The 229,982-nt window shown below is 60.2% G+C and carries 206 protein-coding genes and 1 pseudogene (1 of these 207 running past the window's edge); 69 read left to right on the top strand and 138 right to left on the bottom strand.

Annotation, left to right across the window (positions count from 1 at the left end):
* The 18 genes from glgB to Q1A20_RS15890 form a co-directional block, all read right to left on the bottom strand.
* On the bottom strand, positions 1-1,494 hold the 5' portion of the coding sequence (glgB, locus tag Q1A20_RS15975; RefSeq protein WP_299917606.1) for a 1,4-alpha-glucan branching protein GlgB. Its footprint begins 705 nt before the window's first position; only the first 1,494 of its 2,199 coding nucleotides appear in the window; its start codon is at positions 1,492-1,494; the stop codon falls past the left edge of the window.
* Between the two features lie 18 nt (positions 1,495-1,512).
* On the bottom strand, positions 1,513-3,936 hold the full coding sequence (locus Q1A20_RS15970; RefSeq protein WP_299405402.1) for a glycogen/starch/alpha-glucan phosphorylase: 2,424 nt from the start codon (positions 3,934-3,936) through the stop codon (positions 1,513-1,515).
* Positions 3,937-4,027: 91 nt separating this feature from the next.
* Complete coding sequence (locus Q1A20_RS15965; RefSeq protein WP_299405405.1) at positions 4,028-4,957, bottom strand: carbohydrate kinase; 930 nt, start codon at positions 4,955-4,957, stop codon at positions 4,028-4,030.
* A gap of 106 nt (positions 4,958-5,063) precedes the next feature.
* Positions 5,064-6,584 (bottom strand): mannitol dehydrogenase family protein, encoded by a 1,521-nt coding sequence (locus Q1A20_RS15960; RefSeq protein WP_299405407.1) that lies wholly within the window; start codon positions 6,582-6,584, stop codon positions 5,064-5,066.
* Between the two features lies 1 nt (position 6,585).
* A complete protein-coding gene (locus tag Q1A20_RS15955) occupies positions 6,586-7,359 on the bottom strand; it encodes an L-iditol 2-dehydrogenase (RefSeq protein ID WP_299405410.1) in 774 nt (257 codons plus the stop codon).
* Complete coding sequence (locus tag Q1A20_RS15950) at positions 7,356-8,354, bottom strand: ABC transporter ATP-binding protein (protein ID WP_298970807.1); 999 nt, start codon at positions 8,352-8,354, stop codon at positions 7,356-7,358. The genes Q1A20_RS15955 and Q1A20_RS15950 overlap by 4 nt, the downstream gene beginning before the upstream one ends.
* 12 nt (positions 8,355-8,366) lie before the next feature.
* Complete coding sequence (locus tag Q1A20_RS15945; protein ID WP_298970805.1) at positions 8,367-9,197, bottom strand: carbohydrate ABC transporter permease; 831 nt, start codon at positions 9,195-9,197, stop codon at positions 8,367-8,369.
* A 10-nt stretch (positions 9,198-9,207) separates the two neighbouring features.
* The gene (locus Q1A20_RS15940) at positions 9,208-10,074 is read right to left on the bottom strand and encodes a carbohydrate ABC transporter permease (protein ID WP_298970804.1); all 867 of its coding nucleotides are present in this window, start codon (positions 10,072-10,074) and stop codon (positions 9,208-9,210) included.
* A 119-nt stretch (positions 10,075-10,193) separates the two neighbouring features.
* Positions 10,194-11,474: a sugar ABC transporter substrate-binding protein gene (locus Q1A20_RS15935; RefSeq protein WP_298971585.1), complete on the bottom strand. Its 1,281-nt coding sequence runs from the start codon at positions 11,472-11,474 to the stop codon at positions 10,194-10,196.
* Positions 11,475-11,610: 136 nt separating this feature from the next.
* Positions 11,611-12,561 (bottom strand): sugar-binding transcriptional regulator, encoded by a 951-nt coding sequence (locus Q1A20_RS15930; protein ID WP_299405414.1) that lies wholly within the window; start codon positions 12,559-12,561, stop codon positions 11,611-11,613.
* Complete coding sequence (locus Q1A20_RS15925) at positions 12,551-13,243, bottom strand: HAD family hydrolase (protein WP_299917601.1); 693 nt, start codon at positions 13,241-13,243, stop codon at positions 12,551-12,553. Before Q1A20_RS15925 ends, Q1A20_RS15930 begins: the two co-directional genes overlap by 11 nt.
* A 130-nt stretch (positions 13,244-13,373) precedes the next feature.
* Positions 13,374-14,015, bottom strand: a complete 642-nt coding sequence (gene eda, locus Q1A20_RS15920; protein ID WP_299917599.1) for a bifunctional 4-hydroxy-2-oxoglutarate aldolase/2-dehydro-3-deoxy-phosphogluconate aldolase — start codon at positions 14,013-14,015, stop codon at positions 13,374-13,376.
* Between the two features lie 15 nt (positions 14,016-14,030).
* Entirely contained in the window at positions 14,031-15,836 is a 1,806-nt protein-coding gene (edd, locus tag Q1A20_RS15915; protein WP_299917596.1) for a phosphogluconate dehydratase, read from the bottom strand.
* A gap of 52 nt (positions 15,837-15,888) precedes the next feature.
* Entirely contained in the window at positions 15,889-16,896 is a 1,008-nt protein-coding gene (gene gap, locus Q1A20_RS15910; protein ID WP_299405424.1) for a type I glyceraldehyde-3-phosphate dehydrogenase, read from the bottom strand.
* A gap of 225 nt (positions 16,897-17,121) precedes the next feature.
* Entirely contained in the window at positions 17,122-17,754 is a 633-nt protein-coding gene (locus tag Q1A20_RS15905; protein ID WP_299917593.1) for a nucleoside/nucleotide kinase family protein, read from the bottom strand.
* Positions 17,755-17,762: 8 nt separating this feature from the next.
* Complete coding sequence (locus Q1A20_RS15900; RefSeq protein ID WP_298971583.1) at positions 17,763-18,539, bottom strand: ATP-binding cassette domain-containing protein; 777 nt, start codon at positions 18,537-18,539, stop codon at positions 17,763-17,765.
* On the bottom strand, positions 18,539-19,612 hold the full coding sequence (locus tag Q1A20_RS15895; RefSeq protein WP_298970790.1) for an ABC transporter permease: 1,074 nt from the start codon (positions 19,610-19,612) through the stop codon (positions 18,539-18,541). The genes Q1A20_RS15900 and Q1A20_RS15895 overlap by 1 nt, the downstream gene beginning before the upstream one ends.
* Before the next feature lie 125 nt (positions 19,613-19,737).
* Positions 19,738-20,763 carry a sugar ABC transporter substrate-binding protein gene (locus tag Q1A20_RS15890; protein WP_299917590.1) on the bottom strand — a complete coding sequence of 342 codons (1,026 nt, stop codon included), beginning with the start codon at positions 20,761-20,763 and terminating at the stop codon, positions 19,738-19,740.
* Positions 20,764-20,954: 191 nt separating this feature from the next.
* Between Q1A20_RS15890 and Q1A20_RS15885 the strand changes: the two genes are divergently transcribed.
* On the top strand, positions 20,955-22,154 hold the full coding sequence (locus tag Q1A20_RS15885) for an ROK family transcriptional regulator (RefSeq protein ID WP_299406601.1): 1,200 nt from the start codon (positions 20,955-20,957) through the stop codon (positions 22,152-22,154).
* 4 nt (positions 22,155-22,158) lie between these two features.
* Here Q1A20_RS15885 and Q1A20_RS15880 read toward each other — a convergent pair whose 3' ends face one another.
* The 10 genes from Q1A20_RS15880 to glpD all read right to left on the bottom strand — a co-directional run bounded on the left by Q1A20_RS15880 (position 22,159) and on the right by glpD (position 32,745).
* Positions 22,159-23,343 (bottom strand): iron-containing alcohol dehydrogenase, encoded by a 1,185-nt coding sequence (locus Q1A20_RS15880; protein WP_299917588.1) that lies wholly within the window; start codon positions 23,341-23,343, stop codon positions 22,159-22,161.
* Entirely contained in the window at positions 23,307-24,794 is a 1,488-nt protein-coding gene (gene glpK / locus Q1A20_RS15875; RefSeq protein WP_299405433.1) for a glycerol kinase GlpK, read from the bottom strand. Before glpK ends, Q1A20_RS15880 begins: the two co-directional genes overlap by 37 nt.
* Before the next feature lie 92 nt (positions 24,795-24,886).
* Positions 24,887-26,608 carry an ABC transporter substrate-binding protein gene (locus Q1A20_RS15870; RefSeq protein ID WP_298970783.1) on the bottom strand — a complete coding sequence of 574 codons (1,722 nt, stop codon included), beginning with the start codon at positions 26,606-26,608 and terminating at the stop codon, positions 24,887-24,889.
* 76 nt (positions 26,609-26,684) lie between these two features.
* Positions 26,685-26,957 (bottom strand): DUF2160 domain-containing protein, encoded by a 273-nt coding sequence (locus Q1A20_RS15865; RefSeq protein ID WP_298970782.1) that lies wholly within the window; start codon positions 26,955-26,957, stop codon positions 26,685-26,687.
* A 4-nt stretch (positions 26,958-26,961) separates the two neighbouring features.
* On the bottom strand, positions 26,962-27,216 hold the full coding sequence (locus Q1A20_RS15860; protein ID WP_299405437.1) for a hypothetical protein: 255 nt from the start codon (positions 27,214-27,216) through the stop codon (positions 26,962-26,964).
* Positions 27,216-28,097 carry a carbohydrate ABC transporter permease gene (locus Q1A20_RS15855; protein ID WP_299917585.1) on the bottom strand — a complete coding sequence of 294 codons (882 nt, stop codon included), beginning with the start codon at positions 28,095-28,097 and terminating at the stop codon, positions 27,216-27,218. Before Q1A20_RS15855 ends, Q1A20_RS15860 begins: the two co-directional genes overlap by 1 nt.
* The gene (locus Q1A20_RS15850; protein ID WP_298970779.1) at positions 28,097-28,969 is read right to left on the bottom strand and encodes a carbohydrate ABC transporter permease; all 873 of its coding nucleotides are present in this window, start codon (positions 28,967-28,969) and stop codon (positions 28,097-28,099) included. The genes Q1A20_RS15855 and Q1A20_RS15850 overlap by 1 nt, the downstream gene beginning before the upstream one ends.
* A complete protein-coding gene (locus tag Q1A20_RS15845; RefSeq protein WP_299405443.1) occupies positions 28,969-30,054 on the bottom strand; it encodes an ABC transporter ATP-binding protein in 1,086 nt (361 codons plus the stop codon). Before Q1A20_RS15845 ends, Q1A20_RS15850 begins: the two co-directional genes overlap by 1 nt.
* Positions 30,054-31,142: an ABC transporter ATP-binding protein gene (locus Q1A20_RS15840; RefSeq protein WP_299405445.1), complete on the bottom strand. Its 1,089-nt coding sequence runs from the start codon at positions 31,140-31,142 to the stop codon at positions 30,054-30,056. The genes Q1A20_RS15845 and Q1A20_RS15840 overlap by 1 nt, the downstream gene beginning before the upstream one ends.
* Positions 31,143-31,155: 13 nt before the next feature.
* The gene (gene glpD, locus Q1A20_RS15835) at positions 31,156-32,745 is read right to left on the bottom strand and encodes a glycerol-3-phosphate dehydrogenase (protein WP_299406604.1); all 1,590 of its coding nucleotides are present in this window, start codon (positions 32,743-32,745) and stop codon (positions 31,156-31,158) included.
* Positions 32,746-33,058: 313 nt separating this feature from the next.
* Here glpD and Q1A20_RS15830 point away from each other — a divergent pair, with 313 nt between their 5' ends.
* Complete coding sequence (locus Q1A20_RS15830) at positions 33,059-33,823, top strand: DeoR/GlpR family DNA-binding transcription regulator (RefSeq protein ID WP_298970776.1); 765 nt, start codon at positions 33,059-33,061, stop codon at positions 33,821-33,823.
* On the opposite strand, the gene Q1A20_RS15825 is transcribed toward Q1A20_RS15830, so the two are convergent.
* From Q1A20_RS15825 to bhcA, 21 genes are all read right to left on the bottom strand, one after another.
* Entirely contained in the window at positions 33,820-34,608 is a 789-nt protein-coding gene (locus tag Q1A20_RS15825) for a creatininase family protein (protein WP_299917582.1), read from the bottom strand. The two genes, Q1A20_RS15830 and Q1A20_RS15825, sit on opposite strands and share 4 nt — an antisense overlap.
* The gene (locus tag Q1A20_RS15820; protein WP_299917578.1) at positions 34,605-35,525 is read right to left on the bottom strand and encodes a 2-oxoglutarate and iron-dependent oxygenase domain-containing protein; all 921 of its coding nucleotides are present in this window, start codon (positions 35,523-35,525) and stop codon (positions 34,605-34,607) included. The genes Q1A20_RS15825 and Q1A20_RS15820 overlap by 4 nt, the downstream gene beginning before the upstream one ends.
* Positions 35,522-36,151, bottom strand: coding sequence for an NAD(P)H-dependent oxidoreductase (locus tag Q1A20_RS15815; protein ID WP_299917575.1), 630 nt, complete (start codon positions 36,149-36,151; stop codon positions 35,522-35,524). Before Q1A20_RS15815 ends, Q1A20_RS15820 begins: the two co-directional genes overlap by 4 nt.
* Complete coding sequence (locus tag Q1A20_RS15810) at positions 36,152-36,733, bottom strand: NAD(P)H-dependent oxidoreductase (protein WP_299917572.1); 582 nt, start codon at positions 36,731-36,733, stop codon at positions 36,152-36,154. It abuts the gene before it with no gap.
* 3 nt (positions 36,734-36,736) lie between these two features.
* A complete protein-coding gene (locus Q1A20_RS15805; RefSeq protein WP_299917569.1) occupies positions 36,737-38,137 on the bottom strand; it encodes an FAD-binding oxidoreductase in 1,401 nt (466 codons plus the stop codon).
* On the bottom strand, positions 38,134-39,396 hold the full coding sequence (locus Q1A20_RS15800) for a cytosine deaminase (RefSeq protein ID WP_299405464.1): 1,263 nt from the start codon (positions 39,394-39,396) through the stop codon (positions 38,134-38,136). The genes Q1A20_RS15805 and Q1A20_RS15800 overlap by 4 nt, the downstream gene beginning before the upstream one ends.
* Complete coding sequence (locus tag Q1A20_RS15795; protein ID WP_299405466.1) at positions 39,396-40,253, bottom strand: ABC transporter permease; 858 nt, start codon at positions 40,251-40,253, stop codon at positions 39,396-39,398. Before Q1A20_RS15795 ends, Q1A20_RS15800 begins: the two co-directional genes overlap by 1 nt.
* Positions 40,250-41,035 (bottom strand): ABC transporter ATP-binding protein, encoded by a 786-nt coding sequence (locus Q1A20_RS15790; RefSeq protein ID WP_299405469.1) that lies wholly within the window; start codon positions 41,033-41,035, stop codon positions 40,250-40,252. Before Q1A20_RS15790 ends, Q1A20_RS15795 begins: the two co-directional genes overlap by 4 nt.
* A gap of 59 nt (positions 41,036-41,094) precedes the next feature.
* Positions 41,095-42,096 carry an ABC transporter substrate-binding protein gene (locus Q1A20_RS15785; RefSeq protein ID WP_299405471.1) on the bottom strand — a complete coding sequence of 334 codons (1,002 nt, stop codon included), beginning with the start codon at positions 42,094-42,096 and terminating at the stop codon, positions 41,095-41,097.
* A gap of 226 nt (positions 42,097-42,322) precedes the next feature.
* Positions 42,323-42,859 carry a hypothetical protein gene (locus Q1A20_RS15780; protein ID WP_299917566.1) on the bottom strand — a complete coding sequence of 179 codons (537 nt, stop codon included), beginning with the start codon at positions 42,857-42,859 and terminating at the stop codon, positions 42,323-42,325.
* 240 nt (positions 42,860-43,099) lie between these two features.
* A complete protein-coding gene (locus Q1A20_RS15775) occupies positions 43,100-43,483 on the bottom strand; it encodes a hypothetical protein (protein ID WP_299917563.1) in 384 nt (127 codons plus the stop codon).
* A gap of 91 nt (positions 43,484-43,574) precedes the next feature.
* On the bottom strand, positions 43,575-44,507 hold the full coding sequence (locus Q1A20_RS15770; RefSeq protein WP_299405479.1) for a dynamin family protein: 933 nt from the start codon (positions 44,505-44,507) through the stop codon (positions 43,575-43,577).
* Complete coding sequence (locus Q1A20_RS15765) at positions 44,504-46,582, bottom strand: dynamin family protein (RefSeq protein ID WP_299917561.1); 2,079 nt, start codon at positions 46,580-46,582, stop codon at positions 44,504-44,506. Before Q1A20_RS15765 ends, Q1A20_RS15770 begins: the two co-directional genes overlap by 4 nt.
* A gap of 176 nt (positions 46,583-46,758) precedes the next feature.
* On the bottom strand, positions 46,759-47,868 hold the full coding sequence (locus Q1A20_RS15760) for a GTPase domain-containing protein (RefSeq protein ID WP_299917559.1): 1,110 nt from the start codon (positions 47,866-47,868) through the stop codon (positions 46,759-46,761).
* Positions 47,858-48,700, bottom strand: a complete 843-nt coding sequence (locus tag Q1A20_RS15755; protein ID WP_299917558.1) for a protein phosphatase 2C domain-containing protein — start codon at positions 48,698-48,700, stop codon at positions 47,858-47,860. The genes Q1A20_RS15760 and Q1A20_RS15755 overlap by 11 nt, the downstream gene beginning before the upstream one ends.
* The gene (locus Q1A20_RS15750; RefSeq protein WP_299917556.1) at positions 48,684-49,844 is read right to left on the bottom strand and encodes an FHA domain-containing protein; all 1,161 of its coding nucleotides are present in this window, start codon (positions 49,842-49,844) and stop codon (positions 48,684-48,686) included. The genes Q1A20_RS15755 and Q1A20_RS15750 overlap by 17 nt, the downstream gene beginning before the upstream one ends.
* Positions 49,845-49,936: 92 nt before the next feature.
* Positions 49,937-51,610 carry a serine/threonine-protein kinase gene (locus Q1A20_RS15745; RefSeq protein WP_299405492.1) on the bottom strand — a complete coding sequence of 558 codons (1,674 nt, stop codon included), beginning with the start codon at positions 51,608-51,610 and terminating at the stop codon, positions 49,937-49,939.
* A 249-nt stretch (positions 51,611-51,859) separates the two neighbouring features.
* Positions 51,860-52,837 carry an iminosuccinate reductase BhcD gene (gene bhcD, locus Q1A20_RS15740; protein ID WP_299917553.1) on the bottom strand — a complete coding sequence of 326 codons (978 nt, stop codon included), beginning with the start codon at positions 52,835-52,837 and terminating at the stop codon, positions 51,860-51,862.
* An 83-nt stretch (positions 52,838-52,920) separates the two neighbouring features.
* Positions 52,921-54,084 (bottom strand): 3-hydroxy-D-aspartate aldolase BhcC, encoded by a 1,164-nt coding sequence (bhcC, locus tag Q1A20_RS15735; RefSeq protein WP_299405497.1) that lies wholly within the window; start codon positions 54,082-54,084, stop codon positions 52,921-52,923.
* A 12-nt stretch (positions 54,085-54,096) separates the two neighbouring features.
* Complete coding sequence (gene bhcB / locus Q1A20_RS15730) at positions 54,097-55,068, bottom strand: beta-hydroxyaspartate dehydratase BhcB (protein ID WP_299405500.1); 972 nt, start codon at positions 55,066-55,068, stop codon at positions 54,097-54,099.
* A gap of 9 nt (positions 55,069-55,077) precedes the next feature.
* Positions 55,078-56,268, bottom strand: a complete 1,191-nt coding sequence (gene bhcA / locus Q1A20_RS15725; RefSeq protein ID WP_299917550.1) for an L-aspartate--glyoxylate aminotransferase BhcA — start codon at positions 56,266-56,268, stop codon at positions 55,078-55,080.
* A 207-nt stretch (positions 56,269-56,475) separates the two neighbouring features.
* Between bhcA and Q1A20_RS15720 the strand changes: the two genes are divergently transcribed.
* From Q1A20_RS15720 to Q1A20_RS15690, 7 genes are all read left to right on the top strand, one after another.
* On the top strand, positions 56,476-57,354 hold the full coding sequence (locus Q1A20_RS15720) for an IclR family transcriptional regulator (protein WP_299405505.1): 879 nt from the start codon (positions 56,476-56,478) through the stop codon (positions 57,352-57,354).
* Positions 57,355-57,653: 299 nt separating this feature from the next.
* Entirely contained in the window at positions 57,654-58,748 is a 1,095-nt protein-coding gene (locus tag Q1A20_RS15715) for a TRAP transporter substrate-binding protein (RefSeq protein WP_299917546.1), read from the top strand.
* A gap of 114 nt (positions 58,749-58,862) precedes the next feature.
* Positions 58,863-59,453, top strand: coding sequence for a TRAP transporter small permease subunit (locus Q1A20_RS15710; RefSeq protein WP_299503081.1), 591 nt, complete (start codon positions 58,863-58,865; stop codon positions 59,451-59,453).
* A gap of 30 nt (positions 59,454-59,483) precedes the next feature.
* Positions 59,484-60,851, top strand: a complete 1,368-nt coding sequence (locus Q1A20_RS15705) for a TRAP transporter large permease subunit (protein ID WP_298970744.1) — start codon at positions 59,484-59,486, stop codon at positions 60,849-60,851.
* Positions 60,848-62,191, top strand: a complete 1,344-nt coding sequence (locus Q1A20_RS15700) for an amidase (protein WP_299917543.1) — start codon at positions 60,848-60,850, stop codon at positions 62,189-62,191. Before Q1A20_RS15705 ends, Q1A20_RS15700 begins: the two co-directional genes overlap by 4 nt.
* Before the next feature lie 16 nt (positions 62,192-62,207).
* Positions 62,208-62,405: a hypothetical protein gene (locus tag Q1A20_RS15695; RefSeq protein ID WP_299405515.1), complete on the top strand. Its 198-nt coding sequence runs from the start codon at positions 62,208-62,210 to the stop codon at positions 62,403-62,405.
* Between the two features lie 3 nt (positions 62,406-62,408).
* Positions 62,409-63,368 carry a D-glycerate dehydrogenase gene (locus Q1A20_RS15690; RefSeq protein WP_299917540.1) on the top strand — a complete coding sequence of 320 codons (960 nt, stop codon included), beginning with the start codon at positions 62,409-62,411 and terminating at the stop codon, positions 63,366-63,368.
* Between the two features lie 3 nt (positions 63,369-63,371).
* Here the strand turns inward: Q1A20_RS15690 and Q1A20_RS15685 are convergent, their stop codons facing one another.
* Genes Q1A20_RS15685 through dctP form a run of 5 tightly spaced genes read right to left on the bottom strand, consistent with a single transcriptional unit; the run spans position 63,372 to position 69,041 of the window.
* Positions 63,372-64,886: a malonyl-CoA synthase gene (locus Q1A20_RS15685; RefSeq protein WP_299917537.1), complete on the bottom strand. Its 1,515-nt coding sequence runs from the start codon at positions 64,884-64,886 to the stop codon at positions 63,372-63,374.
* Between the two features lie 9 nt (positions 64,887-64,895).
* Positions 64,896-66,140, bottom strand: coding sequence for a malonyl-CoA decarboxylase (locus Q1A20_RS15680; RefSeq protein WP_299917535.1), 1,245 nt, complete (start codon positions 66,138-66,140; stop codon positions 64,896-64,898).
* Positions 66,137-67,453, bottom strand: a complete 1,317-nt coding sequence (locus Q1A20_RS15675) for a TRAP transporter large permease (RefSeq protein WP_298970732.1) — start codon at positions 67,451-67,453, stop codon at positions 66,137-66,139. Before Q1A20_RS15675 ends, Q1A20_RS15680 begins: the two co-directional genes overlap by 4 nt.
* Positions 67,453-68,001, bottom strand: a complete 549-nt coding sequence (locus tag Q1A20_RS15670; RefSeq protein ID WP_299917532.1) for a TRAP transporter small permease — start codon at positions 67,999-68,001, stop codon at positions 67,453-67,455. Before Q1A20_RS15670 ends, Q1A20_RS15675 begins: the two co-directional genes overlap by 1 nt.
* 59 nt (positions 68,002-68,060) lie before the next feature.
* Positions 68,061-69,041, bottom strand: a complete 981-nt coding sequence (gene dctP, locus Q1A20_RS15665) for a TRAP transporter substrate-binding protein DctP (RefSeq protein ID WP_299405525.1) — start codon at positions 69,039-69,041, stop codon at positions 68,061-68,063.
* A 139-nt stretch (positions 69,042-69,180) separates the two neighbouring features.
* On the opposite strand from dctP, the gene Q1A20_RS15660 reads away from it, so the two are divergent.
* Positions 69,181-69,837, top strand: coding sequence for a GntR family transcriptional regulator (locus tag Q1A20_RS15660; protein WP_298970728.1), 657 nt, complete (start codon positions 69,181-69,183; stop codon positions 69,835-69,837).
* Between the two features lie 16 nt (positions 69,838-69,853).
* On the opposite strand, the gene Q1A20_RS15655 is transcribed toward Q1A20_RS15660, so the two are convergent.
* The 8 genes from Q1A20_RS15655 to Q1A20_RS15620 form a co-directional block, all read right to left on the bottom strand.
* Positions 69,854-69,982, bottom strand: coding sequence for a hypothetical protein (locus Q1A20_RS15655; RefSeq protein WP_299917529.1), 129 nt, complete (start codon positions 69,980-69,982; stop codon positions 69,854-69,856).
* The gene (locus tag Q1A20_RS15650; RefSeq protein WP_299917527.1) at positions 69,979-71,160 is read right to left on the bottom strand and encodes a formate dehydrogenase subunit gamma; all 1,182 of its coding nucleotides are present in this window, start codon (positions 71,158-71,160) and stop codon (positions 69,979-69,981) included. Before Q1A20_RS15650 ends, Q1A20_RS15655 begins: the two co-directional genes overlap by 4 nt.
* A 79-nt stretch (positions 71,161-71,239) precedes the next feature.
* Positions 71,240-71,836 carry a formate dehydrogenase FDH3 subunit beta gene (gene fdh3B / locus Q1A20_RS15645; protein ID WP_299917524.1) on the bottom strand — a complete coding sequence of 199 codons (597 nt, stop codon included), beginning with the start codon at positions 71,834-71,836 and terminating at the stop codon, positions 71,240-71,242.
* Between the two features lie 15 nt (positions 71,837-71,851).
* Positions 71,852-74,749, bottom strand: a complete 2,898-nt coding sequence (locus Q1A20_RS15640) for a formate dehydrogenase subunit alpha (RefSeq protein WP_299917521.1) — start codon at positions 74,747-74,749, stop codon at positions 71,852-71,854.
* A 78-nt stretch (positions 74,750-74,827) separates the two neighbouring features.
* Positions 74,828-75,019, bottom strand: coding sequence for a twin-arginine translocation pathway signal protein (locus Q1A20_RS15635; protein WP_299405533.1), 192 nt, complete (start codon positions 75,017-75,019; stop codon positions 74,828-74,830).
* A 53-nt stretch (positions 75,020-75,072) separates the two neighbouring features.
* On the bottom strand, positions 75,073-75,681 hold the full coding sequence (locus tag Q1A20_RS15630) for a molecular chaperone (RefSeq protein WP_298970721.1): 609 nt from the start codon (positions 75,679-75,681) through the stop codon (positions 75,073-75,075).
* Positions 75,678-76,280: a DUF3306 domain-containing protein gene (locus Q1A20_RS15625; protein ID WP_299405536.1), complete on the bottom strand. Its 603-nt coding sequence runs from the start codon at positions 76,278-76,280 to the stop codon at positions 75,678-75,680. The genes Q1A20_RS15630 and Q1A20_RS15625 overlap by 4 nt, the downstream gene beginning before the upstream one ends.
* Positions 76,277-76,846, bottom strand: coding sequence for a DUF3305 domain-containing protein (locus Q1A20_RS15620; RefSeq protein ID WP_299917516.1), 570 nt, complete (start codon positions 76,844-76,846; stop codon positions 76,277-76,279). The genes Q1A20_RS15625 and Q1A20_RS15620 overlap by 4 nt, the downstream gene beginning before the upstream one ends.
* A 325-nt stretch (positions 76,847-77,171) precedes the next feature.
* Here Q1A20_RS15620 and Q1A20_RS15615 point away from each other — a divergent pair, with 325 nt between their 5' ends.
* On the top strand, positions 77,172-79,127 hold the full coding sequence (locus Q1A20_RS15615) for a 4Fe-4S binding protein (RefSeq protein ID WP_299405539.1): 1,956 nt from the start codon (positions 77,172-77,174) through the stop codon (positions 79,125-79,127).
* Here the strand turns inward: Q1A20_RS15615 and Q1A20_RS15610 are convergent.
* Complete coding sequence (locus Q1A20_RS15610) at positions 79,121-79,852, bottom strand: cytochrome c (RefSeq protein ID WP_299405542.1); 732 nt, start codon at positions 79,850-79,852, stop codon at positions 79,121-79,123. The genes Q1A20_RS15615 and Q1A20_RS15610 overlap by 7 nt on opposite strands.
* A 107-nt stretch (positions 79,853-79,959) precedes the next feature.
* Here Q1A20_RS15610 and Q1A20_RS15605 point away from each other — a divergent pair, with 107 nt between their 5' ends.
* From Q1A20_RS15605 to Q1A20_RS15590, 4 genes are read left to right on the top strand one after another with little or no spacing between them, the layout of a single operon-like run.
* Positions 79,960-80,160, top strand: a complete 201-nt coding sequence (locus tag Q1A20_RS15605) for a DUF6494 family protein (protein ID WP_298970715.1) — start codon at positions 79,960-79,962, stop codon at positions 80,158-80,160.
* A 6-nt stretch (positions 80,161-80,166) separates the two neighbouring features.
* A complete protein-coding gene (locus Q1A20_RS15600; protein ID WP_299405546.1) occupies positions 80,167-81,234 on the top strand; it encodes an Mrp/NBP35 family ATP-binding protein in 1,068 nt (355 codons plus the stop codon).
* A complete protein-coding gene (locus Q1A20_RS15595) occupies positions 81,231-81,935 on the top strand; it encodes a biotin/lipoate--protein ligase family protein (protein WP_299405548.1) in 705 nt (234 codons plus the stop codon). The genes Q1A20_RS15600 and Q1A20_RS15595 overlap by 4 nt, the downstream gene beginning before the upstream one ends.
* Before the next feature lie 10 nt (positions 81,936-81,945).
* Complete coding sequence (locus Q1A20_RS15590; RefSeq protein WP_299405551.1) at positions 81,946-82,440, top strand: DUF6505 family protein; 495 nt, start codon at positions 81,946-81,948, stop codon at positions 82,438-82,440.
* Between the two features lie 110 nt (positions 82,441-82,550).
* On the opposite strand, the gene Q1A20_RS15585 is transcribed toward Q1A20_RS15590, so the two are convergent.
* From Q1A20_RS15585 to Q1A20_RS15525, 13 genes are all read right to left on the bottom strand, one after another.
* Positions 82,551-83,009 (bottom strand): hypothetical protein, encoded by a 459-nt coding sequence (locus Q1A20_RS15585; protein ID WP_299917511.1) that lies wholly within the window; start codon positions 83,007-83,009, stop codon positions 82,551-82,553.
* Positions 83,010-83,130: 121 nt separating this feature from the next.
* Positions 83,131-83,937, bottom strand: coding sequence for a substrate-binding domain-containing protein (locus tag Q1A20_RS15580; protein WP_299917508.1), 807 nt, complete (start codon positions 83,935-83,937; stop codon positions 83,131-83,133).
* Positions 83,934-84,650, bottom strand: coding sequence for an ATP-binding cassette domain-containing protein (locus Q1A20_RS15575; RefSeq protein ID WP_299406608.1), 717 nt, complete (start codon positions 84,648-84,650; stop codon positions 83,934-83,936). The genes Q1A20_RS15580 and Q1A20_RS15575 overlap by 4 nt, the downstream gene beginning before the upstream one ends.
* Positions 84,644-85,348 carry an ABC transporter permease gene (locus tag Q1A20_RS15570; RefSeq protein WP_299405556.1) on the bottom strand — a complete coding sequence of 235 codons (705 nt, stop codon included), beginning with the start codon at positions 85,346-85,348 and terminating at the stop codon, positions 84,644-84,646. Before Q1A20_RS15570 ends, Q1A20_RS15575 begins: the two co-directional genes overlap by 7 nt.
* 80 nt (positions 85,349-85,428) lie before the next feature.
* Positions 85,429-87,408, bottom strand: a complete 1,980-nt coding sequence (locus tag Q1A20_RS15565; RefSeq protein WP_299917505.1) for a thiamine pyrophosphate-binding protein — start codon at positions 87,406-87,408, stop codon at positions 85,429-85,431.
* Entirely contained in the window at positions 87,401-87,682 is a 282-nt protein-coding gene (locus tag Q1A20_RS15560; protein ID WP_299405563.1) for a hypothetical protein, read from the bottom strand. Before Q1A20_RS15560 ends, Q1A20_RS15565 begins: the two co-directional genes overlap by 8 nt.
* Positions 87,682-88,443, bottom strand: coding sequence for a hypothetical protein (locus Q1A20_RS15555; protein ID WP_299917502.1), 762 nt, complete (start codon positions 88,441-88,443; stop codon positions 87,682-87,684). Before Q1A20_RS15555 ends, Q1A20_RS15560 begins: the two co-directional genes overlap by 1 nt.
* Entirely contained in the window at positions 88,440-89,501 is a 1,062-nt protein-coding gene (locus Q1A20_RS15550) for a Rieske 2Fe-2S domain-containing protein (protein ID WP_299917498.1), read from the bottom strand. The genes Q1A20_RS15555 and Q1A20_RS15550 overlap by 4 nt, the downstream gene beginning before the upstream one ends.
* The gene (locus Q1A20_RS15545) at positions 89,498-89,875 is read right to left on the bottom strand and encodes a hypothetical protein (RefSeq protein ID WP_299405570.1); all 378 of its coding nucleotides are present in this window, start codon (positions 89,873-89,875) and stop codon (positions 89,498-89,500) included. The genes Q1A20_RS15550 and Q1A20_RS15545 overlap by 4 nt, the downstream gene beginning before the upstream one ends.
* Positions 89,872-91,482, bottom strand: coding sequence for a glutamate synthase-related protein (locus Q1A20_RS15540; RefSeq protein WP_299917495.1), 1,611 nt, complete (start codon positions 91,480-91,482; stop codon positions 89,872-89,874). The genes Q1A20_RS15545 and Q1A20_RS15540 overlap by 4 nt, the downstream gene beginning before the upstream one ends.
* A gap of 239 nt (positions 91,483-91,721) precedes the next feature.
* A complete protein-coding gene (locus Q1A20_RS15535; protein WP_299917492.1) occupies positions 91,722-93,236 on the bottom strand; it encodes a tripartite tricarboxylate transporter permease in 1,515 nt (504 codons plus the stop codon).
* A complete protein-coding gene (locus tag Q1A20_RS15530; protein ID WP_299405576.1) occupies positions 93,233-93,724 on the bottom strand; it encodes a tripartite tricarboxylate transporter TctB family protein in 492 nt (163 codons plus the stop codon). The genes Q1A20_RS15535 and Q1A20_RS15530 overlap by 4 nt, the downstream gene beginning before the upstream one ends.
* A 94-nt stretch (positions 93,725-93,818) precedes the next feature.
* A complete protein-coding gene (locus Q1A20_RS15525) occupies positions 93,819-94,793 on the bottom strand; it encodes a tripartite tricarboxylate transporter substrate binding protein (protein WP_299405578.1) in 975 nt (324 codons plus the stop codon).
* 149 nt (positions 94,794-94,942) lie between these two features.
* Between Q1A20_RS15525 and Q1A20_RS15520 the strand changes: the two genes are divergently transcribed.
* Both Q1A20_RS15520 and Q1A20_RS15515 read left to right on the top strand, forming a co-directional pair.
* The gene (locus Q1A20_RS15520) at positions 94,943-95,851 is read left to right on the top strand and encodes a LysR family transcriptional regulator (protein ID WP_299405581.1); all 909 of its coding nucleotides are present in this window, start codon (positions 94,943-94,945) and stop codon (positions 95,849-95,851) included.
* The gene (locus tag Q1A20_RS15515; protein WP_299405583.1) at positions 95,848-96,591 is read left to right on the top strand and encodes a sulfite exporter TauE/SafE family protein; all 744 of its coding nucleotides are present in this window, start codon (positions 95,848-95,850) and stop codon (positions 96,589-96,591) included. The genes Q1A20_RS15520 and Q1A20_RS15515 overlap by 4 nt, the downstream gene beginning before the upstream one ends.
* A 26-nt stretch (positions 96,592-96,617) precedes the next feature.
* Here Q1A20_RS15515 and Q1A20_RS15510 read toward each other — a convergent pair whose 3' ends face one another.
* Genes Q1A20_RS15510 through Q1A20_RS15485 form a run of 6 tightly spaced genes read right to left on the bottom strand, consistent with a single transcriptional unit; the run spans position 96,618 to position 101,404 of the window.
* Entirely contained in the window at positions 96,618-97,286 is a 669-nt protein-coding gene (locus Q1A20_RS15510; RefSeq protein WP_299405604.1) for a fumarate hydratase C-terminal domain-containing protein, read from the bottom strand.
* Entirely contained in the window at positions 97,283-98,239 is a 957-nt protein-coding gene (locus Q1A20_RS15505) for a fumarate hydratase (protein WP_299917487.1), read from the bottom strand. The genes Q1A20_RS15510 and Q1A20_RS15505 overlap by 4 nt, the downstream gene beginning before the upstream one ends.
* Entirely contained in the window at positions 98,236-99,993 is a 1,758-nt protein-coding gene (locus tag Q1A20_RS15500; RefSeq protein WP_299405609.1) for an FAD-binding protein, read from the bottom strand. The genes Q1A20_RS15505 and Q1A20_RS15500 overlap by 4 nt, the downstream gene beginning before the upstream one ends.
* 2 nt (positions 99,994-99,995) lie before the next feature.
* On the bottom strand, positions 99,996-100,334 hold the full coding sequence (sdhC, locus tag Q1A20_RS15495; protein WP_299917484.1) for a succinate dehydrogenase, cytochrome b556 subunit: 339 nt from the start codon (positions 100,332-100,334) through the stop codon (positions 99,996-99,998).
* Positions 100,331-100,672 carry a succinate dehydrogenase gene (locus tag Q1A20_RS15490; RefSeq protein ID WP_299405614.1) on the bottom strand — a complete coding sequence of 114 codons (342 nt, stop codon included), beginning with the start codon at positions 100,670-100,672 and terminating at the stop codon, positions 100,331-100,333. Before Q1A20_RS15490 ends, sdhC begins: the two co-directional genes overlap by 4 nt.
* A 3-nt stretch (positions 100,673-100,675) precedes the next feature.
* Positions 100,676-101,404 carry a 2Fe-2S iron-sulfur cluster-binding protein gene (locus Q1A20_RS15485; protein WP_299405617.1) on the bottom strand — a complete coding sequence of 243 codons (729 nt, stop codon included), beginning with the start codon at positions 101,402-101,404 and terminating at the stop codon, positions 100,676-100,678.
* Positions 101,405-101,528: 124 nt separating this feature from the next.
* Here Q1A20_RS15485 and Q1A20_RS15480 point away from each other — a divergent pair, with 124 nt between their 5' ends.
* Entirely contained in the window at positions 101,529-102,317 is a 789-nt protein-coding gene (locus Q1A20_RS15480) for a nitroreductase family protein (RefSeq protein ID WP_299405619.1), read from the top strand.
* Positions 102,318-102,322: 5 nt separating this feature from the next.
* Here the strand turns inward: Q1A20_RS15480 and Q1A20_RS15475 are convergent, their stop codons facing one another.
* On the bottom strand, positions 102,323-103,639 hold the full coding sequence (locus Q1A20_RS15475; protein WP_299405622.1) for an aspartate aminotransferase family protein: 1,317 nt from the start codon (positions 103,637-103,639) through the stop codon (positions 102,323-102,325).
* Positions 103,640-104,144: 505 nt separating this feature from the next.
* On the opposite strand from Q1A20_RS15475, the gene Q1A20_RS15470 reads away from it, so the two are divergent.
* The 6 genes from Q1A20_RS15470 (at position 104,145) to arsJ (ending at position 111,479) form a co-directional block, all read left to right on the top strand.
* Positions 104,145-105,113 (top strand): TAXI family TRAP transporter solute-binding subunit, encoded by a 969-nt coding sequence (locus Q1A20_RS15470; RefSeq protein ID WP_299405624.1) that lies wholly within the window; start codon positions 104,145-104,147, stop codon positions 105,111-105,113.
* 111 nt (positions 105,114-105,224) lie between these two features.
* Positions 105,225-107,837, top strand: coding sequence for a TRAP transporter permease (locus tag Q1A20_RS15465; RefSeq protein WP_299405627.1), 2,613 nt, complete (start codon positions 105,225-105,227; stop codon positions 107,835-107,837).
* Positions 107,834-108,265: a universal stress protein gene (locus Q1A20_RS15460; RefSeq protein ID WP_299405630.1), complete on the top strand. Its 432-nt coding sequence runs from the start codon at positions 107,834-107,836 to the stop codon at positions 108,263-108,265. The genes Q1A20_RS15465 and Q1A20_RS15460 overlap by 4 nt, the downstream gene beginning before the upstream one ends.
* Positions 108,266-108,364: 99 nt before the next feature.
* Positions 108,365-109,210: a helix-turn-helix domain-containing protein gene (locus Q1A20_RS15455; RefSeq protein WP_299405632.1), complete on the top strand. Its 846-nt coding sequence runs from the start codon at positions 108,365-108,367 to the stop codon at positions 109,208-109,210.
* Positions 109,210-110,208, top strand: a complete 999-nt coding sequence (locus Q1A20_RS15450) for an ArsJ-associated glyceraldehyde-3-phosphate dehydrogenase (RefSeq protein WP_299405635.1) — start codon at positions 109,210-109,212, stop codon at positions 110,206-110,208. The genes Q1A20_RS15455 and Q1A20_RS15450 overlap by 1 nt, the downstream gene beginning before the upstream one ends.
* 2 nt (positions 110,209-110,210) lie before the next feature.
* Positions 110,211-111,479: an organoarsenical effux MFS transporter ArsJ gene (gene arsJ, locus Q1A20_RS15445; protein ID WP_299406611.1), complete on the top strand. Its 1,269-nt coding sequence runs from the start codon at positions 110,211-110,213 to the stop codon at positions 111,477-111,479.
* Here the strand turns inward: arsJ and Q1A20_RS15440 are convergent.
* Positions 111,476-112,144, bottom strand: coding sequence for a DNA-3-methyladenine glycosylase I (locus tag Q1A20_RS15440; RefSeq protein WP_299405638.1), 669 nt, complete (start codon positions 112,142-112,144; stop codon positions 111,476-111,478). The two genes, arsJ and Q1A20_RS15440, sit on opposite strands and share 4 nt — an antisense overlap.
* 160 nt (positions 112,145-112,304) lie before the next feature.
* Here Q1A20_RS15440 and modA point away from each other — a divergent pair, with 160 nt between their 5' ends.
* From modA to modC, 3 genes are read left to right on the top strand one after another with little or no spacing between them, the layout of a single operon-like run.
* Positions 112,305-113,174 carry a molybdate ABC transporter substrate-binding protein gene (gene modA, locus Q1A20_RS15435; RefSeq protein ID WP_299405640.1) on the top strand — a complete coding sequence of 290 codons (870 nt, stop codon included), beginning with the start codon at positions 112,305-112,307 and terminating at the stop codon, positions 113,172-113,174.
* A complete protein-coding gene (modB, locus tag Q1A20_RS15430) occupies positions 113,171-113,866 on the top strand; it encodes a molybdate ABC transporter permease subunit (RefSeq protein ID WP_299405643.1) in 696 nt (231 codons plus the stop codon). The genes modA and modB overlap by 4 nt, the downstream gene beginning before the upstream one ends.
* A complete protein-coding gene (modC, locus tag Q1A20_RS15425; protein ID WP_299405645.1) occupies positions 113,863-114,963 on the top strand; it encodes a molybdenum ABC transporter ATP-binding protein in 1,101 nt (366 codons plus the stop codon). The genes modB and modC overlap by 4 nt, the downstream gene beginning before the upstream one ends.
* Before the next feature lie 59 nt (positions 114,964-115,022).
* On the opposite strand, the gene Q1A20_RS15420 is transcribed toward modC, so the two are convergent.
* From Q1A20_RS15420 to Q1A20_RS15410, 3 genes are all read right to left on the bottom strand, one after another.
* Positions 115,023-115,622 (bottom strand): GNAT family N-acetyltransferase, encoded by a 600-nt coding sequence (locus Q1A20_RS15420; RefSeq protein WP_299405648.1) that lies wholly within the window; start codon positions 115,620-115,622, stop codon positions 115,023-115,025.
* Positions 115,623-115,684: 62 nt separating this feature from the next.
* Positions 115,685-115,858, bottom strand: coding sequence for a hypothetical protein (locus Q1A20_RS15415; protein WP_299405651.1), 174 nt, complete (start codon positions 115,856-115,858; stop codon positions 115,685-115,687).
* Between the two features lie 34 nt (positions 115,859-115,892).
* Positions 115,893-116,837: a homocysteine S-methyltransferase family protein gene (locus Q1A20_RS15410; protein WP_299917475.1), complete on the bottom strand. Its 945-nt coding sequence runs from the start codon at positions 116,835-116,837 to the stop codon at positions 115,893-115,895.
* 186 nt (positions 116,838-117,023) lie between these two features.
* Here Q1A20_RS15410 and Q1A20_RS15405 point away from each other — a divergent pair, with 186 nt between their 5' ends.
* Entirely contained in the window at positions 117,024-117,632 is a 609-nt protein-coding gene (locus tag Q1A20_RS15405) for a TetR/AcrR family transcriptional regulator (protein ID WP_298970662.1), read from the top strand.
* Between the two features lie 11 nt (positions 117,633-117,643).
* Here the strand turns inward: Q1A20_RS15405 and rbsK are convergent, their stop codons facing one another.
* The 4 genes from rbsK to Q1A20_RS15385 are packed head-to-tail and all read right to left on the bottom strand — an operon-like array spanning position 117,644 to position 120,893.
* On the bottom strand, positions 117,644-118,552 hold the full coding sequence (gene rbsK / locus Q1A20_RS15400; protein ID WP_299917472.1) for a ribokinase: 909 nt from the start codon (positions 118,550-118,552) through the stop codon (positions 117,644-117,646).
* Between the two features lie 3 nt (positions 118,553-118,555).
* On the bottom strand, positions 118,556-119,005 hold the full coding sequence (locus Q1A20_RS15395) for an RbsD/FucU domain-containing protein (protein WP_299917469.1): 450 nt from the start codon (positions 119,003-119,005) through the stop codon (positions 118,556-118,558).
* Between the two features lie 16 nt (positions 119,006-119,021).
* Positions 119,022-119,843: a hypothetical protein gene (locus tag Q1A20_RS15390; protein ID WP_298970656.1), complete on the bottom strand. Its 822-nt coding sequence runs from the start codon at positions 119,841-119,843 to the stop codon at positions 119,022-119,024.
* Positions 119,844-119,846: 3 nt separating this feature from the next.
* Complete coding sequence (locus Q1A20_RS15385; protein WP_298970655.1) at positions 119,847-120,893, bottom strand: ABC transporter ATP-binding protein; 1,047 nt, start codon at positions 120,891-120,893, stop codon at positions 119,847-119,849.
* Positions 120,894-121,112: 219 nt separating this feature from the next.
* Between Q1A20_RS15385 and Q1A20_RS15380 the strand changes: the two genes are divergently transcribed.
* The 3 genes from Q1A20_RS15380 (at position 121,113) to Q1A20_RS15370 (ending at position 124,901) form a co-directional block, all read left to right on the top strand.
* The gene (locus tag Q1A20_RS15380) at positions 121,113-122,771 is read left to right on the top strand and encodes a substrate-binding domain-containing protein (protein ID WP_298970653.1); all 1,659 of its coding nucleotides are present in this window, start codon (positions 121,113-121,115) and stop codon (positions 122,769-122,771) included.
* A 115-nt stretch (positions 122,772-122,886) separates the two neighbouring features.
* On the top strand, positions 122,887-123,990 hold the full coding sequence (locus Q1A20_RS15375) for a carbohydrate ABC transporter permease (protein WP_299405664.1): 1,104 nt from the start codon (positions 122,887-122,889) through the stop codon (positions 123,988-123,990).
* Entirely contained in the window at positions 123,987-124,901 is a 915-nt protein-coding gene (locus Q1A20_RS15370) for a carbohydrate ABC transporter permease (RefSeq protein WP_299917464.1), read from the top strand. Before Q1A20_RS15375 ends, Q1A20_RS15370 begins: the two co-directional genes overlap by 4 nt.
* Here the strand turns inward: Q1A20_RS15370 and Q1A20_RS15365 are convergent.
* Genes Q1A20_RS15365 through Q1A20_RS15355 form a run of 3 tightly spaced genes read right to left on the bottom strand, consistent with a single transcriptional unit; the run spans position 124,894 to position 128,272 of the window.
* Complete coding sequence (locus Q1A20_RS15365) at positions 124,894-126,381, bottom strand: FGGY-family carbohydrate kinase (RefSeq protein ID WP_299917461.1); 1,488 nt, start codon at positions 126,379-126,381, stop codon at positions 124,894-124,896. The genes Q1A20_RS15370 and Q1A20_RS15365 overlap by 8 nt on opposite strands.
* The gene (locus tag Q1A20_RS15360) at positions 126,381-127,475 is read right to left on the bottom strand and encodes a M20/M25/M40 family metallo-hydrolase (protein ID WP_299917458.1); all 1,095 of its coding nucleotides are present in this window, start codon (positions 127,473-127,475) and stop codon (positions 126,381-126,383) included. Before Q1A20_RS15360 ends, Q1A20_RS15365 begins: the two co-directional genes overlap by 1 nt.
* Entirely contained in the window at positions 127,472-128,272 is an 801-nt protein-coding gene (locus Q1A20_RS15355) for a BtpA/SgcQ family protein (protein WP_299917456.1), read from the bottom strand. The genes Q1A20_RS15360 and Q1A20_RS15355 overlap by 4 nt, the downstream gene beginning before the upstream one ends.
* 96 nt (positions 128,273-128,368) lie before the next feature.
* On the opposite strand from Q1A20_RS15355, the gene Q1A20_RS15350 reads away from it, so the two are divergent.
* Complete coding sequence (locus Q1A20_RS15350; protein WP_299917453.1) at positions 128,369-129,397, top strand: aldo/keto reductase; 1,029 nt, start codon at positions 128,369-128,371, stop codon at positions 129,395-129,397.
* The gene (locus Q1A20_RS15345; protein ID WP_299917450.1) at positions 129,394-130,236 is read left to right on the top strand and encodes an amidohydrolase; all 843 of its coding nucleotides are present in this window, start codon (positions 129,394-129,396) and stop codon (positions 130,234-130,236) included. Before Q1A20_RS15350 ends, Q1A20_RS15345 begins: the two co-directional genes overlap by 4 nt.
* On the opposite strand, the gene Q1A20_RS15340 is transcribed toward Q1A20_RS15345, so the two are convergent.
* From Q1A20_RS15340 to Q1A20_RS15330, 3 genes are all read right to left on the bottom strand, one after another.
* On the bottom strand, positions 130,221-131,060 hold the full coding sequence (locus Q1A20_RS15340) for a PfkB family carbohydrate kinase (protein ID WP_299405682.1): 840 nt from the start codon (positions 131,058-131,060) through the stop codon (positions 130,221-130,223). The genes Q1A20_RS15345 and Q1A20_RS15340 overlap by 16 nt on opposite strands.
* A complete protein-coding gene (locus tag Q1A20_RS15335; RefSeq protein ID WP_299405685.1) occupies positions 131,057-132,043 on the bottom strand; it encodes a sugar phosphate isomerase/epimerase in 987 nt (328 codons plus the stop codon). Before Q1A20_RS15335 ends, Q1A20_RS15340 begins: the two co-directional genes overlap by 4 nt.
* Before the next feature lie 80 nt (positions 132,044-132,123).
* Positions 132,124-135,576, bottom strand: coding sequence for an indolepyruvate ferredoxin oxidoreductase family protein (locus tag Q1A20_RS15330; protein ID WP_299917446.1), 3,453 nt, complete (start codon positions 135,574-135,576; stop codon positions 132,124-132,126).
* Positions 135,577-135,716: 140 nt separating this feature from the next.
* Here Q1A20_RS15330 and Q1A20_RS15325 point away from each other — a divergent pair, with 140 nt between their 5' ends.
* Positions 135,717-136,178 (top strand): Lrp/AsnC family transcriptional regulator, encoded by a 462-nt coding sequence (locus Q1A20_RS15325; protein WP_299502981.1) that lies wholly within the window; start codon positions 135,717-135,719, stop codon positions 136,176-136,178.
* Between the two features lie 103 nt (positions 136,179-136,281).
* On the opposite strand, the gene Q1A20_RS15320 is transcribed toward Q1A20_RS15325, so the two are convergent.
* Together Q1A20_RS15320 and Q1A20_RS15315 are read right to left on the bottom strand one after the other, a co-directional pair.
* Positions 136,282-137,310, bottom strand: a complete 1,029-nt coding sequence (locus Q1A20_RS15320; RefSeq protein WP_298970632.1) for an extracellular solute-binding protein — start codon at positions 137,308-137,310, stop codon at positions 136,282-136,284.
* 282 nt (positions 137,311-137,592) lie between these two features.
* The gene (locus Q1A20_RS15315; RefSeq protein ID WP_299917443.1) at positions 137,593-138,372 is read right to left on the bottom strand and encodes a peptidoglycan-binding domain-containing protein; all 780 of its coding nucleotides are present in this window, start codon (positions 138,370-138,372) and stop codon (positions 137,593-137,595) included.
* A gap of 94 nt (positions 138,373-138,466) precedes the next feature.
* Between Q1A20_RS15315 and Q1A20_RS15310 the strand changes: the two genes are divergently transcribed.
* Entirely contained in the window at positions 138,467-138,871 is a 405-nt protein-coding gene (locus Q1A20_RS15310) for a hypothetical protein (RefSeq protein WP_298970628.1), read from the top strand.
* Between the two features lie 61 nt (positions 138,872-138,932).
* Here Q1A20_RS15310 and Q1A20_RS15305 read toward each other — a convergent pair whose 3' ends face one another.
* From Q1A20_RS15305 to Q1A20_RS15285, 5 genes are all read right to left on the bottom strand, one after another.
* Positions 138,933-139,274, bottom strand: coding sequence for a hypothetical protein (locus tag Q1A20_RS15305; RefSeq protein ID WP_298970626.1), 342 nt, complete (start codon positions 139,272-139,274; stop codon positions 138,933-138,935).
* 2 nt (positions 139,275-139,276) lie between these two features.
* Positions 139,277-139,591, bottom strand: a complete 315-nt coding sequence (locus Q1A20_RS15300) for a hypothetical protein (RefSeq protein ID WP_299917440.1) — start codon at positions 139,589-139,591, stop codon at positions 139,277-139,279.
* 492 nt (positions 139,592-140,083) lie between these two features.
* Complete coding sequence (locus Q1A20_RS15295; RefSeq protein ID WP_298970623.1) at positions 140,084-140,863, bottom strand: ATP-binding cassette domain-containing protein; 780 nt, start codon at positions 140,861-140,863, stop codon at positions 140,084-140,086.
* Entirely contained in the window at positions 140,863-141,975 is a 1,113-nt protein-coding gene (locus Q1A20_RS15290) for an ABC transporter permease (protein ID WP_299917437.1), read from the bottom strand. The genes Q1A20_RS15295 and Q1A20_RS15290 overlap by 1 nt, the downstream gene beginning before the upstream one ends.
* A 77-nt stretch (positions 141,976-142,052) precedes the next feature.
* The gene (locus Q1A20_RS15285) at positions 142,053-143,003 is read right to left on the bottom strand and encodes a sugar ABC transporter substrate-binding protein (protein WP_298970618.1); all 951 of its coding nucleotides are present in this window, start codon (positions 143,001-143,003) and stop codon (positions 142,053-142,055) included.
* A 185-nt stretch (positions 143,004-143,188) separates the two neighbouring features.
* On the opposite strand from Q1A20_RS15285, the gene Q1A20_RS15280 reads away from it, so the two are divergent.
* Positions 143,189-144,187 carry a LacI family DNA-binding transcriptional regulator gene (locus tag Q1A20_RS15280; RefSeq protein ID WP_298970616.1) on the top strand — a complete coding sequence of 333 codons (999 nt, stop codon included), beginning with the start codon at positions 143,189-143,191 and terminating at the stop codon, positions 144,185-144,187.
* A 6-nt stretch (positions 144,188-144,193) separates the two neighbouring features.
* On the opposite strand, the gene Q1A20_RS15275 is transcribed toward Q1A20_RS15280, so the two are convergent.
* The 3 genes from Q1A20_RS15275 to Q1A20_RS15265 are packed head-to-tail and all read right to left on the bottom strand — an operon-like array spanning position 144,194 to position 147,377.
* The gene (locus tag Q1A20_RS15275) at positions 144,194-145,348 is read right to left on the bottom strand and encodes a Gfo/Idh/MocA family oxidoreductase (protein ID WP_299917434.1); all 1,155 of its coding nucleotides are present in this window, start codon (positions 145,346-145,348) and stop codon (positions 144,194-144,196) included.
* A gap of 12 nt (positions 145,349-145,360) precedes the next feature.
* Positions 145,361-146,254: a TIM barrel protein gene (locus Q1A20_RS15270; RefSeq protein ID WP_299917431.1), complete on the bottom strand. Its 894-nt coding sequence runs from the start codon at positions 146,252-146,254 to the stop codon at positions 145,361-145,363.
* 28 nt (positions 146,255-146,282) lie between these two features.
* The gene (locus Q1A20_RS15265; RefSeq protein WP_299917428.1) at positions 146,283-147,377 is read right to left on the bottom strand and encodes a Gfo/Idh/MocA family oxidoreductase; all 1,095 of its coding nucleotides are present in this window, start codon (positions 147,375-147,377) and stop codon (positions 146,283-146,285) included.
* Between the two features lie 124 nt (positions 147,378-147,501).
* On the opposite strand from Q1A20_RS15265, the gene iolD reads away from it, so the two are divergent.
* Genes iolD through iolG form a run of 5 tightly spaced genes read left to right on the top strand, consistent with a single transcriptional unit; the run spans position 147,502 to position 153,019 of the window.
* Positions 147,502-149,370, top strand: a complete 1,869-nt coding sequence (gene iolD / locus Q1A20_RS15260) for a 3D-(3,5/4)-trihydroxycyclohexane-1,2-dione acylhydrolase (decyclizing) (RefSeq protein WP_299917426.1) — start codon at positions 147,502-147,504, stop codon at positions 149,368-149,370.
* Positions 149,370-150,347, top strand: a complete 978-nt coding sequence (iolC, locus tag Q1A20_RS15255; RefSeq protein WP_298970607.1) for a 5-dehydro-2-deoxygluconokinase — start codon at positions 149,370-149,372, stop codon at positions 150,345-150,347. The genes iolD and iolC overlap by 1 nt, the downstream gene beginning before the upstream one ends.
* Before the next feature lie 11 nt (positions 150,348-150,358).
* Positions 150,359-151,201 (top strand): 5-deoxy-glucuronate isomerase, encoded by an 843-nt coding sequence (locus Q1A20_RS15250; RefSeq protein ID WP_298970606.1) that lies wholly within the window; start codon positions 150,359-150,361, stop codon positions 151,199-151,201.
* Entirely contained in the window at positions 151,198-152,028 is an 831-nt protein-coding gene (locus tag Q1A20_RS15245; protein WP_299917423.1) for a class II fructose-bisphosphate aldolase, read from the top strand. The genes Q1A20_RS15250 and Q1A20_RS15245 overlap by 4 nt, the downstream gene beginning before the upstream one ends.
* A 1-nt stretch (position 152,029) precedes the next feature.
* Positions 152,030-153,019, top strand: coding sequence for an inositol 2-dehydrogenase (iolG, locus tag Q1A20_RS15240; protein ID WP_299917422.1), 990 nt, complete (start codon positions 152,030-152,032; stop codon positions 153,017-153,019).
* On the opposite strand, the gene Q1A20_RS15235 is transcribed toward iolG, so the two are convergent.
* Positions 153,020-153,892, bottom strand: a complete 873-nt coding sequence (locus Q1A20_RS15235; RefSeq protein WP_299917421.1) for a LysR substrate-binding domain-containing protein — start codon at positions 153,890-153,892, stop codon at positions 153,020-153,022.
* A gap of 105 nt (positions 153,893-153,997) precedes the next feature.
* Between Q1A20_RS15235 and Q1A20_RS15230 the strand changes: the two genes are divergently transcribed.
* The 5 genes from Q1A20_RS15230 to Q1A20_RS15210 are packed head-to-tail and all read left to right on the top strand — an operon-like array spanning position 153,998 to position 158,807.
* Entirely contained in the window at positions 153,998-154,597 is a 600-nt protein-coding gene (locus Q1A20_RS15230) for an amino acid synthesis family protein (RefSeq protein ID WP_299917420.1), read from the top strand.
* Positions 154,569-155,369 carry an alpha/beta hydrolase gene (locus tag Q1A20_RS15225; RefSeq protein ID WP_299917418.1) on the top strand — a complete coding sequence of 267 codons (801 nt, stop codon included), beginning with the start codon at positions 154,569-154,571 and terminating at the stop codon, positions 155,367-155,369. The genes Q1A20_RS15230 and Q1A20_RS15225 overlap by 29 nt, the downstream gene beginning before the upstream one ends.
* Positions 155,370-155,371: 2 nt before the next feature.
* On the top strand, positions 155,372-156,271 hold the full coding sequence (locus tag Q1A20_RS15220; RefSeq protein WP_299406614.1) for a flavin reductase family protein: 900 nt from the start codon (positions 155,372-155,374) through the stop codon (positions 156,269-156,271).
* Positions 156,272-156,275: 4 nt separating this feature from the next.
* Positions 156,276-157,310, top strand: coding sequence for an LLM class flavin-dependent oxidoreductase (locus Q1A20_RS15215; RefSeq protein WP_299405728.1), 1,035 nt, complete (start codon positions 156,276-156,278; stop codon positions 157,308-157,310).
* Positions 157,311-157,325: 15 nt separating this feature from the next.
* Positions 157,326-158,807, top strand: a complete 1,482-nt coding sequence (locus tag Q1A20_RS15210) for an aldehyde dehydrogenase (RefSeq protein ID WP_299405730.1) — start codon at positions 157,326-157,328, stop codon at positions 158,805-158,807.
* A gap of 67 nt (positions 158,808-158,874) precedes the next feature.
* On the opposite strand, the gene Q1A20_RS15205 is transcribed toward Q1A20_RS15210, so the two are convergent.
* Complete coding sequence (locus tag Q1A20_RS15205; RefSeq protein ID WP_299405733.1) at positions 158,875-160,413, bottom strand: ankyrin repeat domain-containing protein; 1,539 nt, start codon at positions 160,411-160,413, stop codon at positions 158,875-158,877.
* A 192-nt stretch (positions 160,414-160,605) separates the two neighbouring features.
* Entirely contained in the window at positions 160,606-162,030 is a 1,425-nt protein-coding gene (locus Q1A20_RS15200) for a DUF2235 domain-containing protein (RefSeq protein WP_299917417.1), read from the bottom strand.
* Between the two features lie 411 nt (positions 162,031-162,441).
* Here Q1A20_RS15200 and Q1A20_RS15195 point away from each other — a divergent pair, with 411 nt between their 5' ends.
* On the top strand, positions 162,442-165,003 hold the full coding sequence (locus Q1A20_RS15195; protein WP_299917416.1) for a methyl-accepting chemotaxis protein: 2,562 nt from the start codon (positions 162,442-162,444) through the stop codon (positions 165,001-165,003).
* A gap of 236 nt (positions 165,004-165,239) precedes the next feature.
* Here the strand turns inward: Q1A20_RS15195 and Q1A20_RS15190 are convergent, their stop codons facing one another.
* The 3 genes from Q1A20_RS15190 to Q1A20_RS15180 are packed head-to-tail and all read right to left on the bottom strand — an operon-like array spanning position 165,240 to position 168,854.
* On the bottom strand, positions 165,240-166,289 hold the full coding sequence (locus Q1A20_RS15190) for a substrate-binding domain-containing protein (protein WP_299405741.1): 1,050 nt from the start codon (positions 166,287-166,289) through the stop codon (positions 165,240-165,242).
* 26 nt (positions 166,290-166,315) lie between these two features.
* Positions 166,316-167,338, bottom strand: a complete 1,023-nt coding sequence (locus Q1A20_RS15185) for an ABC transporter permease (protein WP_298970583.1) — start codon at positions 167,336-167,338, stop codon at positions 166,316-166,318.
* On the bottom strand, positions 167,325-168,854 hold the full coding sequence (locus Q1A20_RS15180) for a sugar ABC transporter ATP-binding protein (RefSeq protein WP_299917415.1): 1,530 nt from the start codon (positions 168,852-168,854) through the stop codon (positions 167,325-167,327). Before Q1A20_RS15180 ends, Q1A20_RS15185 begins: the two co-directional genes overlap by 14 nt.
* Positions 168,855-168,996: 142 nt before the next feature.
* Between Q1A20_RS15180 and Q1A20_RS15175 the strand changes: the two genes are divergently transcribed.
* The 4 genes from Q1A20_RS15175 (at position 168,997) to Q1A20_RS15160 (ending at position 174,893) form a co-directional block, all read left to right on the top strand.
* Positions 168,997-170,031 carry a LacI family DNA-binding transcriptional regulator gene (locus tag Q1A20_RS15175; RefSeq protein ID WP_299917414.1) on the top strand — a complete coding sequence of 345 codons (1,035 nt, stop codon included), beginning with the start codon at positions 168,997-168,999 and terminating at the stop codon, positions 170,029-170,031.
* A 40-nt stretch (positions 170,032-170,071) separates the two neighbouring features.
* Positions 170,072-170,701, top strand: coding sequence for a LysE family translocator (locus tag Q1A20_RS15170; protein WP_299917413.1), 630 nt, complete (start codon positions 170,072-170,074; stop codon positions 170,699-170,701).
* Positions 170,702-171,075: 374 nt separating this feature from the next.
* Positions 171,076-173,115, top strand: coding sequence for a hypothetical protein (locus tag Q1A20_RS15165; RefSeq protein WP_299917412.1), 2,040 nt, complete (start codon positions 171,076-171,078; stop codon positions 173,113-173,115).
* A gap of 134 nt (positions 173,116-173,249) precedes the next feature.
* Entirely contained in the window at positions 173,250-174,893 is a 1,644-nt protein-coding gene (locus Q1A20_RS15160) for a sulfatase-like hydrolase/transferase (RefSeq protein WP_299406616.1), read from the top strand.
* Positions 174,894-174,962: 69 nt separating this feature from the next.
* Here Q1A20_RS15160 and Q1A20_RS15155 read toward each other — a convergent pair whose 3' ends face one another.
* From Q1A20_RS15155 to Q1A20_RS15130, 6 genes are all read right to left on the bottom strand, one after another.
* Positions 174,963-175,160 carry a DUF2783 domain-containing protein gene (locus Q1A20_RS15155; protein WP_299405754.1) on the bottom strand — a complete coding sequence of 66 codons (198 nt, stop codon included), beginning with the start codon at positions 175,158-175,160 and terminating at the stop codon, positions 174,963-174,965.
* Complete coding sequence (locus Q1A20_RS15150; protein WP_299917410.1) at positions 175,157-176,788, bottom strand: FAD-dependent oxidoreductase; 1,632 nt, start codon at positions 176,786-176,788, stop codon at positions 175,157-175,159. The genes Q1A20_RS15155 and Q1A20_RS15150 overlap by 4 nt, the downstream gene beginning before the upstream one ends.
* Positions 176,789-176,810: 22 nt before the next feature.
* Positions 176,811-177,761 (bottom strand): MBL fold metallo-hydrolase, encoded by a 951-nt coding sequence (locus Q1A20_RS15145; protein WP_299405759.1) that lies wholly within the window; start codon positions 177,759-177,761, stop codon positions 176,811-176,813.
* 172 nt (positions 177,762-177,933) lie between these two features.
* Positions 177,934-179,208 (bottom strand): aminotransferase class III-fold pyridoxal phosphate-dependent enzyme, encoded by a 1,275-nt coding sequence (locus Q1A20_RS15140; RefSeq protein WP_299405762.1) that lies wholly within the window; start codon positions 179,206-179,208, stop codon positions 177,934-177,936.
* A gap of 65 nt (positions 179,209-179,273) precedes the next feature.
* Positions 179,274-180,368 (bottom strand): alcohol dehydrogenase family protein, encoded by a 1,095-nt coding sequence (locus tag Q1A20_RS15135; protein WP_299405764.1) that lies wholly within the window; start codon positions 180,366-180,368, stop codon positions 179,274-179,276.
* On the bottom strand, positions 180,365-182,824 hold the full coding sequence (locus Q1A20_RS15130) for an FAD-dependent oxidoreductase (RefSeq protein ID WP_299405767.1): 2,460 nt from the start codon (positions 182,822-182,824) through the stop codon (positions 180,365-180,367). The genes Q1A20_RS15135 and Q1A20_RS15130 overlap by 4 nt, the downstream gene beginning before the upstream one ends.
* A gap of 73 nt (positions 182,825-182,897) precedes the next feature.
* On the opposite strand from Q1A20_RS15130, the gene Q1A20_RS15125 reads away from it, so the two are divergent.
* The 3 genes from Q1A20_RS15125 to Q1A20_RS15115 all read left to right on the top strand — a co-directional run bounded on the left by Q1A20_RS15125 (position 182,898) and on the right by Q1A20_RS15115 (position 185,406).
* The gene (locus Q1A20_RS15125) at positions 182,898-183,788 is read left to right on the top strand and encodes a MurR/RpiR family transcriptional regulator (RefSeq protein ID WP_299405769.1); all 891 of its coding nucleotides are present in this window, start codon (positions 182,898-182,900) and stop codon (positions 183,786-183,788) included.
* Positions 183,785-184,864, top strand: a complete 1,080-nt coding sequence (locus Q1A20_RS15120; RefSeq protein ID WP_299405772.1) for an aromatic ring-hydroxylating dioxygenase subunit alpha — start codon at positions 183,785-183,787, stop codon at positions 184,862-184,864. Before Q1A20_RS15125 ends, Q1A20_RS15120 begins: the two co-directional genes overlap by 4 nt.
* Before the next feature lie 161 nt (positions 184,865-185,025).
* A complete protein-coding gene (locus tag Q1A20_RS15115; RefSeq protein WP_298970562.1) occupies positions 185,026-185,406 on the top strand; it encodes a carboxymuconolactone decarboxylase family protein in 381 nt (126 codons plus the stop codon).
* Positions 185,407-185,479: 73 nt separating this feature from the next.
* Here Q1A20_RS15115 and Q1A20_RS15110 read toward each other — a convergent pair whose 3' ends face one another.
* The 4 genes from Q1A20_RS15110 to Q1A20_RS15095 form a co-directional block, all read right to left on the bottom strand.
* On the bottom strand, positions 185,480-186,103 hold the full coding sequence (locus Q1A20_RS15110; RefSeq protein ID WP_298970560.1) for a CoA transferase subunit B: 624 nt from the start codon (positions 186,101-186,103) through the stop codon (positions 185,480-185,482).
* Positions 186,103-186,807, bottom strand: coding sequence for a CoA transferase subunit A (locus Q1A20_RS15105; RefSeq protein WP_299406619.1), 705 nt, complete (start codon positions 186,805-186,807; stop codon positions 186,103-186,105). The genes Q1A20_RS15110 and Q1A20_RS15105 overlap by 1 nt, the downstream gene beginning before the upstream one ends.
* A 186-nt stretch (positions 186,808-186,993) precedes the next feature.
* Positions 186,994-187,614 (bottom strand): alpha/beta hydrolase, encoded by a 621-nt coding sequence (locus Q1A20_RS15100; RefSeq protein WP_299405776.1) that lies wholly within the window; start codon positions 187,612-187,614, stop codon positions 186,994-186,996.
* 9 nt (positions 187,615-187,623) lie between these two features.
* Positions 187,624-188,556, bottom strand: coding sequence for a VOC family protein (locus tag Q1A20_RS15095; protein ID WP_299917407.1), 933 nt, complete (start codon positions 188,554-188,556; stop codon positions 187,624-187,626).
* Between the two features lie 132 nt (positions 188,557-188,688).
* Here Q1A20_RS15095 and Q1A20_RS15090 point away from each other — a divergent pair, with 132 nt between their 5' ends.
* The 3 genes from Q1A20_RS15090 to Q1A20_RS15080 all read left to right on the top strand — a co-directional run bounded on the left by Q1A20_RS15090 (position 188,689) and on the right by Q1A20_RS15080 (position 193,191).
* On the top strand, positions 188,689-189,594 hold the full coding sequence (locus tag Q1A20_RS15090) for a LysR family transcriptional regulator (protein WP_299917405.1): 906 nt from the start codon (positions 188,689-188,691) through the stop codon (positions 189,592-189,594).
* A gap of 175 nt (positions 189,595-189,769) precedes the next feature.
* On the top strand, positions 189,770-190,933 hold the full coding sequence (locus tag Q1A20_RS15085) for a 2Fe-2S iron-sulfur cluster-binding protein (protein ID WP_299917404.1): 1,164 nt from the start codon (positions 189,770-189,772) through the stop codon (positions 190,931-190,933).
* Positions 190,933-193,191 (top strand): mechanosensitive ion channel domain-containing protein, encoded by a 2,259-nt coding sequence (locus Q1A20_RS15080; RefSeq protein ID WP_299917680.1) that lies wholly within the window; start codon positions 190,933-190,935, stop codon positions 193,189-193,191. Before Q1A20_RS15085 ends, Q1A20_RS15080 begins: the two co-directional genes overlap by 1 nt.
* Here the strand turns inward: Q1A20_RS15080 and Q1A20_RS15075 are convergent.
* From Q1A20_RS15075 to Q1A20_RS15030, 10 genes are all read right to left on the bottom strand, one after another.
* Complete coding sequence (locus Q1A20_RS15075) at positions 193,188-196,532, bottom strand: hypothetical protein (protein ID WP_299917402.1); 3,345 nt, start codon at positions 196,530-196,532, stop codon at positions 193,188-193,190. The genes Q1A20_RS15080 and Q1A20_RS15075 overlap by 4 nt on opposite strands.
* Positions 196,532-200,341 carry a hypothetical protein gene (locus tag Q1A20_RS15070; RefSeq protein ID WP_299917399.1) on the bottom strand — a complete coding sequence of 1,270 codons (3,810 nt, stop codon included), beginning with the start codon at positions 200,339-200,341 and terminating at the stop codon, positions 196,532-196,534. The genes Q1A20_RS15075 and Q1A20_RS15070 overlap by 1 nt, the downstream gene beginning before the upstream one ends.
* A 2-nt stretch (positions 200,342-200,343) precedes the next feature.
* Positions 200,344-201,360 (bottom strand): hypothetical protein, encoded by a 1,017-nt coding sequence (locus Q1A20_RS15065; RefSeq protein ID WP_299917396.1) that lies wholly within the window; start codon positions 201,358-201,360, stop codon positions 200,344-200,346.
* A gap of 2 nt (positions 201,361-201,362) precedes the next feature.
* Positions 201,363-203,480 carry a hypothetical protein gene (locus Q1A20_RS15060; protein WP_299917393.1) on the bottom strand — a complete coding sequence of 706 codons (2,118 nt, stop codon included), beginning with the start codon at positions 203,478-203,480 and terminating at the stop codon, positions 201,363-201,365.
* 9 nt (positions 203,481-203,489) lie between these two features.
* The gene (locus tag Q1A20_RS15055; RefSeq protein WP_299917391.1) at positions 203,490-213,404 is read right to left on the bottom strand and encodes a DUF6603 domain-containing protein; all 9,915 of its coding nucleotides are present in this window, start codon (positions 213,402-213,404) and stop codon (positions 203,490-203,492) included.
* A complete protein-coding gene (locus Q1A20_RS15050) occupies positions 213,401-214,279 on the bottom strand; it encodes a hypothetical protein (RefSeq protein ID WP_299405798.1) in 879 nt (292 codons plus the stop codon). Before Q1A20_RS15050 ends, Q1A20_RS15055 begins: the two co-directional genes overlap by 4 nt.
* Before the next feature lie 103 nt (positions 214,280-214,382).
* Positions 214,383-214,568 (bottom strand): hypothetical protein, encoded by a 186-nt coding sequence (locus Q1A20_RS15045; protein ID WP_298970540.1) that lies wholly within the window; start codon positions 214,566-214,568, stop codon positions 214,383-214,385.
* A gap of 520 nt (positions 214,569-215,088) precedes the next feature.
* Positions 215,089-215,856, bottom strand: coding sequence for a TIM barrel protein (locus tag Q1A20_RS15040; RefSeq protein WP_299405801.1), 768 nt, complete (start codon positions 215,854-215,856; stop codon positions 215,089-215,091).
* Complete coding sequence (locus Q1A20_RS15035) at positions 215,853-216,503, bottom strand: aldolase (protein ID WP_299405803.1); 651 nt, start codon at positions 216,501-216,503, stop codon at positions 215,853-215,855. Before Q1A20_RS15035 ends, Q1A20_RS15040 begins: the two co-directional genes overlap by 4 nt.
* Positions 216,500-216,745, bottom strand: coding sequence for a nucleotide-binding domain containing protein (locus Q1A20_RS15030; RefSeq protein WP_299405806.1), 246 nt, complete (start codon positions 216,743-216,745; stop codon positions 216,500-216,502). Before Q1A20_RS15030 ends, Q1A20_RS15035 begins: the two co-directional genes overlap by 4 nt.
* 198 nt (positions 216,746-216,943) lie before the next feature.
* Here Q1A20_RS15030 and Q1A20_RS15025 point away from each other — a divergent pair, with 198 nt between their 5' ends.
* A complete protein-coding gene (locus Q1A20_RS15025; RefSeq protein WP_299405808.1) occupies positions 216,944-217,753 on the top strand; it encodes an aspartate dehydrogenase in 810 nt (269 codons plus the stop codon).
* A 16-nt stretch (positions 217,754-217,769) separates the two neighbouring features.
* Here the strand turns inward: Q1A20_RS15025 and Q1A20_RS15020 are convergent, their stop codons facing one another.
* Together Q1A20_RS15020 and Q1A20_RS15015 are read right to left on the bottom strand one after the other, a co-directional pair.
* Positions 217,770-218,792, bottom strand: coding sequence for a Gfo/Idh/MocA family oxidoreductase (locus Q1A20_RS15020; RefSeq protein ID WP_299917386.1), 1,023 nt, complete (start codon positions 218,790-218,792; stop codon positions 217,770-217,772).
* On the bottom strand, positions 218,792-219,880 hold the full coding sequence (locus Q1A20_RS15015) for an isocitrate/isopropylmalate family dehydrogenase (protein WP_299405814.1): 1,089 nt from the start codon (positions 219,878-219,880) through the stop codon (positions 218,792-218,794). Before Q1A20_RS15015 ends, Q1A20_RS15020 begins: the two co-directional genes overlap by 1 nt.
* 134 nt (positions 219,881-220,014) lie before the next feature.
* Here Q1A20_RS15015 and Q1A20_RS15010 point away from each other — a divergent pair, with 134 nt between their 5' ends.
* From Q1A20_RS15010 to ureG, 11 genes are all read left to right on the top strand, one after another.
* Positions 220,015-220,305, top strand: coding sequence for a putative quinol monooxygenase (locus Q1A20_RS15010; protein WP_299405816.1), 291 nt, complete (start codon positions 220,015-220,017; stop codon positions 220,303-220,305).
* Positions 220,302-221,108, top strand: a complete 807-nt coding sequence (locus Q1A20_RS15005; RefSeq protein ID WP_299405819.1) for an N-acyl homoserine lactonase family protein — start codon at positions 220,302-220,304, stop codon at positions 221,106-221,108. Before Q1A20_RS15010 ends, Q1A20_RS15005 begins: the two co-directional genes overlap by 4 nt.
* 162 nt (positions 221,109-221,270) lie before the next feature.
* A complete protein-coding gene (locus Q1A20_RS15000) occupies positions 221,271-222,086 on the top strand; it encodes an urease accessory protein UreD (protein WP_299405821.1) in 816 nt (271 codons plus the stop codon).
* 3 nt (positions 222,087-222,089) lie between these two features.
* On the top strand, positions 222,090-222,392 hold the full coding sequence (locus tag Q1A20_RS14995) for an urease subunit gamma (protein WP_299405824.1): 303 nt from the start codon (positions 222,090-222,092) through the stop codon (positions 222,390-222,392).
* Between the two features lie 9 nt (positions 222,393-222,401).
* Positions 222,402-222,707 carry an urease subunit beta gene (locus Q1A20_RS14990; protein WP_299405826.1) on the top strand — a complete coding sequence of 102 codons (306 nt, stop codon included), beginning with the start codon at positions 222,402-222,404 and terminating at the stop codon, positions 222,705-222,707.
* 28 nt (positions 222,708-222,735) lie between these two features.
* Complete coding sequence (locus tag Q1A20_RS14985; protein ID WP_299405829.1) at positions 222,736-223,557, top strand: cyclase family protein; 822 nt, start codon at positions 222,736-222,738, stop codon at positions 223,555-223,557.
* A 53-nt stretch (positions 223,558-223,610) separates the two neighbouring features.
* A complete protein-coding gene (locus tag Q1A20_RS14980; protein WP_299405831.1) occupies positions 223,611-224,033 on the top strand; it encodes a lysozyme inhibitor LprI family protein in 423 nt (140 codons plus the stop codon).
* 14 nt (positions 224,034-224,047) lie between these two features.
* Complete coding sequence (ureC, locus tag Q1A20_RS14975; protein WP_299405834.1) at positions 224,048-225,757, top strand: urease subunit alpha; 1,710 nt, start codon at positions 224,048-224,050, stop codon at positions 225,755-225,757.
* A 9-nt stretch (positions 225,758-225,766) separates the two neighbouring features.
* Positions 225,767-226,252: an urease accessory protein UreE gene (gene ureE, locus Q1A20_RS14970; protein ID WP_299405836.1), complete on the top strand. Its 486-nt coding sequence runs from the start codon at positions 225,767-225,769 to the stop codon at positions 226,250-226,252.
* Entirely contained in the window at positions 226,242-226,883 is a 642-nt protein-coding gene (locus tag Q1A20_RS14965; RefSeq protein WP_299405838.1) for an urease accessory protein UreF, read from the top strand. The genes ureE and Q1A20_RS14965 overlap by 11 nt, the downstream gene beginning before the upstream one ends.
* A complete protein-coding gene (gene ureG / locus Q1A20_RS14960) occupies positions 226,880-227,512 on the top strand; it encodes an urease accessory protein UreG (protein WP_299405840.1) in 633 nt (210 codons plus the stop codon). The genes Q1A20_RS14965 and ureG overlap by 4 nt, the downstream gene beginning before the upstream one ends.
* A 34-nt stretch (positions 227,513-227,546) precedes the next feature.
* Here the strand turns inward: ureG and Q1A20_RS14955 are convergent, their stop codons facing one another.
* From Q1A20_RS14955 to Q1A20_RS14945, 3 genes and pseudogenes are all read right to left on the bottom strand, one after another.
* A complete protein-coding gene (locus tag Q1A20_RS14955; protein ID WP_299405842.1) occupies positions 227,547-228,005 on the bottom strand; it encodes a (2Fe-2S)-binding protein in 459 nt (152 codons plus the stop codon).
* 117 nt (positions 228,006-228,122) lie between these two features.
* Complete coding sequence (locus tag Q1A20_RS14950; protein WP_299405843.1) at positions 228,123-229,781, bottom strand: hypothetical protein; 1,659 nt, start codon at positions 229,779-229,781, stop codon at positions 228,123-228,125.
* 69 nt (positions 229,782-229,850) lie between these two features.
* Positions 229,851-229,982 (bottom strand): annotated as a pseudogene (locus Q1A20_RS14945) (S-(hydroxymethyl)glutathione dehydrogenase); the annotation flags it as partial.

The following is a 229,982-nucleotide window of genomic DNA, read 5'->3' as shown; positions in this document are numbered from 1 at the left end:
CATGTAGCTGAGCGTGTCGTTCATCCAGCCCATGTTCCACTTGAACCCAAACCCCAGACCGCCCGCATCCGTGGGCGCGCTCACGCCCGGAAAGGCAGTGGATTCCTCGGCCACGGTCATGATGCCATCAACCTCGCCGTAAGCGGTGGTGTTCATGGTCTGCAAAAACGCGATGGCCTCCAGGTTCTCCCGCCCGCCGTCCTTGTTGGGGATCCACTCGCCATCCTTGCGGCTGTAGTCGCGGTAGAGCATCGAGGCCACCGCATCGACGCGCAGCCCGTCCACGTGATGCTCCTGCAGCCAGTAAAGAGCGTTGGCGATCAGATAGTTGGAGACCTCCGCGCGCCCGTAGTTGAACACCATCGTGTTCCAGTCGGGATGAAAGCCCTCCTTGGGGTCCGCGTGCTCATAAAGGGCTGTGCCATCGAATTTCGCCAGCCCATGCGCGTCCTCAGGGAAATGCCCGGGCACCCAATCGAGGATCACGCCGATGTCGGCGGTATGTGCCGCCTCGATGAAGGCGCGGAACTCCTCGGGTGTGCCGTGCCGGATCGTGGGGGCAAAAAGACCAACCGGCTGGTAGCCCCAGGACCCATCGAAGGGGAATTCGGAAATGGGCATCAGCTCGATATGAGTGAAGCCCATCTCCTTCACGTAAGAGATCAACTGTTCGGCGTGTTCAAGGTAACTGAGTGGTCGGTTCCCCTCTTCCGGCACGCGCCGCCAGGAGCCCAGATGCACCTCGTAGATGGAAATCGGTTGATCAAAGCGCTGTGTGGCGGCGCGTTTGCTCATCCATCCCCTGTCGGCCCAACTATGGCCAGAGAGCTTGCGCACCACCGATCCGGTGCGCGGCGGATGCTCTGACCCGAACCCAACCGGATCCGCCTTTTGCGGCAAAAGATGCCGATTGCTGTCCAAAATCTCGAATTTATAAACGTCGCCTGCGCCGATGGCGGGCACGAAAATCTCCCAGACACCGGTCTGACCCCGCCGACGCAACAGATGGCGCCGCCCGTCCCAGGTGTTGAAATCGCCAACAATCGACACGCGCGACGCATTGGGCGCCCAGACCGCGAAATGCGTACCCTGGACACCTTCATGTTGCATCACATGCGCGCCCAGCACGTGCCAGAGTTGCCGGTGTGTGCCCTCCCCGATCAGATACTCATCCCATTCGCCCATGACTGGACCAAAGCGATACGGATCGTCTGCGGTCCAGTGATGCCCGTCCTGCGTGACGCTAAGGTGGTAGGCGAACCGCTTCTTACGCCGCGCCGCGATCCCTTCGAACAGGCCCTCCGCCCCGTCAACCGGGCTCAGCGCGGCAATCTTGCGGCCGGTTTTCGGATCTATCGCCTCAACGCTTTGCGCACCGGGCACAAAGGCGCGCACCACAAGCTTGCCCGCCACCTCGTGAAGCCCCAGCACCGCGAACGGATCCCCGTGACAGCCTGCAACGATATCCTGTGCGTCCTGCGGTGTAAGTGCCACGCGGGTCTCCCTTTTTTGCTACGCCACGTCTTGGCGCGACCGTCTTGACCCAATCATGCTGGGGGTTTTCCAGATGTCGCGGGCATAGCCGCTGATCGTCCGATCGGATGAGAACCATCCCACACGTGCGGTGTTGAGCGCGGCCATACGCGTCCACGCGGCCTGGTCCGCAAATGCGGTATCCACCATGCGCTGGGTGTCGAAGTAACTGTCGAAATCGCAGGTCACGAGGAAATAATCGTGGTTCATCAGCCCCTGCACCAACCCGCTGTAGCGCGCTGGATCGCTGCGGCAAAACGCGCCGCTCTCGATCTGTTTCAACACGCGCGCGAGGCGTGGGCTGGCCTCGACAGCGCGGCGCGCATATTCCGGTTCGGCACGGCGGGCGGTCACTTCTGCCGCTGTCAGCCCGAAGAGGAAGAAATTATCGGCGCCAACGCAGTCGCGAATTTCGACGTTCGCCCCATCCAGGGTGCCAATGGTTGGCGCTCCATTCAGCGCAAACTTCATGTTGCCGGTGCCGGAGGCTTCCTTGCCCGCCGTTGAGATTTGCTCGGACAGATCCGTGGCCGGGATCAGGATTTCGGCCATCGAGACATTGTAATTCTCCGGATAGACGATCTGGAGATAATCGCGGGTAACCGGATCGGCATTGATGGTTTTGGCAACGTCGTTGATCAGATGGATGATCTCCTTGGCCACCACATATCCAGGGGCCGCTTTGCCGCCAAAGATCTTGACCCGCGGCGTCCAATTGCCGTTCGGATTGTCGCGAATGTCATTCCAGAGCGCGACTGTCTCCAGCAGGTTCATCAACTGGCGCTTGTATTCGTGGATGCGCTTGATCTGCACGTCGAACATCGCAGAGGGGTCCAGATCGACACCATCGCGCGCCTTCAACCAATTGGACAGGCGGGCCTTATTGGCATCCTTGGCCGCTTGAAACTGCTCAAGAAACGCCGCATCGCTCGCATGGGCGCTCAGCGCATCGAGCTGCTGCAAATCATCCGGCCAGCTTGTGCCGATGGTTTCGTTGATCAGATTGCGAAGCGGCGGGTTGCAGGAATAAAGCCAGCGCCGCGGCGTGATGCCATTGGTCTGGTTGATGATCCGGCCCGGGTAGTCGCGGTGCAGATCGGCAAAGACGGTTTCCTTGACCAAGTCGGAATGCAGCGCCGAGACGCCGTTGACGTGATGCGCCATGACGAAAGCCAATTCCCCCATCTTGACCTCACTATGTTCCAGAATGCGCACGTCACTGCCCGTCGACGCCAGATGCGCCGCTTCGATCAGTTGGATGATCCGGTGATGGCGCGGCAGCACGCGGATGAACAGGTCCTCAGGCCAGCGCTCCAGCGCTTCGGGCAAAAGCGTGTGGTTGGTATAGGCAAGACACCCGCGCGCGGTCGAGATCGCCTGTGACACCTCAAACCCGTGTTCATCGATCAGCAGGCGCACCAGTTCCGGCCCGGCAATCGCCGGGTGCGTGTCGTTCAACTGAATGGCGACGTAGTCAGGCAGGTCCCGCAGATCGCCGTCTTCGCTCAGGAAGCGGCGCAGCAGGTCCTGAATGGAGGCGGAAGTGAAGAAATACTCCTGCTTGAGCCGCAGTTCCTTGCCGGTGTCGGTGGTATCATCGGGGTAGAGCACGCGGCTGATCGTACGCGCCAGCGCCTCTGGTGCGCTCGCGCCCATGTAGTCGCCGCGGTTGAAGCTCTCCAGATCAAAGGCGGTGGTGGGTTTTGCCGCCCAAAGACGCAGCGTGTTGGCCCATTGGGCCTGCCAACCGATCACCGGGGTATCGTAGGCGGAGGCCATGACCGTCTCCCCCGGATGCCAGACGGTCTTGCCGTCTTCCTCGGCGACATGACCGCCAAAATCGATGGGATAGCTGACTTCCGGGCGCTCGAATTCCCAGGCGTGACGCTGCGCGAGCCACGTCTCCGCCGTTTCCATCTGCGCGCCGTCTTCGAAATGCTGCTCAAAGAGGCCGTGCTCATACCGGATGCCATAGCCATAGGCGGGAATGCCCAGGGTCGAGAGCGAATCCATGAAGCAGGCCGCCAACCGGCCCAAACCACCATTGCCCAGGGCCGCATCCGGCTCATTGGCGACAACAGTGCCATAGTCCTGCCCCAGCGCGGCCAACGCCTCTTCGGCGATTGCATCCAGCCCCAGATTGATCGCAACATCTTCGATCAACCGCCCGATCAGGAATTCCATCGACAGGTAATACACCCGCTTGCCGCGCGCCTCATAGGTCTTGCGCGTGCTGTCGAACCACGGATCAACCACCCGGTCCCGCAGGGCCAGCGACAATGACATGCGCCAATCATAGAGCGAGGCGTGGCTGTCATCCTTGCCCAGCGAATGTTTGAGGTGGCGCAGGATGTCCGCGCTGAAATCTTGGGCGGAAACAGGGGGGATGCTCGGTGCGGGCATTGGATCTCTTTACTTTGATACGTCGGGTTACGGATGCCCAGGATTGGGTCTGGATCAGGCTATCAGGTTTTCAGGGCGGGCAAAAACCCGTTTATGGTATTTCATGCGCCCAGGGAGGATTGGCACCGGCCCGGGATACCGTGACAGCGGCGACTTTGACCCCATGGCGGAGCGCGTTGTGCAAGGTATCTGCGTCGATATCGGCCAGACGCGATTTTGTCAGCAAACCGTTTTCGGCGAGTTTTGCCAAAACGCCGGCGTTGAAGGTGTCTCCCGCACCGACGGTGTCGACGATGCTGACCCGCTCGGCGGGGACTTCGACGGCTGCGCCGTCTTTGAGGAAGGCCTGCGCACCATCAGCGCCGCGTGTCACGATCACCACTCGCGGACCCTGCGCGCACAGGTTACGGGCCTCGCTTTCAAGCCCACCTGTGCCAGGAACAATCCAATCGAGATCTTCATCCGACACTTTCACGATATCCGCGACCGCAATCATCCGATCCAGGCGATCACGATATCTGGTCTCATCTTTGATGAATGCGGCTCTGATGTTGGGGTCCATGACAATCAGGCGGGCGGCGGCCTCGCGCAGCGCCAGCGCCGCGTAGAAATCGGCACAGGGCTCACTGATTAGGCTGATCCCACCGAAATAAAGCGCTTGTGCCGCGTCCGGCAAATCGGGCATCAGCTCCGGCGTCAGGCTACGCCCCGCCGTGTTTTCATCATAGAACGTATAGCTGGCCTGCCCGTCCTTTAGCTGCACAAAGGCCAATGTCGTCGGCAGATCGGACTGGATCGCCAGGCTGCAATCCACATTGCTATCCTCAAGGGATTTCGCCAATTGAGCGCCAAAGAGATCTCGCGAGAGACCAGTGATGAACCCGGTCTTGCAACCGAGCCGTCCCAACGCAATCGCGGTATTGAAAACGGCACCGCCCGAATGCGGCACAAAGCTCGTCTCATTCTGATCGGAGACCTTTGGGATCATGTCGATCAATGCTTCTCCGCAACACAAAATCATCTTCAGCCTCCGGGGTAAGACGCTTGTTTTGGGCCGCGCCACCCTGTTGCGTTACCGCTACCATAGCCACAAAGTCAAATGCTATGCGCGCTGTTTGAGCCGAAAATCAGCCATTTTGGCCATGACGTACCGGCCCATCGTGCAAAAACGTGCCAACGTTAAGATAGCGGCGCAACGTATCCTCGGCCCCATTGTTCTGAAGCGACGTCAGACAGGCCGCAAACAGATCACGGAACCCGGCGTGGGTGCCCACGTCACCATAGATCGCTTCCTGTTCCAGCCATACATCCGGGTTGGTTTGCGCGGCCACCGCCACGGGGTGCAACACCTCCCAATTGGGATCATTCGCAGCAATTTCAGCGCCCTTATCGGTGCTCCCCGCGCAATATCTGCACCACAGCGCGGCACTCAACGCGAGGCCAACGGGCTGCCTGCCCTGCGCCAGATTATCGCGCACGGAAGGAATGGTGAATTTGGGTTGCCGGTTTGAGCCATCAAAGCACAGGCGCGCGATTTGATCGGCCACCCCGATGTTCTCGATCCGATGACAGATCAGATCAAGGTATTCCGCTGGTGTATAACCGGTGACATCGGGCACGAGATGCAGCACATCGTCGGTGAGCACCTTGCGCAGATACGCGCGGATGACCGGGGTTTTGATGGCCTCATGCGCGAATTCGACCCCCATCAGGGCGGCCGGATAGGCCAGTATCGCATGCCCGCCATTCAGAATGCGGATTTTCATCTTTTCAAAGTCGTGGATGTCCTTGGTGAAGGTGACCCCGACGGTTTCCAAGGCAGGTCGCCCATTCACGAAATTGTCCTCCAGCACCCATTGCCGGAAAGGTTCACAAAAGACCGGGAAATTATCGGATATCCCGAAGTTATCCGCCAGCAGGGCGCGCTCACGATCACCGGTGGCGGGGGTGATCCTGTCGACCATGGCATTGGGGAAGCTGACGTGATCGCTGATCCACGCCGCGAGATCCGCATCAATTGCCTGTGCGATCCCCAGCACGGCGGCCCGCGTCGCATCGCCATTGCCCGGCAGGTTGTCACAGGACATCACTGTGAACGGCGCGGTGCCCGCGGCCTTGCGGATCGCCAGGGCAGAGACAATGCCGCCGAAGACCGTATGGGCCGACCCCGGGGCGGCGATATCGGCGGCCACCAGCGGATGGGTCAGATCGAACTGGCCGCTTGCGCTGTCGACAAAATATCCGCCCTCGGTCACGGTCAGGGAGACGATCCGCGTCTCCGGGTCGGTCATTTGCGCCAGGACCGACGCATTTGCCGATGGCTCTACGTCCAGGAAATTGGTCATGCAGCCGACAACACTGGCCGTGAGCGCCTCACCATCCACCTCCACGACAGAATAAAGCCAATCCTGCTCCGACAACTCCGCCCGCATCCGCGCATCCGGAGCCCGCACCCCTGCTCCGCAAATCCCCCACGCGGGATCGCTTTGCTGATTGTGCAGATCTTCGAAGTAAATGGCCTGATGCGCGCGATGGAAATTGCCCACGCCCACATGCAGGATACCGGGCCGCAGTGCCGCGCGATCATATTGTGGCACGGATATGGTGCCGGCCAGGGAGGCGAGCGATTTTTCTGTCAGCTTGATCATGTCAACTCATCCAGTTCCCGCCGTCCACATTGTAGGTCTGCGCCACAACGTAATCTGCCTCTTCAGAGGCCAGAAAAACCGCCATGCCTGTGAGGTCCTCTGCCGTCCCCAACCGCCCGTAAGGCACTGCAGCAGCGACCTGACGCTTCTTCTCGCCTTTGGGGATCTTTTCGTATTTCGCGAAATGCGCATCGACCTCATCCCAATGGGCGCCGTCCACCACGCCCGGGGCGATGGCATTCACGTTGATCCCATGCTGGATCAGGCTCAGCCCCGCCGATTGCGTGAGGCTGATCACCGCCGCTTTGGTGGCACAATAGACCGTCACCACGGCCTCGCCGCGCCGACCGGCCTGGCTGGCCATGTTGATGATTTTACCGCCCTGGCCCTGCGCAATCATCTGATTTGCCACCGCCTGCATCATGAAGAGACAGCCCGAGACATTGATCGAAAAGAGCCGATCGTAACTCTCGCGCGTCACATCCGTGATCGGGGCCAGGTCAAAGACCGCTGCGTTGTTGATCAGAATATCGACCCGCCCCAGTTCCACGACAACCTGCGCCATGCAATCGTCGATGGAACTCTGCCGGGTGACGTCCAGCGCCACCGCTGTGGCGCCCTCACCCAGTTCTTCCGCAGCGCGCCGAACGGCTTCAAAGTCAATGTCCGCCAAAGCCACCTGCGCCCCTTCATGCAGATAGGCCTTGGCGAACGCCAGCCCGATCCCTCGGGCCGCACCCGTGATCAGCGCCGTTTTGCCGGACAGTCGATTCAAATCGTCAGTCCCTGGGCGTCAAAGCGGTGCACTTTATCCTCCTGCGGGCTGAGGAAGATTTTCTGGCCATAAGCCGCTTTCAACTCGCCGCTGGCCCGCACGTTGATCATGCTGCCATCGGATAGTTTGACGTGCAGGAAAGTGTCGGAGCCCAGATGCTCGGAGACGCCGACGATCCCTTCCCACTCACCCGCATCCGCCGAAACGGTGAGGTGTTCAGGACGGATGCCGATGCTGTCAGCGTCACGTTTCTTTGCCGATGCGCCGGATACGAAATTCATCTTGGGGCTGCCAATAAAGCCCGCCACGAATTTGTTGACCGGGCTTTCATAGAGCTCAAGCGGGCTGCCCACCTGTTCGATGTAACCGTCGTGCAGCACCACGATCTTATCGGCCATGGTCATCGCCTCGACCTGATCGTGGGTCACGTAGATCATGGTGGTGGCCAGCGTCTTGTGCAGATCGCAAATCTCCAGACGCATGTTCACCCGCAGCGCCGCATCGAGGTTTGAGAGCGGTTCGTCAAAGAGGAACGCCGATGGCTCCCGCACAATCGCGCGGCCAATCGCCACCCGCTGGCGCTGACCACCCGAGAGCTGACCCGGCCTGCGATCCAGATAATCCGTCAGGTTGAGCACCTTGGCGGCTGCATCGATGCGTTTGTTGGCCTCTGCCGGATCCATCCCCGCCATTTTCAGCGGGAAATTGATGTTCTTGCGGACCGACATATGCGGATAAAGCGCATAGGATTGGAAAACCATCGCCAGGCCGCGCTTGGCTGGCGTTGCATCGGTGGCGTCTGAGCCGTCGATCTCGATGGCGCCGGATGTCAGATCCTCCAGCCCGGCAATCAACCGCAGCAGCGTGGATTTACCGCACCCGGAAGGGCCGACAAAGACCACAAACTCACCGTCGTTGATTTCCAGATCCAGTGGCGGAATGACCTCCACATCACCGAAGCTTTTGGAGACTTTTTTGAGTGTAATGCTTCCCATGGTCTTATTCCTTTACTTCACCGCGCCGAACGTCAGGCCGCGCACGAGTTGTTTCTGGCTGAACCAGCCCATGATCAGGATTGGTGCAATGGCCATTGTCGAGGCCGCTGAGAGTTTCGCGTAAAAGAGCCCTTCAGGACTGGAGTAGCTGGCAATAAAGGCGGTCAGCGGTGCCGCCTTGGCAGCGGTCAGATTGAGCGTCCAGAAAGCCTCGTTCCAGGCGAGAATGAAATTCAACAGCAGTGTCGATGCGATGCCCGGAACCGCCATGGGCGTGAGAACATAGATGATCTCTTTAGGCAGCGACGCGCCATCCATCCGGGCCGCCTCAAGGATCTCGCCGGGAATTTCCTTGAAGTAGGTGTAGAGCATCCAGATGATGATCGGCAGGTTGATGAGCATCAAGACGATGGTCAGCCCAAGGCGTGTGTCCAGCAGGCCCATTTTGATGAAGAGCAGGTAGATCGGATAGAGAACACCCACCGCTGGCAGCATCTTGGTCGACAACATCCACAGCAAGATGTCCTTGGTCCGCCTGGAGGGCACAAAGGCCATCGACCAGGCGGCGGGCACCGCGATGATCAGACCCAGGATGGTCGACCCGCCCGCGATGAAGACCGAATTCCAAAGGAAACGCATGTAGTTGGAGCGTTCCTGCACAACGGCATAGTTCTCCAGCGTCCAGTCAAAGAACAGAAAGACGGGTGGGTTGCTGATGGCCTGGGCTTCGGTCTTGAAGCTGGTCAGGATCGTCCACAGGATCGGGAAGAAGATGACCAGACCGATGGACCAGGCGATTGCGGTGTTCAGAGCTTTGCGATTGTTTGTAACAGCACGTGCCATGATTTGCTCCTCACGCGTCCAGGTTTTTGCCGACGATGCGCATCAGGAAGATGGCAACGATATTGGCAAGAATGATGGCGTAGACACCGCCCGCGGACCCTAATCCGACGTTCTGACTTTCCAGCACTCGCTGGAAGATCAGATAGGAGAGTGTCTTGGTGCCGAACGCACCGCCGGTGGTGACGAAAATCTCCGCAAAGATCGACAGCAGGAAGATCGTCTGGATCAGCACGACAATCGTGATGGCGCGCGCCAGATGCGGCAGGATGAGGTACCAGAACCTGCTCATGAAGGACGCGCCGTCCATCTCAGCTGCCTCCAGTTGCTCGCTATCAAGCGACTGCACGGCGGTCAGCAGGATCAGGGTGGCAAAGGGCAGCCACTGCCAACTCACGATCATCACAATCGATTGCATCGAGGCCTGGCTGAGCCATTCGACCGGGGTGGCGCCGAAGAATTTCCAGACATAGGCAAAGAGCCCGTTGACCGGATCCATGAACATGTTCTTCCAGACCAGCGCTGACACGGTCGGCATGACAAAGAAGGGTGCGATCACGAGGATCCTGACGATGCCCTGCCCCCACATGGGCTGGTCCAGCAGCAGGGCCAGAATGATGCCGAGGACGATGGTGATGATGAGCACGCCGCCCACGATGACCAAGGTGGCCTGTACACTTGGCCAAAAGGCGCTCGAACCTATGAAACGTGTGTAGTTATCGAAGCCCGCCCAACCAAGGTCGCCGCCGCGCAGTGGCAGGTATTTGCGGAATGAAAACCAAAGGGTCATCGTCAATGGCACGAGCATCCAACCCAAAAGAAGGATCACGGCAGGTGCCATCATCAATCTGGCTGCGGATCGGGATTGTTGGGTCGCCATAACACATCTCCTCTGTTGACGGACAAATCTGCCGCCTGGAAACAATCAGTCGAATGGAACGAGTGGTAAATAAGTGTCCAGAGGGCGGCGGACCGCCCCCTGGTAAGTCGAAGGGGGCCTTACCTGTAGCCTGCCGCTTCCATTGCGTCGTTGGTCAAAGCCTGAGCTTTTGCCAACGCTTCTTCTACTGTTTGCTGACCTGCATAGACTGCCGAGAATTCCTGGCTGACCTCTGTTGCAATGCCAGCGAATTCAGGGATCGCTGCGAACTGAATGCCTACGTAGGGGCTTGGTTCCACGGTGGAGTCGTTCGGATCAGCTGACAGGATCGAGTCCAGCGTTTTCTGAGCGAAAGGAACCTCCTGATAGTTCGGGTTCTCATAAAGCGAGGCCCGTGCGCCCGGAGGCACGTTTGCCCAGCCTTCGTTCTCCGCGACCAGCTCGATGTACTCTTTGGACGTGGCCCATTCGATGAACTCTTTTGCTGCGTCTTCTTTCTGAGTACCGGCAGGAATTGCCAGAGCCCAGGCCCAGAGCCAGTTCGACCGCTTGCCAAGACCGGTATCGGGGGCCAATGCAAATCCAACCTTATCCGCGACGGTGGAGTCGTCGGGGTTGGTCACGAAGGACGCCGCAACTGTCGCGTCGATCCACATGCCGCATTTGCCCTGCTGGAACAGCGACAGGTTTTCGTTGAACCCGTTTGTGGCATATCCCGGAGGGCCCGCGTCGTTCATCAGGTTGACGTAGAAGTTCAGCGTGTCGGCCCAGGGCTGAGTGTCGAACTGGGCGTTCCAGTCCATGTCGAACCAACGGGCGCCAAAAGAGTTTGACATCGCTGTGATGAAAGCACCACCTTCACCCCAGCCGGCCTTGCCGCGCAGGCAAATGCCGTTGATCTCGTTGTCGCGGTCCGTCATCGCGCGGGCGGCTTCGCCGATGAAATCCCATGTCGGGGCATCGGGCATTTCCATGCCAGCCGCTTCCATCAGATCGGTGCGGTACATGATCATGGACGATTCGCCATAAAACGGCGCCGCATAGAGCGTGCCGTCGTGGGACAGACCACCAGACATGGCGGGCAAGATGTCACCCACGTCGTATTCCTCGGACAGACCGTCCAATGGAACCAGCCAGCCATTCGCACCCCAGATCGGCGTCTCATACATGCCGATTGTCATGATGTCGAAAGCACCGCCCTTGGTTGAGATGTCAGTCGTTACCCGCTGACGCAGCACGTTTTCTTCCAACGTCACCCACTCAACGGTGTGCCCCGTCTTCTCGGTGAAGTTGTCCGTGTAGCCTTGCATGCGGATCATGTCGCCGTTGTTGACAGTAGCGATTGTGAGCGTCTCTGCGGTGGCAGCAGTAGACAGCGCTGCAATAGCGCAAGCGCCCATAAGGCGGCTTACCGTGTAGATCATTAGTTCCTCCCAAAACGTCATATGAGCTTTTGCTCACCGTGATGACAATTATTCACAACTATGTGCGCGCGAGTCAACCAAATTCTTGGCGCCATATGTATTCTAGGTTGAATTATGCCAATAAATGGCGGGCGCAGGTCTCGTCGGTAATCAAACCCGAAATGAGCTGGCCTTTCAGGGCTGCCGCAAGCGCTTCGTATTTGCGGACGCCCGCGGCGATGCACACAATCGGTGATCCGGCCGTGTCGGCGCGCACGCCGTTGATCAAGGCATTTGAGCCGCCCTCCAGGTATTTGCCATCACTGTCGAAGGCCCAGCCAACAATCTCACCGACAGCCCCCCGTGCCAGCAGCTCATCGATTTCGGCCGTGTCGATGAACCCGTCAATGATCATCGGCGCCGTGTGGGACACATCGCCAATACCAACAAAGGCAATGTCACACTCGCGCGCCAGCTTCAGCGCGGTTTGCGCGTGGCGCAAGCCGAGATAAAAATCCCTGTCGGCCTCGCTTTCGGCATGCAGCGGCAATGCCAGTGGAAAATGGCGGGCCCCCACGCGGTCCGCAAGGCGCATGATCACCTGATACACCGTGGCCGAGCCGTCGCGCGCGGCGTTGCCAATCAGGGACACCAGCCTGTGATTTGGAAAATCAAGCACGGGCATTTCGTCGACAACCTGGCGCAGGGTCCGTCCGGTTCCGAGCGAAATCACCAAGTCTTCGCTGTTTTTCAAAACGCGCTCGATTTCCTTGGCAGCAACAGGTGCGATGGATTTCACGGGATCCATACCTTCGGGCAACGCGGGCGCGACCCGCGCAAGGGTCAGACCGAACCGTGCCTTCAAGGCGCGCTCAAGCTCCAGACAAGCCGCGATCGGGTGGTTCAGGCGCACAGCGATCAAACCATCCGCAACGGCCCTCGCGACCAGACGCTGCGCGCGTTGACGCGAAATGCCGAGCTCGCGCGCGATGTGATCCTGCGTCATACCCCCCAGATAGTACATCCAACCCGCACGGGCCGCGAGGTCGACCGCGGGCTCGTCTGTGCCTGATTTAGCTGCCATGTACCTCTCCGTCCGGTCTCCGCCCGATGCCCGGCGCATGGTCGAATAACTCATCAAATGCGCTGACCTTGAAATGCGGCCCCTTCGGAAACCCCGCGATCTCGATGTCAGTGTCGGCCATTTTGCGCATATGTGCCCCCCCTGTAAACCAGGCCGCATGCATGTCCGCGGAAAGGGCCGCCTGCAAGCCCACGCTGCTGTCTTCGACAACCAGGCATTTGTCGGGGGCGGCATTCATCTTTCGCGCGGCGTGCAGGAACAGATCGGGCGCGGGCTTGCCATGGGCTACTTCGGAGGCTGTAAAGACCCGGTCGCCAAATCGGGCGCGCACGCCTGTCAGCTCAAGCGAGCGCGCAACCCGAATGGGGCTGCTGGAGGTGGCGATGCAAAACGGCACGGTGAGATGATCGAGCAATGCCTCCACCCCCGCTACTAGCCGCAGATCGGTCTCGAATGTCTCAAACAGGCGCTGGCGGTAGTCGCTTTCGAACCGGGCGGGCAAGCGCACGCCGAAGAGATCGTAAACGCATCCGGCGACGGTGGGAAAACTGCGGCCCAGAAAATGCTCGCGCACAAATGCGACGTCAATCTGGATGTCCCACCCGCTGAGCAGTGCAATCAGGGTTTCTGCGCTGATGACCTCGCTGTCGATCACTACGCCGTCGCAATCCAGGATCAACAAGTCAGGCTCCAAAAGCCGGTTCCTTGCAGAATGATCCGTTTTGCGCTGCATCTATGATGACCCCGAGTGAAGCCCGGAACATCGCCAGAAGTGACGGGAATTTCAACAGCAAAGCCAGAATTGTCGGCAATCAGACCTTGAGCGTGCTGGCGTCCCGGGCCAAAGCTTCGATCCCGGTCCAGTCACCCGCCAACACCATATCCGCCGGTGCGACCCAGCTGCCGCCCGCACAAATCACATTGGGCAATGACAGATAGCTGTCGGCGTTTTTCGGGCTGACCCCCCCTGTCGGGCAAAAAGAGATTTGCGGCAATGGCCCCCCGATGGCTTTGAGCGCGGGCGCGCCTCCCGAGGCTTCGGCGGGGAAGAACTTGAGCACATCATAGCCTCGCTCAAAGAGCCGCATGGCCTCTGATGCGGTCGCCGCCCCGGCAAGCAAGGGCAGGTCTTCTGCCTCGCAAGCATCAAGCAAGGCGTCAGTTGCCCCCGGGGACACGCCGAACTTGGCCCCGGCGGCTTTGGCGTTCTTGACGTCCTGCGCTGTGACAAGCGTGCCCGCCCCAACCACACCGCCAGGAACTTTCGCCATTTCCGAAATCGCCTCGAGCGCGGCCGGGGTGCGCAGGGTGACCTCCAGCGCGGGCAATCCACCTGCCACCAGTGCTTTGGCCAGAGGCCGCGCGTGACCTGCGTCCTTTACAACCAGAACCGGAACGATGGGGGCCAAACCGCAAATCTCTCGGGCCTGCTTGCTGGCGTCCTGCGGCGTCATGGCAGGTTCCTTTCCTTAAAAGAGCACACTTGCGCCGGTGTCGGCAGTGCCAACAGACCGGCGGAATTGCGCAAAAAGCTCACGGCCAAGACCGAATTCATTGGCGCCCAGATTGACCCGCACCGCCGCACGATCAAGCACGCCCGGTGTCAGAATGTCCAGATCCCCCGCCACCGCATCCACACGCAGGATATCGCCGTCCTGCAATTTCGAAATTGCGCCACCATCCAAGGCTTCGGGGCTGACGTGAATGGCCGATGGTACAGACCCTGAGGCACCGGACATCCGCCCATCGGTGACCAGCGCCACGTTGATCCCCTTGGCTTGCAGGTTTTTCAGCACCGGGGTCAGGCTGTGCAGCTCGGGCATGCCGTTGGCTTTCGGCCCCTGAAAGCGCACCACGACCACGGTATCTTCGGTGATTTCACCGGCCTTGCAGGCGGCTTTCACGTCTTCCTGATCGTTGAACACACGCACCGGTGCCTCCACGATCTGATGTTCCGGTTTCACGGCGGAGACCTTCATCACCGCGTTCCCAAGCGACCCGTTCAGGCGCTTCAGCCCGCCCGTCGGCTGGAAAGGGTCGGAAGCCGGGCGCACGATCTTCTCGTTCAGGCTTTTTGCCGTGCCATCCTCCCAGACGACCACACCGTCGCGCAGCTTGGGTTCTTGCGTGTAGACCTCGAGGCCACCCCCACCGACGGTTTTGGTATCCGGATGCAGCAGACCTGCCCCCAGCAATTCGTGGATCAGATATCCCAGACCGCCTGCCGCGTGGAAATGGTTCACATCCGCCAGACCGTTCGGATAGACCCGCGCCAACAAAGGTGTGACCTCGGACAGATCGGAGAAATCCTGCCAGTCGAGGATGATACCCCCCGCGCGCGCCATGGCGATAAGGTGGATCAGCAGGTTGGTCGAGCCGCCTGTCGCGTTGAGCCCGATGATGCCGTTCACATAGGCCTTTTCATCCAGCACATCGCAGACCGGCAGATAGTTGTCCCCCAGATCGGAATGCGCAATTGCACGCTGTGCCCCCGCCTGGGTCAGCGCATCCCGCAGGCCGGTGTTGGGCGTCACGAAGCTTGACCCCGGCAGGTGCATGCCCATGAATTCCATCAGCATCTGGTTGGTATTCGCAGTGCCATAAAAGGTGCAGGTGCCGGGGCCGTGGTAGGCGCCCATTTCCGCCTTCATCAAGGCGTCACGACCCACTTCGCCGGCGGCAAACTTCTGGCGCACCTGGCTTTTTTCATCGTTGGACAGGCCCGAGGTCATCGGCCCGGCGGGCAGGAATACCGTCGGGATATGCCCGAAGGTTTGCGCGGCAATGATCAGCCCCGGCACGATCTTATCGCAAACACCCAGATAGACCGCAGCGTCAAAGGTGTTGTGGGTCATGGCGATGCCGGTCGCCATCGCGATCAGATCACGCGAAAACAGGCTCAGTTCCATGCCGGGCTCGCCCTGGGTGACACCATCGCACATCGCGGGCACGCCGCCAGCCACCTGCGCCGTGGCCCCCATGGCACGCGCGGCCTCACGGATCAACTCTGGGAACCGCTCGAATGGCTGATGCGCGGACAGCATGTCATTGTAGGTGGTGACAATGCCGAGGTTCGGCGCGGTTTCATGGGCCATGGCCGACTGGTCCGGGCCCGCTCCGGCATAGGCGTGCGCCTGGCCACTGCAGCTGAGGTGCCCGCGGGCGGGCCCCTTGACCCGCGCATCGGCCATGCGTCTCAGATACTCCCCGCGCGGTCCTTCGCTGCGCGCAATGATGCGGTCCGTGACGCGGGCAATCGTGTCATTCAAAGTCATCTCGGTTCCCTCCGAGCTTGGGCGCTCAGGTGCTGGTGCCAGATGTTTGGCTTCAGGTTTTGGACAGTTCCGCCAGCCTGCGCCCGGTGTCGATCATCCGGTTGGCAAAGCCCCATTCGTTGTCATACCAGCTGACAACCCGCACCAGCCCGTCCTGAGTGACGCTGGTTTGTGGGGCCGCAAAGCTGGAAGAATGCGGATCGTGATTGTAATCGATGGAGACGGTCGGGTCAGTTTCATAGGACAGGATGCCCTTCAACTCACCTTCGGCTGCGGCCTTCATCGCCGCGTTGATGGCGTCCTTGGTCGCTGGCTTTTCCGGCACAAAGGCCAGATCGACAAGCGAGACATTGGGCGTCGGCACCCGCACGGCGGACCCTTCAAGGCGTCCCTCCAGATGCGGCAGGACCAGCGAAATCGCTTTCGCGGCCCCAGTTGATGTCGGCACCATCGATAGCGCCGCGGCACGCCCCCGGTAGAGGTCTTTGTGCGGGGCGTCATGGGATGGCTGATCGCCGGTATAGGCGTGAATGGTGGTCATGTAGCCGGTCTTGATGCCGAATGCCTTGTCCAGCACATAGGCCACTGGGGCGAGGCAATTCGTGGTGCAGGACGCGTTGGAGATCACGATATCGTCCTTGCTCATGTCCTTATGGTTTACACCATAGACAACGGTACGATCCGCCCCTGCCCCGGGTGCGGAAATCAGCACGCGGCGCGATCCGTTCTCAAGGTGTTGTGCCGCTTTTTCCCGTGCGGTGAACAGTCCGGTGCACTCCATGGCGACATCAACGCCATCCCAGGGCAATTCCGCCGGGTTGCGGATCGCCGTCACCTTGATGGTGTGGCCGTTGACAACAAGCGCGTCGCCTTTGACCTCTACATCCGCTTTGAAGCGGCCATGCACACTGTCGTATTTCAGAAGATGCGCCAGCGTCTCAGGCGAGGACAGATCATTGATTGCGACGACTTCAACATCGCCGATGTCGTTTTCGACCAAAGCGCGCAACACGCCACGCCCGATGCGGCCAAACCCGTTAATTGCAACTGCGTGTGACATCATCTTCCTCCAGAATTCTTCCTGCTCAGCGCATCAGACGCGCGAAAGGGCCTTGTTAGCGCTAACGAACATATTCCAACCGAAACATCAATGGCTGATTTTGCCGCAGACTGGGCTGGCATGGTAATTCGGTGGCATGATGCTTGTTCAACGTCCCAGTGACCGCAGACACCGCCAGCCTAACACGAATTTGAGCCTAAGGCGCCACCTTATCGCGAATCAAGTTCAGGCGACCGGACTGTCGTTTTCAAAGACGACATCACAGGGCAGGCTTTCGGATAAAACGCGACGGGCATTTGGCAAATCATTCCCCTCCGCCCGGGCCGCGGCATCCTGGGGCGCAAGCCCCTGATCCAACCACCTCTCGGTCAGTCTTTGCCGCAGGACAGGTTCTGGAACGGATAGCGCGATCCGCACATCCCAAAGCGCCGAAAGATCGCGCCAGTGCGGCGCGTCCAGCAAGAGGTAGTTGCCCTCGACAATCACCGTATCGCAGGTTTCTGCCAGCACATCCGCGCCTGCAATCGCAATGTCACGAGATCGGTCAAAAAGGGGGTAATACACCGGGTTGCCCGCGCCGAGCGCAGGGACCAGACGGGCAAAGCCCGCCACATCAAATGTCTCCGGCGCGCCCTTGCGATGGCGCAATCCCATGCCGTCGAGCAGGGCGTTATCCAGGTGAAACCCGTCCATCGGCACCACCTGCGCCAGGCTGCCCTGCTGCGTCAGATGATGCGCCAACTGCGCAGCCACAGTCGATTTACCGCTGCCGGGCGCGCCCGCCATCGCAACCAATCGACGCTCGGTCCTGCGCGGCGCGGCCAGGACATACTCTGCCAAGGCCGAAAGACTATTCATTGAAACGCTCAAGCGGCAACGGTCTCAGTAGGCGGTTCCTTGGCCCCCGTCATGAAGGCCACGGCGTCAGACATCGTGTAGTCCTTAGGATCAATCACGCAGAGCCGTTTGCCCAGGCGGTGCACGTGAATGCGATCTGCAACCTCAAAGACATGCGGCATGTTGTGACTGATCAGGATGATCGGAATGCCGCGCGATTTCACATCCAGGATCAGCTCCAGCACCCGGCGGGATTCCTTTACCCCCAAAGCCGCCGTCGGCTCATCCAGAATGATCACTTTCGAGCCAAAAGCCGCCGCCCGGGCGACGGCAACCCCCTGCCGCTGACCGCCGGATAGTGTTTCCACCGCCTGGTTGATGTTCTGAATGGTCATCAGTCCAAGTTCCGTCAGCTTGTCCCGCGCCAGACGTTCCATCTCCGCGCGGTCCAGCTGGCGCAACCATTTGCCCCGAAACCCCGGCTTGCGGATTTCGCGCCCCATGAACATATTGTCCGCAATCGACAGGGCGGGCGACATCGCCAATGTCTGGTAAACCGTTTCGATCCCCTCATTGCGGGCATCAATGGGCGATGTGAAATTGACCCGCTTGCCCTCCAGCCAGACCTCGCCCTCGTCCGGGATCACGGCGCCGGAAACGGCCTTGATCAGCGAGGATTTACCCGCGCCATTGTCGCCAATCACGGCGAGTATTTCGCCCGGCATCAGATCGAAATCACAATGATCCAATGCGGTGACCTTGCCGTAGCGTTTGACGAGGTTGCGGCCTTTGAGAATGGGTTCCATCACACCGATACCTTTCTGATCCATTGATCCACGCCCACGGCGGCAATGATAAGCACGCCAATCAGCAGATAGGTCCACTGTGCATCCGCCCCCAGCAGGCGCAGGCCCAGCGTAAAGACCCCGACGATCAGCGCGCCAAAGAGCGTGCCCATGATGGAGCCGCGACCGCCGAAGAGTGAAATCCCGCCAATCACCACCGCGGTGATGCTTTCGATATTGGCCAACTGGCCGGACGTAGGCGACACCGATCCGATGCGCCCGACCAGCGCCCAGCCCGCGAAGGCGCAAATCAGCCCCGCAAGCATATAGACGGAGATCAGCGTTTTCTTGACGTCCACGCCCGAGAGCTCAGCTGCCTCCGGATCATCCCCGACCGCATAGACATGCCGCCCCCAGGCCGTGTGTTTGAGGGCATAGGCCAGAACAAAGACCAATAGCAGCATGAAGACGACGCCAAAGGTCAGCCGCGCCCCGCCCAGCTGGATGGTGTTGCCGAAGAATTGCAAAAGCGGCGCTTCCGCTTCGATCTCCTGCGAGCGGATCGTCTCATTGGCGGAATAGAGGAAATTGGTGGCCAGAACGATCTGCCACATGCCCAGCGTCACGATGAAGGGGGGCAGTTTGACGCGCGCCACCAGCCAGCCGTTGATAAAGCCGATCAGGGTGCCGCAGAGCAGACCGCAGGCGACGGAGATTTCGACCGGGATACCATAGCGGAAGGTGAATTGGCCCATCACCACCGAAGACATCACCATGATGGCGCCAACACTGAGATCAATCCCGGCGGTCAGGATCACGAGGCTTTGCGCCGCCGCGACGATGCCGACGATCTGCACCTGTTGCAGGATCAACGTGAGCGCAAAGGGCGAAAAGAACTTGGTGCCCAGCAGCAGACCAAAGATCACAATCGATGCAATCAGGACGATCAGTGGCACCAGCGAGGGGTTCACATGCAGCAGGTGTTGGATTGTCCCGACAAACCCGCGGTGCGTGTCTTCGAATGCCGCCACCGCTTCGGGGCTTTTCTTCAACTCGCTCTCGAATTCTTGCGTTTTTCCCGATGCCTCAGACACGAGATCCCCCTCCCATTCAACGGGTGCTGGCCCATCCATTTGTTGTGATAGTGTGACAGACCGGAACGAAATTGTCGCGGTCGGATGCGGCGCGCGCTGTCACGCACGCCACATTTTTTACGGGTTTAGCCCCAGCAAAGGTCTTTGCCTTCGGAGACAGAAATTGACTCCACGCCATCGGCGGGCGCATCCGTCACAAGGGCCACGCCTGTGTCAAAGAATGCCTTGCCCGGGGTCGGTTCCGGCTTCACGCCTTCGTCTGCCCATTTCTTGATGGCTTCAACACCCAGCGAGGCCATCAACAGCGGGTATTGCTGTGATGTTGCGCCGATCACGCCATCCGCCACGTTCTGCACGCCGGGGCAGCCGCCATCGACGGAAACAATCAGCACTTCCTTTTCGCGCCCGATGGCCTTCAGCGCTTCATAGGCGCCAGCAGCCGCGGGTTCGTTGATCGTGTGCACAACGTTAATCGAAGGGTCCCGCGCCAGCAGGTTTTCCATCGCGCGGCGGCCACCTTCTTCGTTGCCGTCGGTCACGTCACTGCCAACGATGCGCGCATCGCTTTCATCACCGATGACGTTCGGGTCTGCCAGATCAATGCCAAAACCATCGAGGAACCCCTGGTTGCGCAGCACGTCGACGGTGGGCTGGCTGACATTCAGATCCAAGGTCGCGATCTTCGCACTGTCCGCCGCATCGCCCAGTTGCGCACGCGCCCATTCACCGATCAGAACCCCGGCCTTGTAATTGTCTGTAGCAAAGGTTGCATCCGCCGCATCGATTGGCTCCAGCGGCGTGTCGAGCGCGATCACCAGAAGGCCTGCATCCCGCGCCTGGGTTACCGCCGACACGATGGAAGATGTGTCTGATGCCGTGATCAGGATGCCCTTGGCCCCGTCCAGAATGCAGGTCTCAATCGCCTGAACCTGAGTTTCATGATCGCCATCCACTTTACCGGCAAACGCCTTCAAGGTCATGCCAAGCTCCGCGGCCTTGGCCTCGGCACCTTCTTTCATTTTCACAAAAAACGGATTGGTGTCTGTCTTGGTGATCAGGCAGGCAGTCACGTCGTCGGCCGCAAATACAGCGCCGCTTGTTGCACCCAATGCGCTCAGACCAAGGATTGTGCTGGCGAGAAGTTTTTTCATGTTTTCCTCCCAAGGAAACTTAAAAATTATTTTGATTGAGACGCTGGCAGCGCGCCTCCCCTGCGGAATCCTCCCCAACAGGTCTCGGTTAAGACACATCATTTCAGAACGGCTGTCAATAAATAAATAAACTTGATTTATTAATTCGAAAAGTCGATATTGCCCAAGTAAATATGAGTATGGGCGACCTTATGGATGGCAACAAGGTCAAGGGATTAAGCAGCGGCGTGAACCAGCGCGGGGTGCGCAATTATAACGAGCGCCTGCTGCTTTCCATGTTCATGCGCCATGGCGCGATGCCCGGCAGCGACCTTGCACGCATGGCTGGCCTGTCCCCTCAGACCGTATCGGTAATCCTGCGCAAACTGGAAAAAGACGGCCTTTTGGCGCGGGGTGCGCCGCAGCGGGGGAAAGTAGGCAAACCCTCCATCCCGATGGATCTCTCGGCAGAGGGCGTCTTTTCCTTTGGGCTTAAAATCGGGCGGCGCAGTGCAGAGCTGTTGCTGCTCAATTTCAAGGGGGACGTGATCAGGCAATTGCATCTCTCCTACCCCTACCCTTTGCCCGAAACCGTGTTTGGATTTCTCGAAGATGGCATTGACCAGCTGATGGAGGAAATGAGTGCCGCTCAGCAAAACCGGATTTGCGGGATCGGCGTCGCCTCCCCGTTCGAGCTTTGGAAATGGCACGATCTCTCGGGTCCGCCGGTCGAGGATTTCAGCTCCTGGAAAGACATCCATTTTGCCGAAGAGGTGGCCAAGTTCAGCACCCTGCCAATTTTTGTATGCAACGACGCGACGGCGGCCTGTCGTGCGGAGCACCTCTACGGGCTGGGCAAAGAATATCGCGACTACGCCTATTTCTACATCGGTTCGTTCATCGGCGGCGGCGTGGTGCTGAACCACACGGTTTTTGAGGGCAATCAGGGCAATGCCGGGGCATTGGGGTCGCTGCGCACGACGGGTCCCTTGGGCGAAAGTCGCCAACTGATCGACGTGGCCTCACTGCATTTGCTGGAAGGTCGGCTGGTCGAAGTCGGGCTCGACCCCAAGCAGCTCTGGCAGATGCCGCAGAATTGGCAGGCCCTGTCGCGCTATGTGGATCCGTGGATCGGTGAAACCGCCCAGGAACTGGCCAAGGCGGCGCTTTCCATCTGCTCGGTCATTGATTTTGAGGCGATCCTCATCGATGGCGCCTTCCCGGACGCTGTGCGCACGGAACTGGTGGACCGCGTGCGGCGCTATCTGATCACTCAGGACACCCGCGGTCTGCTGGCCCCACGGATCGAAGAGGGCGACATCGGCTTTAACGCGCGCGCAATCGGGGCCGCGAGCGGACCGATTTTTTCGCAATTCTTCTTGAACACCAACGCCGGTCTGTCCTCGGTCTGACGGCTCAGATTGCCCGTTGCATGGCCTGAACAAGCGCTTCAGTGCTCAATACGCAGGGGTTCGCCTTCATGGAGGATGCTCCGGCGGCCTCTCGCGCAATGGCTTCCAGATCGGTCTCTGGCGTCAGCCATTGCGCCAGTCGCGGCACTTTCCAGCTGTCCAGGAGTGTGGGCAGATCCTCGAAAACAGTCGCTGCATCACGTTCGAAGGCAATTCCCAGCCACTGCGCCACCGCCTCGAAACGCGACAGATCAGCCCCGGCCTCGGCGATGGCCCGCGCGTTTGCGGCCAGCACGGGGCCCATCAAGCGCCCACAAATCAACCCATGCGGCGCACCCAGACGTCCGCCCAACACCCCCGCGAGCCCGTGCACGGCGCCCAGCCCGGCATTGGCCAGCGCCAACCCGCCCGAGAGGCTGACAAAGGCCATGTCATCGCGGGCCTGAGTGTCTTCCCCTTTTGAAAGCCTCGCCAGCGCCATGGCCCCCAGTGGTATCGCCGACCGGCACAAAGCATCGGTGAGCGGGTTCGCCCGGTGCGACAGAAAGGGTTCGATCACCTGCGTCAGCGCATCCAGACCCGAGGCCAGCGTTTGCGCGCGCGGTGCGCCGTCGGTCAGCGCGGCATCAACGATCGCAACATCCGGCACCATGCGGTCGTCGCGCAGGCTGACCTTGCGCCCGGCCTCCGGCACCGCAATCACCGCGTTTTTCGTCACCTCCGCCCCGGTTCCGGCGGTCGTCGACACTGCGATGAACGGCAAGGGATCGCCATGCAGCGGCTTGGCCGCGCCGACGCCTTCCAGATGATCCATGATGGCGCCGGGACCGGGTGCCAAAGCGGCCACGGCCTTACCCAGATCGAGCACCGCACCACCGCCCACGGCAACCACGACCTCGGCGCCCCTGGCCCGCGCTTTCTGCAACGCCTGTTCGACACCCGATACGGTTGGTTCGCCCGAATTGAAAACCGAAGTGACCTCGGCGCCCATGCTGTGCAGTTCTTCGGTCAAGGCGTCGACCCAAGGCACCGACCGACCGCGCACCAGCAAAATCCTTTTGCCATGCGCAACAGCACGCTGCGCAGTCTGTGCGCGCACCCCACGGCCGAACTCAATCCGCCCCGGCGACAGGAAGCTGAACGGCGGCAGGCTCAAAAGCTCATCGTCGCTGCCACCGCGCGTTTCCACGCGGCATATTTTTGATCGCGATCTGGGGCATCCATTTTCGGCGCAAATTGCTGCTCCAGCGCCCAGCTTTTGGAAAAGCCGTCCTGGTCCGGGTACAAACCCGCGCGCTGCCCGGCAAGCCAAGCCGCGCCAAGCGCCGTCGTTTCCAAAACCTGCGGACGGTCCACCGGCGCGCCGATGATATCGGACAGAAACTGCATCGCCCAGTCAGAGGCCGACATGCCCCCGTCGACGCGCAAGGTGGCCCCTGCCCCTTCGCCCTGCCAGTCGGCCTGCATCGCCTCCAGCAAGTCGCGGGTTTGATAGCCCACGCTTTCCAAGGCGGCTTTGGCATATTCCTGCGGGCCGGAATTCCGGGTCAGACCAAAGACCGCGCCGCGGCATTCCGCGTTCCAATAGGGCGCGCCCAACCCCACAAAGGCTGGCACCAACACGACGTTCTGATGGGGGTCCGCCTTTTCGGCCAAGGGCTGCGTTTCAGCCGCCTCCCGGATGATCTTGAGCCCGTCGCGCAGCCATTGCACCACCGCGCCCGCCACAAAAATGGACCCTTCAAGCGCATAGGTCGGCTTGCCGTCAAACTGATAGGCAATGGTGGTCAGCAAGCGGTTGTTGGAGGTCACGGCAGTCTCGCCCGTGTTCAAAAGCGCGAAACACCCTGTGCCATAGGTCGATTTCAACATGCCCGGCTCAAAGCACGCCTGGCCAATCGTGGCGGCCTGCTGGTCCCCCGCGACACCCAGAATGGGGACCTCGCGCCCAAAGAGATCGGCGCGCGTCATGCCGAAGTCCGCCGCACAATCCTTCACCTCCGGCAGCATTTCCTGCGGAATGTCGAAGAGGGCGCAGATCGACGTGCTCCAGCGCCCTTTGTGAATGTCGTAAAGCAGCGTACGGGCGGCGTTGGTGGCATCGGTCACATGGGCCGCACTGCCGGTCAGCTTCCAGATCAGGAAGCTGTCAACCGTGCCAAAGAGCAACTCCCCCGCCCGCGCGCGGTCGCGCGCGCCGTCCACATGGTCCAGAATCCATTTCAGCTTTGTACCCGAAAAATACGGGTCCGCCAGCAGGCCGGTCTTGGCGGTGATCATCTTGTCATGCCCGGCTTCACGCAGCGCACGGCAATACTCGGCGGTCCGCCTGTCCTGCCAGACGATGGCATTGTGGATCGGCTTGCCGGTGTCTTTCTCCCAAACCACCACGGTTTCGCGCTGATTGGTGATTCCAATGGCGGCGATGTCATCCGGGCCCAGACCCGCCTTTTCAATGGCCGCGCGACAGGTGCCTGCCGTGGTGGACCACAAGTCGCCCGGGTCATGTTCCACCCAACCGCTGTCGGGGAAATGCTGAGGGAATTCTTCCTGCGCACTGGCTTTGATCGCCATATCGGCGTCGAAAATGATTGCACGTGAGGAGGTCGTCCCCTGGTCGATCGCAAGAATATGGGTCATGGCCGCCCCCGGATGTTGTGATGTCTGTCAGGCAAATCTGCCCGAAAAAATGGCCGGGGCGCAAGACAGCGCCCCGGCCGAAGGTCAAAGACTTACTGCCAGGATTTGATCAGCTCGTCATAGCTGACGGTCTGTGGCTCTTCGTCTTCGTTTTCCAGTTTGGCGTAGGGCGCGCCTTCACGGTCGAACCACGCCTGAGGATCTTCTTCCTCATTCATGACCGGACCCAGGTCGCCCTGAACACCTGCACGCTCCAGACGTTCCAGCACGCGTTCCTGATCAGCACAAAGTGCATCAAGCGCTTCCTGAGGGGTCTTGGCACCGGACATCGCGTCGCCGATGTTCTGCCACCACAGTTGCGCCAGTTTCGGATAATCTGGAACATTGGTGCCAGTTGGGGACCATGCTACGCGCGCAGGCGACCGGTAGAATTCCACCAGACCGCCGAGCTTGTCCGCACGTTGCGTGAAGTGATCCGCATCGATGGTGCTCTCGCGGATGAAAGTCAGACCGACGTCAGATTTCTTCAGGTCGACTGTCTTCGACACCACGAATTGTGCATAAAGCCACGCGGCCTTGGCACGGTCCACCGGGGTGGATTCCATCAGCGTCCAGCTGCCTGCGTCCTGGTAGCCGATCTTCTGGCCTTCTTTCCAGTAGACACCGTGTGGCGAAGGGGCCATGCGCCACTTGGGCGTGCCATCTTCGTTCATCACCGGCAGATCCGGCAGAACCGTTGCCGCGGTGAAGGCGGTGTACCAGAACATCTGCTGTGCCACGTTGCCTTGCGCCGGGATCGGACCCGCTTCAGAGAAGGTCATACCGGCAGCGGCGGGTGGCGAGTACTTCTGCAGCCATTCGATGGCCTTGGTCACAGCATAGACAGCAGCAGGCGAATTCGTCGCACCACCACGGGCCACACAGGAACCGGTTGGCTGGGAATTCTCGTTCACACGAATGCCCCATTCATCGACCGGCAGACCGTTTGGCTCACCGACATCGCCCATGCCCGCCATGGACATCCACGCGTCCGTGTAGCGCCAGCCCAAAGACGGGTCTTTCTTGCCGTAGTCCATGTTGCCAAAGACGTCTCCCTCGACGCCCATATGGCTCAAGTCACGCCCCGTGAAGAACTCAGCGATGTCTTCATAAGCGGACCAGTTGACCGGCACACCAAGCTCATAGCCGTATTTCTCCTGGAAATCGGCCTTGTTCTTCTCGTCGTTGAACCAGTCGTAGCGGAACCAGTAGAGGTTCGCGAACTGCTGGGTCGGCAGCTGGTAAAGCTTGCCATCCGGACCGGTTGTGAAGCTGGTGCCGATGAAATCTTCCACATCCAGCGACGGAAGGGTCACATCCGCGCCCTCACCCGCCATCCAGTCGGTCAGGTTGCGCACCTGCTGGTAGCGCCAATGCGTGCCGATCAGGTCGCTGTCGTTGACATAGGCGTCATAGATGTTCTCACCTGACTGCATCTGTGTCTGCAGCTTTTCAACCACATCGCCTTCGCCGATCAGGTCATGGGTGACCTTGATGCCGGTGATGGCCGTAAATGCAGGCGCCAGCACCTGGGACTCGTATTCATGCGTTGTGATCGTCTCGGAAACCACCTTGATTTCCATGCCTGCGAACGGAGCCGCCGCATCGACGAAGAATTGCATCTCCGCTTCCTGTGCGGCGCGGTCGAGCACGGACAGCCCGGCGATTTCGTCGTCAAGAAACGCCTTCGCCGCCTCCATGTCGGCCCAGGCCGGCAGGGCCATGCACGCGACCATCGCGCCCACGGCTGTGGTTGATTTTAGTGAAAAGTTCATGTGAGTCCTCCCAAGACATTATTGAACTGTTTTAACTGGCCCCCCGGAAAATACCCGGATCGACCATTCTTCCCATCTACACCCAGCGGAAAACCGCAACGGCATAGACCAGACACGCCAACAGCGCATAGGGCTGTGGTGCGACCTCAAGACCCAGCCAGATCAAGTTGATGAAGGCTGAGCCCAGCAGGGTGATGAACAAACGATCCCCCCGCGTGGTTTCGATCCGAAGAATGCCCACGCGGGGCGTTTCCGGATATTTGATGGCGAGAATAGTGAAGGTGATCAGCAAGCAGGCGATCACACCAAAGAAAATTGCGGTGGGTATGGTCCATGCCATCCAGGCCATTGTCTTATGCCTCCCCTTCGTTGCTATTGAATTCGCTCACCGCCTGCACAAGCTTCAAAAAGACAGGGTAGTCCTGATACTGAAGCTCCCAGGTGGAACCGTTCGACATGCTCAAGGATATCAGATTCTGCGGCATGACAGTTCTCGCCCAACACACCTGTGCAAGGTTGATGTAGGTCGGCGGTTGGGCCTCCTGTCGCCCCCCGTGCGAGATGAACACAGCCGTGCATTGGCCGGAGAATATCTGGACGACGCTCATTATACTCTCCCCATGGCAAAGCCCTTGGCGATGTAGTTGCGCACGAAATAGATCACCAAAGCCCCCGGCACGATGGTCAGCACACCGGCAGCCGCCAGCACGCCCCAGTCGATGCCTGCCGCCCCTTGCGTCCGCGTCATGATGGCCGCGATGGGCTTGGCGTCCACGGTGGTCAGCGTGCGGCTCAACAGCAGTTCCACCCAAGAGAACATGAAGCAGAAGAAGGCCGCCACACCGATCCCGCTGGCGATCAGCGGTGTAAAGATACGGATGAAAAAGCGCGGGAAGGAATAGCCATCCAGATATGCGGTTTCGTCGATTTCCTTGGGCACACCGCGCATGAAGCCTTCGAGGATCCAGACCGCCAGCGGCACATTGAACAGGCAATGCGCCAGCGCCACGGCGATATGTGTATCGAAGAGGCCGACAGAGGAATAAAGCTGGAAGAACGGCAGCGCAAAAACCGCAGGCGGGGCCATCCGGTTGGTCAGCAGCCAGAAGAACAGATGCTTATCCCCCATGAAGCTGTAGCGCGAAAAGGCATAGGCCGCAGGCAGCGCCACGGTCAGGCTGATCACCGTGTTCATCACCACATAGATCAACGAATTGATATAGCCGATATACCAGCTCTCATCCGTGAGGATTTTTACGTAGTTCGCCAGCGTCAGATCGCGGGGAAACAGGGAAAACTGACCCAGAATTTCCGTATTGGTCTTCAGGCTCATGTTGATCAGCCAGTAGATCGGCAGGAGCAGGAACAAGAGGTAAAGCCCCATGACCACAGCAGACCCATTGATTTTGGGCGTCTTGCGCCGCGTCACCTGGGCGTCACTTGCCGACATTTGCCCGGGGGCGGTCGCCTGAATGCTGGTATCGGTCATTATACGCCATCCCGTTTATCAAGGTTGGTCATGACGGTGTAGAACACCCATGAAATCAGCAGGATCACGAGGAAATACATGATCGAGAAGGCCGCCGCCGGTCCGAGGTCAAACTGCCCCAGCGCCATCTTCACCAGGTCAATCGACAGGAAGGTGGTGGCATTGCCGGGTCCGCCGCCGGTAACCACGAAGGGTTCGGTATAGATCATGAAACTGTCCATGAAGCGCAACAGGATCGCGATCATCAGAACACCCGCCATCTTGGGCAATTCGATGTAGCGGAACACCTTCCAGCGGCTGGCCTGATCGATCTTGGCCGCCTGATAATAGGCGTCCGGGATGGATTGCAGACCGGCATAGGCGAGCAAGGCCACAAGCGAGGTCCAATGCCAGACATCCATCACGATCACCGTGATCCAGGCGGCAAAGATATCCTGCGTATAGTTATAGGAAATGCCCATCTTATCAAGCGTGTAGCCGAGCAAGCCAATGTCAACGCGGCCAAAGATCTGCCAGATGGTGCCGACCACATTCCAAGGGATCAGCAACGGCAGAGACATCATGACCAGACAAAAGGACGCCCAGAAGCCGCTCTTGGGCATGTTCAGCGCCACATAGATCCCAAGCGGGATTTCGATGGCCAGAATGATCCCGGAGAACATCATCTGCCGCCAGAGCGCATCCCACATGCGCTCCTCTTCCAGCATCTCCTTGAACCACTCAAGACCGGCCCAGAAGAACTGATTGTTCCCAAAGGTGTCCTGCACCGAATAGTTCACCACCGTCATCAGCGGGATGACCGCGGAAAAGGCGACCAGCACCAGCACCGGCAAGACCAGAAACCATGCTTTTTGATTAACCGTCTTGTTCATCAGGCGGCCTCCCCTTGCGGCGCAATCCGCCAATCATCGGCGTAAACATTTATGCCCTGTGGATCGAATGTGATTTTCTGGGAACCTTCTGAAATCGCGTCATCTTCGCCAGCAATCGCGCTGATCTCACGGCCTTCTACATCAAGGCGGATGATCTTGTGACGACCGACATCCTCAACACGTTTAATCCGTGCCGGCACCCCCGTTTCGCCATTGGTGAGTTTGATAAACTCAGGACGCACCCCAACCTGAAGTTTCCCCGCCGTGGGCGCGTACCCTGCCCCCAAGGGAACTTTGACACCGGCAATGCGTGCCACCGCGCCGTCAATTTCAGCGTCAAAGAGGTTCATGCCGGGTGAGCCGATGAAGTACCCTACAAAGGTATGCGCGGGCCGTTCGAAGAGTTCCTGCGGCGTGCCGATCTGCACCACGCGCCCGTCATACATCACCACTACCTTGTCGGCGAAGGTCAGCGCTTCCGTTTGGTCGTGGGTCACGTAGATCATGGTGTGACCAAACTCATGGTGCAGCGATTTCAGCTGCGTGCGCAGTTCCCACTTCATATGCGGGTCGATCACCGTCAGCGGCTCGTCAAAGAGCAACGCATTCACATCCTCGCGCACCATCCCGCGCCCCAGCGAGATCTTTTGCTTGGCATCCGCCGTCAGCCCGCGCGCCTTGCGGTTCAGCTCTTCCTCCATGCCGATCATCTTTGCGATCTGATCCACGCGCTGCGCGACATAGGCCGGGTCCGCGCCCCGGTTGCGCAGCGGGAATGCAAGATTATCGCGCACGGTCATCGTGTCGTAGACCACCGGAAACTGGAAAACCTGCGCGATGTTGCGCTCCGCGGTCGGTGCATGGGTCACATCCCGGTCGTTAAACAGAATGCGCCCCTGACTGGGATGCAAAAGCCCCGAAATGATGTTCAAAAGCGTGGATTTGCCACAGCCCGACGCCCCCAGCAGCGCGTAGGCTTCGCCGTCAACCCAATCGTGGTTCAATTCCTTCAGCGCAAAATCATCCTCGGATTTCGGAACCGGCAGATAGGAATGCGCGAGGTTATCAAGGGTAATCTTGGCCATTATGCCGCCTCCGCATAGGGTGCTGCGACGACAAGGTTGCCATCCTGCCCAAAGATATAGACATGTGCAGGATCGAGGAAGACTTCGAGATCCTGCCCGGGTTGCAGAATTTGCACGCCGTGCACCAGACCGACCCAACGCTCGCCGTGGTGATCCAGGTGCACGAAGGTCTCTGATCCGGTGATCTCGGTCACCGTCAGGCTGGTCTTGAAGGACATCGCGCCCGCGACATGGGGGGACAGTTCCAGATGATTGGGCCGGAAACCCGCCGTATAGACGCCATCGGGCAGTTGTGCTGCACTTTCGGCCACGGCAACGCTCTGCCCGTCCCCGAAGGACAGGGTGGCGCCCGACTTGGTGATCTTGAGAAAATTCATCGGCGGGTCAGAGAACACCCGCGCCGTCGTCGCATTCACCGGTCTGCGATAGACAGATGGCGTCGGGCCGAATTGCGTCACCTTGCCTTCCCACAAGGCCGCGGTATTGCCGCCGAGCAGCAGCGCCTCTTCAGGCTCCGTTGTCGCATAGACAAAAATAGACCCGGATTCCTCGAATATCCTGGGGATTTCGGCGCGCAATTCCTCACGCAGCTTGTAGTCCAAATTGGCCAGCGGCTCATCCAGCAGCACCAGGCCCGCATTCTTGACCAAAGCCCGCGCCAGCGCGCACCGCTGTTGTTGTCCGCCCGACAATTCCAGCGGCTTGCGGTCCAGCATCGGCGTCAGCTTCATCAGATCGGCGGTCTCGCGCACACGCGCGTCAACCTCCGCACGCGACTGGCCCAACAGACGCATCGGCGAGGCGATGTTGTCGTAAACCGTCATCGAGGGATAGTTGATGAATTGCTGGTAGACCATCGCCACCTTGCGGTCCTGCACCCGCATGCCGGTCACGTCTTCGCCCTTCCAGATCACCCGCCCTGTTGCCGGTGCATCCAGTCCCGCCATCAGCCGCATTAGGGATGTCTTACCCGATAGCGTCGGCCCCAGCAGCACGTTCATCGTGCCGGTCTGAAGCTCAATATCCGTTGGGTAAATATGGGTCGCCCCCCCAACAGTTTTAGACACCCCTTCCAAAATCAAGGTCATGTCCGTCCCCCGTTTACTCCGCCGCTTTGTCTCTACGTTCCTTCGGATCAGACCGAAGGTACAGCTCCAAAGCGGCAATTTCTTCTTTCGTCAGTCTCAGCCCCAGCTTGTTGCGCCGCCAGACGATATCCTCGGCGGTATGGGCATATTCATTGTCCTGCAACCAGCGCACTTCGCGTTCGGTCAGCGTGGCCCCAAAGCCCTGCCCCAGATCATCCGCGTTCTCCGCTCCCGCCAGCACGTCCCAGGCCTCTGTACCATAAGCACGGACCATGCGCTTGCTCCAGAAATCGGACAGAAAGGGAAAATCTGCGCGCAACCGGGCCACCAGCATGTCAAACCCGTCAACGGCGAAATCGCCACCGGGCAAAGCCACACCGGCCGTCCAATGCCCGGAAGTGCCGGGAAAGAACGGAACGATCTTGTCCATCGCATCCTCGGCAAGCTTGCGATAGGTGGTGATCTTGCCGCCAAAGACGTTGAGGATGGGTGCACCACCATTACTGTCGACCTTCAGCGTGTAATCCCGCGTCGCTGCCGTGGCACTGCTGGCGCCATCGTCATAGAGCGGGCGCACACCGGAATAGGTCCAGACGACATCCTCCGGTCCAATGTCCTGCTTGAGGTATTGGTTGATGAAATTGATCAGATAGCTCTGCTCTTCTGCCGTACACTCCGGCTTCACACCCGGATCCTCATGTTCCGCATCGGTTGTCCCGATCAGGGTGAAATCGGTTTCATAGGGGATGGCGAAGATGATCCGCCCGTCCGTACCCTGAAAAAAGTAGCATTTGTCATGATCGTAAAGCCGCTTGGTCACAATATGGCTGCCGCGCACCAGACGCACGCCTTCGGTGGAGTTGATCCGCACTTTCTGCTGGATGATGTCACCGACCCAAGGGCCGCCGGCATTCACCAGCATGCGCGCGCTCAGCGTGGTGGTTTCACCGCTATCGACGTCTTCAACCGTCACATCCCAGTGGTCGTCAACGCGGGCGGCGCTGACCACTTTGGTCCGCACCATGATCTTTGCGCCACGCGCTTCAGCGTCCCGCGCATTCAGGACCACGAGCCGGGAATCCTCGATCCAGCAATCAGAGTATTCAAAAGCCTTCTCAAACCGATCCTCAATCGGAGCCCCTTCGGCACTGCCCTTCAGGCTCAGCGTCTTGGTGGCGGGCAGGATTTTGCGCCCCCCGAGGTTATCATAAAGCAGCAAGCCGAAGCGGATCAGCCACGCCGGGCGGCGGCCCTTCATCCACGGCATGACAACGTTGAGAATGCGGGAGGTTGGCGTCGCCCCTTCAAACCGCATGTCTTTGTGATAGGGCAGCACAAAACGCATCGGCCAGCTGATATGCGGCATGGCCTTCAGCAGAACTTCGCGTTCCGCCAATGCGTGGCGCACCAGATTGATCTCGAAATATTCCAGATAGCGCAGACCGCCGTGAAACAGCTTGGTTGACGCAGATGATGTGGCCGATGCCAGATCATTCATCTCCGCCAGCGCAACACTCAGCCCACGGCCCGCCGCGTCGCGTGCAATACCGCAGCCATTGATGCCGCCACCAATGACGAAGAGGTCATATGTCTTGGAATGCATGTGCTGCTTGGACACCAGACCCTCCCAATCCCTGTGTACGTGCGACGCAGAAATGGGTAGCGCAGTGTGCATACCGGATCAAGCAGTTTTTTTCGTTTATGTTCGCTTTTGATCGAAAACGAACGCGATTTGGATCTTCCGCGACACCTGGTGCGTCGCGGAACATGTTGAACTGGTTTTGTTTTTCTCTGCATACGCGCACGCCGGAGATGCCCCGCCAAGACCGGTAAAAAAACAATGCAGGCTGAACACCCATAGAAATATGTTGGAAATTCAAACCGCTTTGGGGTATTCCAAGGACAGGAGGAGCTATATGTCTCAAACTTTTCGCCATCCGGACATTCTGAAAATTGCCCAACGCGAAGGCAAGGTAACAGTCGAAGGGTTGGCGGATCACTTTGGGGTCACGCTGCAAACCATTCGCCGCGATCTCACGGAACTGGCCGAAGCGAACAAACTCGAACGTGTGCACGGCGGCGCGATCCTGCCCTCGGGCACCACCAATATCCAATATGATGAGCGGCGCAATCTGAACCAGGCATCCAAACTGGCGATGGCGCGCGCCTGTGCCCGGCAGATCCCCGAGGGATCGTCAATCTTTATGAACATCGGCACCAGCACGGAAGCCGTGGCACGGGAATTGCTGCAGCACCGGGATCTGATGGTGGTAACCAACAACATGAACATTGCCAATATCCTCGTGGACAACCCCGAATGTCAGATCATCGTGACCGGTGGGGCTTTTCGCCGCTCCGACGGTGGTCTGGTCGGCAACATCACCATCGACACGATCAAGCAGTTCAAATTCGACATCGCTGTGATCGGCTGCTCCGCGCTGGATGAAGACGGCGATTTATTGGATTTCGACATTCAGGAGGTCGGCGTCAGCCAATCGATCATCGCGCAGTCGCGCAAATCTTTCCTGGTGGCCGACAATTCGAAATTCAGTCGAACGGCCCCTGCCCGGATCGCATCAATGCGTGCCCTGTCGACCGTTTTTACCGACAAACCCCTACCGCGCGCGCTGAAACAGAGTTGCCAGGACTGGGGCACTCAGGTCATCATCGCGCGGGCCTAGCCCTGACCTGTTGCCACCTTGGGCAGGGCCATGCCCTCCATCTTGTGCAGCAGATCGACAAACCCGGCCACTTGGTGCACGACAGTGGCTGCCCCCTTCTCCGCCGTCGCAAGATGGGCCTCGCCCACCGTACCGTCGGGGTTCAGATCACTGGCAATCCACCCGTAGGAAATTGGCCCGATGGGCGATATCGGGCTGGTTTCAGCGGTTGATCGAAAATCCTGTGCGGCGTCCATATTCACGGTTTCCGGTCTGAAATGCAGCATCAGCGAGGTTTCCACATCACCGCCATGGATGCCGAAATCGTTTTCCTGCGCGGAATACATCCCCTCTGGCGCGCCAAAGGATCCCCACTGGCACTTCACCGCCAGCATGCCCGCCTGCACCCGCAACTCGCGCGACAGAATGGACACCAGATCGAGATTGCCGCCATGAGAGTTCACAATCGCGATCTTGCGGACGCCTGCGCGCGCGACCGACAGGCCAATTTCCGTCCAGACGGCAAGCGCGGTCGCGGCGCTGAGCGTCAACGTCCCCGCCGCCCAGAGATGTTCGTTTGACTTGCCCACCGCCTGCAGCGGCAATATCCGCAGATCCATGGTGTCAGGTGCCTGCCGCCGCAACTCTTCCAGCATCCCCTGTCCGATCAGCGTATCGGTCCCCACGGGCAAATGCGGCCCATGCTGTTCAATAGCGGCCGTCGGCAGGATCGCGATGGTTTTCATCGGATCAACATCGCTGAAATCCGGCGCCCGGAAATCCGCCCAGTCACGCAAAACCGTCATAGCGCCGCCTTGGGGGCGTAGGTGGCATCGAGCCGCGATTGCAGATAATCGGCGGCGCGCACGGGCGGATATTTGGGCGTACCTGTCCCCGGCAGCGCGGCCACCACCGTGTCCGGATTGGCCTCGACAAAAAACGCAACCGAACGCCGTTGCCGTTTGGGAGGCAAGACGCGGTGCGGGGTGGAGGCATAGATGTCATTGGTCCAGCGCATCAGGCAATCGCCGATGTTGACCACATAGGCCCCCGCGACATGCGGCACATCCGTCCAGTCCCCTCCCCTTGGCTTGACCTGCAAACCGCCCTCGCCATCCGTCATCAGCAAGGTGATCGCGCCGTAGTCCGTATGCGCGCCTGCGCCGATTTCATCCGCAGCACCCGTTGCCGGGGGATAGTGCAGCAGCCGTAGTGCTGCGAGCGGGTCGTGAAAGGCTGGCGTGAAATGCTCCGGATCCAGCCCAAGATCGGCGGCAAATGCCCGGTGAATGTCGATGCCAAGGGCAAGGGCTGCCTCAAAATAGGCCAGCATCGTGTTGCGAAAACCCTCGATCTCCGGCCAGACATTGACGCCGCGAAAAGGCTCACCCTTCAGAACACGCGGATCCTCCGGGGCGAGATCGAAACCGATGTTGAAGCTTTCCTTGCGATCAATCTGGGCCGAGGTGTCGTTCAGCGACTCGTCACCCTCAGCGGCCCAACCACGGTAGTGCGGGGTGTGCAGGATCGACAGTTTGCGTTTCTCCGCCACGGGCAGATCAAAGAATGCACCGGCTTTGTCAAAAACCTGCGCGCGCAGGGTCTCCGGAACCGTGTGATTTTGCAGCAAGAAAAACCCGGGGCCGCGTACCGCAGCCCCCAGATCTGCCAGGAACGCGGATTTGTCCGTTTCAAACCGCTGCCAGTCCAGAACCGGGATCATGCACTCGCCTCCTTGCGATGAACTTGTGCCGCACCTACGAATTTTTCCATCTTCTGCGCCACCCGCGCAAGATGCGCGCGCCGCGACGCGTCGGTTGAGCTGTCCATCAGATAATGGGCGGCAAAAACGGTTCTGCACCGTTTGGCACAGATCGCGCGCACCCCGCGCAGGATGATGCGCTTGCCCGGAGAGCCGATCATTTGCGTCAGCCCCCAGCTGGCCCCGCAGGTCGTGAAAACGCCCAATCGGGTGATATGCGTCAGGCCTGGGCGGATGTTGTCATTCTCCCCATCCGGCATCAGAAACGCCACGTCGGGCAACAACACACGGTCCATCCAACCCTTGAGCATCGCGGGCATGCCGTACCACCACGTCGGGTAGACAAAGATCAGCGTGTCACACCACAACACATCCTCAACGGCCTGCGCGACAGGAGCACGGTTTTTCGCGGCATCCTCATAGCTGTCCAACTCCGCCCCACTCAAGACCGGCGCGAACCCCGACCGGTAAAGATCATGAACGCGGGTTTCGGCACCGGCCTGATCCAGCTTCTCCACCACCTGATCGCGCACCGCAGCGGTAAAGCTGGTCTCCTTGGGGTGGCAATAGACCACAAGTGCTCGCATTCAAAATGCCTCCATTTCTGTGCGCACCTGCGCGACAAATTGCGCCCGGCGCTGCTCGGTCACCCGGTTCATGTCATAGAGCGCGAGATAGCGCAGCTTCTCCGGGCGGCAGACGTGCCAGACCGCGCGCTTCACGGACCTGCGCGGCGGATCACCCGCCATGATGGCGCGCATCCGGGTGCCACCATAGGTCGTGACCGCCGCCAGTTTGCGGATATTGCGCAGGTTTGGCACAACTTTACCCTCTTTGAGTTTAAACGAGACGCCGGGCAAAAACACCCGGTCAAGAAAGCCCTTGAGAATGGCCGGGTACCCGAAATTCCAGACCGGAAAGACCATCACCAGCGCATCCGCTGCGCGCAGCCTTTCCACGTAGCTGGCAACCGGCTCCTTGTTTGAGGCCTCATCATGATAGCCGCGCCGCTCCGTCGCCGTGAGCACGGGCGAGAACCCTTCAGCGTTCAGATCGCAATCATCCACCTCCCAACCGCGCGCTGACAGGCTTTGGGTCACGCAAACATGCAGCGCAGCCGAAAAACTCTCTTCACAAGGATGGGCAAACAGAACAAGCGCACGTGCCACGGCCTATTCCGCCGCGCGCAGTTTCGGATAGCTGTACATCCGATCAAACGCCCAGTTCGGATCATCCCAGGCAATCATCTTGCCGGGATTGAGCAGCCCCTTGGGGTCGGCTTCGCGTTTGAACGCAAGCTGGCGATCATCAACCGTTTGCCGCCCCCCTTCTTCCAGCGTGTAGCGATGCGGGTTGAAAATCATCGCGCCCGCGTCTTCATGCATTTTCACGATTTCGTCCAGGCGGTCTTCGGTGGTGAACTTCACCAGGCTGAGCCCGGCAAAAATAACTTTGCCGTTTTCCTTGAGCACTTCGAGATGTTGCAAAACCTCGGGGCTCAAGGCATCGCGCATCTTTTCGATCAGTTCCAGATGCTGCGGGAAACCGTAGCGCACCTGCAGATAGGTGATCGACGGGTCAACCTTGAGCGCCCGCAGCGTCGTGTGGTTCCAGCCATATTCGAAAACCATGCCCGGCTGACGTTCCCAATCTGAGGCGTCGCTGCGGTAAATCAGGCGCGCCGAGGGCCTGCGGCCCAGAAAGGTCTCGAACCCATCCATGGAGTGCGGTGCGACCATCAATCCAATCAGGTTGGTATCCTTCTCCACATGGGGGGCGACGCGCTGGAAGTAATCCTTGGCAATGGGCGCCTCGAACACAGTGGCCAGTTTGATCAGAATGCCATCTTCATTCGCCAGTTCGTCGGCAAAACGCGCGGCTGCCATGAAATCATCTGTCGCCACGAACATCTCGACCCAATCATAGGCCGGGGCAAGCGGCATCTCGATCTCCGTGATGATCCCGTTGGTGCCGTAAGCGTGGCTGACGCGTACCAGTTCCTCGCCCCGAAATTCCAGCACGCGCGGCTCTTCTTCCATTGTGACGACACGCAGCCGGATGATATTGCCCAGATCGCGCAGCGACCCCCAGGTGCAGGAACCAACGCCACCCGAGCCACCGGCGATGAAGCCCCCGATCGTCGCCGTCGCCCAGGTGGATGAGAACATCCGGATTTCCTGACCTGAATGTTCTTTGCACGCAGCGTCGAGATCTTTCAGCAGGCACCCCGGCTCCACGATCACCCGTCCGGGGTGGACCTCCTTGACGGCCGCCATGTGCCGCAGATGCATGACACAGCCGCCCGCCAGCGGCATCGCCTGCCCATAGTTGCCGGTACCCGCCCCGCGGGTGGTGACCGGCACGTCATGGGCATAGCAGGTTTTCAGCACCTCGATGACCTCGGCCTCGTTTCGCGGGCTGACCACGAAGTCCGCAACCACATCATCGAGCCGCGCCTTCAGAACGGGGGAATACCAGAAGAAATCGCGGCTTTTGGATTTGATCGCGGCGTCATTCTGCTCAACGTCCAGATGGGCAAGGGCGGCTTTGGCGGCGGCAACGTTCGGGGTCATGGCGTCCTCATCAGATGGTCAAGTTCGGCATAGTCAGGCAATGTGCGGTCAATCTGCACACCGTCCCGCAGCACAATCCGGTCGGATTGCGGACGGGCGAAAAGCTCGGTCCAGCCGCGCGCGCGGCAGATCACCAGGTCGGCAGGTGCGCCCGGCGCGAGGCTGGGCGCGGCAAATCCGCAGGCCTTTGCGGGGTTTGTCGTGAAAGCATGGGTCCAATCGGTGTCGGAATGATCAAGATGCCCAATGCGGGTGGCCTCGCGCATGACCTCGATCATATCCAGATCACCATAGGCGTAGAAGGGATCGCGGGTGTTGTCGGAGGCAAAGGACAGATTGATGCCGCGTGCTTTCATCTCATGCACCTGGGTGATCCCGCGCCCGCGCGGCGTGCCCGGCTGGCGATCCTGAAGGTAGAGGTTGCACATGGGCAGGGACACCACATTGAGGCCCGCGCGCGCAACCAGATCCATGGTGTCCGCAGCGCGGCGCGGCTCCTGCGCGCTCAGCGAACACAGATGTCCAACCGTCACGGGGGCGTCAAAGCCGGTCTCCAGCACGGTTTGCGCAACCACACGCAATGTCTCGGATGATGGATCGAGTGTTTCGTCCACATGAAAATCAGCCGCCAGTCCCCGCGCCGCGGCCATGTCGAGAAACAGCCTGACCCGGTCTTCGATGTCCGGGACGGGATAGGCCACCATGCCCAAAACGCCACGCGCTTCGGCCACGAGGTCTGCGGTATGTGCAAAAGGGCCCTCTGCGGTAACGGCATCGCATCCCACAAGGCAGGCCGCCTGCAGATCGATCCGCCCCTGCCAGGCCGCACGCAATGCCTTGAAAACGGGCCATGAAATATCATCTTGCGGCGCGATGCTGTCGAGATGTGTGCGCACCGCGCGTGTTCCGTGGGCATAGGCGCAGCGCAACGCGAAATCCATCCGTGCGCTCACGTCCTCAGCGCTCCAATGGGCTTGTCGGTCGGCCCTCACGGTCGCCAACGCCCCCTCGAAACTGCCATCGGGATTTGCCGCACGGGGCCAGATATGCCCTTTATCCAGATGCACATGCATGTCGACAAAGGCTGGGAAAACCATCGCCCCCAGCATGTCGACCACCTGCCCCGGCTGATCGCTGATCTTGCCATCCCGGATGTTCAAGCTGATGGAGGAAAGATCTCCAGTGCCCCCAATCAGGCAATCCGGCACCGTCAGGTTTTGCAGGGTCAACGGCCCCGTCGGAAGTTGCATAAAATCCATCAGGGGTCTCGTTTCAATGCGCTTTCGTGCCACTTGCGCAGCAACATATGACTGAGAAAACTAAGACCTGCGAAAATGATCACACCGGTGACCGCAATGAGGATCAGCGCGGCGAACATGCGGGGGATGTTGAGCCTGTATCCCGCCTCCAATATGCGAAAGGCCAACCCGGATTTCAGACCGCCGGTGCCCGCCACATATTCCGCCACCACCGCGCCGATCAGGGACAATCCACCGGCAATGCGCAGCCCGCCCAGAAAATAGGGCAAGGCGGAGGGCAACTGCAAAAACCGCAGGGTTTGCCAGCGCGACGCGCCATAGATCCGGAAAAGATCACGCAGATTGTGATCGGCTGAGTTCAACCCAAGCGTCGTATTGCTGAGCACCGGAAAGAAGGCCACCAGCCAGGCGCAAAGCAGCAGTCCGGCAATGCGACTGTCCACATAGATGAAAATCAGCGGTGCGATGGCCACAATCGGTGTGACCTGCAGGATGACCGCATAGGGGTAGAAACTCATCTCCACCAGCCGCGATTGCGTAAACAGCACTGCCAGCCCGACCCCACCAATCACCGCCACGGCCAGCGCCATCAAAGTGATCTGCACTGTGACCAGTAATGCTTCAAACAACATCGCCCAATCTTTGATCAGCGTCTCAAACACCAACCCCGGACCGGGAAGGATGTAATGCGGAATTTCGTTCCACACCACGATGCGATCCCAAATGAGCAGCATCAGGACCAGCACCAGAAACGGCAAAATCCATTTGCCGAATTTTTCAAACCTTTTGCGTTTCAGGCGCGCGGCTTCATCCGCGTCAAGGGTCATCGGCTGATCGCTCTGATCGGCAAGGCTCATGCCGCTTCCCCCATCGCTTCATGCAGCGCATCCGTGGCCCGGCGGGTATAGGCGGCGTATTCAGAGGACGTGCGAAAATCCTCGTCGCGCGGATAGGGTGCATCAACTTCCAACTCGGAAATCACCCGCCCGGGCCGCGCCGCCATCACCACGATCCGATCAGACAGAAAAACGGATTCGAACACGGAATGGGTCACAAAAACGACGGTGCATCCGATGGCGGCCTTCAGTTTCAGAAGATCATTGTTCAACTTGAAGCGGGTGATTTCATCCAGCGCGGCAAAAGGTTCATCCATCAGGATCAGACGCGGCCGGGTAACCATGGCTCGCGCAATCGACACGCGCATTTTCATGCCGCCCGAAAGCTCCCGCGGATAGCTGTTCTGAAATTTCTCCAGCCCGACGAGTTTGAGCGCCTCAAGCACGTCGTCCTTGACCTCTGCATAGGTTTTGCCACGCAGTCGAAACGGCAGCCAGACGTTTTGGGCAACCGTGGCCCAGGGCATCAGTGTCGGTTCCTGAAACACAACGCCCAAATCCCCGGTGTCATGCCCGCCAGACCAGCTGATCCGCCCGGCCGTTGGATGGATCAGATCGGAAATCAGGCGCAGCGCCGTGGATTTGCCGCACCCGGACGGCCCCAGCAGCGAGATGAAATCCCCCTCGCCCACCTGCAACGACATCCCCTTCAACGCAACGATGTTGCCATTGAACGTCTTGTCCACCTGCTCCATCCGCAGCAATTCAGGCCGCGATCCCAGCGGCTTTTGCAGTTCGGTCATAGATCCCCCGCCTGTCCCCGTCCGAGGGCTATTGCGCCCCCGGTGGTCACCCTGCTCAACTAGGGCTTGATGTCCTTGCCAACAGATTTATTCGTGAATTCAAGGGTGTAGGCAGATTGCCAATCCAACCCGTCCTCCAGCACACCGGCAGAGACCATCTTGGCGTAGAAATCCCCGATCACCTCATCGGTCATCGATCCAATGCCTGTTTCCAGCGCCGAGCCGCTGTCAACGATACCTTCTTCGAGCATCATCTTTTTGGCAAAATCGATCTTGTCCTGCGACATGTCCGGGTTCGCGGCCAGGATCAATTCATCTGCTGCGGCGCTGTCCCCATAAAGGTAGTTGTACCACCCCGTCAGCGACCCATCGACGAAGCACTCAACCTTTTCCGGCGCGCTTTCGATTGTGTTCGCCATCGTCTCAATCGTCGTGGCGTAAGAGGAATAGCCGGCGTCCGCGATCAGGAAGACATTGGGTTGGAACCCCGCCTCCTTCAACACCGCGTATGGTTCGGAACTCAGATACCCCTGCATGCCCTTTTCTTTATCGGCGATGAAAGGGGCTGGATTGAACGTATAGGGTTGGCGTTGTTCGACCGTGAAGCCATGTTCCGCGATCATCCACTGGTAGTATGACGTAAAACCATTATCGCCGATCAGCAGGGTCAGATCCTTGAGGTCCTCCCAGCTTTCAGCTTCTCCGGGATGTGCCAGAATGACCTGCGGGTGCTTTTGAAAAATCGCCGCGACCGAAACGACGGGTATCCCCTCTTTGACAGCATTGAAGGCCTGCAACATGTCGCCGCCCATATGGAAATCAATCTTGCCTGCCAGCATCAACGCCCGGTTGTTAACCTGCGGCCCGCCGGAAATGATCTCGACATCCAGACCACAGGCCGCATAGGTCCCATCCGCAACCGATTGGTAGAAGCCACCGTGCTCCGCCTGAGCGAGCCAGTTGGTCCCGAAGACAACGGGCGTGAGATGACCATCGGCGAAACTGGCGGACGCGCAGAAACTCAACGCGCAGACGAGATGGGGAATTTTGGACTGAATCATGGCAACCTCCGGTTTGTGCTTTGGCGCAAAGCGTCCGGAGCAGGCTGCCGGAAGGGAAGCCTGAGGCGGGCGAATTGGCCGAAGACCCGTATGTTCGCCCAAAAAGAGTGCAAATTCCACGTGTTTGTTCAGAATTTAGTCAGGATATATGCCGTAGCCGCCAAAATGCTCAAACAAGTGGCAATTCGGATTATGGGCCTAGTGAAGAGGTCGGCACGGTTTCCGATCACGGCGCAGGTGCGAAGGCTTCTATCCAGCAAGCGAGACAGGCATCAAGGTTGTCGGCTTCAAAAGCCAGCCAGATGCGTCGCTGATTGCGAACAGCCAGCAAAATCGACGGGTCATCCGGCATTGCACCAGACCAGATTGATAGGCGATCCTTTCCTACACCGTCGCGCAGCAGTTCAGCATCGAGCAAGCGAAGCGAGGCACCAAGATCACGCTGGCCGATGATTTGGTCTGGTTCAGCAGCATTGCTGTCCAGAACCGCGAGGGCGAAATCCTTGCTGCCGGAAACGGCAGCATCAAGTGATATCGGTTCGACCGCCGCACCGTCAACGCCGCCCAAATGAGATTTCAGCGCGCTTAAAGATAAACCCACTGCGTCAACGGCCAGATGGTCAGAAATCAACTCGGCCCTTACCCATATCTCCGATGCATCTGCGCAAAACGCGACCAGACTTGCCGCTACCTGGGCGAGGTCGTCTGCGGATCCATCCTTGAGCAGGTTCTGGCTTAGGGCGCCCTCCTCAACCAGGCGCATTCGGGTGATCCGACGCTCCGCAACCGTCAACACAAGCTCCGATTGAGCCGCAGCGCAGAAGTGCAAATCTCGCGGCAAAACAGTCTCCTGAACCTCCTGCAAAATTCCCAACAGCGCGGACTCTTCGCCAGCGCTTGTGATGAGCCGACCGCCCGCCTTCTGAACTGACGGCGCCTCACTCAACTGTTGTAAGACCGCGGTCAGACGCAGGGCTTCTTCATGGTGGCTCTCGGGCATCCCTTATGCCTCCCGCCCGATATCGGCCAGCAACTCTGCGCCCTCCGAAATCACCGCGCTCAATGGCATCTGAGGATCGCACAAGATGCACAAAGCCTCGTTTTCAGCAGTCGGAGAGCGCAGGAAGCACGCCATCTCACCGCCACTCAGGGCCACCGCATGCTGAGGCATGGAATTTGTTGCCAGAACTGCGCCGGGAAGCTGCTGCGCGATGTTACCATTCAGGCTGTCCGTGGCCGAATGGCATAAAGCATCCAACCGTTCCTGCACGGTTTTCGCGCCGGAACTGTCGGCAAGCACCATGCCTGTGGAGAGATCAGCAAAGGCCACGACAAAACACCCCGGAAACCGGGCGCGAAAGCGGTCCAGCCGATCCCCTACCGTCATGTCATCCACCGTGATCCGATATGCACACGTGCTCTGCCTTTTCAGAATGCCTCATGCATAGCGGCAGTTGATGTGAATCCGGTTAACGATTTCAGGAGAATTTGGGACTTAAACTTAGCTCTTCCTCAACCTCTGGCGGGGGCACCGGGCGCGCCCGGACTGACTTTGCCACCGGCCTGCGCGGCACAACGCGATCCGTCGCGTTTTCCGCAGAGATGGGCTCCTCCGGCTTTGCATCCGGGAGTGTTTCCGGAGCGCATAGACCCGAGGTATCGAAAGGTTCAGTGCCCTCACCTTCCGCCAGTCGGTCGGCCAAGCCATTGACGATGCTCAAGAACTCAGCGACGAACAACTCCGCGCCGCTTTGATCCCACAGATCAGCATCATCTTCCGCATCACGCGCCTGCGTGAGCGACATGATCATGCTGCTGGCAAACAGTCCTTCGGTCTCCGCGCGCACACGTCTGAGCACCTTTTTACGGTCCCTTTCAGAGACCAGCATATCGCCCCGCGTCAGCAGCAGGATGGAGTGTTCCTGAATGTGCGGCGGCACATTTTCCCAGACAGAAGCCTCGCTTTGCCGCCAGGCCTGCGTTGCCGGGCTGCACCAGATGACCCCATCCGCCAAGGGCAGAATCCGCGCCCAGACATCAGATGGCATGTTCGGATCGGATATGCCCGGCATGTCGATCACATCACACATCTTCAGAATTTCCTCTTCACTCTGAATGCGGATGAAGGCCGTTTCCTGGGTCGAGATTTCCTGCAGCGTTTCAAGATCGCAGGGGGTCTCATTCCCCTGCAGATCGACAATCACCGCAGGCTCTGATCCGTAGCTGATCCAGACGGGTGGCAGCTGTGTCGCGATGACCTGAACCGGCAAGGGATCAGACCCGATCATGAGATTGGCAAGCGTGCTTTTGCCCGCGCTGAATTCGCCCATAAGCGCCATACGAGGGCGTCTGGTTTTGCTGACGCTGTCAAAGAATGCAGGTCTTTCTATCGGCGATGCTTCTGACGTCATGATGGGTACTCGTTTAGCGTTTTCAACGTTTTATCCAACAGCGCCTTGCGATCAGGCGGTGCATTCCTGGCGGCAATCGCTTTGAGTTCTTCAGGATCGGCCTGCGCCATTCGATCAAAAGTGGCAAAAACAGAATGCTGTTCTTCAATAAATACATCGAATGCTTCGAGGGCTGTATCCTTGACGGATTGCGCCAGATCATCGCGCAGCTCTTCGACAAAGGGATTGGTTTCAGCCTTGATCAACTCGTAAAAGCTCGACGCGTAGGCTTTGTACCCCCGCCTGTGCAACCACCACCTTTTCCACCAGCTACCATTGAGATCAAGCGCGATGGTCCGCCCCAAGGTCACCGGTGCCGGCACTTGCGGCGCGCGGGGCACAACCATGCCCACCTGCTCCGCCGATAGCCCGAAGGCAGCCGTATACAGGTCCCCCAGATCCTCTGAGGTTTGCTGCACGGCGGCCTCAAACGCCGCCTTGCTTTTGCGCGCCAGGACCTTATGCGAGGATCCCAGCAACATCCGCAGGCCTGCGGGATCATAGGTCCAGGGCGTGGCGTCGCCAAATTGCTCCAGATGCACGATCAGGGAGGCGGTCGCACGCTCAAGGAAACTGGCCTGCACCCGGTCCATACGTCCCGAAAACTCCTCCAGTATTGCTGTGAAGCTGGCATCCAAATCGGTTTTCCGAGTTGCAGAAATCTCGGATAACCGCGCCTGCGCGGCAGGTCCTTGCAGTTTCTCGCCAACCCCAACAGCCTTGTCCGCACCGCCCATCTGTTGGGTCGCGGCAATAGCGTTGATCAGGTTGAAGGCACTGCTGCCAACACGCTGCAACGTGGTCTCAGCGATCCCGTCGACAATCCGCTGTGACAGTGCCCGCTGCAGCGCTGGCACGCCGGACAAACCCCATGCCATTTTGATCGGATCGCGACGATCTTCCTCATTCAGGATGTCACCCAAATCGGCGGTTTCCGACCATTCCCGCAGGACATCGGCGCTTGCTGGAGGCAGATCCGCCAGGCGACCGTCAAGCGCATAGCCGGCCCAAAGCGCGCTGCCAAAAATCACCTGCGCATCCTCCGGCCCCTTATGCATCGCCAGCGTATCTGCAATGCTCTGCGCGATTTGCGGGATTTGCGTCTGCGGATCAGACAGCTCATCAATCCGGTTCACGAAAATCACGATATCACGCGATTTTACATGTGAAATCAGGCGAATGAGCGCGAGATCCGTGGACGACAGCGCCTGATGCGCGGACAGAACGACAACGCAAATCCGGCTCTCACGGATCGATCGGATGGTGATCTGCTCCCGCATCATGAAGGTGTCGTTCACGCCGGGGGTGTCACGCAAACACAGCCCGATGGGCAGTGCTGCACGTTCCATATTCAGGTCAGCGGATTTGGTGATATCGGCAAAACGGCCCTGCTCGTCCGAGATGTCGGGGTCATCTGCATCAGGCTCTTCGCCCAGACACACGTAGCGCTCAATCAGATCCTTGTCGAAATAGCCATAGTCACGCTGCTGTCCCAGCAACATTTCGAATTTCTGGCCCAGGCGCGCCTGTGACTTTTCGCGCATTTTCGCCACTTCCAGTTTGATCTTTTCCAGCTCCTCATCCGCCCCGGCGCGGCTGGCCAATTCGCCAATGCGCCCTCCACCGGAGACCAGACGATCCCATTCATCTTCGTCGAAAAACCGGAAAGAGGCGCTGTTTTTGAAGCCCGGTGTTTCCGGGTGCAAATGCAGCGACGTGACGACCGAGGTCCACGGGTTCACATCCGCCGGGAGCAGATCGGATTGGCCCACAATCGCGTTGACCAGAGAGGTCTTGCCGGATTTGATCTGCCCGACCATTGTCACACTGGGCTCAAATGCATCAAGTTGGCGGCGCAACCGTTCGACCCGTTTGGCCGTGTTCTCAGAGCCCAGAACTTCCAGCGCATCCAGTGCTGACCGCAGATCCGAAATGGACTGCGCAACATCGTGCAAGGGGGCCAGCCCCATGCTCAGCAGATCAGCCTGCGCGGCTTTCCTGAAGTCCTGCTCCGCCGAGGCGTTAAGAACGTTCATGACGCCTCCTCAATGCACAAATCCCCGCAGGCATGTACATTTTTCAGAATGCGGCAGGTTAGAACGACCATCATGTTTTCAGCCCCAAAAATACGTCTTCACCGTTCAGAAATGGCCGTCAATTGTGCGGTGATTGTGACCTTCGGCAGGCTCAAATGCTGAGAATTGCTAAGCTTTTAGTGAACCAGCCGGGCTTCGAGGTCGCGGGTCAGCTGCAGAATGATCGTTGCCGCATCCGCTGCCGATCGCAGGTCGTTTTCAAGGCTCATCAGCACGACTTTATCGCTCGCCTCATAAAGATCATTGCGCCAGGCATCAAAATCAGGCGCGCTGTGCGTTTCATCAGCAGCAATTTCGGCCAGGTCTTCGGCAAGGGTCCCGCAACAGCCCAAGATCGCTTCGGGACGAAGCTCGTCGGGATCCGCTGAGATCGCCGTCAATTCCGGCGTGCGTGCCCGCAACAAGGCCAGTGCTTTTTCGTAGGTGGCCATCTCCGCAGGCGCGCGGTCGCCTTGATCTGCGGCATTGTCGATCTGTGCGGCCTCAATTCCGTTGCGCTGCAAGAACAGCCACGCATTGTCGAGATCGGCGCGCTGACCGGAGGTTGCAAGGTTTGATAGGGTTCGCATCAACGCCTTCACGCCGCTCGCCGCAAAGAGCTGCTCCGGAATCTCACCGTTTTTGCAAAGCGCCTGATGCGCGTGGAAAGTCGAGGTCGGGAAAAAGCTATGAAACTCCTCGCCCGCAACCATTTGCAGCGCCGCGATCCGCTCCGGCAGCGTGCCACGCTCGGCAAACTGATCGGCCTTGGTCAGGACCAGGAAACTGTGGTCTTTCAGATGATCCGAGGCCTGCGCCCAGACTTCCGCCTCCGGCTTGGAAAACTCCTGCGTACACCAGAGCACCACATCGGCTTGCTTCATCGCGTCGAGCTGCGCTGCATCAATGGCCTCCGCCGCGGGGCCTGTGTCCGTCAGGGTAATGACCTGCAAGAGCGGATGATCCATTGATACGTTCTGCGCATCAGCGGCGGCATCGCGAAAGTCTCCGGATTTGTAGGTCACTGCCCCCGCTTGCACATTCGGCTGCAACACCTGATGCAGCAACACACTGCATAGCTGCGATTTGCCCACGCCCTTGGGTCCCAGAACCACGACCCTGACACCGGTGCGCAACCGCTCCAGCAACTGGGTCGCCTGCTCCGCCGGTGCGCCCGTCAACACGCGGTTGGCAAGGGCTTGCTCCAGCTCGGCAATTACGCGGTTTGGGGTGGTGTCATCCAACACAGCGGATCCCCGTCAGCTGGCTCTTTTCCGACTGTGCTTTGCAGTCATCAGCATCTTGCAGCTGCACCACCGAGAAGGACACGTTGTCGAGATCCGGATCGTTCTGCTCGCGCAGCCGGTCCAGCAAACGGTCGGCAATTTCAGCGCTTTGTGCCCCACGGGACGCACATAAAACCTGCGCAATCTCCTCATCGGTCAAAAACTGCAGACCATCGCTGGCCACGATCAGAATATCGCCCGCCTGCAAGGCTGCAGGGTCGGTGGGACAGTCGATTTTGGGAATGTCCTCGCCGAAGAGCACAGAGGTCAATGTGTTCCGATCAGGGTGGCACTGACCCTCTTCCTTGTCCAGTAGTCCCGATTTCACCATATAATCGATCTGTGGCGCCATGGAGTGATCTTCGTTGAGTTGCGACAATTCTCCATCCCGGAACAGGAACAGCGGCGAATCCCCAATGGAAATCCAGTAAAGATGCCGGTTGATGATCACCGTCGCCACCAGCGTCGCCCCCATGCCATGGGTCTCCGGGTAAGAGGCAACATGATCGCGCAGGCAGGCATTCGCCGCCATCGCCGCCTCGAACAAATGCGTCGTGACCTTGTTTTCAAACGCATCGACATCGCCGCGCTGGAACATCAACTCGCTGAACACCTCGGTCACAACGATCTTGCTCGCGACATCGCCCGCCGCATGTCCCCCCATCCCGTCCGCCAGCACGGCGACGCCAACCTCCGAGCCGCGGGAGAAATCGGCAATGACCGCATCCTCCTGATAGCTGCGGCGGCCTTTGCTCAACGCTGAGGCTGCATCGAAATCAAAGGGCGGGCGCATCGCCGCCCTCCGTGGTCTCCCATTTGAAGTCAGACCCGCAGAGCGCCACAAAGCGCAGCGTTGTCTCGCCAATGCGGATCAGGTCCGCATGTTGCAGCTCCTCGGTGCTCAGAACCGGGCGCGCATTGCGGCGGATGATGTTCGATTTGCCACCGTGACCGATGTAGAATTTGTTCTCTTCTTCATCGTAGGCGATGGCCGCGTGATTGTGACGCGAAATGCTGTTGTCCCCGAAATCGAGTTTGATCACCTGATCGTCACCGCGCCCGATCATCGACGCACCTGTAAAGATACTGAAGGAATGCCCGATGCCGGGGCCCTCCACGACGACCAGCCAGCCCACCGGGAATTTGTCATGCTGTGGTTTGGCGGTGGCGTTTTCTGCACTGCCAAAGGGGTCATTGGCATCCGGCTCCGCGCGATTGAACCCCAGGAGACGTGTTTTCACCCGACCGGCCCGACGCCCAGCCCGGCCTGGCACCGGCGCCGGTACAGCAGAGAGCGGCGTGGTGTTGGACAGATCAACAGGCGCGGGATCACCCGCTGGTTCGGCACTTTCAACGGCCTGCAATTGCTGCTGGGCGAAGGCCACAATGTCCGGGTTGTCTGCGACTGACGCATCTGTTTCGGTAGGCTCCTCCTCGAGAGCCACAGCCTCTTCGGGCATTTCCTCGTCTTCGGACCAGCTCTCGGCAGGCATTTCTTCCTGTTCCGCTTCAACCGTCGGTGCGGTTTCCATCATCCGGGTCTGGGCGAGAACGGCTGCGATCTCCGCGCCGCCATCATCCTCTTCCTCAGCGAGGTTGTCTTCCGCCGTGTCGGCCGCGCTGAACGCTTCCACAAAGTCTTCTTCGGCCTCGACGTCGTCCTCAACCACTTCCGGCGCGTCATCAATCTCAAATGAATCGTCCGCCAGAGGCGCTTCCTCCGCGCCAAGGCCCAATTGATCCATCACATCCGGCTCAAGCTCTTCTTCAAAGGCTTCAGGATCATCCTCTTCACCCGCCACGGCAAATGGATCGAGCGGCAGCACCCGCTTGTCCGACGTTTCCATGAAGGCTTCGCGCAACGCGTCTTCGTCGAGCGCCTCATCCTCGGTGGCGGGTCTTGACTGGTTCTGAAATACCTTGCGGAAGAGTGTCATATCGTGCCTTTCCAATGTCGCCTGTTGTCTCGCTGCCCGGACCACCCGGGGGTTATGGAGAGTGAGTGTGATCTACGCGGCCAATTCCCGGGTCAGCCCCCTGCCGTGTAGCGTTGGTTAATCGTCCAGTAGCCGTAGTCCTCACCCATGTTGAGCAGCTTCCCCACGGTAACAGCATGAAAATCGTCGAATTGCAGGGCGGCCTGCCCCAGCATGAAATAGGCCACCAGGATGACCGGCAAGGTCGCCCACCTGCGCCAGATCGAAGAGCGCGCCACGGACCGTTCCGCTGCCATCAGCGCATCGAAATCCTGCTGGGAAATGACATCCGGCAGGGTCTTGTATTTCTTTGGCCTTGCCTGTGACACTTCCTTTTTGGCCGCCGGTCGCGGCGTCGAAATCTCTTCCTTGAAGATCCGGCTTTTGGTGGTAACCACCGCCGCTGGCGTGACAGAAACCTTTGAACGTGTTTGTTTTTCCCCGCTCGGTGCCGAGACTGAGCTCACTGGATCGGCGGCTGCAGCTTTATCCGAAACGCGGTCGATCATCTTGCGGTCCGCAGAGGACATATCCTGAGCTGATGCTTCTGGAACAGCGGTGTCGCCCTGCTCTTCCGGCGTCTCGCTATCGTAGAGATCTCTGAAAAATGCCGCGTCGTATTTCGGATCGACCGGCTTTGTATCCCAGGGCTCCGGTATCTCGGCTTCGGGTTTAACCTCCGGCACAGGTGCGACCTCAACCGGCGCGGCATCTTCTTTGTCGTCTTGAACGGACTGGATCAGATTGCTGATGGTCAGGTTGATCGTCTGATCATCGCGCGCCCGCGCCCGCGCAATTTCCGCGCGCCTTGTCGGGTCGATCATCAACGCCCATTCTTGGGCGGATTGAATCCGATCCGCGGGCACGATGTTCATGGCTTTGTCGATCGCAGCCAGAAAATCATCGTCATAGGCCGGGAAGCGCCCGCGCAGCGGTTCGTAGAGATCCGGCTGGTGCGATGCCAGTGCAGCAAGCCGCGCCTGGCTGTTGGGCGGGGCTTTGCCAGAAATCAGATGGGTCAGGGTCGCCGCAAGCGCATAAAGATCGCTGCAGGGGTATTGCTGACTGCCGGCCACATAGAATTCCTGCGGGGAATAGCCGTCTTTCACCACCAGAACAGCAGAGAGAACGCGGCTCTTGCGGCTGGCCTCTTCCCGTGCCGCCCCGAAATCAATCAGCACCGGACGCCCCGATTTGTCGACCAGAATGTTGTCTGGCGAGATGTCGCGGTGCAGCAGGTCCTGACTGTGCACATGCGCGATGGCATCAAGCAGCGACAGGGTCAGCGACTGCACCTGCGCTGCGGACATCGCAGGCGCGCCACTTTCGATGATCTCCAACAGGTCTTTGCCGTCCACCAGGTCGAGCGCCATATAGGCGGTCTCATTATACTCAAACACCTGATGCACACCCACCACGCTGGAGTGATCCAGACGTGACAGCGCATGCGCCTCACGGATGAACAGCGCCACAATCGAGCGGAAATCATCGACGTAGTTTTTGGTTCTGGCGCGCACCGTTTTCTTCACCCGGCTGCAGAATGCCTCGGGAAAGCATTCCTTGATCACCACGGTGCGGTTGAGGCTGTCCTTGGCCAGATAGGTGATGCCAAAACCGCCGCTGCTGAGATAACGCACGATCTCATATTGCCCGCTCAGCAGTTTGCTGCCGGGGGCCAGCGCCTCGCTGTTGGCCTCGTCGTGTAGTGTTTCGTCCTGGGTGCTCATCTTGCTTTCAGTCTTTCGCCTCTCGCCACCAACCCATCGCTCCTCTGGTGAGGTGCAAAGGGATTAGGCGTCGCATCAAAAAGGCCGAAATGCTGTGTCCAAAACATGGCCGACAGGAGGAACAGGCGTGCCATGAAACGACAAGTTTATGCGAATTTATGAAGCCTTAACGGGCATTCAGACCAGAAAAACACCCAACCGCAATGGCTGCGACCGGGTGGTTTTTTCTTGCAAGGTCAATGATCTAGGTCAGAGCGCGACCCGCGTGGCCTTGCCCTGCTTTTCCGCCTGCTCAGCCGCGACCGACGCCACCGCCAGATCCTGCAGCCCGACGCCCGTCCCATCAAAGAGCGTGATTTCATCCGCAGAACTGCGCCCCGGATGATCACCATTGATCACGGCGCCAATCGGCGTGATTTCGGTTTTGCCGATGAGGCCCGAGGCAATGGCATGCTGCGCCTCGCCGATGGTCGTTGATTGGGCGATCTCATCCGCGAAGGCCGTCGCGGTGGTGAAGATCTCCGGATCGATTTCCTGTTTTCCCTTGGTGTCGGTGCCCATACAGGCGATATGCGTCCCCGGTTTGATCCAGCCCTTCATCAGCAGCGGTTCAAACGCCGAGGTGATGGTGATGATCACATCCGCCTGCGCACCAAGCTCTTCCTGGGTCACGGCCTCGAATTCCAGCCCAAGCTCCTCGGCCACCGCCCCGAGACGCGGCAGCATTTCGGGATGCGGGTTCCAGGCGACAACCTTCTCAAAATCGCGTTGCTGTGCTGCGGCGCGCAGTTGGAAGGTCGATTGATGCCCGGCGCCCACCATGCCCAGCACCTTCGCATCCTTGCGCGCCAGATGGGCGATGGAAACGGAGGAAGATGCCGCCGTACGCACCGCCGTCAGGTAGTTGCCGCCCACCAGCGCCTGCAGCATGCCCGTATCCGGGTCAAAGAGGAAAATGGTGGATTGGTGGTTGGTCAGCCCCTTGTCCATATTGCCGGGCCAGTAGCCGCCCGATTTGACCCCTAGCGTCTTGCCCGCCTTGTCGAACCCGGATTTGAACCCGTAAAGCGCGTCGGCATAGCCGATGGCCTCCCGGATCACCGGGAAATTGTAGGCATCCCCCTTGGCCATGGCACCAAAGACCGCTTCAACGGCGGTGAATGCATCGGCGCTGCTCACCACCTCCGCACAGACGTCTTCCCCTACAATCAGCAATCCTTCGGCCATGTCTTCACCCTTCAGTCTGTGTTCTACGTGAAAACGCGCCCGAAGCCGTCGGGCGCGCCCATCTTTTCCGGTGCCGTTTTGGCTCAGTAGGCCTTGCCGCGCGCGGACACCGGCCAGAGCGTCTCAACCTTGCCGTCGCGCACGCCCACGTACCAGTCATGCACGTTGCAGGTCGGGTCGCAGTGGCCCGGCACCAGTTTCAGCTTGTCGTTGACCTTGAGGACCCCATCCGGATCGGCCACCACGCCGTGCTCGTCGGAGCATTTGACGTATTCGACGTCCGTGCGGCCAAAGATCACCGGCAGACCGCTGTCCACCGATTGCGCCTTGAGGCCCGCGTCCACGATGGCCTTATCCGCCTTGGCGTGGCTCATCACCGAGGTCAGGATGAACAGTGCGTTTTCCCATTCGCCCTGATCGATCCGGTTGCCGTTTTCATCCAGGATGCGCCCATAATCTGCGTCCATGAAGGCGTAGGAACCGCATTGCAATTCGTTGAACACACCCGAATTGCCCTCGAAATAATAGGAGCCGGTACCGCCGCCACCGACGATGTCGCACGTCAGCCCTTCGCCTTTCAGCGCGTCGACCGCCTCCTTCACCATGGCCACCGCCACGTCGATCTTGGCTTTGCGGTCGGCGTAGCTGTCCATGTGCTGCATCGCGCCCTGATAGGCTTGGATGCCCGCAAATTTCAGACCATCGGCTGCATCGATGGCCTTGGCAATCTCCACCACCTCAGGCGTTGTGGTCACCCCGCAGCGACCCGCACCGCAGTCGATTTCGACAAGGCATTCGATTTCCGTCCCATGGCGCACCGCCGCCTCCGACAGGTCCCCCACGTTCTCAATGTCATCCACGCAGCAGATCGTGCGCGCGCCCAGCTTCGGCATCCGCGCCAGGCGATCTATCTTCTCGGGCTGGCGTACCTGATTGGAAACCAGCACGTCTTTGATACCGCCGCGCGCAAACACCTCTGCCTCTGACACCTTCTGGCAGCAGACCCCGCAAGAGCCGCCCAGCTTTTCCTGCAACAGCGCCACATCAACCGATTTGTGCATCTTGCCGTGCACCCGGTGGCGCATGCCGTGCGCCTTCGCCCAGTCGCCCATCTTCTTGATGTTGCGTTCCAGTGCGTCGAGATCGAGCACAAGACACGGCGTCTGGATCTGCGCCTCGTCCATGCCAATTGCGGCCGGAATGTCGTAGCCCACTTCAAAATCTTCGAATTTGACCTGCTTGTTCATATCGCGTCCTCCTTAGCCCTTCATCCAGGGCAGTTTGTTCAAATCCACATTGCCGCCCGTGATGATCACCCCCACGCGCTTGCCCCGGAACACTTCCGGATTGCGCAGGATCGTCGCCATCGGCACGGCGCAGCTTGGTTCCATGACGATCTTCATCCGCTCCCAGGTCAGTTTCATCGCATCGATGATCTCCTGTTCGCTGGCCGTCAGCACATCGGTCACGAAGCTGGAAACGAAGTGCCAGGTATTCTCCTTCAGCGGCACCTTGAGGCCGTCCGCGATGGTCACCGGCGCATCGTCGGCAATGATATGCCCCGCCCGGAAAGAGCGCGCGGCGTCATCCGCCTGATCGGGTTCCGCCGCGTAGATCTCCATCTTCGGTGCCAGGTTGGAGAGCGTCAGACAGGTGCCCGAGATCATGCCACCACCGCCGATGGGCGCGATCACCGCGTCCATGTTATCAACCTGCTCCAGCAATTCCAGCGAACAGGTCGCCTGCCCCGCAATCACGCGCGGGTCATTGTAGGGGTGCACAAATTCTGCCCCCGTCGCGTCCTGCACCTCGGCAAACACCGCCTCGCGGCTGGTGGTCGAAGGCTCACATTCGGTAATGATCCCGCCATAGCCGCGCACCGCAGCCTTCTTTGCTTCGGGTGCCGTGCGGGGCATCACCACATGGCACGGGATCCCGCGCCGACCTGCTGCATAACTGAGCGACAGCGCGTGGTTGCCGGAGGAATGCGTCGCCACGCCTTTCTCGGCCATCGCATCGCTGAGGCCAAAGACCGCATTGGACGCCCCACGAACCTTGAACGCACCAGCTTTTTGAAAGTTCTCGCATTTGAAGAACAGCTCCGCCCCGGTCAAGTCGTTGAAATAGCTCGAAGTCAGCACCGGCGTGCGGTGGATATAAGGCTTGATCCGTTCATGCGCGGCACGCACGTGATCGATGGTCAGATCCGGTCCGGTCAATGTATCTAGCATACCGCCCTCCTACGCTGCTGTCTTGATCAACGCCGCGCGGTGCGCACGGAAATAATCCTGGGCCGCTGCGACACCGCTGCCAAGCTCGATGGGATAGTCCAGATCGGCCATGGCCATTTCAATTGTCGCCAATCCCGACAACACCATCACATCCGTCAGGCTGCCCAGATGGCCGATGCGGAAGGCTTTGCCGTTCATCTCCCCCAGGCCGACGCCGAAGGATACACCATAGGCGTTGAACGCCTGATCCGTCAGCGCATTGCTGTCGAACCCTTTGGGTACATAAATTGCGCTGACCGTATCGGAGTATAGCGCGGGGCTTTCCGCGACCAGTTTCAGCCCCCAGGCATCAACCGCACGCCGCACCCCTTCGGCCAGTCTGAAATGGCGCGCATAGACGCTTTCCAGACCCTCCTCAAAGAGCATCTTCAGGCTTTCGCGCATGCCATAGATCAGCTGCAGGGGCGGTGTATAGGGAAAACCGCCTGACGCATTGGCGCCCATCATATCGCGGAAATCAAAGAAAGTGCGGGGCAGCTTGGCCTTCTCCATGGCGGCGAGCGCCTTGGGGCTGACACCAAGGATCGCCATGCCCGTCGCCAGCATGAAGCCTTTCTGGGAGCCGGAGACTGCGATATCGACACCCCAGTCGTCCATCCGAAATTCCATCGACGCCAGCGAGCTTACGCAATCCACAAACATCATGCCTGGATGGCCGGCCGCATCCATCGCCGCGCGGACCGCCGCGATGTCGGATTTCACCCCGGTCGCCGTTTCGTTGTGCGTGACCAAAACGGCCTTGATCTCATGACCCTTGTCCGCGCTCAGAACCGCCTCGAACCTGTCGGCAGGCGCCCCCGACCCCCATGCACATTCAATAATGTGAACATCCAGACCATGGCGTTGGCAAAGATCGATCCAGCGGTGGCTGAACATGCCGTAGCGCGCCACCAGAACCTTGTCGCCGGGGCTGAGCGTATTGCAAATGGCCGCTTCCCATCCGCCTGTGCCACTGGCCGGAAACGTGATGACAGAGCCCTTCGTCGTTCCAAATACTTTCTTGGTGTCTTCCAGGATTGGTGCGAAGGTTTCGACAAAATCAGGCGCACGGTGGTCACGGGTCTGCACTTGCATCGCAGCACGCAGCCGATCAGGAATATTCGTTGGCCCGGGAATGAACACTGGGTTTTGGTCTGACATGTCGGTCTCCTCATACGTCATGCAGCAACATACCAATTAGCGCGCGCATTTCAATTTTCTCGAAAATGTTTTCCATTAGTCAATTTAATTATACATCACTATGTTTTTAATCACTTTTACATTTTTCAAAAATCGATTAAATGAATTTATTGAAATTATTTTTCATTCATGCCATAAATATGGGAACAGATTCTCAAGGACGTGTCCGTGACAATTCAGAAACGCCAGCGTGGGAGACCAAAATCCCAATTTCGCGAAAGCTCCGCAGGGACGCTGCAGTCGCTTGATCGCGCGCTTGGCATTCTGACGGCAGTGTCTCGGGCAGAACGCGCGACGCTGACCGATTTATCCATGTCGCTTGGCGTCCCGACCGCCACAACCCATCGCATTCTGACAACGCTGCAAAAGCACGGCTTTGTCGCCTTTGACGAGGAACGTCAGGATTGGGTCATTGGGATCGAGGCTTATCGGACGGGCGTGTCTTTCATGAACCGCACTGGGCTGAGCACGGTCAGCCGACCGGTCATGCGTCATCTGATGGAAAAGACTGGCGAGACCGCAAACCTCGCAATTCCCGATGGGGCTGAGGTGGTGTTTGTCGGTCAGGTCGAGACCTTCAATCCGATCCGCGCCTTTTTCGCACGTGGCACGCGCACCTCCATGCACGCCTCCGGGATCGGCAAGGCTATTTTGGCTGCGATGCCGCCGGAGCGGGTGCGCAAACTGCTCATGACCTCCGGCCTCACGCCTTTCACCGACAACACGCTGGTGTCGCCGGAGGCGCTGTTTGCCGACCTCAATGAAACCCACGCACGCGGCTGGTCTTTTGATCGCGAAGAGCGTCACGCGGGCATGTCCTGCATCGGGTCGGTGATTTACGACGAACACGGTGACCCGGTTGCGGGTGTGTCCATTTCCGGGCCGAGCACGCGGTTTGACCCGCTGCGCGTGCCGGAGCTTGGTGCGACGGTTGCCGCGGCAGCCGTGGAGATTACCGACCTGATTGGCGGTCGGTTGCCCGCAACAAACACACGCTCAAATGGCGAAATCACAGCAACGAAAACAGGCACGGGCCCGCTGGCCTAAGATCGCAATTGGACGCGTGCAGAAGGAGAAACGGTTAAAACAAACGGAAATCGGATGAAATTCCCCCAAAGGTTGCACTAACGGGTTGTTTTTGAGGCAAGTTTTGCTTGCCAGCGCCTGCGAAACACCTAGCTTTACGAATGTAAATTCGGGGAATTGGTTTTGTTTGGCGCCCGAGGAGATTTGCGCCGAATGACACCACCAGACGCCCAACCGCGTTTCCAGAGTTTTCACAGAATGGCGCTCACCGCGCCTTACGACAGATTCGGGCGCTCATGCCCGTTCTTAAGGGAGGAAATATGACAGATAATCTTAACCGCAGAAAGTTCCTGCACGGCTCGGCCGTCGCAGGTGCGGCCGCTCTCGCCACGCCAGCCATTGCGGATGGCCACGGCACCACCTTGAAAATGCAAGCGGCCTGGGGCGGCGGTATTTTCCTGGAAAACGCGCAGTCCTTCGCGGCGCGCGTGAATGAAATGAGCGGCGGCTCACTGACCATCGAAGTCCTGTCGGTCGACGCCGTCGTGAAAACCAGCCAGATGCAGGACGCGGTGCACCGCGGCGTGCTGGATGCCGCGCATTACGTGCCCGCCTATTGGTACGGTAAATCCAAAGCGGCCTCGCTCTTTGGCACGGGCCCCTGCTTTGGCTGGTCGAGCCAGGAAGTGCTGGGCTGGGTCTATGCCGGTGGCGGTCAGGAGCTCTTTGACGAGCTGATGGCCGAGTTGCGCCTCAACGTTGTGTCGTTCTTCAACTCGCCGATGCCCGCGCAGCCGATGGGCTGGTTCAAGGAGCAGATCACCGACGCCTCGCAGATGGAAGGGTTGAAATACCGGACCGTTGGTCTGGCCGCGGACGTTCTACTGGAAATGGGCATGTCGGTGGTGCAGCTGCCCGGCGGTGAAATCCAGCCGGCGATGAAATCCGGCCTGATCGATGCGGCGGAGTTCAACAACCCAACATCTGACCGTGACTTCGGGATGCAGGACGTGTCCAAACATTATCACCTCGCCTCCTTCCACCAGAGCCAGGAGTTCTTTGAGGTTACGATCAACAAGGACAAGTTCAACGCGCTTTCCGATGATCACAAGGCGATCATCAAAAACGCGTCGATGGCGGAAAACTCCGGCTTCTACTGGGGCAACACAAAGCGCTATTCCGACGATCTGCTGAAACTGCAGGAAGCCGATGGCGTGAACGTATACCGCACACCGGATTCGGTGATGGCGGCCCAGCTGGCAGCCTGGGACAAGGTGACAGCACGTATCGCGGAGGACGATCCGTTCTTTGCCAAGGTGATGGAATCACAAAAGGCCTATGCCAAGGACGTGATGAACTACCTGAACCTGAACCAACCTGACTACAAGCTGGCCTACAACCACTACTTCGGTTGATCTAGTGTAAGTGCAGATCGAGATCGGGCGCCCAGGCGGGTGCCCGGCCTCTACAGCTGATGATCGGGCCCTGACCAGCAGGGCCTGCCCAGCCACGACAGGGAAATCAAAACCATGAAATTCGTTCACGCCATAGAAGGATTGAGCCTTTGGGTCGGTCGGGCCTTCGGCTGGTGCATCCTGATCCTGACGCTCTCGGTGTCGTATGAGGTCTTTGTACGCTACGTGCTCAATGCGCCCACGGTCTGGGCGTTCGACATGATGATCCAGATGTATGGCGCGCTGTTTCTGATGTGCGGCGCTTATGCCCTGGCGCAGGACACGCATGTGCGGGCGGATGTGGTCTACCGTCTCTTCCCTGTGAAGGTGCAGGCGAGCCTCGATTTCCTCCTCTACTTCCTGTTTTTCTTTCCGGGCGTTACCGCCCTTGTCTGGTTCGGCTATGAGATCGCCTCGGACAGCTGGCGCTATAAGGAAGTGAGCTTCAACAGCCCCGCCAGCATTCAGATCTACTTTTTCAAATCGCTGATCCCTGTCGCGGGTGCGCTTTTGATGATCCAGGGCGTCGCCGAACTGGTGCGCTGTGTCATCGCCATCCGAACTGGGGAATGGCCCGAGCGGCTGGCTGATGTGAAAGAGACCGAAGATCTGCTCTCGGACGCAGATATCGCTGAAATCCAAGCCATACATCCCGGCAAGCAATAACGACGCGCCAGCAGGAAGAAAGATACAAAAATGACAAATCCCGAAGTCGCCCTGTTGATGCTGGGCCTGTTTATTCTGCTGGTTTTGCTTGGGTTTCCGATTGCCTTCACGCTTTTGGCGATGGGCGTGGCCTTTGGCTACTACGCCTATCATCAGGGCGGACCCATCGAGAGCTTCAGCGATATCTTCAACAACAATATCTTCTATCTGCTGAACCAGAACACCTATTCGGTGATGGAAAACCCGACGCTTGTGGCGATCCCCTTGTTTTTGTTCATGGGGTATGTGGTTGAACGCGCCAACATCGTCGACAAGCTGTTCTTCTCGCTCTACCAGGCCGCGCGCAACCTGCCCGGCTCGCTGGCGATTGCGGCCTTGCTGACCTGCGCGGTGTTCTCCACCGCCTCCGGCATTGTGGGCGCCGTTGTGACCCTGATGGGCCTGCTGGCCTTCCCCGCCATGGCCAACGCCAACTACAACAAAAGTTTCGCCTCGGGTGTGATCTGCGCGGGCGGGACATTGGGCATCCTGATCCCGCCGTCGATCATGCTGATCGTCTATTCCGCCATCGCGGATCTGTCGCCTCTGCGGCTCTACGCGGCGGCGGTCTTCCCGGGGCTGCTGTTGGCCGGGCTCTACATCGTCTACGTGATCGTGCGCGTCTGGTTCAATCCTGCGCTGGCGCCAAAACCGCAAATGGATGATGTGCCGCCCCCGCGCGAGATCTACTGGAACCTGCTGGTCAGCTTCGTGCCGCTCACCGTGTTGATTGCGCTGGTGCTCGGCTCGATCCTCGGCGGCCTCGCAACACCGGCGGAAGCGGCGGCCATGGGTGCCCTCGGCGGCATGATCCTGGCGGTGCTCTACCGGTCGATGACCTGGACCAAGCTCAAGGAAAGCGTGTTCCTGACCGCCAAGGCCACGGCCATGGTCTGCTGGCTCTTCGTTGGCTCTTGGACCTTTGCGAGCGTCTTCTCCTACCTCGGCGGGCATGACATCATCGCCGATTGGGTCGGCGGGATGGACCTGGAGCCCTGGCAGTTCCTGGTGTTGGCGCAGATCATCATCTTCCTGCTGGGATGGCCGCTCGAATGGTCCGAGATCCTGATCATCTTCGTACCGATCTTCCTGCCGCTCTTGGAAGTCTTCGGCGTGAACCCCTATTTCTTCGCCATGCTGGTGGCGTTGAACCTGCAAACCTCCTTCCTGACCCCGCCCATGGCCATGTCGGCCTATTATCTAAAAGGGGTGCTCAAGAAACAGATCGAGTTGATGGAAATCTTCCGGGGCATCATGCCGTACCTTGGCATCGTGATCTTCACCATGGTGTTGATGTATCAATTCCCCGGCATCGCGCTGTGGTTCCCGGACTATCTCTTTGGTGAATACATTCCGTGAGCAAGATCAAACCTCATAGCCTGAGTGCGACGGAGGCGGCATCCCATATCGCCTCCGGCAGGCTAAAATCCGTGCAGTTGGTGCAATCCTGCCTCGACCGGATTGCGGAGACCGATGGCGCGATCCACGCCTGGGCCCATCTTGACCCTGAGGCAGCGCTGGCCCAGGCAGAGGCATGCGACCGTCAGCGCCAGCGCGGGTTGGCGACCGGCCCTCTGCACGGGCTGCCCATCGGGCTCAAAGACATCATCGACACCCGTGACATGCCCACCCAACGCGGCACGCCGATCTTTGCGGGGCGTCAGCCGGACCAGGATGCGCGGATCGTCGAGATGCTGCGCGAAGCCGGGGCGGTGATCATGGGCAAGACGGTCACAACGGAGCTGGCCTTCGTTCATGCGAATGAAACGCGCAACCCGCACAATCCAGACCATTCCCCTGGAGGATCTTCCAGCGGGTCGGCGGCGGCGGTGGCGGCAGGCCATGTGCCGCTGGCCATCGGCACTCAAACCAACGGCTCCGTCATCCGGCCAGCCTCTTTCTGCGGCACCTTCGGGTTCAAACCAACGCGGGGGACCATCCCGCGCAGCGGCGTGTTGCAAACCTCCGTGTCGCTGGACCAGATCGGCACCTTCGCGCGCACGCTGGAAGACGCCGCCCTACTGGCCGACGCCATCAGCAGCTACGACCAACGCGACCGCGAAAGCTTCGTGCATGCGCGGCCTGTCATGGCGGCGGGGGCGCGCCAGGACGCTGAGATGGAGCCGGATTTCGTCTGGTTCAAACTGCCCTTCAATGATCGCCTATCAGAAGCCACTCGCGACGGGCTGGATGGTGTGATGGAGATCCTCGGAAAGCGTGTCACCCGCATGGACCCCGCCAACCAACTTGGGGAACTTGTCGCAGTACAGGCCCGCATCCATGAATATGAAATCGCGCGGCATCAGACAGAGGTCTTTGAAAATCACTGGGATCAGGTGAGCGAGACGCTGAAACCCATCATCACCCGCGCGCGCCAGATCAGTACAGCAGAATACGAAGACGCCTTGGCGGTGAAAGCTTCCGCTGAGGCGTTTTTCGAGGATTTCTTTACCGAATACGATGCGATCATCGCCCCCGCCGCAGCGGGCGAGGCGCCGCTGTTTGGTGATGGGACAGGGGATCCGATTTTCTGTACACTCTGGACATTGGCGGGCCTGCCTTGCGTGACGCTGCCGCTGCTTGTCGGGGAGACCGGCCTGCCGGTCGGCGTGCAACTGATCGGCCCCGCGCATAAAGACGACCGGCTCTTGCGCACCGCGCGCTGGCTGCAAAACCATATCGCGGCGGCTGCCGCCTGACCGAAAGGACGCAAAGATGTCATATACCGTCAAACTGATCGTCGGGCTCATCGGCACCGCATTGCTGGTGATCTTTGTAGGCGAGCTCTCGCACAGCATCTCAACCGGTTTTGCCGGGTTCTGGGGTGGCTTTCCCTTCATGGTCATTGTGATCATCGTCTGCGCCATGGCGATCTATGACTATTGGGACGAGTGCATTCGAAAGAAGAAGTAACCCATGACCAAACCCCGCCTTTGGATCACGCGCCGCCTGTCCGACGCCACCATCGCCCGCGCCGAGCGGGACTATGATACCGTCGTCAATCATGCCGACACGCCCGGCAGTGCGCAGGACCTGATTGCGGCGAGCGCCGATTTTGATGCGATCATCCCCTGCCATTCCGAGCATTTCAGCGCCGAAGTCGCTGCCCAATTGGACCCGCGCCTGAAGATCATCGCCAATCATTCCGTGGGCGTCGATCATTGCAACCTGCCCAGCCTGAAAGCGCGGGGCATTGCTGTCACGAACACACCGGATGTGCTGTCGGACGCCACAGCCGAGCTGGCCATGCTGCTGATGCTGGGGGCCGCGCGCCATGCGGTGGCGGGCGACCGGATTGTGCGGACAGGGGCCTGGGATTTCTGGTCACCCTCCTTCATGGTCGGCAAGCAACTGACCGGCGCGCGTCTGGGGATCGTCGGCATGGGGCGTGTGGGCCGCGCGTTTGCCGCCAAGGCCCGCGGCTTTGATATGGACATCCACTACTACAACCGCAGTCCGCTGCCGGAAAAAGACGCGCAGGGTGCCACCTACCACGAGACTGTAGAAAGCCTTCTCGCCGTCGCCGATTTTCTGTCGCTGCACTGCCCGGCCACGCCGGAAACAATCGATTTGATGAACGCCGAAAGGTTTGCCCTGCTGCCGAAAGGCGCGGTTCTGGTGAACGCCGCACGCGGCGCGCTGGTCGATGAAGACGCGCTGCTGTACGCCCTGTCCAGCGGGCATCTGTCGGCGGCGGGCCTGGATTGTTTCAAGGTCGAACCCGGCGGCAACCCCGCCTTTGCGGCCCATGAAAACATCTTCATGCTGCCGCATATCGGCTCAGCCACAACAAAGACCCGTGACGCCATGGGGTTCCGGGCGCTCGACAATCTGGATGCGTTTTTTGCCGGGAAGACGCCACAAGACCTGCTGTGACGGTCAGGCGCTGAAAAGCTGCCCGTATTCTGCGCGCAGGACGTTCTTTTGCACCTTGCCCATCGTGTTGCGCGGCAGTTCGGGCAGGACAATCAATTTGCGCGGGTGCTTGAAGCGGGCCAGATCTGCGCGGGCGGCCCGGTCAATCCTTTCCAGATCCGGTTCCTGGCCTTTCTCTGGCACCAAGAACCCAACCACCGTCTCCCCGAAGTCCGGATGCGGCACACCGATGACGGCGCTTTCGAGCACGCCGGGCTGATCATCCAGCAGAACCTCGATCTCTTTGGGATAGATGTTGTAGCCACCTGAAATAATCAGATCCTTGTTGCGGCCCACGATCTGCACATAACCCTGATCGTCGATCAGCCCGAGATCGCCGGTGATAAAGAACCCATCTGCGCGCAGCTCTTCGCGGGTCTTTTCAGGCATCTGCCAATAGCCTTTGAAAACATTCGAGCCCCGCACCTCGATCTGACCAATCTCGCCTTGCGGCAGCGCGTCACCTGTCGCCGGATCGGTGATCTTGAGCTCAACCCCCGGCAGCGGAAACCCGACCGTTCCCGGCCGCCGCGCGCCGTCATAGGGGTTGGAGGTGTTCATATTGGTTTCGGTCATGCCGTAGCGTTCCAGAATGCGGTGGCCGGTACGGGCCTCGAACTGCACATGGGTTTCGGCGAGCAAAGGCGCGCTGCCGGAGATGAAGAGCCGCATATGCGCCACCAGATCCCGGTCAAATCGCGCATCGTCCAGAAGGCGCGTGTAGAACGTCGGCACGCCCATCATCGCGGTGGCCTGCGGTAGAAGGTCAATGACCGCCTCCACATCAAATTTAGGCAGAAAGATCATCGCGCCACCCGTCAGCAAGGACACATTGGTCGCAACGAAAAGCCCATGCGTGTGAAAGATCGGCAGCGCGTGCAGCAGCACGTCTTCTTTGGTGAACTGCCAGACATCAACCAGTGTTTGCGCATTCGACAGCAGGTTCGTCTGCGTGAGCATCGCCCCCTTTGAGCGTCCGGTGGTGCCGGATGTATAGAGGAAGGCGGCCAGATCATCCGCGCCGCGTGCCACCGTGTCGAACTGCGTCTGCATGCCCGCCGCACTTTGCTGCAGCGTACCCGCGCTCGCTGCATCCAGCGTCAGGATGGAAGCACCAGCGGACTGCGCAACCGGATTCAGATCAGCGGCCTTGGATGGGTCACAAATCAAAAGCCGCGCGCCGCTGTTCTCCATGAAATAGGACACTTCGGAAGCGGTGTAGCCGGTGTTCAGTGGCAAATAGACAATGCCCGCCTGGATGCAGGCGGCGTAGACGGCAAGGGATTGCGGTGATTTCTCTGCCTGCAGGGCCAGCCGGTCCCCCGGTTGCAGGCCAGCAGCGATAAAGGCATTGGCGTATTGGGCGGCACGCGCCAGAAACACCGCGTGGGTCACGATCGATCCGTCCTGAAGGTGCAGGAACACCGTGTCTTTCCCTGCATGGCAGCCAAAGAGCGTGTCGAAAAGCGGATTTGCCATCTCGTTGTCCTAGTGCTGTGTCTTTTCCATCGCCGCCGCCAGAGACTGCACCCGGGCCGAGGCCGCAACCCTATGCTCAGCGGCATAGCCTTCGTGGTTTTGTGCAATCAGGGACAGATCGTAAAGATAATTCACCATCACACCGAAAGATTGCGCCATCCCGTTGGGTGACAGATCTGCGCCCGCGTGTACGTCATGCACCAGCGCACCGTTGCCCAGATGAAAGCGCGCAACCGGGTCACGGGGGCTGCCATCGCGCCGTTTTTCTGCCAGTAGATAATGTGCGGCGATCTGGCATTGCATGTCGGCGTCATCCGTCGTTTCGATCCCAGCCTCGCGCGCCCATGTGGTCAGGCCCGGAATGGGCGAGAGCGTCACGAATGTCTCAAGCCCGGGCAATTCCCGCGACAGGTCGGCCACCACCTGCTTGATCAGTGAATTGCCAAAGGAGATCCCCGCCAACCCCGACTGGCAGTTCGAGATCGAATAGAACACCGCCGTGTCTGCATCGACCGCCGGCAGCGCTTCGCGTTTTTCGGAGAGCAATTCCTGGACGGATCCGGGAACACCACGCGTCAGCGCGATCTCGACAAATATCAGGGGCTCGTTGGGCATGGCAGGATGGAAAAACGCAAAGCAGCGGCGGTCGCCCGGTTGGACCCGGCGGCGCAAATCCTCCCAGCTGTCGATCGCATGCACGGCCTCATAGGCGATGATTTTCTCCAACACGTCCGCCGGGCTTTCCCAATCAATCGGGCGCAAAACCAGAAAGCCACGATTGAACCAAGACGACAGAAGGTGGCGCAAATCCTGATCAACGGGGCCAAATTCAGGGTGCTCGGCAGCAAAGCCCAAAAGATCATCCCGCATTTGGACAAGCTGCGCCGTGGCACCCGGCACCTGGTTGAGGCGGCGCGCCAACTCCTGACGTTTTGGCTCGGCGGCGATGGAGAACGCGCGATAGCTCTGTTTGGAGGGGGTTGCCTCAAAAGCGCTGAGGGTCGCGCGCACGGCTTCCGGATCAATGCCCATCTCATCGGCCAGAAACGCGAAAAACGCCTGCTTTTCCGCGCGGTCCATCCCTGCGTAGCGATCGAGAATGTGGCTCGCGGTCACCGCCCCCGATATTTCACCCGAACTGCCCAGCAGGTCGTTGCATAGCTCCTGGATGGAGCGCCCGGTGAGATCTGGCTCCAGAGCGCTACGGTATCGCCGCTCAAACACCGTGGAGAGGATATCCGCGAACCAGCTCAAAACGAGGGGCCCATCACCGCGTCGGGCAACCAGGTGGCGAGCCCTGGGAAGAGACACAGCAGGATGATCGCGATGACCATGCAGGCCACAAACGGCAGCGACCCCTTGAGAATGGTTTTCAGCGAGATATCCGGCGCAATTCCGTTGATCACATAGAGGTTGAGACCCACCGGCGGGCTGATCAGACCGATTTCCATGTTGATCGTGAGCACCACCGCAAACCAGATCGGATCAAACCCGGCGGTGGTGATGATCGGCAGCAGGATGGGCGCGGCCATCAGGATCACCGCCACGGGCGGCAGAAAGAAACCGGCGATCAGCAAAAAGACATTCACCGTACCCATCAGCACCCAGCGGTTGACCTCCAGCGTACCGATCCACTCCGCGATGGATTGGGTGATGAAAAGGCTCGACAGCATGTAGGAAAACACACCGGCGGCGGCGATGATGAAGAGGATCATCACGCTTTCCTTGGTGCTGTCGCGCAGCACATGCCAGAGCGCAGACGGGCTCCAGAGTTTGTAGATGACCATCGCGATGATCAGACACAAAAGCGCGCCGACGGCGGCAGTTTCCGAGGGCGTCGCGATGCCCCCGTACATGGCGTAGAGCACGCCGATGATGATGCCCAGAAACGGCAGAACGCGCGGGAGGATTTCCAGCTTTTCGCGCCAGGAATAGCTGCGGGCGGTCAGCAGGTTTGCATTGCCGGATTGCCATGTGGAATAGAGCGACCACGCCATGAAGAGCGCCACCAGCATCAGCCCCGGAATGACACCGGCGAGGAACAACCGGCCAATCGAAGTCTCGGTCGCGATACCGTAGACGATCATCGTGACCGAGGGCGGGATCAGGATACCAAGGGTGCCCCCTGCGGCGATGGAGCCCGCGGCGACACCGTCGGGGTAGCCGCGTTTGCGCATCTCGGGGATGCCCATCTTGCCGATGGCGGCACAGGTGGCCGGGCTGGAACCAGACATCGCGGCAAAAAGCGCGCAGGCCCCGAGGTTGGAGATCACCAGGCCACCGGGCACGCGCGTGAGCCAGCGTTCGAGTGCTTCGTAAAGATCGGCACCCGCCCGTGTCGAGGCGATGGAAGACCCCATGATGATGAACATGGGGATCGAGAGCAGCGCGAAGTTATCGAGCTTGCCAAACAGGATCTCGGGCATCAGCTCAAGACTGCGCATGCCGTCGAAGATCATCAGGAACCCGGCGGAGACAATCAGCAGCCCAATGGCAACTGAAACGCCGGAAAACAGCACGATGATGGTGGAGACAGCCACCAGCGCGCCGAGCACAAGCGGGTCCATCAGCCGTCCTCCAGACCGAAGGGTTTTTCGGTGCCGCTCAGGACACCAAAGAGATCAGCGATCAGCTGCAACAGCAGCAGACCGAAGCCCACGGGCAGCGCCAGATAGGGGATCCACAGCCGCACGCCCCAGACCGTGTCGGACTTCCACCCCCGGTCCCAGGCGAAATGCCAATAATCATACCCATACCACAGCATGACACCAATGATCGCGATGGAGAGCGACAGCGTCAGCACTGCCAACGCGCGGCGCGCCTGTCTCGGCAGCGCGAGCGGGATCAGATCCACGTTTACGTGACCCCGCAACCGCTGCACATAGGGCAGGCCCACCAGTGTCGCGCCAATCACCAGATAAATCACCATTTCCGTCTGCCAGACGGTCGATCCGTTGAGCACGAAGCGTACGAAGATCATCTGGCAGGTGATCGCAACGGCCGCGACAATCATGGCGGCAGAACACCAGCCAGCAAGGGTCGACAGAGCAGCGACGGCGCGCAGGAACGGGTGATCCCCGACGCGGGTCTCGGCAACGGAGTTTTGGCCAGCCATAAGGACTATCCTGAAGCAGAAAAGAAAATGGGCGGTGATTTCTCACCGCCCGGAGTAGATCATTCTACGGCCAAAGCCATATCGAGCAATGCCTGACCGTCCGGCACCTCATCGACGAAGGCCTTGAACGAGGTCTCCTTGGCGATCTCCTGCCACGCGGCGAAGTCCTCAGCCGTCATTTCAGCAATTTCTACACCGGCGTCCTGGAACACCTTGACCGAGGCCGCGTCCTGTTTCTTGGCTTCTTCCAGGTAGAAGGCTTCGGCCTTGGCGGAAGCCTCCAGAAGCGCTGCTTGCTGGCCTTCAGTCAGCCCCTCAAAGGTGGATTTGTTCATCAGAACCGGCTGGTACATGAACCACAGCGCCACATCTGAGGCGGGCGTATAGCAGGCGACCTGCTCGTAAATCCGGTAGGATACAAACGACGACGACGAGGTATTCGCGGCCGTCAGCACCCCGGTTTGCATCGCATTGTAGATCTCCGAGGACGCCATCGAGGCAATCGACGCCCCTGCCCCCGCAAGCATCTGCTCAAAGGCCTTGCCCGCCGCCCGCGTTTGCTGACCCACGACATCTTCGGGCTTGGTGATGCATTTATCCTTGCCGACAAAACCACCGGCGAGATAGCCGTGGACCAGCACCATCACATCGTCATCGGCCATCTTCGCTTCGAGTTCCGCCATGAAGGGGCTGTCGCTCAGCCGCGCTGCGTGATCGTGGTTTTTGACCAGACCCGGCATCAAAGTGAGGTTATAGGCCGGCTGTTGGCCGCCCGCATAGCTCAGCGGCAGCACGGTCATGTCCAGCTGGCCCCGGCTCAGGGGTTTATATTGCTCGCGCGGCTTGAAGAGCGACTTGGACCCGAAAATCTTGATCTCCAGATCGACATCGGCGGCGGCAACTTCATCCGCGATGATCTGTGCCACCTGATGGCGCACATCCTTATTGGACCATTGATGCGACAGGCGCAATTCTGTTGCCTGCGCCGAGGCGGCAACCGTTGCAAGAGCAGCTGCAAGAGCTGCGGAAAGCAGTTTCATTTTCATTGTCATCCTCCCAGAGTGCTGGCGTTCGATGCCCAGCTCATGGATCAGCATTCAGATTCTCGCATCCAGAGTCAATATTTTTGTATACAATAATGGGATTGTTGCGTGCGCAAATCTTTCTTATAGTTCGCGTATGGACATTAGACATGCAGACAGGATCGCCGACGCCTTGGAAGAACTGGTCTTTACCGGACAGTTCAATGACGGTGATCGTTTGGACGAGATTAGGCTCGCCAAGCAATTCGGCGTCTCCCGCACCCCGATCCGCGAGGCGCTACAGCGCCTGGTGGCCTCCGGCATTGCCGAGCAGCTGCCCCGGCGCGGCGTCTTTGTAAGGCAACCCGGTCCCGTCGAATTGATGGAAATGTTTGAAACCATGGCCGAGATCGAAGGGGTTTGCGGGCGTTTGGCAGCCCTGCGGATTTCGGACGCGGCGCTGGCCGAGCTGGAAGGCGCAAACGCCCGGTGTCGTGACGCCATCGCCTCACAGGATACCGATGGCTATTATCGTGAAAACGAGCATTTTCACCACACCATCTATGCCCAATCCGGTAACAGCTATCTCGCAGGACAGGCGTTGCGCCTGCACCGCCGGCTCAAGCCCTTTCGGCGCTTGCAACTGCGCTTGCGCGGGCGCATGGCGCAATCCATGGCCGAACACGAAGAGATTGTCGCATCACTCAAAGCCGGAGACGCACCGCGCGCGGCAAATGCGCTGCGGGATCATGTGGGCATTCAGGGTGAAAAATTCCGCCACCTCATGACGGAACTGCGCACCGCGGCGCAGTAGGGCCCGGGCAGTAGGCTTAATCGTCCAGCCGCACCGCCTGCCCGGTGGTCTGTTCCTCGGCGGAAAAGCCAGCTTCTTTCAGCACGAAATTTGCACCGATGGAAATCACGACCATGGCGAGCGCTGCGAGAACAATCTCTCTCATGTGGAACTTGCCTCTGACTTGGCCTTTTCGACCTCCGCCGTCCAGATGCTGTGGTGCTCACGCGCCCACTGCAATTCGACCTCGCCCTTGCCCATCGCGTCATAGGCGCCTTCCATACCGACAGAGCCGATGTAGATATGGGCAATGACAATCACCATCAGCACGAAGCTGACAATCGCGTGCCAAAGCTGCGCGTATTGCATTTCCTCATGCGGGGCGAGCGCGGTATTCAGCTCCCCCAACCCCACCAGCTGCGGCAATCCCAGCGCATTGAGCTTGTCAAAGGTGGCGGCGAACATCGGCAGCTCAAACGGGAAGAGCAGTGACAGGCCGGAGGCGGCAATAGACCCGCCCAGAATGATCACCGACCAGAAGATCAGTTTTTGACCGGCGTTGAATTTTTTCGCGGGTGGGTGACCGCCGCCCAGGATACCGCCGCCCTTGAGGATCCAGTTGATATCGGTGCGGTCCGGCAGGTTGTGCACAACCCAGAAGACAAAGACCAGCACCAGCGCCAGGATAAAGGCCCAGGCGACATTGTTGTGGATCCATTTGGAGGCCACAGCTACGGTGGCAAAGGCCTCATGTCCAAAGAGCGGGATGAAAAACTTGCGCCCGGCCAGCGTGATGATGCCCGTGATCCCCAAGAGGATGAAGGACCCCGCCAGCAGCCAATGCGCAAACCGTTCCGCCGATTTGAACCTCAGGATGGTCTGTCCGGTCTTTTCACCATCGATCCGGATTTTGCCCCGGATCAGATAGAAGAGCACCAGCAACACGACCATCACCCCCAGCGACCCCATGCCATAGGTCAGCAAAGGACCTTCGCGGAACAGCAGCCAGCGCATCCCGCCATCCTGGATCAGCACGTCAACCGCAGGCCCCCGCGCTTGCGTGGTGATGGCCGCGGAATTGTAGCGATAGGCGCGCCAGAGATCAGGGTCTGACGCCCCGCCCAACGTGCCAAGCTGGTCGGAAATCGGCGCTGCATTGTCAGGGCTGCCCGTCACACCACTGCGGAAACTGTCATCCAGTTTCAGCCCTTCCTGACGTTTCATGATGTCTTCGAGGGTTTGCGCCCCACCTGTCGCGCTACGATCAGTGGGCTCGGCCTCTTGTGCCTGCGCCGAAACCGTCAGCGTCATTGTGAACACCAGGAGGCAAAGAAGACGAAGCATTGGAAACTCCAGTTTGGCTAAGACATCCGGGGCGGCCCGATGAGCCGCCCCTGAGATCGTTCAAGCAGTCGGTCGGCCGTCAGCCGCCTTTCTGATCGTAGGCGGTGCCCCACCCCCAGGCGCCGGAGCCGAAGCCGCGGGCCACGACCCGCTCGCGGTAGATGTTGGCAACAATGTCACCGTCGCCCGCCAGCAGCGCCTTGGTGGCACACATCTCCGCACAGATCGGCAGCTTACCCTCTGCGATGCGATTACGACCGTATTTGGCAAACTCCGCTGTGGAGTTGTTTTCCTCTGGTCCCCCGGCACAGAAGGTACATTTGTCCATCTTGCCACGGGATCCGAAGTTGCCTGCCTGCGGAAACTGCGGCGCGCCGAAGGGGCACGCGTAGAAACAGTATCCGCAGCCGATGCAGAGGTCCTTGGAGTGCAGAACGACACCTTCTTCGTTCTGATAGAAGCAATCCACCGGGCAGACGGCCATACAGGGCGCGTCCGAACAATGCATGCAGGCCACGGAAATCGACCGTTCCCCGGGCGAGCCGTCATTGATTGTAACGACCTTCCGGCGGTTGATGCCCCATGGCACTTCATGTTCGTTTTTACAGGCGGTGACGCAAGCATTGCATTCGATGCAGCGTTCAGCGTCGACGAGAAATTTTGCTCTAGCGGCCATTTTTCATGTCCTCCCTTATGCTGCCCAGATTTTGCAGAGAGTCGCTTTGGTCTCCTGCATCTGGGTTACGCTGTCATAGCCGTAGGTCTGCGCGGTGTTGCTGCTTTCCCCCAAAACATAAGGGTCGGCGCCTTCGGGATATTTATCCCTCAGATCAACACCTTCCAGGTGCCCACCGAAGTGGAAGGGCATGAAGGCCACACCCGCCTCGACCCGCTCGGTGACCATGGCCATGACTTTGACCTTGCCACCTTCGGGCCCCTCGACCCAGACCTGCTCGCCGTCCCGGATACCAAGGTTGTTGGCATCGCGGGTGTTCACTTCGACAAACATGTCCTGCTGCAGTTCCGCAAGCCACGGGTTGGAGCGCGTCTCGTCCCCGCCGCCTTCATATTCGACCAGCCGCCCGGAGGTCAGCACAATCGGATAATCCGCAGAGAAATCCTTGTCCTGGATCGACTTGTACATCGTCGGCAGGCGCCAGAATTTCTTGTCCTCATAGGTCGGATAATCGGCCACCAGATCGCGGCGGTTGGTGTAAAGCGGCTCACGGTGCACCGGCACCGGATCGGGGAAGGTCCAGACAACCGCGCGGGCCTTGGCGTTCCCGAAGGGCGCGCAGCCATGCTTGATCGCAACCCGCTGGATGCCCCCCGAGAGGTCGGTTTTCCAGTTGGTCTTAGGTCCGGCCACGGCATCAATGGATGCCCGTTCCTCGGCGGTCAGATCACCGTCCCAGCCAAGGTCCATCAGCATCTGCATGGTGAATTCCGGATAGCCATCCTGAATTTCCGCGCCGGGGTTGGAGACCCCTTCCGCCAGCAGATTGTCACCATCGCGTTCCACGCCAAAGCGCGCCCGGAAGGCCAGGCCACCTTCGGCCACCGGGATCGACATATCATAGAGATTCGCCGTGCCTGGGTGGTTCATCTCGGCGGTCCCCCAGCTTGGCCATGGCAGACCGTAGAAGTCCCCATCTGCCGGGCCGCCGACCGCCCGCAGCGTTGTGCGGTCAAAGGTGTGCTGGTTCGCCATGTGCATTTTCAGACGCTCCGGCGATTGACCGGTATAACCAATGGTCCACATGCCGCGGTTGAATTCGCGGGTGATATCCTCGACCACCGGCTCGTCACCATCCATCGCGATGTTGCGGAAGATCTTGTCGTGGAAGCCGAATTTCTTGGCGAACATCGAAATGATCGTGTGATCGGGCAGCGATTCAAACAGTGGATCAACCACCTTGTCACGCCATTGCAGCGACCGGTTGGAGGCCGTGACGGACCCGCGTGTCTCGAACTGCGTGCAGGCCGGCAGCAGGTACACACCATCCTGACGGTCCTGAAGCACCGCCGTCACCGTTGGATAGGGGTCGACAACGACCAGCATGTCCAACTTCTCCATCGCCGTCTTCATCTCTTTCTGACGGGTCTGCGAGTTCGGGGCGTGCCCCCAGAGGACCATGGCGCGGGTGTTATCGGGCTGGTCGATGTTTTCCGCATCTTCCAGTACGCCGTCGATCCAGCGCGACACCGGGATGCCGGTCTCATTGATCATCATCCGGTCGCCGCCATCCTTGCCAGCGCCTTCCATGACGGCAAAACGGCCCTTCAGCCAATCCAGATCCTCTTCCCAGACACGGGCCCAATGCGCCCATGATCCGTCCGAGAGGCCATAGTAGCCTGGCAGCGTGTTGGCCAGAACGCCAAGGTCCGTGGCGCCTTGCACGTTGTCGTGGCCGCGGAAAATATTGGTGCCGCCACCCGCAGTGCCCATGTTGCCCAGGGCCAGCTGCAGCACGCAATAGGCACGGGTGTTGTTGTTGCCGTTGGTGTGCTGCGTGCCGCCCATGCACCAGATGACGGTGCCGGGGCGGTTGTTGGCCAGGGTGCGCGCGACGCGCTTGAGCTGGCTGCCCGGCGCACCGGTGACCCGCTCCACCTCTTCAGGTGTCCATTTGGCCACTTCGGTTTTGATTTGATCCATGCCCCAGACACGGGTGCGGATGAACTCCTTGTCTTCCCACTCGTTGTCGAAGATGTGCCAGAGGATCCCCCAGACAAGCGCCACGTCAGTGCCCGGACGGAAGCGCACATATTCATCTGCATGCGCTGCTGTCCGTGTAAACCGCGGATCGCAAACGATAAAGGGCGCGTTGTTCTGTTCCTTGGCCTTCAGCATGTGCAGCAGCGACACCGGATGCGCCTCTGCAGGGTTGCCGCCAATGAGGAACATCGCCTTGGAATTGTGGATGTCGTTGTAGCTGTTGGTCATGGCGCCGTAGCCCCATGTATTCGCCACACCGGCTACCGTGGTGGAGTGACAAATCCGCGCCTGATGGTCGACGTTGTTGGTGCCCCAATAGGCGGCGAATTTGCGGAACAGATAGGCCTGTTCATTGTTCGATTTCGCGGATCCCAGCCAATAAACCGAATCCGGTCCGCTTTCTTCGCGGATCTTCATCATGCCATCGCCGATCTCGTTGATGGCCTCTTCCCAGGAAATGCGTTTCCACTCCCCGCCTTCCTTCTTCATCGGATACTTCAGGCGACGCTCGCCATGAGCGTGCTCGCGTACAGCGGCCCCTTTGGCGCAATGGGCCCCAAGGTTGAAGGGGCTGTCCCAGCCGGGCTCCTGCCCGGTCCAGACGCCATTGGCCACCTCGGCAATGACCGTGCAGCCCACGGAACAGTGCGTGCAGACCGATTTGATGGTCTCAACCGCACCGCCCACAGCAGCGGCAGCCGACGCTTGGGTGACAGAGCCCCCCGTCGCGGAGATGGCGGCCAAGCCACCGATGGCGAGACCAGATCCGCGCAAAAATGCCCGGCGGTCCACTGATTTCGATCCGACCTCGGACAGGATGTTGGTGCGTCCTGCGCGATGTGAGACCCGATTGGTCTTTTTCCTTAGCATGTTGTCCTCCCTTGCTGCCCCGGTAAGGTGGCTGGGTTATCTATTATCGCTCAGCCCATAGCTGAGACGTGAAAGGCTTCAGAAGCGTGTGCTGTCGAAATACGCGCGCGTATGTGCCGTGTCCTGCATGGTGTCAGCAGAGGGATCCACCTCGGATGCCGCAGCAGCGCTGGAACCTGCGGCGACCGCCGCAACGGCGGCAGGGGCTGCCGTGCCCGCCAATTTCAGGAAATCCCGGCGGTTGGTATCGCCTTCAGATGTCTTTGCCATATCACTTCTCCCTTTCGTCTTGTCCTGGGCGGCGTCCCGCCCCTTGTGGCAGATCAATCTGCCGTCAGTCTGAATGCTTCTTTCTCGATGGCCATGAATTCGCGCCCGACCGCACCAACGGAGGCATAGAGAACCGACGCTTTGGCCGCCTCCAGATCCGTATAGAAATGCGTGGCCCATGGGGCGATGTGGTTGTTAAAGAATGTCCGCTGCTGATCGAGTGCCGCGGGTTGGCCAAACCGACCCACGATCATGCCGCCCATCATTTCCATCAGCGCGGCCATGCTGTCTTCGGGCTCAAAGACGTTATCCGCCCGGGCCATCTGATGCGCCACCATGTCCTGGCGCAGTTTGGCCAGAGGCTTTTCGTTCAGGAAACCGGTCAGATAGTAGCTGGCATAGGGCAGCAATTCACCGCGCCCCAGGCCGATAAACAATGCGTTGAACTCGCGTTCGGCTGACTTCGGTTTGGTGGCCTTGGCCACGCGCGCCAGCCCGTTGATCGCCTGACCAATCGGACTGTCGTCGCCCGCAAGCCCCGCCGTCTGGTCCAGCAGCATCTGATCCGCAGGGCGCGCCAGCAGCAGGCCGAGATAATTGTAGAGATCAGCCCGCAGGCGATCTTCGGGCGCGATATCCAATGTCTCGGCGGTTGCGGTCATGTGGTCGCCTCCTCGAAGCGGAAACGCATCCGGCGCGGCGCGGGTGCCTCATCCATCGCTTCGTCCATCGCGGGCGCCGGCGCCTCTGCAATCGGCTCTGCCGTTGCCACATTTTCTTCGACCAACGCTTGGGCGTCACTTTCCGGCGTTTCTTCTGCCAGATCGGGCGCTTCAGCCACCTGTTCCGCGGCTTCTTTCTGGCGCGCCATCTCTTCCAGATGCGCCATCATGCCCTTACCGACCTGATAGGCGGTTTTGATCGGTTCAGCCGCGAGCATGGCCGCGCGGTAATCATCATCATATTCGTTCAGACCATCGACACAGGCCAGAACCGGATTACTGCGCCACAGCTTGCGCAGGGCCTTGTTCTGCAAATGGCGAGGCACATCCCGCGCCATGAAGGCGGCAAAGTCATCACCCGCCTCCAGACCATCCGGGTCTGGCAGCCCCATTTCCTGAAGCAATGTCTCGTCGTCTTTTTCCGCGTGATCCGCAGCGCGCTCGGCTTCCGCCGCCAGTTCTTGCGCACGCAGTTCCGCCTGCGCCTCCGCCTGCACCGCCGCGCGGCGACGCGCCCAGAATGACGGTTGCGCGCTCATTCTGCAGCCTCCCGTGGCCCGCCGGTCGGCGCCCGGTAGACATCCGTGGCCTGTGCGATCCGGGCATCGCCGATGCCGTCATCCTTGCGGTCGACATGCAGCTTGTCGCGACGGCGCTTGATGAATTCTTCCTCGACATGGTGTTCGTTGACGAACGCCCCGACCCAGGCATGAACAGCAGCGGGCATCGCCACGCGCTCCACGGTCTCTTCACCGCTGTCGCAATAATCCTGCGCCTCATAGGGCGACACGGTCACGTGCAGAATGCTCAGGGGCATTTCGGCGTCGTCGACCGTCCGCATCACCACGTAAACCGATGGCTGGTCCGCCTGAAGCTCATGCGCATAGGCTTCGGTATCGGAAACATAGAGCGTCAGTTCATGGGTAGAGGCGTGATACTCGGTGGTCTCGCCCTCTTCGCGCAACAGTTTCCAGGAGGCCTGTGGCGCGCCCGGAATAACCGAAGTTGCGGTCCAAATCCACTTGGCCCAGGCGGTGACACCCGGCGACCGGCGCAACACAACACCAAGCTTCAAAGATTGTGAATTTGGATAGACGACTCCCAAAACTTCTCCCCAAGCGCGCTGTACTTGTCCTTACCTTACCAAATCATCCCCGTTATCCTAGAAAAATATGCATGCACCTGTACACATTCCGTTGTTGCCAAGTCGTTGGTGTCTCTTGCATTTTGCCAAAGGCATGAAATCTCTGCCCTTTGTCGATCCTGCATTTGCAACGCCCTGGAATTAAATGGATAATAGCAGGCAGATAATTCATGGCTTGAAACACCTGCGGGGTCGAATCCAGTTTACGAGACCCTAAATTCCTGAATAGCTATGCATCGGCGCAGCGCGGGACCCCGCAACAGCGCATCGCGTCATTGGGGGAGAGATGACCAAAACCATTATCCTGTGTGACTGCCTCGGCAGCCAGACCGTTGATGCGCAGAGCGTTGCGGAAGCAACCGGGCTGACCTGTTCCAAGATGTTCACCCATGCCTGCGGCGCGCAGATCGAAGAGACGGCAGCACTGATGGCCAAGGGCGAGACGATGGTTGCCTGTCAGCAAGAAGCACCGCTTTTCAGAGAGTTGGCCGAAGAGATTGAGGTCGCAGAGCCTGCATTTGTCGATCTGCGCGACCGCGCGGGCTGGAGCGATGAGGGATCGCAGGCCGCCCCGAAAATGGCCGCGCTCGCCGCAGAGGCGTTGTTGCCGACGCCGAATGAACGCACGGTGGATGTGGTTTCCAACGGTGCCTGCCTGATCATCGGGTCGGGTGACGTTGCACAGCAGGCCGCGCGGGATCTGTCCAAAATGCTGGCGGTAACTTTGCTGACCCCCACGCCGGTGGACACCAGCCCCGGCCTGCCCTTCGATAGTGTCAGCGGGACCCTCGCGCGCGCCACCGGCACGCTTGGGCGGTTCAGCCTGCGCATCGATCACTTCCAGCAGATCATCGCCGGAGGGCGCGGGGCAGCGGATTGGACACCCGCCAGTGACGGTGCGCTTTCGGAATGCGATGTCATTCTGGATCTGAGCGGCGAGGCGCCTCTGTTCCCGGCGCCCGAAAAACGTGACGGTTACCTGCGCGCAGATCCCGGCAGTCAGACCGCCGTGGCGCAGGCCGTGCTCAACGCCTCGACGATGATCGGCACCTTTGAAAAGCCGCTCTATATCCGGTTGGAGGAATCGCTATGCGCGCATTCGCGGGCGGAACAGGCGGCCTGTTCAAAGTGCCTCAACATTTGTCCCACGGGTGCAATCACCTCCGCCGGGGAGCATGTGGCCATCGATCCGATGATTTGTGCAGGCTGCGGCGCCTGTGCCGCCCTGTGCCCGTCAGAGGCCATCACCTATGACGCGCCGCCCGTCTCCAGTCTGTTTGCCCGTCTGAACACACTGGCCAGCACCTACCGCAAAGCGGGCGGAACGGACCCGCGCGTGCTGGTGCATGACGCGGAATTCGGATCGGAATTGATCTCTCTCGCGGCACGGTATGGCCGGGGTTTGCCAGCAGATGTCATTCCTCTGTCGGTATCGGCACTTTCCGGGTTTGGTCATGCCGAAATGCTGGCCGCCCTGGCCTGCGGTTTCAGCACTGTTTCGATTGTGCTCGGCCCCCGCAGCGAACGCCCCGTGCTTGAGGATGAAGCCAAGCTGGCCCGCGCCATCGCCGGGCGGGATGCCATTGCGCTGATTGATGTCAACGACCCTGATGCGCTCAGCGACGCCTTATATACCGCAGAACCCGGAGCCGCCGTTGAAACGCCGATCCTGCCGCTCGGATCACGGCGTCAAGTGACGCGCCTGGCCGCACAGGCGCTGCAACCGGAGGCGGAAACCATTCCCCTCCCAGCCGCAGCGCCCTATGGGGCCATTCTGGTGGATCAGGACGCCTGCACCCTGTGCCTGTCCTGCGTATCCCTCTGCCCCGCGGGCGCTTTGGGCGACAATCCCGACAAGCCGCAATTGCGCTTCCAGGAAAGCGCCTGCCTGCAATGCGGGTTGTGCAGCAACATCTGTCCCGAAGACGCCATCACCCTGACCCCACAGTTGAACCTGACGGACGCGGCCTTTACCCAAGCGGTGGTGAATGAGGAAGAACCTTTTCCCTGCGTCGAGTGCGGCGCGCTCTTCGGGTCAAAATCCACGGTCGAGCGGATCATGGAAAAGCTCGCCGGCAAGCATTCCATGTTTGCCAATCCGCAAACCGCGCGCATGATCCAGATGTGCGACAATTGCCGCATTCAGGCGCAATACCATTCGCAAAACAATCCCTTTGCCAGCAAAGAGCGCCCGCGTGTCCGCACCACGGATGACTACCTGAGCAAGCGCAAGGATCACTGAGTTTGCAAAGGCGCACCAAGATCCGCTGGGGTGATCCCGGAGACATAGGCAAGGATCGCCTCAAGATCCTTCTGCGTCATCTCCATTGGCACAATGGGGGGCGGCAGTGTGGGGTCAAAGGGGTCCGTAATGTCTTCGATCTGTGTGAAACTCGGGTGCGGATTGCGCAGATGAAACGTTGCAAACCGATCATCCCAATCACTCAGGCCCCGCAACACCGCAAAGGACGGGGTGGCGCCCATGCCGTTCATCCGGTTCTTTTCGTTGATCACATGGCACCGCCCACACATGCTGAGCGAAAGGGTCTCACCTGCGACCGGGTCGCCGTCGTAGCGCAAGACCGGCGTGACCGCCACCGCCTTCACCTGTACGGAAAAACGGCTGCCGTCAGGCGCGACAAAGCTCTCAATTGTGCGCTTGCCGATGTCGGATCGCAGCCAGGTCGCAAAGCGTTCAGCCCCCTCCCCGCCATCATGCTCAAAGCCCCAACGCGCGCCCAGCCCTTCAAAGAGCGCGCGCCCCTCGGTGGTAAACCGCATCCCCGCGGCCTCGCTCTCCCCCACGCGGGTGATGCGAACGCCGGTTTTCAACACAAACCGAGGGACCACAAATTGGGCGAAACCCGATTGTTCCAGCAGGGTCGGAACCGCGAGCCGCAACTCTTCTTGTGCAGCAACAGGCCGCATCGCACAGATCACCAGCAAAGCCGCCAAGATCCCCCGCACAAACCCTCCCAAATTCAGCTGGTAAGAGGTTCAACGTAGAACCAGCCTCGCCAAACCGTCAAGTTTTCCAAAGCATCCCCTCTCAAAGCAGCCAAAAGGAGCCCAGAATGAGCGATGATTTCAACATGTCCATGCGCAAATTCCTCAAGCAGGTCGGTGTGACCTCCCAGCAAGCCATCGAGGAGGCCATGCGCACCGCCGGTGACACCAGCGGCAAGACGTTCAGCGCCAAAGTGGTGCTGACGGTCGACGGTCTTGATCTCGAACACACAGTGACGGGCCAGATCACTGGCCGGGAAGACGGATAACCCCATATGAGCCTGACGCGCGACGACGTTTTGAACGTTCTGAAGACGGTAACCGATCCGGTGACCGAAACCGATGTCATGGCCGCAGGGCTGGTCAAGGCGCTGACCGTCAGCGACACCTCTGACGTGCGTTTCGTGCTAGAAGTGCCCCCCTCGCAGGCCACGCTTTACGCGGATGTTCAGACCGCCGCGGAAACCGCCGTGAAGGCGATGCGCGGCGTCGGTACCGTCTCTGTCGTCATGACGGCGCATAGCACGCCCGCCGCCCCACCGGATTTGAAACCGCAAAAATCCACACCCAGCGGCCCGCAGAAAATCCCCGGTATTGACCGGATCATCGCCATCGCCTCGGGCAAAGGGGGGGTTGGTAAATCCACCGTAGCATCGAACATTGCCTGCGCGCTGGCCGCCGAGGGGCGGCGCGTCGGCCTACTGGACGCGGATGTCTACGGACCCTCGCAACCGCGCATGTTGGGGGTCTCCGGGCGTCCCGCGTCCCCGGATGGCAAGACCATTCTGCCGATGCGCAACTTCGGCGTGACCATGATGTCCATCGGGCTGATGACAAACGATGATCAGGCGGTGGTCTGGCGCGGTCCGATGCTGATGGGCGCTTTGCAGCAGATGATGACCCAGGTGCAATGGGGCGCGCTGGATGTGCTGATCGTCGATCTGCCGCCCGGCACCGGTGACGTTCAGATGACCCTGACGCAGAAGTTCCAGGTTGACGGCGCTGTGGTCGTCTCAACACCGCAGGATGTGGCGCTGCTGGATGCGCGCAAGGGGATCGATATGTTCAACCAGTTGGGCACACCCCTCCTGGGCATGATCGAAAACATGTCGACGCATATCTGTTCCAACTGCGGACACGAAGAGCATGTCTTTGGCCATGGCGGCGTGGCCAGCGAGGCGGAAAAGCTCGGCGTGCCGCTGCTGGCGGAAATCCCGTTGCATCTTGATATCCGGATGGCCGCAGATGGCGGCGCCCCGATTGTGGTATCCAAGCCGGACAGCGCCCAGGCGGATGCGTTTCGCGCCGTCGCCCGCACTCTGATTGACAACGGGAAAGCATGAGCGGCCCACAGTTCCCACCGCTTTTCCAGGCGCTTGCAACTGCTGGTGCGGATCCGATGGCCGTGGCCTGCGCAGAGGCGCGCGCGGGCTGTGACGCAGGCCTCGTTGCCTATGACATCACGCTGGATGCCTTGCGCGCGGCCATCGTCTTTGCCCCCGAGGTTCCATTGCACAAGGCGATGATCATGCTGGCCATTTGCGGGATCGGCTTTCAGAATGCGCTAGGCGCATTGGCTCCGCCCGAGGTTTCCGTGCATCTGGAATGGGGCGGCGGCATCCGCGTGAACGGCGCCAGGTGCGGTGCCCTGCAGGTAATGGCCGCTCCGGAGAACCCAAACATTGAACCCGATTGGCTGGTCGTTGGCCTGATGCTTACCCTCTGGTCGGAGGGGTCGGAAAAGGGCACCACGCCCGATGAAACCACGCTCTTTGACGAAGGCTGCAGCGAGGTGGATGCCACTGGTTTACTGGAGGCCTGGGCGCGCCACACGCTGGTCTGGATCAACCGATGGAGCGACGAAGGCGTCAAACCGGTGCATGACGAATGGACCGGCCTGGCCCATGGCATCGGCGAGAGCGCGACGATTGGCGCGCAGTCGGGCAGGTTTCTGGGTGTCGATGAAAGCTTCGGAATGCTGTTGCAGGGCGCGGATGAGACAGCGATGATACCGATCACCCAAACTCTGACGCCCGCGACCTGATGGAGGTTTCATGAAACTGGCCCGTGCCATTCATTTCGACGACAGCGACACCCGCGTCTTTCACAGCCCCGCACGCACTGGCGAATGGTGCATTTCGGGCGGGTTTGAATTTTCCAACTGGTCGGACGGCGATCTGACCGGCAAGGCAAAACAGGCCTTCACCAATGGCTGGATGGGGGTGGAGACCTTTGGCCGCGCCAGCTTTGTCGCCGTCACCCAGATCGAGGAAAACGAGCGCGACGCGATTGCGGCCGTCCTCGCGCAGCATTTCGTCGACATCTACGGCGCCCCTTCTGTGGAGGCTGCAATGGGGGTGGCGATGGAAGAAATCAGCCAGATGGTCGCGCTCTGCGAAGATCAGGAGTTCAATACGCTGCTTACCGTCACGCGCGAGTTGACGGATGCCGGCGTGAAAGAGAGCTACCGCGTAATTGAGCCGCAAGATGCGGGTATCGAGCAGTTCGCCATCCACGGATCACTGGACGACGAACCGCATCAGCATTAGAGGCAGCTGAGCCAAAACCCGTTGATGCTGACAAACAACCGCACATCAACAAGCGTCGCGAAGTAGGGGACGGCAAGCGGGACAAAACCGCCGTTTAGCGGCTCATGGTGTTATGGTCTTGGGACTCCAATGCGGAAATACCTGCCTCGCCCGTCTGGCGACGCATCGGAGGTAACATCAATGTTCGGTGGTATGTCCACACCCCAATTCGCTGCATTCTTCGTAACACCTGTTGCGAGTTCGGAAACTGTTTCATCGATGCTTAATTCAGACTTAAAGACCAGAGAACATCCATAGTCGCTGACCTTTATTGATAGATCCGCGAATTTGTGGAAGTAGGTTCCGGTTTTTTGGTCTTGGACAAACGGCTCACCTGCAATTGCTTGCTGGACCTTCTCGAAGCTTGGTGCTGTGGTCAGACAAATCTCTGTGAAGAAGTTACCTGCAAAACTTGGTGGCAGGAGGTCTGAGCCTGGGCGGGCATTTGGGCTTTGTGGAGTCCATTGTCCCTCCGCACAGCCAGCTAATACGAGGGAAAATAAAATGACAGTGCATCTTGGGTTGAGCATTCCTTAAGTCCAATAGCTTGCAGGCACAGGCCTCCGGCTACCACGTTCCAACGGGCGCTGATAGATGTCACTTTGGGCTCAAAGCAGTCATTGCGTCCTAGCCGCCCTGACCGCTCTGGGATCACTCAGGCGCCGCGTTGAAGGTAAAGAGCGTCTCGCCGTTGATCGTGTAGCTATTGATCAGCTCTGCCGCGCGCGGGCTGACCAGCCAGTCTTCCAGTTGCACCGCCAGATCATTGCGCACATGTGCTTGCTTTTCGGGGTTCACAGCCAGAAAGGCGTATTGATTAAAAAGTGCTGCATCCCCCGCATAAAGCAGATCGAGGTTGGCCTTGTTGCCAAAGTTCAGCCAGCTCGCCCGATCGGCCAGAATATAAGCGTCCAGACCCGCAGCCGTGTTCAGGCTAGCGCCCATGCCAGCGCCCACCGCGCGATACCACGCGCCAAAGGTCTCAGGCGCAAGATCGGCAGCCCGCCACAACGCGATTTCCTTTTTGTGAGTGCCGCTGTCATCGCCGCGGCTGACAAAGGCGGGCTTGGTTACGCCGATGCGTTTCAGGACCTCGACTGCGGATGTCGCCTTGCCAACGCCCGCGGGATCATCCTTGGGGCCGATGAAAACAAAATCGTTGTACATAATCTCGCGGCGGTAGGTGCCATAGCCTTCGGCCACGAATTTTTCCTCCGCCGCACGGGAGTGCACAAGGATCGCATCGACATCCCCCGCCTGCCCTAAACGCAGCGCCTGCCCGGTGCCGACGACCAGCAATTGCACATCCAGATCAAGGTCTTCCTTGATGGCCGGCAACAAGATGTCGGCCAGACCTGAGTTCTCAAACGACGTTGTCACCGCCAGCTTGATGTCCTCTGCCAGAACGGTGGTGCTCAATGAAAGCGCGGTGAACAATGCAGCGATGCGCGTGATCATGCGATGATGTCTCCTCTGAAAAACGCCTGCAATTCGGCGGTCTGCGGCGCGCTGAAAAAACCCGTTGCGAGACCGGTTTCATGCACGACGCCATGCAACATGAAGATTGCATCACGCGCCAACCGTTTGGCTTGACCTAGATCATGTGTGGTCATGATAATGCGGGTTTTTTCGGAAAGGGCCGTTTGCAGGATGCTTTCGATGTCCCGCGTCGAGGCGCCGTCCAGATTGGCGCAGGGTTCATCCAGAAACAGCACATCCGGCTTGCGGATGAGCGCCCGCGCCAGCGCCAGTTTCTGCTTTTCTCCGCCGGAAAGCCGGGTGGCCTGCAGACCCATGCGCTCTTCCAACCCGATGCGCTTGGCCCAACGGGCGATGCGCGTCTCGATTTCCGCGCGTGGCGTAGCGATCAATTGCAGCGGATATCGCAGGTTATCAGCGACGGTCCGGCGCAGCATGATCGGCGTCTGAAAGACGTAGGACTGGCGGTGGCGCGCTTCCGCCTCGGCGACCGCCCATGTCGCCGAGCCGCTGCTAAGCCGTTCGACACCGTGCATCACCCGCAGCAGCGTGGTTTTGCCGCTGCCATTTGGGCCGACAATCATGGTCAGGCCCTCGGATTTCAGCGTCAGATCAACCGGCCCCAGCAGGCGTTTGCCGCGCCGCCGCACGGCCACATCCTTGAGGATCAGGGGAAGGATCGTGCTCACCAGCGCCCCTCCCGTTCCGTGCGGGACAGCCAGTGGATGCAGATATTGATGCCAATGGCCAAGGCAATCAGGACAAAGCCCAGGGCCAGCGCCAGAGCGAAGTCGCCCTTGCCCGTCTCCAGCGCGATGGCCGTGGTCAGCACGCGGGTGGCGTTATCGATGTTGCCACCGACGATCATGATCGCCCCCACCTCACCAATCGCCCGCCCGAAACCCGCCAGTGAGGCGGTCAGCAGGTTGCGCCGCCCGTCCCAGATCAGCGTCTTGATCCGCTGCCGGGGGCTGGTGTTGAGCGAGATCAGCAGGTCGTGGTATTCCGCCCAAAGCTCGCGCATCGCCTGATGGGTAATGGAGGCAATGAGCGGCGTGATGATGATCACCTGCGCGATGATCATCGCCGTGGGCGTGAAGAGTAGGCCCAGCACACCAAAAGGCCCGGAACGCGACAGCAGGATATAGACAATCAGCCCGACAACGACCGGCGGCAGCCCCATCAGGGCGTTCAGCAATGAGATGACCAACCGCCGGAACCGAAACCGCCGGATCGCCAGAAACGTGCCAAGCGGCAAGGCAATGGCCGATGCGATGAGCAGTGCCGAGAGGCTCACCTGCAGCGAACGCAGGCTGATTTGCATCAGGTCGGAATCGAGGGTCACAACCAGCCAGAACGCGGCGACCAGCCCTTCATAGATATCGTTCATGTCTCAGGCCGGGTCATCTGCAACGCGTTCAAAAATCAGTTGCACAGTCCTATGACATGCCCGCCTGCTGCGCAATCGGATCAGACCAAATCCGCATCTGTCATGATCTCCACCAACGCCGGGCCGACATGCTCCAGCGCTTCCTTGATCGCGCTTTCGATGTCCACCGCATCGGTGACTTTCACGCCGTAGCCGCCACAGAGGCGGGCGAAGGCGGCAAAGCCGGGGTTCTGCAGATCGGTTTCCCAGACCGGCCATTCGCCGGAGCGCTGTTCCTTGGAGATCTTGCCCAATTCGCCGTTGTGCAGCAGGATATGGGTGATATCCATGCCGTATTTGACGGCGGTGGTGAACTCCATCGGGTACTGGCCAAAGCCGCCATCACCCGAGATCGACACGACCTTGCACCCCTTCAGATCATCCTTATCCTGCGTTGCCGCCCAGGCCCCCATGGCGGCGGGCAGACCGAAGCCGATGGAGCCCAGATAGCCGGACATGAGCACTCTTTGTGTGCCCTTTGTCTCCAGATAGCGGCCAAAGGAATAGGTGTTGTTGCCCACATCCACCGCAAAGATCGTGTTATCGGGCACCAGCCGGCCCAGAACCTCGAAGATGGCGAAGGAATGGATGCCTTTGCCCAGATCTTCTGCCAACCGCTGCTGTTTCTCGCGCCGCCAGATGTCCCAACGGTCGGCCAGTTCGGCGATCTGGTCCGTCGCCCCCGGATTTTTGCAATCGGCGCGGGTGATCGCATCACAAAAGGCGCCGACATCGCCCCAGATGGGCAGGGCCACGGGGTGGAATTTACCCAGCTGCATGCGCTCATGGTCGACCTGAATGATCTCTTTGCTGCGCTCAATCCCGGTGTGATTGGAAAAGCTGGTGCCAAGCGCGATGATCAGATCGGCCTCGTTCATGAACCAGCTGGCAATCGGCGTGCCGGAGCGCCCCAAAACACCGCCCGCACAGGCGTGACTGTCAGGCAAGAGGCCCTTGGCCTTGAAAGTGGTCAGCACCGGCGCGCCCAGTGTTTCGGCCAGACCGGCGATGTCGTCGCGCACCGGATATGCGCCATGACCCACGATGATGATCGGCCGTTTGGCGGCTTTGATCATCGCCGCGGCCTTGTCGGTCTCGCTTTGCGCAGGCGTCACCGGGGCGGCGGTCACACGGCCCTGCGGCGCTCCGGCAGCTTGATCGGAGGGGTTGGTCTGCACATCATCGGGAAAGATCAGATGCGCGACATTCTGCTCCACGATCGCCGTCTTGCAGGCCAGTGATGCCAGCTCCGCATGATTTGAGCTGCCCAGCACCGGTTGCGAGAAACTCGTGACCGCCTGGAACGCCGACAAGAGATCGATGTCCTGAAACGCGCCCGGCCCCATCACCTGGGTCTGCACCTGCCCGGTCAGCGCCAGCACCGGCGCGCGGTCCACCTTGGCGTCCCAGAGGCCAGTCAACAGGTTCGTGGCCCCCGGACCCGCGATGGTCAGACAAGCCGCAGGCGTGCCCGTGAGCTTGCCATAGGCCGAGGCCGCAAAGGCTGCGGCACCCTCGTGACGAATGCCAAAGTAGCGCATTTTGCCGTCACCGACGGCCAGCCGGATCGCATCCGACAGCCCCAGATTGGAGTGGCCCACCATGCCAAAGACCGATTGCACACCCCAGTTGGTCAGCGTCTCGACCATGACATCGGTGACCGTGCGCTCATGGGGTGGTTCGGGTGCGATACCGACGAAAATCTCGCCGTTGCGGATATCGACGGGGTACATCTGCTGGCCGGTGTCCTCATGCCCACCGGGTGGTTTGCCGGTCAACGGGTCGAAATCCCAACCGTGCCAGGGGCAGCGGATCCAGCATTTGTCGTCGATGCCCTTCTCGATGGAGCCTTCGCCAAGTGGTCCGCGCTGGTGCGGGCAATGGTTGTTCATCGCCGCCCATTGCCCGTCGAAATGCACAAGGCAGATGGACGTGGTGCGCGCCGTGACGGTTTTCACCCGGCCCTCCGGCAGATCATCAATCTGGCCCACACTGATCCAGTCGAGGGTTTCATCACTCATGGGGCTCTCCTGCATCGGTTGGCGTGGTGAAAAGGTCATAGATTTTTTGGGCAATGCTCAGCACCGCAAAGCACCCCAGCGCCCAGATCAGCAGCTCAAAAGGGGCGGCGTCGGTGCCACGCACCCATTGCCCGACCAGACCGCCCTGTGGGCGCAGCTCTTCCAACCCGAAGAGGCCCGGACGGTCCCAAAGCGACAGATACCAGAATCGCGAGAGGTAGAAGAAAATCGCTGCCAGAACGGCGGCAATGAGCAGCATGATAACGCGGCGCATCAGTCCAGCACCTCCAGCGTATCGGGGTCCATCCGCAAGACAAGGAGGTCTCCGCGCCGCTCGACATCCCCCTCCAGAGAGATGAATTGCGCCACGTAATGGTATGCTCTTTCGGGTAAATGCTCTCCGTTCGGGCCCGTTACCAGCAGGAATTCGGAGCCGTCCACGGGTTGGGTCGAGACAAAGACGGGTGGCACCTTGCCCAGCAAACAAAGGTTCGCGCAGGCCTTATGCGCCAACCCGCGCCCCGGGCGCATGGCCCCGGCCAAACATTTGCCGTCACAAATCTCGCCCGCGAGCTTCCAGCGGCCCAACGGTACGGTCTCAATCTGCGGCACCTCACCCTCCGCCGCACTGATCCCATTGGCACCGCCGCGCAGTTGCAGCATATCGAGCGCACCCCGCTGCAGCATGGTGCCCGAAACCTGTGCGAGCTGCCCCTCCAGCGGGATCGCCCGAGTCTCTACGTTGGTCTTGCCACCGCCCGCGAGCATCAGCGTGTGGCCCGCCGGGATACGTTCATTGCCTTCGGTCACGCGCAGCAGCGGATAAGGCGTGAGCTCCACCACACCGGTCACCGTTTGACGGCCGTAATCGAACCGAAATGCGCCATCGCCGGGATCATCCTGCGCCACCCCGAGCGCCAGACCAAACCCGGCGAGCCCGCTGATAAAGAGCACACAGACCGCCAGCAAAAGACCGCGCAGGGCCTTGGGTGTCGGCAGGTATCCGACAAAGAACGGCTTGTTGTCATCGCTCATGATATCCCCTCCTGGCCCGGCGCGGGCACGGGTTCGACATAGGTGCCCGGCGGGTTTGCCTTGACGTCCACCAGGACAGCGGTGCCCTCGGTTTTCAGATTATAGGTCGGCACCTTTTCGGTGAAAGGTGCGGGCGACCGGCCAGAGGCCACATCGTATTGGAAGCCGTGCCAGGGACAGGTGACCAGGCAATCGATGATCTTCCCCTCACCCAAGGGTCCGTTCTGATGCGCGCAGGCGTTGGAGATGGCGCTGAGCTTGCCCGCGTTGAGATAGACGGCCGCGCGGTCGCCGCCCGTCAGCAGCTTGATCTTGGCAAACCCGTTTTTCATCTCGGAGACATCACAGACATGCACCCATTCGGTCGCTGGCGCCAAGAGCGCCTGATCCGCGCGCCGCTCCTGCAGCGCTGCCATCAGATGCAGCCCGCCAACCAAGACCGCACCACCAATGAAAATTCCTGTGAAAACATGGTTCTGCTGGTCTTGCAGGATGCCAAAAGACACATGCGCGACAACCGACAGATAGGCGGGGTAGATCAGGTAATGGATGCGTTTCCACAAGGGCGGGCTGAGGAATTTCATCCAGAAATCATGGCTCGTGGCCGCCAGCACGATCAGAATGAAGAGCGCAAAGATCCCGAAGGCCTCAAACGGAAACCCGGCCAACTGGCCGTAGCTGGTATTGGCAAAGAGCAGCGCCTCGTATTTGTTCGACGACGAAAAGGCAAAATACCAATCCACAATGTAGCCCGCGTGGGTGATCGCCACGAAGGTGGTCATCACACCGAAATGCCGCCGGTTGTAGAGCAGCGGCAGGAACCGCGGATCGAGCCGCGCCAGAGGTCCGATGCACAGGATCACCGTCAGCATGACAAAGGCACAGGCCCCGAAGGCGCGCGCGTTGTGCACCTGGCTGTTGATCGGGCGCTCATGGCTCAGAATGTCCGGCGCAGCGTAGAGGAAGACATAGAGGAACAGCGCGACACCCAGCAGCATCACCGCGTCATAGATATACTTGTTGGTGTTCCACTGAACGGGAATGTACTTGACGCTCATTGGCTGACCTCCGCTGGCGCGGACAGGCGCACCGGGGCAATCTCCACCGGCCAGGTCTGGCGCAGGGTGAGCCCGGTCACAATGATCACGCAGATGCCAATGGGCAGGATCCATCCAACGGCGAAGTGCGATTTGCGCGGCGGATCATAGCGGCGGGTCCAGATCTCCCGGCCCGTCTCGTAGAGGTACCACCGCCACAACACCAACGGCCAGATGACCAGAATGCCGGGAATGAGCAGCGGCCTGAAAATATAGGCCTCGCGCGCATCCTCATCGATCCGGTCCATGCCGATGGTCAGGAAAATCGCGGCCACCACCGCCCCGATGCTACCCCATATCCGCAGCCCCATCAGGATCGCCTCTGCCTGGTTCATGCAACGCCTCCGAAAGTCACGCCGGAGATCTCCGACATCTCCTTTTTCCATGTGGTCAGGTCATCATGATTGAACTGCGACAGATGACTGTGACCACAGGCGCGGGCCATCACCTGCATCAATTCGACCGATGCCTCAAAGAAGTTCGCCAGCTGGCGCGCGGATTTCTCGACAACGATACGGTCGACCAGATGCGGCTTTTGCGTGGCAATGCCCACGGGGCAATTGTTGGTATGACAGGCGCGCATCGCCAGACAGCCGATCGCCTGCATCGCCGAATTCGAAATGGCAATCGCATCCGCGCCAAGCGCCATGGCCTTGATGAAATCCGCGGGTTTGCGCAGGCCGCCGGTGATGACCAGCGTCACGTCGCCCCGCTCCAACCGGTCCAGATGCGCCCGCGCACGGGCCAGCGCGGGGATGGTCGGCACCGAAATATTGTCGCGGAAAATCACCGGGGCGGCCCCTGTGCCCCCGCCGCGCCCGTCCAGAATGATATAGTCCACCCCGACGGCGATGGCCCCGTCGATGTCTTTCTCGATATGCTGCGCGCTGAGCTTGTAGCCGACGGGAATGCCGCCCGTGCGGTCGCGCACCTCATCGGCGAAATCTTTGATCTGCGCAGGCTCTGTCCAATCGGGAAACCGCGGCGGCGAGATCGCGTCCTGCCCTTCATCCAGGCTGCGAACTTCGGCGATCTTGCCCTGGACCTTGGTCCCCGGCAAATGCCCGCCGGTGCCGGTCTTGGCGCCCTGCCCGCCCTTGAAGTGAAACGCCTGCACCTTATCGAGCTTGTCCCAGCTGAAACCAAAACGCGCGGACGCGAGTTCGTAGAAATACCGCGTATTGGCTTCCTGCTCTTCGGGCAGCATGCCGCCCTCCCCGGAACAGATGCCCGTGCCCGCGATCTCCGCACCGCGCGCCAGGGCAATCTTGGCAGGCTCAGAGAGCGCGCCAAAGGACATGTCAGACACGAACAGCGGAATATCCAGCCGCAGCGGTTTTTGCGCATTCGGACCAATCACCACCTCGGTGCCGACCGGCGCGTCCTCCAGCAGCGGCGGTTTCGCCAATTGCGCGGTCAGCAACTGGATGTCATCCCAATCCGGTAATTCCGCGCGCAACACTCCCATGGCATCGACAACGCCGTGATGACCGGTCTTGCTGAGCCCGTCGCGGGCATATTGCTGGATCAGCCCGGTGTAGGGCTCGCCTGTGTCGCCATGGCTCGGGTCCGCATAAAGGCCCAGATAAGCATCGCGGTTGTAGGGCTGCGGATTGTCAAAACCCCATTGGTTGATCTCATCGGCATCGACCATGATCCGGTCGTCTTCGATCCAGGATTTGAACTTCGGCAGCGCTTCGTCATTGGCATAGGACGACACACCACTGTCCAGCCGGTAATCCCAGTCATGCACCCCGCAAATCAGATCTTTGCCGCGCACATGGCCATCCGCCATCAGGGCACCCCGGTGCAGACAGCGCCCGTAGAACACCGAAACCTCATCGTCGAAACGCACCACAACCAAGTCAACCTCGCCCACCAACGCATATTGAGGATCACGGTCCGGCAAGGTGGAAAGGGTTGCAACGGGCGTCGGTATCATAGTCAAAATCCTTGTCATACCTGGGGTCTTGGCCGCACCGCTGCGGGCACATATGCCTGAGTTTTCCCAAGATGCTATGCAATCTGTCGCCATGCCAAATCACAATTTCTGCCTGCGGGGTATTTTTGGCGCTATTGCGCCTGTTGTTGTTTTTCCGCGTCAGTGCGGTGGTGCCGGTCGTCCCGGAGGGTATGGCGCTCCCGTGGCAACCCGACGTCGATCAACCACCCCCCCCCGCGTTACCGACCTGATCGGCCAGACAACAGCGGATTGTTTTTGACCGCCCGCACCCCTGCGCGGGCAATTGCGACAATCGTCAAAAGGGTCAGCGTCCAGAAAAACCAGGTGATCGGACCGCGCACCAGGATCGTCGGATCACTCCCCGACATCAGCATGGACTGGCGGAAGTTATCCTCCAGCAAAGGCCCCAGAATGAAAGCAATCAGAAAGGGCGCCGCCGGGATGTGATAGCGCACCATCAGATATCCGACCCAGCCCATCGCGAACATCACGCCCACGTCGAAGATATTGTTGTTCACCGCAAAGACGCCGTAGATGCACAGCACCAGCACCGCCGGGATCAGGATGCGTTTGGGAATGTCGGCCACATATTTGAACCCGCGAATGGCCACGGAGCCGATCATGAAGAGGAATACGGAACTGACGATCAACCCGATAAAGAGGCCATAGATGATGTCCACGTTCAGGATGAACATCATCGGGCCGGGCTGCAGACCGTGGATCATGAAGGCCCCGATGATGATTGCGGTGATGACGTCGCCCGGCACCCCAAGGGCCAGCAGCGGGATCAGGGTGGCGCCCGCGACACCGTTGTTGCCTGCCTCGGACGCCGCGACGCCCTCGATTTCGCCCTTGCCGAAGTTTTCCTTGTTTTTCGAGGTGCGGCGCGCCTCCGAATAGCTGAGGAATGCTGACGGGGCGGCACCGATGCCCGGGATGGACCCCAGAAAGACGCCAATGAAACTGCCGCGCACGATGGATTTGAAGCTGCGTCGGTAGTCGGCGAAAGAAACCCAGTTCTTGCCCAGCGAACGGGTCTTGCCGACATGCGCCGTGGGATGCCAGACCATCGCCAGAATTTCGGGGATCGCGAAAAGCCCGATCAGGACAGCGATGAAATTGAGACCGCCCATCATGTTCGGATCACCGAAGGTGAAGCGATTGGTGCCATAGACCAGATCAAGCCCGATGGTGGCCAGCAAGAGCCCCAGGAGCGCAGAGAGCGCCCCGCGCAACAAGCTTTCCCCCGACACGCCCGCGATGATGGTCAGGGAAAACAGGATCAGCGTGAAAAATTCCGGCGGCCCAAAGCTGAGCGCGAAAGACGCCAGCCAGCCTGCAAAGAGAATGAGCGCGAGGTTGGAGATCACATCCGCCGTGCAGGACGCCCAGAGCGCCATGCCCAGCGCCCGGCCCGCCTCACCCTTTTCCGCCATGGGATAGCCGTCAAGGATGGTGGCCGAAGAGGCCGGTGTGCCCGGTGTCTTGATCAGGATCGCCGGGATCGACCCGCCAAAAATGCCACCCTTGTAGACGCCAAGCAGCAGCAGAATGCCGGTGATCGGCTGCATCGCAAAGGTGAAGGGCAGCGTCAGCGCTACGGCCATGGTGGCAGACATGCCGGGAATTGCACCGCCGACCACACCGATGGCGACGCCGACAAAGAGCGCAAGGAACGCTTCGATGTTGCCGACAAGGCTCAGGCCCGCCGCGATGCTGTCGAGAAAACTCATGGCAGCCTCAGAAACTCACCCTGCGGGATGGCGACCCCCGCCACATGGGCAAAAAATGCATAAAGCACCAGCGGTACAATCACCGCACAGACAATGGCGGTGATCGGGTGGCGCGTGCGCACCAGAAACGCGGAGGCGACAAACACCAGCATTGAGGTGAGCACCATACCGAGCCTGGGCAGCAGGAACATCGTCAGCCCCATGAGCACGGCCATAGCCGCAAGTCTGAGCCAGGCCGCGCCGGTATCCTCGATCGGGTCATTGACCGGTTCGTCCGCACCTTGCATCCGCAGACCGGAAAAGATCAGGCCAAGCCCGGTCAGGCCGGTGAACCCCGCGAGCGCATAGGGCCAAAAGAGCGGCGACAGGACGATATTGCCCACATTGCTGGGCGAGGAAACCCATTGCGGTATGGCAAAAAGCGCAAGGAACGCAGCCACGATCACGGCACCGCCCCCCAGACGCAGCTGCACCTGTCGTTGTGTCATCTACACCCCTCCCATCCGGAGTCCGCACCATAAAAAACGCCGGACCATCGCGCGGTCCGGCGTTTCAGCGTCGTGGATCGGCAAGGCCGCCCGCCTAGCCTTCAATCCTCATACCCAAATCGTCAACAAGTTTCCGGAAGGTGTCGTATTGCGCCCGGATGAATTCATTGGCCTCCTCCGGCGACATCACCCGAATGATCGACCCGCGCGCCTCCATGGAGCTCACGAACTCCTCATTCGCAGCGGCGGCTGTCATCCACTCGCCCCATTTGTCAGCGACCTCATCCGGCAACCCTGCAGGCCCGGCAATGCCGGTCCAGCCGACCATCTGCTCCAGTTCAGGATGCCCCAGCGATGTCGCCGTTGGCGCATCAAAACCTTCGACAGGCTCGGCTGTGGTGACCATCAGCGCCCGCATCTGGCCATTGGCCACAAAGCTCGCCAGCGCCGAGCTGTTGGTGCAGAGGAAATCCGCCGTCCCGTTCAGAACAGCCGTGGCCGCAGCCCCGCCGCCCTGCTGTGGAATATGCGTCGCCGCATTGGCCGCATCCTCCAGCCCAAAGGCATTTAGGACCATCGCCGCCGCCAGATGCGGCCCCGAGCCGACACCGGAAGACGAAAAGCTCAGACCGTCGCCCTTGGCCGCCGCCAGCACGTCCTCCATCGACATCAGGTCGGAGGTCGCCGACACCACGCAGGCAAAAGGGTTGATCTCGTAAACGGTAACAAAGCGGAAATCATCCAGCGTGTAAGGCAGCGTCGCCTTCATCGCCGGGTTCACTGAATGCGACCCCACGCGCGCAAAGAGCATCGTGTAGCCATCTTCCTTGGCGTTTTGCACGGCAACCGATCCTGTCGCCCCGCCCGCGCCCGTCACATTTGCCATGACCAGAGGCTTGCCCACCGCCGCCCCCAGCGGCTCCGCAATTGTCCGTGCGGAAATATCGGTGGCACCGCCCGCACCGTAGGGAATAACCATATTAATGGGCCGTTCAGGATACTCCGCAAGCGCCGCGCCAGCGATCCCAAGGCTCAAAGCGCAGACCGCGCCGATTGTTCTAAAAGACATCGTATTCCTCCCAGTATGACCGGCCATTCGGACCCCCCGGGCGAAGCCGATGGCGCCCTTGACAATTGGTAACGTTAAGACATGCTTTATAGAAGTAATAATAAATTACAAAATCCGTTAGCCAAGCTAACACAAAAGGCACGTATCACATGTCCATTCGCACCTTGCGAACCCTCATCGCCGTGCATGATCACAAAACCTTCAGCGCGGCGGCGGATGCCGTCTACGTGACCCATGCTGCGGTCAGCCAGCAGATGCGCGGTCTGGAAGAAAGCTGGGGCGTGCAGCTTTTTGATCGATCGAAACGCACGCCGGAACTGACGCCGCTGGGCCGCGCATTGGTGGCCAAAGCGCGCGATGTGGTGCGGGCCTATGATCAGATGCTGCCATCCGTGCTGGGCGAAAGCAGCGTCAGCGGCGAGGTCAAACTGGGCGCGCTGCCGACCACGCTGACGACGCTGGTGCCCTCTGCCATCTCGATGCTGGTGAAAACCTACCCGCAGGTGCATGTCAGGCTCTTTCCCGGTCTGACGAACCAATTGATGTCGCAGCTGGAACGTGGTGCACTGGATGCCGCCCTTGTGACCCGTCCCCAATTGATGCCGCCGGGGTTTGAATTCCGCGAGATTGCCGAGGAGCCCCTGCAACTGCTGGCCTCTCTGGACACCGGCAGCGATGATCCACTTGAGCTGATCGCGAAACACCCCTTTATCCGCTTTAACCGCGAGGCCGTGGTGGGCCATATGATCGAAAGCTGGCTGCAACGAAAGAATATCCGCGTGAACGAGGCGATGGAACTGGACAGTCTGGAGGCAATCTCAAGCATGGTCTACGCTAATCTTGGCGTCGCAATCGCACCCAGACGCGCGGTGCAGCCAAACAACCCCCTGCCGCTCAGACGTTTACCCCTTGGCGAAGACGCGCCCATCCGGCGCCTGGGCCTCGCCTACCCGCAGGATACCGCGCGCGGTCGGGTTCTGAGCGAATTGCACAGCATCTGCCTGCGCTCGGTCACCATCGGTGCCTTCGGCCCCTCCCCTCCGGCCACCGCTGAATGACATCTCAGGAAATGACATTTCTGATCATTGGCGGTCTCGCGGGCGGCTTCATCAACGGGCTTGCCGGATTTGGCACGTCCCTCTTTGCGCTGGGGTTTTTCCTGACGGTGGTGCCCGCCGTCGAAGCGGTTGCGATCACGGTTGCCATCTCGGTCGTCAGCGGATTGCAGGGGTTGTGGATCGTGCGGCATTCGCTGACGCAGAACCCGCGCCGCCTTGCGCGTTTCCTGTTCCCGGCCATCCTTGGCATCCCGCTGGGCGTCGCCTCGCTGAAGCAGGTCGATGTCTCGGTGCTGAAATACCTCATCGCCTTCTTTCTTATTCTCTACGGCGGCTTTTTTACTTTCCGGCGCAACCTGCCCAAAATCGACCGGCCCACGCCGTTCATCGATTGCACGATTGGGTTCTGCGCCGGGATATTGGGCGGCGCGGCATCGCTGTCGGGCGCGTTGCCTACCATGTGGTGTTCCATGCGCGCCTGGCCCAAATATGAAACACGCGCTGTATTGCAGCCCTTTAACGTGACCGTCCTGGCACTGACGGCCCTCGTACTGGCCTGGGGCGGCGCCTATCATCAGCGCACGCTTTTGCAGCTCTGTATCGCCATGCCTTCTGCGATCCTCGCCGCACAGGTCGGGATCATCGTCTTTCGCAGGCTGACAGACGATATCTTTCGCAGATTGCTGATCGCCATTTGCCTGATCTCAGGCACCGTCTTGCTCTTGCGTGAAATACTCTGACGCCAAAGCCGCCGCATCGGGTGCCCTTAGCCGATAACCTCGTCGGATCGGTCGTCGGTCTCGCCATAACGCTTCAAGACGGCGGGTTTCGTGCCTTCATAAACCCGGTCGAGGTTTTGCACGATCTTGGCGTTTTCACGCTCAAACAAACACTCACCGGCCATGTTTGACGCCACGATGAACGGCCCCATGCGGCGCGCCCGGATCACCCACATCGCCTGCGCGATGCCCAGTTCCTCATGCCAATGCACGGCCTCCACCGTCTCCACCCCGCGCCCCAACAGCGCACCGGTGCCGTAGCCGACGGTGGACAGATAGACCGCGCCATTCGGCACAAAATACTCCTTGTAGTCTTTGGACGACATGCCGCCCTTGCCGATGATCAGCCGGGCGCCGGTCTTGGCCATCCATTCCGGCAACCACTTGGCAAAACGAAAGCTCGCCGTGGCCGTCACCGCCCCCAGATCGAAGGAGCCATCCGCGCGGATCACGGCCGCGGGGGAGCAATGGAAGTTGGCGGCGCTTTGCGAGGGCAGTTCCATCGGGATGTTGGCCTTTTTCTCCAGCGCGCGCATGTAAACGCCTTCGCGCGCGGTGTAGATCAACCCGTCAAGGTAGACGATATCGCCAAGGCGCAGATCGGCAATTGCTTCGGCGGTGGGCGTGGTTGACAGTGTCACTTCGCGAATTTTCATTCTGCCGCCTCCCGCGCCGGGTCCCATTCGATGGTTTCGCGGCGCTGATAATCGGTGAACCAATCCGGGTCCGTGCGATGTTCGACCCGGCCATCAGGAAAGACACGCGCCACCGCCCGGCGCGACGACAGACAAAACGCATGCACCGACATCTGCATACCGCCGGTGTGGCAATAGCCCACTTCAATATTGCAGTCTATAACCATGTTTTTACCAACAAATCCCATTGCCCCCATACCGATTGAATTGCCCAGTTCCTTGAATTCATCCTCCATCTCCGCAATCCTTGGGTCCGAATTCCGGCTGCCCACCGTGCGCAGGACAGAGGCCCGTTTGCCCAGCACCATGCAGGTGTCTTTCGATCCGCCCAGCCCGATGCCGATAATCGCGGGCTGACACGCAAGGCCGCGCTTGCCAAAAGCCACGAGGCTGTCGAGATAGAACCGTTTGATCCCCTGAATGCCGTCCGACGGGAAGAGCATGCGGTAATCGGTGCCAAAGAGCCCGCCCTTGTGCACAGTGATCAGGTCAATCCACTCCCCCTCCGGCTCAAAGCCATATTCAATCTCCGGCGCGCCAATGCCGACGTTGTTGTTGTGATCCGTGCGCCAGAGCGGATGTACCCGGTTGGGGCGCAGCGGCACGCCGGTGGTGGCATTGGCCGTCGCCCGCCGCAGGGCCGCTTCCAAGGCGATCGGGCCGCCTTCAATGCGGGCGTCATTGCCCATTTTCACGAACCAGCGCGGCACGCCGGTATCGCCACACATCGCGCGGCGGTCTTCCTTGGCGGCCTCGTAATTCTCCAGCATGGCCTGCAGCACAAATGACGACAGATCGCCATCTTCGGTTTTTGCTGCCGCGCGCAGCCCGTCCAGATAGTCTTGCGGGATTTCGACGGCGGCCTTGTCCATCAGGGTTTCCGCGGTCGATTGAATGAGGTCGATTGAAATCATTGTGCCGCCACCAGGGTTTCTGGCTCGCCTTCAGGCAGAATCGTTTCGCCTGGGCGAACAATTGAAAAATCAACGTCTTGCCGCGTGACATTCACCTTGTCACCGGCGCGTTTCGCAACCGTGAAATAGGAGGCCGCCATCTCTCCGGCTTCCGGAAAATCTTCGCGGTAGTGGGCACCGCGCGAGTTTTCCCGCGCCAGCCCCGCCAGAGCGATCACTTCGGAGACATCGCAGAGGCTCGCCATGTTCAACCAGTCATGCCACGTCAAATTGAACGCCAGCGTGTCCGATGCCACACCGACATCCATCAGGTCGCGGCGAATGGCCCGCACCCGGCGCAAACCGCGCGTCATCCCGGCTGCCTCCCGCATGACGCCGACATCTTCCCACATCGCTTCCTGCAGGCGGTTGCGCAGCGGCTGCACCAAATCAGGGGGCCGGGAAAGCGGATGGCGCGCGCGTTCATATTCTGCCATCAGCACGCTTTCATCAGGATCACGCAGTGTCGGCATTTTGCGGATGTCCGCGCCCATCGTATCGCCCGCAATCCCGCCATAAACGGTGGAATTGGCAACACCGTTGCCGCCCAGCCTATTGGAGCCATGCGCGCCACCCGCATCTTCACCCGCAACATAAAGGCCCTGAAGCCCCGTGCGCGTATCCGTGTCCACCACCACGCCGCCCATGAAGTAATGCGCGGTCGGCACCACTTCGACCAGACCACCCGCAAGGTCAAACCCGCTGTCCTCGCAGCGCTTCACCATACCCTTGAACTTGGCGCGCACGTTGTCGGGGCCGAGGTGGGACATGGAGATAAACATGCCCACCTGATCGGGATCATTGCTCTTGCGCATTTCCGCATAGATGCCGCGACTGACCACATCGCGCGTTGCGCGTTCGCCTTTGCCATCATAATCGAACATGAAGCGCTGCCCCGCGGCGTTCAGCAACTGCCCGCCGGCGCCGCGCAGCCCCTCCTCCAGCACCGTGCCGGTCATGCGACTGTGTGCGCCCGCCAGAAGCCCGGTGGGATGGAACTGCACCATCTCCATATCCCGCAATGGCAGCCCGACGCGCAGCGCCATAGCCAGCCCATCCATCGTCTTGTCGCCACTGGGGGTGTGGTATTTGTACATGGTCGGGCCGCCTCCCGTGGCCATCAACACGGTCTTGGCCCGCACAAAGCGGAATTTCCCGCTGCGCATGTCAATCATCAACACCCCTGCCAGCGCACTGCCATCTTTGGTCGGGATCAGACCAACCGCGCGATGCTCCTGCAGCTTTTCGACCGGGCGGCTCAGCACCTGCTCCATCAGCCGGTTGATGATCTCGATGCCCGTCAGATCACCCTTGTGCACTGTGCGGTCCGCCGTCTGCCCGGCAAAGGCTTTCTGATGCAGCGTGCCATCGGGATTGCGGTCAAAGAAGCAGCCGATCTCGTTTTCCAGCTCGCAGATGCGCACAACCGCCTGCTCGCACAGCCGCCAGGCCATGTCCTGATTGGGCAGCCATTTACCGCCCTCGATCGTGTCCATGAAATGCCGCTCGACCGTGTCGCCGCCGCCAAGAGCCACGTTATAACCGCCCTGCACCATCCGTGTGCAGCCGCATTTGCCAATCAGGCCCTTGACGGCAATGGTGATCTTGGTGCCTTCAGGGGCGGCTTGCTGCGCGTGCAGCGCTGCGAAAAGCCCCGCGCCGCCGGTGCCGAGGATCAGGATATCCGTGTCTTGGCGGTCGATGTCCCTGCTCATATTCACACCACCTGCAACAAGAAGGTGCCGGAGATCAGGACGGCGACCCCAACGGCGCCCGCTGCCAGTGTCTTTTGCGGCGCGGACCAGGGCAGCCATTCCATCGCCATGAGCCGCGACCCGCCAAATACATGCACGGCGAGCAGAAAGATCAACCCAAACTCTGCCAGTTTAACAATAGGTTGTTCAGCAAAGCTCAGAAACTGGTTCAGCTTTTGCGGCTGCGTCAGCGCCCAGGACAGCACCCAGAAATGCAGCGGCAAAAAGAGCGCAAGCGTGAGCCCGGACACCCGGTGCAGCACAAAGGCCAGCCATAGAGGATGCGCGCGCGCCAGTCTCATGTTGCACCCGGCCAGGTAACCGCGACCAGCGCCTGTGTGCCCAGGCCCAGCAACAGCAGACCAACGCTCCAGGTCAATCCAACCAACGCCGTGCCCCGCAGCCCGAAGGTTTCATGCACGATCACCCGCAGCCCGATGGCCGCATGCAGAGACACGGCAAGGACAAAAGAACCGTAGAACAGGAACCAAAAAAGGGACCCCTGCGTCCGACCCAAAATCTCCTCCGCGGTCAGCCCGCCCTGCACCGCGTAGATCATCACCGCGATATGGCCGAGCGTCAGCGGCACCATGATCAGCGCGGAGAGGCGTTGCAGCATATAAAGCCTCAGATCGAGCATCAGCTACTTACGCCTCCCGAAAAACGACCTGGTGGTTTCCCGTTTGAGACCAGCGATGGCGGACATGGGATCAAGGTCGTTGGGGCAAAATACCGTGCAGCTGCCCATGGAATGGCAATTGTGGCACCCGCCCGTTCCAGACACCGCATCTAGGATGGCGCTCCGGCCCTCGTGTTTAGCGTCCTTCAGCAAGGTCCAAGCCCGCTGCAACGCTGCGGGTCCGAGGTAATCGTGGTTGCCCGCCACCGTGTCGCAGGCCGCATAGCAAATGGAGCAATTGATGCATTCGATACCGGCGCTGGCCTCAACCCGCGCGCCGTCTGCGGGGTCAATGGGCGGGATCGGATCGTCACGACTGGCACTTGGCGTATGAGCACCGCCCGCAGCGATCCACTTGTCGAAAAACGGATCCATGTCCGCCGCCAAATCCTTGATTACAGGCAGGTTTCGCAGGGGCGCTATTTCGACCTTACGGTTTTTCAGCACTTTTTTGACATGGGTGCGACAGGTCCAGCGCGGTTGCCCGTTCACCATCATCGCGCAGGAGCCGCACATGCCGACACGGCAGGCAAACCGGTAGGTCAGGGTCGCATCTGCGTATTGCTGTATCCACGACACCACATCGAGAATGGTCTGATTTTCAAGCGCGGGCACCTCAAACTGCTGAAAACTGCCACCCTCTGCGTCGCCGCGCCAAACGGAGACTTCCAAAGGGGCTGTATCTGCATCCACCACGCGTTCCTGACTTGTGACTGTTCACATTGCGATTATGATATAACCGCCAGAAATGCTAACGAGAAGGAATATGTTCTTATGTTTTTTGTAAGAGATACTTACGATAAAGGAACAATTCCGCATGGCTGACGCTCCACTCAGAAACCTGTTCCAACAGCGTTTCGGAGACGCCCCGGACCTACCGGAATTTCTGGCAACAAACCCGGAGATCACTCGCCTGGCCGCGCGCGGGTCCTGCCGCGACTTCAGGCCCGATCAGATTGATCCGGCCATATTGGAAACACTTTGCGCCGCGGCACTCTGCGCCCCGTCCAAGAGCGATCTGCAACAGCGCGACATCCTGATCGTGACCGATCCTGGGCTATTGCGGGACCTCAAATCTCTGCTCGACGCGCAGGCATGGATTGCCGATGCGCCCGCGATGGTCGTCTTTCTGGCGAACAACCGGCGCCAGCGACAGCTGCAGGCCTGGCACGCACAGCCCTTTCCCAACGATCACCTGGACGCCTTCTTCAACGCCAGCCTGGACGCGGGCATCGCGCTTGCATTCTTAATGGTTGCGGCGGAGGCGGCAGGCCTGGGGTGCTGTCCGATCAGCACCATCCGCAATCACCTCAAAGAGGTAAGAGGCCTGCTCAATCTGCCGGATCATGTCTTCCCTGTTGCTGGGATGGCCGTGGGACACCCCCTTCGAGTGCCAGAGATCAGCGCGCGCCTGCCGTTGGCAAAAACGGTGCATCACAACCAGTTCGCCGATATCACCAAAGCGGACGTATCGGCCTACGACACGCGGCGGCTTGCAGGTGCCGATGGTCCGGGCTGGTCCGAAGCCAAGGCAAAAATGTATGCGTCCCCCCAGCGCACGGATTTCGCCGACGTCATGCGCGAGATCGGTTTTAATCTCGACTGAGCTCCTTACAGCACTGTATCAAAAGTCTTTTTCAGCTTCGACACGATTTCATCCACGTGGCAGTCTTCCATGATAAAGGGCGGTGCCAGCAGCACATGGTCGCCGTTCTGCCCGTCCACGGTGCCCCCCATCGGATAGCAGGCCAAGCCGTTTTCCATCGCGACCTGCTTGATCTTTTTGTTGATCCCTTTTTCCGGGGCAAAGGGGCGTTTGCTGGCCCGGTCCTCGACAATCTCCAGCCCCTGAAACAGGCCGCGCCCACGAATGTCACCGATATGTGGGTGCTGACCAAACGCGCCCTGCAATGCATTGTGCAATTTCGCCCCCATCTCCGCGGAACGGTCCACCAACCCGCCGGTCAGTTTTTTCAAAACCGCATTGCCCGCCGCACAGGCGGTCGGGTGGCCGATGTAGGTGTGACCATGTTGAAAGAACCCGGATCCATCCGCGATGGCCTGATGGATTTGCGCGGTACACATCATCGCGCCGATGGGCTGATATCCGGCCCCGAGGCCCTTGGCGATGGTCACGATATCGGCCGTTATCCCCTCCTGCTCATGGGCAAAGAGACTGCCAGTGCGCCCCATGCCGCACATGACTTCGTCGAGGATCAGCAAAATGCCGTATTGATCGCAAATCTCGCGCACGCGTTTGAAATAGCCCTCCACCGGCGGCACCGCCCCAAGCGTCGCCCCGACAACGGGTTCGGCGACAAAACCGATGACCGTCTCAGGCCCAAGGCGCTGCAGTTCTGCCTCCAGCTCATTGGCGACTCGCTGACCATAGTCGAAGGCGCTCTCACCCTCCGCCTGCCCTCGATAGGCATAGCACGGCGAGATCAGCGCAGTGTCCACCATGATCGGCGCAAAGGCCTGTTTGCGCCAGACGTTGCCACCGGTCGCCAGCGCGCCAAGCGTATTGCCGTGATAGCTCTGCCGCCGGGCGATGAAGTGACGCCGGGCGGGTTGCCCGATTTCCACAAAATACTGTCGCGCCAGTTTCAGCGCGGCTTCGACGGCTTCAGAACCACCGGAGACAAAGTAGACCTTATCCAGATCGCCGGGGGCTTCGGCGACCAGCCGGTCGGCAAGCTCTTCGGCGGGGTCGGAGGTAAAAAAGCTCGTATGCGCATAGGCCAGTTGTGCGACCTGTTCCTGAATGGCGGCAATGACATCCGCATCGCCGTGGCCCAGGCAAGACACCGCCGCCCCACCTGATCCATCAAAATATTCTTTGCCATCAGCATCATAGAGGTACGCGCCTTTACCTATAGACGCGCGTCGAAGATTGGCCTTAGAGTGACGGGCGAATACATGTGACATTCGAAACCTCCCTAGTTTAGCTGCCATTTGTGAAACATACGGGGCCTTCGTTGACAATGCACTGAAACAAATGAGTCCTCGCCATGGGACTCATTGTGGCTGGGGAGCGTGCATGGCGCAGCCGCTTGATATCAGGATACCTGAGAACGACGCCTTACTGGGTGCCCCGAGGTGTTCGTTGTGATATCGCAGACACCTTTTTCAGCCCTCCACGCACGCGACCCTGAACCGGCGCGCATAAGTCGCAGCTTTGGTGTGACAATCGCAGACGGCCCCGCGATCAACCGCGCCGCTGCAGGCTTGATCGCCCCCTCAAGAACGCCGCTTTTCTTTTCCTTTAACGCAGCCGCGCGTTTCTCTCTGGAAACGCTGAAGGGCATGCTTGCCCAAATCAAAGGCGAAGTCTTTTGCACAGGTCCTGCAGAGGCCGAACTGTGTAACCGCCGTTTACAAGAAGTTCTGGACGGCTAAGCTACAACCAATAATCCACATAAGGGAGACAACAATGTTCAATGGATTAAAAATGACGGTCGCAGGTGCGGCATTGGCGATGATGGCAGCGCCTGCCGCCATGGCCGAAGAGTTCATCACCATCGGTACGGGCGGTGTTACAGGGGTCTACTACCCCACGGGCGGCGCCATCTGCCGTCTGGTGAACAAGGGCCGCAAGGAGCATGGCATCCGCTGTTCCGTCGAATCAACCGGGGGTTCGGTCTACAACATCAACACCATCCGCGAAGGCGAGCTGGAATTTGGTGTGGCGCAGTCCGACTGGCAGTACCATGCGTATAACGGCACCTCGAAGTTCGAAGATCAGGGCGCGTTCGAAGATCTGCGCGCGGTGTTCTCGGTGCACCCTGAACCCTTCACCGTTGTGGCACGCGCGGATTCAGGCATCAAAACCTTCGCCGATCTGAAGGGCAAGCGCGTGAACATCGGCAACCCCGGCTCCGGCCAGCGCGGCACGATGGAAGTTGTGCTCGACAAAATGGGGTGGTCGACGGGCGATCTGGCTCTGGCCTCCGAGTTGAAGGCGGCGGAACAATCCGCAGCACTTTGCGACAACCAGATCGATGCGATGGTCTACACCGTGGGTCACCCCTCCGGCTCCATTCAGGAAGCGACAACGGCCTGCGATTCCGTGCTTGTGGAAGTTTCCGGCGCGGAAATTGAGGCGCTGATCGGTGAAAACTCCTACTACCGCTCCGCAACCATTCCGGGCGGCATGTATCGCGGGTCCGATGCAGACACCACCACCTTTGGTGTGGGCGCGACCTTCGTGACATCGGCAAGTGTTTCCGAAGATGCCGTTTATGCCGTTGTTGCTGCGGTCTTTGACAACTTCGAAGACTTCAAGAAACTGCATCCGGCTTTTGCAAACCTGCAAGCAGAGGAAATGGCGACAGCGGGTCTGTCGGCGCCGCTGCACCCAGGCGCAGCGAAATACTACAAAGAAAAAGGCTGGATTGAATAATCCACCGCAACGATCCCACAGAGGGCGGACAGCCGCCCTCTGACGCCCCGCCAAGAGGGCCCATTCTCAGAACAAAAGCCGTAAACAGCGGCATCCCAGGGAGACAGTCAAATGGCAGATAAGTCCAGCGGCGGCCGTGCGCTGACCGAAGAAGAACTTCAGGAGCTCGTATCCTCGTCGGATGCCGGTGCCCGTGACCCCGCCGGTGCGGTGGGGACTTTTCTGGCTGTCGTGGCCATTGTCTGGTCGCTGTTTCAGGTCATGCTGGCATCGCCCCTGTCCAATCAGCTGTTGCCCGGTTCGGTGATCAATAACTCGCGCCAGATCCACCTGGCGTTTTCGATATTTCTGGCCTTCATGGCCTACCCGATGCTTAAGTCGAGCCCCCGCCATTACATCCCCATCCACGATTGGGTGCTGGCCATCGGCGGCGCGTTCATCGCGATGTATGGCTATATCTTCTACGACAAGATCGTGAACTCCGGCGGCCTCGCCGATCATACGGATAAGTGGTTCGCGCTTGCCGGTCTGCTCATCCTGTTTGAGGGTGCGCGCCGCGCGTTGGGCCCGGCCATGGCGATCATCGCCACGATCTTCCTGCTCTATGTCTTCTTTGGCTCCTCCACGGCGGTGCCGGATGTGATCCGCTGGAAAGGCGCCTCGTTGCAAAAGGCGATGAGCCATATGTGGATCACCTCTGAAGGGGTCTTCGGGATCGCGCTTGGCGTGTCGACCAAATTCGTCTTCCTCTTCGTGCTTTTCGGCGCCCTGCTCGATAAAGCGGGTGCGGGGAATTACTTCATCAAAATGGCCTTTGGGGCATTGGGTCACCTCAAGGGGGGGCCCGCCAAAGCCGCTGTTGTGGGCTCTGCTGCGACCGGCCTGATTTCCGGTTCCTCCATCGCCAATGTGGTGACGACGGGGACCTTCACCATCCCGCTGATGAAGCGCGTAGGCTTTTCCGCCGAAAAAGGCGGCGCGGTCGAAGTGGCCTCTTCCGTGAACGGCCAGATCATGCCCCCCGTGATGGGCGCTGCGGCCTTCCTGATGGTGGAATATGTGGGCATCTCTTACGTCGAGGTGATCACCCATGCCTTCCTGCCCGCGACGATTTCCTACATCGCGCTGGTCTACATTGTGCATCTCGAAGCGGTGAAGAACAACATGCCCACGCTGGGCAATCGTGTGGTGTCGATGGGCAAAACCATCGGCGGCATGGCGGCCTTCTTCGTGGGCTTCGCAGCGCTTTGCTACGGCGTGCAGTATCCGGTGAAATGGATCACGTCGCTGCTGCCAAACTCTGGCTTGCTGCTGTCGGCGCTGGTCTTCCTGTCCTATGTGTTTTTGCTGTTCTTTGCAGCAAAGGTCCCGGACCTGCAGCCCGATGATCCCAACGCCGAAGAGATCGAATTGCCGGTTGTGGGCGAGATCTACAAGGCCGGTCTCTACTTCCTGCTGCCGATCATCGTGTTGGTCTACTTCCTGATGATCGAGCAGAAATCGCCGGGCCTCTCCGCCTTCTGGGCGACCTCGCTCTTGTTCGTGATCCTGCTCACGCAGAAGCCGCTCAAGGCGATGTTCCGGGGTGAAAGCGAGATGGCAAATGCCTTCAAGGACGGCGTCGCTGACCTGCTGCAAGGCCTCATCGACGGCGCGCGCAACATGATCGGCATCGGCCTGGCCACGGCCACTGCCGGTGTGATCGTGGGCACCGTGACGCTGACTGGTGTAGGTCAGGTCATGGCCGATCTGGTGGAGTTCCTCTCGGGCGGCAACCTAATCCTGATGCTGATCATGGTGGGGCTTTTAAGCCTCATCCTCGGCATGGGTCTGCCCACCACCGCGAACTATATCGTGGTTTCCTCGCTGATGGCGGGGGTTGTGGTCGAACTTGGCGCGCAATCCGGGCTGATCGTGCCGCTCATCGCCGTGCACCTTTTTGTCTTCTACTTCGGGATTATGGCGGATGTGACGCCACCCGTGGGGCTGGCAAGTTTCGCGGCGGCAGCGGTTTCCGGTGGGGATGCAATCCGCACCGGGTTTGTGGCCTTCTTCTATAGCTTACGGACTGTGGCTCTGCCCTTCGTCTTCATCTTCAACACCGATCTGTTGCTGATCGATGTCGGCTGGGCGCAGGGGATCTTGGTGTTCGTCACCGCCACCATTGCCATTCTGGTCTTTACCGCCGGCACCATGGGCTATTTCCTGACCAAGAACCGCATCTATGAAAGCGTCGCGCTCGTGTTCATCGCCTTCATGCTGTTCCGTCCGGATTTCTTCATGGACCGCATCTCGCCACCCTTCCAGGACGTGGCCCCTGCGGCCTTTGCCGAACGGGTCGAGGCGGCGCCGGTTGGTCGCGAATTCAGGGTCGTTGTCAGCGGTCCGGACTTCGACACGGGCGAGATCAAGGAAACCACATTGCTGGTGCCCATCGGTGACGAGCCCGAAGGCGCGCGGATGGAAGCCTACGGGCTGCTGACCCTCGAGGAAGGGGACCAGATCGCCCTGGAGGAGCCGCTCTTTGGCACGCCCTTCGCGGAGACCTTCCAGAGCTATGATTTCTACGGCGAGGAATTTGTCACCATCAAAGCGGTCAAAGCCCCGGCGGACCAGATGCCCAAGGAGCTGATGTTCCTGCCCGCATTGTTGCTGCTGGGTCTTATTGTCCTGCTGCAGCGCGGCCGGGCCGGGAAAGAAGAAACAGAAGGAGTGACCGCATGAGCCGTCCCGTTCTATGCGCCGTCGATGTCAGCCACAAAGGCAGGGATGCTGAGGTTCTCAAGATTGCGAAGCGCCTTGCCGATCTGGATGGCGCCTCTCTGGACGTTGTGACCGTTGTTCCGGATTTCGGGCAGAGCATTGTCAGCACCTACTTCGAAGCGGATCACCATGAAAAGGCCGTTGCCGAAGCGCGGCAGTTACTAAGTGATGAAATCACTGCAAGCCTTGGGGCGGATGCGGACGCGATGGTGCGCCATATCGTGGCCACCGGAAACGCCTATGAGGAAATTCTGCATGTTGCTGCAGAAACCGACTGCGGGCTGATTGTGATCGGGGCGCATAAGCCGGATTTCAAGGACTATCTGCTGGGGCCCAATGCGGCCCGAGTGGTGCGCCATTCCACCTGCAGCGTACACGTCGTCCGCTAAAAGCCCCTGCTTCTAAAGACAGTAACGCGCCCGATATCGGGCGCGTTTTTTTGCGTACGAATCTCTTGAATTTCTCTTTATTTCTAATATTCATGAAATATGGAAATAGAATCCCTTGACCGCCTTTCTGCCCTCAGCCATCCGCAACGGCTTGCGGTCTTTCGCCTGTTGATGCGCCGCTACCCCGATGAGGTCCCCGCCGGCGAAATCGCCGAAGCGCTTGCCCTGAAACCCTCGACAACATCTGTCTACCTGTCATCGCTGGGCGATGCGAAACTCATCACGCAACACCGGCTGGGCACCTCCCTGCGCTACCGCGCCCGGACCCAGGCTGCGGGCGAGTTGATCGATTTCCTCTTCAACGAATGCTGCCGCGGTCGCCCCGAGCTTTGTCCCCCTGTCCCCTCTTCCCCCCCAAAAGGAGCGCTGACGATGACTGACACCACCTACAACGTTCTCTTTATCTGCACTGGCAATTCCGCACGATCCATCTTTGCAGAAGCAATCCTGCATGACTTGGAAGGATCCCGGTTCAAGGCCTACTCCGCAGGCACGAACCCAGGGTCAGAGCTCAACCCCCTCGCTGTGGAGATGCTGGCGTCCAAAGGGCATGACACATCCCTGTTACGCGCCAAGCATATCTCCGAATTTCAGACACCGGAGGCGCCAAAGATGGATTTTGTATTTACCGTTTGCAATCGCGCCGCCAACGAAGACTGCCCTGCCTGGGAGGGTCAGCCGATCAGCGGGCATTGGGGTCTGCCCGATCCGGTAAAGGCCGAGGGCAGCCTCGCTGAACGCAGGCTCGCATTTCAGCAGACCTATGGCGCGTTGAACAACCGTATCAAGGCCTTCGCCTCCCTGCCGATCGAGACACATAATCGCATATCACTGCAAGCCGCCGTTGATGAGATCGGCGCGGTTGACCTGGAAGGAACTCATTAATGACCGTTTACGCCCTCAATGGACTGGGCCGCATTGGCAAGCTCGCGCTGCGGCCCCTGCTTGAACGCGGGGCGCAGATCGCCTGGATCAACGATGCGGTGGGCGATGCGGCCATGCATGCCCATCTGCTGGAGTTTGACACGGTCCACGGGCGCTGGCCCGCGGCCTTCAGCGCGGATGCAGACAGCATCACCGTCGATGGCACCCGGCTTGCCGTTCATAACGAGACTGAACTCGACAGGTTACCGCTTGAGGGTGTCGATATGGTGATCGACTGCACCGGCGTCTTCAAGACCGAGGCGACGCTCGCCCCCTACTTCGCCGCCGGTGTGAAGAAGGTCGTGGTCTCCGCGCCTGTGAAGGACGGACCCACCGCAAACATCGTCTACGGCGTGAACGACGACATCTATGACCCAAGCGTGCACGACATCGTCACCGCGGCCAGCTGCACCACCAATTGCATCGCGCCCGTGGTCAAGGTCGTGCACGAAAACCTTGGCATCAAGCACGGCTCGATCACTACGATCCACGACGTGACCAACACCCAAACCATCGTGGATCGCCCCGCCAAGGACCTGCGCCGGGCCCGCTCTGCCCTGAATTCGCTGATCCCGACCACCACGGGCAGCGCCACCGCAATCACCTTGATCTACCCGGAACTGACGGGGCGGTTGAACGGTCATGCGGTGCGCGTGCCGCTGCTTAATGCGTCGCTAACCGATTGCGTGTTTGAGCTCGAGCGCGCCACCACGGTGGAGGAGGTAAACGGCCTCTTTGAAGCCGCCGCCAATGGCCCGTTGAAAGGTATTCTGGGCTACGAAACCCGCCCATTGGTCAGCACGGATTACACCAACGACCCTCGTTCCGGCATCGTCGATGCCCCCTCGACCATGGTGGTGAATGGCACCCAGCTCAAGGTCTATGTCTGGTATGACAATGAATGGGGCTACGCCAACCGGCTCGTCGACGTGGCCTTCATGGTGGGCGGATCCTTGTGAGCATGGAACGCGCCGGGGCTGCTTACGTCGCCGTCACGGCGGCCTATTGGGCGTTCATGCTCACGGATGGGGCGCTGCGCATGCTGGTGCTGCTGCACTTTCACACGCTGGGCTTCTCGCCGGTGCAACTGGCCTATCTCTTTGTGCTTTATGAGGTCGCGGGCGTGGTTACCAACCTGAGCGCGGGATGGATTGCCGCGCGCTTCGGGCTGACCTCGACGCTTTATGCGGGGTTGGCCTTGCAGGTCGCGGCCTTGGTGGCGCTGGCGCAGTTGGACCCGTCGTGGACGGTCGCCGCCTCGGTGGTCTTCGTGATGGCCGTGCAGGGCGCATCGGGCGTGGCCAAGGACCTTGCGAAGATGAGCGCCAAATCCGCCGTGAAGCTGCTGGCCCCGGCTGAGCAAGGCGGTCTCTTTCGCTGGGTCGCGCTTCTGACCGGGTCGAAGAATGCGGTCAAGGGCTTCGGCTTTCTGATCGGTGCGGTGCTGCTGGGGCTGGTCGGGCTTAAAACTGCTGTGCTGGGCATGGCTGCCATCCTGGCGCTGATCCTTGTCGCCATCGTCGCAAAAATGCCCGGCGGCCTGCCCGTTGGGCGCAAAGACGCGAAGTTCCGCGAAGTCTTCTCCAAGAACGCCAACGTCAACTGGCTGAGCTTTGCCCGCGTTTTCCTCTTTGCCGCCCGGGACGTGTGGTTCGTGGTCGGCATTCCGATCTATTTCTACGCGGTTCTCTCCGATGGGTCAGAGGCCGGAAACCGGGCGGCGTTTTTCACCATTGGCAGTTTTATGGCGCTGTGGATCATCCTCTACGGCGCGGTGCAGGCCGCAGCCCCAAGGCTCCTCAAAGCGCGCGCCCGGGACGAGGCGGAGATCATCAAAAGCGCCCGACATTGGGGCGCGAGCCTGATTGCGATCCCCGCGCTGCTTGCTGCCCTGGTCTATGTCACGCCTGAACCTGCGGGGTGGCTGACCCTGACCATCATCGCCGGGTTGCTGGTGTTTGGCGGGCTCTTTGCCATCAACTCAGCCCTGCATTCCTATCTGATCCTGGCGTTCAGTTCGGGCGAGCGGGTCACGATGGATGTGGGGTTTTACTACATGGCGAACGCGGCAGGGCGCCTGTTGGGTACGGTGCTTTCAGGTCTGAGCTATCAGATCGGCGGGCTGCCCCTATGCCTTGGCACCGCCGCTCTGCTCTTGATCCTCAGCACGCTGGGCGCCGCGCGCCTGCAGCCCGTCGCTGCCGCGCCCCTCACACCAGAACGCGGCTAACCCGTGCTGGTGGCCAAAATCCGGCTGATCTCCTTCAAAGATCGACCCGAAGTTTGATGCCAGTCGGCAAACGCCGCCTGCACCGCTTTCATCGCGCCTTTTGAGGTGGGCGGTTTGTCGATCACGCCCTCGGCAATCAACCGGGCAACCACATCGCGGGACAAGATGTAGCCATCCACCCCCATGAACCGCAGAAAATACTGCCCCGTTGTGCCCCCGAGCCGCGTGCCATTTGTTTTCAGATGTGCGAGCAGACCGGCGAAATCCTCAACCGGCCAATTGCCGATAAAAGCACCAAAACTGCCGTGAGCCTCCGCCTCTGCTCGGACGAACACGGCATTTTCCTGCACTGCCCGGATTTTCGGCCCGTGGCGCACGATATCCGTGTTGGTGATCAAGGCGTCAAACCACACATCGTCCATCATCGAACAGGGGCCAGGCTCAAACCCCTTGAAGGCCGTCTCAAACCCCGGCCACATCGCGTCGACGACCTTCCAGTTGAAACCCGCGTTGAAGATCGCGCGCGTCATCGCCGCCAGCCAGCGATCATCTGGCGTGGCCTGCAGTTCAGCGCGCGATTTTGCGGGCGTAAACCCGTCAAATATGGCCTCGACGGACCCTTTGCGCCCGACACTGATTGCCAGAATATCGTCCAATGTCCGCATCCTCACCTCCTTTGGTTCAGGTCACGAGTTTACCCCGGCCCGCGCTTGCGAAACAGAATGATTGTGTCACAACCGGTTGTGCGAAAATCGCACCTCCTTTTCAACGGCTTGAGCGGGCAAAGCCTTGAAACATCGCGGCGCGTGCAAGAGGGTGTCAGGTATGAGTTTCGAATTCGGGTTCATAGCGGTGAGGGATCACCGCCTGTGGTTGCGCAAGCAGAAAACAGACGGCGCGCCTGTTGTGCCGGGCTGGGCAAGCGCGCTGCGTGGTATCAGTCTGGGGGTGATCGTCAGCTTTGGAGGGGTCGCTGCAACCACTGCATCAGCAGGGGATGTCACGGTTTTTGCCGCCGCCAGCCTGAAAACCGCGCTGGATGAAGTGGCGCAAGGGTTTGAACGTGAGACCGGGCATGAGGTTGCCATATCTTATGCGGGCACGCCGGTGCTGGCGCGGCAGATATCGCTGGGCGCACCGGCGGATGTCTTCATTTCTGCCAGTGCGGATTGGATGGACTGGCTGCAAGAGGCGCAAGCCATCGACAATGACAGCCGCTTTGACCTTCTGGGCAATCAGCTTGTCCTGATCGCCCATGGCAACACATCACCGCCGGTTGACCTGCAGGCGACCGCCCTGATGCCGCGGCTTCAGCAAGATCGCATTGCCATGGCGCTGGTCGAGGCCGTGCCCGCCGGGATCTACGGCAAGGCGGCCCTGGAACACCTCGGGGTTTGGGAGGTCCTCTCCGCACAGATTGCGCAGACGGATAATGCGCGCGCGGCGCTGGCGCTGGTGGCCACCGGCGAGGCGCCTTTTGGCATCGTCTACGCAACGGACGCAAAGGCCGAACCACGGGTCAGCGTGATTGCAAGCTTCCCCGCCGCGAGCCACCCCGATATCCGCTACCCGGTTGCCGCTGTGGCGGGCCACGGGTCTGCCCCGGTCGATCAGTTTATCGAGCATCTGCGCAGCGAAGCCGCCACGTCGGTTTTCGAAGCCCAGGGGTTCGTGGTTCTGGAGCCGCCCGCGTGACGGATTGGCTGGGTCCTGAGGAATGGCGCGCGGTTGCGCTCTCGCTCAAAGTGTCATTCTGGGCGACCTTGCTGAGCTTGCCGCTCGGGCTCTGGGTTGCCTACCTGCTTGCACGCCGCGAGTTTCCCGGCAAACAGATCGTCAACGGTCTGGTGCATCTGCCCCTGATCCTGCCGCCGGTGGTCACCGGCTATCTGCTGCTCACCACCTTCGGCACCCAAGGGCCCATCGGCGGTTTTCTGGAAAGCTTTGGCGTGGTCTTTGCCTTTCGCTGGACCGGCGCTGCGCTGGCGGCGGCTGTCATGGCCTTTCCATTGATGGTGCGCGCGATGCGCCTGTCCATCGAGGCAGTTGATCCGAAACTGGAACAGGCCGCAGGCACGCTAGGGGCATCACGCCCCTGGGTGTTTCTAACGATCACCCTGCCCCTGATCCTGCCCGGCATCATCGCCGGTGCGATCCTCGCCTTTGCCAAGGCCATGGGCGAGTTTGGCGCCACCATCACCTTTGTTTCCAACATTCCGGGGCAGACCCAGACCGTGCCTTCGGCGATCTATGCCTTCCTGCAGGTGCCGGGCGGCGAAGCCTCCGCCTGGCGGCTGGTCATTGTCTCTGTCGTTGTCGCGATGAGCGCACTGCTGTTGTCGGAATGGCTGGCCCGACGGGCTGCTGCCAAGGTGGGGGGTATATGACGCTTTCCGTCGCCTTCGCGCACGAATTCGACGGGTTTGATGTGGATGTGGCGTTTGAGGCCCCTGCCGGCATCACCGTGCTTTTCGGGCGATCCGGGGCGGGCAAATCAACCATTGTAGACGCGGTGGCGGGCCTCTTGAGACCGCGAGAGGGCCGGATTGCGTCCCAAGACTGGGTGCTTTTTGACAGCGCCGAGAGACAATGGACGCCCCCTCACAAACGCAGGCTGGGCTATATCTTTCAGGACGCGCGGCTGTTTCCACATCTCAGCGTGCGCCAGAACCTCGCCTATGGTCGGTGGTTCGCCCCCAAATCTGCGCCGCGAGAAGACATGGATCGGATTGTCGAGATGTTGGGGATCGAGCACCTGCTCAGCCGCAGGCCTGCCGCGCTCTCGGGCGGAGAGAAGCAGCGCGTTGCCATTGGTCGCGCCCTTCTGGCCAGCCCGAAACTGATCCTGGCAGACGAACCGCTGGCCGCGCTGGATGAGCAGCGCAAGGCAGAAATCCTGCCCTATTTCGAGCGGATGCGCGATGAGGTGTCGGTGCCGATCCTCTATGTCAGCCACGCCGCAGCCGAGGTCGCCCGGATCGCAACAACGATCGTGGCGCTTGACGGGGGGCGCGTGACGCGCCAAGGGCCCGCCGCCGATGTTCTGAGCGATCCCGCCGTCACCCCGCTTGGAGTGCGTTCCGCGGGCGCCATGGTGGAGGCGCGCGTCAAAGAGCATCACAACGATGGTCTGTCGACGTTGGAGGCAGAGGGCGCATCGCTCTTGTTGCCAAGGGTAAGCCAGGCCCCCGGCACGCCCCTGCGCGTCTGGATCGAAGCGCAGGACGTGATGCTAGCGACGGAGCGCCCGCAGGGGATTTCCGCGCTCAATATATTAGAGGTGACCGTGCGGGAGGTGCGTTTGGGCGCGGGTCCCGGCGCGATGGTTCAATTGTCCTTTGGCAATGCGCTTATTCTGGCGCGGGTCACGCGACGGTCCGCGCAGGCCTTGGGGCTGGCGCCGGGGCGACAGGTCTTTGCCGTGCTCAAAGCGGTATCGGTTGCACGCGATGCCATCGGAGAGCTGCCGCAAAAGCCAGTGTGATCCTGCACCGCCATGCCTTCAGGGCACCGCCACGGCGCCCTGAAAGCAAGGATGGCGCCTCAGACAGCCCCAAGGTCCTTGACATAGAGCAGCCAGTTTTCGCCTGCGTAGTCCCATCCCTCTTTGACGATGCTTTCCTGCGCCACCACCCGAAATCCGAAGCTTTCATAGAGCGACCGCGCGGGGTTAATATCCCCTGTGATCAGGCTCAGGTGCTGGTATCCACCCGCATGGGCCCTGGTCTCGGCAGCGCTCAAAAGCGCCGTGCCCGCCCCCCTGCGCCGCGCCGCCTTGACCGTCGCCAGAACATTCACATACCAGCTCGGTACCACAAGGTTTTCCATTTTCACCAAAGGCTTGAAGAGCTCAGGCACTGTTGCCAGATCCGACTGGGATGTCTTTTCGGTCAGAGGATAGGAGACAAGCGCCGAGATCACCTCGCCCTCATCGCGGATGACATCCGCATTGCGGAAGGAAAACCCACCTGTTTCCCGTGCCGCGCGCGCCGCGCCAATATCCATCAGGCTTTCATCCCCCTGACGCATGCCCTCCCACACCACGAGCGGCAGGCCATCGCCCGCGATGACGATCAATTCGGCCAGGCGCGCCGCGTCATCCTGGGTTGCGGGTTCCGGGTTTTGGGTCAGATTGTCCAACATGGTTTACTCCTTAAATGCCGCACGCGACCCGCCCAGGGCCGCGTGCCTAAAACGTGCCTTATTCAGTCTTCGAAATAATCAGCGCTGTCGCGTATCTTCGCGATGTCCGCATCATTGGCCTGCAGCGCATGACCGGCAGGCGCATGGCTGTCGACACAGGGTTTGTCACCCCCGGCCACGGTTGTGCTGGCGTAGGCGATGAATGCAATTGCGGTGAGAATGTTGATCTTTAACATGGTTTTTCCTCTTAAAAATAATCGTTGAACGCGTTCAGGCCGCGCTCATTTTCCGGCGTTGTGCGGCAATGCAGCCGACGTGTCTGTGATCTGTGCCACAGCACCCGCCGATAACCTTGAGGTTGGGCAGAATGCTGAGCAGCTCGCCATTCAGCGCGCCCAACTCTTCGGGATCGCCCGCATCCAGGGTCTCGCTGGCATCAAGCTCCGCGTGGCTCATCCGGGAGGCATTGGCGCGCAAGCCGCCAATCCGCGCCGCCCAATCCGCTGTGCCATCCATCGCATCGCGGAAATGATCCGGATGAGCGCAGTTGATCATATAATAAAGCGGCCCCGCATGTGTGATCGCGTCCACTTCGGCAATGGCTTCGGGCAAGGGCTGACCGGACGGCAGATGTCCGTCCGTTTCCAGGGTGAAGGAAATGACGACCGGCACGCTGTTGTCACGCGCTGCCAACGCAATGCCCGCAGCCTCGCCCGCATGGGTCAGGGTCATCGCACTGATCATATCCACGCCTGCATCTGACAGCGCAGTTATCTGGGTGCTGTGCAGCTCCCGCGCGTCTTCCGCCTGAAACTGGGTTTCGGTGGTATAGGCATCGCCCCCCGGCCCCACGACACCGTTCAGAAGGATCGGCAAGCGAGAGGTTTCATGCCGGTCCCGGATCACCCGCATGAAATCAACCGCGCGCGCGTTGAGAGTGATGATCTCTTCAAGGCTCATCCCCAGCGCATCGGCCCAGGCCGCACCCGCCCGCCATGTGGGCGTATCGAGCACAAAACCGCGCCCGGTTTCGCGCGCCAGATCGATGTACCGCTTGGCGTAGGCGGTCAGTTCCGCGCGTCCCCGCGCATCGTCGAGCAGACTTGCCGCAGAGAAGCACGGCAGGTCGAACCCTTTCTCAAAAATCATATACGTCTCCAACCCGCCGTCAGACAGATAGAACCGGGACGTGTTTGCAAATTTTTCCAATCGCATTTTCAAACTCCATTTTTTGCAATACGACTGATGTAGCCGAGCGGGTTGCATCATGGACAGTGAACGCGTGGTGCATCGCGGCAGAATTTTTTTATGAATAAAACACAATCGGTTAGCGTAACTGAATCATGGGTTTCACCGGATAAGCGATGTCAACTGGACTCGCGGTACACTTAGGAGGGTGACATGAGCGCAAAGCAGGAAACAAAATCCCTCATCCTCGATATCGCGGAAAGCGCTGTCCTGGCGAAAGGGTTCGAGGCCACGTCGATTGAGGAGATTGCAGCAGCGGCAGAGATTTCCCGAAGCGGATTTTTCTACCACTTCAAGGACAAGAACGAACTCGCCCGGGCGATGATCGAACGCTACATCGAAAACGAGGATAAGCTTTATAACGACCTCTTCGACCGGGCGCGCCAGCTGCATGATGATCCGCTGCACGCGATGCTGATCGGTCTCAAACTGCTGGCGGAGCTGCTGGATGATATGCCGAACGGGCACCCCGGCTGTGTGATCGCGTCGACCACCTATCAGGACCGTCTCTTTGATGCAGGCGTCCGGGAGTTGAACCGCCAGGCCATTCTGGGATGGCGCAAAAGATTTCGCGGCATGTTCGAAGAGATTGCCGAGGCTCACCCGCTCCGTGTTGAGGTGAACATGGATGCGCTTGGCGACATGGTATCGAGTGTCGTCGAAGGCGGGCTGGTGCTGGAACGCGCCCTGGGCGAGCCGCGCACGGTGTCGTCACAGATCATGCATCTGCGCACCTATATTCGCCTGTTGTTTCTGGGATAGCCGCGCCGCGATCAGGATTTGAGCAGCGCGTCGACCTCCGCCCGATCCGGCATCGAGGGTGCTGTGCCCGCGCGCGTCACCGAAATCCCGGCTGTGGCACATCCGATCCTGACCGCGTCGAGTGCGGATTGTCCTTCGGCCAGCGCCGCCGCAAAGCCGCCGTTGAAGGCGTCCCCGGCTCCGGTTGTCTCGATCACGGCACCGGCCTTGATGGCTGGCACCAACCCGTGCCCGTCCAGAAACACCCCCTTCTCACCCATCGTAATGATGGGTTTTGCGACGCCAAGGTCGCGCAAGGCTTTGGCGGCGCGGGTGGCATCCTCTTCGGTCTCCACCGTGATCCCGGTCAGGGCTTCGCATTCGGTCTCGTTTGGCGTGAAGTAGTCGCAGAGCGCCAGCATCCCATCGGGCAAGGGGGCCGCAGGGGCCGGGTTCAAAATGGTCGTGACACCCGCTGCCTTGGCAATCTCAAGGGCGCGTAGGGCGGCGGCCATCGGTTGCTCCAATTGGGTTACGAAAACATCCGCACCCCGGATCAGATCGGCCTGCGCATCGATATCCTCCGCGCTGATGAGCGCCGCAGCGCCTGGCGCGATGATGATCGCATTGTCCCCTGTGCTCTCTTCAATGAAGATATAGGCGGCACCCGTATAGCTGTCGCTGACCTGCTCCACATGCGGCACAACGCCGGCGCCCGCCCAGGTGTCGAGCGCCAGTTTGGCAAAATCATCCTGACCAAGTTTCGAGATCATATGCGTGTCCGCGCCGATCCGCGCACAGGCCACCGCCTGATTGGATCCCTTGCCCCCGGGCCCCAGCGCAAAGCTATTGCCCAGGATCGTTTCGCCCATGCGGGGCATGCGGTCCGCACGGTAGGCGGTATCTGCGACGAAGACGCCGAGAATGACAACCTTTCCCATCAATCAGCTCTCCGTATCCGGGGGCACGACGCCTTTGCGTAGGGCAAAACAGCCATAAAACCGCCGCTCGCCGGTCTGAATGACGGCATAGGCCTGTTTGGCGCGGTCATAAAAAGCAAACCGCTCGATGCCCAGCATCGTGGGACCCTCAACTGCGCTGACTTCGGCCTGCACTTCCTCCATCACCGGCAGGATGGTGTCCGGCTCGCCGACCACTTCCATCCGAGCCGCCGCGTCATCGACGAAGGTATCGACCGGATAGACAGACAGCACCGCCCGCACCACCTCTGCCGCCGGACGGTCAATGCGCAGCACCTCCCCCAGCACCGTCTCGCGTGCCACGCTGTCGGATGGGAAGTTGGTGTCTGCGATGATCAAATCGTCGCCATGCCCCATCGCCCGCAGCGCATAAAGCACATCCGCATTCAAGATCGGGTCTATTCCTTTGAGCATGTGGCGTCCTTTCAAATCATGTGACGGGTGCGTCGTCCGGTCGGATGATTTGCGCCGAGGACAGCCCGTTCAGATAGTCATTGAGCACAGGGCGCACATGGGTGTCAAACCAGCTCGCGGCAAAAAAGACCGCAACCCAGGCCACCACGAAAAGGGGGGCTTTGGTCAAGGGGGCGGCGGCCAGAACCATCAAGGTAAAGAGCGCGAAGAAGAAGGAGGCAAGCGTGCTCCAACTGTAGAGGTTGATCATGTTGGCAATGGGCCCCTTGATCCATCCGGGCAGTCCGCTGTTCAGCACCACATCGGCCAGGCTGGCATCCAGAAACCAGAAAACGATCAGGATCACGCCAAAGATGAAGGAGAGAAACTGGTTCACCACAAACATGCCCATGAGACCGAAGCACGCCAGCCAGATGAGGTTCACCGGCAGGTAGAGCACAAAGATTGTGAGCACGGTCAGAAGGATCAGCCCGAAGGCCTGATAGATCCCTGCAAAGAACCCCCAAGCCTCATATCCGGTGACCACCAGTGCGACGGCTGCAAGCCCCGCGAAGTAGTAGTACCAGTCCTTGGCCGCGTATTCATAAATCAGCTTGCCGCGACAAGCTTCAAAGATCACGGGCACGATCAGCAGCGTATAGGTCGACAGGATATTGGGGTCATAATCGATGCGAAACGGTACGACCCAAAAGACCAGCACCCAGAAATCCGCGCTGACTTTCTGAAATTGCAGCGCAAGCTGTTCGAAGACCTGCAGAACGCCGAAACGTTCCATCAGAAACCCGGTCAGCAGCATGGCCCCTGGCAGCGACGTCGCAAACTGGACGAAGCCGCGCATGGCTCAAATCCTTTGGCCGGTGGTCGCGTCAAAGCAATGCAGGTGATCGGGATCGGGCGCCAGATGAACAACCTGGCCCGGCGCAAAAGCATGACGTTCGCGGAAGACGGCGGTGATGTCCTGCCCCTCGAACCGCAGGAAAACCATGGTCTCCGATCCGGTGGGTTCCACCACCTTCACCTCCATCGGAATGCCCGCGCCCTCCTGCACCAGATTGAGGTGTTCGGGGCGCACGCCAAGGCGCACCGCACCCTTGTGAGAGATCCCCGCGAGCGGCACCTTGTGGCCGGACAAATCCACCGACGCGCCGTCAAACGTAGCGTTCAGCAGGTTCATCGAGGGCGCCCCGATGAAGGTGGCGACAAATTCATTGGCCGGGTTGTCATATAGCTCCAGCGGGGTGCCGATCTGCTCGATGACGCCCGCCTGCATGACCACGATGCGATCTGCCAGCGTCATGGCTTCGATCTGATCGTGGGTCACAAAAACCGTGGTGGTTTTCAGACGCTGGTGCAATTCCTTGATCTCGGTGCGCATCTGAATGCGCAGCTTGGCGTCAAGGTTCGAGAGCGGCTCGTCAAACAGAAACACCTGCGGGTCGCGCACGATGGCCCGCCCCATCGCAACGCGCTGACGCTGCCCGCCCGACAGATGCCGGGGTTTGCGGTCGAGATATTCCGTCAGGCTCAGGATCTCCGCCGCCTCCTGCACACGTCTTGCGATTTCGGCGCGATCCGCCTTTGCGACCTTCAGCGCAAACCCCATGTTTTCGGCCACGGATTTATGCGGGTAAAGCGCATAGGTCTGGAACACCATCGCGATGTCACGCTGGGCGGGCGGCAGGTTGTTCACCACCCGCTCGCCAATGGCGATGGTCCCGCCGTTGATCGGCTCCAGCCCGGCAATCATCCGCAGCAAGGTGGATTTCCCGCACCCCGATGGCCCCACCAGAGCAACGAATTCACCATCCGCAATATCGACGTTCACACCGTGAATGACTTCGGTCGCCCCATAGGATTTTCGGATATCCTGAATTTTGACGCCGGCCATTCGCAACACTCCCCCCGAGTTCGAATTTCGATGCTAGAGAAAGGAATTTGCCTTGTCCACGCCCGGCTTACAGCTTTGTTGACTTAACGTAATTCTCGACCATAGTGATGGCTCTAAGGGGGGGATCATGCGGCGCGACAATCAAAAACACACCGACATAATTGCGCCCGGCCATCACCCCAAGGACGAAATGTATCACCAAGTCCCGGGAGGATGGAAATGAAAGTAGACCTTTATAATTATATAAAAGCGGCGCAGAAAATAAACCGTCGCCAGATGTTGAAAGGCACCGCGGCGGTGGGGGCCGTTGCGATGATGCCCAAGGCTGCGGCTTATGCGGACGGGCACGGCAATGTGCGCGCCGAAATCCTGAAAATCCCCGGTGTTGGCGCCGGTTCGCCCACCGACAGCGATTGGCAAAAAGTGGGTGAGATGTGCCTCGGCGCGACCAAAGAGAACGTCGCGGAAGGTGAGTTTGCCGGGGTTGAGCTGACCTTCATGGGGCTCAACAACCAGAACCTGCACAACTTCCTATTTCGCGGATTCCTGAAGCCCTGGGAGGCCTACACGGGGGCCAAGATCAACTGGATCGATCTGGCACAGGCCGACTATAACGCGCGGCTGCAGCAATCGATTGCCACCGGCACCGTCGATTTTGACATCATCGAGATGGGCGCACCTTTTGAGGGTGACGTGCTGGGGCGCGGCATGGCTTCCGAAATGCCCGATTGGGTCAAAGATCAGATCGACATGGATGACTATGTTGATTACCTCAAGGCGCCGGTGGGCACTTGGGACGGCAAGACCTATCGCGTCTCCATCGACGGCGACACCCATACGTTTGCGTATCGTAAGGACTACTACGAAAACGAGGAATTCGCGCAGGCTTGGGCCGATGCGGGCAACACCACGCCCTGGGCACAGCCGACCACTTGGGAAGAGGTCAACGCGCAGTCCAAATTCCTCGTGGGCAAGACCGATCCGCTGACCGGACTGGATGCCCACGGTTATCTTGATCCGCTCAAAGGTTGGGGCGGCTTTGGCTTCTATTTCCTCGAAAACCGGGCAGCCCCCTATGCCAAGCACCCGGATGATCCGGCTTGGCTGTTCGATCCCGACACGATGAAGCCGCGTGTGAACAACCCAGCCTTTGTGCAGGCCATTCAGGATGTGATGGACCTGATCGCAGCCGATGCCTACCCCGCCGATCAGATCAACGCCGACCCCGGCACCACCGCCTTCCAGCAGTTCCTGGCGGGCACCGGCGGGATGCTGAACTGGTGGGGTGACGTGGGCTCCTCCGCGCGCACATCTGATACTTCGGTGGTCGGCGATGTGGTCGGGTTCGACATCAACCCCGGCTCGGCGAAGGTGTGGAATTCGCAAACCGGTGCCTGGGAAGAGACGCCCAACGTTTCGCCCAACAACGCCTACATCGGCTGGGGCATCTACGTCATGGCCACGGTGGACGGCGACGAGAAAAAGAAGAAGGCCGCATGGTCGGCGGCGGCCCATCTGGGTGGCAAGGACCTGTCGCTCTGGGCCTCCGCCTATCCCTCCGGGTTCCAACCCTATCGCAACTCTCACTTCCAATATGACGAGTGGGAAGAGGCGGGCTATGACCGTGCCTTCGTGGAGGATTACCTGTCGTCGAACGCCGACAGCTACAATCACCCGAATGCGGCGATTGAACCCCGTATTCCGGGCATCTTCCAATACTATTCCGTTGCCGAAGATGAGCTGGCCAAAGGGTACGCCGGTCAATACGGTTCGGCTCAAGAAACCGCGGATGCGATCGCGGCGGCCTGGGAGAAGATCACCGACCAGATCGGCCGGGACAGCCAGATTGCGCTCTATAAGGCGTCGCTCGGGCTGTAACATCCTCAATCTAAATCAGGGCGCGGCATGGAAGTGTCGCGTCCTTTGTATTTTCCGGTTTTCGCATCGAAATTTCAGGGTTAACAGCCTCCATCTGGCTCGCTACAGTCATGTGATGAGTACCGAAGGCGACCTCCTGCACACCGTCACAGCGGACACGATCACCGACACCCGCAGGCGCGTCGGCCGGGCGATGGTCTGGGGCGCAGGCATGCTCTTTTGCGTGATGGCCGCGATGCAGTTCATGTATGACACCGATCGCTCCATTGTTGGTTTCAATACGTGGCGACCGGTACTTTTCGCCTACCTGCTCTGGGCCACGGCGCTTTGTGCGGCCCAGGTGATCGTGAATGGCGAAAAGGGCAAGCGCACGCTTTTCGTACTGCCCGCTGCGCTCTTTGTCATAAGCCTGGTCGTCTTCCCTTTGCTCTTTGCGCTCTATGTGTCGTTCACCGACTGGAACCTCGCCTCCCTGAACGGGCCCCAGCCCAACGGCTGGGACAACATGCGCCAGATGTGGGGTGACGCCTTCTACTGGAACGCGCTGAAAAACATGGTCTATTACGTGCTCGCCGTCGGTGTGGAATATGTGATCGCCTTTGGCCTCGCCCTGCTGCTCAATGCGCAAATCCGGGCGCGCAAGTTCTTCCGCGTGGTGTTTCTGCTGCCGCTAATGCTCAGCCCAGTGGCCGTGAGCTGGATGGTCGGTAAGTCCATGTTGGAGGTGCGCTTTGGCCCAGTGTCGCGGCTGGTGCGCGAGTTGGGGTTCGAGCCAAGCTTCTTTGGCACGCCCGAAATGGCGCGTTTCATGATCATGGCCATGGATGCCTGGACGTTCATCCCCTTCATGATGATCATGCTGCTGGCCGGGCTACAGGCCCTGCCCCGTGAAGTGATCGAAGCCAGCAAGGTCGATGGCGCCACCGGCTGGCAGAGCTTCAAGGAAGTCATTTTCCCGCTGATGCTGCCGGTCTCCGTCACCGCCATCGTGATCCGGATCATCTTCAAACTGAAGCTGGCGGACATCATCATCAACGTGACCTCCGGCGGCCCGGGCGGGGCCACCGATAGTGTGACCAGCTTCATTTTCCGCGAATATCGCGACCGCTCCAACGTGGGCTACGGCACATTGCTGGCGATGGTCTATCTGGTGCTGATCGTCCTCTTCATCACCGCCCTGCTGAAGCTCGTCAGCCGCTGGATGGAGCGTCCGGCATGAGTGCCGTATTCAAAGACCACGAGGCCGACCGCAAGGTGCAGGTCAAATGGTGGACCAGCCGCATTGCCATCTATGCCGCCCTGATCACCTGGGCGGTCATTTGCCTCTTTCCGATCTTCTGGACGATCACCACCTCTTTCAAACTGGCCCCCGACGTGATGCGCGGTAATATGATCCCCTGGTGGGATTTCACGCCAAAATGGAAAGGCTGGGAAAGCCTCGGGCTTTCCCCGCGCCTCATTGGCGAGGTTTCCACCGTGCGCGAGGAATTCCTCAAACGTTTCTGGAATTCCGCCATTGTCGCGGTCTCCGCCTCGACGCTTGCAGTGATCCTTGGATCGCTTGCCGCTTATGGGCTGTCGCGGTTCAATTACCGTTTCGGCTTCATGCGCAATTCCGACATCTCATTCTTCTTTCTCAGCCAGATGATCCTGCCGCCTGTGGTCTTGGCTCTGCCGTTCCTCGTGCTCTACAAATCCCTCGCTCTGCTCGACAGCCGTGTAGGTCTGATCCTGCTCTACACGCTTATGGTCCTGCCCATCGTCATCTGGATCATGCGCGATCAGTTTCAGGGCATCCCCGTGGAGTTGGAAGAGGCGGCTTTGGTGGACGGCTTGGGCATATGGGGGGCCTTTATCCAGATCGTGCTGCCCATCGCCCTGCCCGGCATGGTCGCGGCCTTCATCCTGAGCCTCGTGCTCTGCTGGAACGAGTATTTCTTCGCCGCCCTGCTGACCTCCACGGACGCAAAAACCCTGCCCGTCATGGTGGCCTCTCAAACCGGCTCTCAAGGCATCAACTGGTGGTCCATGGCGGCGCTATCCTCTGCGGCCATCCTACCGCTGGTTGTGGTGGCCATCTTCCTCGAAAAATACATCATCAAAGGCATGGCCGCCGGCGCGGTCAAGTAAGCGCTGCCGCGATGTCCTTGGTCTGTTCATAGAGGCGTCGGAACAGCGCGAAGTTCTTTTCGTAGGCGGCGTCAGGTCGCGCCTCGATAACCTCCGACACCGGGTTCCAACCTGCGATATCTCCGCGCGTCACCGCGCCAATCGCCAGCGCCGCCATGAAAGCATCGCCATAGCTGGCCCCGATGGTTTTGTCGCAAACCACCTGATCGATCCCGGTGATATCAGAGGTGGCCTGCAGCCAGAGCCGGTTTTTCGTACCGCCCCCAACGGCCAACAAACGGGTCGGTTTTTGCCCCAGTTCCGCGAAGGTATCTGTCACATGGCGCGTCCCATAGGCGATCCCCTCGATCAGCGCCCGGTACATATCGCCGCGCGTATGCGTGAGGTTCAGGCCAAAGAGAGCCCCCTTTGCATCCATGTCGTGGATTGGCGTCCGCTCGCCCGAGAAATAGGGTAGCAAAAGCAGCCCATTTGCGCCCGGCGGGGACGATGACGCCTCCTCGGCCAAGGCCGGAAAAGCCTTAGCGGCATCGAGATCGCGCGCCATGTGATCGCGGAACCAATGGGTCAGCGTGCCCGAGGTCGCCAGCCCGGCCATGGACGCATGCTCGCCTGCAAAGAGCCAGGGCGCGTACCAGATGCGCGGATCGCTGACTGGCTTGGCCGCGCGCAGGATGATGAAGATGGTCGAGCCATACATCATCATCATATCGCCGGGCTGATCCACACCCACCGAAAGCGCCTCAGCCGCAGCGTCGATGGTGCCCGCGGTGACCGGGGTGCCGACAGCCAAGCCGGTCTGCTCCGCCGCGGTGGCGGTGATGTGGCCCGCGACTTCATCGGACCACAGCAGCCGGGGCAGTTTGTCCAGCGGGAGGATGTCATCCGCCAGATCATCCACCCAGGATTGCGTCGCCACATCATAGAGCGGCGAGAAATTGGCGGCCGTATAGTGATCAATCACCACTTCACCGGTCAGCCGCTGCACCAGAAAGCTGGTGGAGGTCAGGATATGCGCCGTTTTGGCATAGATCTCGGGCCGGTGCCGTTTGAGCCAGAGGATTTTCGGCCCCACCGATTGCGAGGTCAGCGCATTGCCGCAGCGCGCAATGATCGTCTCTGCGCCGATGCGGTCCGTCAACTCCCGCACCTCCGTTGCCGCCCGGCCATCCACGCCGTAGAGAACTCCGTTCATCAGCGGTCCGCCGCTGCTGTCCACCGGCAACATGCAGGGGCCGATGGCGCTGCAGGCGACGGCTTTGATCTCCGCTGCCGCCACGCCGCTTTCCTTTAAAATCGCTCGGCAGACAAAGACGAAATCGCCCCACCAGTCTTCTTCGGGTTGGTGCTCCGCCCAGCCTGCCTGCGGCACCAGCATCTTGTGACCCCGTGCGGCCTGTGCAACGACGCGCCCGTCGTGGCCGACCAGAATCCCCTTGGTTTCATAGGTGCCGATGTCGATGCCCAATGTGTAGCTCATCAAGTCACCTCATCCCGGTTCAATGAGAAATCCGGACCAATACGAGCAAGCGCCGTGGTCAGCAGGTGGGTCAACCCCACCAGATCATTGAGGTCACACAGCTCGCGGGCGGAATGCGAATAGCGCATGGGAAAACCCAGATCGATGGCGGCCACGCCCTTGCCCACCAATTGCACGTAGGACAGATCCGTCAGCACGCCCACCTGCGCGCTGTGTTGCAGGGTCAGATCGGCGGCCTCTGCCGCTTCCTCGATCAGTCGAACCATCGCCGGATGCGGGATCACGCCATTGAGCGTGCCGCGCCCGTGAAAGGAATAGAGGCTCATCCCCGGCCCGCCGCCCAGGACCATGTCACCCCGCGCCGCCATATCGGGGGTGTCGCTTGCCAGCATCAGGTCGATCTGGATGGCGATATCGGGCTGCAATTGCTGCGCCAGAGGTTGCGCACCGCGCAGGTTGAATTCCTCCTGCACGGTAAACGCCAGATGCACCGGCGGTCCATTTTTTCGGCGCTGCAGACTGCGCGCGACCTCCAGAAGCACAGCGCAGCCTGCGCGATCATCGACGCTTGTACCGCAGATCCTGTCTGGCCCCATGGCCAGCGCGCGCGGCGCATAGACAACGGGGGTGCCGATCCGAATACCCGCCGCCTCGACATCCGCCCGCGCGGTAAAACCGGCATCGACGAAGACTTCCGCATAGGGCAGAACCTTGTACTTTTCGTCGGGCGTCGTGGCGTGGTGGCTCTTGTTGGCAATGATGCCCGGCACATCGCGCCCCTCGCCCACGCAGATCAACACCTCTTGCGCTGCGAGGGCGCGCTCCGGCACCCCGCCGAGCCGTTCCAACCGGATCAAGCCATCGGCCTCGATCCGCCGCACGACGAACCCCAATTGGTCCATATGCGTAAAAAGCATGACCGACGGACCCGTCCCCTCGAATGTGGCGACCAGATTGCCCAGCACATCGGTTTCGCTGGCGATGCCGATGTCATCCAAGCTTGCGCGAATGGCCCGGCGCACGCGATCCTCGTACCCGGAAAGACCCGGCACCTGCATCAAGGTCAGAAGATCCTGTCTGATCCGTTCTTTCATCCGCGCGCCGCCCGGACCCGCGCCATGAAATCAGCCGCCCGGTCCGGATCGACCGCGTTCCAGGTATCTCCATCAACCTTGAGCGACGATCCCACGATACAGCCATCTGCGATGCGCAGAACATCCGCAACCGTATCGTGTTTGACACCGGTATTGGCCATCACCGGCGTGCCCGGCAGCGCCGCCTTGACGGCCTCCAGATCACCGAGCGTCGCGGCCTCGCCGGTGATCTGCCCCGACACTAGCACCGCGTCGGGGATGGATGAGAAAACCGCTGAGCGGGCACGATCCGGCAAAGGACGTGCATCGAGCGAATGCGCAAATTCGGCGGATACGTTGAAGAGCATCGCCATGTCGGACCGCCCCAACCGGGCGCGGTAGCGCAGGGCCTGCCCGGCATCCGGCGACCAGACCCCCATATCGGACGCATAGGTGCCGGTGAAGATTTCGCGCACGAATGCAGCACCGGTTGCCGCGCCCACCGCCACGCTGGCCATCGGATCCCAGAGCATGTTGACGCCGAAAGGTACCGTGATGTCGCCGCGCAGCTGACCGATGACATAGGCCATCATGGCCGTCGACGCGGCATCAACCTCGAATTCGTAAGGCCGATCGTTTTCATTGCCGAACATCACCGCGTCGAACCCTGCGGCCTGCAGGCTGCGCAGATCGGCCCGCGCGGCGGCCACCAGATCAACGGACGGGTCATAGAGCGGCGCCCCCGGCAAAGCCCCCAGATGCACCATCCCGATCACCGGTTTTTCCTGGGCAAATACCGCCCTGAACCGTGCTGTCATTCCCGCTCCCCTTTTCCTGTTTCAGCTTAGGTTTTGTGACCTGTTCACGCAAAGGGAAACTGGGTTAGGGTGGCGCTAACAGAACGGGAGGCCGGCATGGCATTGAAAACGCGACACTGGGACCGGATTGGCAATGGCGGTGTGACATTTACCGAACTGGGCTTTGGCACGGCCCCGCTTGGCAACCTCTACAAAGCCATTTCCGATGAGGATGCGCGGGCCACGCTGGATGCGGCCTGGGCGGGAGGTGTGCGCTATTTCGATACCGCGCCGCTCTACGGTCTGGGGCTGTCGGAGACACGTCTGAACCCGTTTCTGCGGGGCAAACCGCGCGATGAATATGTGTTGTCCACCAAGGTCGGTCGCCTGATCCAACATTGCGCGCCAGAGCATCGCTCAGGCGTGGGCAAATGGTTCGAGGTGCCGCAACGGCGCGAGCACTATGACTATACCTATGACGGCGTCATGCGCTCGGTGGAGCATTCATTTTCGCGGCTGGGGGTGGACAGGATCGACATTCTTTATGTGCATGATCTGTGCATCTTCAGCCACGGCTCGAAGGAAGTCTCCGACATGCGGATCGAGGAATTCTTTGGTGGCCGAGGCTATGACGCGATGATCAGCCTGCGCGATCAGGGGATGATTCAGGCCATTGGCGGCGGCATTAATGAATGGGAGGTCTGCCAGACCCTCGCTGAACGAGGTGATTTCGATCTCTTCCTGCTCGCCGGGCGCTATACTTTGCTGGAGCAGGAGGCCTTGAACAGCTTCCTGCCGCTTTGCAAAAAACGCGGCATCGGGATTGTCACCGGTGGGCCCTATAACTCCGGCATTCTGGCGACCGGCGCGAAACCGGGCGCCTATTACAATTATGATCCGGCGCCGCAGACAATCATCGACCGGGTGAATGCCATCGAAGCGATCTGCACAGATCACGGGGTGCGCATGGTGGATGCAGCCTTCCAGTTCCCGCTGCTGCACCCGGCCCATGTGGCGGTCATCCCCGGCGGTCAGGGGGTGTCGGAGATGCAGGGCAACCTCGCGGCGGCCCAGGCCGACATCCCATCGGCGCTTTGGGAGGATCTGAAAGCCAAAGGTCTGATGCGTGAGGATGCGCCGACGTGAAGATCGACGCGCACCAACACTACTGGCAACCCGCACGGGGTGATTATGATTGGATGTCGCAGGATAATGCCGTCCTGAACCGGCCCTATTGGCCCGCAGATCTTGCACCCTCACTCGCACGTCATGACATTGATGGCACGGTGCTGGTGCAGGCGGCAGCGACGGTGGAGGAGACCGAATACATGCTGGGCCTGGCCGATGCCACCCCGAGTGTCAAAGGCGTCGTTGGCTGGATCGACTTTGATGATACCTATCACCTTGCATCCCTGAAACGGTTGGCCAGACATCCAAAGTTTCTCGGCGTGCGCCCGATGATCCAGGATATCCCCGAAGTCGACTGGATGCTGCGTGATGAAATCCAATGGGCCTATCGGACGATCGTCGATCTGGACCTGACCTTCGACGCGTTGGGGTTCCCGCAGCATCTGGCAAATTTCCAGACGCTTCTGGCGCGCTATCCGTCGATGCGCGTGGTGATCGATCACGTGATGAAACCGCAGATCCACGAGGCAATGGCGGGCCGGGAGGCCTTCTCTGACTGGGCTGCGGGAATAACGCGGCTCGCCAAGGATACGAGTGCGTATTGCAAGCTCTCCGGCATGGTGACCGAAGCGGCAGATGGCTGGACCATCGAGGACCTGCGCCCCTTCGCAGAACATGTTATCGACGCGTTTGGACCGGCACGGGTGATGTGGGGGTCGGACTGGCCGGTCTGCAGGCTGCAGGCGGAATATGACGTCTGGCATGACACGGCGCAGGCGCTGACGGCGCATCTCAGCGCGACAGAGCGCGCCGACATATTTGGCGGCAGCGCTGTGCGGTTTTACCGGCTGCGCTGAGCCGCCAGAAAATCTTCGACCTTTCGGGCGGTGATGTCTGCGCGCGCGTGCAAGGGCGTGGCAATATGCAGCGCGGCCGCAGCCTGCGCAAAGGAAATCGCCTGGGCGACATCTGCGCCCGACACCACACAAGAGGCCAAGGCACCGACGAACATGTCCCCTGCCCCATGGGTCGATACCACATCAACCGAATGCCCCGGGTAGAATTGCCGATCATAGCGCACGCCGTCCGCGCCCAGGGTCTCCAGCAGGGGCACGCCCGGCGATGGATATGCCGCGGCCTCAACCCGGTTCACGATGATCAAATCGATCAGGCTGACAAAGGCATCTGGCAAGGCACGCACAGGCGCTGCGTTCAACCAGACCTGAACGCCGAGCGCCTTGGCTTTTTGCGCAACCGCCGTGTTGACCGCCTGCGGGATTTCATTCTGCAGCACCACAAGCTGCGTGCTTTCCGGCACGATAATGGCGTCCGCATCGATGTTCAGATTTGCCGCCGATACGATCACTGCGCCGTACTCGCCCTGATCGTCCACGATGGCCCCACTCATACCGCTTGGTCCTGCGTCGCTTTGCAACTGGCGGTGATCGAGGCCTGCGTTTTTCAGCTCCGCGCGGATCATATCGCCAAAACTGTCAGCCCCCGCCCGACCGGCGAAACTGACCTCTGCGCCCAATCGTGCGGCGGCAACCGCCTGATTGCCTCCCTTACCACCAAACACATAGTCAACCGACCTGCCGGTTACGGTTTCATCCAGCACCGGCAAATGCGGCGCACGCAGCACGACATCAAGGTGCAATGCCCCGACGACGAAGAGGCTCACGCCAGCATCGCGTTTTGCACAATCCGCATGGCCATCGGCGCATTCTGACGTGAAATCGCGTCCTGCAATTCTGCGTTTCCGACCAGACCCGCGGCAATGCCCCGCAGTTTCTGCACCACCTCGATATTGGTGCGCGCCTCTTCGACCGGATCAAGGCCGGAATGATCGGGGAAGGTGTCAAAATAGAGTGCGCCATCATAGCCGGACCGCGCAAGCTCCACCAAAAGCTCAATCGTTTGAATGGGATGCACGGCCCCTACCATCAGGCCATTGTCCCATTTGCCGTAACCATCATTGAGGTGCACCCCCAATATGCGCGCATGCCGTGCCACCAGCGCTGCGGCAAATGCTGGCATTTCATCCGCATAAAGCACATGGGCAAAATCAAGCGTCACACCGGTATTCGCACGCCCAATGTCCTTGAGCGCGAGCAAGGTTGTTGCGACATCCGGCATCAGGGCGAATGCGCGCGGCTCGTTGGGTTTGTATTCCAGCGCAATGTCTATGCTTGGATTGTGGTCGGCCACTTCGGCCATCGCGGCAAGCGTGTGGTCCCACGCCTGCGCGTAATGCATCTGGAACGAGTAATCGAAACCGTCCTGCCCCATCCAAAGGGTCATCAGACGCCCGCCCATCTCGGCCAGAACATCAAGGCCGCGTTTGGTCTCATCGATGGCGGCCCGGCGCACCGCGGCATCGGGATGGGTAAACGCCCCCAGCTTATACCCGGGATCGGTATAGTAGCGCATGGCCATCCCGTTCAGCACCATGCCGTTGTCCTCCAGGGCGGTTTTCAGGTCCGCCGGTCGGTCATTTACAAAGTGATCGGGATAGTTGAGATCGGCAGCGTTCAGGCCAGCCGTGGCCGCCCGCGCCAGCAAGTCCGCCGTTGTGACCGTGTTTTTGCCGGGCCAATAGGCATCTGCACCGATTTTGAAAGCATTCAGGCGGGCGGCGAAACGGGGCGTATCATGTGCAGTCATGCGCCGAGACTACGCACAACACGCAGCGGGTGGCAATTTGCATTTCACGCGCCGGTCCAGGGTCATAGGGATCAGGCAAATCAAGGCCCTGCGCTGGTCTTTCCATATCCCTGCAAGGCGGTGGACAGCGCCGCCCGCATCCTGTGCACGGCCTCTTCCTTGACGGGTCCAAAGCCACGCACATCCATGATCAGCCCGGCAATCCGCACCGCGTCTTCATGGTTTTCACGCGTCAGCCCAGATTTTAGTTGCTCCAGCAGGTCACGATATTCACCGATCAGCGCCCGCTCCATTTTGCGTTCACTTGTCTTGCCAAAGAGATCCCAGCGCGTGCCCCGCAAGCCTTTCATTTTCGCCAATACTCTAAAGCCTCCGCGCACCCAGGGGCCAAAGGACCGTTTGCGCGGACGCCCCCGTGCGTCTTTTCCGGCGGGGATAAGAGGGGGGGCCAGATGATGATAGACTTTGAAATCGCCCTCAAAACGTTGGTATAAACCTTCGATGAAGCCCGTTTCGCTGTGCAATCGGGCCACCTCATATTCATCCTTGTACGACATGGTTTTGAAAAGTCCCTTTGCCGCCGCTTGGGTCAACGCTCCCGGCGCGCCCAGCACCCGTGTTTCCGCCTGTTTTATGCTGTCAATCGCATCCAGATACTGCGCCGCCCAATTGTCGTTTTGATAGGCCGTCAAAAAGGCCGCGCGGAGCGCGATCAATTCCTCGATGGTTTCGGCGCTTTTCAAAGGCAGGTCGGCTGCTTTCTCCACTTCATCCGGGGCATGAACAGCGATCCGCCCCCAGGTGAAAGCTTGCTTGTTCTGCTCCGGCTTGACCCCGTTCAGATCGAGCGCACGCATCAAAGCCGCCTCGCTCAAGGGCACCAACCCCGCCTGCCAGGCGGCCCCCAGCATCATGACGTTGGCAAATACGCTGTCCCCCAACAACGCCTCGGACAACGCATTTGCATCCAGCGCGGCCAGATCCGCATCCAGAACCTGCGCAATCTGCTGCAACCGCGTGGCGGCGCTGAGGTCGGCATCGCGGTTCTGCACCAGATCGCCCGTCGGCATGAGCGCCGTGTTGACGACCCCGCGCGTTTTACCGGCGCGATAGGTCATCGACGCTTTTGGCGAGGAACTGACCACCAGATCACACCCGATCAATGCATCGGCGGAACCGGGCTCGATCTTTGCCTGATGCACCCCCTCCGGTGTGTTCGACATGCGGATATAGCTGAGAACCGGGCCAAATTTCTGGGCAAACCCCATGAAATCAAGAACGGTTGTGCCCTTCCCTTCCAGATTGGCCGCCATCGCAATCACCTGCCCGACGGTCACCACACCGGTGCCCCCCACACCGGTCACCAGAATGTCCCAGGGCGTTTGCAGCGTCGGCATCTCGGGTGGCGGAAGATCACGTTTTAGCTGATCAAATGCATCCCCAGCGGAGGCCCTGCCGCGTTTGCGGAGCGTGCCGCCTTCGACCGTCACGAAACTGGGGCAGAACCCGTTGAGACAGGTAAAATCCTTGTTGCAGGAGTTGAGATTGATCTGCCGCTTGCGGCCAAATTCGGTCTCCAATGGCTCAACGCTCAGGCAATTGCTTTCGACCGAACAATCACCGCAGCCTTCGCAGACCAGCGGATTGATGACGGCAAACCGTTTTGGGTCCACCAGTTTTCCACGTTTACGCAAGCGCCGTTTTTCGGTGGCACAGGTCTGCTGGTAAATCAGGACGGTCGTGCCCGATATCTCGCGCAGCTCGCGTTGTATCCGGTCCATCTCCCGGCGGTGTTCGATTCGCACACCCGCCGGGAAATCCGCGCGTCGGAAGTTTTCAGGGTGGTCGGAAACAACTACGACCTTTCGCGCGCCTTCTGCAATCAGACTGGCCGCGATGCCCTGCACCGAAATGGGCCCGTCGACGCCCTGCCCACCGGTCATCGCCACCGCATCGTTGAACAGGATTTTATAAGTAATATTGGTGCCCGCCGCGATGGCCTGGCGCACCGCCAGAGAGCCAGAATGGTAATAGGTTCCCTCGCCGAGGTTTTGGAAAATATGCTTGTTTCCGTTGAACCTGGACCGGGCGACCCAATTCACCCCCTCGCCCCCCATCTGGATCAGCGACGTGGTTTCGCGGTTCATCCAACTGGCCATGAAATGGCAGCCGATCCCCGCCAATGCCTCGCTGCCCTCTGGAACCTTGGTGGAGGTGTTATGCGGGCAGCCTGAGCAGAAATAGGGCGTGCGCGTCGCACCGGGGACATCGATCAGTTTTGGCGGCGGGACCGCTTTTGCCGCCAATTGCGACAATTTCAGACCGGGAGTGTTCTGATCAAGCCGCCTGGCGATGATCTCGGCCAGCATCACGGCGCCCAATTCATGCGTCCAGGGCACAAGCCGCTCGCCTTTCTCGTCCCGTTTGCCCACCATGCGTTGCGGTTTCTGGCCCGGAAAGTCGTAAAAGTGCTCCTTGAGCTGGCTTTCGATGATCCCGCGCTTTTCCTCGATCACCAGCAATTCCTGCTTGCCTTGTGCGAAGTCCAGCGCCCGTGTCGGCTCCAGCGGCCAGACCATGCCGACCTTGTAGATATCGAGACCCAGATCTGCCGCCATCTCCTTGTCGATCCCCAACAATCGCAGCGCTTCCAGCACGTCGAGGTGGGATTTTCCGGTGGTCACAATACCAAACCGGGCATGTGCGTGGCCCCATTCGACGCGGTCGATGGGATTAGCGCGGGCAAAGGCCAAGGTGGCCGCTTTCTTGGCCTCCATGCGCTCTTCGATCTGAGGGCCCGGCAAATCTGGCCAGCGGTAATGCAGCCCGGTGTCCGGTATCGCATGATCAGGTGTCAGGAAATCCCGATCCGCGGGCACTTCAAAGGACATGCCCGACTCGACGGTCTCGGAGATCGCCTTGAACCCGACCCACATGCCGGAATATCGCGACAGGGCATATCCCCATTCGGCGAAGGGCAGGAACTCAGCCACATTTGCCGGATTCATCGTCGGCATGAAAAAATTCATGAAGGCGACGTCCGACTGATGCGGCATGGACGAGGAAACACAGCCGTGATCATCGCCAGCCACCACCAGCACACCGCCATGTGGGGACGACCCATAAGCATTGCCATGTTTGAGCGCATCCGATGCCCGGTCCACCCCCGGCCCCTTGCCGTACCAGAGCCCGAAGACGCCCAAACAGTCCTTATCCGGATCGGTTTCCACCTGCTGCGTGCCGATCATCTGGGTCGCGCCAAACTCTTCGTTGATGGCAGGTAGAAAGGTGATCCCGGCGTCTGCAACGACATCCTTGTTGCGCGCAATCTCAAGATCAACACCGCCCACTGGCGACCCGCGGTAGCCCGATATATATCCGCGGGTGTCCAGACCGCGCGCCCGGTCGCGCCGGGCCTGATCCAGCGCAATCCGGATGATTGCCTGCGTGCCGGTCAGGAAAACCCGGCCGTTGGTACGTGTGTAGCGCTCCTCCAGCTCGTAGTGCTCAAGAATGGTGGTCTGATCGGTCATCCGCAATCCGCTTCCTGTTTCAGGTGGCATTTGTTGCGCGCAATTCTAACGCGGCATGGCAGGAGTAAACTCTCAAAATTTGTCAAGTTATGCGGAATAATGATAGCTATATTTCAGATACTAATCATCAAGTGAAATAAATGAAGCTACTGAACGCTCTTGAGACCCGCCTACTCACCCTGCTGCAACGCGACGCCTCCGGCAGCGTGGCAGAGCTTGCAAAAGCAACCAACAGCTCGCCCGCGACCTGCTGGCGACGGTTGCGCAATCTGGAAGATCGGGGGATTTTGGGGGCAACGGTTCGACTGGTCGATCCGGCGGCTGTGGGCCGCAGTATGGACGTGTTCTGCCAGGTGCGCATGACGTCCCAAAGCACCAAATCCCGCCAGGATTTTCAGCGCGCCATGGCGCTTGAGCCTACAATTGTCGAGGTTTATTCGATCTCGGGCGATTGGGATTATCTGCTGCATCTGCTGGTGCGGGACATGGCGGATTTCGAAACCATCCTGATGAGCCGCGTGCTAGAGCATAAATGCGTCGCCAGCACATCGACACTCTTCGCGCTGCGCCGGATCAAACACACCACGGAAGTGCCGGTTTAGGGATCGTCGTTTCCCTAGCCATGACCAGAACAGCGGGTTTCAGTTGACAAAAAAAGAGCGCACCAATGGCACGCTCCTTTTTATAGATTGTGAAATCGGTGGATTACTTCCAGCCCACTTCATTGAAAATCTTCTGCGCAGCAGGCACGTTTTTCGCGACCTTGGAGAGGTCAACCGCGTCAGGCTTGAACTCACCCAGTTTGGACACGCTTTCACTCAATGCCACGTCCGGCACAGCGGGGAATTCATCGTTGCCCGCAGAGAAATACTGCTGCGCCTGATCGGAGGCGAGATATTCCATGAACTTGATCGCGTTTTCCAAGTTCGGCGCATTCGCCGCTACGCCACCCCCCGACAGGTTCATATGCGCGCCTTCCGCATCCTGAGCCGGGAAAACCCACCCGATCTTGTCGACATCAGCGGTCACGCCGGAGACGTCTTTGCGCAGCGCCCGCGCGAAATAGTAGGTGTTGGAAATCGAGATATCACATTGACCGGAGACCAGACCGCGCAATTGATCGGTATCGCCGCCTTCGGGTTCGCGCGCAAAATTATCAACCACACCCTGTGCCCAGGCCTTCGCCGCCTCTTCCCCGTGGTTTTCAATCACGGCGGCCAGCAGGGTCTGGCTGTACACATTCGACGATGACCGGTGGCAGACCATGCCCTTGTACTTCGGATCCGCGAGCGAGACATAGTCAACCGGTGGTTCGGTCACATCCGCCTTGTCGTAAAAGACGATCCGGGCACGCTGCGAAAAGCCGAACCACTGATTGTCGCTGTCCTGCAGGTTGGCAGGGATGCGCTCTTCGAGCACGGCGCTCTCAATCGATTGCAAAACACCGGCATCCTTCGCCCGCTCCAGGCGGGAGGTGTCCACGGTCAGCAGCACATCGGCGGGTGAATTTGCGCCCTCAGCCTCCATGCGCGCAATCAGTTCGTCCGCCTTGCCTTCGATGCGGTTGATGGTGATGCCGGTCATTTCGGTGAAATCGGAATAAAGCCGTTCGTCGGTGTCATAGTGGCGCGACGAATAGAGGTTCACCTCACCTTCGGCATATGCAACGGAGGCGGCGCCTCCGAGTGCCATTGCAGTAAGCGCGGTGAGTGAAATTGTGGATCTTGCCGACATTGAGAACTCCCATGGGTTAAACCTTATTAATTTACTCAATTACTGATTCCCTGGGGGAAATCAATATTGTTGATAAAAATACTTGGATAAACGGGCGCTTTCTGATTATTTTAATCAGATATTGCGATATCGGCAAAAGCAGCGTCCATAAACGCCAACTTTTGTGATCCGGTCAGGTGGTCCCGATCTGGCGGTGAAAAAACACGCGCGCATGCTGCAGCGATGAAATGCTACATGATGCGCGCGATATGTCCGGTTCTGTCAGATCAGCCAATCGGTAGATCAGAAAACAACAAAGTCCTTCTTGCCATAGCCCCGGCGGCGGGCGCAGACCTCATAGCCCTCGCGGTCGCCGTCATCGTTGGTATTGCCCTCAAGGGTCTGAAACGAGGAGGCTTCCGCCTTGGTGACCAACCCGACGTGTGTCCAATCCGTTGAGGTGCGGCGCACCAGAAAGAGCGAACCCGCGGGCACAGTGCTGGCGGTCGCATCCCGTTCGCGCAAGAACAATCCGGCGCTCTTGGCCTGTGCTGCAAGCGAATCGCAGGAGAAGGAGCCCTTGATCGGCATGGGGAGATTGAGCATTTCACAGGCCTGTTGCATGCAGAATGTCGTGAACCCGGCGCACCACGCCCAGGGCTTGCCCTCGTTCCCTTTCATATACATGCGCACCCAGGGCCCGCGATTGGCCCCGCCAACTTCCAAAGGATGCTCTTTAAGATGCGCCTTGGCGTAGGCGATCACGGTGTCAGAATAACTCATGTTCTTCTTGATCTTGGGGCTGAGCGTGCGGAGCATCGGGGCGACAAATTTATTGTGGGTCGCTTCATCTACGACGCCTGTGACCGGCAGGCGGCTTGCAGACTGGAAATCCTGAACCGCGTCCTTGGTTACGCCGCCGAAATCGGCGTCAATCGATACCTGATGGTTGTGCAGGCAAAGCCATTCCTGAACGCGCCGCGCCGCGGTGCCACGCTTGCCGGATGCGATATTGCCGGGAAAGGCGACTTCTTTCTCGATCCAATTGGCCAGTTGAGAAATGTCGTTGTCAAAAGTATACATCGTTGGACCTCATATTTTTGAATTGAATTGGATTTGGTTCTTGAATAGAGGTCAAAAATTGCGACCTCCTCACTCAACCGAACGTTCTTATGCTATGGCGACATCTCGAAAATTCCTGATTTTGCTCATTGGCGTGGGCGTGCTGGGCGCTGCGGTCTGGTGGATGCGTCCGGACCCTGTCACGGTCGAAGCGCTGATTTCGGAGGCTGCGTCGCGCCAGATTGACCGCCCCGTGGCCGTCAAGATTGAGATGCAGAACCAGTCCGACGATTGGGCTTTTGTCTGCGGCACGGTGACCGAAGCGGATGGGACGGTTTTGGAAATCGGTACCGGCGCTTCAGAGGCAGCGTATGAAAGCGATGCGTTCTGCGCGCTGGCGAAAATCAGTGACATGACTGAACTCTCCGAGTTTGACTTTGGCTCGACGGACATGCCCGCTATGGACTGGCTGGAAAAATACAACCTAGACCCCGCGATCCTCTCTTCCGACACCCAATAATTGCGGTGTGATCGCCTTGCCGGTCGCGTCTGCTCGACCCGGGCACGGATGAGACGGCGCGCTAGAGCCCGACCGCGCCAACGGCTGCGTTGACCACAAGGCTGATCAGCCCGACACGAAATTGTTCAAGCTTCTGTTTCGCAAGGCCTTTTGCCTTCAACGCATTCAACTCAGCCAGGCCCTCGAGGCTGCGGATCAGCAGGTTGAATTCGCTTTTGGTCAGGTGACCCTGCGCCAGCGCCTTTGTCCATTTTGGCAGTTTTTCCCGCGTCATCTCGATAAACTCAGACGCGTCTTCCTTGGCCGGGTCTTTCCATTCCTGAAACAGGTTCTGCGCCAGTTCGCCAGCACCGTCCTTTACCGAATTCGAAAAGGTATCCCACACATCGTCTAGATTAGGCATTATCAGCCCTCCACATTACCCGCTGCCTTGCGTCCCGTTTCAAGTTCGATGATCCGATCGAACTGGAGCGCCAGTACGGATGAAAATTCTTCAACAAAAAACTTGCTCATCTTGCCACCCGGCGCCTTGCGCCACTGATTGACGAAATCCGCCAGCGACCCGCCATCAGGGTCCACAATGATGGCCCATTGCTTGGCCGCAGATTGCGCTGCCTCGTTGCCCCGACCCTTGGCGAATTCATGAGCAGACGCCGCATCAATTAAGAGTAGGTCAGCGGTCTGTTCGTGTTTTGAATAGCTTTCCGTGCCCTTGGCCACGAGCGCAAGGCTGCGCGCTTTCAGCGAAGTTGCCTGTTTGTAGGCTTCAGCGGAATAGGGATCTGCCAGTCGGTCGCACCCAATCAATAGTGCGAAAACCAGCCCAAACAGTGCAATCAAACGAATTGGGACTCGCCTCAAATTCATCGCGTAAACCCCCTAAAATGTGTTCCGCCGAAATAAAAAATGGGCGGATATGATAAAAAATACGGTCCCAGAAAAAAAGCTTGGGATGCTACCTAAAAGAGAACATGAAGCTGGACCTGTCAAGACTGGCGTTTTTTGTCGGTCGTATGGCGTGGCTTTCTTGGCAAAGTCAGAAGGGGCAGAAAATGACCTCAAACATCTGATAAAAAACAATTTTCACAAACACACTATCGTTCAGATCACACCCATGCAGCGGGATTGAAATCGCACAGCAAAGAGCATGGGAACCGCAAAACAAAACACCGCCACGAGGTGCGTGACTGTGTTTTTGTGCAGATCGAAAACTCAGACGGTACCGCCGAGGCTCCCTTCAAGCTCGACCATCTCCTGCCCCCCGGCCATCATATCCTGCAACTCCTCAGGCGTGATGTCTCCACGCTCTGCCGTGCCCAGCGTTTGCCCACGATTGAGGACGGTGAAACGGTCCCCCACCGCCATTGCGTGGCGGACGTTATGCGTGATGAAGACCACCGCGATGCCCTGTTTGCGCACCTTGTCGATGGTCGCCAACACGTTCGCGGTTTGCCGCACCCCCAGCGCGCTGGTTGGCTCATCCAGGATCAGAACCTTGGCACCGAAATGCACGGCGCGGGCAATGGCCACGGTCTGGCGTTCGCCGCCAGAGAGGGTGCCCACCGCCTGATCCGGCCCGCGCAGGTTGATCCCCATCTTGCGCATCTCTTCCATGGTAACGCGGTTGGCATAGTCGTGATCGAAAAAGTCGATGGGACCGATTTTCTTTACGGGTTCGTTGCCCATGAAGAAATTCCGGCTGACCGACATCAGCGGGATCATCGACAGATGCTGGTGTACCGTCGCGATACCCGCTGCCATCGCGTCACGCGGATCGGCAAAATCAAGCGGCTTGCCTTCGAAGATGATCTCGCCCGCGGTTGGTTTATGCACCCCGGACATGGTCTTAATGAAGGTCGATTTGCCCGCGCCATTGTCGCCCAGCAAGCAATGGCATTCACCGGCGAAGACATCGACCGACACGCCCGCCAAGGCAATCACGCTGCCAAAGTGCTTTTCGATGTCCTTCATCTGGATGATTGGATCGGCCATTAGCGTTCTCCCGTGATGATGCGGCGGATGTAGGTGTTCAGGATCACCGCAAAGAGCAAGATGACACCTAAGAACACTCTAAACAGGCTCGACTCAACGCCCGCAAAAAACAGCCCCTGCTGGACGACGCCGAAGATCAGCGCGCCCAGGGCCGCCCCGATCACCGAGCCATAGCCGCCCGTCAGCAGCGCGCCGCCGATGACCACGGCGATGATCGCCTCGAACTCCTTCAGCAGGCCGCGATCCGCCCCCGCCGAGCCAAATTCCATCACCTGGCATACCGCGAAAACGGTCGCACAGAAGGCGGTGAACATGAACATGAGGACTTTTACCTTGTTGACCGGCACACCGGAATTTCGGGCCGCTTCGGCGTCCCCCCCGGCAGCGAAAATCCAGTTGCCGAACCGTGTGCGCGTCAACAGAATGTGGCCAAAGACGATCAGGATGATCGCCCAGATAATCAGCATGGGGATGCCATCGACAACCGGCTGACCTGCCCGGCTGCCGCGTTCAAAAACGCCGATGATACCCATATCGCCGAGCCATTGGAAAACCGGTTGGCCGATTTTACCACCGAAGATCGGCGCCAGCCAATCGCCTTCGGCTGCGTCACGAATGCCGCCGATGATGGTTTTGCGCTCAATGGTTTGCGGGATGTAGATGGTGAAGCCCCGCAGGATAAACAGGAAGGCCAGCGTCACAATGAAGCTGGGCAGGCCCGTACGCACCACGATCCAGCCGTTGAGCGCCCCAAGCGTACAGCAGATCACGAAAGTGATGATGATCGCGATCCACATCGGCCAGGCCAGAACGACGCCGAACACGGCGATCATCATACCGGCGAAACCGATCATCGACCCGACGCTAAGATCGAACTCGCCGGAAATCATCAGCAGGCAGGCGCCGACGGCAATGATCATGAATTGCGCCGAAACAATCGACCAGTTCATCACGCCCTGGCTGTTAAACATCCCGCTGTCGAATGCAAAAAGTGCAAAGAGTGTGAAGACGGCAAAGGTTCCGACAATGCCACCCAGTTCCGGACGGATCAGGGCGCGGCGCAGCGGGGATATCTCCTTGATCCGCTCGTCTGTTTGCGTGGTCTCTGCCATAGCGTGTCCCTCAGCTTGCAGAATTGGAAAAAGGCGGCCCCCCGGACAGGAAGGCCGCCTGTGGTTTTGGGATCAGATCACCGGAATTCGCCGGCAAACTCTTCCACTTTGGCCAATGCGTCCTTGGTGACGAAACCCGGGCCGGAGTTGATGTTATTGCCGGGCAGCACGCCATAGCGATCCCAGTTGGCAAGGATGACAACAGGCATATAGGCCTGCAGGAAAGGCTGTTGGTCGATGCCCCAGTTGATGGTGCCGTCCTTGATGCCTTTGACGATTTCCTCGCCCAGATCGAAGGTGCCGAAATGGATGTCACCGGCCATGCCGTTTTCCTGCAGCGCGGCAATGGTCGGATCAGCAGAGACCGGACCCAGCGTCAGAATGCCGTCGACATCAGGATTTGCCGAGAGATAGGCCAGAACCTTGTTCTTGATCTCGGACGGGTCGGTGCCGCTGTCCATCATCGAACTGCCAAGATCAATGCCCAGGCCATCCGCATAGCCTCGGCAGCGTTCGCCCACCGTGGGCTGCTGGATGGCGTGGTTCACGCAGAGGAAATTGGTCACCCCCTCATCCTTGGCCCGCTGACCAGCGGCAAAGCCTGCGTCATATTCAGGCTGACCCACATACATCAGCGCCCCGATTTCCCGGGCCTGTTCCGGTGTGCCGGTGTTCATGATGATCACGTCGATCCCCTGATCGACGGCGGCCGTGATCGGCCCTTTCAGCACGTCGAAGTCCGCCAGCGTCGTGATGATCCCATCCGGGCCGGATGCGGTGGCCTGCTCGATGATGCGTGCCATATCGGCAATGTCACCTGTCGGCGGGTTACGGTACTCGACCTCGGCGCCCACTTGCTCACCGGCCAGTGCGATACCGTTCTTGATCGTGTTCCACCAGGTGTCGCTGTCCGGCGCGTGGCTGACCAGAATGTATTTCTCACCTTCTGCCGCGGCTGTCTGCGCGGTCATGAAGGGGGCCGCAACAATTGCTGTCGCCAACACCAGTTTCTTCATCAATGAAGTCATATTGTCCTCCCAAGGATCACCGTTCTCATGGCAAAAGAGCGACCTGCGCCGCCTCTCCGACTCAAGCTAAGCACACCCTCCGTTTTTTTGCAACCGGTTGCAAAAATACTCTTTGAATTTCATACTACCGCAAGCGTATGGCTGCGCGGCAGACGCAGAACGCCAAAGGGAACGGACGAGAGACGATGGCCATTACATTGAAAGAGGTTGCAGAACGCGCCGGGGTTTCCCGGTCTGCGGTGTCGCGCGCCTTCACCGATGGGGCGTCGGTCTCCGAGAAAATGCGCCGCAAGGTTGAGAAAGCCGCGCGTGAATTGGGGTACAGCCCAAATGCGCTCGCCTCCTCTTTGACCACCGGGCGCACCAAGCTGATCGGGCTTGTGTCGAACAACTTTCACAACCCGATTTTCCTGCAGGTTTTCGACCTCTTCACCCGCGGATTGCAGGATCGCGGATTGCGCCCCCTGCTGGTCAACCTGTCTGACGAGACCGATCCCGAAGCCTCCGTTCGGATGCTGCGGCAGTATTCCGTCGACGGTGCGGTTGTTGCCTCCTCCACCTTGCCACCCGGCTTTGCGCGCGCCTTTCGGGACGCGGGCGTGCCGGTTGTGCACAGCTTCGGGCGCTCTTCGAGCACGCCTCAGGTCCATGTTGTCGGCATCGACAACGTGGAATGCGGGCGCATGGCCGCGCGGACACTGATTGCGCGGGGGTATCGCAGGCTGGCCTTTCTGGGTGGTCCGCAAAGCGCCACCTCGACCCAGGATCGGTACACCGGGTTTTTCGATGTGCTGAACGCGCACCCCGAGGTCGAAACAAGCCATTCCTTTGCGGATGCCTATTCCTTTGACGCCGGACGCCGCGAAATGCTGCGCCTGCTGGAAACCACCCCGGCGGAAGCGTATTTTTGCGGGGATGATGTGCTGTCGATTGGCGTTCTATCCGCGATTACCGAAAGCGGGCTGAAGGTGCCCGATGATATCGGCATCATCGGGTTGAACGACATGGAAATGGCGCGCTGGCAAAACATCGACCTGACCACGATCCACCAGCCCATCCGGCAAATCGTGACCTCCTCCATCGAGCTGATGGTGGCGATGCTGGATGAGCCAGACCGCTACCCGGAGGCGCGCATCTTTCCCTGTTCCGTCATCGAACGAGGGACCCTGAGGCCCCTCCCCTGAACGACGTTACCTGAACATCGGCGGGCGGGCATCCAGCCAGGCCCCGTCCTGTTTACCCGATGCTGCCACCGCATAAACCGCCGCCATCGACCGCAGACCATCCTCCGCGCGCGGATAGAGATTTGCCGCCGGGTCCATCGGGCGACCTTCCTTCTGCGCCCGGATCGCTTCGGCCAGATCGCTGTAGATATTGGCAAAGGCGAGCGGCATGCCTTCGGTGTGCCCAACCGTCACGCGACTGGTGCGATCCGCTTCGGGGGAGAGGTTGCCCTCACCCCGCTCAATCACCTGCAATCGCCCGTTCAGCGGCATATGATAGAGCTGGTTCGGATGCTCCTGCGCCCACCGCAAGCCGCCGGTCTCGCCAAACACCTGCAGCGTCAAACCATGCTGACGTCCCAGCGCGATGGACGACGTCCAGAGCCGCCCCACGGCCCCGCCCTCCATGCGGAAATTGACCATTGCGTCATCTTCGAGCACGCGCACATCGATGCAGGACACCATATCGGCGCTCAGCCGCGTCACCTCCTGACCACAGACAAAGGATGCCATATGCATCGCGTGAATGCCACAATCGGCAAATTGCGCCGACACGCCCGCCTGCGCCGGATCATAGCGCCAGCGCACCCGCGGGTTGTCCGCATCTGCGGCATCCGCGTGATGGCCGTGGGCGAATTCAGCCTTGACCAGACGCACCTTGCCGATGTCGCCGCGCGCCACCATCGCCTTCATATGGCGCACCAGCGAATAGCCCGAATAGCCGTAGTTCACCGCGCAGATATTGCCGGTCGCGGCGGCAATCTTCACGATCTCTTCGCCTTCTTCGACGGTCATGGTCATGGGCTTTTCGCAGAGCACATGAAAGCCGCTTTCCAGAAAGGATTTGGTGATCTCGAAATGCGTGGCATTGGGCGTGGCGACCGTCACCAGATCGACCCGATCTTCACGCGCGCGTTCGCCTTCCAACATGTCCTGCCAGCTGCCATAGGCGCGATTCCCAAGCCCCATGCGACGGCCATAGTCGATGCCCGCCTCGGGCCGGTGATCCAATGCACCCGCAGCAAATTCAAAGGCTCCGTCCAGACCCGCGCCCAGACGATGCGCCGGCCCGATCTGGCTGCCTTCACCGCCGCCGATCATCCCCCATTTCAACTTTGCCATGGTTCGGTTTCCTTATTTAAAACCAATGGTTTCAAGATATTCACGATTTGCGCGGGCATCCCCGATGGGATCGGGATCCAATGTCGGATCGCAGTCCTGTTCTACCGTGCACCACCCTTTAAACCCGGCCTCCACCAGCACCTGCCGGACGGCGGGAAAATCAACATCACCCTGCCCCAGATTGCAGAAGATGCCCTGCCCGCAGGCGTCATAGAACCCGGTGCGTTTGCGGATCACATCGGCTTTGACCGCTGGATCGATGTCCTTGAAATGCATATAGGAAATACGGTCGATATGCCGCTTCATGAAAGCCACCGGATCGAAGCCAGCGTAGGAATGATGACCGGTGTCAAAGCAGATCTTGAGGATGGTCTCGTCCACTTCCTCCAGCAGCCGCTCCAGCTCCGGCTCGAAGTCCATAAAGCCCGCAGCATGGGCATGGATGCCCACCGTCAGCCCGTAGTCTTCGGCCCCCATGCGCGCAATGGTTGCGATGCGTTCGCGGTAGGCCGACCACTCGGTCGCGTCCATTTGCTCAGCCTCCGCCACACGCCCGGCCGTGGGCGCGCGCCGTGGTGAAATGGAATCGATCAGGACCAGATGTTTCGCGCCATGGGCGGTCAATGCCTTGCAGGTCCGCACCGCACCATCAAGCACATCATCCCAAGCAGCCGGATCGTGGAACGGGCGGAAAACAACGCCGCCGATCAGCTCAAGATCATGCTCGGACAGAGCATCCGCCAGGACCGCCGGGTCCTCGGGCATGAACCCGACAGGCCCCAATTCAATGCCTTTGTAGCCTGCTGCCGCGCAGTCCTTGAGCACTGATTGCCACGTCGGATTGCGCGCATCATCCGCAAACTCGACCCCCCAGGAACAGGGCGCATTGCCAATTCTGATGTTCATGTACAAGCTTCTCCCATGCTCAGGTTGTTCACACGTCTTGCCATTTTTCAGACCGCGCAGAGCGCAATGCCGCGTCGATCACGATGTTCACTTCATGACCATCCGCGAAACTCGGCCAGACTTTTTCGCCGGTCTCGATCGCGTGCAGAAAATCGCGCGCCTCGATGATGATCTGGTCCTGATACCCCGTGCCATGGCCCGGTCCCTGGCAAAACGGCAGGTAGTCCGGATGGGCGGGACCGGTCAGGATCTTGGTGAAACCGCGCTCCGCTTCCGGGCCCTCCATCCGGTAGAGCCAGATCGCGTTCTGGTCTTCCTGATCAAAGCGAATGGCACCCTTTGTACCTGATATTTCATAGGCATAGCCCATCTTGCGACCCGTCGCGATGCGGCTGAAATACATCTGCCCCATCGCGCCATTGGCAAAGCGGCACATCATTTGCGCATGATCATCGTTGGTGACCGTGCCGCCCGGGCGCGTGACATGCACGGTCTCGACCTCGGCCATCACCCGCGTGATCGGTCCCATCAGGGCCAGCGCCGCATTCACCATGTGCGGGGCCAGATCCCCCATCGTGCCGTTGGCTTGCCCGGTCGTGCGCCAGGTCGCGGGCGCGTGCGGATCCGCGTAAAAATCTTCTGTGTGCTCCCCCCGAAACCAGGTGATCTCGCCGATCTCACCCGCGGCAATCAACTGGCGGGCAAACTGGCTGGCGGGCGTGCGGATATAGTTGAACCCCACCATATTTGGCACACCCGCAGCCTGCGCCGCGGCGACCATCGCATGGCTATCTTCCAGCGATGCGCCAAGGGGTTTTTCACAGAACACCGGCTTGCCAAGCGCAAAAGCCGCCTCGGCAACCGCGCGGTGCGTTTCTTGGGGAGAGGCGATGACGATGGCCTCCACTTTCGGGTCATTGACCAGAATGCGCCACTCATCGGTTGCGCGTTCGAACCCGTAAGCGACCCGGTATTTCTCGGCGCTCTCACCGCTTGAGGCGCAGACCATTTCCAGCTTTGGCCGCAGGGTGGTGTTGAAAACCGCGCCAACCGCCGACATGGCGACCGCATGCGCCTTGCCCATGTAGCCACCGCCAAGGATACCAATTCCGATCTGTGGCATCGCAGGGTTCTCCCAATTTCGAAATTCAATTTGCAACCGGTTGCAAAATCAGTATCGTGGGAATCGACATCCCGCAAGTCGCATTCGGCAACGCACTGAATTTTCCTGAAGGGTTCATGGGACCATGACAGCCATATCCGACACCATCCGGCTCACCACGGCGCAGGCTATTATTCGCTGGCTTTCCAATCAGTTCATCGAGATTGACGGCACTGAAATGCGCGCCTGTGGCGGCGGTTTCGGCATTTTTGGCCATGGCAATGTCACCTGCCTTGGCGAAGCGCTGTACGGGGTGCAGGACGCCCTGCCGCTCTACCGGGGACAGAATGAACAGAGCATGGGATTTGCCGCTGCCGGCTATACCAAGCAATGGCTGCGTCAGCGTTTCATGTTCTGCACGGCGAGCGCCGGACCCGGGACATCAAACCTGCTGACAGCGGCGGCTCTGGCCCATGCCAACCGGCTGCCGATGCTGATGCTTTGCGGCGACACGTTTCTGACCCGCCTGCCCGATCCGGTGTTGCAGCAGATGGAAAACTTCGACGATCCGACGTTCGGTGTGAACGATGCGTTCAAGCCCGTGTCCCGCTATTGGGATCGGATCACCCATCCGGCGCAGGTGATCCAGTCGCTGCCCGCCGCACTGGCCACCCTGCTGGACCCTGGCGATTGCGGGCCCGCGTTTCTGGGTCTGCCGCAGGATGTACAAGGGTGGACCTATGACTATCCAACGGTGTTTTTCGAGAAGAAAATTCACCGCATTCGGCGCATTTCGCCGGATGCCGCTGAAGTTGCCGATGCGATTGCACTGCTAAGGGCTGCTGAGCGCCCAATGATCATCGCGGGCGGCGGTGTCCAATATGCCCGCGCAACCACGGAGCTCACCGGTTTTGCGGAGGCGCATCAGATCCCCGTTGTCGAAACCATTGCCGGACGGGCAAACCTGCTGAACGATCACCCCCTGAACATCGGCCCCATCGGTGTGACCGGCTCCGACAGCGCCAATGCCATTGCCGAGGCCGCAGATGTGATCCTGGCGGTGGGCACGCGGTTGCAGGATTTCACCACCGGCTCCTGGACCGCCTTTGCCAAGGACGCACGGATCATTTCCGTCAACGCCGCGCGCCACGACGCGGGCAAACACCGCTCCCTGCCGGTTGTGGGTGACGCCAAGATGGCGCTCACCGCGCTGGCGGGCGCGCTCGACTACCAAACCCCTGCGACATGGGTGGATTTCGCGCAGTCCGAGCGCCACAAGTGGAACGCCTATGTCGCGGAGAACGTGGCTTACGGAAACCGCCCCAATTCTTACGCGCAGGCGATTGGGGTGGTGAATGCGCTTTGTGATCCGCGCGACCGGGTGGTCGCCGCCGCCGGGGGCCTGCCTGCGGAAGTCACCGCCAATTGGCGCACACTGAGGCTGGGCACGGTCGACGTAGAATTCGGATTTTCCTGCATGGGGTACGAGATCTCAGGCGCCTGGGGCGCGCGGATCGCGCAGGTCGAGCGGGAAGCAGACAAGGACACCATCGTCTTTATCGGCGATGGCTCCTACATGATGTTGAATTCCGATATCTATTCCTCGGTGCTGAGCCAGAAAAAGCTGATCATCCTAGTACTCGACAATGGCGGCTTTGCGGTGATCAACAAGCTGCAAAACAACACCGGGAACGAAAGCTTCAACAACCTGATCGCCGATTGTCCGACCATCCCCGAACCCTTTGGCGTTGATTTCGAAGCCCATGCCGCAGCACAGGGCGCGATCTCGGAGACGGTTTCAAACCCTGCTGAACTGGGCGAGGCGTTCATGCGCGCCAAAGCCAGCGACCGCACCCATGTGATCGTGATGAAGGTGGATGCCTATGAGGGCTGGACGACGGAAGGTCACACCTGGTGGGAAGTCGGCACGCCACATGTGAGCGCCAGCGCCAAGGTCACGGCGGCGCATGAAGACTGGGAAGCCAGCCGAGCCAAGCAGCGGAAGGGCGTCTGATGGCGCTGGAAGGCATCGCAGAGCGCAATTTTCTGGTGGTCGGGCGGGTCGGTATGGATCTGTGTCCCGATCCACCCGGCACATCAACGCCGGATGCAACGACAATGGTCGTCGGCATGGGCGGCAGCAGCGCCAATATCGCCGCGGGGCTGGTGAAGCTGGGGTGCAAGGCGGCATTGGTGACCTCAGTCTCCGATGATGCGGTGGGGTGGTATTGCGAGGGTCAGTTGGACCGCTACGGCGTCGAACGCACCTATGTGTCACGTATTCGCGGCGAGGAACGCACCTCGCTCGCGGTCTATGAAACGCGTGTCGAAGACCATCAAAGCGTCATCTACCGCAACAACGCCGCCGACTTTCAGATGACCGTCGCGGATGTCGAAGCCGTCGACTACAGCCAGTTCGGCGCGCTGATTACCGCAGGCACCGTCTTTGCTGCCGAGCCCTCGCGCAGTGCGGCCTTTCGCGCTTTCGACCTGGCGCGTGCCGCCGGCTTGCCGATCATCTTTGACGTGGATTACCGCCCCTATAGCTGGCCCTCGCCGGAGGTTGCCGAAGACGTTTTGTCCCGCGCAGGCGCGCTCTCGGATGTGATTGTCGGCAATGACGAGGAGTTCGGTTTCATGGCGGGTGATATCGGCAAGGGTCTCGCCAAGGCACGTGATCTCGCTCAAGGCGCGGCCTCGATTGTCGTCTATAAGATGGGTCATGAGGGCGCGATCACCTTTGCCGACGGCGCGGAATTCCGAACCGGGATTTACCCGGTAGAGGCCGTCAAACCCACCGGGGCCGGAGACAGTTTCATGGCCGGGTTCCTGGCCGGTCTGTCTGAAGGCCGCCCGATGAAAGAGGCGGTCCTGCGCGGCTCTGCCTGCGCCTCCATCGTCGTTGCCCGACCGGGCTGCGCCCCCGCGATGCCCGACACAAACGGGCTCGAGGATTTTCTGGCCGCGCATCCCGGCCCCACAGAGTGCTGAAAGGAAACGCCATGCATATTGCGCCCTATGACAACCAGAACAAACCGATTGTGGACACGGATCACGATCTGGTGCCGCTGAACTACTTCAACATCGTCAAGCTGAAGCAGGGCGAGGTCTTTGAATATGCCGTACCGGGGTATGAGACCTGCATTGTCCCGGCCACCGGCACCGTGGATGTGGATGTCGAGGGGGCGGCGTTTGCAAAACTGGGCAACCGCACGGTGGATGTCTGGGACGGCGAACCTGAAGGGGTCTATGTGCCGGTGGGCGCCAAAGTGCGCATCACCTGCCTGACGGAGGCGACCGAAACATTCATTGCGGGTGCGAAATACGACAAGGTGCTGGAGCCGTTCGACGTGCGCGCAGACGGGCTGGACAAGGTGCAATACGGCTCCGATGACACCAAGACCCACCGCAAGATCAAACATATCCTCGGCGCCAGCCACCATGACAAGGTGGGTCGCCTGCTGGTCAGCGAGCTTTACACCGTGGGGCAAGGCGGCTGGTCGGGCTTCCCGTCGCACAAACATGATACCGACCGCCTGCCGGAAGAAACCCGCCACGACGAGACCTATAATTTCCGTTTCAAGCCCAATTACGGCTCCGGCGTGCAGATGCTGCAGCGTGAGGAGAACAAGGCGGGCGATGCCTATCACATTGTCGATGGTTCCACGATCATGATCGACAAGGGCTATCACCCCTGCGCGGTCCTGCCGGGGTATGAAATGTATTACTTCACCATTCTGGGTGGTCTCTCGCAGCGCAGTCTGAAGCAATATTTCCAACCCACGCACGCGGAACAGTTGCACACCATCCCCGGCATCATGGACATGGTGGCGAAGTTCAAATGACACTGGCGACCCTGTCAGAGGTGCTGCAACCGGCCTTGAAAGAAGGCCATGCCGTTGCCGGGCTGGTCACGCTCGGCTGGGAGGACATGCGCGCCTATGTGGCCGCAGCCGAGGCCGAAGATGTGCCCGTGATCCTGCAGGCGGGGCCGTCGTGTCGCGAACACACGCCGCTGCCGGTCCTGGGCAAGATGTTCCGGCATCTCGCGGAAGCAGCACATGTGCCGGTCGTAGCGCACCTCGATCACGGGTATACCGCTGAGGAGTGCAGGATCGCCATCGACAGCGGATTTACCTCTGTCATGTACGACGGCTCGCGCAGTCCTTTGGCGGAAAACATCGCCGACACGGCAGCCATTGCCGATATGGCGCATGCCGCGGGGGTGTCCTGCGAGGGAGAGATCGGGTTTGTCGGTTATGCGGGCGGCGAAAACTCCGCAGGCACCAATCCTGATGAAGCCGCGCAGTTTGCACGCGAAACAGGCGTCGATGCCATGGCCATTTCTGTGGGCAATGTGCATCTGCAGCAAGACAAGTCAGGCGGTCTCGATCTGGCACGCATTCGGGCAATTGAGGCGGTCACCAACATCCCGCTGGTCATCCATGGTGGCTCCGGTGTGCCGATGGATCAGCGGCGCACCCTCTCTCGTGGCTCGGCCGTCTGCAAATTCAACATCGGGACAGAGTTGCGCATGGCCTTTGGGGCGGCCCTGCGCGCAGCCGTGGACAGTGACCCGGACCGGTTTGATCGCGTGAGCATCCTCAGGGACACGCATGATCCCATCGTCGCCGCCACCCGCAGCGTGCTGAAGGGGTTCAAGGGGGCATGACATGCTGAAAATCGGACTGTTGGGCTGTGGTCGGATCGGACAGGTGCACGCACGATCAATCAGCCGGATTGATGGCGCCGTGGTGACGGCGGTAGCGGACGCCTTCGCCGAGCCTGCACAGGCGCTGGCCAGCCGCACCGGGGCGCAGGTGCTGGCGCCTGATGCGCTGATTGACAGCAAGGACGTCGACGCGGTTGTCATCGGCACGCCGACCGATACGCATTTCGATCTGATCCATGCCGCAGCCCGCGCGGGCAAAGCCATCTTCTGCGAAAAGCCCGTGGATATGTCCGCGGATCGCATCCGCACCTGCCAGTCGGCGGTGGAAAGCGCGGGCGTGCCATTCATGACCGCGTTCAACCGGCGGTTCGACCCGAGTTTTGCGAACCTTCAGGCGCGGATTGCCCAGGGCGAGATTGGCGCGGTCGAGATTGTTACGATCCTGTCCCGCGACCCCTCCCCGCCGCCGGTGAGCTACATCCAAAGCTCTGGCGGAATTTTTCGCGATATGATGATCCATGATCTGGACATGGCGCGCTTTCTTCTGGGCGAAGAACCGGTCACCGTCTACGCGGTGGGCGCGGCGCTGGTGGATCCGGAGATCGGGGCGGCGGGAGATGTGGATACGGCGGCGGTCACCCTGACCACCGCGTCGGGCAAAATCTGCCAGATCTCCAATTCCCGCCGCGCAGCCTATGGCTATGACCAACGGATCGAGGTGCATGGCGCAAAGGGGATGTTGCGCGCCGAAAACATGCTGGAAACCACGGTCGAAGTCGCCACCGAAACCGGATTTCGCAGAGCGCCCGCGCAGCATTTCTTTCTGGAGCGCTACGAGGCGGCCTATCACGCGGAGATGGCGCATTTCGTAGAGAACGCAGGCTCAGGTGATGCCATGACCCCTGGCATCTTGGATGGTTTGCGCGCTCAGATGCTCGCAGATGCCGCCGCCCGGTCCCATGCGGAGGAGACCCCTGTCACCCTCGCGTGATCACGCAGCTGCTTGCGCGAAAATCCAACTGGCGAGGCTGTCTTGCAGCTTCGGATGCTGGCTGGGGTTTCGGGCAAGGTAATACCCTTCCCGCGCGGGAATGTGGGGCAGTGGCACTTCGATCAACCGGCCGTCTGCGAGGGCCTCCCGGGTCACCAGCGCATGAGTCAGCGCGACCCCTGCCCCGCTCAGCGCCATGTCGACCGCCAGCCCATGCGTGTCGACGTAGAAATGCGCCTCTAGCGGGACCAGCGTGGCACTGATCGCTGACCAGGTCGCGGAAATCCCGACCGGCTGGATCAGCGGCAGATGGGCCAGATGCTCCCAGATTGTGGCCGTGGTCAGATCTCGTGCCAACTGCGGTGCCGCAACAGCATGCAGATAGGTCGGCCCCAACAGGTCAGCGTTTTGCCCAACAACCTCCTGCGCACCGAACCGTATTTCGATATCGGAGTTCACGGCTGTAAAATCATCGGGCCAGACCGTTGTGACAATCTGCAGCGCGATGTCCGGGTGCAGCTGGGCGAACGCCGACAGTTTCGGGGCCAACAAGTATTGCGCAATGCTGGCGCTGGTCGCAATTGTCAGTTTCGGTTTGGAGACGACGGGCAAAAACCGCTCCGTTGCCTGCCCCAGCCGCGCCATGGCGGCGGCCACATCCGGAACCAGCAACCGCCCGGCATCGGTAAGTTGCAGCGCCCGATGCCGACGGATGAACAAGGGGCTACCCAGGCGTTCCTCCAAAGCGCGCACATGTTGGCTGATGGCGGATTGGGTGAAGCCCAATTCATCAGCCGCGAGGGTAAAGCTCAGATGGCGCGCGGCGGCCTCAAAGGCCCGAAACCACGTCAATGGGGGAAGGGATTTGGCCATGAGCACTCCATCACATTAGTAAATCTAATGCATTCATATCATTTTCTATCGTTTGTCACAGCCCGCTCACGCCAATAAATTCAGGAGCAATGTGGAGTGGACGGAATGCGACCAGAAATTAGAAAAATCGTGACCTATCAGGAAGATGTGCTGATCGAAGGGTTCAAACCGGCAGCGCATCCTTGGTCCATGTGCGCGGCGGCAGCGGTGATCACCAATCCCTGGGCCGGGAAGTTCGTCGAAGATCTCAAACCCGAGGTACAGGCCTATGGGCCGGAACTGGGCGCCGTGCTGACCCAACGCATCACCGACATGGCGGGGGGCGGCGACCGCATCGAGGCTTTTGGCAAGGCGGCTGTTGTGGGCCTGGATGGCGAGATAGAACACGCCTCCGGCCTGATCCACACCCTGCGCTTCGGAAATCATTTCCGCGAGGCTGTCGGCGCAAAATCCTATCTGGCCTTCACGAACATCCGTGGCGGGGCCAATGCCTCGATCCAGATCCCGCTGATGGACAAGAACGACGCCGGGCGCCGGTCACATTACCTGACCATCCAGTTCGCGATTGCGGATGCCCCGCGTGCTGATGAGGTCGTGGTCGCCTTGGGCGCGGCCCTGAATGGTCGCCCGCATCACCGCATCGGCGACCGGTACCAAGACCTGAAGGATTTGGGACATGATCTGGACAACCCGGCCGCGGTCTGACGGCGCCGGCGGGCTGGCCTATTGGACGCAAGGCAGCGGACCGGCGCTTATCCTGATCCACGGGGTCGGCCTGCGCGCCGAAGCCTGGGCCGCCATGATGCCCGCGCTGGCGGGGCATTTCACGGTCTACGCGCTGGATATGCCGGGCCATGGGTTTTCGCCGCGCGCGGGCGAAACCGATCTGGGGGATTACACGGCGCGCGCAGGCGCATTTATTGACGCATTGCAGGAACCCGTCTGCCTTGCCGGGCATTCCATGGGGGCGATGATTGCGCTGGCACTGGGCGCGAAAAAACCTCGGCAAATCTCTGGTGTTGCAGCGATAAGTGCCATTTATCGACGATCACCGGATGCAGCCCAGGCCGTTCAGGCGCGCGCCAAGGCCTTGCAAAAGGCCGACGCCCCCGATCCAACCGCGACCCTGGAGCGATGGTTTGGAAACGCCCCACAGGGCGATGGGAAACAGGCCGCTGAGGCGTGCCGCGCCTGGCTGAGCGACGCAGACCCTGCAGGCTATGCGGCTGCATATTCTGTTTTCGCACATCACGATGGCCCCTCTGATGATGACCTGCGCAACTTGACCTGTCCGACGCTTTTCATGACGGGTGGGCAGGATCCAAATTCCACGGCTGAGATGTCGGAAGAGATGGCCGCACGCTGCCCGCGGGGACGCTGCGTGGTGCTTGAAGATGCCGCGCATATGCTGCCGATGACGCACCCTGACGCCGCCGTGGATGCGATCCTGTCAACCTTCAAAACAAGCGCGCCGTGAGCATGGTCACTGACGCCAAAGCCCTGCGGTCCGCGTTCAGCCGCTTTGTCACAGGTGTCACGGTTGTGACGACGCGGGGGGTTGATGGTGCGCCCGTTGGGTTCACCGCCAATTCTTTTACCTCCGTCTCGCTTGACCCGCCGCTGGTTCTGGTCTGCCCGGGCAACCATCTGTCCACGTTCGAGGTCTTTCGAAACGCCAACCGGTTCGGGGTCAGCATCCTCGCCGAAGGGCAGCAGCATGTCTCAAACCTCTTTGCATCCCGACAGGAGGACCGGTTCAGCACCTGTGATTGGCAGCCTCATGCAACGGGCATTCCCCTGATCTCAGGCCGGGCTGCCGGGTTTGTCTGTGACAGCTTTCACGTCCTTGATGCGGGTGATCATGTGGTGCTGATCGGGCAGGTGATTGATTTCGATGATGCCTGCCTGCCCGGACTTGGCTACGGGCCAAACGGCTATTTCGAACAGACCCGGGAACGCGAGGCCCAGGCCCCGCCGGTGCAATCCACCCGCGCCAGCGTGTTGCTGGACGACGGTCGGCACCTCTATTTGACGGCAGATCAGGATCTGCCCACCGCATCCGTGCCCGCGGGCACCAGCCCCCTGCGGGCGCTCACCGCCAGGCTGGAAGCCGCGAAGATTAGGTTCAATCTCAACGTTGTCTATGCCATCTACGACGAAGGCCCGCATGCCCGACGCATCGTTTTCCGCGGCCAGACCAAAGGCCCGCAACCCGGCCTGACCAAGATCCCGACCCAAAACCTGCCCGACCTCAACGTCCAGGACGAGGCCCTGAAAGCGTTGCTGACACGGTTTGCGCAGGAACACAGCACCCAGAATTTCGGGTTTTACATCGGCGACGCGCATGACGGCGACGTGTTGCCCACCAGCGAGAGGTAGCGGTATGGAATTTTCTCTCTTCGCACATATGGAACGGCTGACGGCGGATCAGTCCCATGAGGCGCTTTATTCCGATTTCATCGCGCTTTGCAAAATGGCGGATGACGGCGGGATGCGGGCGATTTGGACGGGCGAGCATCATGGGATGGAATTCACCATTGCCCCCAACCCCTTCACCACACTGGTCGATCTTGCGCATCACACCAAAAATGTCCGACTGGGCACGGGCACGGTGATTGTGCCGTTCTGGCATCCGATCCGGTTGGCCGGCGAGGCGGCGATGACCGATCTGATCACGGGGGGCCGGTTGGAGATCGGCGCGGCACGCGGGGCCTACTCCTATGAATACGAACGGGTGATGCCCGGGCTGGATGCCTGGGATGCCGGTCAACGCATGCGCGAGACGCTGCCGCTTGTGCGCCAGCTCTGGGCCGGGGATTGCACGCATGACGGCACATTTTACAGCTTTCCCAGCACCACCTCGGCCCCCAAACCCGTCCAGCAGGATGGGCCACCGATCTGGGTCGCCGCCCGAGACCCCAACAGCCATGAATTTGCCGTGCAAAACGGGTTCAACGTTCAGGTCACGCCGCTTTGGCAGGGTGAGGCCGAAATTGAAAACCTGATGAGCACTTTTGAGGCCGCTTGCGCGGCCTATGCCGGACCACGCCCCAAGATCATGCTGCTGCACCACACCTATGTCGCCTCGGATGCAGCGGACGCGGATCTGGCCGCACGAGAGCTCAGCCGGTTTTACAATTACTTCGGCGCATGGTTTCAGAACAAATGCCCGGTAGAGCAAGGTTTGATGGAAGAATTGAGCGCGGCGGATATGGCCGCAAACAAAATGATGGCCGCTGAGAACATGCGGCGCGATTTGACAATCGGCACCGCCGGGGATGTGATTGACCGCATCAAACGCTACGAGGATCTGGGCTATGATGAGTTTTCGTTCTGGATCGACAGCGGCATGAGTGCAGAGCGAAAACGCGCCTCTCTTGCCCGGTTCATCAACGACGTCATGCCAGCATTTACCTGAAGGACGGAAGCCACCATGAGCGATATGCCGCATTATCAGCTTTTCATCGCCGGGGACTGGCAAGCCGGATCGGGCGGACAGGTTTTGGAGACGATTAACCCGGCCACCGGCAAGGCCTGGGCCACCTTCGATTGCGCAGCACCGGCGGATGTGGATCAGGCCATCCATGCCGCAAAAGCCGTTCTGGACACGCCCGAATGGCGGGACATGACACAAACCGCGCGCGGTAAACTGCTCTATCGCCTTGCTGATCTGATCTCAGAAAACGCCGAACACCTGGGGCGGATCGAAACCACAGACAGCGGCAAGCTCGCGACCGAGACGATGGCGCAAACCGGCTATGTCGCTGACTATTATCGCTATTACGCCGGTCTTGCGGATAAGATCGAAGGGGCGGTGCTGCCCATCGACAAGCCGGATATGCATGCCTACACGCAAGTGCTGCCCATTGGCGTCGTGGCCGCGATCGTGCCCTGGAATGCACAGATGTTCCTGACTGCCACTAAACTTGCCCCGGCGCTGGCGGCGGGGTGTTCCGTGGTGATCAAAGCCTCGGAAGTGGCCCCTGCCCCGATGTTCGAATTTGCCCGGCTGATTGCTGAGGCCGGATTTCCGGCGGGCGTGGTGTCGGTGATCACGGGCGACGCAGAAAATTGCGCCGTTCCGCTGACGCGCCACAAGGATGTGGACCGGATTGCCTTTACCGGTGGGCCCGAGACCGCCCGTCATGTCGTGCGCAATTCGGCCGAGAACTTCGCCGTGACAACGCTGGAATTGGGCGGCAAATCTCCGATCATCGTATTTGACGATGCGGATATCGATTCAGCCGCCAATGGGTTGATCGCGGGGAATTTCGGCGCCTCCGGTCAATCCTGCGTTGCGGGGTCACGCGGGCTTGTGCACCGACCCGTTTATGGGGCCCTGACAGCGGCGATTGCAGAAAAGTGCAAAGATCTGGTGGTGGGCGATCCGCATGATCCGGCGACCCATCTGGGGCCCTTGTGCACGGTGTCACAGATCACCCGGATCGAGGAGACGCTTGCGAGAGCAAAACAGCAGGGTGCCCGGGTGGTCTTCGGCGGTGCCACCGCCGATGCCGGGAGCGATCATTATTTCCAGCCCACGCTTGTCTTGTGCAACACACCGGAGGTGGCGACGCTGAAAGTGGAGATGTTCGGGCCGGTGATGTCCCTGCTGGTCTTTGACACCGAAGAGGAAGCAATTGCTTTGGCCAACGACAGCGATTTTGGGCTGGGGTCGGGAGTTTTCACCCAAAACGTGGCGCGCGCGCATCGCGTGTCAAAACGCATCCGGTCCGGCATCACCTGGGTGAACACCTATCGTGCCATTTCGCCCATCGCGCCCTTTGGCGGCTTCAACCAGTCCGGATACGGCAGAGAGGCCGGTAAAGAAGCGATACTGGACTACACGCGGACCAAAACGACCTGGATCAACATTTCCGATGCGCCCATGGCGAACCCCTTTGTGATGCGCTGACCCTTTCCATTGCAAGGTATGGCGCGCGGGGTCGCTAAAGGTGCTGATCCGCGCGCCAAAGTGTGTGTTAAATCGCGCCGCCCTCAATGACCTGCTCTGGATGGGCCTCGCACCAATCGGCCAGGATGTCGGCGAGTTCCGGCACACCTGCCAGATCGGGCGCGCGTCTTGGCACCGGAACGCCCGCCTCCAGGGCCAGCAGTAGACATCCGGCATGATCGCGTGTCTCTGCACCTGGCGCATTTTCCGACCCGTGCAGGATGGTTGACAGCAGGCTGCCGCCATAGCCGTTCTGATGCATCAGATCAGGCCCCAGGCTCAGCAGATAGGCCATCACATCGGGCAGACCCTCCCAACCGGCCACTTGCACCGGTGTCAGCTCTTCGGTGTCCGGCACGTCGAATTCGACCCCCAATGCGACCAGCCGCCGGATGTGATCAAGCTTTCCCGGTAAATGCAGGATGGTGCGGATGATCGTGCGATAGGCTGTCGGCAGCGCCTCCGGATCGACCTGCGCAGCGCCGGTATCTTCGCCATCCGCAGCCCTCGCCAGAAGCCGCTCAGCGTCGGTCAGGTCAGGGGTATGGCCACGCGCCTCAATGGCCTCCGCCAGGGTCGTGTTGCCGAACACGCGCGCGTAGCTATAGGCCGTATTCCCTTCAAAAACGCGGGTCGGGTCGGCGCCTGCGTCCAGCAGAATGTTGATCATCCGCGCATCGGACATCCGCCGCGCCGCCTGATGCAGGGCAGGCACAACCCAGGGCGCTTCTCCTCCGACATGGGTCCCGTCAAAGTCATCCGCCCGCGCCCCGGCAGCCAGCAGCATTTCAACCGCTTTGTGATCGTTGAAATCCATCGCCCGCAACAGCGCATTGGTGCCTTTCGGATCAGCGCCGTGCTCCAGCAACATCTTCAGCGCTTCAGGGTGACCCAGTTCTGTTGCGTGATAGAGCGATTCACCGTCGTTGGGGTTCGCACCCTGCTCCAGCAACCACTTTGCCAACGGCATGTTGTTGGCGTGACCGATGGCACCGTAAAGCGCTGACAGCGGGTGGTCATTGTCCGGCGCCACGGGGATGGCGGCGTTGACATCCGCGCCCAAGGCCACAAGCCGGTCGGCGATGGCGAGCATATCGGCTTCTGAGCTGGCGGTCATATGGATGGCTTTGGAGAAGGCCAGATGACAGATCGGCGCGCGCCCGTTGAGGACACGTGTCGCGGCCTCCGGGTCAGCATCCAGCACGCGAAACACGGCGTCCTTTCGATAAAGCGCGATTTCCAGTGCAAGATCCCCCGCAGCCGGATCCGGGTCCTGCGCCAGTATCCGCGCCGCCACATGCGCCTGACCATTGAAAACTGCGATCCTGAGCCGCTGTCGCCGCGCGGCCAGATCCAGACCGTCCACTTCCACAGCGGCCTTGAGAACCGGCCAGCTGACAAAGGAATTTTCCCGCGCGATCACATGCAGGTAGTCTGCGTGCTTCAGAGTGGTATCGTCGGATCGGGGCGGATGGTTGGCGATGCGTTGCCGGGCGTGGATATCGCCCGCTTGATGCGCTTTGCGCAATGTCTTGGCGTCGCGGCGCAGTTGATCAAGAGACTTCATTTGGTTTCCTCCAATGCGTGCCCGCCGGTTCGCTGATCCGGGCAAGAGAAATACCAAAAGAGGTTTTCATCGACTGTGTGAGGGGCGCTGATGACTGCTTTCCGCGAACCTGGATGCCGCCCCTTGCGGCGGGGCCAGATTAGCGGTTTTCAGCTGGCTTGGCCATAGGGCGACGCCGGGGTACCGCGCCTGTCATTCATAATAGGCCTTGGCCTGAGGATGCTCTTTGAGTTGTTGCGGTCGGTAGGGCTTCATCTCCCCCGAATGCGACACCTGCTCTGCCTTCAAACGCTCTGCCACCGAGGGATGCAGCGGAAAGAAACCATCCACGACCCGGGGCTGTGCGACCCATTTCTTTTTGAAAGGTCCGATCTCGATCATATAGGTTTCATCATGCTGCATACCCAGCGGATCAGGCGTGACAAAAAGCTTATCTTCATTGATCTGCACATCCGGCACACAGTCTTTCAACTCCTCCAGCATCCAGTGCAGCGCGATGTCGCTCAGCCGCGATTCCGGCTCCGGATAGCTGCCGCCAACATCGCTGTGACACCCCGGGAACCAGACCTGCTTCAACCACGCGGGCGTGCGACCCGCAGTCTTTTGCGCCTCCGCCCGCATGGCCCATTTCACCCGCGGGAAATCCCGGCGATGCTCATCAATCGCCAAGGCATGGCGGGCATGCTGCACATCTGAATCAAGCCATTTATCGTAGTTTTTGCGGTTCCAGACCGCGTGGTGCCCGTATTTCCAGATCGAGGGCCAATCGCGAATGTTGGTCACTTTGAGCGGATTGTCCTCATCCGGCGAGAAATACTTGAACTGCGACCAGCGCAGTTTGGCATATTGAAACAGGATCACGCCCAAAACGATCGCCAGCAGGCTGCACCACGCCCAATGAACCGACGTCAATATCATCAAGACCAGCGACACCGCCAAAGCGGCAATAGCCGCCAGAGCCACAAATAACACCACGCCGTTCCCCAGGGCGGCCACGGTATCAAAAACCCCGATGAAATGAGGCTGCACATTGCCCTGGACGTCGTGCTCGGCATCCGGCACGAAACTGCTGTATTTGCGACGAAACCTGCGCCCCAGTTCCTCGCGACGGGTGTAGTAAGGCTCCTGCCCACGCGCATATCCGTTGCCGTGATTGTAGACATAGTTCACCGCATCGCTGGCGATCTTGCGCAACCTTGGCCCATGGCGCGGGACCGGCGATCCATCGGGCATTTGCGTCGGGATACCGCAGAGGTTCATCACATTGGCGACCGCCCGTACCGTATAGGCTCCCCGCGAAAAGCCAAAGAGCAGCACTTTATCGCCCGGTTCGTAATAGGAGATGATCTTCTCATAGCAATCGATCACGTTTTCATCGATACCCGTCCCGATGGCAGCGGATATGACATTACGCATCCGTTCGACAGTGAACCGCCCGACCTCGCCCGCACCAAGCCCGGGATCGTAGTAACAGACCTGTTCAAATGGGCTGATCGCGGAGGACGGCCCCGGGCGCATGGCGCGGTACATCTTGTAAATATTGGACAGGCGCTGATCCGGGCGAAGCCCCCCCACCTGCCCCGTACCATCTGAGAAAATAAGGATATTTTTTGGCATCATGGTCTCAAAGAGGACTAAATAAGGTGACTATTCACGCAGAGCGTGTCGGGGTCAAACGAACAATTTTTTACGAACGGCGCGCAGCCAGCACCATAGGTGCTTTTACGCACATCTACAGCTTCTCAGGGCATTCAGGGATTTGTCCTGCGGGCGCGAACTGAAGCCCTGTCTTTCATCACTTGAGGGCAGCAAGGATAACGGCGAGGCTTGCTAGGTTTGCATACAGTGCATGTCGCAATCACGAAGATTGTAGGAAGTTCCTGTTTCAGCGCAGATGGGCTTTCAGAGTTTGGTAACGCGTCGGTGATAGCCCGACGGAGATCAAATCCGCACCGAAGGGTCGCCAAGTCCGCAGAAAATACCCCGAACTTCGCCCGGTATTTCTGACCAGTTTTAAGGAATATCACCATGAAAAAGACGTTCGATGGCATGAAACTGGGGGTCAAGCTACCTGTCATAATGACCTTGCTGGTCGCCATTACGATCCTGGTGATGGCAATCGCAAACGCATCCGTGACCCGGAACATCCTGTCAAAAAATGCCGTTGAAACGCTCGAAAGCATCGCCCTGATCAAGGCCAGTCGTGTTAATACGCTGATGCAGAATATTGATCGCGACATCCGGCTGCGCGCGGGCATGCCGGCCACCAGCCAAGCGCTGATTGCCCTCGCGGACGGATACGATTCACTGGAGAACGCGCAAGAAACCCTCCAACGGGTTTACATCACGGAAAATGAACACGCGCCGGAGCAAAAGGATCAATTGGTCAAGGCGGACACGGGTTCCAGTTATGGTTTCATCCACGCAATCTACCATCCGACATTCGATCAGTTGCAAAATGAGATGGAGTACTACGACATCTTTCTCTTCGATACCGAAGGCAATCTTGTCTACAGCGTGTTCAAGGAGAGTGACTTCGCCACAAATATGCTGACGGGTGAGTGGCGCGATTCCGGGCTTGCGCAAGCCTATCGTGGGGCAATGGAGATCGGTCCCACAGATCCATCTGTATTCGTGGATTTCTCGCCATATGGTCCGAGCAATGACACGCCCGCCGCTTTCATTGCGCGGCCCGTCTTCAATGAGCAGGGTACTTTGCTGGGCGTTTTGGCGTATCAAATGCCGATCGGTCAACTCAACGCAACCGCCGGTGCGCTGGAGGGCCTGGGATCAACCGCGGACGGTTTCATCGTGGGCGACGATGGTCTCATGCGGACGGATTCCATACAATCCGAAGTGATCGATATCCTGGTCACATCTGTCGAGCACGAAGCGATCACCGATGGTCTGGAAGGCGGTTCCGGCCTGTTCCAATCCGTGGGGCACACGGGCGGTCAGGTGATGGGATACTATGCCCCGATTGAGTTCAACGGCACCCGTTGGGTTTCGGTCGTGCAGCAGGATACGGCTGAGCTTTTCTCGGACATGAATTGGTTCCTGAAGCTGGCAGCCCTTATGGCCGCGGTGATATTTTTGGTCGTTTTGGTCATCTCCATCTTCTTTTCCCGCAGCATCTCAAAGCCGGTTCAAAAGCTGACCGCCTGCGTGAACGAGGTCGCCAATGGCAATCTCTCGACGAAGGTGCCGGAAACGGATCGCGGCGATGAAGTTGGCGAATTGGCGCGCGCAACAGAAGTCTTCCGCCAGAACGCTCTTCAAATGGAAAAAATGAATGAGCAGCAGCAAGCCGCAAACGAAAAGATGGCTGAGTTGAGTGCTGAGCGCGAAAAAGCCGCGGAGCGCGAGATCGAGCTGGCCCGCGAAAAAGAAGAAGCGGATCGCGCTGCTGCTGCGGAGCGCGATGAGATGATGCGCAGTCTCGGCAGTTCCTTCGGCCAGGTGGTCGATGACGCGCTTGCGGGCAGATTTTCGAGCCGTGTCGCTTCCGATTTCAACGACGAAACCCTGATCGAATTGGCAAAAAACATCAATCTGCTCATGGAAACCGTTGATAATGGGCTTGCCCAAACCGGCGCGCTCCTGGGCCGGGTTGCGACGGGCAATCTGACCGAACGGATGGAAGGAGAATTCCATGGCGCCTTTGCTGAGCTGCAGCGCAATGTGAATGAAATGATCGACTCGCTGACCTCTCTTGTCGGCGAGATTTCCGAAAGCGGCGTGACACTGACAAGCTCATCCAACGAGCTGCAACAGACAGCAGACGCCTTGTCACATCAGGCCGAGCAAAATGCCGCTTCGATTGAAGAGACCTCCGCCGCACTGGAGCAGCTGTCTGCGAGCATCAAACAGGTCAACGGCAATATCGCAGACGTCAGCACCAATGCGAAGGAAGCGAGAAACACCGCTTCCTCAAGCGAGCGCATCGCGGCGGAGGCCGCCACATCCATGGACCGCATCGCAGAAGGTTCCAAAGAGATCGCACGCGTGATCAGCGTGATCAATGACATCGCATTTCAGATCAATTTGCTGGCGCTCAACGCCGGGGTCGAGGCTGCGCGCGCCGGCGAAGCAGGCCGTGGATTCTCGGTTGTGGCCTCTGAAGTGCGCCAACTCGCGCAAAGGTCCAGCGATGCCGCGAAGGAGATCGCGGATGTGATAACACAAAGTGATGCCGCCGTTGCCGAAGGCGTGGTCAATGTCGCCAGCGCAAAAGACTCGCTGGAGGATATCGCGAAAACAGTGATCAATATTTCCGAGAGCGTCGATGTTGTGAAGACGGCTATTTCGGAGCAAGCAGCTGGCATCAATGAGATAAATTCCGCAGTGACACAAATCGATGGCAATACGCAGAAACAGGCGGCTGCTTTTGAAGAGGTCACTGCGTCGAGCCATGTGCTTGCAAAAGAAGCGCAGGAGCTTCGCGCGGCGACAACACGGTTTCAGGTAGCGGGTGTTAAAAACATTGTCGCGATGCGGGAAGAGCCGAAAATGGCGGTTCCCGAGAAATCAAAGCCCCAGGTTCAAAAAGCGGTTGGCGCCGAAGATTTTGATGGTTGGGATGAATTCTGATCCGCCGCTTTTTCTAAAATAGGTATGGTTGTGACCTCAACCGCTTGTCGCCAAATATCAATGCACCGATTGCAAGAGATGCCTTCGCAGAAGTGTCTGGCTTGGTCTACAGATGCTCGACAGGCTCCGCTTCGTTGCCAAAACAGGCTAGGCCTCAGCGGTGGGATAAGTTGGCAAAGGCGAGGTAGGCCGCACCGAATTGACAGGCCGGTTTCCCGGCCTGTCGTTATAGGAAATTACTTTCCCCAGATTTTTGAATAAGCATCACGATATGGGCTGTCGGGATCAAATGAGTTGCTGTCGCCCAGTTTTGCCAACCCCTCTTCCGTTACCAAAGCCGGCGAAGTGACGTAGCCGGAACATGGCTCATTTTGAATGGCCCGGTTCAATTCATCTACCAGCTGCCACCCCTGCAAATTCAAAGGTTCGGCAACTGTGATGGTCTGATACTGGCCACCGCGAATACGTTGGAAGGCTGCCTCGGACCCATCGCCCGCGGACCCGGCTTTCGGCGATCCATCGCCCGGGATACCCGCGGCGGCAAGAGCCGGACCCATGAAGTCAAAATAGAGGTCATTGATGGCCAAAGCATGCGTCCAACTTGCACCATGTTTTTGCAAGAGGCTGGTTGTCAGGGGGCCCATGCGTGTCGACGTATCCGCAATCGGTGTGTCGACATATTCCAGTACCGTGCCCCCCATCGCCTCGATGGTCTCCTTGATACGATCCGCTTTATCGATGGCGATCTGATAGGTTGAATCGGTGAAAATCACCGCCCCGACGCCATCGCCGCCATCTTCCATCGCCCATTTCGCGGCCACTTCGGACACGGTCATCGCATCGGTGGATACATTTGCGAAAATCCCACCCGGCGCATCACAGCCAATTTTGGGTCCGGAATGCCAGGCCACCATTGGGATGCTCGCCGCGACAACGCCCTCAAGGGCCGCCTGTTGCTCAACCGCATCGAAGCCATTGATCACAATACCATCAGGCTGCAATGCAAGCGCCTGACCAATCGCGGCGGTGCGCCCCTGAACCGAGCCCGCGCCATCAAGCACGCGCACGTCCCATCCAATCTTTCCCGCCGCCTCTTCAACGCCATTTGTGACGCCAAGAATGCCGCCGTTTTTCAGATCGCCCGCAAGCACCACAATGGTCTTGCCCTCCGCCGCTTGCGGGCCAGTGGTTGGCCCGTCGAAGGCCGTTTCCGACAGCGCGGGGAATGACAGTGTTGCAAGCATGGTACTCGCAAGTAGTGTGTTCAGAAATGTTCTTTTTTGCATGGTTTCCTCCCAGTTTTAAAATCTTTTCAACGTTTTGCAGCACCCTTACGCCGCTGCGCGTATCCGGCAATGCCAATGGCAATGAGCAGGGTCACCCCGTTGAACAGCGGCTCGACCCAGAACGACCCGCCAAATTGTTGAATGCCGGAAATGCCGACCGCCAGAATGGCAACACCGACAATTGTGCCCCAGACGTTCACCCGTCCGGGTTTGATTGTGGTGGAGCCCAGAAAGGCGCCGACAAGTGCAGGCAACAGGAATTCCAATCCAACCGACGCCTGACCAATGCGCAGTTTTGCCGCCAAGAGCACACCCGCAAGCGCCGTCATTGTGCCTGATGCCACAAATGCCCCGATTACGTATTTACGCGTCGGGATGCCATTGAGCTGTGCCGCGCGCTGATTGGCGCCGATGGCGTAAAGATAGCGACCAACCGGCGTGTATTCCAAAACCACCCACATCACGAATGTGATCGCGATCAAATAATATCCGGTGATCGGCAGTCCAAAGACAAAAGTGGTGTTGAGCGCATAAAAACCGTCCGGCAAAACGCCGACCATCTGGCGGCCCCCGGTGTGCCAAAGTGCCAGTGCATAAAGGACTGTGCCCGTCCCGAGCGTCGCGATGAAGCTGTCGATCTTTGCGACTTCAACAAGCAATCCGTTCAAAAAGCCAGCCACTGCGCCAAGAACCAGCACGACCGCAACGGCAATCGGCCAGGGCAGGCCCAACATGGTCTGCAGGCTGATGGCCAGAATGTGCCACAACACGATGCCGTACCCGACCGTCAAGTCAATCCGCCCCGCAGCCATCGGGATCATCGCCCCAAGCGACAACAGCGCAATGATGGCTTTGTCCGAAATGATCGCCCGAAGGTTCAGCATTGTCGGGAAGGTGTTCGGCAGCAGGATGGAAAAGAGCACGATGAGAAGCACCGTCAGGATCACAAGACCATAGACCGGCAACAGGCGCAGCAGCCGCTTGGTCCGGCTGAGGTCCTTCATTTCGGCGCGGGTGGGCTCAAGCGCGCTGGATTCAAGCGATTGCATTCGGGTGCTCCTTTTCCGAAGCGATATTGCCGGCTGATGCCGATTGAATAAGGTTTTCCGTGGTCAGCCGAGTGCCGGTCAGTTCTTCGACCAGTTTACCCTGGCTGAAAACGATGGCGCGGTGGCAAATCGTTGCGATCTCTTCGAAATCGGTGGACACGATGAGAATGCCCACCCCCTTGGCCAGCGCCCGGTTGAGCAATGCGTAAATCTCTGATTTCGCGCCCACATCTACACCCGCGGTCGGATCCTCGCAGATTAACAGTTTCCGTTCCGTCGCAAGCCAGCGTCCGATAACCACTTTTTGTTGATTACCACCGGAAAGCGCTTCGATCGCCAGCGTCGGATCATTGGGGGAAAGGCCAAGGTCCGTGCCGATTTTTGCCGCATCATCTGCTTCTTTTCCCGCCGACAGCAGGTTCATCAATCCGCGCCCGATGGCCGCCGGGTTGAGGAAGGTATTCTCCCGAATTGTCAGGTTCATTGCCACGGATTCCTCGGTGCGGTCCCTGGCCACCAACCCAATCCCGGATTGCAACGCCGATTGCGGGGAGCTCAGATCGGGCACCTCTCCCAAGAGGCGTACCTGACCGCTATGCTCTGTCAGCCCAAAGAGCGCCCGCGAAATCACTTCGTGGCCTGCCCCGCGCAACCCGACCAGACCGATGATTTCATTGTGCTTCAGCGTGATTGTAAGCGGACCAACCGCCCCGACCGTCACGTCCTGAAGATGCAGAATTTCATCACCCGGCGCATCCTGTGCCTTCATTGTGGCGCGTGTCTTTCGGCCAACAATCTTCTGGACCAGCTCTTCCGGCGTTGTGTGCTCGATGCGCCGGACACCAACCATGATCCCATCGCGCAACACGGCGACGCGGTCCGCGATCCGAAAAATCTCATCCAGGCGGTGGCTGACATAGATCATGCCAACGCCCCGTTCGCGCAGGGGGCGCAGCGCTTTGAACAGTCTTTCGACCTCATCGGCGGGCAACGACGCTGTCGGTTCATCAAGCACCAGAAATTCGCTATCAACCGCCAGCGCACGGGCGATGGCCACCAGCGATTTTTCCGTGCGGGTCAGGTCTTCGACACGGGTGGTCGGATCAAATTCGCAATCGACCCTTTTCAACGCGTCGACGGCAAAGGCTTCGACATCGTGCCAGCGGATCAACCCGCTGCGGCGTGAATACCCCAGAGCCAAGGCAATGTTTTCCGCCACCGTCATCCACTCAATCAGCCCCAGATCCTGGTGGATGAAGGCAACTTTCTGACGTTCGCCAAACCCTGCGGGCCTGTGCTGATAGGCATCTCCGTCAATCAGGACACGGCCTGCATCCGGTTGATGAATGCCCCCCAGAACCTTGATCAAGGTGGACTTGCCCGCGCCGTTTTCCCCCAAAAGGGCGACGATCTCTCCGCGTCCGACAGACAGCGACACATCCTTCAGCGCATAGGTGCCGCCAAAGTGCTTGTCGATCCCATCAAAGAAGAGACCCTGGTGCAGGTTGTCTGTCATTCTTCCTCCCGAAACGCACATTGGCGCCGACGTCCGCGTAAATGCTCACATCCGTTGAGTTACCCGTAACGTTGTGCCATGGTCATCGCCAAAGGCCAAAACTGTCAAGCGAAAAGTTACCGGTAACGTAAAATCATCTGATATGGACGATAAACAGAATAAAAACAGTAAGATAAACCTCTCTGAGGTCGCCAAAGCGGCGGGTGTTTCAAAGATGACGGCCAGCCGTGTGTTGCGGGGTGAAGGCGGATATTCCAAGAAAACCGAAGCCAAGGTCATGGCGAAAGTGGACCAACTTGGCTATCTGCCCAATCGCCTGGCGAGTGTTTTCGCAGGAGATCAGAATTCGACATTCATCGGCGTGTCGATCCCCGATCTGGGCAATGAGGTCTTTGCCCAGGTGCTCGAAGGCATTGACCGAAAGCTGGGCGCATTTGGTCATCAGACCGTTTTGGGCCTCACGCAGCATGCCGCAGAAGAAGAGGAGAAATGGATCCGCACCGTGCTGTCCTGGCAACCCGCAGGGCTGATCCTGACCGGCAGATCTCATTCGCCACGGTCCTATGACATGCTGCGCAACGCGGGCATTCCCGTCGTGGAAATCTGGGATCTGAATTCCAGCCCGCTCGACATGAGCGTGGGCATCAACCACTTTGATTGCGGTTTTGATGTGGGCAGGTTCGTGATCAGTTGCGGTTACAAATCAGTTGGTTTTGTTGGGACCTCACACGACACTGCAAATGCGGCAACGGCCCGTCTTGAAGGGTTTACGAAATCGATTGAAGACGGGGGCGGCAAAGTCACAAAACAGTTGTGTCTGCATGATACTGCGAGCTTTTATCCCGGTTTCTACGGCACAGAACAGCTGCTGGCATCTGATCGCAACGTCGAGTGCATCTTTTACCAAAACGACTCGATGGCCTTTGGCGGTTTGCAATATTGCGAGCAAAACGGGCTGGATGTGCCCAGCGATATTGGCATCGTCGGTTGGGGCGATCTGGCCGTTGCGTCCGTGCTGAAACGTCGGCTGACCTCCGTGCATGTGTCCCACCTGAAACTCGGGCACGCGGCCGCTGAAATGATGATCGCGCGGCTCTCCGGGGAACCGGTACCTGCCTGCAAGGACATCGGCTTTCACTTGATCCCAGGTGCCACTGTGCGACAAAGCATCCTGTAGTGCAGCCCAGTCGGCGCGCGGACAAGGAGAGGCGGACATCATGCCAATGGAAACCTATCTGATCTATCTGGCGGCGGTGGCGGTGTTCTTTGCCACCCCACCCGACACCAGCCAACTGTTGATCGTTTCAAACAGCATTCAACACGGGCTACGAAAGAGCTTGTACACCATCGCCGGTGACCTGACCGCGAACTGCCTGCAGATGACCGGCGCCGCCTTTGGCCTGGCCGCGATCATCGCCACATCAGCAACCGCATTCATCTGGATCAAATGGCTCGGCGTGGCCTATCTGGTGTGGATCGGGGTGCAATTGATGCGATCAAAGGATCAGCCCTCCGATGTCCGCGCCAATGCGTCACCTGCGCGGTTGCGGCTTTACCGACAGGGGTTTGTGACCTCGATGGCCAATCCATTTGCCGTGGTTTTCTTTGGCGCATTGTTCCCCCAATTCATCGACCCAACGCTGGCGGTACTGCCACAACTCTTTATCCTCGGGCTCACCTATATCGTCATTGATGGCGCTATTTTAGTGCTTTGGGGATGGCTCGGCATCCGGTCGGCAACGGTGCTGAGACGCTTTGCTTCAGGATTGGTGAACAAGCTGTGTGGCGGCCTGATGATTGCCGCGGCGGCGTTACTGGCCTCCAAGGATTTCCAGCCGCAGCGGTGAAGCGGATGCTTGACCGCGACCAAAGTAAGGGGGCGACTCATAAGCGCGACCCGCCCACGAGCGTCCCTTCAAACCGCGAGTAAAACGCGGGTTTTCGATGTCAGCGCAGTGTTGCTTTGACCCTTCGTGGTGCGTGACAGCTTGCGCTTTGCCCACCGCTCCCACAAAATCCAAACGGACCAGTAAGGCATTGATTTCTAGACTTATCGGGCATTCTGCACAGCCTGGGCAGCACTGTCATCTCGCTGGCACTAGCCGGCACCCCGACCGCTGACTGCCCTAAGCAACCCCAACCCCAGATTGAAAAAACGGCCATTCTGTGCTATGCAATGATCACTTTTTAGCAAAGTTATTTTTTGTTCGGAGTTATAGTTATGCTTTTATTTTCAAGGCGTTTTGCGCCAACAACTTTGTTGTGCCTGTCGTTCTTCCTCAGCAATACCAGCCTGTCTTATGCCCAAGGCGCCGGGTGCGAAGGGTTGCTTTTGTCCACATCCGAAGACTTCACTATGCAGCAGTCGGAGGGACCGGACGGCAACCCGATTGTCTCCGATGGCGACCTGCTGGCCTTTAACGGTGGCACCACCACCATCTGCCGTCGCAACCGCGATCTGCTGCAACGGTTCGACATTCCGCGCGTCGATTTTGGGCTGGATGCCGTGGCAGCACTGGACCGCGAGCGCGAGATTTTGGCGTTCTCCACCGAACTTGACGATCCAAACGAGCAGTTTGGGGCGGGTGATCTGATTTTCACAACCGGTCTGGTGATCCCAAACTCCGCGCTCACGCAGCGATTTGATCTGCGACATGACATCGGGCTGGACGCGGTCAGCCTGCTGGGGCGTCCAGCCGGGTGGCGCGAATTCATCGAAAAAATGGGCAATGTGTCACGCCGCGAGTTGCAGGCGCAGCCGCAGATCGTGATCGAACTGCTGGAGGCTTTTGAGCTCGACATTCTGTTTTCCACAGAAGGCACAGCCCCAACGGTAACAGCGCCCGCCTTCATCGATGGCGATCTGTTGTCTGTTCGCTCGGGCACGATATTCCGGTCAAATCAAACACTGCTGCCGTCGCTTCCTGCGGGCATCCCTTCAAAGGGCGTGGATTTCGGGCTGGATGCCTACACCTTTGGCGTTGACCCGGAAACCGGCGGACCATCCGAGTTGATGTCGTCCGAGATCGATATGCGCGCCGAAGGTCTCTATACCGATGGTGACGCGTTGCAGCCTGGTCCGACCTTGCGGTTTCGCAATGAGGTCCTGTTGAAATCGCTGCTACCCGCGAGCTTTGATCTGGGGCTTGATGCCCTGCATCTGACGGCAGGGGAAATTGCCTGCGGTGCCCCCTCCATCACGCGGATCAGTGGCGTCGACATCACCGACATCATCGGCGGTGTCGCGCAGACACCCGGGTTGTCGGACCGGCCATTTGGCGGATCGCTGCGGATCCAGGGCGCGATGCCCACATGGCTGGAATGTCCGATCCTGCCGCAATACGAGTTCCGTATCGAATTGAACGATGGCTCCGGTTTTCCGGCCATCGGCGATCCCAATACGCTGGCCGTGCCCACAAACTGGCGTCGGCAACTGGATGGCAACCCGTCCCCGATCATTGATTGCGCACCCTCGGCAAGCAATCCGCGCCAGCTTTATCAACCGGATGGCAACGGGTGGTTCAACCTCGCCGACTATCGGCGCTTTGATGAATGCGGCGAGGACGCGAGCCTCGCTGTTTGGAACTCCAGCGCCTTTGCCGCAAGCGTCGAAGCGGGCGATCCACCGGTCACGGTGCAGTTTCGTCTGGTGATGCGCGAGGTTGGCAGCGCGGTGCCCTTCTCCGTCTCTGCGGTTGAAACGGTACGGTTGGACAACAACACCTATGCCCTGCCCGCCAGCAAGGATATGCCTCTGACGGGTGACGTCTCCATGACGCTGGGCGTTGCATCGGGATCGGACGCCCAGGTCAGCGATTGTGACGTCACCGCAGGATCAAGCGACGTCATCCTCGATCTGCTTGGACGCGCCCGGGATCAGCACTTCTGGCGCTACACCCTGCGCTGGACCGGTGGGAATGTGGTGGGCTGGCAATCCATTGCGCCCAATGACCGCGACGGCGGTGGCGTTGTGCAGCCTCTGGATGCCGTCTTTGACAACGACGGGTCGGACAGACCGCAAATCAGCCTGGGGGGCACCGTGCCCGGCAACGCCACAAACGTGCTGCTGTCCGAGTTCAACATCACGCAGGCCCATATCGCGGCAACCGGTGGTCAACCGCCCATCGAATGCGGCTACGCTGTGGAAGTCACGGCATGGGACCGCACGATTGTCGGCAGCTTCAACGCGCCCAACAACATTTTCGGCACAACCACGCGGCGCGTGTCCTATCCATTGGCATTCTGCTTTCAGCCCGGATAGCCCTTGATCCGAAACATAAGATCGCGCCCCGGCACCCGCCGGGGCGTTTTCGTTTTGAATTGAAGCTTGGCCGCGATCTTGGCACTGATGGTCCGGGGAGATGATTTATGCCCAAGAACCCGAAGGCGCCCGCGCTGAACATCCTGTTCGTCATGTATGACCAGCTGCGTTTTGACTATCTGTCCTGCGCCGGGCATCCACATCTGCATACCCCCAATTTCGACCGCGTTGCGAAGATGGGTGTCCGTTTCACCAATGCCTATGTGCAATCCCCGATCTGTGGCGCGTCACGGATGAGCTTTTATACCGGGCGCTATGTCTCTTCGCACGGCGCGCAGTTCAACGGCTTTCCCCTCCGTGTTGGCGAGCACACGATGGGCGATCACTTGCGGCGCGCTGGCATGTCCTGTGCCCTGATTGGCAAAACCCATATGAAAGCCGATGACGCAGGCATGGCCCGTCTGGGGATCGACAAGGACAGCATCATCGGTGTCCGTCAGTCGGAATGCGGGTTCGATCCCTGGGTCCGCGATGACGGGCTCTGGGGTGCGGGACCCGATGGGCTCTATGATGAGAAGAGATCGCCTTACAACGAATATCTCAAATCAAGGGGCTACCCGTCAGAGAACCCCTGGGCCGATTTTGCCAATGCGGGCATTGATGCTTCAGGTGACAAGGCGACAGGGTGGATGTTTGCCAATGCCGATCGACCCGCCAACATCCGTGAGGAAGACAGCGAAACCCCCTGGCTGACGCGCGAGGCCATTGAATTCATCAAACAGGCCGGGGACGGCTGGTGCGCCCATGTCAGCTACATCAAACCGCACTGGCCCTACATCGTGCCCGCGCCCTATCATGACATGTTTGGCCCGGACCATGTGCAAAAACCGGCGCGGCACGCCATGGAAAAGGACAGTGCACATCCGATCTATGGCGTCTACATGCGCAGTAAGGTCTCACAGGCGTTTCAGCGCGACGACGTGCGCGACAAGGTCATTCCGGCCTACATGGGCCTGATCAAACAATGCGATGACCAGCTTGGCGTCCTGCTTGATTTCCTCGATGACACCGGACGGATGGAAAACACGATGATCGTGCTGACCTCCGATCATGGCGATTATCTGGGAGATCACTGGCTGGGGGAAAAGGAACTGTTTCACGATCCCAGCGCCAAAATCCCGATGATCCTCTATGATCCACGGCCCGCGGCTGACACGACACGCGGCACCACCTGCGACGCACTGGTCGAGGCGATTGATCTGGCACCAACCTTCGTGGAAGCAGCAGGTGGTGCGGTCGCGGATCATATCCTGGAGGGCCGCTCACTGCTGCCGTGGCTGCGAGGCGAGACCCCGGAGTGGCGCGATTTCGTGATCAGCGAATTCGACTACTCCCCCACCGCGCAATGCGCGCAGCTGGGCCTCGCACCCCGGGATGCCAGGCTCTTCATGGTTTTTGACGGGCGCTACAAGCTGATGCATGCCGAAGGGGGGTTCCGCCCCATGCTCTTTGATCTGCAAAAAGACCCTCAGGAATTTGACGATCTCGGAAAATCCAACCGACATCAGGAGGAGGTTGATCGCCTTTATGGGTATTTGGCGCAATGGGGTCGGCGATTGTCACAACGCACCACCAGGTCTGACGCTGACATCGAAGCCTCTCGCGGGGCCTCCTTGCGCAAGGGGATCCTGCCATTTCTGGTGGATGGCACAGAAGTGCCCGAGGAACTGACCGCCCTCTATCGCGGCAAGGCGGGCAAGTCCTTTGTTGAAGACTGATCCGCTATTTCAGTGAATGCGGTTTGGGATGATGGGGCGCATGACACGCCCCCGAAGGACGACGCAAACTCAGGCGCGCGCACTTGCCCTGGCGGTTTGAAGCGCCTCGAAAAGCGTTTCCCGGTCGCCAATGTGGTTGGCGAGCACAAGGATCAGCCGCGCGTTGAGCGCATCGCTTTGCGCCTTATCCAATCCTTCATGTGCCGCCAGCAAGGCGTCGTAAAAGTCATCCGGATCGGCAATGTTTGGTGTCAGGTTCAGCGTCATCCCCCTGCTCCCCGTGTCAAGGCCAGGTCAACGGCGGATCGGAGCGCCTCGGCATCGCACTGCGCCCACCGGGCCGCCACATGTTGATCGGGGCGGATCAGATAGATCGCCGCGCCGCAAGCTCCAAGATACCGCTGCGCCAGCGCGCCGGTCGGGTCGTCCTGATCCGTCATCAAGGACACTGTGCCGATGCTAACCCCGCCGACATCAGATATCTCCGGGACCTCTGCGTTCAGCGCCAGGACCGTGAACTGACCGGGCAGACGGTCCAACAAATGCCCCTGTTGCAAAGGCGCATCGACACATGGTGCGCCCGGGCGGGTCATCTCGGGACCCGCCAGCCCATCCGGTCCGTTCAGCGGCATATCATCGTAAACGCAGGGCACTGATAAACGCCCGGAATTCACCAGCGGCCGTGCAAAAGCGTGATCGCGGGCAAGATCCAGCACCGCATTGCGGAAAATCGCGCTGATCTCCGTTTTGGGCGTCAGGAAATCCGTCGCGCGGGTGGAGTTGAGGATGTTCTCATCCGCGCCATGCACCCGTTCCGCCGAATAGCTGTCGAGCAACCCATCAGGCGCCAATCCTTTCACCACCAGATCGAGTTTCCATGCGAGATTGTCGATATCCTGGATGCCGGAATTCGCGCCCCGCGCCCCAAAGGGCGAGACCTGATGCGCGCTATCGCCTGCAAAGAGCACATTGCCATGGCGAAACTTCGTCATGCGGCGACATTGGAAGGTGTAGATGGACGTCCATTCCAACTCGTACTCAGCGCCTTCGCCGAGCATGGCATCGACCCGGGCGCGGATTTTCACCGGGTCCAGTTCGGCTTGCCTGTCAATGTCCCACCCCAGCTGGAAATCGATCCGCCAGATGTCATCCGGCTGTTTATGCAAAAGTGCGGATTGCCCGCTGTCCTTGAACGGCGGCTCGAACCAGAACCAGCGCTCGGTAGGAAACTCCGCGGTCATTTTGACGTCCGCGATCAGGAAGTTATCCTCAAACACCCGCCCGTCAAAGCTGAGGCCCATCATGTCCCGGACCGGGGACCGCGCACCGTCACAGGCCACCAGCCAATCGGCCTCGATCTGATAGCGCCCATCGGGCGTATCGACGTCCAGCACCACGTGATCCGCGTGCTGCGTCAGCCCGGTAACGGCATTGCGCCCGCGAATTTCAATCGGCGCGCCCTGTTCTTGGGCCGCGCGGATGGCATCGACCAGAAATTTTTCAAAATAGGGTTGTTGCAGGTTGATGAAGGCGGGCCGTTTGTGCCCGGGTTCCGGTTGCAGGTTGAACTCGAACACCTTGTCGTCACCGTGAAACACTTTGCCAACGTTCCAGACAACGCCCTTGTCCACCATGGGCTGGCCTGCCCCCAAACGATCCGCGATCTCCAAGGTGCGTTTTGCAAAACAGATGGCACGGCTGCCCTGCCCGACCCCTTCATGGTCGTCCAGCACCAGCACCGGCGTGCCCTTTTGACCAAGATCCAGCGCGAGCGCCATGCCGATCGGCCCGCCGCCGACAATCACAACCGGATGACGAACCGCCGCCGCGTCTTGCGCCGACACGCGGGCGTAGGGGTAGAGTTTGAAGGCAATATCATATCTGACATCCACCACGGCTGGCCTCCCTTGCCTGCGATCAGCCCTGCAGGGCGGCCCACATTTCCAGATCGCGTTCGGCGGTCCAGATGCGCGGGGTATCGATGCCGCGCGCCTCATCATAGGCGCGGGACACATTGAACGGCAGGCAGTGCTCGTAGATCGCATAGTCCTTGAACTTCGGATCGCAGGCTGCCCGCACGGCGTCCCACGCGTCTTTCAGCGCGCCACCGCCTGCGGCGACACGTGCTGCGGGCCGGTAGGTGCTGTCGACAAAGTCGCGGGTCGAGGCAATGGCCCGCGCCACCGCGTCACGCCCCACCAGCGCATCCCCGCGGCCTGGCGCAATCGCGTCCACATCATAGGCCTGGATCGCATCCAGTGTGGTGCCCCAATCGCTAAAATGTCCGTCTCCACAATAGCATGCGGAGTGATCTTCAACGATATCTCCGGTGAACATCACATTCTGATCCGGCACATGGATCACCGCATCGCCGGCTGTGTGCGCCCGGCCCAGATGCTTGATGTCCACCCGTCTGTTGCCAAGGTAGACCGTCATACTGTCACTGAAGGTCGTTGTCGGATAAGTCAGACCAGGGATGCTTTCGTGCCCTTCAAAGAGACGCGGGAAGCGCTGGAATTCGCTGTCCCAATCCTCTTGCCCGCGCTCGACCACCATCGACCGAGCCGCATCCGACATGATGATCTGATCGGCGCCATAGGCCGAGGCACCCAGCACGCGCACAGCATGATAATGGGTCAACACCACATGGCTGATCGGTTTATCGGTGATCCCGCGCAGCTTCTCGATGACCTTGCCAGCCAGGCGCGGGGTCGCCTGTGCTTCCACGATCATCACGGACGTGTCGCCGATGATCACGCCGGAATTGGGGTCTCCTTCGGCGGTGAACGCCCAAAGGCCCTCGCCGATTTCATCAAAGGTGATTTTCTTCTCTGACAGGTCCGCTTGGGACGCGAAGGCCTTGCTCATCTATGTCTCCCTGATCTGGTGCGTGGGCCAGATCTCATTGCAATTCCGGTTCAGGATCTGACAGATTTGATGTGCCGCCCGATCCAGAAGGTCTCAGATTGCTTTAATTGTCGCTTTTGTAACCAACAAGGCCTCGCGCACCCCGGGGCGTCAAATCCGCGAGAAAGCCTGCCTAGACCGATAGGGCGGCGACCGCTTTCTCCACAGCGCGCTGCGTCACGGCAAGATCGTCGTCCGTGACCGCGAGCGAAGGGTAGAGTTTTCCAGGAGACTTAAAGACGCCGTTGTCGCGCAGGACCTTGTTATAGATGGTGTTTATTTCAGCGTCGGAATGCTTTGCGCTGCGATAATCCAGACAATCACGCGCCGTGAAATAGATATCAAAGAGAGTAGGGTCGCCGCAGATCTGATGCGCGATCCCGGCCTTCTGCAGGGCCTCCGACTGCATGGTCTGCAGGCTTTCCCCGGTGTTGCGGAGGTGATCATACACGCCGTCACGGCGCAGCACCTCCATCGTTTTCAGCCCCGCAGCGGCGGCCACGGGATTGCCTGATAGGGTTCCAAGCTGCATCAACCACCCGTCGGCCCCCACTGCCGCCTTGTCGAAATGCCGCATGATTTCGGCGCCGGCCCCTATGGCTGCCAGCGGAAACCCGCCCCCGATCACCTTTCCCAAGGTACAGATGTCGGGCACAACGCCATAGCGCTCCTGCGCACCGCCATAGGCCAGACGAAACCCGGTCACGATTTCATCAAAGATCAGCAGTACATGATGCCGGTCACAAAGCGCCCGCAGGCCCTGCAAAAATCCGGGCAGTGGTGGGATGATACGCTGCAGCGGTTCCACGATGATGGCGGCAATGTCGGCGTGTTCGGCCAGCAGAGACGCCACCGCGTCTAGATCGTTGAAGGGCGCGATGACCATTTGATCGGCGACACCCTGCGGGATGCCGGCGCTATCGGGGACAGCTTGGGGGAAATTGACCTGCACATTGGGCGCGAGGCTCATCTGGGCCTCGGCGCTCATGCCATGATATCCGCCTTCAAACTTCAGGATCTTGTCGCGCCCGGTGACCGCACGCGCCAGACGGATTGCATACATGTCGGCCTCGCCGCCCGAGGTGACAAACCGCACCTGCTCACAACAGGGCACGGCCGCGCAAATCGCCTCGCCCAGTTCGATCCCTTTGGTATTATTGGCAAAAAACGTCATCCCCTTGGGCAATTGTTCCAGCACGGCTTCCATCACTTCCGGATGCCCATGGCCCAACAGCATGGGTCCCGATCCGATCAGATAATCGACATATTCCGTGCCATTTTCATCCCACACCCGACTGCCCTCACCGCGCGCGATGATGATGCCCGGATCAAAATTGCCAAAGCCACCTGCGGGAAAAACCTCTCTTGCCCGGGTGATCCATTCATCCTGTGTCTTGACCTTGAGCATTGCAAACTCCGTCCTTGGAACCGCACCCGGGGCGTTTCGTTATGCCTTACCACCCAGTCCGCACCTCAGGGGATCACCGCGATGTTGCCAGTGTGTTTCTTTTCAACAAATGCCGCCTGCGCCGCGTTGAGTTCCGCCAACGGGTAGGTTGCCGCCAGCATCGGTCGCACTTCGCCCCGCTCGATGTACCCGACCAGATCGGCAAAGACATGCGGCGGCAGGACGGTGGAACCGGTGAAGGTCAGATCCCGCAGGTAGAACGTCCGCAGATCCAGCGCGACGATCGGACCGGCAATCGCGCCCGAACAGGTGTAGCGCCCGCCCCGTTCTAAAACATCGATGACGGTGCCAAAGTAATCGCCGCCAACGATGTCTGCCACGACGCTGACAGTATCCTGACCAATGGCTCTACGCAGCGCGGCCCGCAGGTTCGAGGGCGTACGTGGCAACATCGCTGTCGGATGGAGCGCGGCGATATCGGTATGCTTTGCCTCGCTCGCCAAGCAGACCGTACGTGCCCCGCGCCGATGGGCCAACTGGATCAAAGCAGAGCCGACGCCGCCAGAGGCGCCTGTGATCAGCACCGTGTCGCCTCTGGTGACATTGGCCCGGGTCAACATGCCTTCGGCTGTCGAATAGGAGCATGAGAACGTGGCAAGTTCCGCATCACTCAGATCGCTTGTCACCGCGCGGACATTGCGATGATCGACCACAGTGTATTGGGCAAAGCCGCCATCGCATTCCGATCCGAAATACCCCGTTTTGTCCTTGTTCAACGGGTCATCCCAATCACGCAGCCAGCAATCGACCATGACGCGCCGCCCCATGAGAGAGGGGTCAGCCTGCGCCCCCACCGCCACAACCTCGCCGACCGCATCCGCCCCCTGGACCCGCGGAAAGGTGATCGGCGCCCCACCCCATGAGGGATCCTCCTCCGCAACCTCCTGATAGGCATCACCCGTTGTCGCCTCGGTCACGGTCTTGGAATACCATCCGGATCGCGTGTTCACATCGGTGTTGTTCATCCCGCAGGCGCCCACTTTGATCAGGACATCGAAAGGGCCCGGTTCAGGCGTGGGCCAGTCGGTGTGGTATTCCAAGGCCTCGGGCCCGCCGTGCTGTGTCAGCACATAGGCGTGCATGGTGGTCGGGATGGTCATTCAATAAGCTCCGCTAGGGTATCTTTTCGAGGGTTCAGGGTGTCGGGATCATACGCGGGCGCGCCAAGCACTTTGGCCGCACGCGGCTGTCCGGCGATGAGCACATCAAGATGCGTGCCGGACACCGCCGCTTCTGGTTTGAGGTAGGCGAAGGCAAGGATTTTGCGCGCGGTGTGCCCATAGACGATTGAGGTTATCGATCCGGCAAGCTCACCGTTCAACAGGACCGCCTCGCCGCCATGACCATCATTCACCCCGTCCGGTTCGATTTCCAGATAGCTGCACAGCCAACGCAACGCCGGGCTTTCCGCGAGTGATTGCGCCTTGCCAAGGAACGCCTTGTCCAGAGCCACGAACCGCATCACATCCGCCTCTGCCAGGGTGACTTCGTTGGTGAGTTCTGCCGCGCCTTTGAACCCTTTCTCCATCCGCATCACGTTCATCGCGAAGGAGCCGTAATCTGCCAGTCCAAACGCCTGTCCCGCCGACCAAAGGGCATTGTAGACCTCAAGGCAGGCCGCATTGGGCATGTGAAATTCCCACCCCAACTCTCCCGCATAAGACATGCGCAAGGCCCATACATCATGGCCCGCAATTGATATTTGCTGCGCCGACAACCAGCGGAACCGGTGATTGTCGAGCGGGGCATCGGTGCATCCGGCCAGCACGTCGCGGGCGCGGGGCCCGTTCAAAGACAGCGCCGACCACTCAGAGGACAGCGACGTTACGGTCACGTCTTCCTTCTCTCGGTGCTGCGCCAGATGATCTCGCAACCGTTGTTCGAAAAAAGCGGCGCAGACGAGGTAATATACCCCCTCGCCCATTTTCAGGATCGTCGTCTCCAGCTCGATACGGCCCCGGCGGTTGACCATATGGGTCAGCGTGATGGCACCTGCCTTTTGCGGCATGCGATTGGCCGTCAGGTGGTCGAGGAGCGCATGCGCCCCTACCCCTTCGACCCGCAGTTTGGTGAAGGCCGTGACATCCATAATGCCTGCCCGTTCCCGCACCGCCTTGACTTCCTCGCCGACAATCTCGTGCAGCTCATTGCGCCGGAAGGAGTAATGATCTTGCTGCGCAAGGCCACGTTTTGCGAACCATCGCGGACGCTCGAAACCATAGACCTCCTCATGCACCGCACCCTTGCCTTTCAGCACCTCATAAAGCGGCGATGACTTGATCGGGCGGCCCGCCAGCCGGTTGAAATGTGGAAAGGGTACTTCGTGGCGCAGGCAGTAGTCTTCTTTTGCCTTGATCACCTGCCACGGTTTCTGCGCGTAGCTGCCAAACCGCCGCGGGTCATAGTCTCGCATTGAAATATCCGCTGCACCATGCACCATCCACCGCGCCAGTTCGCGGGTGAGCCCCGGGCCCCAGCCGATCCCGATCTGCGTACCGCAACAGCACCAGTAATTGCGCACGCCCGGCGCGGGCCCGATCAACGGGTTACCATCAGGGGGATGCGAGATGGCCCCGTGGACTTCGCGGGCGATGCCCAGATCGGCAAAGATCGGCATCCGGTTCAGGCTTTCGGCGAGCCACGGCATGACCCGGTCGTAATCTGGGTCAAAGAGCTCATTTTCCGCCTCCCACGGACAGTGATCCTCCCACACCGTGTTCGGGTTCTCCTTTTCATAGATGCCGATCAGGCCGCGCTGCTGCTCCTTCCGGATGTAACCCGACACCTTCTTGTCGTCCCGAATGACCGGCAGTTCCCGGTCCAGGTTTTCAAACTCCGGGACCGGCTCTGTGACAAAATAGTGGTGCGTCATCGAGGTCATCGGCAGTTGCAGGCCGGACCATTCCCCCATCTGGCGCGCATAGGTCCCGCCGGCATTGACCACATGCTCACACCGAATGGTGCCCTGCTCGGTATCCACCCGCCATGCGCCACCCGGATCTTGCGTGATGTTTGTCGCGCGGCACCGGCGGATGATCCGCACCCCCAATTGCCGCGCGCCCGCCGCCAGCGCCATGGTCACATTGGTCGGGTCGACGTGGCCGTCATCCGGCGTGTGCAGCGCGCCCAGAACACCTTCGAGATTGTAGAAAGGATGCAGGGCAGCGACGCGGTCGCGCCCGACGAGCTTGATGTTGAAGCCCAGCGACCGCCCAACGGACAGCGTGTGGCGCAGCCAGTCCATTTCATCTTCGGTATAGGCCAGCCGAAAAGAGCCGCAGCCATGCCATGTGACCGCCTGCCCGGTCTCACGTTCCAACCCGCCCGAATACAACCCGATGTTATAGTCCACGCATTTGCCCAGCCCGAAGGAGCTGGTGGACTGGGTGATCTGCCCAGCTGCGTGCCATGTTGACCCCGAGGTCAGCTCCGCTTTTTCCAGCAGCACAACATCGCGCCAGCCTTCGTGTGCAAGATGATAGGCCAGCCCACAGCCCATTACCCCGCCGCCGACGATCACCACCCGGGCGTGGCTTGGAAAGGCATTTTCCGGCATCGCTGCGTCCTTTTCGAAGGCGGATCCTGAAACTACTCGACAGGCTAAGTATACATATGTACCATTGTCAATCATGAATGAAACAAATGTATCAAAACACGTTCTGCACCAGCTCAGCGCTGTCTGGGACGCGCTGACGCCGGAGGCGCGCAAAGCCGCACGCTATGTGCTGGAAAACCCGAACGATGTCGGCGTCTCGACCGTGCGTGAGATTGCGGAGGCAGCCAATGTCAAACCCAACACCTTTGTCCGGATGGCGCGACAGGTTGGTTTTGAAGGGTACGAGGATTTCCGCGCGCCCTTTCGCGCGGCCATTCGGGCGGGATCAGCGGATTTTCCGGAGCGTGCACGCTGGCTGCAGGACATCCGCAAATCCGGCGATCTGGGTGGTCTCTATGCGGATATGGTGCAGGACGCGCTGCGCAACATCGAGGACACCTTCGCGCAGATCACAGCCGAGCAGCTCAAGACCGCCGCTGAGGCGATCTGGAATTCGCGCAATGTCTATACCCTCGGGGTTGGCGTCAACAACGCCAATGCTCGGAATTTCACCTATCTGGCCTCCACCGGCATGACGCAGTTTCATGCTATTCCCCGACCCGGATCAACGGCGGTGGACGATCTTGCCTGGGCGGATGATCAGGATGTCTTGATCGCCATGACCTGCAAGCCCTACAGAACCGAGGTCATCGAGGCCATCGCAATTGCGCAGGAACAGGGCCTGACGGTGATCGGCCTGTCGGACAGCCCGGCCAGCCCGGTCATTCTGGCGGCGGATCACGGGTTTGTCGTCGCCGTCGACACACCGCAGTTCTTTCCCTCCTCCGTCAGCACCATCGCCCTGCTGGAAACGCTGCTCTCCTTTGTCATCGCCGTTGCAAGCGACGAAATCGTGGACCGCGTCACCGCCTTTCACAAGCGCCGCCATGAACTGCAGATCTACCATGAGGCTGCCGACCGATGACGGAAGCGCTGCGGACGCTTGAGGCGCGATATTATACGGACCCGCAGATTTTCGAGATCGAGCGCAGCGGCCTGCTTGCACGGACCTGGCAATTTGGCTGCCATACCAGCCTGCTGACCAAGCCCGGAGATTACACGACCTTCGAGATTGCGGGCGAAAGCCTCTTTGCCATCCGCGGGCGCGACGATCAGATCCGCGTTTTCTACAATGTATGCCAGCATCGGGCGCATCAACTGATCTCTGGCACCGGCAGCACCCGCGTGGTGGTCTGCCCCTACCATGCCTGGACGTATGAGCTGACCGGTCAGTTGCGCGCCGGGCCGAACATCGATGCTGTCGCCGGGCTGGATAAATCAGATATCTGCCTGACCGAGGTGCGCGCGGAAAACTTCCTGGGCTTTCTCTTTGTCAACCTGGATCCCGATGCCCGGCCGATGGAAGACTGGTTTCCCAACACCCGCGCCCAGCTGGAGGAATGGGTGCCGCATTGGACGCGGCTGCAACCATTGGCGTGGGTCGATATCCCCGAGAACTGCAACTGGAAAGTCTCCATCGAGAATTACTCCGAATGCTATCACTGCGCGCTGAACCATCCGACCTTTGCCACGGGCGTGGTGAAGCCTTCGACCTACGACATCCAGCCGCAGGGCAAGTGCCTGCGCCACACCACCGAGTGCCAGAACCTGGGGGCGATGCGCTACGACATCCATTCCGGCCACGCCCACTACGACGCCTATTCCAGCTGGTTTTTGTGGCCCATGTTCAGTTTTCAGGTCTACCCCGGCAACGTGTTGAACACCTACCACTGGCGTGAGATCGACGCCGATCATGTGGTGGTCTGGCGCGGCTGGTACGCCATCGACGGGCAGGAGGACGCCACCGTGCGGCAGCTGGCAGTACAGGACCGCGAAACCACCGTCGAGGAGGACATTCACCTGGTGGAATCGGTTCAGCGCGGGCTGAAGTCGCGCGGCTACAGACCCGGCCCGTTGGTGGTTGATCCAGCTTCCGGTGTGAATTCTGAACATTCCCTCATGCACCTGCAGCAATGGATGCGGGAAGCACTTGATGGGTGAGGTCGACCCTGGCACGGGCGAGAAACGGGCAGGTTTTGGTGAGTGAACGGTCCGTTGGCGGTGTTCAAACACCCGTTGGCGGTTAAAGCGGATCAGGATATGGCCGGTAAAGGAGACATGAGGCGCTGTGGACCTTCGCCATCAAATTGAAAGGATGAGACATGAGCAGTTTTGACGAGGATCTTTTTCTAAAAGGGCTGGAACAGCGCAAGGCAACCCTTGGTGCGGAATATGTTGAGGCAAACCTTGCCGCAGCGGATGATTTCACCCGCCCCTTTCAGGAGGCGATGACGGCCTGGTGCTGGGGCTTTGGCTGGGGCGATGATGTGATCGACGCCAAGACCCGTTCGATGATGAACCTCGCGATGATCGGCGCGTTGGGAAAAATGTCGGAATGGGAAATCCATTGCCGGGGCGCGCTCACCAACGGGGTGAGCAAGGAAGAAATCCGCGCCATCATTCATGTCGTGGCGATCTATTGTGGCGTGCCGCAGGCGCTGGAGTGTTTTCGGGTGGCGCGCCGGGTGCTGGAAGAGACCTGACCGCATTCATCCGGGAAAATCACGCGCGCAGGGGATGATACCTCGCGCGCGCAGGAGAGTTTCGACAGGGGCGCTAGACGATTTTTGCCTGTGTTGCAGCGCGCAGCTCTTCCTCTGACACGCCCTCCGCGGTCTCGACAATCTTCAGCCCACCTTCTACCACATCCAGCACGCCCAGATTGGTGATGATCCGGTCCACAACGCCCTTGCCCGTCAGCGGCAGGGTGCATTCCTTCAGCACCTTGCTGTCGCCATGCTTGTTGGTGTGATCCATCACGACGATCACCCGTCCGACCCCCGCGACCAGATCCATGGCGCCGCCCATCCCCTTAACCAGCTTGCCCGGGATCATCCAGTTCGCCAGATCGCCGTTTTCGGCCACTTCCATGGCCCCCAGAATGGCCGCTGCGATCTTGCCGCCGCGGATCATGCCAAAGCTCTGGGCTGAGTCGAAATAGGAGGTCCGGCGCAACTCGGTGATGGTCTGCTTGCCTGCGTTGATCAGGTCCGGGTCCTCTTCCCCCTCAAAAGGAAAGGGCCCCATGCCGAGCATGCCGTTTTCCGACTGCAGGGTGATGTCCTTTTCGCCAACGTAGTTTGCCACCAGGGTCGGAATGCCGATACCAAGGTTGACATACATGCCGTCTTCGAGTTCTTCGGCGGCCCGCGCCGCCATCTGATTGCGATCCCAAGGCATTATGCGCCCTCCTTCTGGCGAACGGTGCGTTGTTCGATGCGTTTTTCGTGTGTGCCCTGGATCAGGCGGTGCACGTAGATGCCCGGCAGGTGGATGGTGTCGGGATCGAGCGAGCCCAGCGGTACGATCTCCTCGACCTCCGCCACGCAGATGCGGCCACACATCGCGGCGGGTGGGTTGAAGTTGCGCGCGGTCTTGCGGAACACCAGGTTGCCCGTCTCATCCGCTTTCCAGGCCTTCACGATCGACAGATCCGCAACAATCCCGCGCTCCATGATGTAGGTCTCGCCATCAAAGTCCTTGTGCTCCTTGCCCTCGGCAATCACCGTGCCGACGCCGGTTTTCGTATAAAAACCAGGGATGCCGCAGCCGCCCGCGCGCATCCGTTCGGCGAGAGTTCCTTGCGGGTTGAACTCCAGCTCCAGCTCGCCCGACAGATACTGGCGCATGAATTCCGCGTTCTCGCCGACGTAGGAAGAGATCATTTTGCGCACCTGGCGCGTCTGCAACAGAATGCCGATGCCGAAGTCATCCACACCCGCATTGTTGGAGGCAAAGGTCAGGTTCTTGGTGCCCGCATCCTTGATCGCCTGCAGCAGCAGTTCTGGGATGCCGCAAAGCCCGAAACCGCCGGCTGCGATCAGCATCCCGTCCTGCAATACCCCATCCAGCGCCTCAGACGCAGAGCCATAGACTTTCTTCATTGTGCACGTTCCTTTACGTTCAAGAAGTGACACGCTCTGGTCGAGCGCGGGCCGTATGCGTGGCCCGAATCTTTGTCCGGACATTCTTCCGAGCAGCCCGATCATGCAACCACTTTGATCCAAAACACCGCTTTTCAGGTGCGCGATGCGCGCGGATTGATGACCCACGCCGCTTCGGGATGCATATCAGCCCTTTCCGGGGGCCGTGCTAAGAAAATCCTGAACGGCGCCAAGTTCGGATTGCGCGATCTCATGACCGCCTGCGTGCCAGTGGATCCGTACGTCCGATCCCTGCGCCGACAGATATCCCTGCAAGGCCCGGGTTTGTTCGGGCGGGCAAATCGGGTCACGCTCCCCTGCGGAAATCAACACGCGCGTCTTGCGAAGCTCCGGTTGCGGCGCCGGTTGCCACGGGATCAACGGGTGCAAAAGCACCACCTCCTGCACCAGATCAGGCTGCGCCAACATGACCGAGGCCAGAATATTGGCGCCGTTTGAGTACCCCAGCCCGATCACGCGCGATGGCGCCAACCGCGCAACATGCGCGCCCATGAAATGCGCCATGGCATCGGTACGCGCGGCCAAATCGGCCATATCGTAAACACCCTCGCCCGTGCGGCGAAAGAACCGGGCGGCGCCCTGCTCTGATACGTCGCCACGCGGGGAGATCAAATGCGCACCGGGCAGCAGATGGGTTGCCAGATCATGGAACTGCGCCTCATTGCCCCCGGTGCCGTGAAAGGTGAAGACAAGGGGTGTATCCCCTTGTCCCAAGGTCTCCTTATATACGTAACTGTCATGCGACATGAGGTGTCCTCACCCGGCAATCGGTTGCAATGTACGCTCAAGTGTCGGGCGCAGATGTTCGTGCTGCATTGGCAGCTTCAACGCCTGACCCAAGTTTGCCGTATCTTCATCCCGATCGAAACCGGGCTCATTCGTCGCAATTTCGAACAGAACGCCGCCGGGGGTCTGGAAGTAGATCGCCCAGAAGTAGTCGCGATCAATGACCGGCGTGACCTGGTAGCCGGTGTCCATCAGCGCCTTGCGCACCTCCAGCTGTGCTGCCCTGTCTTCAACCGCAAAGGCGATGTGATGCACGGACCCCGCCCCCTGTCGGGAGGGTGCCACATCAGGCAGCGCCTCAAGGTCGATGGTATTGGCACCGGTCCCCTCCGCGACTGCAAAGCGGGTGATGTTTCCCGCTTGATCGACTTTCTGGTAGCCCATGAAGCCCAGCAACTCTGCCATTGCCCCATCGTCCTGCAGCCGCATGCCAGCGGAATGAAACCCGCGGATCGCATGATCTTCGGCGACCCCGTTTCCTGTCCACGGTGCACGTGTATCCTCCTCGATTTCAGCAAGCGCAAAACCTTCGCCATCGGGGTTTTTGAACGTCAGACGCCTTTCCCCGAAGTGGTCCTGCAGGGCCAGTCCGTCAGCCTGATATGCGGCAAGACGGTCCTGCCAGAACCCCAGCGACCCTTTCGGCACCGAGAAGACGGTTTCGCCAATCTCTCCAGTCCCTTGACTGCCACGGATGATGTTGGGGAACGGAAAATACGTCATCACCGAGCCCGGCGTGCCCACCTCATCCCCGTAGTAAAGATGATAGACATCCGGCGCGTCAAAGTTGACGGTCTTCTTGACCCGGCGCAACCCGAGGGCTTGGGTAAAAAAGGTATTGTTCTCATTTGCATCCGCCGCCAGCGACGTCATGTGATGCAGGCCCTTGATTTGGTTCAGCATGTCTTGCTCCTTTCGGTAGTGCGACCCTGCGGCCGCAACAGCTCCTGTTTCTGAACCCAAGATAGGGAAAGCCAACTGTTGCGATAAGCGGCGGATTATGGAAGTTATTATCCCCAAAAATGGGACAATATCATGGCCGGACACCTGGAACGCATCAAGACCTTCTTGTCGGTCGCCAATGCGCAGAGCTTTTCCGCCGCCGCGCGGGCGCAGAACAGCTCCTCCTCGGCTGTGACACGCTACATTGCCGAACTGGAAGAAACTCTGGGGGTTCAGCTTTTCGTCCGCACCACGCGAAAAGTATCGCTCACCCAGGCGGGCCTGCAATATTACGATAAGGTGCGCCCGCTGGTGACCGATCTTGCCCTTGCCGATGATCTGGCGCGGGCGCATCAGGACGCGCTGACCGGTGCGCTGAAAATCAGCTGCCCGCTCTCCTTTGGTACCCGCTTTCTGAAAGACCCCCTGACCGAATATGCGGTATTGCACCCCGGCGTCGATTTGCGGGTAAACCTGACAGACAGCTTCGTCGATATCATCAAGGATGACTACGACATGGCGCTGCGAATTTCTTCGGCGCCCAGCGACAAATCCACCATCTGGCGCAAGATCAGGCCCGCGCCGCGCTGTTTGGTGGCCGCCCCCGCCTATCTTGCCGGTGCTGCGGCTTTGAAGATACCGAGTGATCTCAGCAACCACGCCTGTCTGGGCTATACCAACCAATCCGAGGGCGAGGTCTGGCAGTTGGCGCATGTGACCGGGAATACGGTCCGGCCCACGCGCGTGCCGCCCGGATTTGCCTGCAACAACGGCGATCTGATCGCGCAAATGGCCGTTGCTGGCGCGGGCATTGCCTTGCTACCGCGTTTCATTGTGCAGGATGCCATCGCGACAGGCGCATTGGTGGAAGTTCTTAAAGAGTGGCGCGCGCCGGAGATTTGGCTGACAGCGTTTTATCCACCCTACCAGAAACTGCCGCTTGCCATCGATCAGTTCACCGAAGTTTTCGAGCGCCACGCCCACGATTTTGACCTGTAACGCGCGACGCAAATTCCCCACACCCCCTGATCGATCATGGCCATTCTGCGTGGAAAATGCGCAGACGGGTTGCAATGGCAGACAAGAATGCGGACAGTTTCACCACGAAACCGCGCAAAAGACGCGTTTCCGGCGCATCTGCATCGCCGCCGGGACTTGAAGGGGGGCAGAGCCAATGGACACCGCGAGAGCAACGGGAAAAGCCTCGGGTCTGATCCTGCGCACGGTGCGCATATGGTCCGGCCTGTTCCTTCTGGCTTTCGTGACCACCCACCTGCTCAACGTCAGCCTTGGGGTGATTTCTATCGATGCGATGGATGCGGCCCGGCCGTTCCTGTCCGGCCTCTGGGCCAACCCGACCATGGGGCCGCTGCTGCTCAGCGCGCTTTTCATCCATTTCTGTCTTGGCCTCTGGGCGATCTATCGGCGCCCGACGCTGCGCACAAATCTACAGGATCTCGTGCAGCTCTTTTCCGGCGTGATCGTGGTGCCGCTTTTGGCGACCCATGCGGTGGGCGTGTCATCGCTCAAGCTGAATGGCGTCACGTTTGACTATGCTGCGGCGATCAAATTCTTCTGGTTGGGCCAACCGGCAATCGGGCTGTTGCAGGTGATCCTGCTCTCCGTTGTCTGGGTGCATGGGTGTGCAGGGCTGTTTACCTGGCTGCGCGCAAAGGAAAGCATGCGCAATGTGCTGGGCTGGCTCTACCCCATCGCGGTCGCGGTTCCGGTGCTGGCGCTTGTGGGGTTTGCCGAGGCCGGGCGCGGCGCTCTGATCGAAGCGCAAGCCATGCAAAACGCCGCACCGACCTATTCGGAGGCGCCCCCCGAATACGCCGAGACGCCAGCCCCCAGCGCGGCCCCCAGAGTGCCATATGAGGTGATCAAAGAGGTCACAAATCAGGTGATTTGGGGATCGCTCGCCCTGGCTTTGCTCACCTTCGCGGCCCGTGGGGTGCGGGTGGCCCTGCATACCTCCGAAACCGTGCGCCTGCAGCGCGGTGATACGCCACCGATCGAGACCACATCCGCGCTGAGTGTCTATGATAGCTTTCAGGCGCATCATCAGCCGCACGCCGGTCTGTGTTCGGGGCGCGGGCGTTGCGGCACCTGCGCGGTGCGCATCCTATCATCGGAGTTCCCGCTGCCGGACCCGAGCGCTCTGGAGGCCAGAACCCTGGGCCGCCTCGGGGCTGCGGAGGATGTGCGACTGGCCTGCCAGCTGATCCCCTCGGGTGGTTTTCTGCAAGTTGAGCCGCTTTACCCCGCGGATTACAGTTTCAAGGACGAGGACTATGCCCGGGTAGAGCCTCCGCACTCCTCGGAGGTCCCGGCGTGATGCTCTGGCGACAGCTGCGTGCGTGGAGCATCGCCGCCGTCTTGCCGATGATCGCAACCATCGCCGCTGCGCAGGAAACAACACCCGTCGCCCCACCTTCGGCCAATGATCTGCACGAATTCACCCGGCTGCTGGCAGATGAACGCATCCAGAACTGGATACAGGATCAGGCGGATGGCGCGGAAGCCGCCGCCCCCGAGACGCGCAAAACCATCCGCGCTCAGTTGCGCGAAGCGACAGACAGGGTCAATGCCCGTGTGGATGACCTGAGCGCAGCCTGGGCCAGCTTTGATCAGGCGCCGGAGGTCATTGCCGCCCGTTGGCGTGAACAATTGACGCCAGACAGACGCGTGCGCAGCCTGACCTTTGCGCTGATTTTCCTGTTTTTCGGCGCCGGGTTGGAGTGGTTGTCCCGCCAATACACCAACCCGTTGCGCCGACGGATCGAGTTTGGCACCTTCAGACGCCCCCGCGAACGGCTCTATGCCGCCCTCACCCGCACCGCCCTTGCGCTGACAGGGCTCGCGATGTTTGCGATTGGCAGCATCGGCGCGTTTTCCATCGTGTCATGGCCGCCCCTCCTCTATACGCTGATCCTGGCCACGCTGATGGGGATCGTGTCGGTCCGGGCCATCAACACGCTGATCAAGCTTTTCCTCGCCCCCAAGGTTGCGCAGCTGCGGCTGCTGCCTGTCGGGGACCGGATGGCCCGTGTCGTGGGTCGCACACTGATGATCTTCTCGGCGATGCTGATCTTCGCGATCTCCCTGATCGACGTCTTCGATCAGTTGACCACGGCAGATGTGCCAGGCGCTGTCTCTCCTGAAACGCTTTCCGTCGCGGTTCTCTTTGCCGTCTTGCTGCTGGTCGCCAGCCTGATTGCAATCGCCCTCTGCTTTTCGCAGGCGAAAAAGCACACCGGACTGATCTCGCACCGGTCCATGGCGCGCTGGCGGGTGTATCTGAGCCTGTTGAGTGTCTTGATCTTTGCGACCTGGCTGGTTGATACACGCGCGCTGATGTGGACAGTGGGGGCCATCGGTCTGACGATCCCGATGCTCAAACTGCTGAAGGGCTGGACAAATGTGGCATTTGACCAGGCCATCGCGGATTTCACCACCAAAGCAGAAAAGGCCCGAGCCGCCGAAACCTCCCTCGACCCCGAGGAGATCATGAGCGAGGAAGAAGCGCCGCCAGAACCTGAGCCCATCGTTGATCCCTATGAAACCTACCGCCCGATTGCCCAAAGGCTGATCCGCTTTGCGGTCTTTGTCGCCCTGGGCCTGACACTTGCCCTGATCTGGAATGCCGGGGTCTTTGAAAACTCCGAAACGCCCACGGTGGCACAGCGCATTTTCTCCATCCTGATCGACAGCGCCGCCGCCGTCCTGATCGCCGATCTGGTCTGGACCTGGGGCAAAACATCCATCGACCGCCGACTGGCCGCCTATAAACCCCCCGAAGATGGCCAGGCACCTGGTCCGGAGGCGCGCATGGCCACGCTGCTACCGCTTTTGCGCGTGGTGCTGATGGTGACCCTGCTCAGCATGGTCATCATGTCAGTCCTGTCGTCGATGGGGGTCAATATCGCGCCCATCCTCGCAGGTGCCAGCGTCATGGGCATCGCCATCGGCTTTGGCGCGCAATCGCTGGTCAAGGATGTAGTGTCGGGCATTTTCTTCCTGATCGACGATGCCTTCCGCGTCGGCGAATATGTCGAGATCGATCAGCTGCGCGGCACGGTCGAAAAGATCTCGATCCGGTCCTTGCAGATCCGCCACCACCGCGGCGCAGTGCACACCCTGCCCTTTGGCGAGTTGAAATCCATGACGAACTATTCACGCGACTGGGTGATCATGAAGCTGGAGTTCCGCGTGCCTTTCGACACCGATCTGCAGCTGGTCAAGAAGATCGTGAAAAAAGTCGGGGCCGAGCTCAAGGCCAACGAACACTATGGCGATTCCATTCTCGACACACTGAAATCACAAGGCGTCCGGCGGATGGAAGAATTCAACATGGTCGTCGGCGTCAAATTCATGACCCGCCCGGGCGAGCAATGGCTGGTGCGCCGCGATGCCTATCAAAAAGTGCGCGATGCCTTTGAGGCCAATGGGATCCGCATGGCCGAGCGCAATGTGAAAGTTGAAATCGCGGGTGATGAACACCTGACCGAAGACGAGCGCAAAGCCGTCACCGCAGCGGCCCAGGAGGCGGTGACCCAGCCCCTCAAGCCCGGTGTCATTCCGGATGAACCCTAGGCGCGTTTGAACTTGCGCACGGCCACCTGTGCCGACCGGCGCACCACCGCTTTCAGATGGGCGCGGTTGAGATCCGCCAGCGACAGCGGGTTGCCCGGAGAGGTCACCACCGCGATCAGCATGGCATAGTCGCTGGGACCGGCATGGGTCAGATCCACGGTAAACTTGACCGCGCGCGGCGTGCGGGCGTCCACAGGTGCGGTGGGCTTGCCCCGCCCAACATAGGTCAGACCCGCCACAGCGGCGGGGGAATTGCCCTGCACGGTCTCCTGAACGAAAGTGCGCCAGGGGTTCGTCATCGCAAACCCGCTCAGGTCCCCGGACGGCGCACCGCTTTGCAAAAACAGGTCGATGTTCACATCGCTGCCCGGCACCGGGGTCGTATGGCGATGGTGCACCATCGCAAAGACGTCATGCACCGCCTGTGCGTATTGCACTGCTTCGGAAGCCGCCAGCAAGTCGGCCTCATTCGGCAACCCCGGATCCCACGGATGTGCGCCCGTGGGCAGAATGATCAGATCGGGGCTTTTGTGAAAGGTCTGGTCGGTCACATTGTCCAGCGGGCTCAGCGCCGTGGCGGGCAATTCCATGCGGCCCGTGTCATGGGGCACCGTGCGGATGAAGGTTTTGCCCACAGAGGTCGGTACGTCGGAAATCTCCCGCTCCCAGACCCCGCGCGACACCAGCGCGGCGCGCAGGAATGTACCGGCCGTCGAGACGGAGATGCTCAGGTCCTGCACCATAGTTTGCGGCAAACCTTCCATCGCCGGGCGCCAGGTCCAGCTGGGGTGTTCGCCGCTACGGTCAATCTCCCCATGCCACACGCCAATGCGATTGCCGACATAGACGTGATCGCGCGCTTCGGGGTCGACGATCACGCAATGCGCCCCCGCCGGGGATCCGCCCGTCCCGCTGCCCGCGTCCAAAGGCGCGTTGCGCAGGCCGGTGGGATACCAGCGCCCCTGCCCGTTATACCACCACAGCGTGTCGAATTCCGGATCGCTGACAATATCGCCGCTGGCATCTTCGCTGCGCTGACCGGTAGTGGTCACATAGAAGGTCTCCCGACCGGACACCGTGGCGTCGTGCACCGCAATATCGGTCCAGGCGCTGGTGGCGGGACGGGGTAGATAATCCAAGAACGGGTTGGGGACGTCGTCATCTTTCTTGCTCTTGGGCCGCTCAACCCCGGAGGACGTGCTGACCACCGAAGTCGCAATCGGCGTCCAGACCTGTGGCCCTGGGGTGACGGCGCGGGCGGAGCGGAAGATGCGTATGGTGCGCGTACACAGCACCAACAGGGCCGTTCCCTCATACTGATCTGCCGTGTCGCCTTCCTGCAGGATTTCGATCCCGAGCACCGGGTCGCGGACACCGCCTTCGGTCAGCCAGTCCTGATTGAGGGCCGCGGCGGCGTGACCATCTGTCAGGCTGGGGATCGTGACCCAATTCATATTGGTGGCGGCATCACGCCATTTGTCGGAGTACCAGATGCGGTTCGTGCCCAGAAACAGCCGTGCATCCGCATTGTCGGTGGCTGCCGCAGCGGCCCCCTGAGAATAAAAGCTCGACCGCTTGCCTTCGTCGGTTTCCGCCGTTGTCGCGGGATCCGTGCGCACCACCGGCCCCCAAGGGGTCATCGCGCTTGGCTCAAAATTCCACGAGGCCTGCACATATTGCATGACCCGTTGATGCGGCTGCGTCGGGTGGAAGAGGCACCCGCCGCCATCGCCCTTGCGCTGCAGCGACCAGACCGTATCGCCAATGCGTTGAATGGCACCATTGTCCTGCGTCCCGGCCATCATTGGCCCGTCCAGCGCGGGATGCGAGGCGATGTAGCCGGGTTCGGCAATCGCGAGCCCCGCGTTCATCGCGCGGGTCGTACCGCCGGAATGTCGGAAGACGCCGCCATCGCAGCCCACCCAGATCGTGCCGCCCACTTCCGTCAGAATATGCACATCCGGGTGCATGCCGAGCCCGATATAGGTAGAATCGATCACGGCAAGGTGTTGATTGCCCGGATCGAAATCCGTCGTCAGCCCGGCGCCTGATCCTGTGATGGTCAAATCGAACAGCGCTGCGTTCCAATCGACGTAGAGCTCCAGTGACCCGCCGATTGTCACCACGTCGTCACTGCCCACTTTGCGCACGACAATCGCCTGATCGTAATCCGCCTGGTCATTGCCGGTGGTGATCAGATTGCCCGCCCCATCCCGTCTGACGCGCGACACAAAGAGGCCAACCGGTACGTTCTGCACCACCGGCGCACTGTTCGTGCTCTGCGACAGATCCACCTGCCACAGGGCAGCATGGTCCAGATTTGTGGCAGGCTGGAACGGACTGGGGACCTTGCCCAGCACATACATGCGGTCGGTGTCCGGGGCTGCTGCGATGCTGGTGCGTGTTTTTGGCTGCATGTTCGCCAGAACGATACGCTCGAAGGGTCCACCCAGACCCGTCGGCGACCGGTAGAGCCCGTCCTGAGCGCCGCTTCCCGCCAGCGTCACCCAGAGGCCCTTGTCGTTCCAGACCACGTCCGAGCAATAGGGATCGCCCGGCAGATCGGCAAAATTGGTGGTTGTGAACTCTACACGATCCCAATCGCTATCTTCGTCGAAATCCCCCTCGCGCGACCACAACCCGTTGGAGGCCGCCGCCACCAGGGTCCCAGCACCCGCCAATGTGGGCGTCACGGTCGGGTCGGCTGCGAGCCGGAAAATACCGCGCCCGGCGAGGTTCTTGGCCTCGCGGGTCCAGGGATTTTGCAACGGATTGGCCAGCGCATCCGGCAAGGTGCCGCTGAGGCGCAGCACGCCAAGCCCCCCCAGCTTTCTGCCCGGAATTTCCGCCAGCCGCGGATTGCTTTCGCCGGTGCCGACATAAACAATGTCCTTGGCAGGGTCATCAGCCGCACCGGTCTTGCCAAATACGACCCAGAGCGCCCCGATGGTCAGCGACAGATCTGACCGATCAGCGGTCGGGGCCAGCCCGGCAGCCCCCAACGGCACCCAGGACACCCCGGCGTCAGCGGAATACCAGACCCCGCCGTTGGCGCTGCCTACATAGATACGCTGGCCGTTTGGGCTGACCTTGATCGCGCGCACGCGGCCTGCCACCACCGGATTGCCCTCGGCCTGCCCGTTGGTCATGATTGACGGGCCCAGCGGTATCCAGGTGCGGGCTTCGTCGAAATTAGCCTGGATCACGTCATCAAGCTCTTCGAGATCCCCCAACACCCCGCCCGGCAGTCCGATACCGCGATCCCGCGCCGCCTGTTCCTGCCGTTGCGCCAGCATATCAGGCGATTTGGAGAATTCGCGTGGCCAGTTGTAGCGGGTCATCAGCTATCCTCCCCGATCTCCGGGCCGTCATCCGGGGTGATGCGGATATAGCCCTCTTCGACAGTGGCGCGGCCTGTGGGCAGCACGGCGGCCTGCGTGGCGGCCAGAATAGGATCGTCGCGCCAGGTGATGGGCGTGCCGCGCCGCGTCCATGTCTGATTGGCGCCAAAGGCCGCGATCTTGGGCAGGCGCACCTTGTCCGGATCAATGATCACCGGGCCAATGCGCGCCGAGGGCGCCACGCGCCCCAGCCCCGGCGACACCCAATCATTCAGCAATTCCAGCGACTTGCGCGGCAAAAACCCGGTGGTTGCATGCACCCGGGCAGACGGATGCATCAACAGCGTAAGCCGCAGTTTCTGCCCGACATGAACGCCCAAAGGTTCCCCCGCCCCGATGTAGGGGGCATCCAGCGGATTGGGTGCGGGTAGGAAACCGGCCCCGACCTGCGCCGACACCCCGCCCATGATCGCACGGAACCCGGCGCCCTGACGGCTGATGCGTGCCGCTTGCGCGACCTCTTTCTCGATCAGGTGGAACAGCCCGTAGTCCTCCCCGATGAAGAACCCGTACAGCCCGTCATGCCCCTTGGCGATCTCCCCCAAACGCACCTTGAATTCCTGCGATTTGACCGCATCGAATACTGCCTCGCGGATCAGATGTTCGCGGATATCATCCGCGCTGTCGCCAAATGCGCCGGTTTTTGACAGATCCGCCGGAATATCCAGCCAAAGTTGCGTCATGACCACCGCGATGGGCCGTCCGACCAGCCCGGCAATAGTGGCCCCCGAGGAGGCGAGACTGCTGTCAACGCTCCAACTGGTGGTATCGACCGCGCGCAGAAAGGCACTGAGGGGGCTTTCTTTTTCCGCGTCAGCCTCCGAATTTCGCTGCAGAATATCGGTTTCGATCATGCCTTGCGCAATCCGGCCACAAAGCCGTGCGGAGGCGGGCAGATCCGCCATCGGGGACCCAGACGCGGGCCCGTCCCGCCCGACGCCGCCCTCCCAGATCAAACCGCCGGTCACCGGATCATGCAGAACCTCCCCCAGGGGCTGCCCGGTCTGGTCGAAAAACTCCACGGATTCGTCGATGAAGTCCGGCAGCACATAGCCCGAGATGGGGTTGATCATATTGGCGGGCGTCGATTGATCCAAGCGCGCCTCGGCCGGGGTTGCGGAAGTGTCTGCGGGATCCACAAAGCGCCACATCAACCGCGCAGGCAGCGACAGACGCGGCGGCATGGCCAAGGCCGGGTCCCCTGCTGCCGTCTTGGTTGCCAGCGCCGTGGGCAGCGTGATCTTGGTCGTTGGCACCTCCCGGAACCGGCCAAAGCTGTCGACGATCCGGGCCCGCGACAGGCGCAGCGTCCCATCGGCAATCAGATCGGGCAATCCGGCCTCCGCCAATGCCGTCGCCACCGATTGCGGCGCTTGCATCACCTGGCCATCGGGCCCGGTATCGATGGCAAGCCACAGGTCGTTGATCCGGTCCAGCGTGATCGACCCCAGATCGGCATTGCGCAAAAACACCGAAAGATCGGAGAGTGTGCGTTCATGCCCCTCGTTGATCTCGCCCTCATTCGTCGCATCGCGCTGGTTTTCCGCGATCAGATAGGTGTCGATGACCGACTGATAGGTGCGTGCCAGCCCGGAGGTGATCACGGAGCGTCCACGCAACGTGATCGTCTTGCCCTGCGGCTCAGCCTCGCCTGCAAATTCGATGCGCCCCAGCGTCCATCCCTCAAACCCACTGCCCGGCGCCAGCTCAACCTCCCACTCCAGCCAGACCGGCGACCATGGCTGCACCCAGCTGGTCACGGCCACCGGGCTCGGGTCGCGCCCCTCGGCGAGGGAAAACCGGCGCATCGCGTCACTCAGGGCGATCTGCGTCGCCATTGAGGTTTCACCACTGCCCCGCGCGACCGGTACGATGCCGTCGTAAACCCCGTCCGGCGAATAGCGCAGCGCCATCTCCCCGCGCACACGGTTCTGCGTGGGCCCGACCTGATCGTCCCGCACCACCGCTTTGATCGCGGCAAAAATCCACGGCATCATGTATAGATCATCCATAAAGCTGCTGCGCAGGATGCGGTTGGTGATCGCGGGCACATGGGTGTTGATCAGCACCGGCACATAGGTCGAGGCCTGGTACCCTTCGCCGTATTTCTCCTTCAGCTCCGTCGACCAGCGACAGATCAGTTTGTTGTCTTTGGTGAAACGGCCATCGCCCAGAAACCGCTGGGTACGTCCGTAGTTGCGCAGCCCGATGACCGGTGATGTGGGCCGGTGATACCGCGGACCCGGGCGTTTAACACGCCGACGCTCAGGCGCATCGTCCAGGATGCTACCCTTGCGCTTGTATTTGATGTCCTCGGCCCGCCGCCGCAGATCTTCCTGATCCGAGGAGGTTTTGCCCCGTTTGCGGCCATTCCAGATCACATCTGAACGCGGCGCCGCACCCGATTTTGCCTTGGCTTCCTTGGTCCGCAGCGGTCTGCCTGCTTTCAGAGCGGACTGCTGGCGCGAGATGATGACATCCTCGTAGGTTTCCGGCCCCTGAAACGCCTCAAACCCATCGGCGTGCTCGGCTTCATCCAGCGCCACGATGCCATCGCGATTGCCGACGTTCATCAAGGATGTATTGGCCACCGCCGTTAGCAGACGTTCAAAATACTCTTTCTTCGGGCCGGTGCGAATGCCCATGCCACTGGCGGCCTGCGCCGCGATCAACCGTTCCAGCGTCGGGGCCATCGACAGTTCGATCCTGGACGCGCCGGGCGCTGCATCCTTGGCCACACCACCGGTCACCGGCACGCCGTAAACCGCGCCATGCAACACGGTCTCATACCGGGCACGGGTGCGGCGCAGCACGACCTCGTCCATCTGGTATTCCTTGAACCCCGAAAGCAACCCGATCTGCGAGGAGCTGAGTTTCAGCGCGCTGCGCACATCGATACCTGTGGCGTCCATCTCGGTGTCTTGCCGGGCCGTCGTGAGCTGCCGTTTGGGTGATTGCCACTGGGTGATGAAGGGGGCGGTTGAGGCCGACCAGTTGAACTGCGCGATCCGCCGCGGCACCGAATAAGGCAGGCTGATGCCGCTTAACGGATCATTGGCACGTTCCGCCCACCAGCCGATCACCACGTAGCTGGCCCGTTTTGTCATCACCTGCCCGGTCTGCAAACCGTCCAATGGGTCGTGAAAGGCAAAACGGTTGAGACTGGCATCATAGGAGGCCGTCCAGTTCGGCGAGCCGCCGACGATCCCGGTCAGCCCCTCGGGCTCCAGTTTATGCGCCAGACTGGCCGAGGGCGTATTGGGATATTTGGGCAGGTCGAACACACGCCCGGTGTCAGCCTCGATCATCCAGGATTTCAGATCCACCTTGGTGCGCCCGCTGCGCCCCGTCATCCGCACCACCAGCCAGCGGTTGGGCAAGGGGCGCATTTGCACCGGCGCATCCTTGTCTTCGACCATCTCGCCCCGCAGCAAGCCATCGGGTAGCGCCCAGTGCAGATGCACGCCCTTGGCCCGCGCGCGCGGTGTTGAAAACGGCTCCGTCACCTTGCCCTGATCGGCGCCCTCACCCAGCTCCAGCGGCAGACGCACATAGCGTTCGCTATGCGACGCAGGCACGTAAAGCGCCTGCACATCCACCGGCACCAGCAACGCGGGATCCGGCACCACCGGGGGTTTGGGAAAGAGCACATTGGCATCCACGACACGGTCCTGCACCGTCGTGGCCAGCGTCCAGTTGCCACTGCCGAGAATGGCGTTCATCAGGTCCGGCTTGATCCGATCCGCCATGTTCAGTCCTCCGCAATCTTCAGTTTCAGTGCCGCCGTATATCGGGCCGCGACCTTGCCAAGCGTCGGTTTGAAGGCGTCGTTCTGCGTCGCCGTGGTGCCCACGTTCTGGGCAAAGACCTGCCGGTAGGGAAAGCGGATCATCTGCATGGCAAACTCCGCGCCGCTCACAGGGTCATTGGGCCCGGCGCTCATATTCGTGGATGTGGCGGCGGCAAAGGAGCGAGCGGTGTTGCTGAGATCGAGCACCCCCGCAGCCCCGGGGCGAAAGCTCACCGGGATCTGTTGCGCTTGCGTCGGCAGGTCTTTTTCGACACCGCTGGCGTTGACGTAGTTCCCGGTTTCGATGTTACGGGCCGGCACGGTTGCGGTTGTCCTGCCGCGCGCGCTGGTTTTCAGATTGACGCCGAACTGAATGCCTTGCCGGGGTTCTTCGATGTGCAGCACCTTGGGTATGCCATCAAAGAGCGCCAGCAGAACAGCGGGCGACAGCCGCTGCAGCCGCAAGAGTTTGATCCGGCTGGGATGGGATTCCGGCACGATCTCCGCGTCATTGGGCGCAGGTTCATTCTTGTAGGCCCGCACGTGCAGCCCGGGCCACCCCGCCACCGCCGCCGAGCGCAGCAGGAACCCGGTCACCACACCGGCCGTACCGCGCAGCACCGGCTCGCCCCCCGGCGCGCGGTACTGCCGTTCGGCGTCATCCACCTCCCCCTCGATCTGCGGATAAAGCTGCTCTAGCTGGCCGCGCTCGATGGTGTTGGTGGTGGCCACGCTCAGCGCGCCCTGCACCAGCGCATCGGTCCAGGCACGGTCCAGATAGAAGAACCGGATGGATTCGTTCGGCAACAGCTCGGTATCGGGCACCAGATTGTTGAACGGCACTCCTTCCAGCATCCGCAGCTTGGCCAGAAATGTCAGGATTTCGGGCGGCGTGATGGTGCCCCCGGCGGTATCGCCCGTGGTGTCGAAAACCGCATCGGCCAGGAGTTGCAGCGTCATGTTCTGGGAAAGCGCCATGGTCAATTCCTCTCGAAACGGTCTTTGACGAAACTGTCGAGCGAGGAGAAATCGCTCAGGTCCTTGACGGTGTCGGCCCTGATGTCTTTGGCACCAATCACCGTTTGGGCCAGCTCCACCAATCCCGTGGACAGCACGTCATCCAACTGCGTCTCGATCTCGCCATTCAGGTCAATCTCTGAAGTGCTCATCTGCCCGGGCTCCGACGCCTGCAGCTGGGCGAAGGCATCGAGGTTATCCGGCTGGGCCGCGATCTGATCGATCAGCGCGCGGTCCATGCCCAGCCCTTCCGCCAGGAACCCGTTGAAATCACCTGCCAGCCCCTGCGCCTTGACCCCCGGGGTCACCAGCTCCACCGGGGTCGAGATCGTGCGGTCCCGCCGCAGATCCAGCGCCGCGATGATCCCGCTTTCGAGCAGTTGCGGGATCAGCCCTGCTCGGATCGCATCCAGAATACGCGCGTTGTCGAAATCATTGATCAGCGTGCCCAGGATATCGGTGCTTTGCCTAAAGATCGTTTCCTGGCTCACCCGCGCGCGGCTGGCGCCAAACCGTTCGGCCCGCCAGCGTTGCAGCGCGGCGACAAAGGACGGCTGCGACATCGCCAGCAGACGGCCCGTCTCGAAGGCTACGGCGAGCGAGACATCCTCGCGGCCATCCGGCGTCATCATCCGCAAATGATCGCTGATATGGGCCAAGACAGGGAATTGCGCCTCCTCCGCCAGCGGATTGCGCAGCAGCTGGTGGGGGGAGAAGGCACCGCGATACCAGGCATTGGCGTTCTCACCGGTGCGGGTCAAATGCGGCAGACCAACATGGCCGGTCTCGGCCATCTCCAGCGGCAATTGGGTGACGGGCGCCGCGCCCGGATCATCCCCGGTGACTTCGGGCACGCAGTCCGGCAGGGCGCGTTCGTAACCACCCTCGGCCACGGTGCCCAAAAGGCCCACATCCAGCGAACTCATCAGCTGCTGGAAACTGCCCGCACCCGCACAGGTAAACCGCCATGAGGTCAACACCGGAAAGCGGTAGAATTTCTCGGCAAAGAGCCGGTCAAGCGGGAAGTTGAAGCCTGAGAAGGTCCCCTCGACCCGCCGCACCTGCGGCTGTGCGGCGGCGTCCGTGGCACGCGCAACGGTCGAGAAATCGCCGTCCAGAAAGGAGATGGAATCCATACGGCCCAGTACGTTCAACCCATCCGACGTGGCCCCGGCCCGGTCGATCAGAGTGCCATTGTGAAACACCACCTCACCCCGCCGCACCGCATCGGCCATCGCCCCCGCATTACTCAGATCCAGCAGGCGCGTGTCGGTGCTGACCTTCTGCGGCACCGCGGTCCCTGAGGACACCGAAGCGGCATAGGTGGCGACGGTCCCGTTCAGGAACAGATCGGCCATTTCGTAGAAAGGGCGCGGCGGCGCGGGTGCGGGCAGCACGTCCAGCTGGTTTTCGAGGTTGATCAGACAGGCGGTATAGGCCTTTGGCTTGCAATTCACCGTGTCATATTGCGGCATTCGGTTGGCGATGACGACGGCCAGAAAGCCATCCTCATCCCCCATCGCGTTTTCGGTATCATCCGGGTTGACCTCGCGCACATGGGTCAGCAGCGACAAATCCTGCACCGTCGGGAAAATCTTGTCGACCGTCGATTGCGGCACCGACAGGTAGCTGGCGCGGGGCGTGTCGATGTTGCCGGTCAATGTCTTGGGCGGGGTGATGCACTCCTCCCACGGCTGGTCGTGTTTGATCTCCCCTTCCCCCTCGGCGATGACCACCAAAGCCATCCAGGGGGTGGTGTCCTCCACGGTCTGACCATGAAATACCGTGCCCGCTGCCGCCGCCCGCCGGTCCCAGGGCAGTGTGCGCTTGCGCAGCACAATCTGCGGCAGACGCGCCTCATAGGCCCCTTCAGAATTCGCCGGCGGAAAGGTCATCAGCGCCTGATCGGGGGGCAATTTCAGGCGCGGGGCGGTGACATTGAAATGCATGTCATGCGGGGCCACAGGCAGGCTGGTGTTATCCGTGACATCCACGTCGAGCGTCGAGCGGATCTTGTAACTGCCCGCGGACAGCGGGGGCACGATGCTGTCGTATAAGTAGAATTTACCTCTGGCGACCATGTGCTTTTCCTATTCTGCCTGCGTCACGCGCAGATTGCCGGGGGCCTTCCAGGCAGCGGTTACAGTCTTGGTGCTCTGACCCGACAGCGTTTCGAGATCGAGCCGGATGGCGTTGTTCAGGAGCCGCGCAATCAGTTGATCCGCCGTGATCCGGCCTGCGATGATGCCATCCAGCCGGTCATCCGTGCGCCCGCCCAGGCTGACCGAAAACGGCCTGTCGGCTTTGGCGTTCAGGCTGTAGACAATCAGCGTTTTGCTGTCGAATGGCACCAGCTGTGGTGCTGCATCCGAGGCCTCGATGCCATCAAAATGCACCGCCAGGGTCTCTAGATCTGCCGGGCTGACCGTGCCTTCGATCATGATCGCAAGGCTCTGCGCGCCACGGTCGAAGCTGGTTTCGACCAGGGCCGTTTGATCGGTCAGATCGCGCGCCTGCATCCATCCGCAGCCTGCGCGTTTGCCTGCGCGGGCGCGGCTGGCCCCTTCGGCCCGCACAAATCCGCCTGAACAACGCGCCATGCCCCGGCCCAGATAGGCAACCTGCGTGGTTTCCAGCCATCCCGCGATCTCTCCGGGCACGGGTTCTTCGCCCGCCAGCACTGCAAAGGCGCGGCTTTCCGAAGGCAGTTTGACCCGGCTGGCGTCAAGCTGGTTCAATATGACTTGGCCTGCCGCGCCGATGACCACCAGACGCGCGGCACCTTTGATGCTCAATTCGCCAGCTGTCGGGAAACGCACCGTTCCGTTTGCCCCGGGCAGATCGTAAACCGCGATTTCGCCAGCGTTGAGCGCGCGGCTGTCGCCGCGCCGGACCGCCCCCGCTTGCACCATGTTTTCGACGGCTGCGAGTGTTTTTCTGTCAACCGCCCCCGCGCCTGTCCTGCCAGCGGAGAATGCGGCCACAGGCGACAGCGTTTCCGGAACACTGGCAGCGGCGACCAGCGTCTTGTCGATCTTGGGTGCCCCGATCTGCGCGCGCAGCAAAACCGGTGCGGTGCGGGACGCCTGGGCGGTCCCGGCCACCACGGGCGGCGCGATCCGTTGGTATTTTTCGCTATTGGCCGTGACGCGCGTGACCTTTGTGACCGCATCAATGGCCGTCCCGCGCGCCGCGCGCGACGGCTGCACCATATAACCGCGCAACCGGGCCTTGCCAAAACTCACCGTCCTGGTTGTCAGCCCCTTCTTCGGCACCACGCGTTTGCGCCCGGCGGCGGCGGACCCGACGATACGCTCCGACAAAAGCCCGACGCGCATCGGTGCCGCACGCTCGCGCGCCCAGGACCGTTTCGCGGTTGGCTGACGCGCAGCACCATGCCAATCGGCGGCAATCCGGGGCATTTTCTGATCCCCCATCGCGTTGAGCAAGGCCCGCTGCTCCTGCGCCTCGCGCACGAGGGCCGCCCGCAACGATCCCGCCGCACGCAGGGGCAGCGGTTTGCGGTCACCCGGTTCAACCTGCTCAAAGGCAACGCCGCCCGATGCATCATTGGGGATGCGTTTGGAACGCACCGATTTGAAGCTAATATCGATCCCTTCGGTGGCGGAAATCACATCGCCCTTGGGCAGTTTCTTGGCGTCGGTATCCTGTGGCGGCCCCCAGACGCCGATGGGGAACTTCCCGGTTTGGCGCGCGGTCGGGAAGATCTTGGTCGGGGCGTTCAAAGATGCTGGACTACCATCGATGCGCGTCAGACGCATGGTCAGGATGATGTCATCTACGGTCTTGCCGGAGGGCGCCACGCCCAGGTTCGGTTTGGCCCCTGTGGGCACCCCGATCCCGTCACAATCGATGCCGGTCAGCGGGATGGTGCTGGTAAAGGAGAGCTCAAACTCGCTGGTGACATCGAAAGGATGCGCGATAGAACCATCGGCACTGCCCGCTTCGTCACCATCCTCCGACGCCGGTGGAATGGCCCCTTTTCCGGCGATGCCGCTCATCGCCCGCGCGCGATTGCCCGGCGCAAGTTCCAGATATTTCTCGGCAAAGGCCGTCCAGGCGATGAGCTGTGCTGGCACCGGGCTGCTGTCGCCAAAGCGGACGCGGATGTCGATGGGGCCGACCTCGACCCTTGCGGTGCCGTGGAATTCCGGACCGCGCACTTCGATGTAAGCGCCAAGGCTGAAGGACAGCTTGATTGTGCCCAGGAAGGTCTTGATCCGGATGCCTGCCGAGACCCGTGCATGGGCATCGGCCTCGTAACTGAAAGGATCAAAATAAACGATGGCGTTGCCGCCAAAACTCAGATGCGCAAAGGCCGGACCAAATTTTGCACTCGCTTCAAAGAGGCCACCTGCCATGATCGCCTCGGAGGTCAGGGCGAAATAGGTCTCCGACTTGATGACGATGTTGCTGGAGACGGACCAGTTGAAGCCGAGGCGCGGTACCACTGGGTAGCCGTCACGCTGAAAGCTTGGGTGATAGCCGCCCAGCGTCAGGACGAATTGCCCGGCCTTATCGCCCTTGAACCAGCTGACATAGGCAAAGCCGCCGGTGAGCCGTGCGGACTTGTGCAAGAGCCAGGAATTGTCGGTCAGCTGCGCCTGGATCCAGATCACGCCTTCTTCGGTCGAGAAACGTGCCAGCAGGCCCAACTCGATGGAGACCAGCGCCACTTCCGGCCGGGGCAGCGCCATCCGGGCCAGCCCGAAGATCGACAGTTCGAACCCCTGTCCGAACTCCACCGCGACCACCGCGATCCCGTCGACCAGCGCAAAGGAAGTGAAACTGATGCCTGCCGCGAACCAGAACTTGCCTTTCTTTGCGGGGAAATTCCCCCGGATGACCATCAGATCCTCCGACAGGTTGCCGCCTGGGCTGAACGCGGGATCCAGCGCCTGGATCATGATGAATTCATCGAAATCACCCGGGCTGGTGGGCGGGATCAGATCGCGGTTGATCCCGAAGCCACCACCAATGCCGGTCAGGAAGAACGCGGGCGCGCCACCGATGGGGCCGAGCACCGCGCCGTAAACAAAGAAGGCGGTGTAGGGATCATCGCCCTTGACCGCCGAATAGCCGCCGTAGAGCGACAGCCCGTAGGTGCCGAAGCGCGCGGCCAGCATGCCGATGTAATCGATGCTCTTGACCATCTCCGTGCCCGTTGGCGTGGTAACCGGGACATCGGTTTCGAATTTGCGAAGACCGCCCGCGAGCACCACGCCGGACATATCCGCCGAGACCGCAAGGCCCGCAAGATCCACGGCCCAGGAGGCCGGGTCAAAGATACCGCCCCGATCAAGCCGGTAGCGCAGTTCCAGATCATCCACCGCGGCCTGCAGCCCGGCGATGGAGACATTGCCATCAAAGAGCAGCGAGATGGATTGCAGCGTATCATCAGCGATCTGCGAACCGAGGCCAATCTGGTCGATGTAGATTGGGCCGAACTGGCTGCGGATGGGCAGCCACCAGGGGCCGTCGCCGTCACCTGCGCTGAAGCGGAATGCGATGTCTCCGCCGGGCTTAGACTGCACGGAAAACGCCGGGCTGAAGGTGGGAGCAAGGGCCGCCTCGCCCTCGTTTGTCTCGGCCAGCATGCCCTCGGCAACCGCATTGCCGCCCTCTTCGCTGCCGGTCTCGCCGCCTACTGCCACGGCCAGATCGGAGAGCTGCACCTGCGCGCCACCCAGCTTTTCGGTACTGGACAGACGCGCAAAGCCGTGCAGGGCAATCGACCCGATCGCAATGGGGCTATCCAGCAGCGGCGCGTTTGACCGACCGATCCGCAGACCAACCCCATCGACAGAAAGCGTCGGTTCGAAATCGAGGCCGCCCATGCCCAGTTTCAGCAGCCCGATTTTTAACCCCGCGGTGGGCCCGCCAATGATCCAGCGGCTGTCATTCTCCAACCAGAGCGCAATGTCACCCTCGACGATGGGCAAGCGGTCCCTGACGCTCAGACTGAACCCGACAACGCCGCCGGGTTTGGCCAGGCCGATATCAAGCGCCCCGTCAATGGTGACGGTAGGTTCGGCATCCGCGATGTTGTCAATGAGCGTGATCACACGCGCCAGCTTGTCCTCCAGCAAGTCGGAGGCCTCCTCATCCTCGCGCAGGATCACGCGGAAGAAATCGGCATCCAGCCCACCGCCGGGTTTGAGCAGCACACCGGTGAGCATGTCTTCGAGCTTGAGGTTCCTGGCCGGTGCGCCGATGGGCTTCTCCAGCACCTCCCTGACCGGTGGCAGTTCCAGCAGGAAGGTGCCGACCAGATCGATGGCAAAATGCATGATGCCGCTGGCGATCTCGTCGGGGGTATTGGTGCCGAATCCGAGGTCAAATTTTCCAGGGGTAAGATTGGTTTCGAAATCATAGCGCAACGTCAGCGCTTGGCTATTTCCTGGATCAACCGCCAGCCCGATGGACACCGACGGCACCGCCACCGTGCTGCCCACATCCAGCGCGAAAACCGGGTAGAGCTCGATCCCGCCCCCCAGTGGGATGGTCGCGGGCCCTACACCCACCTGCATCCCTGCAACCCCGGTGGCGTCAAAGCGCAACGCGGCAGAGACGGTGTTTGCAAAGGGCACAAGCAGAATATCTGCGCCCACTTCGACAGAAATGGGGCTGGCGTGGAAGGTCACATGCACCGTTGATCCGGCTGTTCCTGCATCGGCGATCTCAAGACGCGCACCGGCATTCATCGGGTTGGGTCCGACGCCCAGCGGGACCACCGACACGCCGTCAGGCAGGGCATCATCCAGGCGCAGGAGCCCTGATGCCAAGAGCTGCGGCCAGCGGGTCTCCAGCGTTCCGGCCGGATCCGTCACCCAGGCCACCATCGCAGGCCCGTCGAAGTTGCCCCCCTGGCGCAGGAGCAGCGCATCACCGATATCCGCGATCAGATTGCCCGCGGGCGTGTTCGTCGCGACGATGGCATCCAGCGCTGCTGGCAGGGCCGCGGTGACCCCGGCAGTGGCCAGTTGCGCAAGGCCCGCCGGGTTGGGGTAGATTTCCAGATCAGTGCCTGCGCCATCGCGCATGAACAGGCTGACGGCACCGCTGGCGACGCTCAGATGCACCGCGCGCTGTCCGACCGTGCCACCGCTCAGCCCGACAAAAACGGCGATGGCGGGCAGCACCCGGCCATCGGGGTCGATATGGATGCCGACGGCGCCACCAAAATCAACATCCGCCGCTGGCATGAAGAGCGCCGGGTCGAGCGTGAATTCGAGCACCAGACCGCTGGCATTGCGGGCGCGCAACCCGATGCCGGGCGCGATGTCCCAAGTTCCAGATGCCCCGGAGAGACCCACCAGAGGTTTCAGCGCCTCCATCAGCGCGATCACCCGGTCAGGCTGCACCGTTTTCCCATCAAGTGTGCCCAGCACCGTCCCGCGCCGCAGCCACGCACCGGGGTTGATGAACATCAGCGGCGGGATCACCACGCGCGGGGTGCCGCCTGCGCTGTCGAGCAGCCCAAGACCGGTCAGGGCGGCGTCGATGATTGGGCGCACACCGGGATCGGACTGGCGGACCCCTTCAAGGATGCGCGCGAGCGCAGTGGTCGCCATGGCCGGGAAGGCCGTTTGCGCCAGCCGCATCACATCCGGCGCGGGCCAAAGCGGCACGCTGGGTGGCAGGCCGCCCAATGCCTCGGCCTCTGCGGTGCCCAGATGCAAGGTGGCTGCAAAGGGGGCCAGGGGCACGTTGACGTGCGTCTCATCCTCCGCACCAAGGCGCAATGCCGCGGCGGTCACACCCCCCTGCCCGATCGTTCCAGACACCGCCCATTCCGAGAACACCGGCATGCCGGTGGCCCCTGAAAGCGTCAGCGTCATCTGCCGCGCCACCGGGTCGAAGCTGATGCCCGTGGTGTCCCCGGTGATATCCGCGATCAAGGTCATCAGACGGTTGCGCAACGCAGGATCTGCGAGCAGATCCTGCAGGCGCGCCGCGGGATCATCCAGCCAGTTGGACAGCGACAGCGGGTCCAATCCGTCGCCCGCCCCAAGAATGCCTGCTGCACGCAGGGCGTCAGCGACCTTGGCCAGCGCCGGATCCGCTGCGGTCGCCAGTTGGGTGAACACCTGCGACAGCAGATCCTGAATTTCCGGCGTGCTGGGGGCGGCCAGCCCTTCGATGCCCAGATCGCCATCGGCAAGACCGGGCGACAGCACAAGCCGTGGGAAGCTGCGATCATGGATGCGCACGCCATACAGGGTAATCTGCGCGCGGTTCAGGGCCGGCTCCGCCGCACCACCCAGGGTAAGGCTCAGATCGATCTCGATGGAGCGCAGCTCCAGATCAAGCGGCAGCGGCGCGGCCTGTGGCCCGCCGATCAGCCAACCACTGCTGTGGCGCAGTTCAAGGGCTGCGGTGATGGTGCGCGCCTGTCGCGGGACGATGGCCGGTGCCCCGGACCCAAATTCGAGATCGACGCCGACGATTTCGGCCAGACCGTGCCCCTGCACCACCAGTCCCGTGGCCGCGGGCGCGCTGGAAAGCGGCACCCAGGCCCCCAAAGACGCAGAGGTGATTTCCTGCAGCTCACGGCGCGTGCTCCGCGACTGGGCGTTGAGACTGAGACCCGATGCAACAGCTGCGCTCAGCGCGCATCGGATTGTATCCGCATCCAGCGCCCCGTAGACAAGGTGCAGCGCCAGATCGCCGCGTTTGGTGCCGCTCCAGCCCGCAGGCAGCGCCAGATCGGCCACAGCCATGGCACGATCACCGAGGTATCCCGCGATCAGCCGCCGGACGCGGGCGAGGTCGTCATCATCAGGCTCGGCCGCGTCCTCCTCCGGCATGAATTCCGCAAGGCGGCGCAGCATCTCCGCCTCGACCACAGGCAGCGGTGACGGCACCTGTTCGGCGACGACTGGCTGGCCAATTGTCACCAGCCGGTTGATCCCGCTGCCCATGGCGTCGAGCGCCAGCCAGCAGGCATGCGCCGCCGCCGCATCCGCAACCACGGTCACATCTGGCCGTGCCGCAATGAGGGACAGACCGTGACGCAGCCGCGCCACCTGCCCCGCAACGCCATCTGGATCACCTGAGGGCAAACGCGCCGCGTCGCGCGGGGCCAACAACAGATGCCAGGTGCCCGCCTGTGACGGCAAAGGCGTGAACGCCAGCGGGTCACGCCCCGCCTCGCGCATGTCCAGCACACGGGCGGGATCAAGCGCGGGGTCCATGGGGGCATCAGGCCGGATGACCTGCACGTTGATCCGCGTGGCAGGGGCCGCGCCCACAATGGGGACAAGATCAAGGCTCTCGAAAATCGCAGCTGCGGTTTGGTTCTGGATCAGATGCACCGTCGCCCCGGGAATAGCGACAGCGGGCGCGCGGACCTGTCCATCACTGCCCTGCCAGAGGCCTGCAAGACCGTGCAACCCGGCGCTGACGGCGTCTTGCGCCAGACCCGCGCCAAAGGGTCCGGCGATCTGGGGAAACTCACTGAGGATGGCCTGCGCCAGTTTCCCCGGCTCCAGCCCGGCATCCCCCGGACGCCACCGTCGCAGCGGCAGGGACAAAAGCCCATTGGGTGTGGGCAGCGGCGCATCGGGTTGTCGCCAGACCGCAATCGCGGGCATATTCGGCGCCTCCGACAGCTTGATCCGCCAAGGGTCGGTGATCGTGCCTGAGCCACTAACGTTGAACTGCGCCTCGGGACGGCCCGACAGGAACCGAGCCAGCGGCTGCAATTGCTCCTCGACCTTGCTCTCAGCATCCGCCAGGATGCGCGCGAGCCAGCCCCGCAGCGCATTTTCCGTATCCGATATCAGCTCTGCCAACCGCAAACGGTGCCGCCGCGGGTCGCCCAGCACCGGCGCGGACCTGCGCCAGCCGACCGCTTCAATCAGATCGTTGAGCCAGTCCTGACCGATCTGCTGTGCCAGATGCGCCAGCAGCCGTTCCAGCGCGTCCCATTGTGCGTTGGTGATCGATGCAATGGCCTGCGCCACCCCGCCGGAAAAATCGGGGATGTCGATCGGCAGTTGCAGCCCGTCGATGTAAATCGCTGGTTTGGGTGCTTCATAGCCCACATCAAGCCCGGCATCCGGCGTCCAGCCTGCGCGCAGGCCGAGGTGATCGACCTCGAAGCGAAAACCGCCCTGATCCGTGCGCAACCGTCCGCCGCCCCGGGCGCGGCCCAGAGCCCGCACCGAAACCTCCGGCAGGAACCCGGCGGCACCGCTGTCCAGATCGAGCGCCACGATGCCAGCGCGCACCCGTGTCTCAAGGACCGTGCAGCGCTCACCCAATGTGTCGACCTGTCTGAGAAACCCAAGCCCGATGACCAGTCGCGCGGCAGCGTCACGCCAGACCGCCACGTGCAGACCTGCGACCAGTGGCAGGACCCAAGGTGCCGCATCCGTACCTGATCCGGTCACAGATCCCGGCGTTGCGTCCCCGGTGAGCAGTTCGCGCAAACTGCTCAGCACGGCGGGCACATCAGCGATATGGCTGTTCAGCACCGCCTCCCAATGCGCCCGCAGGCGTCCGAGCGGATCGCCGAGGAATTCCAGCAGATCAATGCGCGGATATCCCGCGCTGGCACCGGGCGGGGCCTGCCACCCCAGCATGATGGCGATCAGATCCCCGGCTGGCCCAAGGGTGCCCAGCACCTCGCTCAAGGCGTCGGTGATCGCCTGTGCTGCTGTTGCGGCCAAAGCCTCCGGGTTTGTCAAATCCAATCGTGGATGCGTGGTGCTGAAAAGGGTGACATCCAGCAGTTCGAGCACCAGCACCGGCCTGCGCGCCGCGTTGAGACCGAAGCCCACGACCAGCGTATCGACCGAAACGTCGGGCATGACCACGCCTGAGAGATCAAACCGCGCCTCTGCCCTGAGATTGGGCACGGCCACGGCGGTGCCCAGGCCAAGATCGACGCGGACCAGATCCGCGCGCAGGGACACTTCCGCCGGGCCGTCCTGCAGCCCAAATGCGGTGGTGAGCGTGAGCGTCGGTTTGCCGGATGCGCCGGCTTCGGCCCGCAAACCAATCCTGACGACCGCGGAATCGACTGTCAGCAAAACCTCGTGACCCTGCACCGTGGCACCACCACCAAACACGTCCGCCAGTGCCTGCAGCCAGGCCGCGCGCCGCGCGGCGTCGCCCAGCACCTGCGCCAACCAGTCGCCAAATGCATCGAGACCGCGGTTGAAGATGTCCTCTACCGGCAAGGATGGGATCGCCGGATCGCCATCCAGACCGATCAGCTTGGCAAAAGCCTGAATTTGCGCCCCTGCTGCGGTGCCGACCTGTGCCTGCAGCAACCCAATGATCAGCTCCAACCCCGCATCCCGCAGGCTGTCAGGGTCGGTCAGGGACAGGGTCAGGTCGCGCCCTGTGGCCTCGCCCGGCAATTGCAGCCCGCGCAGACTAAGCGCCACCTTCGGATCACCATCGGCGGCGATGGTGGGGATCAACAGGCGCAGACCCACGGCCTGTAGCCCGGCCTCCCCGGGAGGCGCCGGGGTTTCGGACACGGTGACTTCGCTGCTGATCGCGATGAAACCGCCCCGCTGGCGGATCAGTTCGGGGCTGGACGGCGCCGGCCCGCTTTTGGCCGCGCGAAACAGGGGAAACATCAGGGCGGATTGGCTGGTCGCCAGCGGCGCACTTGTGCTGAAACGCACCCCCAGAAACAGATGTACCTCATCAATGGGCGTGTTTTCAGAAACCGGGGTGTCGTCCGCTACGATGAAAAAACCAATCCGTGATCCGCCGCCCAGATCTTCGGAGAAGAGCTCGATCCATAGCCGATCTTCGGCGTCCCGTTCGGTTTCGCCGCCGCGCATGGTCGCGACAAAATCAAACAGCGCCTGGCGCTGCGTATCATCGGCCAGCATTGTTTTAAGGTAGGCTTCGGGGTCGCCCAGCCAGTCGCTATTGAATTCGCCGTCAGAACCAACCAGCCCCAGAGCCCGCAGCAGATCGGCGGTTTCGCCAAAGTCATCCGGCGAAAAGGCGTTCATCGCAGATCCTCCTTGAAGACAAACCGGGCCTGGCTTTCCACCACCAGACTGCCGCGCCGGGCCGTGAGGGCGCGTGGGATCAGGCGCTGGTTCTGCACGTCGCGACCGGAGGCCCCCGCAAGGCTCTCACTGGCGGAAATCAAGGCACCATGGGCCAGGGCGATCAGCGCCTCGCCCCAGACCTGCGCCACGACAGGGTTGCCCGCGGGCCTGTCCGTTGTGGCCATGACCAGACCAGTCAGACGCTCTTCGCTGCCCACGGCAAAGGGGATTTGCATCGTCGCACGCAGCTTGTCGGCCTCGACCTTGATGTCGACCCGTACCAGCCCGTCGGTCAGCGTCGCCTGGATTTGCGATGCATGCACAACAAGCTGGTTGATACCATCGTCCCAGATGACGCTCGCTTGATCCTCGCAGATCCGCACCGCTGCCAGTTGCAAAAGCTGCGTCAGCCCCTTGGTCGTGACCGGCAGGTCAGCCCCCTTCTTACCGGTCTTGATCGGGACTTTGGGCAATGCATCGGGGAGGTTTTTGCGCAGCTGATCCATGAGGGATGTCGTGACAAAATCCAGCTGATTGGTTTTGGGAAGGTCGGGCCGCGTGATCACCGAGCCCAGTATCTCCGTCAGGTCGTTGGGCTTGACGATATTGCCGATGAAATCGCCCAGATCGTCAAAGACCGGCGGCTTGTCCCGCACAATGACCAGATCGTCGATGCGAATGTCATCCAGCCGTCCGACCTCGTCGAGGATGTTCTCAAATCGCCTGCGAAAACTGGCCGAGGCACCGGGCACCCTGCCCAGATCTCGCAGCCGCGTGCCCGAGACAGCAGCACCCGGCGTGAACCCTGGTCGTGATGTTGGCCGACGCACCATGGCGATTTCCCCAAATCAAGAGGCGCAGGTCCAGCGGTGTAAAACAGCCCGTTTCAAAGGCAGTTGATGACGCCGCACCCATGCTGGCAGCGGCGGTACTTCGTTATTTGCGAAATGCGCTCAAAATCAGCTGCGCGACAAAACCAAGTACCAACCAAGTGAAAATGAACCCCACCAGCTCCAGCGCAAAACTGCCCCACTTGAAGTAGAGCTGTGCGACAATGAGAGCGACGGTGAAGGGGATAAACTCGCGTTCCAGAATGTCTTTGAGAGCAAATGTCTTGAGCAAGGAATACACTTAAAAATGCCCCACCGGTCTGAAAATTAGATCTGATTCAACCTCAAGTTAACGTGGCGGCAAGTGTTTCAGTCAAGGAATTATTTTACCGCTCCACCAGGGTCTCTGAACGACACCTCATCTGAAAATACGGCAGAACGTCAGCGACACAGCGATGCGTTGGAACGCAGACGGAAGCGTGGTTAGAGGCGAAGGTCCAGACAAACGCGTCGGATTTCGCACCTATGGAAATGCCCCTGCCCAAATGCAATTATAGCGAAAATTCATTGACCTAAAGGCTATACCTCATCCAGAAGAACAAACCCGGTGACCGGACCGATTTCAAAATCAAGCGAGCAATTTGGCAGGGCAATGATATCCGCCAGTGAAGTTCACCAATGGACATCAGATCGGCGCGGAAAGATGCGTTAATTTTTTATCGTCCACGCCGCAATCGCGCTGGCGCAGCTGTTGCAGGCGCGCTTGTTGCCGCCGAAACTTATCGCCTGGGCGATTCTCCGAACGCGCGATCTTAGCGCTTGAGCGACTGCATCCAGCTCAACGTCTGCTCGGTGGGCGCCGTGGGCTTATACTCTGCGCCCAAGGGGCGGTCATACCCCAATCCCGCGATAACCTCGAAAATATGGTCAAAATTAACTTCGCCGTGATCAGGTGTCCCCCGATCAGGCACGCTGGCGAACTGTATGTGGCCAATGATCGGCAGCAGGGCGTCGAGCCGATGACTCAAATCACCTTCCATCAGCTGCACGTGATAGCAGTCAAACATGAGCTTCAGATTATCCGCGCCCACCGCTTCGATGATGTCGCGCGCCTGCTCGGTCGTTGTCAGAAAATAGCCTGGGGCATCGTAGTGATTGAGCGGCTCGATCAGGATCGTGATGCCCAGCGGGGCGGCTTTCGTGCAGGCATAACTCAAGGCGGATGTGAAACAGGCCTCAGCCGCATCGCCCTGCGCGAAGCCTGCCATCACATGCACAGCGCCTGCACCGGTTTGCTGCGCGTATTCCAGCGCCTCATCGATGGCTTCCCGCGCCTCCGTTTCGCGACCGACAAGCGCGCTGAGACCATTTTCACCCGCGTCCAGGTTTCCCCGCCGCGTGTTCAGCCCCAACATCGGCAGGCCCGTTTCCTCTAGCGCAGCGGCGACCTCCTGCGCGCCAACCGCATAGGGCCAATGGCATTCGACCGCATCAAACCCGGCGGCTTTGGCCGCGCGAATGGCATCCGGCAGCGGCCTTTCTGCCCAAAGAAACCCGAGGTTGGCGGAAAATCGGGTCATGCGTCCCACTCCACGTCAAATTGGGTCACAAGGTCGCTGACCTGCTGGGCGCTCAGCATGTTTGCATCAAATCCGCGCATCAGCATGGCCAGGCGCGCGGTATCCTCCAGCTCTTCGATGGCATTGCAGGCCGCCTCCACATCCTTGCCCGCCACCACCGGCCCGTGGTTGGCCAACATCACAGCGCTCCTTTTGCCCGCCAGACCGCGCACTGCCGCCCCCATCGCCGGATCGCCGGGTAGAAAGAACGGCAGCAGCTTGACCTTGCCCAGTTTCATGATCGCGTAAGGCGTCATTGGTGGCAGGAAATTGTCGGGATCCACGTCCGGCATCATCGACCAGGCCACCGAATGGCAGGAATGCAGGTGCACCACGGCACCGGCACCTTTGCGCGTGTCATAGAAGGCGGAATGCAGCGGCATCTCCTTGGTCGGAGCGTCGCCGCGAATGAGCGTTCCCGAGGCGTCGAAGTGGCTGAGCCGCGCGGGATCGAGCCGTCCGAAACTGGTGCCGGTTGGCGAGACAAGCAGCCCGCCATCAGCCGTGCGCGCCGAAATATTACCGGTGCTGCCGCCCGTCAGCCCCCGATCAAACAGGGATTTCGCCAGCAAACACATTTGTTCACGTAGTTTGGTTTCGTCGGTCATGGGGCCTCAAGAACGTTGAACACATGCGCAAAGAAGTCTTCGGCGCCTAAGTTGCCGGATTTCGACGCCAATGCAATGGGATGACCATCGCTTTCGCCTGTGATCCAGAGGATGCCTGGCGCAAACTCCACACAAACGTCCCGACGGTAGAAGCCCAGCGCTTTGGTCATGAGCCCCGCAACTCGCCCCACCGACAACACCAAACCATCGCGCGCGACGCCCCCGGGCGGCCATCCAGACAAGCGTTTTTCCCGCCATTTAACACGCAGATCTCGGCAAGTGCAGCATCGGCTTCGCCGCCACCATTTGCGATATCTCAAAACAACAAGCGATTTTTCCCATGGATTGCCGCGCGTGTTCCCCGCTGCCTGGTCAAATCGCTTCGCCTGTCAGTGCATTTGCGGATACACAGGTTGTCAGCCCCCGGATGGAGATTTTCTATGCACCTGGCAATCATCGGATATGGCAACATTGCACAAACAGCAGTTGCCTGGCTGGCGCACCGACCGGTCGCGCGTCTGACCGTGCTCGTGCGGCCCGCACGCGTGGCCGCTCTGGAAGAGGACGCTGCGCTCAGCAAAGCCGCGCCTCGGGTGAGCGTCGTCGGCACCATCGATGAGCTGTTGCAGGCAAAACCTGATCTGGTTGTGGAATGCGCAGGCAACCAGTTTGTCGCGGAGCATGGTCCACGGATTTTGCGCGCGGGGCACGATCTGGTGCTGGTCTCGATCGGAGCGCTTGCGGATCAGCAGGTGGCGGATCACTTGCGATTGGCTGCAGAAGCTGGATCCGCTCAGATGGCCCTGCCCTCCGGTGCCATCGGCGGCATTGACCTGTTGGCGGCACTGGCGCTGGCAGGAGATGTGCAGGTAAGCTACCGGGGCACAAAACCGCCCGCAGCCTGGGCCGGGACACGCGCCGAGGAAGTCTGTGATCTGTCGGCATTGACCTCGCCGCAGGTATTTTTTGAGGGCACCGCACGAGAGGCGGCGATGGCCTATCCCAAGAATGCAAATGTCGCCGCGACCCTGGCGCTTGCCGGTGCAGGATTTGACAGCACGCGCGTTTCACTGATCGCTGATCCGGCGGCGACCGGTAACCAACACGCCTATGAGGTTTCAAGCCCGGCGGGCGGCTTTGCGATGACCATCGACAACGCCGCATCAGCAGGAAACGCGAAGACATCTGTGGCCACGGTCTACAGCGTGTTGCGCGAGATTAACCGCAAACGGGACGCTGTTATGATCTGATGGGTCGCCGGGTCCTCTACCACAGCTCGATTTTCTGCCCGGTTTCAGCAGATTGATAGATCGCATCCTTGATACGGATGACCTCCAGATAATCGCGGGCTTCGTTTTCGAACGCGCCCCGCCCCAGTACGCCTTGCACCACGTGGTTTTGCAGGTGATAGACGCAGTCGCCGCCGAACCCCTCCCAGGTGTCCGGCGGTAGGACCATTTCACTCTCCATGCTGCCATGCGGTCGCAATGTCACCGACCCATCGCCCAGCAGGGTCAAGACACCCTCTGTCCCTTCAAAGAGCGCCTCGCCCATGGTGCGGCGCTGATTGTCTGCCAAGTGATCGCAATGCCGATTGCCATCGAAAAGCGCGCGCACCCCATTCGGATGATCAAAGAGAACAAATCCCGCGTCTTCCCCCTGAATATCAGGGTTGATTTGCCGCAAATCCGCATAGACCGCGCCGGGATTGCCGAAGAGGAAGCGGAATGTGTCGATCCAATGGGCCCCGGTTTCGTGGATCAGGAATTTCGGCATCTGCTGAAAATAGGGCTGGCGGTCGAGATAGGCGTCCGGACCCTGCCCGTCGCCGGGGCGCAGCCTGAAACTGGCCTGTAGCGGCGTGCCGATCCGCCCACTGGAAATCTCGGACTTGATGGCGCGGTACCAGGGCATGAACCTAAAGTTTTCGTGAATGATCAGCCGCGCACCGCTGTGTTCGGCGAGAACCGTAAGGGATGTGGCCTCTTGCAAATCCTGACAAAACGGCTTCTGGCAGATGATCGTTTTGACCCCGGCATCCAGCGCCAGGAGCACCGCATCGCGGTGCGCCACCGGCGGCAGGATGATGTCGAGGATATCCGGCCCGGTCGCAGCCAGCATCTGGTGCAGATCGTCGAAGGCCGGAACCCCGGTTGCCTGCGCTGCTGCGATCTGACGATCTGCGGATCCCACGCAGGTGACCTCCGGCAAACGCGCCCAGGCGCCGTAGTGAAACTGGCTGAAATACCCCGCACCGACGCAAGCGACCCGAAGAGCTGTATCAGACATCAGCTCTCCCTCAAGGCCGTTGCCACTGCGGTGGCAGCTTCGGTCGTCGTCGCTGATCCGCCCAGATCCCCGGTGAGCACCGCACCTTGGGCAATCACCGCTTCGGTGGCCGTGCGCAACCGGACGCCGTCCGCAGCCATCACCGCGTGATCATGCCGCAGCCCCAGCCATTCCAGCATCATCGCGCCCGAGAGGATCATCGCCAGCGGGTTTGCGATCCCCTGCCCGGCAATATCGGGCGCGGACCCATGACAGGGTTGAAAAACCGCATGGTTGAGCCCGATGTCCGCGGAGGGCGCCACGCCCAGCCCCCCCATCAACCCGGCACCAAGATCAGACAATATGTCGCCAAACATGTTTTCTGTGACCAGCACATCGAAATCCCACGGCTTTTGCACAAACCACAAGGCGGTTGCATCCACATAGGCATGATCGCTGGTCAGATCCGGATGTCTGGCCGCCTCGGCATCGAATATCTCGCGGAAAAAGGCGAAAGCGCGGAACACATTCGCCTTGTCCACACAGGTCACACGGCCAGCGCTGCGCCCGGTCTCCTTGCGCGTGCGCGCCAGATCGAAGGCAAATTTGAACAGCAGTTCCGATGTTTCGCGTGTGATCAACAGGGTTTCGCGGGCCTCGTTCTCGGTGACCTCGCCACAGCCCTGCGTGTGAAAGAGCCCCTCCGTGCTCTCGCGGATCAGGACAAAGTCGACCTCACGGCCTTCCGGCATGTTCAGCGGCGTCTTTTGACCGGGGAAAATGCGCACCGGGCGCACGCCTGCAAATAAATTCAACGCTTTGCGCAGGTCGATCTGTGGCGAAATTTCGGTGCCATCGGGATAGCGCACGGATGGCAAGCCCATGGCCGAGAGCAGAATCGCATCCGATTGCCGTGCGGCCTCCATCGACGCATTTGGTAGGGCATCCCCCGTCTCCGCGTAATGCGCCGCCCCCGCTGCACAGTCGGTGAACGCCAGTTGGTAGCCAGAGGTTTGTGCCAGGTCGCGCAGCAAACTCACCGTGGGCGCCATAATCTCCGGGCCAATCCCATCGCCGTGAAAGACCGCGATGTCATAATTCTTTTTCATTGATCTTTGCGCCTCTTGGTGTGTGCTATGCATCCAGTCTCAACAAGACATTTGAGGGGATGACATATATCGCCACTTTAATGTATGCATTAATTTATACGTAAGCCTGACCCGATCTACAAGTAAGGATTGATATGTTCGCTGTTGTCGTCACTTTTTCAATCAAAACGGAACATTTAGCGGCGTTCATGCCCTTGATGACAGAAAACGCGTCCACCTCGCTGCGGGAAGAACCGGGGTGTCATCAGTTTGACATTGCGACGGATCCAGCACGTCCGGGCGAGGTTTTCCTTTACGAGCTTTACGACAATGCGGCGGCATTTGATGCGCATCTCGCTTCGGCGCATTTCAAGTCTTTCGACGCCACTGTTGCCGATATGATTACGGAGAAATCCGTGAAAACCTACGGAAAGGTCCTGCAATGAGTGATTGGGAAGTCTACGCCGTCAAATACGCGGACCGGAACAGCCGCACGCGGCGCGAGAGTTTCATTTTCGACGATAATCACGATGCGCCGCACCCAATGGACTATTTCATGTGGGTATTGCGGCGGGGTGCGGAGGTTATTCTGGTCGACACCGGCTATGATGCGGCGGAGGCGACCCTGCGGGACCGTCCAATCCGGCAGGACCCGGCGGCCTCACTTGCGCCACTTGGGCTCAGGCCTGAAGACATCACAACCGTGATCGTGACCCATCTGCACTATGATCACGCGGGGGGCTTGCACCTCTTTCCTAATGCGAAACTGCATATGCAGGCGGCGGAGATGGCCTATGCCACCGGGCCCTGCATGTGCCATGACACGCTGAAGATGCCCTTCACCGCCGGGCACATCTGCGAAGCGGTCACGCGCCTCTATTCCGGGCAGGTTGTGTTTCATGAGGGTGATGGCGAGATTGCCGAGGGGGTCACGGTCCATTGCATCGGCGGCCATAGCCGCGGGTTGCAGGCCGTGCGTGTGCGCACCTCCGCCGGGTGGCTGGTGCTGGCGTCGGATGCGGCGCATTACTATGAAAATGTCTTTGCGCGCAAACCCTTCCCCATCGTTGTCGATCTGCAAAACATGCTGGATGGGTTCGACACGTTGGCGCGGCTCGCCACCCGCGCCACGCTGATTGTCCCCGGCCATGACCCGCTTGTCACGCAGGCCTTTCCCCCAGCCATGGCGGCGCATATCTGGCGGCTCGATCAGGGTCCGGACAAGCCCGGCCTGATCGGCGGCACGTGATGCGTCGCGCTGTGATGCGGGCTAATCTTCACGCTGTGCACAAATAACAGGCGGAAATCCTGACAGCTGTGCAGATCATCGATCTCATCTATGGTCAAACGACATTTCCCATGTGACATTAACCATTGGAAAGTTGACGCCCGAAGGCCACTGAAATTGCTCATGCGCACCACGACACTGCTGGACCAGCCGCGCGCCATCGGCGCCGCGATGGTATCCAGCAAAAAGCGTGCGCACCGGTCTTGTATCGACGGCTTACGCCAATCCGGTGCGCTGAAACTGCTCTTTCCCCGGACCACAGGCCCGCTTGAGGCGATTTTGATCAACACCGCGGGCGGCATCACCGGCGGTGACAGCTTCACCATCTCCGGCACGGCGGGAGAAGGGTCGGAACTGACACTGACCACCCAGGCCGCTGAACGCGCCTACCGGGCCCAGCAGACGCAAACCGGCCATCTTGAAACGCATCTGACTGTTGAAAAAGGCGCGCGGCTGAACTGGCTGCCGCAGGAAACCATCCTCTATGACGGCTGTGCCCTGCGCAGGCGCCTTGTGGTTGAAATTGCTGCCGGATCGCGGTTTCTAATGGTCGAACCGGTTCTCTTTGGCAGGCGTGCGATGGGCGAAGATGTCCACGACATCCACTTTGAGGATCAGATCACGCTCCGGCAGGAGGGCACCGTGATTTACCGTGACGGGGTATGCCTCTCTGGCGACGCCGCAGCACAGCTTGATCGCCCGACCATCGCGGGCGGCGCGCGCGCCATGGCCAGCCTTGTCTTCGTCGCACCGGAAGCCGAAGCCTATATCGCCCCGCTGCGCGACCTCATCGGCCCGACCGGCGGTGTCAGCCTGTTGCGCCCCGGCGTCTTGGTGGCCCGACTGCTGGCGGCAGATGGCTTTCATCTGCGCAGGCGTCTGTTGCCCATGCTCGACGATCTGACCCACAACCAATTGCCAAAAAGCTGGAGACTGTAAGCCATGCAGCTGACCCCCCGTGAAAAAGACAAACTGCTGGTCGCGATGGCCGCCGAAGTGGCGCGGCGCCGTCTGGCGCGTGGCGTCAAACTGAACCACCCCGAGGCGATTGCCCTGATCACCGATGCCGTGGTTGAGGGTGCACGCGACGGGCGGTCAGTCGCCGACATGATGCAGGCGGGTGCCGAGGTCATCACACGCGATCAATGTATGGCAGGGGTGCCGGAGATGATCCATGATGTACAGGTCGAGGCGACTTTTCCCGACGGCACCAAGCTTGTCACCGTGCATAATCCGATCAGGTAGGAGACGCTGATGATCCCCGGAGAACTCATGGTCGCCGAGGGCGACATCACCCTGAACGAAGGCACCGACGCCATCACCCTGATGGTGGCCAATACCGGTGACCGGCCGGTGCAGGTCGGCAGCCATTATCACTTTGCCGAAAGCAACCCGGCGCTTGATTTCGACCGCGCGGCGGCACGGGGCATGCGGCTGGATATTGCCGCGGGCACCGCCGTGCGGTTTGAGCCGGGACAGCGCCGAGAGGTGCAGCTCATTCCGCTTTCCGGCGCGCGCCGCGTCTTTGGGTTCAACCAACACATCATGGGCGATCTGTGATCGTCCAAACCTTGGAGGAGGAAAGACCATGTGTGATATCTGTGTGATCAATTCGGTGAAGGAACGGATGCTGTCGCGGCGTGACTTCTTCAAAACCAGCGCTGTCGTCGGCGCGGCTGCGGCACTGGGCACGGTCGCAACGGCGCCGCCCGCCCTGGCCGCCGGTCATGGCGGCGTCTTCGACATGACCCACAAGCTGAGCCCCGAATTCCCGACCTTTTTTGGCGTGCCGGGCATCTCGACCGAGCAGCCCTTCAACTTTGCGGAACATGGCTTCAACCTGCTCAACCTGAGCATCAATGAACATACCGCCACCCATATTGATGCGCCGCTGCATTTCTCTGCGGATGGCAATTCGGTGGATGAAATCCCCGTCAGCGACCTTGTCGTGCCGCTCTGCGTGATCGACATTGCCGCGAAGGCCGCGGAAAACCCGGATGCTCAGGTGACGCCCGACGATCTGAAGGCGTGGATTGCAGACCATGGGGCGATCCCGGACAAGGCCTGCATCGCGATGCATTCTGGCTGGGCCGCCAAGACCGCAAGCCCCGACTATGTGGGCAATGATGCAGGCGACGTCAAACACTTCCCCGGGTTCCACATCGAAGCCACGCAGATGCTATTGGAAGAAACCACGGCTGTGGCAATGGCGGTGGATACCCTGTCGCTGGACCACGGCCCCTCGCCCGATTTCGCGACACATTACGCGTGGCTGCCATCTGGTCGCTACGGTATTGAAAACATGGCCGGGCTGGATCAGGTGCCTGCGGCGGGCGCCACGCTGGTCGTCGGCGCACCCAACCATGTGGGCGGCACGGGCGGCCCGGCGCGCATCTTTGCGATGGTGTAGTGGGCGTTTTACGTTTCATATCAAAAGGTACGGCCGGCGCAGGACCGCTGGCCGTGGCGCCATTGCTCCGACATCTGGGGAGTTGGCCCGTCAGAGGGGCCGCCTTCGCCTTGTGTTTGGCGAGCCCGGGCATTGCCCAAGACCTCGATTGCACAAACCCCGTCACGCAAGTGGAAATGACCGGCTGCGCCAGCCGCGCCGCCGAAGCAGCGGACAAGCAGTTGAACGAAACATGGCAACGCGCGATTGCAGCCGCCAGAGAACGCGATGAGGCAGATCCCGGCTATGAGCCGTCGAGCGAAGAAATCCTGCGCGATGCGCAACGCAGCTGGATCACCTTCCGCGATCAGGCCTGCAGCGCCGAGGCCACGATTGCCCGTGGTGGCACGATGGCGAGCCAGCTGTTTCTGATGTGCCTCGAACGGCTGACCCAACGTCGCACCGAAGACCTGCACCTATTCACCGAGACAAACTGATCAGGAAGACGCCTATGCCCGCCACAATCTCACGCTCCAGCTATGCCGCCATGTTTGGCCCGACGACCGGTGATCGCGTGCGGCTTGCCGATACCGATCTGATCATCGAGGTGGAACGCGATTTCACAACCTACGGTGAGGAGGTCAAGTTCGGCGGCGGCAAGGTGATCCGCGACGGCATGGGGCAATCGCAGGTGACACGCGCGGGCGGCGCGGTCGATACGGTGATCACCAATGCGCTGATTGTCGATCACACGGGCATCTACAAAGCGGACGTGGGCCTGAAAGACGGGCGTATCCACAAGATCGGCAAGGCGGGCAACCCGGACACCCAGCCGGGCGTGGATATCATCGTGGGCCCGGGCACCGAGGCCATTGCCGGTGAGGGTAAGATCCTGACGGCCGGTGCATTTGACAGCCACATCCACTTCATCTGCCCGCAACAGATCGAAGACGCGCTGCACTCCGGCGTAACCACCATGCTGGGGGGCGGCACCGGGCCCGCGCATGGGACGCTGGCCACCACCTGCACGCCGGGGCCATGGCATATCGGGCGCATGCTGCAGAGCGTCGATCATTTTGCCATGAACATCGGCGTGTCCGGCAAGGGCAACGCCAGCCAACCGGCAGCTTTGGTCGAGATGGTCGAGGGTGGTGCCTGTGCGTTGAAACTGCACGAGGATTGGGGGACAACACCTGCCGCGATTGATTGCTGCCTGAGTGTCGCCGACGACATGGACGTGCAGGTGATGATCCATACCGATACGCTGAATGAATCCGGGTTCGTGGAAAACACCGTAGCCGCCATGAAGGGCCGCACGATCCACGCCTTTCATACTGAAGGCGCAGGGGGTGGACACGCGCCGGACATCATCAAGATTTGCGGCGACGCCAATGTGATCCCCTCGTCGACCAATCCGACGCGGCCCTTCACGGTCAACACGCTGGAAGAGCATCTGGACATGCTGATGGTTTGTCATCACCTCGACAAATCGATCCCTGAGGACGTGGCCTTTGCCGAGAGCCGCATCCGGCGCGAGACCATCGCCGCCGAAGACATCCTGCATGACATGGGAGCGTTTTCGATCATTGCTTCGGACAGTCAGGCGATGGGGCGCGTCGGCGAGGTGCTGATCCGCACCTGGCAAACTGCGGACAAGATGAAGAAACAGCGTGGTCCTCTCGCAGAAGAGACCGGCGAAAACGACAACATGCGGGTGCGCCGCTACATCGCCAAATACACGATCAACCCTGCAATTGCCCATGGGATCAGCCATGAGATTGGCAGTATCGAGGAAGGCAAACGCGCGGATCTCGTGCTCTGGAACACCGCATTCTTCGGCGTAAAGCCCGAAATGGTGCTGATGGCCGGTACCATTGTCTGTGCGCAGATGGGGGATCCAAACGCCTCCATCCCGACCCCGCAACCCGTGTACACGCGGCCTATGTTCGGCAGCTTTGGCCGATCAGTTGAGCGCTCTGCCGTGACCTTCGTCAGTGCTGCGGCAGAGGCCGCAGGGATCGGCGGCACGCTGGGACTGCGCAAAGACGTCATTGCGGTGAAAAACACCCGGAACATCGGCAAGAAGGATCTGATCCTGAATAACGCGCTGCCGGAGATTGAAGTGAATCCGGAGACCTATGAGGTCCGTGCCGATGGTGAATTGCTGACCTGCCAACCAGCCGAGGTGCTGCCGATGGCACAGCGCTATTTCCTGTTCTGAGGGTAACACATGATACCAACTGCTCAAAAGGTGACAACACAGGGCCAGCCCGTGCAGGACCATGTGACGCTCGACTATGATGCCCGTTTTTTGCGCCGCAAGGTGCTGACCACGCAAAGCGGTGCGCAGGTTCTTGTCGATCTGCCCCAAACGACCTCGCTCGCGGATGGGGATAGGTTGGAGACAACGGATGGCGGGTTCATCGGGGTGCGGGCTGCGCCTGAGCCCTTGCTGGAGATCACCGGGCACGGCCTGCACCGCATCGCCTGGCACATCGGCAATCGCCACACGCCCTGCCAGATCGAGGAGAACCGGCTTTTGATCCAGCGGGATCACGTCATCGCACAGATGCTTACGCAGCTGGGCGCGCATGTGCATGAGGTGGTCGAGCCCTTTACACCGGAAGGCGGCGCTTATGGCCACGGGCGGACCCACGGCCATGATCACGGCGCCCAACACGGGCCAGACAGTCACGTTCACGCCCATGACCACTGACGCAATCCTGACCCTGACGCAATGGCTGTCGCCGGGGTTTCCGGTTGGCGCATTTGCCTATTCGCATGGGCTGGAAACCGCCATTGAAACCGGTGCGATTACGTCTGTGGATGATCTGGAGACATGGGTCACCGACCTGATCTCCCAGGGAGGCGGTCGATCTGATATCATCATCTTGTCAAGTGCTTATCATGCTAACCCTCATGTACTACATCAGGTTGATGAAACCGCCCGCGCTTTTGCCGCCAGCGCGGAGCGCCTGCTGGAGACAGAGCAGCAAGGGGCCGCGTTTTGCAGAACGGTGGACGCGGTTTGGGGTACGGCGCTCGGGGCCTGTACTTATCCGGTGGCTGTCGGACGGGCGGCCTGCGCGCAGGCGATCCCACTGGAACTCACCGCGCAGATGTACCTGCACGCATTTGCTGCCAATCTGATCTCCGCCGCGGTGCGCCTGGTGCCATTGGGCCAGACCGAAGGTCAGGTGCTGCTGGCCAAACTCGCGCCTCTTATCAGGTCCACTGCTAAGACCGCTGTTTCAGACCAACTTCACGATCTTCATAGCCATTGCTTTGCCGCTGACATCGCGGCCATGCAACATGAGGTCCAGTATTCAAAGGTGTTTAGAACATGACAAGCTTAAACGGCCCCCTGCGCATCGGTATCGGTGGCCCTGTGGGGGCTGGCAAAACAACGCTGACCGCCTGCCTTGCCCGCGCTCTGAGCCCGCGACATTCCATTGGTGTGATTACCAATGACATCTACACACAGGAGGATGCGGACGCGCTCATGCGCATGCAAATCCTGCCCCAAGACCGAGTTATTGGCGTCGAAACAGGCGGTTGCCCGCATACCGCCATTCGCGAGGATGCCTCCATCAACCTGGCCGCCGTGGCGGAAATGCAGGCGCGGCATCCGGATATCGAGGCCATTCTGATCGAAAGCGGCGGTGACAATCTGAGTGCGACCTTCTCGCCGGAACTCGCAGATGTAACGCTCTATGTGATCGACGTGGCGGCGGGCGAGGAAATCCCCCGCAAGGGCGGCCCGGCCATCACCCGGTCGGACATTCTGATCATCAACAAGACAGATCTGGCCCCACATGTCGGCGCATCGCTGGAGATCATGGAACGGGACGCAGAAAGAATGCGCGCGGGGCGGCCCTTCATCTTTACAGCGCTGCGCCATGGCCAGGGTGTTGAAAATGTCATTGAGGCGCTGCGCGAGGTTTCGGGGCTGGGCATGGTATCGGCTGCAGAATGAAAGCCAGCCGATAACGCACTGAATAGGCTACAAGTTATGCGTCTCGAAGGTTTCGTGCAGCGGTCTTTACCGCGGCGCGGATGCGAGGGTATGTGCCACAGCGACACAGGTTACCACTCATCTCTGCATCGATGTCAGCGTCGCTTGGATCCGGCACAGCATCGAGCAAAGCCGCCGCCTGCATGATCTGGCCCGACTGACAGTATCCACACTGCGCGACCTGATGATCGATCCAGGCGGCTTGCACCGCATGTAGGCTTTCGGGCGTGCCGAGACCTTCAATTGTGGTCACCGGCCCCTCGACATCTGCCGCAGCCAATTGGCAGGATCGCATTGCAACCCCATCCACATGCACCGTGCAGGCGCCACATTGCGCAACGCCGCAGCCGTACTTCACGCTGGTGATCCCAAGGGTATCCCGCAACACCCAAAGCAAGGGCATATCGTCGGCAACATCGACCTCGTGGTCCGCGCCATTCACGGTTAATTTCATGCGGATCGTCCTCGCGAATTCAGCGTCACAATACGAAATTCACGCGCCGCCAGCAACGACGTCGCAACGTCACGACAGCCCATCGGCAAGTCTTCGAACCCTAGAGGGCAGGTCATTTCAGGCGGCGTGAGCCTTGCTGCGGCAGTAGCAGGAGGCGCGGATTGGCACGGTGGCGCGTGCAATCGCCTGATCCAGTTGCAGTTTGATGTGCCGCGCTTCGGTCAATTCACCTCGGTGCACAAGACACTCGTGCAGCCCGTGCAGGGACCAGACGTTGCGCGGGTGCTGGCACGCCCGCGCCAGTGTTTCATCCAAGCCGAGGTCTGCGCGGTACACCGCTTCGGCCTCATCAAAGCGCCCCATCTCCATCAGCAGCGCGCCAAGCGCATGGCGGGTGGGTTGCATCCAGCCCCAGGGCTCATCATAGAGCAGCGCATCATCCAGCACGACCGAGCGCCGCAGATGCGCGATACCGGCCTCGTGATCGCCGGATTTGAAGGCCAGTTCGCCCTCCATCATCGCCTCACCTACCTTCAGCACATCCGACCCGAAGTTGTTGAAAACCATGCGGGTGTCCTGCATCGCCGCCATGGCGGCAAGGGCTTCGTCACGCTCCTGTCGTGCCTGATCAATGAGACCCAGGTTGGCCAACGCGATCACCCGCGCCTGTCGCATCGCCGCTGTTGTGTAGCTGTAGAGCTCCGCGTCTTCGGGCAAGGGTTCGTCAATGATCTGCTGCCACATGCCAAAGCGTATCATGACATGGATTTTCTTCCCCCAGAAGCTCTCAAAGAGATCCGGCAGGTAGCGTACAACCTTGTCGGGCAGCATCTCGATCAAGCGCTCAGACGCCTGCAACGCCCTTTCCGGCTGACCCAGGAACATCGCGCCATAGGCCTCAAAATGCACGTTGTGAATGCGGTAAACGGTGTAGAAGTTCTCCGCCCCTGCAACGGCCTCGTATTTTTGGTCAATTTCAGCCGCGCGCGCGTTGCGTGTCACAACGTTCTGGTAGTCACCACACAACACATCGATATGGGTCGCCATATGGACCAGATGCCCGGAATCGGGCACAAGATCGACCAGCCGGTCCCCGTGGCGCAGCGCCTTTTCCGGGAACGGCGACATCTCCATCAGGTGAATGTACATATGCAGCAAACCAGGGTGATCCCAGGCGCCGGGGAGCGTGTCAAAGGCCTTCTCAAGCGCGGCCTGCGCCTCCAGCGTCGAAGCCCCCTCGCGCGGCTGACCGCTGGGCAGATCCCACAAGAGCCAGGGCGTCCGGTTCATCAACGCCTCGGCAAAGAGGCATATGACGTCGAGATCGCTGGGGTGATCGGCGTAGACCCGGCGCATCGCGTCGGAAAACGCGTCATTCCACGGGGCGAAATCCTCAATCTCCGGATCATCGGGAAAACGGTCCGCCAGCGCCTCGATCAGAGCAACTTCGACAGGCGCAAGGTCAGGTTTGAGCTTTTGCGCCTGCGCCAGTGCGCCATGCGCCTCGCGCAGCGTGCTCACCCGCTCTTCGGCTGTGAAAAACTCCCAAGGTTTATTGTAGTTGGGACCAACGGCATAGGCGATGCCCCAATGGGCCAACCCGCATTTGGGATCAGCTGCAATGGCCAGTTTGAAACAGTCGGCGGCGGCTTCGTGATTGTACCCGAACAGCCAGATCAGACCCGTGTCAAAGTGACGTTGCGCCGTCTTTGACGCCGTGGTGATGTGTCGGGCATATGTGCCAAGATCAAAGCCGTCCATTGCAATCCCTTTCATGAAAAACGCCCCCGCGTTGCGGCGGGAGCGTATCACGAATTGCGTTTCGCGCCAGATCGTTTGCGTGTGCTAAAACTCCACCACAGCGCGGATAGACTTGCCTTCGTGCATCAGCTCAAAGCCGTGGTTGATCTCGTCCAGTGTCAGCTTATGCGTGATCATCGGGTCGATCTCGATCTTGCCGTCCATGTACCAGTCCAC

It is taken from the genome of uncultured Roseobacter sp. (genome assembly GCF_947501835.1).
Classification (GTDB): domain Bacteria; phylum Pseudomonadota; class Alphaproteobacteria; order Rhodobacterales; family Rhodobacteraceae; genus Roseobacter.
Note: the sequence above shows the minus strand (reverse complement) of the source record. Positions and strands in the feature narration are given on the sequence as shown.

What these genes read in the sequence shown, in the direction of transcription:
- Q1A20_RS15970 (WP_299405402.1), bottom strand. Translation starts at nt 3,936, where the DNA reads ATGCCCGCACCGAGCATCCCCCCTGTTTCCGCCCAAGATTTCAGCGCG.
- Q1A20_RS15965 (WP_299405405.1), bottom strand. Translation starts at nt 4,957, where the DNA reads ATGATTTTGTGTTGCGGAGAAGCATTGATCGACATGATCCCAAAGGTC.
- Q1A20_RS15960 (WP_299405407.1), bottom strand. Translation starts at nt 6,584, where the DNA reads ATGATCAAGCTGACAGAAAAATCGCTCGCCTCCCTGGCCGGCACCATA.
- Q1A20_RS15950 (WP_298970807.1), bottom strand. Translation starts at nt 8,354, where the DNA reads ATGGGAAGCATTACACTCAAAAAAGTCTCCAAAAGCTTCGGTGATGTG.
- Q1A20_RS15945 (WP_298970805.1), bottom strand. Translation starts at nt 9,197, where the DNA reads ATGGCACGTGCTGTTACAAACAATCGCAAAGCTCTGAACACCGCAATC.
- Q1A20_RS15940 (WP_298970804.1), bottom strand. Translation starts at nt 10,074, where the DNA reads ATGGCGACCCAACAATCCCGATCCGCAGCCAGATTGATGATGGCACCT.
- Q1A20_RS15935 (WP_298971585.1), bottom strand. Translation starts at nt 11,474, where the DNA reads ATGGGCGCTTGCGCTATTGCAGCGCTGTCTACTGCTGCCACCGCAGAG.
- Q1A20_RS15930 (WP_299405414.1), bottom strand. Translation starts at nt 12,561, where the DNA reads ATGGCAGCTAAATCAGGCACAGACGAGCCCGCGGTCGACCTCGCGGCC.
- eda (WP_299917599.1), bottom strand. Translation starts at nt 14,015, where the DNA reads ATGACGCCGCAGGACGCCAGCAAGCAGGCCCGAGAGATTTGCGGTTTG.
- edd (WP_299917596.1), bottom strand. Translation starts at nt 15,836, where the DNA reads ATGACTTTGAATGACACGATTGCCCGCGTCACGGACCGCATCATTGCG.
- gap (WP_299405424.1), bottom strand. Translation starts at nt 16,896, where the DNA reads ATGTCACACGCAGTTGCAATTAACGGGTTTGGCCGCATCGGGCGTGGC.
- Q1A20_RS15905 (WP_299917593.1), bottom strand. Translation starts at nt 17,754, where the DNA reads ATGAATAGTCTTTCGGCCTTGGCAGAGTATGTCCTGGCCGCGCCGCGC.
- Q1A20_RS15900 (WP_298971583.1), bottom strand. Translation starts at nt 18,539, where the DNA reads ATGGAACCCATTCTCAAAGGCCGCAACCTCGTCAAACGCTACGGCAAG.
- Q1A20_RS15890 (WP_299917590.1), bottom strand. Translation starts at nt 20,763, where the DNA reads ATGAAAAAACTTCTCGCCAGCACAATCCTTGGTCTGAGCGCATTGGGT.
- Q1A20_RS15885 (WP_299406601.1), top strand. Translation starts at nt 20,955, where the DNA reads ATGGATGGCAACAAGGTCAAGGGATTAAGCAGCGGCGTGAACCAGCGC.
- glpK (WP_299405433.1), bottom strand. Translation starts at nt 24,794, where the DNA reads ATGACCCATATTCTTGCGATCGACCAGGGGACGACCTCCTCACGTGCA.
- Q1A20_RS15870 (WP_298970783.1), bottom strand. Translation starts at nt 26,608, where the DNA reads ATGAACTTTTCACTAAAATCAACCACAGCCGTGGGCGCGATGGTCGCG.
- Q1A20_RS15865 (WP_298970782.1), bottom strand. Translation starts at nt 26,957, where the DNA reads ATGGCCTGGATGGCATGGACCATACCCACCGCAATTTTCTTTGGTGTG.
- Q1A20_RS15860 (WP_299405437.1), bottom strand. Translation starts at nt 27,216, where the DNA reads ATGAGCGTCGTCCAGATATTCTCCGGCCAATGCACGGCTGTGTTCATC.
- Q1A20_RS15855 (WP_299917585.1), bottom strand. Translation starts at nt 28,097, where the DNA reads ATGACCGATACCAGCATTCAGGCGACCGCCCCCGGGCAAATGTCGGCA.
- Q1A20_RS15850 (WP_298970779.1), bottom strand. Translation starts at nt 28,969, where the DNA reads ATGAACAAGACGGTTAATCAAAAAGCATGGTTTCTGGTCTTGCCGGTG.
- Q1A20_RS15845 (WP_299405443.1), bottom strand. Translation starts at nt 30,054, where the DNA reads ATGGCCAAGATTACCCTTGATAACCTCGCGCATTCCTATCTGCCGGTT.
- Q1A20_RS15840 (WP_299405445.1), bottom strand. Translation starts at nt 31,142, where the DNA reads ATGACCTTGATTTTGGAAGGGGTGTCTAAAACTGTTGGGGGGGCGACC.
- glpD (WP_299406604.1), bottom strand. Translation starts at nt 32,745, where the DNA reads ATGCATTCCAAGACATATGACCTCTTCGTCATTGGTGGCGGCATCAAT.
- Q1A20_RS15830 (WP_298970776.1), top strand. Translation starts at nt 33,059, where the DNA reads ATGTCTCAAACTTTTCGCCATCCGGACATTCTGAAAATTGCCCAACGC.
- Q1A20_RS15825 (WP_299917582.1), bottom strand. Translation starts at nt 34,608, where the DNA reads ATGACGGTTTTGCGTGACTGGGCGGATTTCCGGGCGCCGGATTTCAGC.
- Q1A20_RS15820 (WP_299917578.1), bottom strand. Translation starts at nt 35,525, where the DNA reads ATGATCCCGGTTCTGGACTGGCAGCGGTTTGAAACGGACAAATCCGCG.
- Q1A20_RS15815 (WP_299917575.1), bottom strand. Translation starts at nt 36,151, where the DNA reads ATGCGAGCACTTGTGGTCTATTGCCACCCCAAGGAGACCAGCTTTACC.
- Q1A20_RS15805 (WP_299917569.1), bottom strand. Translation starts at nt 38,137, where the DNA reads ATGACCCCGAACGTTGCCGCCGCCAAAGCCGCCCTTGCCCATCTGGAC.
- Q1A20_RS15800 (WP_299405464.1), bottom strand. Translation starts at nt 39,396, where the DNA reads ATGGATTTTATGCAACTTCCGACGGGGCCGTTGACCCTGCAAAACCTG.
- Q1A20_RS15795 (WP_299405466.1), bottom strand. Translation starts at nt 40,253, where the DNA reads ATGAGCCTTGCCGATCAGAGCGATCAGCCGATGACCCTTGACGCGGAT.
- Q1A20_RS15790 (WP_299405469.1), bottom strand. Translation starts at nt 41,035, where the DNA reads ATGACCGAACTGCAAAAGCCGCTGGGATCGCGGCCTGAATTGCTGCGG.
- Q1A20_RS15785 (WP_299405471.1), bottom strand. Translation starts at nt 42,096, where the DNA reads ATGATTCAGTCCAAAATTCCCCATCTCGTCTGCGCGTTGAGTTTCTGC.
- Q1A20_RS15780 (WP_299917566.1), bottom strand. Translation starts at nt 42,859, where the DNA reads ATGCGCCTGGTTGAGGAGGGCGCCCTAAGCCAGAACCTGCTCAAGGAT.
- Q1A20_RS15775 (WP_299917563.1), bottom strand. Translation starts at nt 43,483, where the DNA reads ATGACGGTAGGGGATCGGCTGGACCGCTTTCGCGCCCGGTTTCCGGGG.
- Q1A20_RS15770 (WP_299405479.1), bottom strand. Translation starts at nt 44,507, where the DNA reads ATGACGTCAGAAGCATCGCCGATAGAAAGACCTGCATTCTTTGACAGC.
- Q1A20_RS15765 (WP_299917561.1), bottom strand. Translation starts at nt 46,582, where the DNA reads ATGAACGTTCTTAACGCCTCGGCGGAGCAGGACTTCAGGAAAGCCGCG.
- Q1A20_RS15755 (WP_299917558.1), bottom strand. Translation starts at nt 48,700, where the DNA reads ATGCGCCCGCCCTTTGATTTCGATGCAGCCTCAGCGTTGAGCAAAGGC.
- Q1A20_RS15750 (WP_299917556.1), bottom strand. Translation starts at nt 49,844, where the DNA reads ATGACACTCTTCCGCAAGGTATTTCAGAACCAGTCAAGACCCGCCACC.
- Q1A20_RS15745 (WP_299405492.1), bottom strand. Translation starts at nt 51,610, where the DNA reads ATGAGCACCCAGGACGAAACACTACACGACGAGGCCAACAGCGAGGCG.
- bhcD (WP_299917553.1), bottom strand. Translation starts at nt 52,837, where the DNA reads ATGGCCGAAGGATTGCTGATTGTAGGGGAAGACGTCTGTGCGGAGGTG.
- bhcC (WP_299405497.1), bottom strand. Translation starts at nt 54,084, where the DNA reads ATGAACAAGCAGGTCAAATTCGAAGATTTTGAAGTGGGCTACGACATT.
- bhcB (WP_299405500.1), bottom strand. Translation starts at nt 55,068, where the DNA reads ATGCTAGATACATTGACCGGACCGGATCTGACCATCGATCACGTGCGT.
- bhcA (WP_299917550.1), bottom strand. Translation starts at nt 56,268, where the DNA reads ATGTCAGACCAAAACCCAGTGTTCATTCCCGGGCCAACGAATATTCCT.
- Q1A20_RS15715 (WP_299917546.1), top strand. Translation starts at nt 57,654, where the DNA reads ATGACAGATAATCTTAACCGCAGAAAGTTCCTGCACGGCTCGGCCGTC.
- Q1A20_RS15710 (WP_299503081.1), top strand. Translation starts at nt 58,863, where the DNA reads ATGAAATTCGTTCACGCCATAGAAGGATTGAGCCTTTGGGTCGGTCGG.
- Q1A20_RS15705 (WP_298970744.1), top strand. Translation starts at nt 59,484, where the DNA reads ATGACAAATCCCGAAGTCGCCCTGTTGATGCTGGGCCTGTTTATTCTG.
- Q1A20_RS15695 (WP_299405515.1), top strand. Translation starts at nt 62,208, where the DNA reads ATGTCATATACCGTCAAACTGATCGTCGGGCTCATCGGCACCGCATTG.
- Q1A20_RS15690 (WP_299917540.1), top strand. Translation starts at nt 62,409, where the DNA reads ATGACCAAACCCCGCCTTTGGATCACGCGCCGCCTGTCCGACGCCACC.
- Q1A20_RS15685 (WP_299917537.1), bottom strand. Translation starts at nt 64,886, where the DNA reads ATGGCAAATCCGCTTTTCGACACGCTCTTTGGCTGCCATGCAGGGAAA.
- Q1A20_RS15675 (WP_298970732.1), bottom strand. Translation starts at nt 67,453, where the DNA reads ATGGACCCGCTTGTGCTCGGCGCGCTGGTGGCTGTCTCCACCATCATC.
- Q1A20_RS15670 (WP_299917532.1), bottom strand. Translation starts at nt 68,001, where the DNA reads ATGGCTGGCCAAAACTCCGTTGCCGAGACCCGCGTCGGGGATCACCCG.
- dctP (WP_299405525.1), bottom strand. Translation starts at nt 69,041, where the DNA reads ATGAAACTGCTTTCCGCAGCTCTTGCAGCTGCTCTTGCAACGGTTGCC.
- Q1A20_RS15660 (WP_298970728.1), top strand. Translation starts at nt 69,181, where the DNA reads ATGGACATTAGACATGCAGACAGGATCGCCGACGCCTTGGAAGAACTG.
- Q1A20_RS15655 (WP_299917529.1), bottom strand. Translation starts at nt 69,982, where the DNA reads ATGAGAGAGATTGTTCTCGCAGCGCTCGCCATGGTCGTGATTTCCATC.
- Q1A20_RS15650 (WP_299917527.1), bottom strand. Translation starts at nt 71,160, where the DNA reads ATGCTTCGTCTTCTTTGCCTCCTGGTGTTCACAATGACGCTGACGGTT.
- fdh3B (WP_299917524.1), bottom strand. Translation starts at nt 71,836, where the DNA reads ATGGCCGCTAGAGCAAAATTTCTCGTCGACGCTGAACGCTGCATCGAA.
- Q1A20_RS15640 (WP_299917521.1), bottom strand. Translation starts at nt 74,749, where the DNA reads ATGCTAAGGAAAAAGACCAATCGGGTCTCACATCGCGCAGGACGCACC.
- Q1A20_RS15635 (WP_299405533.1), bottom strand. Translation starts at nt 75,019, where the DNA reads ATGGCAAAGACATCTGAAGGCGATACCAACCGCCGGGATTTCCTGAAA.
- Q1A20_RS15630 (WP_298970721.1), bottom strand. Translation starts at nt 75,681, where the DNA reads ATGACCGCAACCGCCGAGACATTGGATATCGCGCCCGAAGATCGCCTG.
- Q1A20_RS15625 (WP_299405536.1), bottom strand. Translation starts at nt 76,280, where the DNA reads ATGAGCGCGCAACCGTCATTCTGGGCGCGTCGCCGCGCGGCGGTGCAG.
- Q1A20_RS15615 (WP_299405539.1), top strand. Translation starts at nt 77,172, where the DNA reads ATGACCAAAACCATTATCCTGTGTGACTGCCTCGGCAGCCAGACCGTT.
- Q1A20_RS15605 (WP_298970715.1), top strand. Translation starts at nt 79,960, where the DNA reads ATGAGCGATGATTTCAACATGTCCATGCGCAAATTCCTCAAGCAGGTC.
- Q1A20_RS15600 (WP_299405546.1), top strand. Translation starts at nt 80,167, where the DNA reads ATGAGCCTGACGCGCGACGACGTTTTGAACGTTCTGAAGACGGTAACC.
- Q1A20_RS15595 (WP_299405548.1), top strand. Translation starts at nt 81,231, where the DNA reads ATGAGCGGCCCACAGTTCCCACCGCTTTTCCAGGCGCTTGCAACTGCT.
- Q1A20_RS15590 (WP_299405551.1), top strand. Translation starts at nt 81,946, where the DNA reads ATGAAACTGGCCCGTGCCATTCATTTCGACGACAGCGACACCCGCGTC.
- Q1A20_RS15585 (WP_299917511.1), bottom strand. Translation starts at nt 83,009, where the DNA reads ATGCTCAACCCAAGATGCACTGTCATTTTATTTTCCCTCGTATTAGCT.
- Q1A20_RS15580 (WP_299917508.1), bottom strand. Translation starts at nt 83,937, where the DNA reads ATGATCACGCGCATCGCTGCATTGTTCACCGCGCTTTCATTGAGCACC.
- Q1A20_RS15570 (WP_299405556.1), bottom strand. Translation starts at nt 85,348, where the DNA reads ATGAACGATATCTATGAAGGGCTGGTCGCCGCGTTCTGGCTGGTTGTG.
- Q1A20_RS15565 (WP_299917505.1), bottom strand. Translation starts at nt 87,408, where the DNA reads ATGAGTGATGAAACCCTCGACTGGATCAGTGTGGGCCAGATTGATGAT.
- Q1A20_RS15560 (WP_299405563.1), bottom strand. Translation starts at nt 87,682, where the DNA reads ATGCGCCGCGTTATCATGCTGCTCATTGCCGCCGTTCTGGCAGCGATT.
- Q1A20_RS15555 (WP_299917502.1), bottom strand. Translation starts at nt 88,443, where the DNA reads ATGAGCGATGACAACAAGCCGTTCTTTGTCGGATACCTGCCGACACCC.
- Q1A20_RS15550 (WP_299917498.1), bottom strand. Translation starts at nt 89,501, where the DNA reads ATGAGCGTCAAGTACATTCCCGTTCAGTGGAACACCAACAAGTATATC.
- Q1A20_RS15545 (WP_299405570.1), bottom strand. Translation starts at nt 89,875, where the DNA reads ATGAACCAGGCAGAGGCGATCCTGATGGGGCTGCGGATATGGGGTAGC.
- Q1A20_RS15540 (WP_299917495.1), bottom strand. Translation starts at nt 91,482, where the DNA reads ATGATACCGACGCCCGTTGCAACCCTTTCCACCTTGCCGGACCGTGAT.
- Q1A20_RS15535 (WP_299917492.1), bottom strand. Translation starts at nt 93,236, where the DNA reads ATGAGTTTTCTCGACAGCATCGCGGCGGGCCTGAGCCTTGTCGGCAAC.
- Q1A20_RS15530 (WP_299405576.1), bottom strand. Translation starts at nt 93,724, where the DNA reads ATGACACAACGACAGGTGCAGCTGCGTCTGGGGGGCGGTGCCGTGATC.
- Q1A20_RS15525 (WP_299405578.1), bottom strand. Translation starts at nt 94,793, where the DNA reads ATGTCTTTTAGAACAATCGGCGCGGTCTGCGCTTTGAGCCTTGGGATC.
- Q1A20_RS15520 (WP_299405581.1), top strand. Translation starts at nt 94,943, where the DNA reads ATGTCCATTCGCACCTTGCGAACCCTCATCGCCGTGCATGATCACAAA.
- Q1A20_RS15515 (WP_299405583.1), top strand. Translation starts at nt 95,848, where the DNA reads ATGACATCTCAGGAAATGACATTTCTGATCATTGGCGGTCTCGCGGGC.
- Q1A20_RS15510 (WP_299405604.1), bottom strand. Translation starts at nt 97,286, where the DNA reads ATGAAAATTCGCGAAGTGACACTGTCAACCACGCCCACCGCCGAAGCA.
- Q1A20_RS15505 (WP_299917487.1), bottom strand. Translation starts at nt 98,239, where the DNA reads ATGATTTCAATCGACCTCATTCAATCGACCGCGGAAACCCTGATGGAC.
- Q1A20_RS15500 (WP_299405609.1), bottom strand. Translation starts at nt 99,993, where the DNA reads ATGAGCAGGGACATCGACCGCCAAGACACGGATATCCTGATCCTCGGC.
- sdhC (WP_299917484.1), bottom strand. Translation starts at nt 100,334, where the DNA reads ATGAGACTGGCGCGCGCGCATCCTCTATGGCTGGCCTTTGTGCTGCAC.
- Q1A20_RS15490 (WP_299405614.1), bottom strand. Translation starts at nt 100,672, where the DNA reads ATGCTCGATCTGAGGCTTTATATGCTGCAACGCCTCTCCGCGCTGATC.
- Q1A20_RS15480 (WP_299405619.1), top strand. Translation starts at nt 101,529, where the DNA reads ATGGCTGACGCTCCACTCAGAAACCTGTTCCAACAGCGTTTCGGAGAC.
- Q1A20_RS15475 (WP_299405622.1), bottom strand. Translation starts at nt 103,639, where the DNA reads ATGTCACATGTATTCGCCCGTCACTCTAAGGCCAATCTTCGACGCGCG.
- Q1A20_RS15470 (WP_299405624.1), top strand. Translation starts at nt 104,145, where the DNA reads ATGTTCAATGGATTAAAAATGACGGTCGCAGGTGCGGCATTGGCGATG.
- Q1A20_RS15465 (WP_299405627.1), top strand. Translation starts at nt 105,225, where the DNA reads ATGGCAGATAAGTCCAGCGGCGGCCGTGCGCTGACCGAAGAAGAACTT.
- Q1A20_RS15460 (WP_299405630.1), top strand. Translation starts at nt 107,834, where the DNA reads ATGAGCCGTCCCGTTCTATGCGCCGTCGATGTCAGCCACAAAGGCAGG.
- Q1A20_RS15455 (WP_299405632.1), top strand. Translation starts at nt 108,365, where the DNA reads ATGGAAATAGAATCCCTTGACCGCCTTTCTGCCCTCAGCCATCCGCAA.
- Q1A20_RS15450 (WP_299405635.1), top strand. Translation starts at nt 109,210, where the DNA reads ATGACCGTTTACGCCCTCAATGGACTGGGCCGCATTGGCAAGCTCGCG.
- arsJ (WP_299406611.1), top strand. Translation starts at nt 110,211, where the DNA reads ATGGAACGCGCCGGGGCTGCTTACGTCGCCGTCACGGCGGCCTATTGG.
- Q1A20_RS15440 (WP_299405638.1), bottom strand. Translation starts at nt 112,144, where the DNA reads ATGCGGACATTGGACGATATTCTGGCAATCAGTGTCGGGCGCAAAGGG.
- modA (WP_299405640.1), top strand. Translation starts at nt 112,305, where the DNA reads ATGAGTTTCGAATTCGGGTTCATAGCGGTGAGGGATCACCGCCTGTGG.
- modC (WP_299405645.1), top strand. Translation starts at nt 113,863, where the DNA reads ATGACGCTTTCCGTCGCCTTCGCGCACGAATTCGACGGGTTTGATGTG.
- Q1A20_RS15420 (WP_299405648.1), bottom strand. Translation starts at nt 115,622, where the DNA reads ATGTTGGACAATCTGACCCAAAACCCGGAACCCGCAACCCAGGATGAC.
- Q1A20_RS15415 (WP_299405651.1), bottom strand. Translation starts at nt 115,858, where the DNA reads ATGTTAAAGATCAACATTCTCACCGCAATTGCATTCATCGCCTACGCC.
- Q1A20_RS15410 (WP_299917475.1), bottom strand. Translation starts at nt 116,837, where the DNA reads ATGCGATTGGAAAAATTTGCAAACACGTCCCGGTTCTATCTGTCTGAC.
- Q1A20_RS15405 (WP_298970662.1), top strand. Translation starts at nt 117,024, where the DNA reads ATGAGCGCAAAGCAGGAAACAAAATCCCTCATCCTCGATATCGCGGAA.
- rbsK (WP_299917472.1), bottom strand. Translation starts at nt 118,552, where the DNA reads ATGGGAAAGGTTGTCATTCTCGGCGTCTTCGTCGCAGATACCGCCTAC.
- Q1A20_RS15395 (WP_299917469.1), bottom strand. Translation starts at nt 119,005, where the DNA reads ATGCTCAAAGGAATAGACCCGATCTTGAATGCGGATGTGCTTTATGCG.
- Q1A20_RS15390 (WP_298970656.1), bottom strand. Translation starts at nt 119,843, where the DNA reads ATGCGCGGCTTCGTCCAGTTTGCGACGTCGCTGCCAGGGGCCATGCTG.
- Q1A20_RS15385 (WP_298970655.1), bottom strand. Translation starts at nt 120,893, where the DNA reads ATGGCCGGCGTCAAAATTCAGGATATCCGAAAATCCTATGGGGCGACC.
- Q1A20_RS15380 (WP_298970653.1), top strand. Translation starts at nt 121,113, where the DNA reads ATGAAAGTAGACCTTTATAATTATATAAAAGCGGCGCAGAAAATAAAC.
- Q1A20_RS15375 (WP_299405664.1), top strand. Translation starts at nt 122,887, where the DNA reads ATGAGTACCGAAGGCGACCTCCTGCACACCGTCACAGCGGACACGATC.
- Q1A20_RS15370 (WP_299917464.1), top strand. Translation starts at nt 123,987, where the DNA reads ATGAGTGCCGTATTCAAAGACCACGAGGCCGACCGCAAGGTGCAGGTC.
- Q1A20_RS15365 (WP_299917461.1), bottom strand. Translation starts at nt 126,381, where the DNA reads ATGAGCTACACATTGGGCATCGACATCGGCACCTATGAAACCAAGGGG.
- Q1A20_RS15360 (WP_299917458.1), bottom strand. Translation starts at nt 127,475, where the DNA reads ATGAAAGAACGGATCAGACAGGATCTTCTGACCTTGATGCAGGTGCCG.
- Q1A20_RS15355 (WP_299917456.1), bottom strand. Translation starts at nt 128,272, where the DNA reads ATGACAGCACGGTTCAGGGCGGTATTTGCCCAGGAAAAACCGGTGATC.
- Q1A20_RS15350 (WP_299917453.1), top strand. Translation starts at nt 128,369, where the DNA reads ATGGCATTGAAAACGCGACACTGGGACCGGATTGGCAATGGCGGTGTG.
- Q1A20_RS15335 (WP_299405685.1), bottom strand. Translation starts at nt 132,043, where the DNA reads ATGACTGCACATGATACGCCCCGTTTCGCCGCCCGCCTGAATGCTTTC.
- Q1A20_RS15330 (WP_299917446.1), bottom strand. Translation starts at nt 135,576, where the DNA reads ATGACCGATCAGACCACCATTCTTGAGCACTACGAGCTGGAGGAGCGC.
- Q1A20_RS15325 (WP_299502981.1), top strand. Translation starts at nt 135,717, where the DNA reads ATGAAGCTACTGAACGCTCTTGAGACCCGCCTACTCACCCTGCTGCAA.
- Q1A20_RS15320 (WP_298970632.1), bottom strand. Translation starts at nt 137,310, where the DNA reads ATGTCGGCAAGATCCACAATTTCACTCACCGCGCTTACTGCAATGGCA.
- Q1A20_RS15315 (WP_299917443.1), bottom strand. Translation starts at nt 138,372, where the DNA reads ATGTATACTTTTGACAACGACATTTCTCAACTGGCCAATTGGATCGAG.
- Q1A20_RS15310 (WP_298970628.1), top strand. Translation starts at nt 138,467, where the DNA reads ATGGCGACATCTCGAAAATTCCTGATTTTGCTCATTGGCGTGGGCGTG.
- Q1A20_RS15305 (WP_298970626.1), bottom strand. Translation starts at nt 139,274, where the DNA reads ATGCCTAATCTAGACGATGTGTGGGATACCTTTTCGAATTCGGTAAAG.
- Q1A20_RS15295 (WP_298970623.1), bottom strand. Translation starts at nt 140,863, where the DNA reads ATGGCCGATCCAATCATCCAGATGAAGGACATCGAAAAGCACTTTGGC.
- Q1A20_RS15290 (WP_299917437.1), bottom strand. Translation starts at nt 141,975, where the DNA reads ATGGCAGAGACCACGCAAACAGACGAGCGGATCAAGGAGATATCCCCG.
- Q1A20_RS15285 (WP_298970618.1), bottom strand. Translation starts at nt 143,003, where the DNA reads ATGACTTCATTGATGAAGAAACTGGTGTTGGCGACAGCAATTGTTGCG.
- Q1A20_RS15280 (WP_298970616.1), top strand. Translation starts at nt 143,189, where the DNA reads ATGGCCATTACATTGAAAGAGGTTGCAGAACGCGCCGGGGTTTCCCGG.
- Q1A20_RS15275 (WP_299917434.1), bottom strand. Translation starts at nt 145,348, where the DNA reads ATGGCAAAGTTGAAATGGGGGATGATCGGCGGCGGTGAAGGCAGCCAG.
- Q1A20_RS15270 (WP_299917431.1), bottom strand. Translation starts at nt 146,254, where the DNA reads ATGAACATCAGAATTGGCAATGCGCCCTGTTCCTGGGGGGTCGAGTTT.
- Q1A20_RS15265 (WP_299917428.1), bottom strand. Translation starts at nt 147,377, where the DNA reads ATGCCACAGATCGGAATTGGTATCCTTGGCGGTGGCTACATGGGCAAG.
- iolD (WP_299917426.1), top strand. Translation starts at nt 147,502, where the DNA reads ATGACAGCCATATCCGACACCATCCGGCTCACCACGGCGCAGGCTATT.
- iolC (WP_298970607.1), top strand. Translation starts at nt 149,370, where the DNA reads ATGGCGCTGGAAGGCATCGCAGAGCGCAATTTTCTGGTGGTCGGGCGG.
- Q1A20_RS15250 (WP_298970606.1), top strand. Translation starts at nt 150,359, where the DNA reads ATGCATATTGCGCCCTATGACAACCAGAACAAACCGATTGTGGACACG.
- Q1A20_RS15245 (WP_299917423.1), top strand. Translation starts at nt 151,198, where the DNA reads ATGACACTGGCGACCCTGTCAGAGGTGCTGCAACCGGCCTTGAAAGAA.
- iolG (WP_299917422.1), top strand. Translation starts at nt 152,030, where the DNA reads ATGCTGAAAATCGGACTGTTGGGCTGTGGTCGGATCGGACAGGTGCAC.
- Q1A20_RS15235 (WP_299917421.1), bottom strand. Translation starts at nt 153,892, where the DNA reads ATGGCCAAATCCCTTCCCCCATTGACGTGGTTTCGGGCCTTTGAGGCC.
- Q1A20_RS15230 (WP_299917420.1), top strand. Translation starts at nt 153,998, where the DNA reads ATGCGACCAGAAATTAGAAAAATCGTGACCTATCAGGAAGATGTGCTG.
- Q1A20_RS15225 (WP_299917418.1), top strand. Translation starts at nt 154,569, where the DNA reads ATGATCTGGACAACCCGGCCGCGGTCTGACGGCGCCGGCGGGCTGGCC.
- Q1A20_RS15220 (WP_299406614.1), top strand. Translation starts at nt 155,372, where the DNA reads ATGGTCACTGACGCCAAAGCCCTGCGGTCCGCGTTCAGCCGCTTTGTC.
- Q1A20_RS15215 (WP_299405728.1), top strand. Translation starts at nt 156,276, where the DNA reads ATGGAATTTTCTCTCTTCGCACATATGGAACGGCTGACGGCGGATCAG.
- Q1A20_RS15210 (WP_299405730.1), top strand. Translation starts at nt 157,326, where the DNA reads ATGAGCGATATGCCGCATTATCAGCTTTTCATCGCCGGGGACTGGCAA.
- Q1A20_RS15205 (WP_299405733.1), bottom strand. Translation starts at nt 160,413, where the DNA reads ATGAAGTCTCTTGATCAACTGCGCCGCGACGCCAAGACATTGCGCAAA.
- Q1A20_RS15200 (WP_299917417.1), bottom strand. Translation starts at nt 162,030, where the DNA reads ATGCCAAAAAATATCCTTATTTTCTCAGATGGTACGGGGCAGGTGGGG.
- Q1A20_RS15195 (WP_299917416.1), top strand. Translation starts at nt 162,442, where the DNA reads ATGAAAAAGACGTTCGATGGCATGAAACTGGGGGTCAAGCTACCTGTC.
- Q1A20_RS15190 (WP_299405741.1), bottom strand. Translation starts at nt 166,289, where the DNA reads ATGCAAAAAAGAACATTTCTGAACACACTACTTGCGAGTACCATGCTT.
- Q1A20_RS15185 (WP_298970583.1), bottom strand. Translation starts at nt 167,338, where the DNA reads ATGCAATCGCTTGAATCCAGCGCGCTTGAGCCCACCCGCGCCGAAATG.
- Q1A20_RS15180 (WP_299917415.1), bottom strand. Translation starts at nt 168,854, where the DNA reads ATGACAGACAACCTGCACCAGGGTCTCTTCTTTGATGGGATCGACAAG.
- Q1A20_RS15175 (WP_299917414.1), top strand. Translation starts at nt 168,997, where the DNA reads ATGGACGATAAACAGAATAAAAACAGTAAGATAAACCTCTCTGAGGTC.
- Q1A20_RS15170 (WP_299917413.1), top strand. Translation starts at nt 170,072, where the DNA reads ATGCCAATGGAAACCTATCTGATCTATCTGGCGGCGGTGGCGGTGTTC.
- Q1A20_RS15165 (WP_299917412.1), top strand. Translation starts at nt 171,076, where the DNA reads ATGCTTTTATTTTCAAGGCGTTTTGCGCCAACAACTTTGTTGTGCCTG.
- Q1A20_RS15155 (WP_299405754.1), bottom strand. Translation starts at nt 175,160, where the DNA reads ATGACGCTGAACCTGACACCAAACATTGCCGATCCGGATGACTTTTAC.
- Q1A20_RS15145 (WP_299405759.1), bottom strand. Translation starts at nt 177,761, where the DNA reads ATGAGCAAGGCCTTCGCGTCCCAAGCGGACCTGTCAGAGAAGAAAATC.
- Q1A20_RS15140 (WP_299405762.1), bottom strand. Translation starts at nt 179,208, where the DNA reads ATGCTCAAGGTCAAGACACAGGATGAATGGATCACCCGGGCAAGAGAG.
- Q1A20_RS15135 (WP_299405764.1), bottom strand. Translation starts at nt 180,368, where the DNA reads ATGACCATCCCGACCACCATGCACGCCTATGTGCTGACACAGCACGGC.
- Q1A20_RS15130 (WP_299405767.1), bottom strand. Translation starts at nt 182,824, where the DNA reads ATGCCGGAAAATGCCTTTCCAAGCCACGCCCGGGTGGTGATCGTCGGC.
- Q1A20_RS15125 (WP_299405769.1), top strand. Translation starts at nt 182,898, where the DNA reads ATGAATGAAACAAATGTATCAAAACACGTTCTGCACCAGCTCAGCGCT.
- Q1A20_RS15120 (WP_299405772.1), top strand. Translation starts at nt 183,785, where the DNA reads ATGACGGAAGCGCTGCGGACGCTTGAGGCGCGATATTATACGGACCCG.
- Q1A20_RS15115 (WP_298970562.1), top strand. Translation starts at nt 185,026, where the DNA reads ATGAGCAGTTTTGACGAGGATCTTTTTCTAAAAGGGCTGGAACAGCGC.
- Q1A20_RS15110 (WP_298970560.1), bottom strand. Translation starts at nt 186,103, where the DNA reads ATGCCTTGGGATCGCAATCAGATGGCGGCGCGGGCCGCCGAAGAACTC.
- Q1A20_RS15105 (WP_299406619.1), bottom strand. Translation starts at nt 186,807, where the DNA reads ATGAAGAAAGTCTATGGCTCTGCGTCTGAGGCGCTGGATGGGGTATTG.
- Q1A20_RS15100 (WP_299405776.1), bottom strand. Translation starts at nt 187,614, where the DNA reads ATGTCGCATGACAGTTACGTATATAAGGAGACCTTGGGACAAGGGGAT.
- Q1A20_RS15095 (WP_299917407.1), bottom strand. Translation starts at nt 188,556, where the DNA reads ATGCTGAACCAAATCAAGGGCCTGCATCACATGACGTCGCTGGCGGCG.
- Q1A20_RS15090 (WP_299917405.1), top strand. Translation starts at nt 188,689, where the DNA reads ATGGCCGGACACCTGGAACGCATCAAGACCTTCTTGTCGGTCGCCAAT.
- Q1A20_RS15085 (WP_299917404.1), top strand. Translation starts at nt 189,770, where the DNA reads ATGGACACCGCGAGAGCAACGGGAAAAGCCTCGGGTCTGATCCTGCGC.
- Q1A20_RS15080 (WP_299917680.1), top strand. Translation starts at nt 190,933, where the DNA reads ATGCTCTGGCGACAGCTGCGTGCGTGGAGCATCGCCGCCGTCTTGCCG.
- Q1A20_RS15075 (WP_299917402.1), bottom strand. Translation starts at nt 196,532, where the DNA reads ATGACCCGCTACAACTGGCCACGCGAATTCTCCAAATCGCCTGATATG.
- Q1A20_RS15070 (WP_299917399.1), bottom strand. Translation starts at nt 200,341, where the DNA reads ATGGCGGATCGGATCAAGCCGGACCTGATGAACGCCATTCTCGGCAGT.
- Q1A20_RS15065 (WP_299917396.1), bottom strand. Translation starts at nt 201,360, where the DNA reads ATGGCGCTTTCCCAGAACATGACGCTGCAACTCCTGGCCGATGCGGTT.
- Q1A20_RS15060 (WP_299917393.1), bottom strand. Translation starts at nt 203,480, where the DNA reads ATGGTCGCCAGAGGTAAATTCTACTTATACGACAGCATCGTGCCCCCG.
- Q1A20_RS15055 (WP_299917391.1), bottom strand. Translation starts at nt 213,404, where the DNA reads ATGAACGCCTTTTCGCCGGATGACTTTGGCGAAACCGCCGATCTGCTG.
- Q1A20_RS15050 (WP_299405798.1), bottom strand. Translation starts at nt 214,279, where the DNA reads ATGGTGCGTCGGCCAACATCACGACCAGGGTTCACGCCGGGTGCTGCT.
- Q1A20_RS15040 (WP_299405801.1), bottom strand. Translation starts at nt 215,856, where the DNA reads ATGACCCGATTTTCCGCCAACCTCGGGTTTCTTTGGGCAGAAAGGCCG.
- Q1A20_RS15035 (WP_299405803.1), bottom strand. Translation starts at nt 216,503, where the DNA reads ATGACCGACGAAACCAAACTACGTGAACAAATGTGTTTGCTGGCGAAA.
- Q1A20_RS15025 (WP_299405808.1), top strand. Translation starts at nt 216,944, where the DNA reads ATGCACCTGGCAATCATCGGATATGGCAACATTGCACAAACAGCAGTT.
- Q1A20_RS15020 (WP_299917386.1), bottom strand. Translation starts at nt 218,792, where the DNA reads ATGTCTGATACAGCTCTTCGGGTCGCTTGCGTCGGTGCGGGGTATTTC.
- Q1A20_RS15015 (WP_299405814.1), bottom strand. Translation starts at nt 219,880, where the DNA reads ATGAAAAAGAATTATGACATCGCGGTCTTTCACGGCGATGGGATTGGC.
- Q1A20_RS15010 (WP_299405816.1), top strand. Translation starts at nt 220,015, where the DNA reads ATGTTCGCTGTTGTCGTCACTTTTTCAATCAAAACGGAACATTTAGCG.
- Q1A20_RS15005 (WP_299405819.1), top strand. Translation starts at nt 220,302, where the DNA reads ATGAGTGATTGGGAAGTCTACGCCGTCAAATACGCGGACCGGAACAGC.
- Q1A20_RS15000 (WP_299405821.1), top strand. Translation starts at nt 221,271, where the DNA reads ATGCGCACCACGACACTGCTGGACCAGCCGCGCGCCATCGGCGCCGCG.
- Q1A20_RS14995 (WP_299405824.1), top strand. Translation starts at nt 222,090, where the DNA reads ATGCAGCTGACCCCCCGTGAAAAAGACAAACTGCTGGTCGCGATGGCC.
- Q1A20_RS14990 (WP_299405826.1), top strand. Translation starts at nt 222,402, where the DNA reads ATGATCCCCGGAGAACTCATGGTCGCCGAGGGCGACATCACCCTGAAC.
- Q1A20_RS14985 (WP_299405829.1), top strand. Translation starts at nt 222,736, where the DNA reads ATGTGTGATATCTGTGTGATCAATTCGGTGAAGGAACGGATGCTGTCG.
- ureC (WP_299405834.1), top strand. Translation starts at nt 224,048, where the DNA reads ATGCCCGCCACAATCTCACGCTCCAGCTATGCCGCCATGTTTGGCCCG.
- ureE (WP_299405836.1), top strand. Translation starts at nt 225,767, where the DNA reads ATGATACCAACTGCTCAAAAGGTGACAACACAGGGCCAGCCCGTGCAG.
- Q1A20_RS14965 (WP_299405838.1), top strand. Translation starts at nt 226,242, where the DNA reads ATGACCACTGACGCAATCCTGACCCTGACGCAATGGCTGTCGCCGGGG.
- ureG (WP_299405840.1), top strand. Translation starts at nt 226,880, where the DNA reads ATGACAAGCTTAAACGGCCCCCTGCGCATCGGTATCGGTGGCCCTGTG.
- Q1A20_RS14955 (WP_299405842.1), bottom strand. Translation starts at nt 228,005, where the DNA reads ATGAAATTAACCGTGAATGGCGCGGACCACGAGGTCGATGTTGCCGAC.
- Q1A20_RS14950 (WP_299405843.1), bottom strand. Translation starts at nt 229,781, where the DNA reads ATGAAAGGGATTGCAATGGACGGCTTTGATCTTGGCACATATGCCCGA.